The 222511-nt window shown below is 66.1% G+C and carries 229 protein-coding genes and 1 other RNA gene (2 of these 230 cut by a window edge); 132 read left to right on the forward strand and 98 right to left on the reverse strand.

The genetic code is table 11. From position 1 onward, the window contains the following. Window positions 1–1590, reverse strand: the 5' portion of a protein-coding gene (locus tag BMW90_RS01115) for an AMP-binding protein (protein WP_074834387.1). 42 nt of this gene lie to the left of the window's left edge; only the first 1590 of its 1632 coding nucleotides appear in the window; it begins with the start codon at window positions 1588–1590; the stop codon falls past the left edge of the window. Window positions 1591–1667: 77 nt separating this feature from the next. Here BMW90_RS01115 and BMW90_RS01120 point away from each other — a divergent pair, with 77 nt between their 5' ends. Continuing rightward, window positions 1668–2588, forward strand: coding sequence for a DMT family transporter (locus BMW90_RS01120; RefSeq protein WP_074834389.1), 921 nt, complete (start codon window positions 1668–1670; stop codon window positions 2586–2588). A gap of 93 nt (window positions 2589–2681) precedes the next feature. Continuing rightward, complete coding sequence (locus BMW90_RS01125) at window positions 2682–3326, forward strand: sulfotransferase family protein (RefSeq protein WP_048529925.1); 645 nt, start codon at window positions 2682–2684, stop codon at window positions 3324–3326. Here BMW90_RS01125 and BMW90_RS26575 read toward each other — a convergent pair whose 3' ends face one another. Beyond that, the gene (locus BMW90_RS26575) at window positions 3327–3476 is read right to left on the reverse strand and encodes a hypothetical protein (protein WP_170850486.1); all 150 of its coding nucleotides are present in this window, start codon (window positions 3474–3476) and stop codon (window positions 3327–3329) included. A gap of 106 nt (window positions 3477–3582) precedes the next feature. On the opposite strand from BMW90_RS26575, the gene BMW90_RS01130 reads away from it, so the two are divergent. Continuing rightward, window positions 3583–3762 (forward strand): hypothetical protein, encoded by a 180-nt coding sequence (locus BMW90_RS01130; protein WP_048529928.1) that lies wholly within the window; start codon window positions 3583–3585, stop codon window positions 3760–3762. Window position 3763: 1 nt separating this feature from the next. Here the strand turns inward: BMW90_RS01130 and BMW90_RS01135 are convergent, their stop codons facing one another. After that, the gene (locus tag BMW90_RS01135) at window positions 3764–4393 is read right to left on the reverse strand and encodes a LysE family translocator (protein WP_048529929.1); all 630 of its coding nucleotides are present in this window, start codon (window positions 4391–4393) and stop codon (window positions 3764–3766) included. Window positions 4394–4420: 27 nt separating this feature from the next. Beyond that, window positions 4421–5308, reverse strand: a complete 888-nt coding sequence (locus tag BMW90_RS01140) for an S-methyl-5'-thioadenosine phosphorylase (protein WP_074834391.1) — start codon at window positions 5306–5308, stop codon at window positions 4421–4423. A gap of 170 nt (window positions 5309–5478) precedes the next feature. On the opposite strand from BMW90_RS01140, the gene BMW90_RS01145 reads away from it, so the two are divergent. After that, entirely contained in the window at window positions 5479–7113 is a 1635-nt protein-coding gene (locus BMW90_RS01145) for a SulP family inorganic anion transporter (protein ID WP_048529933.1), read from the forward strand. Between the two features lie 18 nt (window positions 7114–7131). Here BMW90_RS01145 and BMW90_RS01150 read toward each other — a convergent pair whose 3' ends face one another. Then, window positions 7132–7968 (reverse strand): GNAT family N-acetyltransferase, encoded by an 837-nt coding sequence (locus BMW90_RS01150; protein WP_074834392.1) that lies wholly within the window; start codon window positions 7966–7968, stop codon window positions 7132–7134. Between the two features lie 47 nt (window positions 7969–8015). Between BMW90_RS01150 and BMW90_RS27145 the strand changes: the two genes are divergently transcribed. Then, complete coding sequence (locus BMW90_RS27145) at window positions 8016–8150, forward strand: hypothetical protein (RefSeq protein ID WP_275937321.1); 135 nt, start codon at window positions 8016–8018, stop codon at window positions 8148–8150. 30 nt (window positions 8151–8180) lie between these two features. Here BMW90_RS27145 and tyrS read toward each other — a convergent pair whose 3' ends face one another. Next, on the reverse strand, window positions 8181–9440 hold the full coding sequence (gene tyrS, locus BMW90_RS01155) for a tyrosine--tRNA ligase (protein ID WP_074834394.1): 1260 nt from the start codon (window positions 9438–9440) through the stop codon (window positions 8181–8183). Window positions 9441–9501: 61 nt separating this feature from the next. On the opposite strand from tyrS, the gene BMW90_RS01160 reads away from it, so the two are divergent. After that, on the forward strand, window positions 9502–10599 hold the full coding sequence (locus tag BMW90_RS01160; protein WP_074834396.1) for an anhydro-N-acetylmuramic acid kinase: 1098 nt from the start codon (window positions 9502–9504) through the stop codon (window positions 10597–10599). 88 nt (window positions 10600–10687) lie between these two features. Here BMW90_RS01160 and BMW90_RS01165 read toward each other — a convergent pair whose 3' ends face one another. Then, window positions 10688–11293, reverse strand: coding sequence for a flavin reductase family protein (locus BMW90_RS01165; RefSeq protein WP_074834397.1), 606 nt, complete (start codon window positions 11291–11293; stop codon window positions 10688–10690). Between the two features lie 80 nt (window positions 11294–11373). Between BMW90_RS01165 and BMW90_RS01170 the strand changes: the two genes are divergently transcribed. From BMW90_RS01170 to BMW90_RS01185, 4 genes are all read left to right on the forward strand, one after another. Beyond that, window positions 11374–11880, forward strand: a complete 507-nt coding sequence (locus tag BMW90_RS01170; RefSeq protein ID WP_074834399.1) for a GNAT family N-acetyltransferase — start codon at window positions 11374–11376, stop codon at window positions 11878–11880. 49 nt (window positions 11881–11929) lie between these two features. Beyond that, the gene (locus tag BMW90_RS01175) at window positions 11930–12712 is read left to right on the forward strand and encodes an EcsC family protein (RefSeq protein WP_074834400.1); all 783 of its coding nucleotides are present in this window, start codon (window positions 11930–11932) and stop codon (window positions 12710–12712) included. A gap of 101 nt (window positions 12713–12813) precedes the next feature. Further along, entirely contained in the window at window positions 12814–13131 is a 318-nt protein-coding gene (locus BMW90_RS01180) for a hypothetical protein (RefSeq protein ID WP_048529949.1), read from the forward strand. A gap of 133 nt (window positions 13132–13264) precedes the next feature. Then, window positions 13265–14221 (forward strand): LysR family transcriptional regulator, encoded by a 957-nt coding sequence (locus BMW90_RS01185; protein ID WP_074834402.1) that lies wholly within the window; start codon window positions 13265–13267, stop codon window positions 14219–14221. Window positions 14222–14287: 66 nt separating this feature from the next. On the opposite strand, the gene BMW90_RS01190 is transcribed toward BMW90_RS01185, so the two are convergent. Further along, the gene (locus BMW90_RS01190; RefSeq protein ID WP_048529953.1) at window positions 14288–15043 is read right to left on the reverse strand and encodes an alpha/beta fold hydrolase; all 756 of its coding nucleotides are present in this window, start codon (window positions 15041–15043) and stop codon (window positions 14288–14290) included. Between the two features lie 115 nt (window positions 15044–15158). On the opposite strand from BMW90_RS01190, the gene BMW90_RS01195 reads away from it, so the two are divergent. Next, window positions 15159–15533 carry a hypothetical protein gene (locus BMW90_RS01195; RefSeq protein WP_074834843.1) on the forward strand — a complete coding sequence of 125 codons (375 nt, stop codon included), beginning with the start codon at window positions 15159–15161 and terminating at the stop codon, window positions 15531–15533. Between the two features lie 6 nt (window positions 15534–15539). On the opposite strand, the gene BMW90_RS26580 is transcribed toward BMW90_RS01195, so the two are convergent. Beyond that, window positions 15540–15701, reverse strand: a complete 162-nt coding sequence (locus BMW90_RS26580; protein ID WP_170850487.1) for a hypothetical protein — start codon at window positions 15699–15701, stop codon at window positions 15540–15542. Between the two features lie 129 nt (window positions 15702–15830). Next, entirely contained in the window at window positions 15831–17126 is a 1296-nt protein-coding gene (glyA, locus tag BMW90_RS01200; protein ID WP_074834404.1) for a serine hydroxymethyltransferase, read from the reverse strand. A gap of 166 nt (window positions 17127–17292) precedes the next feature. Here glyA and BMW90_RS01205 point away from each other — a divergent pair, with 166 nt between their 5' ends. Then, window positions 17293–18054 carry an NAD kinase gene (locus tag BMW90_RS01205; protein WP_048529957.1) on the forward strand — a complete coding sequence of 254 codons (762 nt, stop codon included), beginning with the start codon at window positions 17293–17295 and terminating at the stop codon, window positions 18052–18054. Between the two features lie 98 nt (window positions 18055–18152). On the opposite strand, the gene BMW90_RS01210 is transcribed toward BMW90_RS01205, so the two are convergent. Together BMW90_RS01210 and prpE are read right to left on the reverse strand one after the other, a co-directional pair. Continuing rightward, the gene (locus tag BMW90_RS01210; protein ID WP_048529960.1) at window positions 18153–18842 is read right to left on the reverse strand and encodes a Crp/Fnr family transcriptional regulator; all 690 of its coding nucleotides are present in this window, start codon (window positions 18840–18842) and stop codon (window positions 18153–18155) included. 441 nt (window positions 18843–19283) lie between these two features. Then, window positions 19284–21173, reverse strand: coding sequence for a propionate-CoA ligase PrpE (gene prpE, locus BMW90_RS01215; RefSeq protein ID WP_074834405.1), 1890 nt, complete (start codon window positions 21171–21173; stop codon window positions 19284–19286). Between the two features lie 207 nt (window positions 21174–21380). Here prpE and BMW90_RS26585 point away from each other — a divergent pair, with 207 nt between their 5' ends. Then, window positions 21381–21533: a hypothetical protein gene (locus BMW90_RS26585; protein ID WP_158499008.1), complete on the forward strand. Its 153-nt coding sequence runs from the start codon at window positions 21381–21383 to the stop codon at window positions 21531–21533. 51 nt (window positions 21534–21584) lie between these two features. Here BMW90_RS26585 and BMW90_RS01220 read toward each other — a convergent pair whose 3' ends face one another. Beyond that, the gene (locus BMW90_RS01220) at window positions 21585–23867 is read right to left on the reverse strand and encodes an NADP-dependent malic enzyme (RefSeq protein WP_074834407.1); all 2283 of its coding nucleotides are present in this window, start codon (window positions 23865–23867) and stop codon (window positions 21585–21587) included. 231 nt (window positions 23868–24098) lie between these two features. Between BMW90_RS01220 and BMW90_RS01225 the strand changes: the two genes are divergently transcribed. The 6 genes from BMW90_RS01225 to BMW90_RS26590 all read left to right on the forward strand — a co-directional run bounded on the left by BMW90_RS01225 (window position 24099) and on the right by BMW90_RS26590 (window position 30053). Next, a complete protein-coding gene (locus BMW90_RS01225) occupies window positions 24099–24500 on the forward strand; it encodes a cytidine deaminase (protein ID WP_074834845.1) in 402 nt (133 codons plus the stop codon). Continuing rightward, a complete protein-coding gene (locus BMW90_RS01230; RefSeq protein WP_074834408.1) occupies window positions 24497–25801 on the forward strand; it encodes a thymidine phosphorylase in 1305 nt (434 codons plus the stop codon). The genes BMW90_RS01225 and BMW90_RS01230 overlap by 4 nt, the downstream gene beginning before the upstream one ends. Continuing rightward, a complete protein-coding gene (locus BMW90_RS01235; RefSeq protein ID WP_074834410.1) occupies window positions 25801–27009 on the forward strand; it encodes a phosphopentomutase in 1209 nt (402 codons plus the stop codon). The genes BMW90_RS01230 and BMW90_RS01235 overlap by 1 nt, the downstream gene beginning before the upstream one ends. Beyond that, window positions 27006–27992 carry an adenosine deaminase gene (locus tag BMW90_RS01240; RefSeq protein WP_074834411.1) on the forward strand — a complete coding sequence of 329 codons (987 nt, stop codon included), beginning with the start codon at window positions 27006–27008 and terminating at the stop codon, window positions 27990–27992. Before BMW90_RS01235 ends, BMW90_RS01240 begins: the two co-directional genes overlap by 4 nt. Beyond that, window positions 27989–28621: a uracil phosphoribosyltransferase gene (gene upp, locus BMW90_RS01245; RefSeq protein ID WP_048529974.1), complete on the forward strand. Its 633-nt coding sequence runs from the start codon at window positions 27989–27991 to the stop codon at window positions 28619–28621. The genes BMW90_RS01240 and upp overlap by 4 nt, the downstream gene beginning before the upstream one ends. 67 nt (window positions 28622–28688) lie before the next feature. Further along, entirely contained in the window at window positions 28689–30053 is a 1365-nt protein-coding gene (locus tag BMW90_RS26590) for an SPOR domain-containing protein (protein WP_170850488.1), read from the forward strand. Window positions 30054–30118: 65 nt separating this feature from the next. Here the strand turns inward: BMW90_RS26590 and BMW90_RS01255 are convergent, their stop codons facing one another. From BMW90_RS01255 to BMW90_RS01280, 6 genes are all read right to left on the reverse strand, one after another. Continuing rightward, a complete protein-coding gene (locus tag BMW90_RS01255) occupies window positions 30119–31144 on the reverse strand; it encodes a hypothetical protein (RefSeq protein ID WP_074834415.1) in 1026 nt (341 codons plus the stop codon). Window positions 31145–31215: 71 nt separating this feature from the next. Continuing rightward, complete coding sequence (gene ccoS / locus BMW90_RS01260; RefSeq protein ID WP_048529980.1) at window positions 31216–31374, reverse strand: cbb3-type cytochrome oxidase assembly protein CcoS; 159 nt, start codon at window positions 31372–31374, stop codon at window positions 31216–31218. After that, window positions 31371–33560: a heavy metal translocating P-type ATPase gene (locus BMW90_RS01265; RefSeq protein WP_074834416.1), complete on the reverse strand. Its 2190-nt coding sequence runs from the start codon at window positions 33558–33560 to the stop codon at window positions 31371–31373. Before BMW90_RS01265 ends, ccoS begins: the two co-directional genes overlap by 4 nt. Before the next feature lie 3 nt (window positions 33561–33563). Further along, window positions 33564–34025 (reverse strand): FixH family protein, encoded by a 462-nt coding sequence (locus tag BMW90_RS01270; protein ID WP_074834418.1) that lies wholly within the window; start codon window positions 34023–34025, stop codon window positions 33564–33566. Window position 34026: 1 nt separating this feature from the next. Further along, the gene (gene ccoG / locus BMW90_RS01275; RefSeq protein WP_074834420.1) at window positions 34027–35574 is read right to left on the reverse strand and encodes a cytochrome c oxidase accessory protein CcoG; all 1548 of its coding nucleotides are present in this window, start codon (window positions 35572–35574) and stop codon (window positions 34027–34029) included. A gap of 98 nt (window positions 35575–35672) precedes the next feature. Beyond that, window positions 35673–36563, reverse strand: a complete 891-nt coding sequence (locus BMW90_RS01280; protein WP_048533672.1) for a LysR family transcriptional regulator — start codon at window positions 36561–36563, stop codon at window positions 35673–35675. A gap of 100 nt (window positions 36564–36663) precedes the next feature. Between BMW90_RS01280 and BMW90_RS26595 the strand changes: the two genes are divergently transcribed. Then, on the forward strand, window positions 36664–36828 hold the full coding sequence (locus tag BMW90_RS26595) for a hypothetical protein (RefSeq protein ID WP_158499009.1): 165 nt from the start codon (window positions 36664–36666) through the stop codon (window positions 36826–36828). Between the two features lie 225 nt (window positions 36829–37053). Here BMW90_RS26595 and ccoP read toward each other — a convergent pair whose 3' ends face one another. From ccoP to ccoN, 4 genes are read right to left on the reverse strand one after another with little or no spacing between them, the layout of a single operon-like run. Continuing rightward, window positions 37054–37944 carry a cytochrome-c oxidase, cbb3-type subunit III gene (gene ccoP / locus BMW90_RS01285; protein WP_074834421.1) on the reverse strand — a complete coding sequence of 297 codons (891 nt, stop codon included), beginning with the start codon at window positions 37942–37944 and terminating at the stop codon, window positions 37054–37056. After that, on the reverse strand, window positions 37941–38132 hold the full coding sequence (locus BMW90_RS01290) for a CcoQ/FixQ family Cbb3-type cytochrome c oxidase assembly chaperone (protein ID WP_048529989.1): 192 nt from the start codon (window positions 38130–38132) through the stop codon (window positions 37941–37943). The genes ccoP and BMW90_RS01290 overlap by 4 nt, the downstream gene beginning before the upstream one ends. A 12-nt stretch (window positions 38133–38144) precedes the next feature. Next, a complete protein-coding gene (gene ccoO, locus BMW90_RS01295; RefSeq protein WP_074834423.1) occupies window positions 38145–38915 on the reverse strand; it encodes a cytochrome-c oxidase, cbb3-type subunit II in 771 nt (256 codons plus the stop codon). 33 nt (window positions 38916–38948) lie between these two features. Further along, the gene (gene ccoN, locus BMW90_RS01300) at window positions 38949–40562 is read right to left on the reverse strand and encodes a cytochrome-c oxidase, cbb3-type subunit I (protein WP_074834424.1); all 1614 of its coding nucleotides are present in this window, start codon (window positions 40560–40562) and stop codon (window positions 38949–38951) included. A gap of 193 nt (window positions 40563–40755) precedes the next feature. On the opposite strand from ccoN, the gene BMW90_RS01305 reads away from it, so the two are divergent. Continuing rightward, window positions 40756–41595, forward strand: a complete 840-nt coding sequence (locus BMW90_RS01305; RefSeq protein ID WP_074834426.1) for a universal stress protein — start codon at window positions 40756–40758, stop codon at window positions 41593–41595. Between the two features lie 10 nt (window positions 41596–41605). Here BMW90_RS01305 and BMW90_RS01310 read toward each other — a convergent pair whose 3' ends face one another. Continuing rightward, on the reverse strand, window positions 41606–42040 hold the full coding sequence (locus BMW90_RS01310; RefSeq protein ID WP_048530003.1) for a DMT family transporter: 435 nt from the start codon (window positions 42038–42040) through the stop codon (window positions 41606–41608). A gap of 124 nt (window positions 42041–42164) precedes the next feature. Here BMW90_RS01310 and BMW90_RS01315 point away from each other — a divergent pair, with 124 nt between their 5' ends. Beyond that, on the forward strand, window positions 42165–42578 hold the full coding sequence (locus BMW90_RS01315; protein WP_048530004.1) for a c-type cytochrome: 414 nt from the start codon (window positions 42165–42167) through the stop codon (window positions 42576–42578). 24 nt (window positions 42579–42602) lie between these two features. On the opposite strand, the gene BMW90_RS01320 is transcribed toward BMW90_RS01315, so the two are convergent. The 3 genes from BMW90_RS01320 to BMW90_RS01330 all read right to left on the reverse strand — a co-directional run bounded on the left by BMW90_RS01320 (window position 42603) and on the right by BMW90_RS01330 (window position 43870). Further along, window positions 42603–43100 (reverse strand): MarR family winged helix-turn-helix transcriptional regulator, encoded by a 498-nt coding sequence (locus BMW90_RS01320; RefSeq protein WP_048530007.1) that lies wholly within the window; start codon window positions 43098–43100, stop codon window positions 42603–42605. A 75-nt stretch (window positions 43101–43175) separates the two neighbouring features. Further along, a complete protein-coding gene (locus BMW90_RS01325) occupies window positions 43176–43475 on the reverse strand; it encodes an FAD assembly factor SdhE (RefSeq protein WP_048530009.1) in 300 nt (99 codons plus the stop codon). Then, entirely contained in the window at window positions 43472–43870 is a 399-nt protein-coding gene (locus tag BMW90_RS01330; protein WP_048530011.1) for a helix-turn-helix domain-containing protein, read from the reverse strand. The genes BMW90_RS01325 and BMW90_RS01330 overlap by 4 nt, the downstream gene beginning before the upstream one ends. A 91-nt stretch (window positions 43871–43961) precedes the next feature. Here BMW90_RS01330 and BMW90_RS01335 point away from each other — a divergent pair, with 91 nt between their 5' ends. Next, entirely contained in the window at window positions 43962–45164 is a 1203-nt protein-coding gene (locus tag BMW90_RS01335; RefSeq protein ID WP_074834428.1) for a pyridoxal phosphate-dependent aminotransferase, read from the forward strand. A gap of 4 nt (window positions 45165–45168) precedes the next feature. Further along, window positions 45169–45570 (forward strand): hypothetical protein, encoded by a 402-nt coding sequence (locus BMW90_RS01340; protein WP_048530015.1) that lies wholly within the window; start codon window positions 45169–45171, stop codon window positions 45568–45570. A 19-nt stretch (window positions 45571–45589) separates the two neighbouring features. On the opposite strand, the gene BMW90_RS01345 is transcribed toward BMW90_RS01340, so the two are convergent. The 5 genes from BMW90_RS01345 to BMW90_RS01365 form a co-directional block, all read right to left on the reverse strand. After that, window positions 45590–46963 (reverse strand): MATE family efflux transporter, encoded by a 1374-nt coding sequence (locus BMW90_RS01345; protein WP_074834429.1) that lies wholly within the window; start codon window positions 46961–46963, stop codon window positions 45590–45592. Between the two features lie 40 nt (window positions 46964–47003). Beyond that, window positions 47004–47711, reverse strand: a complete 708-nt coding sequence (locus tag BMW90_RS01350; RefSeq protein ID WP_074834847.1) for a DUF1194 domain-containing protein — start codon at window positions 47709–47711, stop codon at window positions 47004–47006. Continuing rightward, on the reverse strand, window positions 47711–48139 hold the full coding sequence (locus BMW90_RS01355) for a VOC family protein (protein ID WP_048530018.1): 429 nt from the start codon (window positions 48137–48139) through the stop codon (window positions 47711–47713). The genes BMW90_RS01350 and BMW90_RS01355 overlap by 1 nt, the downstream gene beginning before the upstream one ends. Before the next feature lie 68 nt (window positions 48140–48207). Then, complete coding sequence (locus BMW90_RS01360) at window positions 48208–49602, reverse strand: porin family protein (protein ID WP_074834431.1); 1395 nt, start codon at window positions 49600–49602, stop codon at window positions 48208–48210. 4 nt (window positions 49603–49606) lie between these two features. Then, window positions 49607–50569: a hypothetical protein gene (locus tag BMW90_RS01365; RefSeq protein ID WP_074834433.1), complete on the reverse strand. Its 963-nt coding sequence runs from the start codon at window positions 50567–50569 to the stop codon at window positions 49607–49609. A gap of 198 nt (window positions 50570–50767) precedes the next feature. Between BMW90_RS01365 and thyX the strand changes: the two genes are divergently transcribed. Together thyX and BMW90_RS01375 are read left to right on the forward strand one after the other, a co-directional pair. Further along, complete coding sequence (thyX, locus tag BMW90_RS01370; protein WP_048530023.1) at window positions 50768–51673, forward strand: FAD-dependent thymidylate synthase; 906 nt, start codon at window positions 50768–50770, stop codon at window positions 51671–51673. A 562-nt stretch (window positions 51674–52235) separates the two neighbouring features. Beyond that, on the forward strand, window positions 52236–52457 hold the full coding sequence (locus tag BMW90_RS01375; RefSeq protein WP_074834435.1) for a hypothetical protein: 222 nt from the start codon (window positions 52236–52238) through the stop codon (window positions 52455–52457). 529 nt (window positions 52458–52986) lie between these two features. Here the strand turns inward: BMW90_RS01375 and BMW90_RS01380 are convergent. The 3 genes from BMW90_RS01380 to BMW90_RS26600 form a co-directional block, all read right to left on the reverse strand. Continuing rightward, a complete protein-coding gene (locus tag BMW90_RS01380) occupies window positions 52987–55698 on the reverse strand; it encodes a VWA domain-containing protein (RefSeq protein WP_170850490.1) in 2712 nt (903 codons plus the stop codon). 173 nt (window positions 55699–55871) lie between these two features. Next, entirely contained in the window at window positions 55872–56576 is a 705-nt protein-coding gene (locus BMW90_RS01385; protein WP_074834438.1) for a hypothetical protein, read from the reverse strand. 14 nt (window positions 56577–56590) lie between these two features. After that, on the reverse strand, window positions 56591–57091 hold the full coding sequence (locus BMW90_RS26600) for a hypothetical protein (RefSeq protein ID WP_170850491.1): 501 nt from the start codon (window positions 57089–57091) through the stop codon (window positions 56591–56593). On the opposite strand from BMW90_RS26600, the gene BMW90_RS01390 reads away from it, so the two are divergent. Continuing rightward, window positions 57092–58216, forward strand: a complete 1125-nt coding sequence (locus BMW90_RS01390) for a HupE/UreJ family protein (protein WP_170850492.1) — start codon at window positions 57092–57094, stop codon at window positions 58214–58216. A gap of 4 nt (window positions 58217–58220) precedes the next feature. Here the strand turns inward: BMW90_RS01390 and BMW90_RS01395 are convergent, their stop codons facing one another. Then, complete coding sequence (locus tag BMW90_RS01395; protein WP_074834441.1) at window positions 58221–58946, reverse strand: prepilin peptidase; 726 nt, start codon at window positions 58944–58946, stop codon at window positions 58221–58223. Beyond that, window positions 58939–59631, reverse strand: a complete 693-nt coding sequence (gene rrtA / locus BMW90_RS01400; RefSeq protein WP_074834443.1) for a rhombosortase — start codon at window positions 59629–59631, stop codon at window positions 58939–58941. Before rrtA ends, BMW90_RS01395 begins: the two co-directional genes overlap by 8 nt. Before the next feature lie 26 nt (window positions 59632–59657). On the opposite strand from rrtA, the gene gspG reads away from it, so the two are divergent. The 8 genes from gspG to gspN are packed head-to-tail and all read left to right on the forward strand — an operon-like array spanning window position 59658 to window position 64870. Then, on the forward strand, window positions 59658–60116 hold the full coding sequence (gene gspG, locus BMW90_RS01405; protein WP_048530035.1) for a type II secretion system major pseudopilin GspG: 459 nt from the start codon (window positions 59658–59660) through the stop codon (window positions 60114–60116). Beyond that, window positions 60101–60565 carry a prepilin-type N-terminal cleavage/methylation domain-containing protein gene (locus BMW90_RS01410; RefSeq protein WP_074834445.1) on the forward strand — a complete coding sequence of 155 codons (465 nt, stop codon included), beginning with the start codon at window positions 60101–60103 and terminating at the stop codon, window positions 60563–60565. The genes gspG and BMW90_RS01410 overlap by 16 nt, the downstream gene beginning before the upstream one ends. Then, window positions 60547–60945, forward strand: coding sequence for a type IV pilus modification PilV family protein (locus BMW90_RS01415; protein ID WP_074834446.1), 399 nt, complete (start codon window positions 60547–60549; stop codon window positions 60943–60945). The genes BMW90_RS01410 and BMW90_RS01415 overlap by 19 nt, the downstream gene beginning before the upstream one ends. Further along, window positions 60942–61541 (forward strand): type II secretion system protein GspJ, encoded by a 600-nt coding sequence (locus tag BMW90_RS01420; RefSeq protein ID WP_074834448.1) that lies wholly within the window; start codon window positions 60942–60944, stop codon window positions 61539–61541. Before BMW90_RS01415 ends, BMW90_RS01420 begins: the two co-directional genes overlap by 4 nt. Beyond that, window positions 61538–62470: a type II secretion system minor pseudopilin GspK gene (gene gspK / locus BMW90_RS01425; protein ID WP_074834449.1), complete on the forward strand. Its 933-nt coding sequence runs from the start codon at window positions 61538–61540 to the stop codon at window positions 62468–62470. The genes BMW90_RS01420 and gspK overlap by 4 nt, the downstream gene beginning before the upstream one ends. A gap of 20 nt (window positions 62471–62490) precedes the next feature. Further along, a complete protein-coding gene (gene gspL, locus BMW90_RS01430) occupies window positions 62491–63648 on the forward strand; it encodes a type II secretion system protein GspL (RefSeq protein ID WP_170850493.1) in 1158 nt (385 codons plus the stop codon). After that, on the forward strand, window positions 63645–64136 hold the full coding sequence (gene gspM, locus BMW90_RS01435) for a type II secretion system protein GspM (RefSeq protein ID WP_074834453.1): 492 nt from the start codon (window positions 63645–63647) through the stop codon (window positions 64134–64136). Before gspL ends, gspM begins: the two co-directional genes overlap by 4 nt. Beyond that, entirely contained in the window at window positions 64133–64870 is a 738-nt protein-coding gene (gene gspN, locus BMW90_RS01440; protein WP_139211155.1) for a type II secretion system protein N, read from the forward strand. The genes gspM and gspN overlap by 4 nt, the downstream gene beginning before the upstream one ends. 5 nt (window positions 64871–64875) lie before the next feature. Here gspN and BMW90_RS01445 read toward each other — a convergent pair whose 3' ends face one another. After that, entirely contained in the window at window positions 64876–65397 is a 522-nt protein-coding gene (locus tag BMW90_RS01445; RefSeq protein ID WP_170850494.1) for an outer membrane protein assembly factor BamD, read from the reverse strand. Window positions 65398–65615: 218 nt separating this feature from the next. On the opposite strand from BMW90_RS01445, the gene BMW90_RS01450 reads away from it, so the two are divergent. From BMW90_RS01450 to BMW90_RS01525, 15 genes are all read left to right on the forward strand, one after another. After that, window positions 65616–66377 carry a type II secretion system protein N gene (locus tag BMW90_RS01450; protein ID WP_170850495.1) on the forward strand — a complete coding sequence of 254 codons (762 nt, stop codon included), beginning with the start codon at window positions 65616–65618 and terminating at the stop codon, window positions 66375–66377. Then, complete coding sequence (gene gspD / locus BMW90_RS01455) at window positions 66364–68292, forward strand: type II secretion system secretin GspD (RefSeq protein ID WP_074834460.1); 1929 nt, start codon at window positions 66364–66366, stop codon at window positions 68290–68292. Before BMW90_RS01450 ends, gspD begins: the two co-directional genes overlap by 14 nt. 4 nt (window positions 68293–68296) lie before the next feature. Next, window positions 68297–69760 (forward strand): GspE/PulE family protein, encoded by a 1464-nt coding sequence (locus BMW90_RS01460; RefSeq protein WP_074834461.1) that lies wholly within the window; start codon window positions 68297–68299, stop codon window positions 69758–69760. Then, on the forward strand, window positions 69757–70974 hold the full coding sequence (locus BMW90_RS01465; RefSeq protein ID WP_074834463.1) for a type II secretion system F family protein: 1218 nt from the start codon (window positions 69757–69759) through the stop codon (window positions 70972–70974). Before BMW90_RS01460 ends, BMW90_RS01465 begins: the two co-directional genes overlap by 4 nt. A gap of 309 nt (window positions 70975–71283) precedes the next feature. Further along, complete coding sequence (locus BMW90_RS01475) at window positions 71284–72018, forward strand: FCD domain-containing protein (protein ID WP_074834467.1); 735 nt, start codon at window positions 71284–71286, stop codon at window positions 72016–72018. Window positions 72019–72249: 231 nt separating this feature from the next. After that, entirely contained in the window at window positions 72250–73284 is a 1035-nt protein-coding gene (locus tag BMW90_RS01480) for a zinc-dependent alcohol dehydrogenase (RefSeq protein WP_139211157.1), read from the forward strand. 3 nt (window positions 73285–73287) lie between these two features. After that, window positions 73288–74058 (forward strand): SDR family oxidoreductase, encoded by a 771-nt coding sequence (locus BMW90_RS01485; RefSeq protein ID WP_074834468.1) that lies wholly within the window; start codon window positions 73288–73290, stop codon window positions 74056–74058. Between the two features lie 250 nt (window positions 74059–74308). Next, window positions 74309–75829 carry a sulfatase-like hydrolase/transferase gene (locus tag BMW90_RS01490; RefSeq protein ID WP_074834470.1) on the forward strand — a complete coding sequence of 507 codons (1521 nt, stop codon included), beginning with the start codon at window positions 74309–74311 and terminating at the stop codon, window positions 75827–75829. An 11-nt stretch (window positions 75830–75840) separates the two neighbouring features. Continuing rightward, window positions 75841–76995 carry a mandelate racemase/muconate lactonizing enzyme family protein gene (locus BMW90_RS01495; protein ID WP_074834471.1) on the forward strand — a complete coding sequence of 385 codons (1155 nt, stop codon included), beginning with the start codon at window positions 75841–75843 and terminating at the stop codon, window positions 76993–76995. Window positions 76996–77024: 29 nt separating this feature from the next. Then, window positions 77025–78944 carry an ABC transporter substrate-binding protein gene (locus tag BMW90_RS01500; protein WP_074834472.1) on the forward strand — a complete coding sequence of 640 codons (1920 nt, stop codon included), beginning with the start codon at window positions 77025–77027 and terminating at the stop codon, window positions 78942–78944. 76 nt (window positions 78945–79020) lie between these two features. After that, window positions 79021–80004, forward strand: a complete 984-nt coding sequence (locus BMW90_RS01505) for an ABC transporter permease (RefSeq protein ID WP_074834473.1) — start codon at window positions 79021–79023, stop codon at window positions 80002–80004. Next, window positions 80001–81146: an ABC transporter permease gene (locus BMW90_RS01510; RefSeq protein ID WP_074834475.1), complete on the forward strand. Its 1146-nt coding sequence runs from the start codon at window positions 80001–80003 to the stop codon at window positions 81144–81146. The genes BMW90_RS01505 and BMW90_RS01510 overlap by 4 nt, the downstream gene beginning before the upstream one ends. Then, window positions 81136–82161 carry an ABC transporter ATP-binding protein gene (locus BMW90_RS01515; RefSeq protein WP_074834478.1) on the forward strand — a complete coding sequence of 342 codons (1026 nt, stop codon included), beginning with the start codon at window positions 81136–81138 and terminating at the stop codon, window positions 82159–82161. The genes BMW90_RS01510 and BMW90_RS01515 overlap by 11 nt, the downstream gene beginning before the upstream one ends. Beyond that, the gene (locus BMW90_RS01520) at window positions 82154–83140 is read left to right on the forward strand and encodes an ABC transporter ATP-binding protein (RefSeq protein ID WP_083415910.1); all 987 of its coding nucleotides are present in this window, start codon (window positions 82154–82156) and stop codon (window positions 83138–83140) included. The genes BMW90_RS01515 and BMW90_RS01520 overlap by 8 nt, the downstream gene beginning before the upstream one ends. A 79-nt stretch (window positions 83141–83219) precedes the next feature. Next, the gene (locus BMW90_RS01525; RefSeq protein ID WP_074834481.1) at window positions 83220–83891 is read left to right on the forward strand and encodes a GntR family transcriptional regulator; all 672 of its coding nucleotides are present in this window, start codon (window positions 83220–83222) and stop codon (window positions 83889–83891) included. Here the strand turns inward: BMW90_RS01525 and BMW90_RS01530 are convergent. The 7 genes from BMW90_RS01530 to BMW90_RS01560 are packed head-to-tail and all read right to left on the reverse strand — an operon-like array spanning window position 83888 to window position 90601. Continuing rightward, window positions 83888–85036 carry a CaiB/BaiF CoA transferase family protein gene (locus BMW90_RS01530; protein WP_074834483.1) on the reverse strand — a complete coding sequence of 383 codons (1149 nt, stop codon included), beginning with the start codon at window positions 85034–85036 and terminating at the stop codon, window positions 83888–83890. The two genes, BMW90_RS01525 and BMW90_RS01530, sit on opposite strands and share 4 nt — an antisense overlap. Beyond that, window positions 85033–86190 carry a CaiB/BaiF CoA transferase family protein gene (locus BMW90_RS01535; protein ID WP_074834485.1) on the reverse strand — a complete coding sequence of 386 codons (1158 nt, stop codon included), beginning with the start codon at window positions 86188–86190 and terminating at the stop codon, window positions 85033–85035. The genes BMW90_RS01530 and BMW90_RS01535 overlap by 4 nt, the downstream gene beginning before the upstream one ends. A 17-nt stretch (window positions 86191–86207) precedes the next feature. Beyond that, window positions 86208–87011 (reverse strand): IclR family transcriptional regulator, encoded by an 804-nt coding sequence (locus BMW90_RS01540; RefSeq protein ID WP_074834486.1) that lies wholly within the window; start codon window positions 87009–87011, stop codon window positions 86208–86210. Continuing rightward, window positions 87008–87772: an enoyl-CoA hydratase/isomerase family protein gene (locus BMW90_RS01545; protein ID WP_074834488.1), complete on the reverse strand. Its 765-nt coding sequence runs from the start codon at window positions 87770–87772 to the stop codon at window positions 87008–87010. Before BMW90_RS01545 ends, BMW90_RS01540 begins: the two co-directional genes overlap by 4 nt. Beyond that, window positions 87769–89061: a TRAP transporter large permease gene (locus tag BMW90_RS01550; protein WP_074834489.1), complete on the reverse strand. Its 1293-nt coding sequence runs from the start codon at window positions 89059–89061 to the stop codon at window positions 87769–87771. The genes BMW90_RS01545 and BMW90_RS01550 overlap by 4 nt, the downstream gene beginning before the upstream one ends. Continuing rightward, window positions 89058–89549: a TRAP transporter small permease gene (locus tag BMW90_RS01555; protein WP_048530090.1), complete on the reverse strand. Its 492-nt coding sequence runs from the start codon at window positions 89547–89549 to the stop codon at window positions 89058–89060. Before BMW90_RS01555 ends, BMW90_RS01550 begins: the two co-directional genes overlap by 4 nt. Before the next feature lie 56 nt (window positions 89550–89605). Then, the gene (locus BMW90_RS01560) at window positions 89606–90601 is read right to left on the reverse strand and encodes a C4-dicarboxylate TRAP transporter substrate-binding protein (RefSeq protein WP_083415911.1); all 996 of its coding nucleotides are present in this window, start codon (window positions 90599–90601) and stop codon (window positions 89606–89608) included. A 162-nt stretch (window positions 90602–90763) separates the two neighbouring features. Between BMW90_RS01560 and BMW90_RS01565 the strand changes: the two genes are divergently transcribed. From BMW90_RS01565 to BMW90_RS01605, 9 genes are all read left to right on the forward strand, one after another. Then, complete coding sequence (locus BMW90_RS01565) at window positions 90764–91876, forward strand: extracellular solute-binding protein (protein WP_139211161.1); 1113 nt, start codon at window positions 90764–90766, stop codon at window positions 91874–91876. A gap of 3 nt (window positions 91877–91879) precedes the next feature. Beyond that, a complete protein-coding gene (locus BMW90_RS01570; RefSeq protein ID WP_074834492.1) occupies window positions 91880–92596 on the forward strand; it encodes an SDR family NAD(P)-dependent oxidoreductase in 717 nt (238 codons plus the stop codon). Between the two features lie 10 nt (window positions 92597–92606). After that, window positions 92607–93653 carry a zinc-binding dehydrogenase gene (locus BMW90_RS01575; protein ID WP_074834494.1) on the forward strand — a complete coding sequence of 349 codons (1047 nt, stop codon included), beginning with the start codon at window positions 92607–92609 and terminating at the stop codon, window positions 93651–93653. A 120-nt stretch (window positions 93654–93773) separates the two neighbouring features. Continuing rightward, window positions 93774–95387, forward strand: coding sequence for a GMC family oxidoreductase (locus BMW90_RS01580; RefSeq protein WP_211568826.1), 1614 nt, complete (start codon window positions 93774–93776; stop codon window positions 95385–95387). A gap of 14 nt (window positions 95388–95401) precedes the next feature. Then, entirely contained in the window at window positions 95402–96358 is a 957-nt protein-coding gene (locus tag BMW90_RS01585) for an ABC transporter permease (RefSeq protein WP_170850496.1), read from the forward strand. Between the two features lie 44 nt (window positions 96359–96402). Further along, window positions 96403–97434, forward strand: a complete 1032-nt coding sequence (locus tag BMW90_RS01590) for a sugar ABC transporter substrate-binding protein (RefSeq protein ID WP_074834497.1) — start codon at window positions 96403–96405, stop codon at window positions 97432–97434. A gap of 56 nt (window positions 97435–97490) precedes the next feature. Then, window positions 97491–98471 (forward strand): ABC transporter permease, encoded by a 981-nt coding sequence (locus BMW90_RS01595; protein WP_074834498.1) that lies wholly within the window; start codon window positions 97491–97493, stop codon window positions 98469–98471. Next, window positions 98468–99970 carry a sugar ABC transporter ATP-binding protein gene (locus BMW90_RS01600; RefSeq protein WP_074834500.1) on the forward strand — a complete coding sequence of 501 codons (1503 nt, stop codon included), beginning with the start codon at window positions 98468–98470 and terminating at the stop codon, window positions 99968–99970. Before BMW90_RS01595 ends, BMW90_RS01600 begins: the two co-directional genes overlap by 4 nt. Before the next feature lie 40 nt (window positions 99971–100010). Continuing rightward, window positions 100011–101447: an aldehyde dehydrogenase family protein gene (locus BMW90_RS01605; protein ID WP_074834502.1), complete on the forward strand. Its 1437-nt coding sequence runs from the start codon at window positions 100011–100013 to the stop codon at window positions 101445–101447. 39 nt (window positions 101448–101486) lie between these two features. On the opposite strand, the gene BMW90_RS01610 is transcribed toward BMW90_RS01605, so the two are convergent. Next, entirely contained in the window at window positions 101487–103406 is a 1920-nt protein-coding gene (locus tag BMW90_RS01610; protein WP_074834504.1) for an acyl CoA:acetate/3-ketoacid CoA transferase, read from the reverse strand. A gap of 130 nt (window positions 103407–103536) precedes the next feature. Between BMW90_RS01610 and BMW90_RS01615 the strand changes: the two genes are divergently transcribed. Next, window positions 103537–105612 carry an FAD-dependent oxidoreductase gene (locus BMW90_RS01615; RefSeq protein ID WP_074834506.1) on the forward strand — a complete coding sequence of 692 codons (2076 nt, stop codon included), beginning with the start codon at window positions 103537–103539 and terminating at the stop codon, window positions 105610–105612. Here BMW90_RS01615 and BMW90_RS01620 read toward each other — a convergent pair. The 8 genes from BMW90_RS01620 to BMW90_RS01655 all read right to left on the reverse strand — a co-directional run bounded on the left by BMW90_RS01620 (window position 105582) and on the right by BMW90_RS01655 (window position 114307). Next, window positions 105582–106598: a LacI family DNA-binding transcriptional regulator gene (locus BMW90_RS01620; protein ID WP_074834508.1), complete on the reverse strand. Its 1017-nt coding sequence runs from the start codon at window positions 106596–106598 to the stop codon at window positions 105582–105584. The genes BMW90_RS01615 and BMW90_RS01620 overlap by 31 nt on opposite strands. A gap of 76 nt (window positions 106599–106674) precedes the next feature. Continuing rightward, window positions 106675–106992, reverse strand: a complete 318-nt coding sequence (locus BMW90_RS01625) for a Dabb family protein (protein ID WP_074834510.1) — start codon at window positions 106990–106992, stop codon at window positions 106675–106677. Next, window positions 106989–108581 carry a GMC family oxidoreductase gene (locus BMW90_RS01630; protein ID WP_074834512.1) on the reverse strand — a complete coding sequence of 531 codons (1593 nt, stop codon included), beginning with the start codon at window positions 108579–108581 and terminating at the stop codon, window positions 106989–106991. Before BMW90_RS01630 ends, BMW90_RS01625 begins: the two co-directional genes overlap by 4 nt. Window positions 108582–108608: 27 nt before the next feature. Continuing rightward, a complete protein-coding gene (locus BMW90_RS01635) occupies window positions 108609–110102 on the reverse strand; it encodes a GMC oxidoreductase (RefSeq protein ID WP_074834513.1) in 1494 nt (497 codons plus the stop codon). Then, window positions 110103–111215 (reverse strand): ABC transporter ATP-binding protein, encoded by a 1113-nt coding sequence (locus tag BMW90_RS01640; RefSeq protein ID WP_074834515.1) that lies wholly within the window; start codon window positions 111213–111215, stop codon window positions 110103–110105. Window positions 111216–111219: 4 nt separating this feature from the next. After that, window positions 111220–112101, reverse strand: a complete 882-nt coding sequence (locus BMW90_RS01645) for a carbohydrate ABC transporter permease (protein ID WP_048530126.1) — start codon at window positions 112099–112101, stop codon at window positions 111220–111222. Continuing rightward, a complete protein-coding gene (locus tag BMW90_RS01650; protein ID WP_048530128.1) occupies window positions 112101–113000 on the reverse strand; it encodes a carbohydrate ABC transporter permease in 900 nt (299 codons plus the stop codon). Before BMW90_RS01650 ends, BMW90_RS01645 begins: the two co-directional genes overlap by 1 nt. Before the next feature lie 59 nt (window positions 113001–113059). Beyond that, the gene (locus BMW90_RS01655) at window positions 113060–114307 is read right to left on the reverse strand and encodes an ABC transporter substrate-binding protein (protein WP_211568828.1); all 1248 of its coding nucleotides are present in this window, start codon (window positions 114305–114307) and stop codon (window positions 113060–113062) included. A gap of 262 nt (window positions 114308–114569) precedes the next feature. On the opposite strand from BMW90_RS01655, the gene BMW90_RS01660 reads away from it, so the two are divergent. Continuing rightward, window positions 114570–115613, forward strand: coding sequence for a LacI family transcriptional regulator (locus tag BMW90_RS01660; protein ID WP_074834516.1), 1044 nt, complete (start codon window positions 114570–114572; stop codon window positions 115611–115613). Between the two features lie 114 nt (window positions 115614–115727). Here the strand turns inward: BMW90_RS01660 and BMW90_RS01665 are convergent, their stop codons facing one another. From BMW90_RS01665 to trmD, 10 genes are all read right to left on the reverse strand, one after another. Further along, a complete protein-coding gene (locus BMW90_RS01665; RefSeq protein WP_074834518.1) occupies window positions 115728–117254 on the reverse strand; it encodes an aldehyde dehydrogenase family protein in 1527 nt (508 codons plus the stop codon). Between the two features lie 3 nt (window positions 117255–117257). Further along, on the reverse strand, window positions 117258–118025 hold the full coding sequence (locus tag BMW90_RS01670) for an enoyl-CoA hydratase/isomerase family protein (RefSeq protein ID WP_074834519.1): 768 nt from the start codon (window positions 118023–118025) through the stop codon (window positions 117258–117260). Further along, window positions 118022–119593 (reverse strand): acyl CoA:acetate/3-ketoacid CoA transferase, encoded by a 1572-nt coding sequence (locus BMW90_RS01675; RefSeq protein WP_074834521.1) that lies wholly within the window; start codon window positions 119591–119593, stop codon window positions 118022–118024. The genes BMW90_RS01670 and BMW90_RS01675 overlap by 4 nt, the downstream gene beginning before the upstream one ends. Beyond that, on the reverse strand, window positions 119590–120594 hold the full coding sequence (locus tag BMW90_RS01680) for a Gfo/Idh/MocA family protein (protein ID WP_074834522.1): 1005 nt from the start codon (window positions 120592–120594) through the stop codon (window positions 119590–119592). Before BMW90_RS01680 ends, BMW90_RS01675 begins: the two co-directional genes overlap by 4 nt. Before the next feature lie 139 nt (window positions 120595–120733). Beyond that, window positions 120734–122911: a hypothetical protein gene (locus BMW90_RS01685; protein ID WP_074834524.1), complete on the reverse strand. Its 2178-nt coding sequence runs from the start codon at window positions 122909–122911 to the stop codon at window positions 120734–120736. A 107-nt stretch (window positions 122912–123018) separates the two neighbouring features. Continuing rightward, window positions 123019–123804, reverse strand: coding sequence for a division plane positioning ATPase MipZ (locus BMW90_RS01690; protein WP_074834525.1), 786 nt, complete (start codon window positions 123802–123804; stop codon window positions 123019–123021). Between the two features lie 241 nt (window positions 123805–124045). Next, a complete protein-coding gene (locus BMW90_RS01695) occupies window positions 124046–125254 on the reverse strand; it encodes a multidrug effflux MFS transporter (RefSeq protein WP_074834527.1) in 1209 nt (402 codons plus the stop codon). Window positions 125255–125351: 97 nt separating this feature from the next. After that, window positions 125352–125573: a 50S ribosomal protein L31 gene (rpmE, locus tag BMW90_RS01700; protein WP_048530142.1), complete on the reverse strand. Its 222-nt coding sequence runs from the start codon at window positions 125571–125573 to the stop codon at window positions 125352–125354. Between the two features lie 11 nt (window positions 125574–125584). Then, window positions 125585–125971 (reverse strand): 50S ribosomal protein L19, encoded by a 387-nt coding sequence (rplS, locus tag BMW90_RS01705; protein ID WP_048530144.1) that lies wholly within the window; start codon window positions 125969–125971, stop codon window positions 125585–125587. 525 nt (window positions 125972–126496) lie between these two features. Further along, window positions 126497–127297: a tRNA (guanosine(37)-N1)-methyltransferase TrmD gene (trmD, locus tag BMW90_RS01710; RefSeq protein ID WP_074834528.1), complete on the reverse strand. Its 801-nt coding sequence runs from the start codon at window positions 127295–127297 to the stop codon at window positions 126497–126499. A gap of 81 nt (window positions 127298–127378) precedes the next feature. Here trmD and BMW90_RS01715 point away from each other — a divergent pair, with 81 nt between their 5' ends. After that, the gene (locus tag BMW90_RS01715) at window positions 127379–128254 is read left to right on the forward strand and encodes a phosphotransferase (RefSeq protein ID WP_074834530.1); all 876 of its coding nucleotides are present in this window, start codon (window positions 127379–127381) and stop codon (window positions 128252–128254) included. On the opposite strand, the gene rimM is transcribed toward BMW90_RS01715, so the two are convergent. The 7 genes from rimM to BMW90_RS01750 form a co-directional block, all read right to left on the reverse strand. Further along, window positions 128251–128766 carry a ribosome maturation factor RimM gene (gene rimM, locus BMW90_RS01720; protein WP_048530148.1) on the reverse strand — a complete coding sequence of 172 codons (516 nt, stop codon included), beginning with the start codon at window positions 128764–128766 and terminating at the stop codon, window positions 128251–128253. The two genes, BMW90_RS01715 and rimM, sit on opposite strands and share 4 nt — an antisense overlap. A gap of 192 nt (window positions 128767–128958) precedes the next feature. Next, window positions 128959–129324, reverse strand: a complete 366-nt coding sequence (rpsP, locus tag BMW90_RS01725) for a 30S ribosomal protein S16 (RefSeq protein WP_048530149.1) — start codon at window positions 129322–129324, stop codon at window positions 128959–128961. A 46-nt stretch (window positions 129325–129370) separates the two neighbouring features. Beyond that, a complete protein-coding gene (locus BMW90_RS01730; RefSeq protein WP_048530151.1) occupies window positions 129371–129667 on the reverse strand; it encodes a chorismate mutase in 297 nt (98 codons plus the stop codon). Next, a complete protein-coding gene (locus tag BMW90_RS01735; RefSeq protein WP_074834533.1) occupies window positions 129660–130259 on the reverse strand; it encodes a GNAT family N-acetyltransferase in 600 nt (199 codons plus the stop codon). The genes BMW90_RS01730 and BMW90_RS01735 overlap by 8 nt, the downstream gene beginning before the upstream one ends. Then, a complete protein-coding gene (locus BMW90_RS01740) occupies window positions 130256–130819 on the reverse strand; it encodes a GNAT family N-acetyltransferase (RefSeq protein ID WP_074834534.1) in 564 nt (187 codons plus the stop codon). The genes BMW90_RS01735 and BMW90_RS01740 overlap by 4 nt, the downstream gene beginning before the upstream one ends. A gap of 3 nt (window positions 130820–130822) precedes the next feature. Further along, window positions 130823–132328, reverse strand: a complete 1506-nt coding sequence (ffh, locus tag BMW90_RS01745; protein WP_074834536.1) for a signal recognition particle protein — start codon at window positions 132326–132328, stop codon at window positions 130823–130825. Window positions 132329–132616: 288 nt separating this feature from the next. Further along, window positions 132617–133162 (reverse strand): FMN-dependent NADH-azoreductase, encoded by a 546-nt coding sequence (locus BMW90_RS01750; protein WP_074834854.1) that lies wholly within the window; start codon window positions 133160–133162, stop codon window positions 132617–132619. Window positions 133163–133280: 118 nt separating this feature from the next. On the opposite strand from BMW90_RS01750, the gene BMW90_RS01755 reads away from it, so the two are divergent. Both BMW90_RS01755 and BMW90_RS01760 read left to right on the forward strand, forming a co-directional pair. Then, complete coding sequence (locus BMW90_RS01755) at window positions 133281–134177, forward strand: LysR family transcriptional regulator (RefSeq protein WP_074834538.1); 897 nt, start codon at window positions 133281–133283, stop codon at window positions 134175–134177. Continuing rightward, the gene (locus tag BMW90_RS01760) at window positions 134170–135072 is read left to right on the forward strand and encodes a DMT family transporter (RefSeq protein WP_074834539.1); all 903 of its coding nucleotides are present in this window, start codon (window positions 134170–134172) and stop codon (window positions 135070–135072) included. The genes BMW90_RS01755 and BMW90_RS01760 overlap by 8 nt, the downstream gene beginning before the upstream one ends. Before the next feature lie 4 nt (window positions 135073–135076). Here BMW90_RS01760 and BMW90_RS01765 read toward each other — a convergent pair whose 3' ends face one another. Then, window positions 135077–135412, reverse strand: coding sequence for an ArsR/SmtB family transcription factor (locus BMW90_RS01765; protein ID WP_048530161.1), 336 nt, complete (start codon window positions 135410–135412; stop codon window positions 135077–135079). Between the two features lie 252 nt (window positions 135413–135664). Here BMW90_RS01765 and BMW90_RS01770 point away from each other — a divergent pair, with 252 nt between their 5' ends. The 5 genes from BMW90_RS01770 to BMW90_RS01790 all read left to right on the forward strand — a co-directional run bounded on the left by BMW90_RS01770 (window position 135665) and on the right by BMW90_RS01790 (window position 138290). Continuing rightward, on the forward strand, window positions 135665–136006 hold the full coding sequence (locus BMW90_RS01770) for an AtpZ/AtpI family protein (RefSeq protein ID WP_048530162.1): 342 nt from the start codon (window positions 135665–135667) through the stop codon (window positions 136004–136006). Further along, complete coding sequence (locus BMW90_RS01775; RefSeq protein WP_048530166.1) at window positions 135996–136754, forward strand: F0F1 ATP synthase subunit A; 759 nt, start codon at window positions 135996–135998, stop codon at window positions 136752–136754. Before BMW90_RS01770 ends, BMW90_RS01775 begins: the two co-directional genes overlap by 11 nt. A gap of 103 nt (window positions 136755–136857) precedes the next feature. Next, window positions 136858–137082, forward strand: coding sequence for a F0F1 ATP synthase subunit C (locus BMW90_RS01780; protein WP_022572950.1), 225 nt, complete (start codon window positions 136858–136860; stop codon window positions 137080–137082). Window positions 137083–137168: 86 nt separating this feature from the next. Then, the gene (locus BMW90_RS01785) at window positions 137169–137717 is read left to right on the forward strand and encodes a F0F1 ATP synthase subunit B' (RefSeq protein WP_048530169.1); all 549 of its coding nucleotides are present in this window, start codon (window positions 137169–137171) and stop codon (window positions 137715–137717) included. 3 nt (window positions 137718–137720) lie between these two features. Beyond that, the gene (locus BMW90_RS01790; RefSeq protein WP_048530172.1) at window positions 137721–138290 is read left to right on the forward strand and encodes a F0F1 ATP synthase subunit B; all 570 of its coding nucleotides are present in this window, start codon (window positions 137721–137723) and stop codon (window positions 138288–138290) included. 88 nt (window positions 138291–138378) lie between these two features. Here BMW90_RS01790 and BMW90_RS01795 read toward each other — a convergent pair whose 3' ends face one another. Continuing rightward, complete coding sequence (locus BMW90_RS01795) at window positions 138379–139152, reverse strand: FCD domain-containing protein (RefSeq protein ID WP_048530174.1); 774 nt, start codon at window positions 139150–139152, stop codon at window positions 138379–138381. Window positions 139153–139405: 253 nt separating this feature from the next. On the opposite strand from BMW90_RS01795, the gene BMW90_RS01800 reads away from it, so the two are divergent. From BMW90_RS01800 to BMW90_RS01810, 3 genes are all read left to right on the forward strand, one after another. Continuing rightward, the gene (locus tag BMW90_RS01800) at window positions 139406–139696 is read left to right on the forward strand and encodes a hypothetical protein (protein ID WP_074834541.1); all 291 of its coding nucleotides are present in this window, start codon (window positions 139406–139408) and stop codon (window positions 139694–139696) included. A gap of 152 nt (window positions 139697–139848) precedes the next feature. Next, window positions 139849–143304 carry a chromosome segregation SMC family protein gene (locus BMW90_RS01805; RefSeq protein ID WP_074834542.1) on the forward strand — a complete coding sequence of 1152 codons (3456 nt, stop codon included), beginning with the start codon at window positions 139849–139851 and terminating at the stop codon, window positions 143302–143304. Window positions 143305–143367: 63 nt separating this feature from the next. After that, window positions 143368–143730 (forward strand): hypothetical protein, encoded by a 363-nt coding sequence (locus tag BMW90_RS01810; protein ID WP_074834544.1) that lies wholly within the window; start codon window positions 143368–143370, stop codon window positions 143728–143730. Between the two features lie 15 nt (window positions 143731–143745). Here BMW90_RS01810 and BMW90_RS01815 read toward each other — a convergent pair whose 3' ends face one another. From BMW90_RS01815 to BMW90_RS01830, 4 genes are all read right to left on the reverse strand, one after another. Then, entirely contained in the window at window positions 143746–144486 is a 741-nt protein-coding gene (locus BMW90_RS01815; RefSeq protein WP_074834545.1) for a maleate cis-trans isomerase family protein, read from the reverse strand. Then, window positions 144483–145649 carry a M24 family metallopeptidase gene (locus BMW90_RS01820; RefSeq protein WP_074834547.1) on the reverse strand — a complete coding sequence of 389 codons (1167 nt, stop codon included), beginning with the start codon at window positions 145647–145649 and terminating at the stop codon, window positions 144483–144485. The genes BMW90_RS01815 and BMW90_RS01820 overlap by 4 nt, the downstream gene beginning before the upstream one ends. After that, the gene (locus BMW90_RS01825; protein WP_074834548.1) at window positions 145646–146794 is read right to left on the reverse strand and encodes an amidohydrolase; all 1149 of its coding nucleotides are present in this window, start codon (window positions 146792–146794) and stop codon (window positions 145646–145648) included. Before BMW90_RS01825 ends, BMW90_RS01820 begins: the two co-directional genes overlap by 4 nt. A 153-nt stretch (window positions 146795–146947) precedes the next feature. Next, a complete protein-coding gene (locus tag BMW90_RS01830; protein WP_074834550.1) occupies window positions 146948–147412 on the reverse strand; it encodes an Lrp/AsnC family transcriptional regulator in 465 nt (154 codons plus the stop codon). A gap of 100 nt (window positions 147413–147512) precedes the next feature. Here BMW90_RS01830 and BMW90_RS01835 point away from each other — a divergent pair, with 100 nt between their 5' ends. Further along, window positions 147513–148574 (forward strand): pyridoxal-phosphate dependent enzyme, encoded by a 1062-nt coding sequence (locus tag BMW90_RS01835; protein ID WP_244526412.1) that lies wholly within the window; start codon window positions 147513–147515, stop codon window positions 148572–148574. Window positions 148575–148588: 14 nt separating this feature from the next. On the opposite strand, the gene BMW90_RS01840 is transcribed toward BMW90_RS01835, so the two are convergent. Beyond that, window positions 148589–149356, reverse strand: a complete 768-nt coding sequence (locus tag BMW90_RS01840; RefSeq protein ID WP_048530188.1) for an IclR family transcriptional regulator — start codon at window positions 149354–149356, stop codon at window positions 148589–148591. A 107-nt stretch (window positions 149357–149463) separates the two neighbouring features. On the opposite strand from BMW90_RS01840, the gene BMW90_RS01845 reads away from it, so the two are divergent. The 11 genes from BMW90_RS01845 to BMW90_RS01895 all read left to right on the forward strand — a co-directional run bounded on the left by BMW90_RS01845 (window position 149464) and on the right by BMW90_RS01895 (window position 163329). Continuing rightward, entirely contained in the window at window positions 149464–151065 is a 1602-nt protein-coding gene (locus BMW90_RS01845) for a GMC family oxidoreductase (protein WP_074834552.1), read from the forward strand. Window positions 151066–151255: 190 nt separating this feature from the next. Beyond that, window positions 151256–152350 (forward strand): TRAP transporter substrate-binding protein, encoded by a 1095-nt coding sequence (locus BMW90_RS01850; protein WP_048530192.1) that lies wholly within the window; start codon window positions 151256–151258, stop codon window positions 152348–152350. Between the two features lie 117 nt (window positions 152351–152467). Continuing rightward, window positions 152468–154786: a TRAP transporter large permease subunit gene (locus BMW90_RS01855; protein ID WP_074834554.1), complete on the forward strand. Its 2319-nt coding sequence runs from the start codon at window positions 152468–152470 to the stop codon at window positions 154784–154786. Window positions 154787–154800: 14 nt separating this feature from the next. Continuing rightward, window positions 154801–156108: a histidinol dehydrogenase gene (gene hisD / locus BMW90_RS01860; protein WP_074834556.1), complete on the forward strand. Its 1308-nt coding sequence runs from the start codon at window positions 154801–154803 to the stop codon at window positions 156106–156108. 77 nt (window positions 156109–156185) lie between these two features. Beyond that, window positions 156186–156596 carry a universal stress protein gene (locus BMW90_RS01865; protein WP_074834557.1) on the forward strand — a complete coding sequence of 137 codons (411 nt, stop codon included), beginning with the start codon at window positions 156186–156188 and terminating at the stop codon, window positions 156594–156596. Window positions 156597–156883: 287 nt separating this feature from the next. Then, window positions 156884–157933: a LacI family DNA-binding transcriptional regulator gene (locus BMW90_RS01870; protein ID WP_074834559.1), complete on the forward strand. Its 1050-nt coding sequence runs from the start codon at window positions 156884–156886 to the stop codon at window positions 157931–157933. A gap of 26 nt (window positions 157934–157959) precedes the next feature. Further along, window positions 157960–159228, forward strand: a complete 1269-nt coding sequence (locus tag BMW90_RS01875) for a sugar ABC transporter substrate-binding protein (protein WP_048530196.1) — start codon at window positions 157960–157962, stop codon at window positions 159226–159228. 51 nt (window positions 159229–159279) lie between these two features. After that, a complete protein-coding gene (locus tag BMW90_RS01880; protein ID WP_074834560.1) occupies window positions 159280–160350 on the forward strand; it encodes a carbohydrate ABC transporter permease in 1071 nt (356 codons plus the stop codon). Beyond that, a complete protein-coding gene (locus tag BMW90_RS01885; protein ID WP_048530200.1) occupies window positions 160350–161231 on the forward strand; it encodes a carbohydrate ABC transporter permease in 882 nt (293 codons plus the stop codon). Before BMW90_RS01880 ends, BMW90_RS01885 begins: the two co-directional genes overlap by 1 nt. A 10-nt stretch (window positions 161232–161241) precedes the next feature. Next, window positions 161242–162237 carry a glycoside hydrolase family protein gene (locus tag BMW90_RS01890; RefSeq protein ID WP_074834562.1) on the forward strand — a complete coding sequence of 332 codons (996 nt, stop codon included), beginning with the start codon at window positions 161242–161244 and terminating at the stop codon, window positions 162235–162237. A gap of 6 nt (window positions 162238–162243) precedes the next feature. Next, window positions 162244–163329, forward strand: a complete 1086-nt coding sequence (locus BMW90_RS01895) for an ABC transporter ATP-binding protein (protein WP_074834563.1) — start codon at window positions 162244–162246, stop codon at window positions 163327–163329. A 10-nt stretch (window positions 163330–163339) separates the two neighbouring features. On the opposite strand, the gene BMW90_RS01900 is transcribed toward BMW90_RS01895, so the two are convergent. Further along, complete coding sequence (locus BMW90_RS01900) at window positions 163340–164803, reverse strand: sulfatase-like hydrolase/transferase (RefSeq protein WP_074834565.1); 1464 nt, start codon at window positions 164801–164803, stop codon at window positions 163340–163342. Window positions 164804–164877: 74 nt separating this feature from the next. On the opposite strand from BMW90_RS01900, the gene BMW90_RS01905 reads away from it, so the two are divergent. The 5 genes from BMW90_RS01905 (at window position 164878) to BMW90_RS01925 (ending at window position 170042) form a co-directional block, all read left to right on the forward strand. After that, on the forward strand, window positions 164878–165849 hold the full coding sequence (locus tag BMW90_RS01905; RefSeq protein WP_170850497.1) for a Bug family tripartite tricarboxylate transporter substrate binding protein: 972 nt from the start codon (window positions 164878–164880) through the stop codon (window positions 165847–165849). 63 nt (window positions 165850–165912) lie between these two features. Beyond that, window positions 165913–166386 (forward strand): tripartite tricarboxylate transporter TctB family protein, encoded by a 474-nt coding sequence (locus BMW90_RS01910; protein WP_074834568.1) that lies wholly within the window; start codon window positions 165913–165915, stop codon window positions 166384–166386. A gap of 3 nt (window positions 166387–166389) precedes the next feature. After that, window positions 166390–167880 (forward strand): tripartite tricarboxylate transporter permease, encoded by a 1491-nt coding sequence (locus tag BMW90_RS01915; RefSeq protein ID WP_074834570.1) that lies wholly within the window; start codon window positions 166390–166392, stop codon window positions 167878–167880. Next, on the forward strand, window positions 167877–168575 hold the full coding sequence (locus BMW90_RS26080; RefSeq protein ID WP_048530213.1) for a FadR/GntR family transcriptional regulator: 699 nt from the start codon (window positions 167877–167879) through the stop codon (window positions 168573–168575). The genes BMW90_RS01915 and BMW90_RS26080 overlap by 4 nt, the downstream gene beginning before the upstream one ends. Window positions 168576–168584: 9 nt before the next feature. After that, a complete protein-coding gene (locus tag BMW90_RS01925; protein WP_074834571.1) occupies window positions 168585–170042 on the forward strand; it encodes a sulfatase family protein in 1458 nt (485 codons plus the stop codon). Window positions 170043–170093: 51 nt separating this feature from the next. Here BMW90_RS01925 and BMW90_RS01930 read toward each other — a convergent pair whose 3' ends face one another. Continuing rightward, a complete protein-coding gene (locus BMW90_RS01930; RefSeq protein ID WP_048530217.1) occupies window positions 170094–170540 on the reverse strand; it encodes a YHS domain-containing (seleno)protein in 447 nt (148 codons plus the stop codon). A 140-nt stretch (window positions 170541–170680) separates the two neighbouring features. Between BMW90_RS01930 and BMW90_RS01935 the strand changes: the two genes are divergently transcribed. Beyond that, window positions 170681–171031 carry a hypothetical protein gene (locus BMW90_RS01935; RefSeq protein ID WP_074834573.1) on the forward strand — a complete coding sequence of 117 codons (351 nt, stop codon included), beginning with the start codon at window positions 170681–170683 and terminating at the stop codon, window positions 171029–171031. A gap of 41 nt (window positions 171032–171072) precedes the next feature. After that, window positions 171073–171531 (forward strand): copper chaperone PCu(A)C, encoded by a 459-nt coding sequence (locus tag BMW90_RS01940; RefSeq protein WP_074834575.1) that lies wholly within the window; start codon window positions 171073–171075, stop codon window positions 171529–171531. 32 nt (window positions 171532–171563) lie between these two features. Here BMW90_RS01940 and BMW90_RS01945 read toward each other — a convergent pair whose 3' ends face one another. Further along, a complete protein-coding gene (locus BMW90_RS01945) occupies window positions 171564–172253 on the reverse strand; it encodes an NAD-dependent deacylase (protein WP_074834576.1) in 690 nt (229 codons plus the stop codon). Window positions 172254–172333: 80 nt separating this feature from the next. On the opposite strand from BMW90_RS01945, the gene BMW90_RS01950 reads away from it, so the two are divergent. Both BMW90_RS01950 and BMW90_RS01955 read left to right on the forward strand, forming a co-directional pair. Next, a complete protein-coding gene (locus BMW90_RS01950; RefSeq protein ID WP_074834578.1) occupies window positions 172334–172777 on the forward strand; it encodes a low molecular weight protein-tyrosine-phosphatase in 444 nt (147 codons plus the stop codon). Window positions 172778–172851: 74 nt separating this feature from the next. Beyond that, window positions 172852–172971 (forward strand): entericidin A/B family lipoprotein, encoded by a 120-nt coding sequence (locus BMW90_RS01955; protein WP_074834579.1) that lies wholly within the window; start codon window positions 172852–172854, stop codon window positions 172969–172971. Here BMW90_RS01955 and BMW90_RS01960 read toward each other — a convergent pair. Continuing rightward, window positions 172968–173183 (reverse strand): dodecin, encoded by a 216-nt coding sequence (locus BMW90_RS01960; RefSeq protein ID WP_048530224.1) that lies wholly within the window; start codon window positions 173181–173183, stop codon window positions 172968–172970. The two genes, BMW90_RS01955 and BMW90_RS01960, sit on opposite strands and share 4 nt — an antisense overlap. A gap of 67 nt (window positions 173184–173250) precedes the next feature. Beyond that, on the reverse strand, window positions 173251–173487 hold the full coding sequence (locus tag BMW90_RS01965; protein WP_074834581.1) for a hypothetical protein: 237 nt from the start codon (window positions 173485–173487) through the stop codon (window positions 173251–173253). A gap of 328 nt (window positions 173488–173815) precedes the next feature. Between BMW90_RS01965 and BMW90_RS26245 the strand changes: the two genes are divergently transcribed. Both BMW90_RS26245 and BMW90_RS26250 read left to right on the forward strand, forming a co-directional pair. Then, window positions 173816–174376: a hypothetical protein gene (locus BMW90_RS26245; RefSeq protein WP_139211165.1), complete on the forward strand. Its 561-nt coding sequence runs from the start codon at window positions 173816–173818 to the stop codon at window positions 174374–174376. Beyond that, window positions 174327–174920 carry a hypothetical protein gene (locus BMW90_RS26250; protein ID WP_139211167.1) on the forward strand — a complete coding sequence of 198 codons (594 nt, stop codon included), beginning with the start codon at window positions 174327–174329 and terminating at the stop codon, window positions 174918–174920. The genes BMW90_RS26245 and BMW90_RS26250 overlap by 50 nt, the downstream gene beginning before the upstream one ends. A 35-nt stretch (window positions 174921–174955) precedes the next feature. Here the strand turns inward: BMW90_RS26250 and lepA are convergent, their stop codons facing one another. After that, entirely contained in the window at window positions 174956–176755 is a 1800-nt protein-coding gene (gene lepA, locus BMW90_RS01970; RefSeq protein ID WP_048530228.1) for a translation elongation factor 4, read from the reverse strand. Between the two features lie 188 nt (window positions 176756–176943). Between lepA and BMW90_RS01975 the strand changes: the two genes are divergently transcribed. Next, a complete protein-coding gene (locus tag BMW90_RS01975; RefSeq protein WP_048530231.1) occupies window positions 176944–177225 on the forward strand; it encodes an acylphosphatase in 282 nt (93 codons plus the stop codon). A gap of 128 nt (window positions 177226–177353) precedes the next feature. On the opposite strand, the gene BMW90_RS01980 is transcribed toward BMW90_RS01975, so the two are convergent. Then, a complete protein-coding gene (locus BMW90_RS01980) occupies window positions 177354–177806 on the reverse strand; it encodes an Lrp/AsnC family transcriptional regulator (RefSeq protein WP_048530233.1) in 453 nt (150 codons plus the stop codon). A gap of 120 nt (window positions 177807–177926) precedes the next feature. Between BMW90_RS01980 and BMW90_RS01985 the strand changes: the two genes are divergently transcribed. Both BMW90_RS01985 and BMW90_RS01990 read left to right on the forward strand, forming a co-directional pair. Then, entirely contained in the window at window positions 177927–178976 is a 1050-nt protein-coding gene (locus BMW90_RS01985) for a Glu/Leu/Phe/Val family dehydrogenase (protein WP_074834582.1), read from the forward strand. Window positions 178977–179081: 105 nt separating this feature from the next. After that, on the forward strand, window positions 179082–179825 hold the full coding sequence (locus tag BMW90_RS01990; protein ID WP_048530239.1) for a 1-(5-phosphoribosyl)-5-[(5-phosphoribosylamino)methylideneamino]imidazole-4-carboxamide isomerase: 744 nt from the start codon (window positions 179082–179084) through the stop codon (window positions 179823–179825). Window positions 179826–179927: 102 nt separating this feature from the next. Here BMW90_RS01990 and BMW90_RS01995 read toward each other — a convergent pair whose 3' ends face one another. Next, on the reverse strand, window positions 179928–180620 hold the full coding sequence (locus BMW90_RS01995) for a metal-dependent hydrolase (RefSeq protein ID WP_074834584.1): 693 nt from the start codon (window positions 180618–180620) through the stop codon (window positions 179928–179930). Between the two features lie 153 nt (window positions 180621–180773). On the opposite strand from BMW90_RS01995, the gene BMW90_RS02000 reads away from it, so the two are divergent. The 7 genes from BMW90_RS02000 (at window position 180774) to rpmG (ending at window position 185472) form a co-directional block, all read left to right on the forward strand. Beyond that, window positions 180774–181424 carry a ceramidase domain-containing protein gene (locus BMW90_RS02000; protein ID WP_074834586.1) on the forward strand — a complete coding sequence of 217 codons (651 nt, stop codon included), beginning with the start codon at window positions 180774–180776 and terminating at the stop codon, window positions 181422–181424. Window positions 181425–181461: 37 nt separating this feature from the next. Beyond that, window positions 181462–181749 carry an Asp-tRNA(Asn)/Glu-tRNA(Gln) amidotransferase subunit GatC gene (gene gatC / locus BMW90_RS02005; protein WP_048530245.1) on the forward strand — a complete coding sequence of 96 codons (288 nt, stop codon included), beginning with the start codon at window positions 181462–181464 and terminating at the stop codon, window positions 181747–181749. Then, the gene (gene gatA, locus BMW90_RS02010; RefSeq protein ID WP_074834587.1) at window positions 181749–183236 is read left to right on the forward strand and encodes an Asp-tRNA(Asn)/Glu-tRNA(Gln) amidotransferase subunit GatA; all 1488 of its coding nucleotides are present in this window, start codon (window positions 181749–181751) and stop codon (window positions 183234–183236) included. The genes gatC and gatA overlap by 1 nt, the downstream gene beginning before the upstream one ends. Before the next feature lie 33 nt (window positions 183237–183269). Further along, complete coding sequence (locus tag BMW90_RS02015) at window positions 183270–183953, forward strand: hypothetical protein (protein WP_074834589.1); 684 nt, start codon at window positions 183270–183272, stop codon at window positions 183951–183953. A gap of 74 nt (window positions 183954–184027) precedes the next feature. Continuing rightward, entirely contained in the window at window positions 184028–184651 is a 624-nt protein-coding gene (locus BMW90_RS02020; RefSeq protein WP_074834859.1) for an N-acetylmuramoyl-L-alanine amidase, read from the forward strand. A 12-nt stretch (window positions 184652–184663) separates the two neighbouring features. After that, window positions 184664–185071: RNase P RNA component class A (gene rnpB / locus BMW90_RS02025), an RNA gene on the forward strand. Between the two features lie 233 nt (window positions 185072–185304). Then, window positions 185305–185472 (forward strand): 50S ribosomal protein L33, encoded by a 168-nt coding sequence (gene rpmG / locus BMW90_RS02030; protein WP_048530254.1) that lies wholly within the window; start codon window positions 185305–185307, stop codon window positions 185470–185472. Window positions 185473–185787: 315 nt separating this feature from the next. Here the strand turns inward: rpmG and BMW90_RS02035 are convergent, their stop codons facing one another. Then, on the reverse strand, window positions 185788–186528 hold the full coding sequence (locus BMW90_RS02035; protein WP_048530255.1) for a Bax inhibitor-1/YccA family protein: 741 nt from the start codon (window positions 186526–186528) through the stop codon (window positions 185788–185790). A gap of 129 nt (window positions 186529–186657) precedes the next feature. Further along, window positions 186658–186864 (reverse strand): DUF1127 domain-containing protein, encoded by a 207-nt coding sequence (locus tag BMW90_RS02040; protein WP_048530257.1) that lies wholly within the window; start codon window positions 186862–186864, stop codon window positions 186658–186660. Window positions 186865–186984: 120 nt separating this feature from the next. On the opposite strand from BMW90_RS02040, the gene BMW90_RS02045 reads away from it, so the two are divergent. Beyond that, the gene (locus BMW90_RS02045; protein WP_074834862.1) at window positions 186985–187839 is read left to right on the forward strand and encodes a LysR family transcriptional regulator; all 855 of its coding nucleotides are present in this window, start codon (window positions 186985–186987) and stop codon (window positions 187837–187839) included. A 41-nt stretch (window positions 187840–187880) separates the two neighbouring features. On the opposite strand, the gene BMW90_RS02050 is transcribed toward BMW90_RS02045, so the two are convergent. Further along, entirely contained in the window at window positions 187881–188840 is a 960-nt protein-coding gene (locus BMW90_RS02050) for an NADPH:quinone oxidoreductase family protein (protein ID WP_074834590.1), read from the reverse strand. 324 nt (window positions 188841–189164) lie between these two features. Here BMW90_RS02050 and BMW90_RS02055 point away from each other — a divergent pair, with 324 nt between their 5' ends. The 4 genes from BMW90_RS02055 (at window position 189165) to BMW90_RS02070 (ending at window position 192260) form a co-directional block, all read left to right on the forward strand. Next, on the forward strand, window positions 189165–189542 hold the full coding sequence (locus tag BMW90_RS02055; RefSeq protein WP_048530261.1) for a helix-turn-helix domain-containing protein: 378 nt from the start codon (window positions 189165–189167) through the stop codon (window positions 189540–189542). 44 nt (window positions 189543–189586) lie between these two features. Then, window positions 189587–190390 (forward strand): histidinol-phosphatase, encoded by an 804-nt coding sequence (gene hisN / locus BMW90_RS02060; RefSeq protein WP_407657371.1) that lies wholly within the window; start codon window positions 189587–189589, stop codon window positions 190388–190390. A gap of 107 nt (window positions 190391–190497) precedes the next feature. Further along, the gene (locus BMW90_RS02065; RefSeq protein ID WP_074834593.1) at window positions 190498–191832 is read left to right on the forward strand and encodes an 8-oxoguanine deaminase; all 1335 of its coding nucleotides are present in this window, start codon (window positions 190498–190500) and stop codon (window positions 191830–191832) included. Beyond that, on the forward strand, window positions 191829–192260 hold the full coding sequence (locus BMW90_RS02070) for a CAP domain-containing protein (protein WP_074834595.1): 432 nt from the start codon (window positions 191829–191831) through the stop codon (window positions 192258–192260). The genes BMW90_RS02065 and BMW90_RS02070 overlap by 4 nt, the downstream gene beginning before the upstream one ends. A gap of 232 nt (window positions 192261–192492) precedes the next feature. Here the strand turns inward: BMW90_RS02070 and guaD are convergent, their stop codons facing one another. Continuing rightward, entirely contained in the window at window positions 192493–193785 is a 1293-nt protein-coding gene (gene guaD, locus BMW90_RS02075; RefSeq protein WP_074834596.1) for a guanine deaminase, read from the reverse strand. 112 nt (window positions 193786–193897) lie between these two features. On the opposite strand from guaD, the gene mgtE reads away from it, so the two are divergent. The 4 genes from mgtE (at window position 193898) to BMW90_RS02095 (ending at window position 198708) form a co-directional block, all read left to right on the forward strand. After that, on the forward strand, window positions 193898–195289 hold the full coding sequence (gene mgtE, locus BMW90_RS02080) for a magnesium transporter (protein ID WP_048533687.1): 1392 nt from the start codon (window positions 193898–193900) through the stop codon (window positions 195287–195289). After that, window positions 195286–195849 carry a 5-formyltetrahydrofolate cyclo-ligase gene (locus tag BMW90_RS02085; protein WP_048530266.1) on the forward strand — a complete coding sequence of 188 codons (564 nt, stop codon included), beginning with the start codon at window positions 195286–195288 and terminating at the stop codon, window positions 195847–195849. Before mgtE ends, BMW90_RS02085 begins: the two co-directional genes overlap by 4 nt. 174 nt (window positions 195850–196023) lie before the next feature. Then, window positions 196024–196839, forward strand: coding sequence for a TIGR00282 family metallophosphoesterase (locus tag BMW90_RS02090; protein ID WP_074834598.1), 816 nt, complete (start codon window positions 196024–196026; stop codon window positions 196837–196839). Window positions 196840–196929: 90 nt separating this feature from the next. Further along, entirely contained in the window at window positions 196930–198708 is a 1779-nt protein-coding gene (locus BMW90_RS02095) for an SLC13 family permease (RefSeq protein WP_170850504.1), read from the forward strand. Here the strand turns inward: BMW90_RS02095 and BMW90_RS02100 are convergent. Both BMW90_RS02100 and BMW90_RS02105 read right to left on the reverse strand, forming a co-directional pair. Next, window positions 198699–199433: a glutamine amidotransferase gene (locus tag BMW90_RS02100; RefSeq protein ID WP_074834599.1), complete on the reverse strand. Its 735-nt coding sequence runs from the start codon at window positions 199431–199433 to the stop codon at window positions 198699–198701. The two genes, BMW90_RS02095 and BMW90_RS02100, sit on opposite strands and share 10 nt — an antisense overlap. A 105-nt stretch (window positions 199434–199538) precedes the next feature. Further along, window positions 199539–201311 (reverse strand): SLC13 family permease, encoded by a 1773-nt coding sequence (locus tag BMW90_RS02105; RefSeq protein WP_048530275.1) that lies wholly within the window; start codon window positions 201309–201311, stop codon window positions 199539–199541. A gap of 168 nt (window positions 201312–201479) precedes the next feature. On the opposite strand from BMW90_RS02105, the gene BMW90_RS02110 reads away from it, so the two are divergent. The 9 genes from BMW90_RS02110 to BMW90_RS02150 all read left to right on the forward strand — a co-directional run bounded on the left by BMW90_RS02110 (window position 201480) and on the right by BMW90_RS02150 (window position 210650). Further along, complete coding sequence (locus BMW90_RS02110) at window positions 201480–202010, forward strand: MarR family winged helix-turn-helix transcriptional regulator (protein WP_074834601.1); 531 nt, start codon at window positions 201480–201482, stop codon at window positions 202008–202010. 38 nt (window positions 202011–202048) lie between these two features. Then, window positions 202049–202474 carry a group I truncated hemoglobin gene (locus BMW90_RS02115; protein WP_074834602.1) on the forward strand — a complete coding sequence of 142 codons (426 nt, stop codon included), beginning with the start codon at window positions 202049–202051 and terminating at the stop codon, window positions 202472–202474. A gap of 172 nt (window positions 202475–202646) precedes the next feature. Then, on the forward strand, window positions 202647–203387 hold the full coding sequence (locus tag BMW90_RS02120) for a YebC/PmpR family DNA-binding transcriptional regulator (RefSeq protein ID WP_048530278.1): 741 nt from the start codon (window positions 202647–202649) through the stop codon (window positions 203385–203387). Between the two features lie 129 nt (window positions 203388–203516). Then, a complete protein-coding gene (locus BMW90_RS02125; protein WP_074834604.1) occupies window positions 203517–204659 on the forward strand; it encodes a lytic murein transglycosylase in 1143 nt (380 codons plus the stop codon). 174 nt (window positions 204660–204833) lie between these two features. Beyond that, window positions 204834–206666, forward strand: a complete 1833-nt coding sequence (locus BMW90_RS02130; RefSeq protein WP_074834606.1) for a PAS domain-containing protein — start codon at window positions 204834–204836, stop codon at window positions 206664–206666. Between the two features lie 89 nt (window positions 206667–206755). Then, complete coding sequence (locus BMW90_RS02135) at window positions 206756–207352, forward strand: heme NO-binding domain-containing protein (protein WP_074834608.1); 597 nt, start codon at window positions 206756–206758, stop codon at window positions 207350–207352. After that, window positions 207352–208383: a GGDEF domain-containing protein gene (locus BMW90_RS02140; protein ID WP_074834609.1), complete on the forward strand. Its 1032-nt coding sequence runs from the start codon at window positions 207352–207354 to the stop codon at window positions 208381–208383. Before BMW90_RS02135 ends, BMW90_RS02140 begins: the two co-directional genes overlap by 1 nt. 71 nt (window positions 208384–208454) lie before the next feature. Then, entirely contained in the window at window positions 208455–208937 is a 483-nt protein-coding gene (gene tsaA / locus BMW90_RS02145; protein WP_074834610.1) for a tRNA (N6-threonylcarbamoyladenosine(37)-N6)-methyltransferase TrmO, read from the forward strand. A gap of 51 nt (window positions 208938–208988) precedes the next feature. Continuing rightward, entirely contained in the window at window positions 208989–210650 is a 1662-nt protein-coding gene (locus tag BMW90_RS02150; protein WP_074834612.1) for an ABC transporter permease, read from the forward strand. 141 nt (window positions 210651–210791) lie between these two features. Here the strand turns inward: BMW90_RS02150 and BMW90_RS02155 are convergent, their stop codons facing one another. Further along, complete coding sequence (locus BMW90_RS02155) at window positions 210792–211805, reverse strand: Fe(3+) ABC transporter substrate-binding protein (RefSeq protein WP_048530291.1); 1014 nt, start codon at window positions 211803–211805, stop codon at window positions 210792–210794. Between the two features lie 166 nt (window positions 211806–211971). Here BMW90_RS02155 and BMW90_RS02160 point away from each other — a divergent pair, with 166 nt between their 5' ends. Then, the gene (locus BMW90_RS02160) at window positions 211972–212568 is read left to right on the forward strand and encodes a LysE/ArgO family amino acid transporter (protein WP_074834613.1); all 597 of its coding nucleotides are present in this window, start codon (window positions 211972–211974) and stop codon (window positions 212566–212568) included. A 46-nt stretch (window positions 212569–212614) separates the two neighbouring features. After that, window positions 212615–213517 carry a DMT family transporter gene (locus tag BMW90_RS02165; protein WP_048530293.1) on the forward strand — a complete coding sequence of 301 codons (903 nt, stop codon included), beginning with the start codon at window positions 212615–212617 and terminating at the stop codon, window positions 213515–213517. Between the two features lie 4 nt (window positions 213518–213521). Here BMW90_RS02165 and BMW90_RS02170 read toward each other — a convergent pair whose 3' ends face one another. Continuing rightward, the gene (locus BMW90_RS02170) at window positions 213522–214379 is read right to left on the reverse strand and encodes a helix-turn-helix domain-containing protein (protein ID WP_074834616.1); all 858 of its coding nucleotides are present in this window, start codon (window positions 214377–214379) and stop codon (window positions 213522–213524) included. A 105-nt stretch (window positions 214380–214484) separates the two neighbouring features. On the opposite strand from BMW90_RS02170, the gene BMW90_RS02175 reads away from it, so the two are divergent. Continuing rightward, on the forward strand, window positions 214485–214688 hold the full coding sequence (locus BMW90_RS02175; RefSeq protein WP_048530296.1) for a DUF2061 domain-containing protein: 204 nt from the start codon (window positions 214485–214487) through the stop codon (window positions 214686–214688). A 2-nt stretch (window positions 214689–214690) separates the two neighbouring features. Here the strand turns inward: BMW90_RS02175 and BMW90_RS02180 are convergent, their stop codons facing one another. Then, the gene (locus BMW90_RS02180) at window positions 214691–215389 is read right to left on the reverse strand and encodes an NUDIX hydrolase (protein ID WP_048530298.1); all 699 of its coding nucleotides are present in this window, start codon (window positions 215387–215389) and stop codon (window positions 214691–214693) included. 11 nt (window positions 215390–215400) lie between these two features. Further along, complete coding sequence (locus BMW90_RS02185; protein WP_082154571.1) at window positions 215401–215862, reverse strand: DUF983 domain-containing protein; 462 nt, start codon at window positions 215860–215862, stop codon at window positions 215401–215403. 219 nt (window positions 215863–216081) lie between these two features. On the opposite strand from BMW90_RS02185, the gene BMW90_RS02190 reads away from it, so the two are divergent. The 4 genes from BMW90_RS02190 to BMW90_RS02205 all read left to right on the forward strand — a co-directional run bounded on the left by BMW90_RS02190 (window position 216082) and on the right by BMW90_RS02205 (window position 218321). Further along, complete coding sequence (locus BMW90_RS02190) at window positions 216082–216696, forward strand: EF-hand domain-containing protein (RefSeq protein WP_074834617.1); 615 nt, start codon at window positions 216082–216084, stop codon at window positions 216694–216696. Window positions 216697–216857: 161 nt separating this feature from the next. Next, on the forward strand, window positions 216858–217451 hold the full coding sequence (locus BMW90_RS02195; RefSeq protein ID WP_074834619.1) for an RNA polymerase sigma factor: 594 nt from the start codon (window positions 216858–216860) through the stop codon (window positions 217449–217451). Continuing rightward, entirely contained in the window at window positions 217438–217827 is a 390-nt protein-coding gene (locus tag BMW90_RS02200; protein ID WP_074834621.1) for a hypothetical protein, read from the forward strand. The genes BMW90_RS02195 and BMW90_RS02200 overlap by 14 nt, the downstream gene beginning before the upstream one ends. Before the next feature lie 2 nt (window positions 217828–217829). After that, entirely contained in the window at window positions 217830–218321 is a 492-nt protein-coding gene (locus BMW90_RS02205; RefSeq protein ID WP_074834622.1) for a periplasmic heavy metal sensor, read from the forward strand. Window positions 218322–218327: 6 nt separating this feature from the next. Here BMW90_RS02205 and BMW90_RS02210 read toward each other — a convergent pair whose 3' ends face one another. Then, entirely contained in the window at window positions 218328–219749 is a 1422-nt protein-coding gene (locus tag BMW90_RS02210) for a diguanylate cyclase (RefSeq protein WP_074834624.1), read from the reverse strand. A gap of 96 nt (window positions 219750–219845) precedes the next feature. Here BMW90_RS02210 and BMW90_RS02215 point away from each other — a divergent pair, with 96 nt between their 5' ends. Together BMW90_RS02215 and BMW90_RS02220 are read left to right on the forward strand one after the other, a co-directional pair. Then, window positions 219846–220130: a DUF3572 domain-containing protein gene (locus tag BMW90_RS02215; RefSeq protein ID WP_074834626.1), complete on the forward strand. Its 285-nt coding sequence runs from the start codon at window positions 219846–219848 to the stop codon at window positions 220128–220130. Further along, complete coding sequence (locus tag BMW90_RS02220; protein WP_074834627.1) at window positions 220127–220819, forward strand: HAD family hydrolase; 693 nt, start codon at window positions 220127–220129, stop codon at window positions 220817–220819. Before BMW90_RS02215 ends, BMW90_RS02220 begins: the two co-directional genes overlap by 4 nt. A 120-nt stretch (window positions 220820–220939) precedes the next feature. Here the strand turns inward: BMW90_RS02220 and betA are convergent, their stop codons facing one another. Further along, window positions 220940–222511 carry the 3' portion of a choline dehydrogenase gene (gene betA, locus BMW90_RS02225; RefSeq protein WP_074834629.1) on the reverse strand. It continues 87 nt past the right edge of the window, so only the last 1572 of its 1659 coding nucleotides appear in the window; its start codon lies beyond the right edge, outside the window — the gene reads right to left on this strand; its stop codon occupies window positions 220940–220942.

Consider the following 222511-nt stretch of genomic DNA (forward strand, 5'->3'; position numbering starts at 1 on the left):
CTTGCCGGTCGAGGTTTTCGGCAGCTCACGGAATACGACCTTTTTCGGCGTCTTGAAACCCGCAAGTCGGGCACGGGCAAAGGCGATGAGCTCGGCCTCGGTTGCGGCATGCCCGGCCTTCAGCTCGACAAAGGCGCAAGGCACCTCGCCCCATCGCTCGTCCGGCTTGGCCACCACTGCGGCCAGCGATACCGCCTCATGCGCCAGCAGCGTGCCTTCGATCTCGACCGAAGAGATGTTCTCGCCGCCGCTGATGATGATGTCCTTGGCGCGGTCGGCGATCTGGACGTAGCTGTCGGGATGCTGGACCGCGATGTCGCCGGAGTGAAAATAGCCGTGCTTGAAGGCCTCGGCGGTGGCCTGCGGGTTCTTGTAATAGCCTTTCATCACCGCATTGCCGCGAAACATGATTTCGCCCTGCTGCGCGCCATCCATCGGCACCTGGTCCATGGTCTCCGGCGCCATCACCGTGATGTCGTCCATCATCGGCATCGCGACGCCCTGCCGTGCCTTGACGGCCGCGCGGTCCTCGGGGGCGAGCGCCGCCCAATCCTCATCGCGCCAGGTGCATTCGGTGGCGGGGCCATAGGTCTCGGTCAAGCCGTAGACCTGGGTAATGTTGAAGCCCATCGGCTCGATCTTGGCGAGGGTCGCCGGGGCCGGGGGCGCGCCGGCGGTAAAGACCTCGACGGTCTGGTCGAAGGCGCGGCGATCTGCGTCCGGCGCATTGACCAGCATGTTGAGCACGATGGGCGCGCCGCCGAAATGGGTCACGCCCTCGTCGGCGATGGCGTCAAAGATCGCCTTCGCGGTGATGTCGCGGCAGCAGACCAGCGTGCCGCCCAGAAGCGGCATCATCCAGGTGTGGCACCAGCCGTTGCAGTGAAACAGCGGCACGATAGTCAAGTAACGCGGATAAAGCACCATGCGCCAGGAGATCGGCTGCGCCATGGCGCTTAGATAGGCGCCGCGATGGTGTGTCACCACGCCCTTGGGCCGGCCGGTGGTGCCGGAGGTATAGCTGAGCGCGATGCTCTCCCATTCATCGTCCGGCATCACCCAGTCGAACGCCGGGTCGCCCGTGGCAAGGAAATCCTCGTAGAGCTGATGCGCGCCGCTGGCGCGCACCCCGGCCTGCGGATCGGGCACTTCGATGATGCGCGGGGCGGGGCCCGTCATCAGCGCCAGTGCGTCGCGCAGCACCGGCAGCGCCTGGCTATCGACCAGCACCAGCCGTGCCTCGCCGTGATCGAGGATATAGGCGATTGTTCCGGCCTCCAGCCGGGTGTTGATGGTGTTGAGCACCGCACCGCAGGCCGGCACGCCGAAATGGGCCTCGGCCTGGGCCGGGATATTGGGCAGCACGGTCGCCACCACGTCGCCGGGCGCGATACCGGCCTGCGCCAGCGCTGAGGCAAGGCGGCTGCACCGGGCATGGTATTCGGCATAACTCTTGCGATGCGTTCCATAGGCCACGGCCAGCCGCTCGGAAAAGATTCTCCGCGCCCGCAACAGCATCGAAAGCGGCGTCAGGGGCACGTAATTCGCGGGGTTTCTGTCCAACCCGGTCTCATCCGCCAGCCAACCCATCGCATCCTCCCTTTTTAAGCCGGATCATATCGTTATAAGGCAAGACAGACCTCCCGCAAGCTGGCCCGTTGCCCCCCATGAGCAGACCCATCCCCCAAACCCGGCCGCTGGTGGCCGCCGCCTCGATGCTGGGGGCTATGGCGGTGATCGGTGTGATCGACAATGCCGTGCCCGTCCTCGCCGGTGAAATCGGCCTCTGGCAGTTCTACGCCTGGCGGGTGGTGATGGCGGTGCCGGTGATCCTTCTGGCGGCGCGGCTGGGCTTTGGCACGGTGAAGCCGGGGCGGCTCTGGGCGGTGCTCTTGCGCGGGGCGATGCTGTCGATCTCGATGATGTTCTACTTTGGCGCGCTCTCGGTCATGCCGATTGCCCAGGCCCTTTCGGGCCTTTTCACCTCGCCTGTCTTTGTCCTGGTGATCACCGCGCTGGCCCTGCGCCAGCCGATCGGGCCGTGGCGCGTTCTGGCCGTGAGCATGGGGTTCACCGGCATTCTCGTGGTGCTCAGCCCCGATCCGGCCAGCCTCAGCCTCGCCACCTTTCTGCCGGTGTTCGGCGGGCTGTTCTATGCGCTGGGCGCGATTGCAACGCGCACGGTCTGCGCCGGCGAGGACGTGCTGGCGATGCTGCTGGCGATGTTTCTGGTTCAGGGGCTGATCGGCCTTGCGGGTCTGGGCACGGTGGCGGTGCTGGCGCCCGAAGTCGGCGCCGGGGCTTCGGGCTTTGTCTCTCGCGGCTGGGTCTGGCCGATGTCGCCGCTGGTCCATCTGCTGATGGTGATTCAGGCGGTGTTTTCGGTGCTGGGTGTCGGGCTGATCACCCGGGCCTATGCGCTGGGCGATGCCTCTTATGTGGCGGTCTTCGAGTATTCGGTGTTCATCTTCGGCCCGCTCGCGGCCTTCGTGATCTTTGGCCAGCGGGTGGGCTGGAACGAGGTGGCGGGCATCGCACTGATCGCCGGGGCCGGGCTGGTGATCGTCTGGCGCCTGCGCGACGGGTGAAGGGCGCGGGGGCCGGGGCGTGGGGCCGAAAACGCCCGCCTTCGGCCTGCCGGAGAATTGCCGTTGGCGGCGCGACCGGCTAGCGTCGCCGCCATGATCATCTCTCGCGGGCGGCGCTATATCTTTGTCCATATCCCCAAGACTGGGGGCACCGCCATGGCGCTGGCGCTGGAGGCGCGCGCCAAGGCCGATGACATCCTGATCGGCGACACGCCGAAAGCCCTTCGGCGGCGTGGGCGGCTCCGGGCGCTTACGCCGCGCGGCCGGCTGTGGAAGCATTCGACGCTGGCCGACATCGACGGGGTGATCGCTGCCGGTGAGCTTGACAGGCTGCTGATCTTCACGCTGGTGCGCAATCCCTGGGACCGGGTGGTGAGTTATTACCACTGGCTGCAAGGCCAGAGCTTCGACCATCCCGCGGTGACCTTGTCGAAACGTCTGAGCTTTGCCGCCTTTCTGCAAGCGCCACAGATTCAAGCCAGCCTGCACAACACACCGGCCGCAAGCTATGTCACCGATGCGGCCGGGCGCGAGCGGCCGGCGCGCTTTCTGCGGCTCGAGCATCTGGCGGAGGATATGCCGCCACTCGAGGCACATCTCGGCTTCCGGCTGACGATGCCCCATGCCAATCGCTCCGCCCGCGCGGCCGATTACCGCAGCTATTACGACGATGCGGGCGCCGGCATCATCGCCCGCGTCTGCGCCGCCGATATCGCCCGCTTCGGCTATGCCTTCTGATCAGCCGCGGCTGCGCCAGATCGGGTGCCCGTCATGCTTGCTCGGAAAGCGCAGGGCATAGAATTTTCGGGTCAGCCACGCGGCATGCGGGCGGTTCCAATCCATCCGGTCCTGCATCAGCAGACATCTGGCTATGCTTGTCGGCAACATATTCACTCTTTCCTTTTGACCTGTGGCGACATAGCATCGCGCAGCGCCGCCTATGCAATGTATATACACTGCCGTGGCGGAAAAATCAAGGGCCGGGCCGAACGACGTGAGCGAGAAACCGCAAAAGAAGAAAACCGCGAACAAGGACGCGCAATTGATCCTGCGGCTCGACAAGGACGAGCGCGACGATTTTGTCGCGCTGTGCCGCGAGCTTGACACCACGGCGGCACGCGAGATCCGGCATTTCATCCGCAAGTTCATGAAGAAGAACGCCGGCAAGAGCTGAGCTAGCTGGCCCGCCGCATCGTCGCTGTCAACACGCCCATGGCAATCAGCGCGCCCCCGCCGGCGCGGGTGATCCAGGTGATCACCTGCGGCCGCGAGATCATCCGCCGGAGCCGGTCCGCCAAAATCGCATAGGCCAGCGCATTCAGCGTCGCCAGGCTTACGAAGGTGGCAATCAGCACGGCGAATTGCCCGCCAAGCGGCGCGGCAGGGTCGAGGAACTGCGGCACGAAGGCGATGAAAAAGGCGATGGATTTCGGGTTCAGCGCCGTCACCGCCGCATTATGGGCAAACACTCCCCGCGCGGTGACTTCGGCCCGGATGCGATCGGCGGCCAGGCCCTCGGAGGGGGCCGAACGGATCAGCTTGACGCCGAGCCAGATCAGATAGGCCGCGCCGGCCCATTTCAGCACCGTGAACAGCGTCGCCGAGGCCAGCACCAGCGCCCCCAGCCCGGCCAGCGAAGCGGTCATGGCGATGAAATCGCCGGTTGCCACACCGGCCGCCGAGGCCACCGCCACGCTGCGCCCCTTGGACAGCGCATAACTCAGCACCAGAAGCACCGTCGGCCCCGGGATCAGCAAGAGCGCCGTCGACGCCGCCACGAAGGTCAGCCAGAGTTCGAATGTCATCCCATCACACCTTTCACCCGCCGGGCGTCAGCCCGTCGCCTTTTCCAGAACACGGCCCGCCACCGCATCGAGCTTGGCCATCAGCCCGGCATCGCGTTTGTCCGGCGCGGTCAGGATCGCATATTCCAGCGCCCGGTCGCAGCCATGCGGGCAGGGCGCCCGACCAGCGCCCAGAAGCGCCGGCAGCCGGCTGACCAGATCGCGCCCCTTTTCGGCATTGCCCATCAGCGTGGCGATGATCTGCGTCACATCCACCTCGCCATGGTCGGGGTGCCAGCTGTCGTAATCGGTGATCATCGCCACACTGGCGTAGCAGAGCTCGGCCTCGCGGGCGAGTTTGGCCTCGGGCATGTTGGTCATGCCGATCACATCCGCACCCCAGGCCTCGCGATACATTCGCGATTCAGCCAGCGTCGAGAACTGCGGCCCCTCCATCGCCAGATAGGTGCCGCCGCGATGCACGTTGATCCCGCCGTCGCGCGCGGCGGTTTCGCAGGCGTCCGACAGGCGCGGGCAGGTCGGATGCGCCACGCTCACATGCGCCACGCATCCTGTGCCGAAGAAGGATTTTTCGCGCGCGATCGTGCGGTCGATGAACTGGTCGACGACGACGAAATCGCCCGGCGCCATTTCGTCGCGGAACGATCCGCAGGCCGAGACAGAGACCACGTCGGTCACCCCGAGCCGTTTGAGCGCATCGATGTTGGCGCGATAGGGCACGGTGGCGGGTGCATGCACATGGCCACGGCCGTGGCGCGGCAGAAAGGCCATCTTCACCCCGTCGAGCGTGCCGGTCAGAAGCTGATCCGACGGCGCGCCCCAGGGCGTGGCGACCGAGACCCATTCCGCCCCGCTCAGCCCGGCGATCTCGTAAATCCCCGATCCGCCGATCACCCCGATCATCGTGTCCGTCATGCCTGTGCTCCGTCTGTTGTCGACGCCACCTTAGGGCGCGCGGTTGCGAGCGCAAGCCACGGCTACGCGACCCGGCCCGCGACCGCGCCGGCCGGGCCTGGCGGGGTGGCGTTTCGCGCCGCGGCGGACTATAGCGCTAGCGGAAACACACCAAATATCAGGATCCGCCGATGAAACGCGCCTTGCTGGCCTCATTCGCCAAGGGCTTTGCCATGCCCGACCTCCGCTGGATGCCCGACGAGGGCTTTACCATGGGGCGGCTGCGGATCGAATTGCTGTCCGGTCTCACCGTGGCGCTGGCGCTGGTGCCCGAGGCGGTGGCCTTTGCCTTTGTCGCCGGCGTGCATCCGCTGGTCGGCCTCTATGCCGCCTTTCTCGTCGGATTGATCACCGCGCTGATCGGCGGCCGGCCCGGCATGATCTCAGGCGCGACCGGCGCGCTGGCCGTCGTCATGGTGGCGCTGGTGGCGCAGCATGGTGTCGAATACCTCTTTGCGACGGTGGTCCTGATGGGGCTGTTGCAGATCTTTGCCGGTGTCATGCAATGGGGCAAGTTCATCCGGTTGGTGCCGCATCCGGTGATGCTGGGCTTTGTCAACGGCCTGGCGATCGTGATCTTCCTGGCGCAGCTGACCCAGTTCAAGGTGCCCGGAACAGCCGAAAGCAACGGCCACGGCATGGGCGGCGGCGAATGGCTGACCGGCTGGCCGCTGGTCGTGATGCTGGGACTGGTGGCGCTGACCATGGCGATCATCTGGGTGATGCCCAGGATCACCAAGGTGATCCCGGCGCCGCTGGCCGGCATCGGCGTGGTCGCGGCGCTGGTCATCGCCTTCGGCATCGATGTGCCGCGGGTGGGCGACATGGCCTCGATCCAGGGCGGGCTGCCGCCGTTTCACATTCCGATGGTGCCGTTGAACTGGGAGACCCTGCAAATCATCCTGCCCTATGCGGTGATCCTCGCGGCCATCGGGCTGATCGAATCTCTGCTGACGCTTAATCTGGTGGGCGAGATCACCGGCAAGCGCGGCGGCGCCAGCCAGGAATGCGTCGCCCAGGGCGTGGCCAATACCGTCACCGGTTTCTTTGGCGGCATGGGCGGCTGTGCCATGATCGGCCAGTCGATGATCAACGTGAAAAGCGGTGGCCGCACCCGCATCGCCGGCATTGCGGCGGCGCTCTTCCTGCTGATCTTCATCCTCTTCGCCGCGCCGGTGATCGAGCTCATTCCGCTGGCGGCGCTGGTCGGCGTGATGTTCATGGTGGTGATCGGCACCTTCGCCTGGAACTCGCTGACCATCCTGCGCAAGGTGCCCAAGATGGATGCCTTCGTCATCCTGCTGGTCACCGCGGTCACCGTCTACGAAGACCTGGCGGTTGCCGTGGTGGTGGGTGTGATCGTCTCGGCGCTGGCCTATTCCTGGAACAACGCGCGGCGCATCCATGCCCGCACCCGGGAATCGATCACCGACAAGGGCGCCAAGGTCTACGAGATCCAGGGGCCGCTGTTCTTCGGCTCGTCGGATGGTTTCATCGAGCTCTTTGACATCGCCGGCGACCCCGACACGGTGATCATCGACTTTGCCGAAAGCCGCGTGGTCGATCAATCGGCGCTTCAGGCGATCGAGGCCGTCGCCGCGAAATACGAGGCTGCGGGCAAGATCATCAAGCTGCGGCACCTGAGCCGGGACTGCCACAGCCTGCTGACCAAGGCCGGTCACCTGATGGTCGACAGCGACGATGACCCCGATTACGAGCTGGCGGTGGATTATCACGTCCGCACCGGCATTCTCGGCGGTCACTGACGCCGCGGGGGACAGGGCTCAGGCCCGCGCCAGCCATGTCCCCCCGAGCGCCCGGCAACGGGCGCCCGATCCAAGCTTGAACCGCGCCAGCCCCGGCGCGGTGACCGTATCGACCATTCCCAGATCGAGCCGCGTGATGCCGCGCGCCGCCAGATCGATCATCGCCCGCCAGAGCAGCAGATGATGCGCCGCGCGCGCCCGGCCTTCGGGGCCGGACCAGCCGATGTGATAGGTTGCCACCGCGCCGTGGCAGAGAAACAGCAGCGCCGCCACCGGCGCGCCCTGATGCCGGGCCTCGAAAATCCGCGCCTGGCCGCGGTTGGCGGCGGCAAAGGCGGCGGTAAAGAGCGGTGGATAGCCGCGATAGCGTTTCACCACCTGTTGCGCCTGATCCACCCGCAAGAGCCAGTGCCCGGGATCGGCCGGCAGCCCGACCGAGGCCACCCGCAGCCCGGCGTCCGAGGCGCGATTCAGCCGATTGCGCCATTTCTGCGCCATCCGTGCACGCAGATCCGCCGCCGTGCCGTCAAGCGACAACTCGGCCACATGCGCCGCCGTCCTGAGCCGCAGGCCGGGGGCGGTTCCCGGCGTCTCGGCATTGATCAGGAACAGCCGGCAGTCGCAGGCCGCGCGCAATCGGCGCAGGTCGCTCCGGCTGACATCCGCCCGCGACACCAGCGCCACCTTGGCAAAGGGCCCGAAGCGGCGGCGCAGCACCTGCACCTCGCCGCCGGACGGGCCGAGAAAGATGCGCAGCGGCGGGCGACCCAGATGCGTGAGCGTGGCGCCATAGGCCGGATGCTGCTGGAACGGCGCGGTCTGCACTGCCGCGAAACGAGAAGCGTGAAACGTCATGGCGGCATTAACATCTGATTCAGGTAAATCAGGGATTAATGGCTGCCATGAAAAACCACATTGTCCTCGGCGTCCACGCCCCGCCGCCGCGCCTCGCCCCTGCGGGCCTCGCACTGTTCTCCGCCGCTCTGGCGCTGCCGGCCGGGCTGCTGCTCTGGCTCACGGAGTGGCTGTTGCTCTAGGCGCGGCGAGGGATCGCCGCGCCCTGGCGCTCAGCCGAGCTGCACCAGCGCGTGTCGCTTCTTGCCGGCCGAGAGCTTGACCGGCGAGGCCAGCGCGCCGGCATCCAGCATCAGCCCGGCGTCGGTCAGCGGCGCGTCGTCGAGGCGCGCGCCGTTTTCGGCGATCAGCCGCTTGGCCTCCTTGCCGGATTTCGCCAGCCCGGCCCGCACGATCACCTGCACGATGGAAATGCCGTCGCCCAGTTCTTCGGCCGAAAGCGTCAGGGTCGGCAGGTCGTCGCCCACGCCACCCTTTTCGAACACCTCGCGCGCGGTGGCTTCTGCTGCCGCCGCCGCCTCGGCCCCGTGACAGAGCGTGGTGACCGCATTGGCCAGCACGATCTTTGCCTCGTTGATCTCCGATCCGGCCAGCGCGCCCAGCCGCTCGCATTCGGCGACGTCGATTTCGGTATAAAGCTTGAGGAAGCGGCCGACATCGGCATCGGTGGAATTGCGCCAGAACTGCCAGAACTCGTAGGGCGAGAGCATGTCGGCATTGAGCCACATGGCGCCGCCCTGAGATTTGCCCATCTTGCGGCCGTCCGAGGTGGTCAGCAGCGGCGAGGTCAGGCCAAAGATCTCATGGTCGAGCACCCGGCGCGTCAGGTCGATGCCATTGACGATATTGCCCCATTGATCCGATCCGCCCATCTGCAACACACAGTCGTAGCGGCGGTTCAGCTCAAGGAAATCATAGGCTTGCAGGATCATGTAGTTGAACTCGAGGAACGACAGCGATTGCTCGCGATCAAGCCGCGACTTCACGCTTTCGAAGCTCAGCATCCGGTTGACCGAGAAATGCCGGCCGATGTCGCGCAGGAACTCGAGATAGTTCAACCCGTCGAGCCATTCGGCATTGTTCAGCATCAAGGCCGCATTGTGCAGGCCGTCGGCGTCCCCGTAGTCGAGGTATTTGGCAAAGACCTGCTGCATGCCGGCGATATTGGCGTCGATCTGCTCCGGCCCCAGCAGCGGGCGTTCGTCCGACCGGAACGAGGGATCGCCCACCTTGGTGGTGCCGCCGCCCATCAGGGTGATCGGCTTGTGCCCGGTCTTTTGCAGCCAGCGCAGCATCATGATGTTGAGGAGATGCCCCACATGCAGCGACTGCGCCGTGGCATCATAACCGATATAGGCGGTCACCATGCCACTGGACAGGGCCTCGTCCAGCCCCTGATAATCGGTGCAATCGGCCAGATAGCCGCGCTCCATCATGACATGCATGAAGTCCGATTTGGGATGGTAGGTCATGAGGTCTCTCCGATATGGTCGGGGCAAGGCTATAAAGGCCACAGGCCACGAGGAAAAGAGCATGTTGCAGGCAGGCATGGTCAATGCGCTGGGCGCGATGTCGGGAACGTCGCTCGACGGGGTCGATGCGGCGCTGATCCGCACCGACGGGGTGACGATCGAAGGTTTCGGCGCACATCGCTACCGCGCCTATTCCGACAGCGAACGCGCGGTGCTGCGGGCGGCACTGGGGCGCTGGCCGGGCGAGGATCTGGGCGCGGCGCTGGCGGTGGTGCAACGTGCCCACGCCGAGGCGATGGCCGGTTTCGACGGTGTCGATATCGCCGGCTTTCACGGCCAGACCCTGGCGCATGAGCCGGGCGGGCGCGGCACCCATCAGCTGGGCGATGGCGCGGCGCTGGCCGAGGCTCTGCGGCTGCCGGTGGTCTGGGATTTCCGCTCGTCCGACGTGCGGCTGGGCGGGCAGGGGGCGCCGCTGGCGCCGTTCTTTCATTTTGCCTGCGCCCGCTGGATCGGGGCAGACCAGCCCGTGGCGTTCCTCAACCTCGGCGGTGTCGGCAACCTTACCTGGGTCGATCCGCGTCACCCAGGCCCCGAGGCGGCCGGCGCGCTTCTGGCTTTTGACACCGGCCCTGCCAATGCGCCGCTCAACGACCTGATGCAGGAACGGCGTGGGCTGCCCTATGACGCCGATGGCGCGCTGTCGTTGCGGGGCGAGGTGGTGGAGGGCGCGCTGGAGCTGTTCCTCGACGAGGGGTATTTCCTCAAGATGCCGCCCAAATCCTTGGACCGGAACGATTTCTCGCTGATGCTCGATCTGGTGCGCGAGCTTGGGGACGCCGATGCGGCGGCCACGATGTGTGCCATGGCGGCAAGCGCGGTGATGCGGGGAATGGAGCATTGCCCGGCGCCGCCCGCAGCGCTTTATGTCACCGGTGGCGGGCGCCACAACCCGGTGATGATGCAGATGCTGGGGGTGTCGCTCGACTGCCCGGTGGCGCCGGTCGAGGCGGTGGGCCTCGATGGCGACATGCTGGAAGCGCAGGCCTTTGCCTATCTCGCGGTGCGGGTGGCCCGCGGTCTGCCGACCTCGGCCCCGGGAACCACCGGCGTGCGCGCGCTGGTCGGCGGCGGCGAAATCTCGCATCCCGCCGGCTGACCCGTCCCGGACCGGCTCCGGGACTTCTTCGCTTCTGGCCAGGGGCCCCGGATCGGGGTCCGGGGCGCGCGGGGGTCCGGGGGCGCGCCTATTCGCCCGGCCGCTTGAGCGAAAACACCTCGCGCACCACCGCGTAATCGCGATAGCCCAGCCGGCTCAGCGGCGCATAGCGGGTCACGTCGACGCGGCCGTCATCGAGGCAATCGTCGCGGATATGCACGCCGACGACTTCGCCCAGCACCATGAAATTCGACCGGCCCGCCAGCTCGATGATCTGCGTCATCCGGCATTCCAGCGCCGCCGGGCTGTCGGCCACCCGGGCGCAGGCGATCTCGTGGCAGGCGTCGCGCGCGATGCCGGCCTTGCCGAATTCATCCACCTCGCGCGGCCAGGGGCCCGAGCTCACGTTCATCACGTCGCGCTGGGCCGAGGCCACGATATTGACGCAGAACACCCCGGTTTCGCGGATATTGCCGACGCTGTCCTTGGTATCGCCGCGATCTTCCTTGGCCGAGGTCGAGCAAAACATTACCTGCGGCGGCGTATAGGCGACGGCGTTGAAAAACGAATAGGGCGCCAGATTGTCCTGGCCGTCCGCGCCGCGGCTGGAAATCCAGCCGATCGGGCGCGGGCTGACAATTGCGCTGAACGGGTTGTGCGGCAGCCCGTGGCCATCCTCGGGGCGATAGAACATGCGGAAATCCTTTGGCTTTACCCTTGACCTAACCGCATGTTAACCGGCTTTCCACCACAACCAGCCGAGGACGGTCGCCTTTGATCCAGCTGCGCAAAGAAACTCCGGCCGACCTCTGGGCGGTCGAGGCGCTCTTTGATCTCTGTTTCGCGCCAGGCCGCACCGCGCTCAGCTCGTACCGGCTGCGCGAGGATGTGCCGCCGGTGGCCGCGCTCTCGACCGTGGCCGAGGACGAAACCGGCACCATCGGTGGCGCGATCCGTTATTGGCCGGTCCGGGTCGGGGCGCACCCGGCGCTGCTGCTCGGGCCGATCGCGGTGCACCCGACGCGGCAGGGCGAGGGGCTCGGCGCCGCGTTGATGCGTGATTCGCTGGCGCGGGCGGCCGAACTGGGCTGGCACCGGGTGATGCTGGTGGGCGATGCACCGTATTATGCGCGCTTCGGCTTTGACAAGCTGACCGGCGTCGAGATGCCGCCGCCGACCAATCCCGAGCGGGTGCTGGGCCACAATCTGACCGAAGGCGCCTGGCGGGGCATCCGCGGCGAAGTCACCCGTTGGGGTGACACGCCGGGCCACGAGGCTTGACTTCCGCCCCGCAGGCCCAATGTAAATAGCTGTAACATCGGGGGCCGCCATGACCGCAGAGCATACAACCGGAACAGATCTGATCTCGCCGACGGCCGCGTTGCGGCTCGATGCCCTGGCGCTGCGCTATCGCAAGGCCGGGGGCGTCGGGCTTCAGGTGCTCAACCTTGTCGGCACCCAGGCCGAGAACCTGCTTGAGCGGCTGCCCGACGGCGTCAAGCACCGGCTTGAATCCGCAACGGAACGCGCCCTCGGCATCGCGCTCGAAGCGGCCGGGCAAAGCCGGACGCGAGTGGGCGATGCGCCGGGCTGGCTCAATCGCGCGGCGACCACGGCGATGGGCGCGGCGGGGGGCTTTGGCGGGCTGCCCTCGGCGCTGGCAGAATTGCCGGTGACCACCACGGTGCTGCTGCGCGCCATCCAGGGCATTGCCGCCGAACATGGGTTTGACCCGGACGATCCCGAAATTCGCGCCGAATGCCTGCAAGTCTTTGCCGCCGCCGGCCCGCTCGAGCATGACGACGGCGCCAACATGGCCTTTCTTTCGGCGCGGGTCACCCTGACCGGGGCGACGGTGCATGGGGTCATTGCCCGCGTGGCACCGCGGCTGGCCACGGTTCTGGGCCAGAAACTGGCGGCGCAGGCGGTGCCGGTGGTGGGGGCGGTGGCCGGCGCGGCGACGAATTTCGCCTATACCAGCTATTACCAGGAAATGGCGCATGTGCATTTCGGCCTGCGTCGCCTGGCCATCGACGAGGGGCTGCCGCGCGAGGCGCTGCTTGCCGATCTTCGGCGCCGGCTTGCCATTCCCGCCGGAAAGCGCCGGGAGTGACGCTGCCGTGAATTGAATTTTTCGCCAAAATGGCGCACACTGCCCCAAAACAAAGGCGGCGCACCCGAGCCAATTCGCGCCGCACCATGAGAGGGCAGTTGATGAAACAGGTGATCTATACCCTGGCCATTGCGGCTATTCTGACTCCGGTCTTTGCAAGCCTTGCCTCCGCCGGGCCGATCAGCCGTGCGTGTCTGACATCCGGGCGCAAGGCGGCGAATTCGAGCCTGTGCGGCTGTATCCAGGCGGTGGCCGATGTGGCCCTGTCGCGCCGCGACCAGCGGATGGCCGCCAAATTCTTTCGCGACCCGCACCGGGCACAGGAAATCCGCCAGTCCGACCGCGCCAGCGACGAGGCCTTCTGGCTGCGCTACAAGGCGTTCGGTACCCAGGCCGAATCCAGCTGTCGCGGCTACTGAGGCGCGGCGCCGTCCCGACGTGAACCGGGCGGGACGTGGCTTTGGCCCTGCGCTGGCACGGCCAGCCTGGCCCACAGGTTGAACAAAGCGGGAGATACCTTCACAAAAGGCAAAACTGTGTGGAGGGCGGCCGATGCTGGCCAAGGGGGTGACATTGCGCGGGCTCGAGGTCTTCGAGGCGCTTGCGCACAGCGGATCGGTGGCCCAGGCGGCGCGCACCACCGGGCTGAGCCAGCCCGCCGTCAGCCAGCAGATGAAGAACCTCGAAGCCGCGCTGGGCACCGCGCTCGTCGATCACGCCCGAAGGCCGATGCAGCTGACACCGGCCGGGCGGTCTTTCCTGGCCCGGACCGAGACGGTGCTGGGCCAGCTCAGGCTGGCGCAGAGCGAGCTGACGGTGATGGATCTGGCGCATCTGTCGACGCTCAATCTGGGCATGATCGACGATTTCGACACCGACCTGACGCCGCGACTGGCGACGATCCTCGGCGAGAGCCTGTCGCGCTGCCGCTTCAAACTGATCTCGGCGCCCAGCCATGAAATCAGCGCCGCCCTGCGCGACAAGCGACTGCATGTGGCGGTGGCGGCTTCGACCGGCGAAGTGGTCGACCATGTCGCCGAATATCCGCTTGTCTGCGATCCCTTCATTCTGGTCACGCCACGCGGCTTCAGCGGCGGGGCCGAGGCGGCGATGGAGCAATTGCCGCTGCTGCGGTATGACCGCGACCAGATGATCGGGCGGCAGATCGAGGCGCAGTTGACACGGCTCCGGCTCGATTGCCCCGGGCGGTTCGAGATCGGCTCGCATCTTGCATTGATGACGCTGGTGGCGCGGGGCATGGGCTGGGCGCTGACGACGCCGCTGGGATATATGCGGGCGGTGCGCATCCATGGCGAGATCGAGGCCCACCCGCTGCCCTTCGCGCCGTTTTCGCGGACCATCTCCCTGTTTGCCAGCCCTGACTGGACCGACCAGGTGCCGCGCGACATCGCCGCCACCATGCGCCGGCTGGTGAGCGAGCTGGTGATCGCGCCTGCGCTGGTGCAATTGCCCTGGCTGAAGGATCAGCTTCGGCTGCTTGCGGCGTGACACCGGCGGGGCGTTGCACTGGCAGTACGCGCGGATTTGGGAAATCCGAAACTGCGGCGGTCGGGGTCAGGCGTCGAGGAAGGCCCGCAGCGAGGCCTCGAATTCGCGCGGTTTTTCCGCGTGCAGCCAGTGGCCGGCCTGCGCCAGTCTGGCAAATCTCGCCTTGGGGAAATGCGCGCGGATCACGGGCCGATGCTCGGGCAGGACATAATCCGAGAGCGCTCCGGACAGGAACAGGGTGGGGCCCTCGAACCGGCCCGAGACCTCGGGGAAGCCGACGATCTTGTCCATCTCGCGCTTGAGCACCTCGAGGTTGAGCTTCCAGCGCTTGGCCGCGATGTCGAGCGACTGGGTAAAGAAGCTTTGCAGCACCTTGTCCTCGACCTGTCGGGCGAGTTGTTCGGAGGCATCGGCGCGCTTGGTGACGGCACCGAGATCGACCGATTGCATGGCGTCGATATATTGCGTCTGATCGTGGCTGTACCCCACCGGGGCGATATCGGCGACCACCAGCCTGGCCACCTTTTCGGGATGCGCCAGCGCCAGCACCATCGCCGCTTTGCCGCCCATGGAATGGCCGACCACATCGGCGCGCCCGCCATTGGCGTCGATCACCGCGGCCAGATCGGCGGCCATGTCGGGATAGGAATGGCTGTCGTGCCAGGGGCTGTCGCCGTGATTGCGCTGATCGACGGCGATGACGTGGCGGTTTTCCGACAGGCGTTTTCCGATCACGCCCCAGTTGCGCGCCGAGCCATAGAGGCCGTGGACGATGATCAGTGGCGTGCCACCGGGGGCGCCGTGGTGGATTTGGTTCAACATGGGGCAGAATTAGCCTGCCGGCGCCCGGGGGGAAACCGGGAAATGCGTATTTGCAAAGAGAAGAAGTTGCCGGCCGCGAGGCAGGGTCTTATGCAGGGGGCCGGAGGTGGCCCGGGTGATCGACGCAAAAGAGATGGAGCGCCGCAATGCGCAACTGGCCGAGCAGATCGGCACACGGCTGCTGGTTGGCGGGGTGACGCTGGAGCAGCGGCTGCGGCGGGCCGGACGGCTGTTGCCGCGCTGGGCCCGGCGCGACGCGTCCCGGTTTGTCGAGGCCGGGCGGCTGGCGGCACACCCCAAGCTGGCGCGTCAGATCGACGAGGCGGCGCTCGACAAGGCCGAGGCGCGGCTGACGCGCTATCTCGGCAGCATCGATCCCGACGAACGCCGCACCACGGCGCGGCTGCATCTGGCCGGGGGGATCGTTCTCAAGCTTCTGATTGTCGGTGGGCTCCTGCTGGCGGTGCTGCGCTGGCGTGGCCTGATATGAGCGGGCTCAGCGGGTGCAATTTGCCCGATCGGCCTCGACCGGCATGGCACAGGCCGCCGGAGCGTCACGGGCGCCTGTGCCTTGGGGGCTGCCGGTGGCACTGGCCAGCATGCCCAGAGCGATGAGCGCGGCAGTCAGGATAGGCGGGATGTAATAGGGACGTTTCATCGGCGGTCCTTCTGCGGCGGCTGTCTCCGGTGATACGGGTGACCACGGCCGTTCCGTCGGTATCGCTGGTGCAAATACAGAAAAGGCCCGGAAAATCCGGGCCTTTGTCATCTCTGGCGGGCTGAAGGATCAGAGCTCGGGGTAGATCGGGAAGCGTTTGCAGAGCGCTTCGACTTCCGCTTTTACCTTGGCTTCGATCTCGGCATTGCCGTCTTCGCCATTGGCGGCCAGCCCGTCGACCACTTCGATGATCCAGTCGGCGATCTGGCGGAACTCGTCCTCGCCGAAGCCGCGGGTGGTGCCGGCGGGCGAGCCGAGGCGGATGCCCGAGGTCACCGTGGGCTTTTCCGGGTCGAACGGCACGCCGTTCTTGTTGCAGGTGATATGTGCCCGGCCCAGGGCCTTTTCGGTGGCGTTGCCCTTGACGTTCTTGGGCCGCAGATCGACCAGCACCACATGGGTGTCGGTGCCATGGGTCACGGTGTCCAGTCCGCCCTTGATCAGCTGATCCGACAGCGCCTGGGCGTTCTTGATCACCTGTTTGGCATAGGTCTTGAACTCGGGCTTGAGCGCCTCGCCGAAGGCCACGGCCTTGCCGGCGATGACATGCATCAGCGGGCCGCCCTGGATGCCGGGGAAGATGGCCGAATTGACCTTCTTGGCGATGGCCTCGTCATTGGTGAGGATCATGCCGCCGCGCGGGCCGCGCAGGGTCTTGTGCGTGGTGGTGGTGGCCACATGCGCATGCGGGAAGGGCGAGGGGTGTTCGCCGGCCGCCACCAGACCGGCGAAATGCGCCATGTCCACATGCAGCAGTGCGCCCACCATATCGGCGATCTCGCGCATGCGCTTGAAGTCGATCTGGCGCGGGATGGCCGAGCCACCGGCGATGATCAGCTTGGGCTGGTGCTCCTTGGCCAGCGCCTCGACCTGATCGTAATCGAGCATGTTGTCCTGCTTGCGGACACCGTATTGCACCGCGTTGAACCATTTGCCCGACTGGTTGGGGCGGGCGCCGTGGGTCAGATGGCCGCCGGCGTCGAGCGACATGCCGAGGATGGTGTCGCCGGGCTGGATCAGCGCCTGGAACACACCCTGGTTGGCCTGGCTGCCGGAGTTGGGCTGGACGTTGACGTATTCGCAGCCGAACAGCTCCTTGGCGCGGTCGATGGCGAGGTTCTCGGCCACGTCGACCCAGTCGCAGCCGCCGTAGTAGCGCCGGCCCGGGTAACCTTCGGCGTATTTGTTGGTCAGGACAGAGCCCTGCGCCTCCATCACCGCGCGGGAGACGATGTTCTCGCTGGCGATCAGCTCGATCTCGTCACGCTGGCGGCCCAGCTCGCCGGTGATCGCGCCGAACAGCTCGGGGTCGCGCTCGGCGAGAGGTTGGGTGAAGAATCCTTGGTCCTTGACAGACGCATCCATGGGCTGGCTCCTTGGGCAAGCAATGTCTTGGCGCGTTTCCTAATGCAAAGCGGACGCGACGAAAAGCCGGGAAAGCGACGCATGTCCCGGCGCGTGCGGCACCGCTGGCCTTGCCGGAGAACTTGTGGTTGTTTCGGAAACGACGCGGCCGGCAAGGAAACCCGACATGACGCTCAGAATCGCCTTTTGCGCCTCGAATGCGCCGATTGCCCAATCGGCCAAGGCGGCGCTCAGCGCGCGCTATGGCGACCACGCCGAACAGGGTGCCGATGTGATCGTGGCGCTGGGCGGCGACGGCTTCATGCTTCAGACCCTGCACCGGACCGAGGCCAACCCGGCGCCGGTCTATGGCATGAATCGCGGCACCGTCGGTTTTCTGATGAACGAATACGGCGAACAGGGCCTGATCGAACGGCTGAGCGCGGCCGAGGAAGAGGTGATCAATCCGCTGAGGATGCAGGCCACCTGTCTCACCGGCACGCTGCATCACGCGCTGGCGATCAACGAGGTCTCGCTGCTCAGGGCCGGGCCGCAGGCGGCGCGGTTGCGGATCTCGGTCGATGGCCGGGTGCGGATGCCGGAGCTTGTCTGCGACGGGGCCTTGCTGGCGACGCCGGCCGGATCGACCGCCTACAATTTTTCCGCACATGGCCCGATTCTGCCGATCGGCGCGGATGTGCTGGCGCTTACCGCCATGGCGGCCTTTCGTCCGCGGCGCTGGCGCGGGGCGCTGCTGCCCAAGACGGCCGAGGTCTGTTTCGAAGTGCTCGATCCGGCCAAGCGCCCGGTGATGGCCGAGGCCGATGCCCGCGCGGTGCAGGATGTGGTCAAGGTCGAGATCCGGTCCGACCCGTCGATTGCACACCGCATCCTGTTCGATCCCGGGCACGGGCTGGAAGAGCGGCTGATCCGCGAGCAATTCGTCTGACCCCGTCCCGGGCTTGACCCGGGACCTCTTGCGAGCCGCCGGAGGGGAGGCCCCGGATCGGGTCCGGGGCGCGTGGGGCTTTGCGGCTGGCGCCTGTCCTACTGGGCTTTCTCGGCCAGCAGGTCGGGATCGGTCAGGATCAGCTCACGGCCATCGCGGCGCAGCAGCCCGTCGGATTCCCAGGTGCGGATCTGCCGGTTGACGGTCTCGCGCGTCAGCCCCGCCATGTCGCCGAGATCGGATTGCGAGACCGAGGGGGTCAGGCGGTAGCCGCCCGGCTCTTCCACCCCCCAGCGATCGAACAGCCCGATCAACACCTTGGCCAGCCGGGTGCCACCATCCGCGGTCGAAAGGTCGGCCAGCGCCGCGGTGGTGGCCTGAAGCTTGCGGCAGAGATCGGCGATCAGCCCGAGAGTGGTGCGCGGGTGCTGGGTGAGAAAGGACATCAGCACCGTGCGGTGCAGCATCCGGCCGGTCACGTCATTGGTGGCCACCGCATCCGCCGTCCGGTCGCCGCCCAGCAGCACCGCCATCTCGCCGACGGAATCGCCGGGGCCAAGATGCGCCACGATCGAACGGTTGCCCGCCGCCGAGGTCAGGCTGATCTCGACCCGGCCGGTTTCGATCAGCATCATCGTCTCGCCGGGGCTGTCCTTGGAAAAGATCACCTTGCCGCCGTGGTAGTGGCACGGTTTCGACAGGCCAAGCAGCGTCGCACGCTCCTTGGCCGAAAGGGCGCCGAGAATCAGGCTTTCCCTGCTGGCGATATCGCGAAACTTCAACGTCATAAAATCTGAACCGGAACCTGCCCGAACCGCAGGGATCGGGCCTCAAAATCATTCTACACCCATATGCTGCGACAGCAAACAGCGTCTGAAAATCAATAACTTTCCACAACTGTGACTTGGCTCACAGATTTTGGTGCATAAAAAGTGAATCTTCTGGGAGCGTTCGTCGGGGTCGGTGTCTCACCATAGTTCCCAAACCCTTTTTCCCGAGTCTGGCGGGTGCGCACCCCTATCTTCGTGGCATTTCCGCGGAGGTTCGATCGTGCGGAGGGCGGACGAGTGAGTGACGTTCGTCCTTTCGCCGATCACCCGTGTTGCTGAGGCCCGGCACCGACAGGGTGCAGTTCCTGCTGCCGAGGTGGCGCGGTTTGAAGGATCCTGAAGTGATCCAGGCCGTCCGGTGTTCCCCCGGGCGGCCTGCTCTGCGTTTTGGCCGGGCGTCTATTTCGCGTAGCCAAGGGTTTGCAGGGCCGATCTGATCTCGTCGAGAATGGCGGGATCGTCGATCGTGGCCGGCATCTTGTATTCCTGGCCGTCGGCGATCTTGACCATGATGGCGCGCAGGATCTTGCCCGAGCGGGTCTTGGGCAGGCGATCCACCACCACCGCCAGCTTGAATGCCGCCACCGGGCCGATCTTGTCGCGCACCAGTTTGACGACTTCGCCGGTGATTTCGTCCTGCGTCCGGGAGCAGCCCGCGTTCAGGCAGAGGAAGCCCACCGGCAACTGGCCCTTGAGCGGATCGCTGACGCCGATCACCGCGCATTCGGCCACATCCGGGTGGCTGGCCAGCACCTCTTCCATTCCTCCGGTCGAAAGCCGGTGCCCCGCGACATTGATCACGTCATCGGTGCGGGCCATGATATAGAGGTATCCGTCCTCGTCGATCATCCCGGCATCGCCGGTTTCGTAGAAGCCGGGAAAGGTGGTGAGGTAGCTCTTGCGATAGCGGTCCTCGGCGTTCCACAGCGTCGGCAGCGTGCCCGGCGGCAGCGGCAGCTTGACGGCGATGGCGCCCAGTTCGCCGCGCGGCATTTCGTGGCCGGCGTCGTCGAGGATCTGCACGTCATAGCCCGGCATGGCGACCGAGGGCGACCCGATCTTGACCGGCAGCGGCTCGATCCCCATCGGGTTGGCGGCGATGGCAAAGCCGGTTTCGGTCTGCCACCAGTGATCGATCACCGGCACGCCCAGCTTGTCCTGGGCCCAGAGGATAGTGTCGGGGTCGGCGCGCTCGCCGGCAAGGTAGACGGTCTTGAGCGAGGACAGGTCATACTCCTTGATCAGCGCCCCCTGCGGATCCTCGCGTTTCACGGCGCGAAAGGCGGTGGGGGCGGTGAAGAAGCTCTTGACCCGATGTTCCGAAATCACCCGCCAGAAGGTACCGGCATCGGGGGTACCGACCGGCTTGCCCTCGAACACGATGGTGGTGTTGCCGTGGATCAGCGGGCCGTAGCAGATATAGCTGTGACCGACGACCCAGCCGACATCCGAGGCGGCCCAGAACACATCGCCGGGGTCGACATCATAGATGTTCTTCATCGTCCAGTTCAGCGCCACCAGATGGCCGCCGGTGTGCCGCACCACGCCCTTGGGGGCGCCGGTGGTGCCCGAGGTATAGAGGATATAGGCCGGGTGGTTGCCCGCGACCGGCACGCAATCGGCCGGCGCCACGCCCATCTGGAAACTGTGCCAATCGTGGTCGCGGCCTTCGGTGAGCCTTGCGATCTCCTGCTCACGCTGGAGGATCACGCAGAAGTCGGGTTTGTGGCTGGCCTGATCGATGGCGCCGTCGAGCAGCGGCTTGTATTTCACCACCCGCCCCGGTTCGAGGCCGCAGGAGGCGGCGATGATCGCCTTGGGCGTGGCGTCGTCGATCCTGACCGCCAGTTCGTTCGCGGCAAAGCCGCCGAACACCACCGAATGCACCGCCCCCAACCGGGCGCAGGCCAGCATGGCCTCCAGCGCTTCGGGCACCATCGGCATATAGATGATCACGCGGTCGCCCTGTTCTACGCCCTTGGCCCGCAACGCCCCGGCCAGGGTCGCGACACGGGTCTGCAATTCGGCAAAGGTGATCTTTTGCTGGCTGCCGGTGATCGGGCTGTCGTGGATGATCGCCACCTGATCGCCGCGTCCGGCGGCAACATGGCGGTCGACGGCGTTCCAGCAGGTGTTCACCTTGCCATCGGCATACCATTCGAAAAGGTCGTCGCCCCTGTCGAACAGCGCCTGTGACGGCGCCTCGTCCCAGTCGATGGCCTGCGCGGCCTCCATCCAGAAGGCCTCGGGGTCGGCCTGCCAGCGCGCGTAAACATCCTTGTATGCCATTGTATCCTCCTCCGGCGATTGCCTTCGGGATACGAGAGCCGCCGCCCATCGGGCAAGCCGCTTGGCGCTACCAGCGTCAGATTAACGCAATTTGTTTGCAGAATTTCCGACGGAAACCTGCAAATTTTTGCAAACTTGGCAATATTTGCGGGCGAACTTGGCGCTTTATGCGGGTTTGCAAAGTTTGGCAGATTTTCGACACTGCCGATGTCGATTCCTGTCGCGCGGGCCGGGCGACTCGCTGGCATAGAGGAGATATGGCGCGGCACAGGGCTGCGCCTTTTCAGAAAAGGTCATGTTGCCATGGGCGACAAGAAGCAAAAGCCGGTCAAGACTGGCGACAAGACGGTCAAGAAGTAATTTTCAACAAAGGAAGTCCGTGCCGCCCGCTTGGGCGGCACGGCATTCGGATCAGCCGTACTGCGCCACCGGCGTGCCGGCGATGGCCGCCATGTTGAGCAGCCCGCGGGCGGTGATGCCGGGGGTCACCACATGCGCCCGGTTGCCCATGCCCATCAGGATCGGCCCCACTTCCAGCCCGTCGGCCTTCATCTTGAGGATGTTGCGCACCCCCGACGCGGCATCGGCATGGCCGAAGATCAGCACATTCGCCGCGCCTTCCAGCCGCCCGCCGGGCAGCAGCCGCTCGCGCAGGTCGGGGTCGAGCGCGGCATCGACATTCATCTCGCCTTCGTACTGGAAATCGGTCTCCATCTCGTCGAGAATGGCGATCGCCTCGCGCAGGCGCTTGCCCGAGCCCTCGGCCTGATTGCCGAATTGGGACTGCGAGCAGAAGGCGATACGCGGCTCCACCCCGAAGCGGCGGGCATGGCGCGCCGCGCCCAGGGCCACCTCGGCCAGCTCCTGCGGCGAGGGCAGGGACCAGACATGGGTGTCGGCCAGAAACAGCGGCCCGTCCTCGAGGATCATCATGCTGAGCGCGCCATGCGGGCGAAAGGTCTGGTTGCCCAGCACCTGGGTGACATAGTTCAGATGCCAGCGAAACTCGCCGATGCTGCCGCAGATCAGGCTGTCGGCCTCGCCCCGGTGCACCATGACGGCGCCGATGGCGGTAGAATTGGTGCGCATCACCGCCCGGGCCACATCGGGCGTGACGCCGCGCCGCGCCATGATCTGGTGATAGGTACCCCAGTAGTCGCGGTAACGCGGGTCATTCTCGGGGTTCACGATCTCGAATTCGCGGCCGGGGCGAATGTTCAGCCCGTGGCGTTCGCAGCGCTGTTCGATCACCTCGGGGCGACCGATCAGGATCGGCTTTTCCGTGGTGTCTTCGAGGATCGCCTGCGCGGCGCGCAGCACGCGCTCATCCTCGCCCTCGGCAAAGACGATGCGGCGGCTGGCGGTGGCGGCGGCATGGAAGATCGGACGCATCAACAGCGCCGATTTGAAGACCGACGCGTTCAGCTTGTGCTTGTAGGCCTGCATGTCCTCGATCGGGCGGGTGGCGACGCCGGTCTCCATCGCCGCCTTGGCCACGGCGCTCGAGACCACGGCCGACAGCCGCGGATCGAAGGGCTTGGGGATGAGGTATTCGGGGCCGAAGGTCAGGTCTTCGCCCTGATAGGCCGCCGCCGCCTCGGCGCTGGTGGTGGCGCGGGCCAGGGCGGCGATGCCTTCGATACAGGCGATCTTCATCTCGTCGTTGATCTCGGTCGCGCCGACATCCAGCGCCCCGCGAAAGATAAAGGGGAAGCAGAGGACGTTGTTGACCTGGTTGGGAAAATCGCTGCGGCCGGTGGCGATGATCGCCCCGGGTTTTACCGCACGGGCATCGTCGGGCATGATTTCCGGCGTCGGGTTGGCGAGGGCAAAGATGATCGGTCGATCCGCCATTTTTGCCGCCATTTCCGGCTTGAGCACGCCGGGCCCGGACAGCCCGAGGAACAGGTCGGCGCCTTCGATCACCTCGTCCAGCGTGCGCTTGTCGGTCTTCTGGGCGTATTCCGCCTTCTGGTCGGTCATCTCTTCGGTGCGGCCCTCGTAGACCACGCCCTTGATGTCGCAGAGCCAGACGTTTTCGCGTTTCACCCCCAGTTTCAGCAGCATGTTGAGACAGGCGATGCCGGCCGCGCCGCCGCCGGTCGAGACGATCTTGATGTCCTCAAATTTTTTGCCCGCCACGCGCAGCGCATTGGTCGCCGCCGCGCCGACGACGATGGCAGTGCCGTGCTGATCGTCGTGGAACACCGGAATGTTCATCCGCTCGCGGCAGAGCTTTTCGACGATGAAGCACTCCGGCGCCTTGATGTCCTCGAGGTTGATCGCGCCGAAGGTCGGCTCGAGCGCGCAGACGATATCGGCGAGCTTCTCGGGGTCGGTCTCGTTCACCTCGATGTCGAAACAATCGATGCCGGCGAATTTCTTGAAGAGCACCGCCTTGCCCTCCATCACCGGCTTCGAGGCGAGCGCGCCGATATTGCCCAGCCCGAGAACGGCCGAGCCATTCGACACCACCGCCACCAGGTTGCCGCGCGCGGTGTAGCGGGCGGCATTGGTCTCGGCCTTGGTGATCTCGACACAGGCCTCGGCCACGCCGGGCGAATAGGCCCGCGCCAGATCGCGGCCATTGGCCAGCGGCTTGGTTGCCCGCACCTCGAGTTTGCCCGGCTTGGGGTACTCGTGATAGAACAGGGCCGCCTCGCGCAGTGTTTCCTGTGCCTTGCTGTCGGTCATCTCGAAGTCCCTCTGCGTGTTTGGTTTAGTGTTAAACTATCTCGGCCCGGAGTATTATACCCGGCGCGGCGATAACAGCTATTTGCTAATCCTGTAAATCAGCTTAGCGATAACAGTGCGGTTCTGTCGTGTCTTTCGTCGCTTTTCCCGGCAGGGCCGGGCCACGTCATGCTTGCATCGCGTGGCGCGCGGCCCGATCATGACGGCCAGTTTGAACGATGGGGGTTTTTGATGGAACTGGCCGAAACCGCGCGTGCCGTGCGCGACAATGCCTATGCGCCGTATTCCGGTTTCAAGGTGGGCGCCGCCCTGCGCGCCGGCGATGGCACGGTCTATGCCGGCTGCAACGTCGAGAACGTGGCCTATCCCGAGGGCACCTGTGCCGAGGCCGGCGCCATCGCCGCCATGGTGGCCGGCGGGCAGACCCGGTTCGACGCAGCTTATGTGGTGGCCGACAGCCCGACGCCGGTGACCCCCTGTGGCGGCTGCCGGCAGAAGCTGGCGGAATTCGCCAGCGGCCCCGATGTGGTGGTGACCATGGCGACGCTGGGCGGTGAGGAAATGGCCCTGACCATCGCCGAGCTGCTGCCGGGCGCCTTTGCCACCGCCCATATGGACACCGCCGCGACATGAGCGATGCGCGGGCGATTCTTGCCGCCTTGCGCCGGGGCGATCCCCCGACCGAGGCCGATCTGACGTGGTTCGTCCAGGGGCTGGCCGATGGCGGCGTGACCGATGCCCAGGCCGGGGCCTTTGCCATGGCGGTCTGCCTGCACGGGCTGCCCGAGGCCGGCCGCGTGGCGCTGACCCGCGCGATGCGCGACAGCGGCGATATCCTGCGCTGGGATCTGCCGGGGCCGGTGCTCGACAAACATTCCACCGGCGGGGTGGGCGATTGTGTCAGCCTGGTGCTGGCGCCGGCGTTGGCGGCCTGTGGCGCCTTTGTGCCGATGATTTCGGGCCGTGGCCTCGGCCATACCGGCGGCACGCTCGACAAGATGGAAAGCATTCCCGGGCTCGCCACGACGCTCGACGAGGCGCGATTTTCCGAGGTGGTGCGCCATGCAGGCTGCGCCATCGTTTCCGCCAGCGCCGAGATCGCGCCGGCCGACAAGCGGCTTTATGCGGTGCGCGACGTCACCGCTACGGTCGATAGCCTCGACCTGATCACTGCCTCGATCCTGTCCAAGAAGCTGGCAGCGGGGCTCGAGGGGCTGGTGCTCGACGTCAAGCTCGGCTCGGGCGCCTTCATGAAACGGCACGCCGATGCGCAGGCACTGGCACAGGCGCTGGTCTCGACCGCCAATGCCGCCGGCTGCCCGACCCAGGCCTTGATCACCGACATGTCGCAGCCGTTGGCCCCCGCGCTGGGCAATGCGCTCGAGGTCGATGTCTCGATGCGGGTGCTGACCGGCGCCGCCGAGGGGCGGCTGCACGCGATCACCTGCGGCCTCGGCGGGGCGCTGCTGGCCTCGGGCGGGCTGGCGCGCGACGCCATGGCGGGCGAGGCAGCGATTGCCGAGGCGATCCGCTCCGGCAAGGCCGCCGAACATTTCGGCCGCATGGTGCAGGCGATGGGCGGCCCGGTGCATTTTGTCGAGGACTGGCAGCGCTTTCTGCCCGAGGCGCCGGTGATCCGCGAGATCCCGGCGCCGGAAGCGGGCGTCGTGGCGTCGATGGATGGCGAGGCGCTGGGCCTCGCGGTGGTACATCTGGGCGGCGGCCGTCTGGTCGAAAGCGACCTGGTCGACCCGGCGGTCGGCCTGTCGGACGTGGTGTCGCTGGGCGAGCAAGTGGCACAGGGCCAGCCGCTGGCGCGGGTCCATGCCGCGCGCGAAAGTCAGGCGGATGCGGCGGTGCAGGCCGTGCGGGCGGCGATCCGCATCGGCGATGCCGCGCCGGAACCGCCGCTGATACACGAAAGGATCAGCTGATGGCGCGTGCCTTCCTTGTGGTGATGGATTCCCTGGGCATCGGCGGGGCGCCGGATGCCGCGGCCTATTTCAATGGTGACATCCCCGACACCGGCGCCAACACCTTGGCCCATATCGCCCAGGCCTGCGCAGCGGGCGAGGCGGAAGAAGGACGCTCCGGCCCGCTGCACCTGCCGCATCTCGATGGGCTGGGGCTGGGCGCGGCCTGCCGGCTGGCCTCGGGCGATGTGGTGCCGGGGCTCGAGGCTACGCCAAAGGGCCTCTGGGGCGCAGCGTCAGAGCATTCGCGCGGCAAGGACACGCCGTCGGGGCATTGGGAGCTGGCCGGGCTTCCCGTGCCCTGGGACTGGACGGTCTTTCCCAAGACTGTTCCGGCCTTTCCCAAGGATATCAGCCAATTGGCTGCCGAACTTGCGGGAACAGACGGGATTTTGGGCAATTGCCATGCCTCGGGCACGGAAATCCTCAAGCAGCTTGGCGAAGAGCACCTGCGCACCGGCTGGCCGATCTGTTACACCTCGGCCGACAGCGTTTTTCAGATTGCCGCGCATGAAGAGCATTTCGGCCTCGCGCGCCTGCTCAGGCTCTGCGAGGAGCTTGCGCCGCATCTGCATGCGATGCGCGTCGGGCGGGTGATTGCGCGGCCTTTCGTCGGCACGCCCGGCGCGTTCGCGCGCACCGGCAACCGCCGCGACTATGCGCTGACGCCGCCAGGCAAGGTGCTGACAAACTGGGTGCAGGACGCGGGCCGTGCGGTGCATGCGATTGGAAAGATTGGCGATATCTTCTCGATGCAGGGGATTGACGCGGTGTCCAAGGGCACAGATGCCGCGCTGATGCAGGCGCTGGCGCATCAGGTCGATCACGCCCCCGACGGCGGGTTGGTCTTTGCCAATTTTGTCGAGTTCGACAGCCTCTGGGGGCACCGCCGAGACGTGTCGGGATATGCCCGTGCTCTGGAGTGGTTCGACGCCGAACTTGGGCCGATCCTGGCGCGGCTGCGGCCGGACGACCTGATGATCCTCACCGCCGATCACGGCAACGATCCGACCTGGACTGGCACTGATCACACCCGCGAACGGGTGCCGGTTCTGGGCGCCGGCCGGGACGCCCAAGGCATCGGAATCGTCGATTTCACCGCCGTGGCGGCTGCCATATCCGAACGCCTTGACGTCGAATACCCCCCTGACCTGCGGAGCTTTCTGTGACTTTTCGAACATTTCCCAAGGCGGAGCTGCATCTCCACATCGAAGGCGCGGCGCCGCCGAAACTGATTGCCGGGCTGGCCCGGGAAAAGTCTGTGGATATCGCCGGTGTCTTCGACGAGCGGGGCAATTACGCCTATCGCGATTTTCTGCAATTTCTCAAGGTCTACGAGGCCGCAACTCAGGTGCTTCAGACGCCCGAGGACTACCGCCGCCTGACATTGGCGGTGCTTGAGGAAAGCGCCGCGCATGGGGTTGTCTATTCCGAAGCCTTTCTGAGCCCGGATTTCTGCGGCGGCGGCGATCTGGCGGCCTGGCGCGAATATCTGCATGCGATCCGCGAGGCCGCCGATCAGGCCGAGCGCGAAATGGGCATCACCCTGCGCGGTGTGGTGACCTGCGTGCGGCACTTCGGGCCGGAGCAGGCCAAGAAGACGGCGCTCTGCGCTGCCGAAACCGCAGATGACTGGCTCTGCGGCTTTGGCATGGGCGGCGACGAGAACGCCGGCGAACAGGGCGATTTCGCCTATTCCTTCGACATGGCGCGCGAGGCCGGTCTGCGGCTGACCACCCATGCCGGCGAATGGCGCGGCCCCGAGGAAGTGCGGGCGGCGGTTCGCGATCTCCGGGTCGAGCGCGTCGGGCACGGGGTGCGGGTGATCGAGGATCTGGCGCTGGTTGACGAACTGATTGAAAAGGATGTGGTGCTCGAGGTTTGCCCCGGGTCCAATGTCATGCTGGGGGTCTACCCCAAGCTTGCCGCGCATCCGATCGAAAAACTGCGCGAGCGGGGCATCAAGGTCACGGTTTCGACCGATGATCCGCCGTTTTTTCACACCGACATGACCAAGGAATACGAAGGGCTTGCACGCGTCTTCGAATGGAACGAAGACGACTTCAAGGCCCTCAACCAGACCGCCCTCGCGGCGGCCTTCTGTGATGACGCGACCCGCGACCGGATCGCGAAGAAACTGGAAACCGCATGACCGAACATCTGACCGTCGTCGAACACCCCCTGGTGCAGCACAAGCTCAGCCTGATGCGCGACAAGGCGACCTCGACCGCCGAATTCCGTCGCCTGCTGCGCGAAATCAGCCAGTTGCTGGCTTATGAGATCACCCGCGAGCTGCCGATGACGACGCAGCAGGTGGAAACTCCGATGGAGATGATGGATGCGCCGGTGCTCGACGGCAAGAAGCTGGCGCTGATCTCGATCCTGCGGGCCGGCAACGGACTGCTGGACGGGGTGCTCGAACTGGTGCCATCGGCGCGGGTCGGATTTGTCGGGCTGTACCGCGATGAAGAGACGCTTCTGCCGGTGCAATACTACTTCAAGGTGCCCGACGGCCTCGATGACCGGCTGGTGATCGCCGTCGATCCGATGTTGGCAACTGGCAATTCCTCGGCCGCCGCGATCGACCTGCTCAAGCAGGCCGGGGCGACCAATATCCGGTTTCTCTGCCTGCTTGCCGCGCCCGAAGGCGTCGCCCGGATGCAGGAGGCGCATCCCGATGTGCCGATCATCACCGCCTCGCTTGATCGCTGCCTGAATGATCAGGGATATATCATCCCGGGCCTAGGTGATGCGGGTGACAGGATGTTCGGCACAAAATAGGCCCGAGACCGCTTTACTAAATAGCAACCTTTTGTCATGCTGAGCCCCAAACCTGTGGGGACTGGTGATGAATAAATCGAGCATCTGTGCGGCGTTGGCGGTCGCAATTGGACTTTCGGCAAGTGCAACCTCGGGGGTGGCCCAGATCCGCGACGATCTGGCCGCACCGGCCGAGTTGCCGCCGGCTTCCTTTACCGGCCGGCAATATGTCGACAGCCGGGGCTGCATGTACATCCGTGCCGGGATCGACGGCAATGTCACCTGGGTTCCGCGGGTCGACCGCAACCGGCAGGTGATCTGCGGCCAGACCGCCTCTGCGCCCGCCGCCGCGCCCGCTCCGGTTGCCTCGGCCCCGGCGCCGGTAGCAGAGCCCGAACCCGCGCCGGCCGCCCCCGCCGAACCCGCGCCCCGGCCGGTTGTCACCGAGCGCCCGGCGCCCGCAGCGGCCCCCGCCGCGCCGCGCCGGGTGGTGCAGGCGCCGGCCCCGCGCAGGGTGGCGCAGCCCCCGGCGCCGCGTCAGGTCACACAAGCCCCGGCACAGGTCGCCCCCAAGCGGCGCGTGCGTCGCGATGCCTCGGGCAAAACGGTGATCCGGCATTCGACGCCGATCGTGCGCAACGCGCCGGCGCCGGCGAACAAGGTCATCGTCCGCCGCGCCGGGCAGCTGCCGCCGAATACTGTGCTGCGTACCCCGGCCGGGCTGAGCAAAGGCCCGACAGTCGTGGTCCGCGAGACGGGCAAGGCGGTGCGTCTGGCCGATCAGGGCGTCAAGGTCTTTACCGGCACCAGCGGCATCCAGCGTGTCACCGGCCAGACGCGCATCGCGCCCAAGGAAGCCTATGTCCGTGGTGCTTCTGTCGATGTGCCGGTGCCGAAAGGGTATCAGCGTGCCTTCGACGACGGCCGGCTGAGCACCACCCGCGCGCATCAGACCCTTGATGGCCGTCGCAAGATGCTACTGACCTGGACAAATACGGTGCCGCGCCGGCTGATCGACAAGAGTACCGGGGAAGAGGTCAGTCATTATTTCCCCCAGCTTGTCTATCCCGATCGCTCGATGAAGGAACAGCAGGCCGCCGGTTTTGTCAGCTCACGCGGGGCAGTGCCCGAGGCGGCGCCGGAGCAACAGCGCCGGAGCGCGCCCGAGGCGGTGCGCAAGGACACGCCGAAACCGATCCGCAAGAGCGCCGTGGCTCCGGCCAGCCACCGGTATGTTCAGCTCGGCACCTTCAGCACGCCGGCCAAGGCGCAGGCGGCGATCCGTCGGGTGCAGGCGGCGGGATTGCCTGTACGGATCAATGAATTCAGCCGCGCCGGCGTGCCGCACCGGATGGTTCTGGTCGGGCCTTTCGCGCGGCAGGATCGGCTCAGGGCCGCGCTGGACACGGTGCGCAACCGGATCGGCTATCGCTCGGCCACGCTGCGCAAGTGACGACACGACAGGTTTGACAGCAGGGCGGGCTTCGGGCCCGCCCCATTCGCTTTCCGAAAGTTGCGTTATTCGCCGCAGATCGCCTGCAAGCGCAGCCAGTCGTTGTCCGACATCACCGGCGCGGCATCGGCGTCTTCCAGCGGATCGGCCTCGATCAGGGGGAGCGTGGTTTCCCCGGTGAAGTCAACCGCATAGGCATAAGGCGCAGTGTGCAGCCGGGCCGCGTGAAACGCCTCGATCACGCGCCGGTCGGGCAGGGGCTCGGGCGATCCGGCCATCAGGGTGACGGCAAAGCGCTCAAGCGCCTCGTCGGGCAGTTGCCCGGTGGTCAGCAGGCGCGCGGTGGCCATCATCCCGGCCTGCCGCAGCAGTGCTTCGAGCGGATCCTCGGCCTGGGCGCGCAGATTCTCGACTAGCACATAGCCGGCGGCGGCCTCGGGGTCTTCGGTGTCCTCGAGCACGCGCCGGTCAAGCAGGATGAAGCCGCCCGGCAGATGCGCCGTCGCGCGGGACGAGGCGCGCAGTACCACCAGATCGCCGGCGCGCTCGGGGCCGAGAACCCGGCGGCTCAGCATGCGCAGTTGCGCGACGGCGGTGTCCGAGCGGCAGGCGGGGCCGGAGACGCGCGAAATCTCGGTCAGCAGGGCACGGCCGATGGCATCGCGTTTCACATCCGGCACCACTCGCATGGTATGGGCGACCAATGCGTCCGGCAGCCAGAACACCGCCAGGCCGAGAAAGGCCGCCATCGCCGTGGCGCCCAACCCCCAGCGCAGCCGGCCCTGGCGCGGCCGGCGGCGGATGATCTCGCGCCGCAGCCGCTCGATGGCGTCGATCATGTCATTGGCGTCGTCGTCAAGCTCGAGCTCTTCGCCGGGATCGCCGTTGGGAAAGTAGCGGGCAGGGCGTTGGCCGGGGTTGGCGCGTTCCACCGCCGCCAGCGACCAATGCGCCAGGGCCTGGTCGTTCATGTCGCTCAGAACCAGCGTCGCTTCGCCCAGAGAGACCACCACATGTCGGCGCTGCGCGCCCTCGGTGGCGCGCCAGAGACCCTGTGCCTCCAACCTCTGGAATTCCTTCAACGCTGTCATCTGCCGGGCCTGCTCCGCCTCATCGGCGCGGACCGTAACATGAAGCGCGGGGCGGCGTCCATCAGCGGCGATCAGGGTTTGGGCCGGTCGTCCCATTGGTCGCAGAGGATACGCTGCGCATTGCCCGCGGGATCGTCGTATTGCCGTGCCCGGACGGTAAAGACAAAGCCGGCGAGGCCAATGCCGCCGAGGAGCAGCGCGATCGGGATCAGGTAGATCAGGACGTTCATGGCGACCTCAGGCGCAGGGCGTTGAGCGAGACGGTGATCGACGAGGTCGACATCGCCAGCGCGGCGATCAGCGGCGTAGCCAGCCCGGCAACGGCCAGCGGCACGGCGAGGATGTTGTAGAGCGTGGCAATGCGAAAGTTCTCGCGGATGCGCCGGGTCGCCGCGCGCGCGGTGGTCAGCGCCAGGGGCAGGGGAGCAAGATCGCGGCCGAGCAGCACGATATCGCTGGCCACCCGCGCCGCATCCAGCGCGCTGGCAGGCGAGATCGAGACATCGGCCATGGCCAGTGCGGCGGTGTCATTCAGCCCGTCGCCGACCATGAGCACATTTGCGCCCTGGGCCTTCAGCGCCCGGATGCGCGCCGCCTTGTCCTCCGGGCGGGCTTCGGCCGTCCAGTCCTCGATGCCGAGGCGCGCGGCCATGGCCGCCACCGGGCCGGGGGAATCGCCCGACATCAGGAGCACCCGATGGCCCGCCGCCTGCAAGGCCGCGACCGCCGCTTCGGCGCCGGGGCGCAGGGCGTCGCGAAAGGCGAAGCGGTGGGTTGTGCCATCCGGCAGGGTCAGCCAGGCGGCGGTCTCGCGGCCCTGGTCGCCGGCGCCGGCCCAGGCGGCGCGGCCGAGGCGGACCATGTGGCCCTCGAACTGCCCTTCGGTGCCGAACCCGGGCACCTCGTGGAGCCGGGTGACCCGGTCCGGTTGCAGCCCGCGATCGCGCGCGGCGCGGGCCAGTGCCTGGCTCAGCGGATGAGCCGAGCATTCGGCCAGCGCCAGAGCCAGGCGCAGCACCGCGTCTGAATGGCTGTCGGGGTGCGAGAGCACAGGTTGGCCCTCGGTCAGCGTGCCGGTCTTGTCGAACACCACGGTGTCGACCCGGGCCAGCCGCTCGAGCGCGGTTTCATGTTTGATCAGCATGCCGTGTTTGAACAGCCGGCCGGAGGCGGCGGTGGTCACCGCCGGCACCGCGAGGCCCAGCGCGCAGGGGCAGGTGATGATCAGCACGGCGGCCGCGATGTTGAGCGCGATCCGCAGGTCGCCCGACCAGGCAAACCAGCCGATAAAGGCCAGCGCCGAAAGGATGTGCACGCCCGGCGCGTAGAGCCGGGCGGCCCTGTCGGCCAGCGAGGTATAGCGCGCGCGGCCGGATTCCGCCACGGCCACCAGATCGGCCAGCCGGTGCAGCGCACTGTCGCTGCCAATGGCGCTGGCGCGAACCTGCAATGGCCCGGTGAGGTTCACCTCGCCGGCGCTGACGGCCATGCCCGGCGCGGCAAAGACCGGCAGGGTCTCGCCCGTCAGCAGTGACCGGTCGAGTTCGGAGTTGCCGGCCAGGATCTCGCCATCGACCGGCATCCGGCCGCCGGGCCGCACCAGGACGATGTCGCCAACCGAAAGCGCGCCCAGCGGCACCTGGGTCTCTTCGCCGTCGCGCAGGCGGGTGGCGCGGGGCACCTCCAGCGCCGCCAGCTCCTCGGCGGCCGACCGGGCGATGGCGCGGGTGCGGTGATCGAGATAGCGGCCGGCCAGCAGAAAGAAGGTCAGCGCGATGGCGGCGTCGAAATAGGCGTGGTGGCCCGAGAGCCATGTCTCCCAGAGCGAGGTTGCGAGCGCCAGCGCAATGGCCAGCGAAATCGGCACATCCATGTTGAGCCGCCGGGCGCGGAGTGCACGCCAGGCGCTGACAAAGAACGGCTGGGCGGCAAAGCCGATGGTGGGCAGGGTGATCACCGCCGAAATCCAGTGAAACATGTCGCGTGTCGCACCCTCGGCCCCGGCCCAGACAGCGACCGAGAGCAGCATCACGTTCATCGCCGCAAAGCCCGCCACCGCCAGCCGCATCAGCAGGTCGCGCCCGACCTTGTCGGTTGCGGTGGCGCCGAGCAGCCCGGCGTCGAGCTCATGCGCCTCAAAGCCCGCATCCGCCAGCACCCGGATCAGCGCGTCGGGGGTGACTTCGGGCCCGGCCGCAACGGTCACCCGTTTCAGCGTCAGGTTCACCCGTGCCTCGCGAACCCCCGCCTGGGCATTCAACACCCGTTCGACCGTGGCGATGCAGGCGGCGCAATGGATCGTGGGTAGCGACAGGGCCAGCGGTCCGGATGCCTCGGCGGCGCCGAGGGCCTGGGCCGCCGGGGCCGCGGCGCAGGCCGGGCAGGCCGAAGGCGAGGGGCGAAGCGCGACCGTCATGGCCTATTCCCCGCGCAGAAGGACGCGCTGCGAAAATGCGGTGCCGTCCGGCGCCTCGGCGGTCATCCGCAGGTTCCAGTTGCCCGGTGCAATCTCGGCATCGGCGACATATGCGCGACCGTTGAAACTGAAGTCGAGCGCGATGTCGTCCTTGACATGGGTGGCCCGGCCCAGCACCGCATGCAGGTCGGCCACCTGCACCGGCCGGCCCTCGGCATCCTCGATCGCCAGCACCACCCTGCCGTCATCTGCGGTGGCGGTGACGGTCCAGCCCAGCGCCTGCTGCGCGTCGCGTCTGGCATCGAAGCTTTGGCTGGCGACATAGGAATTGCCGGTCTCGAGCCCCGGAAAGGTCGCGACCGCGTTGAAGGCCAGGGTCAGGTTGACGCCGATGATCACGCCAAAGGCGGCGGTGAAGATCGCCAATACGTGCCAGCCGGTGAGTTTCCGTGTCGCGGATGTCATCTCAGTTCTCCTTGCCGTTGAAGACGGTGTCTTCGAAGCTGCGTTCGCCGCTCTCGGTGTCTTCGGCCCAGAGCCGGATATCGCTGCGTGCCCGCCGGGCCGGGGCCGCGGCGGCGGGCGCGATCACATGGACCTTGTGCAATTGCGTGCTGTCGGCGGGAACGGTGACGGTCGTGTGTGTGGCGCCTTCGACCTCGAGCCGCAGCGCCGGGTCGCCGGCCACCGAGAGCCGGAAGGGCTGCGCCATGCCATGTTTGTTGCGCAGCCGCACCTCGTAGGTGTTGCGGATCGCTCCGTCCGACAGGGTAACAAAGGTGGGGTTGCGCACCGGGGCGACCGTCATGTCGATCTCGGGCCGGATGAAGAGCGCAAAGAGCAGCAGCAGCCCGACCCCGCCCCAGAGCGTGGTATAAAGCACGGTGCGTGGCCGGAAGACATGGCGCCAGACCGGCCGGGGCGTGCCGCCGGCGCGTTCCGCGGCTTCGTCGGTCAGTGCCATGTAGTCGATCAGCCCGCGGGGCTTGCCGATCCTGGCCATCACGTCGTCGCAGGCATCGATGCAGAGCGCACAGGTGATGCATTCCATCTGCTGGCCGTTGCGGATGTCGATCCCCATCGGGCAGACGTTGACGCAGGCCATGCAGTCGATGCAATCGCCGGGCGGCTGATCGGCCAGCGGCTGCGGCAGGATCGGTGCGGCATAGGGCATCGGTGTCGAGGGATAGGCCGGCGCGGTGCGCCCGGTGGCGGCCTCTTCGGCGGCGATTTTCAGCGACAGCGCCTTGTTCTTCTTCTGACGGCGGGTGTTGCCCTTGCCGCGCGGCTCACCGCGCCAGGCGCGGTAGCCGACGGTCAGCGTGTCCTCGTCCATCATCGCCGCCTGGATGCGCGGCCAGGGGCAGGCGTAGATGCAGATCTGTTCGCGGGCAAAGCCGCCAAAGACAAAGGTGGTCAGCGTCAGGATCGCCATGGTGGTATAGGCCACCGGATGGGCCTGGCCGGTCACCAGATCGCGCAGGAGCGTCGGCGCATCGGCGAAATAGAACACCCAGGCGCCGCCGGTGCCCAACCCGATCAGCAGCCAGATCGCCCATTTCGTCAGCCGCAGCCGGGCCTTGCGCAGGCTCATGGCCTGACGGTGCAGGCGCAACTGGGCGTTTCGGTCGCCCTCGATCCAACGTTCGACCAGCATGAAAAGATCGGTCCAGACGGTCTGCGGGCAGGCATAGCCGCACCAGACCCGGCCCAGCGCCGAGGTAAAGAGGAAGAGGCCGAGACCGGCCATGATCAGCAGCCCGGCGACGAAATAGAATTCATGCGGCCAGATCTCGATCCAGAAGAAATAGAACCGCCGGCCGGCCAGGTCGATCAGCACCGCCTGATCGGGCAGGCTGGGGCCGCGGTCCCAGCGAATCCAGGGCACCAGATAATAGATGCCCAGGGTGACCGCCATGATCGCCCATTTCAGATTGCGGAACCGGCCCGAGACGCGCTTGGGAAAAATCGGTTCGCGCGACTTGTAGAGGCTTTGCTCTGTCGTATCGGTCAAGAGGGGGCTCCGGGTGCTGCGTTTGCGTCCTTTTGGACGTTGCGCCGCGCCACGGCTTTGACCTGAGTCAAACTGCGCCGCCCGGTCCCCCTTTATGTTCAGCCCGCCGCCATGCCCTGTGCCTTGCCCTGCTGGCGCAGCCAGGCCACGAAACGCCGCAGCGGCGGGCGCTGGACACCGGGGCGGGTGACGATGAAATAGCCTTTCTTGCGCACATCCTCGAACAGCACCCGCAGCCGGCCGGCGGCGACATCCTCCTCGACAAAGACCCGCGCGGTGATGGCGATGCCCTGGCCCTGCCGCGCCGCCTCGATCATCAGGTTGCCGGGCAGGGAAGAGATGCCCATGGCGCGGTTGCGGCCGACGCCCAGCCGGGCGAACCATTCGGTCGCCTCGTTGGTGCCCAGCTCCTGGAGCCAGTGAAAGGCGCGCAGATCGTTCAGATCGTCGAAGTCTCGCATGCCCACCAGCGAGGTCGCCGCCACCACCGCGATCGGTGATTGCACCAGCAGTTCGGCTTCGAGCCCGGGCCATTCGCCCGAGCCGTACCGCAGCGCCACGTCGATGCCGCCGGGTTCGATCGGCTTCACCTCGGCGGTGGGGTCGATCATCAGGCTGATCGCGGGGTTCGCCGCCCGGAAATCCGCCAGCCGCGGCATCAGCCAGGACGAGGCAAAGCTCGGTGTCGCGGATACTGTCAGGGGCCGGTCGGCATCGCGCCCGGTAAGCTCGTCACAGACCCGGGCGACGCCGCCAAGCCCGTCGAGCAGGGCATCGGCCAGCCGCTGGCCCTCGGGCGTCAGCACCATGCGGCGGCCCGACCGGTCGAGCAGGGTAAGGCCGAGATGCGCCTCGAGATTGCGGATCTGCTGGCTGATCGCCGCGTGGCTGACATTGAGCGCGGCGCCCGCGGGCTGCACCGCGCCGGCATCGGCAAAGGCGGCAAAGGCGCGCAGGGCGGCCAGCGGGGGCAGGGCAGTCCAATCCATCATGTAATCCTGTCTTACATGATCGAATTATTCCTGCCTCGCCTGAGCGCCGTCAATAGCGCATATTATCTGCATATCCCCAAGGCCTCAGGAGGCTGACATGTTCGGAATTTTTGCAGATGTCTTCAAGCGCGCAACCTATCTCGAGGATCGTGATGCGGGCTATCGCAAGGAAGAGCCGCCGCGCCGCGACATCCAGCAGCGCGCGCCCTTCCACTGGTCTTTCGAGACCCGCCGCCGGTTGTTCGGCGACGACAATGGATGAGCCCCGCGCCAAGCCCGGTGCGCTTCGCTGGCCCTGGCGGACCGGGCGCTGGCGGCGGCATCAGGTGCCGTTCGGCCGGCGTTATCTCTGACGCGGAAAGGCCGCCGGTTCCGGCGGCCTTTGGCTTTGAACACAGGGGCCCTGTGCGGGTTTCGGGCGTCACGGTTCCCCGACAGGGCCCCCACGCCAGCCCGAGACGGCAGGGCTGTCCTGGCTGTTCCGGGGCTATTCGGCCGGTGGCGCCTCGCCGCCGCCCAACCCGTGCACATAGGCCGAGACCGCGCGGATCTGCGCCTCGGTCAACCGTCCCTGCCACGCCGGCATGACGCCGTAGCGGGCATTGTGCACCGTCTCAACCAGCCGCGCGTAATCGCCGCCATACAGCCAGATCGCATCGGTCAGATCGGGGGCGCCCTGCATCCGGTCGCCGGAGCCGTCCGCTCCGTGGCAGGACGCGCATTGATCGGCAAAGACCTGGGCCCCCGCCGCCACTTCGCCGGCATCCTGCGGCGGGCTGGAAAGCGACATCACGTAGTTGACCACCTGGCTGATCTCTTTGCCTTCGATAAGTTCATCGCGGCCAAAGGCCGGCATCATCGAAAACCGCGCATCGGGGTTTTCCTCATTGCGGATGCCGTAAGAGATCGTCTCGTGGATGGCCGTGATATCGCCGCCCCAGAGCCAGTCATCGTCGAGCAGATTGGGATAGCCACCGGCCTGCGCGCCGGCCGCACCCGAGCCGTGGCATTGCGCGCACCAGGTGCGAAACACCGCAGCGCCGGCATTGGTGGCATAGCTCAGAAGCGCGGGATCGGCGGCGATGGCGGTCAGATCGGTGGTTTCGAGCCTTGCGTTGATCGCGGCGTTGGCGGCGTCGACGGCGGCGATCTCGCTGGCCACTTCGGCGCGGGTGGAATAGCCCAGCACGCCGGCGGTGGCCTTGGAAATCCCCGGCCAGGCCGGATAGGCGATGGTGTATCCCACGCCCCAGACAATCGTGGCGTAGAAGGCCCAGAGCCACCAGCGCGGCAGCGGATTGTTGAACTCCTCGATCCCGTCCCAGCTGTGGCCGGTGGTTTCGGGATCGCCCGTCTGTTTCGGCGGTGTCCGGCTCATGTCCGTGCCTCCTTGTCCTCTGCGGCGGCAGGTCTGTCATCGTGGCGCAGCGGGATGGCGGCGCAGTCGCGATGGGCGGCGCGGCTACCGGGGCGCAGCACCCAGAGCACCATGCCGACAAAGAAGGTGAAGAGCACCAGAAGGCCCCAACTGTCGGCCAGTTCGCGCAGAAAGGAATAATTCTCCATGTCAGTGCCTCCTTAGCGGCTTGCAGCGGGCGTGAAGGTCGAGAAATCGACCAGCGTGCCCAGCATCTGAAGATAGGCGATCAGCGCGTCGGCCTCGGAAACCCCCGGCGCCCCGTCGAAATTTCGCAGGTTGACACCTTTGCCGTAGCGGTCGAGCAGCCCGTCGTAATCGCTGTCGGGATCGGCCTGCGCCCGAAAATCGGCCTCTGCCGCCTCGATCATTTCGCTGCTGTAGGGCACGCCGACGAAGCGGTGGGTCGCCATCAGCTCATCGACATGGCGCCCGTCGATCAGCGTCCGTTCGAGCTGGTCGTATTTCGGCATCACCGATTCCGGCACCACCGATTGCGGATCGCGGAAGTGATCGACATGCCAGTCGTCGGAATAGCGCCCGCCGACGCGGGCCAGGTCCGGCCCGGTCCGTTTGGAGCCCCATTGGAACGGGTGATCATACATCGATTCCGCCGCCAGCGAGTAATGGCCATACCGCTCGACCTCGTCGCGCATCGGCCGGATCATCTGGCTGTGGCAGGTATAACAGCCCTCGCGCACATAGATGTCGCGCCCGACCAGCTCCAGCGGGGTATAGGGGCGCATGCCCTCGACCTTTTCGATGGTGTTGTCGAGGTAGAACAGCGGCACGATCTGCACCAGCCCGCCGATGGTCACCACCAGGAAGCTGAAGATCAGCAGCAGGGTGGCGTTTTTCTCGAGGATCTTGTGCCGATCCAGGAGTGAGCGGCGGCGCGGTCGTTCGCCAATCGCCGTGGCGGATGCGGGCATTGCGGGTTTGTCAGTAGCCATCTCCGGTCCTCCTCATTCGGCCGGCGTGGCATGGGCTGCGGCGGCAGGGGCCTCGGCGGCCGGGCTGCGTTTCACAGTCATCCACAGGTTGAAACACATGATCAGCGCACCGGCGAGGAACAGGACCCCGCCCAGACCACGCACCACGTACATCGGAAGCTTCGCGGCCACGGTGTCGGCGAAGGAGTTCACCAGGAAGCCATTGGCATCCACCTCGCGCCACATCAGCCCTTCCATGATGCCGGTCACCCACATCGAGGCGGCGTAGAGCACGATGCCGATGGTGGCGAGCCAGAAGTGCCAGTTGACCAGGCTCAGCGAATAGAGCCGCTCGCGGTTCCACAGTTTCGGCACCAGGTAATAGAGCGCGCCAAAGGTGATCATGCCGTTCCAGCCCAAGGCGCCGGAATGCACGTGGCCGATGGTCCAGTCGGTGTAATGGCTCAGCGAGTTGACTGCGCGGATCGACATCATCGGCCCTTCGAAGGTCGACATGCCGTAGAAGCCAACCGAGATCACCATCATGCGGATCACCGGATCGGTGCGCAGCTTGTCCCAGGCCCCCGACAGCGTCATCAGCCCGTTGATCATGCCGCCCCAGGACGGCATCCAGAGCACGATCGAGAACACCATGCCCAGCGTCGAGGCCCAGTCGGGCAGGGCGGTGTAATGCAGGTGGTGCGGACCGGCCCAGATATAGAGAAAGATCAGCGCCCAGAAGTGGATGATGCTGAGCTTGTAGCTGAACACCGGGCGTTCGGCCTGTTTCGGGATGAAGTAGTACATCATGCCCAGGAAGCCCGCGGTCAGAAGGAAGCCCACGGCGTTGTGGCCGTACCACCATTGCACCATGGCATCCTGCACGCCCGAGAAGACCTGCACCGATTTCGAGCCCCAGATCGACACCGGGATCGAGAGGTTGTTGACCACATGCAGCATCGCCACGGTGACGATGAAGGCGAGGTAGAACCAGTTGGCCACGTAGATATGCGGCTCGCGGCGGCGGATGATCGTGCCGAGAAAGACCGCGAGATAAACCAGCCAGACCACGGTCAGCCAGAGGTCGATGTACCATTCCGGCTCGGCGTATTCCTTGGATTGTGTGGCGCCGAGCAGATAGCCGGTGGCGGCCAGGACGATAAAGAGTTGATAGCCCCAGAAGACGAACCAAGCGGCATTGCCGCCCCAGAGCCGCGCCGCGCTGGTGCGCTGGACCACGTAGAACGATGTGGCGATAAGCGCGTTGCCGCCAAAGGCGAAGATCACCGCCGAGGTGTGCAGCGGCCGCAGCCGGCCAAAGTTGGTATAACCCTCCGACCAGTCGAAGTTCAGCCCCGGAAAGGCCAGCTGAAAGGCGATGAAGGTGCCCACGAGAAAGCCCACCACGCCCCAGACAGCGGTGGCGATCACCCCGTAGCGCACGACGCCGTCCATATAGGCGGTTTCGATCGCGGGCTCGGGTGGGTCCTCGTCGGTGTTGCGCAGAACCCAGAGAAACAGCCCGCCGCTGATCACGAGGATCAGGACGGCGTGCACCTGATAGGCCAGGTCGCGCGCGAAATTGGCCGCCAGCGCCGAAAAAAGCACCAGCAGACCAAGCGCCGCCAGCTTGATATAATTAGACATTGTTCGTCCCTTCGTCTGGCCCCGCGCGATTCGTTGTCCGGCGGGGCAAATACGGATGGGGGCGTTTCTGCGCCTGCCGGGCGAAAGCTGCCTTGATCTGGGTCAATACTTTCGCCGTCCCGGTTTGACGTGGCTCAAGGCGAGGCTGCGATGCAGGCGGCTAACGTGCAGCGACAACGGGAAGGAGACACCCATGACCTACAAATCCGTGTTCACGGTTCTCACCAATCCGAAGCTGGACAGTTCTGTTCTGCCCCAGGCCGCCGATGTGGCGCGGCTGTTCGAGGCGCATCTCGAGGTGCTCTGCCTGGGCATCGACACCAGCCAGGGCGGATATTACTTTGCCGGCGCCAATGCGGTGATCCTGCAAGAGACGCTGAGCCGAGCCTCGGCCGAGGCCAAGGCGGTGGACGAGGCGGTGCGGGGCTGGCTGGACCGGACCGATCTGCACTGGAGCAGCGATGCCGCCATGGCGCAATCCGGCGATCTGGGCCGGTTCGTTGCCGGCCACGGCCGGTTCTCGGACCTGGCGATCCTGCCGCAACCCTACGGTGAGGATGGCGGTTTCGATCAGGAGGCGGTGATCGAGGGCGCCTTGTTCGGGGCGCAGGTGCCGGTTCTGGTGATGCCCGAGGGCGCAGAGCTGCGGAGCATGCCGAAACGCATAGCGGTTGCCTGGAACGAAAGCGCCGAGGCGCTGCGCACGGTGCGCGCGGCCTTGCCGTTGCTGATGGCGGCCGAGCGGGTGGCGGTGGTCGTCGTCGATCCGCCGGTGCACGGGCCCAACCGGTCGGATCCCGGCGGGCTGTTGTCGCAATATCTGGCGCGCCACGGGGTCAAGGTCGAGATCGACATCCTGTCACGGTCGCTGCCACGGGTGTCTGACGTGCTGAGCCGTTATTGCACCGACATGGGGGCCGACCTGCTGGTGATGGGGGCCTACGGCCATTCGCGGTTCCGCGAAGCGATCTTTGGCGGGGCGACGCGCGAAATGCTTGAAAGCGCGCAGCTGCCGGTCTTCATGGCGCATTGAGCGGCGGCGCTCAGGCCTGTTGCGTGATCCAGACGCCGATGCCCATGACGCCGATGCCCAGCGCGCGGGTGAAGGTGAGGGGCGAGACCTGCGCTGTAAAGAGGCCGAAATGATCGATCGCGGCGGCGCTGACCAATTGCCCCAGAAGGACAAAGAACACCGCGTTTCCGACCCCGAATTTTGGCGCCACCCAGGTAACAGTGAGCACGTAGAAGGCAACGAAAAGCCCGGCCAGGAACAGGTGCCGCGGCGCGCCCGCCGCCCGCGCCAGCGCCGCCGGGCCGGTGACCGCCAAAACGGCGATCGTCGCCGTCAGCGCCACGCAGAACAGGATCGTCGCGGCCGCCGCGGGCGAGCTCATGCGCTGGCCCAGCGCGGCGTTCAGCGCGGCGAGCAGCGGAATGCCGAACCCGGCGGCAAGCATGGTCAGGGCATAGATCGGCATCGGCCATCTCCTCGAATTGCTGCGGCACACTATCGCGGGATCTGCGCGGGACGCCAGCCTCTTTGCCATTGCGGTCCGCAATGCGGTTTGCGACTCTCAACTCAATCGAGCAACAGGATAAAAAATGACCCCGATTCAACGTCTCGGCCTTGGCCTTGCCGCCTTGGCCGCCCTTGCGGCCTGCAAACCGAACGAAATGCCGGAACCGGATGATGGCCGCAGGCTGTTTGTCGAAAATTGTGCCCTGTGCCATGGCCGGCAGGGCTTGGGGGACGGTCCTGCGGGGGCGGGGTTGAAGCCCGGACCGGCCGATCTCACGCGGATCAGCGCCCGCAATGGCGGCCGCTTTCCCCGGGCCGAGGTGCTCTCGACCCTCGATGGCTATTCCCGGGTCGATTTTCCCGGCGCCGGCATGCCGGAATTCGGCGAGCTGTTGCGCGGCGATCTGATCCCGGTGGATGTCGGCGATGGCAGGCCGACACCGACGCCGCGCAAACTGGTGGCGCTGATGGAATATCTCGAAAGCATCCAGCGCTGAGCCGCCGGCCCGCGCAAGCCCTGTTCAGTAGATGTAGCGGATCTGGTCGGTCCAGTAGCGTTCGACCCGGCGCAGCGATGTGGTGATCTCGGTGATCCCTTCGGGGCCGAGCACGCCGCGCGCCTGGAGCCCCTCGGCATGGCGGGCAAAGAGCTGCGACACCACATCGCGGATGTCGCGGCCCTTGGGCGTCAGCCGCACACGCACCGAGCGCCGGTCGATCTCGCAGCGCTGATGGTGCATGTATCCGGCTTCGACAAGTTTCTTGAGATTGTAGCTGACATTGGAGCCCTGGTAATAGCCACGGCTCTTCAACTCGCCGGCGGTCACCTCGTGGTCGCCGATATTGAACAGCAACAGCGCCTGGACCGCGTTGATTTCAAGCACGCCAACCCGCTCGAACTCGTCCTTGATCACATCCAGCAGCAGCCGGTGCAACCGTTCGACGAGCGCGAGCGCTTCGAGATAATTGGCCATGAAGCCCGCATTGCCGGGTGCGGGCAGGGAGGAATGCAAGCTCATAAGGATCTCCGCCATGCGTCTTCTTTCGGGCAAGTTGCAGGAAAATCCCGAAAAAAGCGTTAAAGGCGGAAGGAATTACCCGACCCGGCCGGTCTGTCCCACGCCGCCCGCCGCCGACAGGGCCACATCGCGGATGTCGGCGATCAATGCGGCATGGGCGGGTGGCGGTGTCATCTGGCCCGAGACCCATTGATAGAGATCCTGGTCGTTTTCCGACAACAGCGCATCGTAGCGGTCGAGCGCGGGCGCATCCATTGCCACCAGCCGCGCCTCGGCATAGGCCACCAGGATCAGGTCCATCTCCTTGATGCCGCGCCGCATCGACCGCATGCGCAGCCGCTTGATCCGCGCCTCGCGAGCTTCGCCGCTGCTCATGTCACCGCCTCGGAGAGCTTCAGGCGCAGTTTCTTCTCGAGCCGGCCGAGCTTTTCCGCATTGGCCTTCATCGTCGCCTTCATCTCGCGCAGCTCGATCAGCAGGTCATTGATGTCGGGGGTCATCAGGTCGGTGTCGTCGGGGTCCGACACGCCTTCGCCTTCGCCGGTCAGCAGCCACACCAGCGAGACATTGAGCACGCCCGCCATGATCGAGAGCCGGTTGGCCCGCGGTTCGAGCAGGTCGTCCTCCCATTTCTTCAGGGTGCTCAGCTTGACTCCCAGGCGCTTGGCCAGATCGGTCTGTGTCATCCCGGCCTGGTCGCGCGCGGCGGCCAGCCGGTCGCCGAAGGTTGCCGCTTCGGGGCCATACCAGTCGGTGGTGTCGTCCTGCATCTCATGCTCCTCGCTGCCGATCCCGCTTGAACGGCCTTCCCGCGCAATCTAAGACGGATGTCGTTGAGTTACAAACCACAGGCCCGACCCGATGTCCCTGCTTTCCGACACGCTTGCCCGTGTCAAACCCTCGCCCACCATCGCCGTCACCACCAAGGCCGCCGAATTGCGCGCCGCGGGCCGCGATGTGATCGGCCTTGGCGCCGGCGAGCCGGATTTCGACACGCCGGACAACATCAAGCAGGCCGGCATTGCCGCCATCGAGGCCGGCAAGACGAAATACACCGCGCCCGACGGCATCCCCGAGCTGAAAGCGGCGATCTGCGAGAAATTCGCCCGCGAGAACGGGCTGAGCTATACGCACGATCAGGTCAGCGTTGCCTCGGGCGGCAAGCAGATCCTCTATAATGCGCTGATGGCCACGTTGAACCCCGGCGACGAGGTGGTGATCCCCGCGCCTTACTGGGTGAGCTATCCCGACATGGTGCTGCTGGCCGGCGGCACGCCGGTGATTGCCGAAACCGCGCTCGAGAACGGCTTCAAGCTGACAGCGGATCAGCTCGAGGCGGCGATCACCGACAAGACCAAGTGGCTGATTTTCAACTCTCCGTCGAACCCCACCGGGGCGGGCTATGACCGCGCGGCGCTCAAGGCGCTGACCGATGTGCTGATGCGGCATCCGCATGTGCATGTGATGACCGACGACATGTACGAGCATCTGGCCTACGACGATTTCGAATTCTGCACGCCGGCGCAGGTCGAGCCGGGGCTTTATGACCGCACGCTGACCTGCAACGGCGTGTCCAAGGCCTATGCGATGACCGGCTGGCGGATCGGCTATGCCGCCGGGCCGAAACCGCTGATCGCCGCGATGCGCAAGATCCAGTCGCAATCGACGTCGAACCCCTGCACCATCTCCCAATGGGCGGCGGTCGAGGCGCTGACCGGGCCGCAGGATTTCCTGGCCGAGAATGTCACGCTGTTTTCCGGTCGCCGCGATCTGGTGGTGCGGATGCTGAATGCCGCCGAGGGCGTGACCTGCCCGAACCCGGAAGGCGCCTTTTACGTCTATCCCTCGATCGCCGGTCTGATCGGCAAGACCAGCGCCGGCGGCACGGTGATCGCCGATGACGAGGCCTTTGCCACGGCGCTGCTGGAAGAGACCGGCGTCGCGGTGGTCTTTGGCGCGGCCTTCGGGCTCAGCCCGAACTTCCGGGTAAGCTACGCCACTTCGGAGGCGCAGCTGGAGGAGGCCTGCCGCCGCATTCAGAGCTTCTGCGCGGGGATGACGTGAGCCGATGACCTCCGGTCTGCCAGAATATTACTTTCGCGTGCGCGAGAACGGCGCCCTGGTGTTCCGTATCGACACCGGCAACCGGCACCGGCGGATCGAGATGGACCAGATCGCGGTGGTCAATATCCGCAACGGCGAGGTCAAGCCGCATGGCGGGCGCGAGCTGAGCGCGGCGGACCGGGCCGAGATCGACCGCTGGATCGCCGAGCGGCAGGCCCTGCTCGAAGCGCGCGACCTCGACGACATCCTGCGTGCGGTCGATCACATGAATCTGACCACGCAATGGGCGCAGTCGCGGGCGACACCGGAGCAGCTCGATCAGGTGACCGATGCGCTGTTGCTGGCGATGCATGATCTGCGCAGCGTGCTGGTGCGCAAGAAAGCCGATCGCCTGCTGAAAGACTAGGGCCGCCTTTCTGGAGCGGTTACGAGACAGAGGCCGGGCCGGAAGTGGCGAGGCGGTCGGCACGAAGCCAGAAGCGCGACATCATCATCACCCCGGCGGCGGCCAGGCCGATGACCAGCCCGGCCCAGACCCCGATGCCGCCGAACCCCCAGGTGAATCCCAGCAGATAGGCGGTGGTCAGCCCGAGGCCCCAATAGCTGATGCCGGCGATGATCATCGGCACCGTCGTGTCCTGGACCCCGCGCAACAGGCCCAGGGCCAGCACCTGCATGCCGTCGGCCAGCTGAAACAGGGCCGCCATGACCAGAAGGCCGGTGCCGATGGTGATGATCGCGGCGCGGTCGGGGTCGTTGTCCGACAGGAAGAGCGAGATCAGCGCCTCGGGCCAGATCAGGAAGATCGCGCAGGTGATCGCGGCGAAAAAGGCCGACAGGGCAATGACGCTCTGGGCGCCGCGGCGCAGCGCGAGCCGGTCTTTCTGGCCAAAGGCATTGCCCGCGCGCACCGTGGCGGCATTGGACAGGCCGAGGTGGATCATGAAGGCGGCGGTGCCGATCTGAAGCACAATGCCATGCGCGGCGAGCGGCACGGTGCCCAGCCAGCCCATCATGATCGAGGAGGCGGCAAAGAGCCCGACCTCGGCGAAATTGGTCAGGCCGATCGGCACGCCCATGCGCAGAACCCGGGCCAGCACGTCGAAATCCGGGCGCCAGAGCCGGGCAAAGAGGTTGTGCGCGGGCAGGGTGGCGCGGGCATAGATCACCACCCCCACCAGAGAGACCAGATGCACAATCAGCGAGGCACAGGCGGCGCCGGCGACGCCCAGCTCGGGGGCGCCCCAGTTGCCGAAGATCAGCATGTAATTGGCCAGCGCATTGGCCGCCGCCGCCAGCACGGTGATCCAGAACACCACCGCCGTGCGTTCCAGCGCCGCGAGGTAGCTCTTGATCACCATCACCAGCAGCGCCGGGATCAGCGCCACACCGGTGATGCGCAGATAGACCTGGGCCTCGGCGGCCAGCTCGGGCGCCTGCCCCAGCGCCTCGAGCAGCGGCGCCGAAAACCAGAACATCGGCAGGAAGAGCGCGCCGTAGATCACCGAGAGCCAGAGCCCCATGCGGGTGATGCGGCGCAGCCCGATCTCGTCGCCCTCGGCTGCGGCAGAGGCCACCAGCGGCATCACCGCAAAGGCAAAGCCCGAGCCCAGCAGGAAGGTGACAAAGAACACCGTGGTGCCCAGCACCAGCGCCGCCAGCGCCTCGACCCCGTACCAGCCCATCATCACCGTGTCGGTCAGACCGATCAGGAATTGCGCCAGGTGCCCGCCCACCAGCGGCAGGCCGATGCGGGTGATGGCACGGATGTGCTGGCTGTGGGTCAGGGGCGTCTGCATGGCTCCGCTCTACCACTCTGGCGGGGTCCGGCAAGCCTTTTCAGCGCTGCGGTGTGACGCCCAGAACCAGCTCGCGGGTTTCGCGGTAGAGCTTGCGGGTCATCGCCGCCTCGAAGCCTTCGAAGCCCTGCGCCTCTTCGAGAAAGGCGCGCCGGCCACGCAACACCTCCTGGCGGTAATACGGCACGACGCGGGTGTCGTCGCCGGTGACCACAAGGCCGTTCACCGTCACCCCGTCAAAGGGAAAGTGGCGATAGGCGAGCTGCGGCCGGAAACCTTCGTTGGTGATGCCGTCGCCAGAGACGTCCACCACCTGCCGCAAACAAACCGGGGCCCGTTGCAGCAGACCGGCGGCAAATCCCAGGGCATAGCCCATGGCGGTGGGAAATTCGGAATAGGAGCGCGGCAGGCGGCGCACGCGGTCGGCGACCGCCGCCAGGTCTTCAGCGCTGTCGAGCAGGAGCCAGTCTTGCAGGACCTGTTGTTGCTGCCGGCCGCTCCATTCAAAGATTGCCAGCGCCACCGGGCCGGAGCCTTCGAGGATGGCCTCGGCCACGGCGTCATCGGTGAGCGCGGCCGCGAGGCCCTGGCGTTGCAGCTGATGCTCGGAGGCGTTGACCGAGGCCGAGACATCCACCGCCAGCACCAGCGCCAGCCGGCAGCTGGCCGCCGCCGCCCCGGCCCAGAGGGCCAGAAGACAGGTTGTCAGAAGACGGGTCGTCCAAAGACGGGCGGCCAGCCGGGGCATCACCAGTGACCGGTGTTTTCCATGCTGGCCCAGGGCTCTTGCGATGGCAGGTTGTCGCCCTCTTGCAGCAGTTCGATCGAGATGTTGTCGGGCGAGCGGACAAAGGCCATGTGGCCGTCCCGCGGCGGGCGGTTGATGGTGACGCCCGCGTCCATCAGTTTCTGGCACAGCGCATAGATGTCTTCGGTGCGATAGGCGAGATGGCCGAAATGGCGGCTGTCGGAGGGCAGGCCCTCGTCGCCGTCCCAGTTGTAGGTCAGCTCGATCGGGCAGTCCTCCTGCCCCTCGGGCGCCATGAAGACCAGGGTAAAGCGGCCTTTCTCGCTCTCGTTGCGGCGGGTCTCTCTGAGGCCCAGAAGCTGGTAGAAATTCATCGAGGTTTCGAGGTCCTTGACCCGGACCATGGTGTGCAGATAGCGCAAGCCCATGCCTGTCTCCTTTGTTTGCTGGGGCGGAGCCTCGGGCACGGGGGCGGCGATGTCCAGTGGTCTGGCGTTCAGAATGCCGTGCGCAGCCCGAGCGAGACCGAGAGTTCGTCGGTCTCGAAGCGGCTGACGTTGGACAGCGTGCGCTCGGACGAGAGCTTGAGGGTGGGGGTGAAGCCCATGTAGCCCAACCGGTCGAAGCTGACATTGACTTCGGCGCTGCTGCGGGTGTCCTCGCGCCCGCCGGGGACGGACCAGAACAGGATGCGGTAATCGGGATAGGTGGTCTCGGACACTCCGATCGCGGCCGAGAGCGAAACCGGCCCGATCGGCTTGGCGCGGTGATAGGAGAGCCGGGCCGAGCGCTCGGTAGAGCGCGACTGGCCATTGTCGGAGGCGGCCCAGGTGGTGCCCACGGTCAGCGCCAGCCGGTCCTTGTTGGCCATGGTGTGGATGGCGCCAAAGCTGACGCCGGTGGTCTCGACATCGGCCAGACCGTTGGCGTCGTTGTGGCGCATCTGGTAGTTGGCCCCGGCGGTCAGTCGCAGTTCGGGGCCGAGGTCGAAACCGTAAGACAGCCCGCCGCTGGCCAGATCGTAGGACCGGTCGCCGCCGTTCCAGACCTGGCCGAAGCTGAGCCGGGCCGAGGCCAGCCCGCCGGCGGCCCCCAGGGCGCGATGATGCGACAGGCCGAGGGCGACATAGGTCGAGCCATAATCGGCGTCCTCGGCCTGCGGTGCCTTTTTCCGCGCCTCGTCGCTTAGCCTGACGCGGCGCAGCTGGCCGCCCCCGGTCAACCGGGTTTCCGATGCCGCGCCCTGATGCAGCCGGTAGCTGAAGCTGCCGCCGACCTCGGCGATTGTGCCTGACAGCGCCTGGCTCGCGGCGGGCAGGATGCCCACCACTGGAATGCCGTCGATCACGTTGATCCGGTCGGCCGAGCCATTGTTGACGTTCGAGGAGGGCGCGATCTGGCCCGCGATCTGGAACTTGAGCCGGGCGACGCTGCGCAGGGCGCGGTATTCGTGGATCGACCGGTTGCGCGTCGGCGCGGTGGGGGCGGCCTGAAGCGCCCGGCGCATCCAGAGCTGACCCAGTACAAACCGCTCGTCGCGGGCCTCGGTCGCGGCCACCACGCGGGCGGCCTCGTGGCGCTGGCGCCTGGTGTCGGCGTGGCGATAGGCCAGCTTGGCGGCGCGGCGCGCCTCTTCGAGATTGCCGGCCCGCATCAGCACGGTCGACATCACCATATGGCCAAAGGGATCCTCGGGGTCGGCTCGCAACAGGCCCAGCGCCAGCTTGCCGGCGATGTCATGCCGGTCGGCAGAGAGCGCGCGCAGGATCAGCGCGCGGCTGTCCTCGGGGGTCAGCAACTCCGAAGCCGGGGCAGCGGGCGGCGCACTGTCGGACCATGCCGGGCCGATCAGGCCCAGGCACAGCCCGAGGATTGCGACACGGCGCAACATGGGATCAGTTCGGAGCGACGATATCGCAGACCGCCGCATCGTTCGGCTGGCCGCATTGCGTCAGCACGAAGACACCGTATTCCTGTTCGTTCTCGACATCGTCGATGTGATCGCTGACGGAAACGATCCCGGCCACGCTGGTGGCGCCGTTGCCGCCAAAGATACCGCCGTAGTCGCCGACGTCGGAGCCGACTTCGCCGCTCATCTCGACATCGCCAAAGAACTCGCCGTTTTCGTCGATGTCGCTGACCACCAGCGTCAGATCGTCGAGCACGAGGGTGGTGGTGTTGTCGATCGGGCTGATCAGCACGCGGTTGTAGATCTCGCCATTCACCGCATTGTCGGCAAAATTTGCGTTGAGGAAGATCGTGCCCTCGATGCGCGACGGCTGGCCCGGCAGATCGGGAAGATCGTCCGGGTCGACGCCCGGCGGGATCGGCAACAGATCGGCGCCCTCGGAGCTGCTGATATTGGTCACGGCGGCATAGTTGCCGGCATAAGAGACCTGACCTTCGCCGGGGCCGTTGCCGATCGACGGCGCATTGAAGCCGCCGTCACGCTGGTAATAGCCGCCGCCGTGGAAATAGTTGAACTGGCCGCCATCGATGGCCACCCCGGCATGCACGCTGCCGTCAAGGCTCTCGGCCGCCAGCGCAATGAACATCCGGTCCAGCGGATCTTCCTGCGCGGTATAGGCCATGTAGCCGGCGGTATCGAGCGCGGCATTGCGGGTGAAGGAATTGGTCAGCGGCGTGCCGTCGAGCGCAAAGATCTCGACGGTGATCGTGTCGGCGCCGGGCTTGGACACGTTGGACACATTCGACGCCAGCGCCTCGTTGATCGTGCTGGCCTCGGCCTGCTCTTCGGTGTCTTCCGGATCTTCCTGGAAGGGATTGTCTTTGCCTGTGCTGCCTTCGCAGGCACTGATGGCCACCGCTGCAATCAGCGGTAATACAAAACGATTCATGAAACTGCCCCGGTCTTTGCCCGTTTGTTTTGTCCACACGCTGATTTTCGGGGCCTTGAAAGTCAATGTAAAAAGCCGCGCGGGCGCCCGACACCCGGCAACTGCGGCAAATCGGGCATACCAAGTCTCCGCTTTTTTCTTGGGCGCCACACCAGATATAGTGGAGCCCTGATTCATCTTGTAGAAAGGATTCGCCCCATGTCCGTCACGCCCGAACAGGCCGCCGAAATCGAAGCTCTGCGGGCCGAGACGCGACCGACCCTGCGCGCCACCTCGGCCGGGATGGAGGCGCATCTCTATACCGCCTATCCGGTGCTCGATCACGGCTTCGTGCGGGTTGTCGATTACATGGGCGACGATGCCGCCATCTGTCAGGCCGCCCGGGTGAGCTATGGTCGCGGCACCAAGTCGGTGCAGAACGACGAAGGGCTGATCCGCTATCTGATGCGGCACTGGCACTCGACGCCGTTCGAGATGTGCGAGATCAAGCTGCACGTCAAACTGCCGGTGTTCGTGGCGCGGCAGTGGATCCGCCACCGCACCGCCAACGTGAACGAATATTCCGCCCGCTATTCGATCCTCGACCGCGAGTTCTACATCCCCGAGCGCGATGCGCTGGCGGCGCAATCCGTGGTCAACAACCAGGGTCGGGGCGAGGCGCTGACCGGGGAAGAGGCCGACCGCGTGCTGCGCTATCTGCGCGACGATGCGATGCGGGCCTACGACCATTACGAGGAAATGATTTCGTCGGACGGTCAGCAGGGGCTGGCGCGAGAGCTGGCGCGGATGAACCTGCCGGCCAACATCTACACGCAATGGTACTGGAAGGTCGATCTGCACAATCTGCTGCATTTCCTGCGCCTGCGTGCCGACGCCCATGCGCAATACGAGATCCGGGTCTATGCGGATGAAATCTGTAAGGTTGTCGCCGACTGGGTGCCCTTCGCCTTTCGCGCCTTCGAAGATTACCGGATGGGCGGGGCGACCCTGTCGTCGACCGCACTCGACTGTGTGCGCCGGATGCTGAAAGGCGAAGAGGTGACGCAGGAAACCTCCGGCATGTCCAAAGGCGAGTGGCGGGAGTTTCAGGCCGTCTTGGGTTGAAACCCCGTGGAATTGGCGGTCGGCTGAATCCCAAAGTGCTTTGAAGTTGATAAATCAATTGCGTATCAATTTTAATTCCCAGCCGCGGGATAGAACGTTGAATGCGAATTTGGAATGGTTCCAATTGGTGGTTCGCGTTCAACGCTTGACGTGTTCAATAGCCAGGTAACCTTTGCCTGAAATGAAACAGGGTGGGTTTTAGCCCGCTTGCGCGCAGGGGTGGGTTGAAAATCCACCCCACGGCGGACTTCGCCGACCGTCCCGATGCAGGGTGCCGTGCCACTGCTGGCCTCGCTTGCCCGCAGGGTGGGTTTCAACCCACTGGCGTGAAATTGCAGAAGAAAATCACTCCAAAGCGGCCGTCGCGAATCGCGTCAGACCGGCCCCGATGCCGCATTTTTCACCCTCTGAGGTGCCTTGTTACCCAGTTTCCGCAAAAATCGCAGAAGACATGCATGTTTTACGTGAATTTTCAGCGAAATATCGCACACGCCAAGATTGTCTCTGGACCAGTGCGCACAATTTGGTCCAACATGGATACAACCTGAAATGGAGTATAGTCATGCTAGCATGTGTCATATTCGGAGCGCTGGCCGGCGTTTTTGCCGCGATCTATGCACTGGCGCAGGGGCTTTCGTTCGGCGATGCCTTCGGCATCTATCTCGGCATTTCGCTCTTTTCGATGGTGGGTGTGCCGGTGATGTGCATGGCTGCTCGGCGCCTGCGACAGTTCGTCAAGCAAGCGCAGACTGGTCACCTGGTCACCCGGTGGTCGAACGGCTGAGAGATTTGCCGCCAGGGCCACGCGGTTTCTCTTCTGATCTCACACAAGGCAGCGGGTGGCACTTTCGCGCCGCCTCGGCCTGCCAACAAAGTCCTCGCCTCGTGCGGGGACTTTTGAGTCTATGGGGTGTGTTGGTCATCGCAGCAAAGCGATCTTGAGACGGTGACGCTGGAGCGGTTGGTGCCTGGCGATGGTCCTTTGCGCAAGATCGGCGCGGGCATCGACTTGGGGCTCGTCGGGGAGATGACCGAAGGCCTCTGTGCCCGGACCAAGGCCGCCCGCCGCGCCCTTCCGTCAGAACCGGCGTCGCAGAGTTGACGGGACGGATGTCGGCCAGGGCCTCCTCGCCGCCAGCGCCCAGAACATCAAGAAACTCGTATTGGCACCATGGGCTGCCATGTCCCGCAGGCCTGGAACCAGCTCCGAACCTCACACGTCAAAACAAAACCCCGCCAAAATGACGGGGTTTGCCAGTGGTCCGAGAAGGCCCGGATTATCCGGGCCTTCTTTTGCTGATCTCCGCCAGCGATTACATGATGCGACGCCGCTGTCTCAGGCCGATCAGGGCGAGCAGTGCCGCGAACATCACGCCCCAGGGGCCGATGCCGCCGCCGGAACCGCCGCCGCCGCCATTGCCGCCGCCGCCGCCGCCGTTGCCGCCGCCATCAGGCACTTTCACCGGCTCATCCGAGGCCAGTTTTGCCCCGATCGAGACCGCATAGTTGCCCATGGCCGCCGTGGCATCGGCGTGTTCCACCGTGACCACGTGACCCGCGGCATCCAGCGAAGAGGCCGGAACCGTGGCCACAGCCCCCGAAGCCGCATTGGCGCTGGTCGACAGGTCGACCATCAGCAGCTCGGTTCCACCGGTCGCGTCGTAGACCCGCACCACAGGTTGCATGTCCAGCGCCAGCGAAGTCACGCGGGCGATCAGATCATTGGCGGTGGAGGTCGGCGTGAAGAAGAAGCAGTCCACGTCGCCGGCCGCGTCGATCCGCCCGGCGGTATCGACGTTGTTGTCGGTGATTGCGGTACAGGCTCCGGGCACCGACGGATCATTGCTGTGATCGTCGGGTGCGACACCCGTCACCGCCGCGTTGGTCACCGCAACGCGGGTGAACATCTCGGTGATGTTGGTGGGTGTCGGGGTCACGCCATTGCCGTTTTCATCCACCGAGATCGCAGTCGCGGTGAAGGTGGTCTGCGCATTGCCTGACGTGTTCTCGGCGGTGACCACCGCGGTATAGGTGCCGTCCATGTCGTAGGGCACATCCGCGGTGTAGGTGCCGTCGTCGGCCAGCCGGTCGGAGTTCTTGCCGTCGTCGAGCAAGGGCAGATTGACCGTCGAACTGTCCGGCTTGGTCACCGTCGCCGTCACGTCGAGACCGGTGATTGCCGGGCCGTCGGTGACGGTGGCTTCGATCGCGAAGCTCTGGGGATAGTTCACGTTGTTGAACTCGACGGCGATGTCATAGCTCTCGAAGTCCGAGGGTGTCCCCGATACCAGAACCGAAACATCGATGTCGCTCGAGGTGTTGTTCACCACCTCGACCCCGTATTGCCCTGCGCCCAGGGTCGTAACGTCGACCTCGGCGTCACAGGAGACCTCGGCCCCAGCGTTGCAGGTAAAGGCCGCGCCGGTGTCCGCGCCGGTGCCGTCGAGCAGCCGCAGCGAGACATCGGTCACCGCCCCCGCGAAGGAGACGTTGATCGCCGCTGTCGCCAGCGAGCTGTCAAGCGTGACATTGCGCACGTCGGTGGTGCTGGCGGTGGCCGCCGCAGTGGTCGATTGCACAACCACACTCGACGAGAAGGCGGCATTGGCAGCGACAAAGGCCTGCTGGATCTGCGCCAGCGTGGTGGGCGAGAAGAAGTACTGCCCGCCGGTGCCATTGGCCAGGCTCTGCAACAGGCCGGCGTTCACGCCCGAGCCGAAGCCGAAGGTCACCAGAGGCACCTTGGCGGCGGTATAGGCGTTGATCACGGTCGTCTGATTGACCGAACTCTGACCATCGGTCAGCAGATAGACCACCGAGGGACGGGTGCCGCCCTGGAAGCCCTGCACCTGTGCCAGCGCGGTCAAGGCCGCGTCCTCGATATCGGTGCCCCCGCCAGCGCTGAAGGCGGCGATGGCCGTCTGGGCGCCGCTGCGCACGCCGGTATCCGGATCAGGAATATCGGTGATCGCAAAGACCTGGGTGGCGCTGCTGGTGAACCGGCCGACGCCGACGGCGTTTTCGCCCGGGGTCAGTTGGCCGACCAGAAGGCTGGCCGCGGTCTTGGCATTGGAAATCGGCGTGCCTGACATCGACCCCGAGGTGTCGATCATCAGTTCCGCCACCTGATTGCCGGCCCAGATGATGTCAAGCTCGCTGCGGGCGGTGCTTTCGTCATCGTTGACGATCAGGTTCGGCGCGGTGGGTGCCACCAGGTTGGTGTATTGCGTCCGCGTCGGCAGGAAGCTGTGCCGCGGGTCAGTCGCCGGATCACGCGTGAGCGTGGCCCATCCGTTTTCGCCGAACACCCTGGCCTGACCGTTCTTGTCGTCGCCATCGGCCTGTGTGGCATAGGGTTCGACGCCGAGGGTCGAAACCTCGAGCCAGTCCTGGCTGCCGCTGACCGCGGTCCATTGGCCGTTCATGATGGACGGCGACGAGGCGGTATCGGTCGAGCGCGGGAAGAAGATCACGCAGTTGGTTTCCGGCGTCTGGCCGCAGTTGGCGACATATTCGTCATAGATGCCGTAGGTGTAATGTCCCCATTCATGCGCCAGGGTGAACCCTGCGCCTTTGGGGGTGTCCATCAGCGTCGGCGCGCCTTCCCAGTTGGTGCAGAAATAGATCCGGGCGCCCGCCACGCCAAAGCCGCTCGGATTGGCCCGCGGCCCGGGGGCCGTAGTGGTCGGATCGCTGTCGGTGCAGTTTTCCTTCCATTGCACGTCGGTGTTGTTGGCCTGATCGCCATCGCGGAAGATCGTGACCTTGCCGATCTTGTGTTTGCCGTTGGTCATCTGGAAGACGGCGTCGGCGAATTCTTCGATTTTCTTCTCGAATTTGTTCTGGTCGTCGTCATCCGTGGCCGGTGTCGGTTCTTCCGGATACTCGTCGTCGCCCTGCGGGTTTTCCTCGAGCGAGATGCTGAGATCGAAGACCGCGGTGGTGCTGGTGGCCCTTGGCAGCGGTCGGCTGCTCAGTTCCCCGGCACTGTAGGTCGTGCGCGCGCCATTCTCGATGGTTGTCACCGTCGACAACCAACTTGAGGCGGCATAGGCCGGCTGGGCCGCCAAACAGGCCACCCCGGCGGTCGCCAATAATTTGGCTATAGTGTGTCGTACATGCTTCATCAGACGAACTCCCCCTGGATCAATGGTTTTTCGAACAAACATCCATCGGGCGCATGAGTGCCGCTAAGCGGTCACCTGCCCGAAAGAATACCAAAATACGCGTGGCCGTCCGGCAGGTCCGCTATGAATCGGGACCGGCCCGGGTTGGTTTCGACGAACCCCCGGAACGCACTGTCGGTACGGGTTACAATGTGACTTCCGCCAAGTGCCTCAGCCAAATTCTTTTCAATGTCCCCGCCACAGCCGTCCGCGGAAAGCGCGAGATCGGCACGACCGGGGTTGTTTGGCGCCAGAATGGACCAGATGTAGTTTCCGCTGGGCGGCGCACTCACTGGCGCCGCGCCGCGCCAGGCCTCGATCAACCCGCTCAGCGCCGGCGTGGCGGCAATGCGGAAGACAAAGCGGGTTTTGCCGCCGGGTTCGAGATAGGCGATCTCGACGGTAAATGTCGGAGGCGAAGGGATCGTGCCATCGTTGGGCACCATGGCGTGACGCGGCTGCGTGCGGGAAATATCCGCCAGGGCGCTTTGATATGCCTCTACCCCAAGGTCGACAAGTTGGGACCGGCCGAGCAAATTGTTTCCGTCGTTCCAGAGCGCACGGCTCAATGTGCCGTCCGGGCTGATCCTGAATCCTTCGCGAAGATAAGAGCCGGCATCAAGCTGCCCGATGACCACGTCGATGCTGCGGGTGTCGCGAGTCTCGCATGCGGCCAGCGCTGCACCCGGAATGACCAGGCTGAAAATTAAAAAGAATAGCGGCAGTATATTCCGCACGACCGGACTCCCGGTTAAACGATAAAATCTATGAGAAGAGGATAAACGCCGTATTGTCCCTGCGTCAACTCTTGCTGTAACGCTTTGTTAACGTGAAGTTTATTATGGCGATGATCGGCATTTCGACTCAGTTGGAACAAGCGGAGCGCGATTGCGGGTGCAGATTTGGCAATCCACGGACATTGTTGCGATACTTGACGGAGTGTCCAAAGATTGCATCCATAGAGTGTCCGTACCCCGGGCGCTGGCCTCACCAAGGCGCGCGCGGACTGCGGTCGCGGTGAAAAAGGATGCCGGTGATGCCGGCCGCGCAAATTATTGTCACACTTACCAAGTAATTCGGTGACTTGAATTTTATCAACCCGGAGCCTTGCGAATTCATGCGGATTTGTTTTTCCAAGCGACGTCCCCGCCTTTTCCCGGCGCAGCGGGCAATCTATATCCTGACGTGTCTTTTCCTTGTCATCGCCGGTGCGGCGCAGGCGCATTTCAGCCTCGGCACCAAGATCCGCCATATGTTTCTGAGCGAGGCGGAGGGCCTGACCGAGGTTCTTGTCTTTTCGCCGATCCCGCTGGTTTTTGCCGATGTGCTGAGCGGCGAAAAGGACACCGAGGGGTTTCTTGCCACCGTCGGCCCCGCCGATGCGCCCGGCGTCATTCTTTTGCCCGAGGCCGCCAATGCCGCGTCAGAGGCTTTTGCCGCGCGACTGGCACAAAGTCTTCGCTGGCGGGTCGGCCCACGCGAGATCACGCCCGAGATCGAGGCGTTCCGTATCCTGCCGGGGCCGCCGCCCGAGGGGCTGGCCTCGGTCGAGGCGGCGGCCGCGCTGCTGGCCACGCCGTCGCCCGAAGGGCCGGTGAGCATCGGTTCGGGTTATGTCGCCATGCGGCTGCGGCTGGACGCGCAGGCCCTGCTGCTGCCCCTGACGGTAGAGGCCGGATTGCCGGCGCTGACCCTGGCCGAAGGTGTCAGGATCGACAATCATGTGGTCGATGCCCGCAGCGACACGCCGCGCAGCTTCACCCGCCCGGGCCAGCTCGAACGGCCGCTGACGCTGCCCGAGGGCTGGATCGGCTGGGCGGCGGAATATGTCTATCAGGGCATCGTTCATATCCTCGAAGGGATCGATCATGTCTTCCTTGTGGTGGCCATGTCGCTTGCCGCGACGACCGCGCTGAGCCTGCTGCGCAACATCACCGCCTTCACCCTGGGCCATGCGGTCACGCTGGCCGCCGGGTTCCTTGGGTATGCCCCGAGAAGCGCGTGGTTCATCCCCGCCGTCGAGGCGGCGATTGCCGCGACGATCATCATGGCGGCGATCACCAGCTACCTGCGGATGCGCGCCTCTGCCACGATTTACGTGCTGATCGGCCTGCTGCACGGCTTCGGGTTTTCCTTTGTTCTCGCCCGGTTGCTGGGGCCCGGCTCGCCCGATCTGGTGCCGGCTCTGGCGGCTTTCACGGTCGGGATCGAGATCGGCCAGTTGGCTATCGTGGCGATGGTGCTGGCGTTGTTCTGGGGGCTGCGCCAGGCCACCGCACCGGGGGCCGAACTGGCCCGCAAGAGCGTTCTGGTGATCCTCGGTCTGGTGGCAACCTACATGGTGGTCGAGCGGATTCCGGCGCTCCTGGGCGCCTGAGTCGTCACCGCCACAGCAGGACAAGCCCCGCCGCCGCGCAAAGAAAGACGCCGAAGGGCAGGGGCGTGTCGCGGTTGGCGCGGCCGAAGACCCCCAGCGCCGCCGCCGCCAGCCCGGCCAGCGAGGCCAGCAGGCCCACCCAAGGCAACGCCAGCGCGCCCAGCCCGGCGCCGATGCCGGCGGCCAGTTTCACGTCGCCCAGCCCCAGGCCCTCACGGCCCCGGAGGCCCTGATAACCCCAGCGCAACGCCAACAGCGTCACGGCGCCGATTGCCCCGCCGACAAGCGCATTGCCCGGGCCCCGGCCGTCCAGCCAGGCCAGCCCCAGCCCGAGGGCAAACAGCAGCCCGGTCATCACATCCGGCAGCCGTAGGCAGATCAGGTCGGTCAATCCCAGCGCCAGCAACAGCCAGAGGTATCCGAGGGTCAGCGCCAGCCCCGGCAAAGTCTCTGTCACCACGATGGCCGCCAGCGCCGCGGCGATCGCCAGAACCTCTGCCGCCAGCAAGCGCCAGGGCAGGGCGGCGCCGCAGTACCGGCAACGCCGCCTGCGCAGAAGGAAGGATACCACGGGGATCAGGTCGCGCGCCGCCAATCGCCTGCCGCAACCGGTGCAGGCCGAGGGCGCCGAGAGCGAGCGCCCGTCACAGCTGCGCTCGGCCCAGACCGCCAGGAACGAGCCCACCGGCCCGGCCAGCAACACGGCAAGCCAGAGCCAGAGATCATCCATCGGCGGTGACCGCCGCCGGCAGCGCCGCCGCTTCGCGCTCGGCATGGATCAGCGACAGCATCAGGCAGACCAGCCCGACACCGAGCCGCGGCCAGAACGGCCCCTCGCGCGCGGCCAGCGCTCCGCCCAGGGTGCCCAGCGTATGCGACACGAAGCTGACCCGCCCGCCAATCGCCGCATCGGCGCCCGGCACCGCGCCATTGAAGAATTCCTGCCCCAGCTTGGCCGCGACGCAGGCCAGGATTAGCCCGCCGAACCAGCGTGGCCCGGTCCGCAGCATCACCAGCCCGCCAAAGGTCATCACGCCATGGGTGATGCCGGAAAATCCCACATAGGTGACCCCGGCAGGCATCAGCGCCAGCCAGCCCAGGCTGATCGCCGCGCCGGAGAGCAGGATCGCGCGCGCCAGCATCCGGGGTGTCAGGATCGACCACAGGCTCACCAGGATCAGCCCCAGCCCGAGGATGTTGAGATGGGTGTGCACACGGCTGAGATTGACCAGATGCGCGGTCACCAGCCGCCAGAGCTCGCCCCGCAGCACGGTGCCATTTTCCAGCAGGAAAAGCCGCCGCAGCGCCGCGCCCCCCAGATCGGTCACCAGCATGCCAAGCGCGATTGCAACCGCGATGCCGACCAGCCGCAACAACATTGAGCGCTGCTCAATCATCGGATAGGCTCGATGCATGTTCTCCTCGCGGCATTGATAATTCCATGATTGAAAACAACCACATTCCCTCGAAAACGCAAGGCCGGGACGCGGGCTTCTCGCTGTTGGAGCTTATGGTCGTCGTGGTCATCATGTCGATCCTCGCCCTGGTCATCGTGCCCCGGGTGATCGACCGGCCCGATCAGGCGCGCGCGGCGCGGGTGCAGACCGATCTTTCGGTGCTCAAGAGCGCGGTCGAGCTCTACCGGCTCGACAATTTCCGCTATCCCACCACCGAACAGGGGCTTGCCGCGCTTGTCGAACGGCCAAGCCAGCCGCCGGTGCCCGAGAATTATGCCAGCAAGGGCTATATCGACCGGGTGCCGCGCGATCCCTGGGGGCGCGCGTACCAATATCTTCAGCCCGGTATCCATGACAGTTTCGACATCTTTTCGCTTGGCGCCGACGGGCGCGAAGGCGGCAGCGGAAGTGACGCGGATTTGGGGACATGGCAGGTCGAATAACGCCTCAAAGCGGGTTTTCGCTGGTGGAACTGATGATCGTCGTCGCGGTCCTTTCGATCCTGAGCCTCGGCGCGGTGCTGGCCATCGACCTGCGCGATCCGCGCGGCAGCCGCGACGTGGCCTGGCTGGAACAGACTTTCGCGACCGCGCGGCGCGAGGCAATTCTGACCCGGAGGGAGGCGCGCTTTGCGATCAGCCCGACCGGAGTGACGCGGATGGCGCCGGGAGAGGGCGGATGGCAGCCCGAGGGGGCCGAGTCCGCGCTTGACGGTCTGGTCACCGCCACCGCCGGCTATGGCGCGCTGCGGGATGATCTGGGCCGTGTGATCATTGCGCTGCTGCCCGACGGCCGCACCAGCGCCTTCGACCTGCGGCTCGAAGCCGGACGACAGGTCTGGACCTGCGCCGCCGATGGCTGGGGGGCGCTGGCATGCGACGGCGAAAGCTGAGACAGGCAGGTGCGAAACGGGCGCGCGAGCGCGGCTTGACGCTGATCGAGGTGACGGTGGCGGTGCTGGTGCTGTCGATCGGCACCGTGGCGGCGCTGCGGGCCTTCGATGCCGCCCGGCTTCAGATCGGCGGCGCGCCGGAGCGGCTGTTTGCACAGCAGGTGGCGCTCAATCGTGCGGCGGAGTTCCGGGCGCTGGGCGCCGAGGCCGCGCGCGGCCTGCCCGAGACCGTCACCTATGCCGGCCGCGACTGGCAACTCGCGGTGACCGAGACCGAAACCCTCGGCGGCTACACCGAGCTCAGGATCCAGGCGGTGGGGCCCGGGGGCGAAGGTGCGCTGGTGGTGGGCTTTGTTGGCGAAGAGGAGGCGGCAGGATGACATCCGAACGCGGGCTGACCCTGCTGGAACTCACCGCCGCGCTGGCGATCTTTTCGCTGATCGCGGTGATGGGGTTGCAGGCGTTGAGCGCGACGGTGCTGTTGCAGGACCGTCTTGGCGCCCGCCATTCAGCAACCTGGGAGCTGGGCGAAGCGCTGACCCGCCTGCGCGCGGATTTCGACGCGCTTGCGCCCTTTGCCTTTGTACCGCCGGACGGGCAGGACGACCGCCAGCCGGCTTTTGTCGCCGATGCCGCCAACGGCCGCTTCAGCCTCTCGCTTGCCGGTGTCGGGCGGCTGCCCGGCACGCAGGAGACCGGGCTGGGCCGGGCCGAATGGCGGCTTGACGCGGCCAGCGGCACCCTGCGCCGCCGTTACTGGCGCGACCTGGCGCCGTTCAATGCCAGCGTCGCCGGGCCAGACCAGGTGATCCTGCGCGACGTCAGCGCGCTTCAGGTCCGGGCGCTGACCGAGACCGGCTGGGTCAGCGATTTCGGGCTGGAGGAGGCCGCCTCGCGCACCCGGTTGCCCCGGGCGGTGGAAGTCACGCTGAGAACCGGCGATCACGGCGATCTCCGGATCGTGGCGGCGCGATGATCCGGTGGCGGGATAGCGGCCGTGATCGGGGCGTGGTGCTGCTCAACGCGCTGCTTCTGGTGGTGGCGATGACCGCTGCGGCCAATACCGTGCTGTCGCTCGCGGTGGGCGATACCACGCGCCTGGCCGCCATCCACGGTGGCGATCAGATGGCGCTCTATCTCGATGCGGGCACGCCGCTGGTGGCCCAGGTGCTGACGGCCGATTGGGAAGCCGGCGCCGAGATCGACCATGACGGCGAGATCTGGGCCACCGAGGGCTATTCGGTGCCGATCGACCGGGGTGTGCTCGCCGGTCGCATCTCGGACCTGCAAGGCCGGTTCAACCTCAACTGGCTGGCCAGTGACAACGCCGGCCCGGCGCAGGCGGCCTTCGAGCGGCTGATCCGCGTGCTCGGGCTGGATATCCGGCTCGGTCGCGCGGTGACCGAGCATCTGCGCCCCGGCGGCCCGGCCAATCCGGCGCCCTATTACAACCGCGCCCTGCCGGTGACCGCGCCCGGCGGCACAATCGCCGCCATTGCCGAACTGCGCCGGGTGCCGGGGATGACCGAGGCGGCCTTTGACACGCTTGCGCCGCATGTGGCGGCCTTGCCGTTGGGCACCGGGCTCAACGTCAATACCGCCAGCGCGCCGGTGCTGGCCGCTGTGTTGCCGGGCGCCGCGCTGCGCGATGCCGAGAAGCTCTTAAGCGAGCGGGCGGCCGCGCCCTTTGTCTCTGCCGGCGATTTCGCCAGCCGCGCCGGCACGATCCTGCGCCGCGAGGTCGCCGCCGGTCCGGCCCCGCGGGATTTTCGCGTCGTGAGCGAATATTTCGCCGCCGCACTCGATGTCGCACTGGACGATCAGCGCCAAAGCAGGATGATCTGGCTGCATCGCAGTCTCAGCAGCGGCACGGTAACGGAAACCTATAGAATGACATTGCCATGACGGGCCGCAAGACGAGGACCATGCCGGATATCTGGCGGATGGACAGCGGCGATGCGCCGCCCCCAAGCGGCGCCTTCATCGCCGTGGTGCCGGGCGAGGCGGCGCCGCTCTTTCCGCTCGATCTGCCCGCGCGTCTGCGCGACGGCATCCGCAATCAGGTCGCCCGCCAGCAGGTGGAAAACCTGCTTCAGGACAGTCTCGACGCGGTCGAGCTTCGGGTGAACCGGCCCGGCCGCGACGGCGCGGCGGCGGCGCTTGTGGTCACGGCAGAGCGCGCGCGCGACTGGCGTGACCGGCTGAGCGAGCAGGGGCGGCGGGTCGCCGCGCTCTTGCCCGACTATCTGGTCCTGCCGGTGGTGGCCGAGGGCTGGGCGCTGCGCTGTTTGCCCGAGGGCGAACGGGTGCTGGCGCGGCTCGGCCCGGCCGATGGCTTTGCCGCCGGCCTGCCGGTGGCGCTGGCGCAGCTCCGCGCGGTCCTGGCGCGATCCGGGGCGCCACAGCGTGTCTACCTTTGTGACAGCCCGGTGTCCGAGACCCTGCGCCGCGTCCTCGAGGCGACCTCGGCCGAGATCCACGCCGGCTGGCCGGACGAAGCCGCGCTGCTGGGCCATGGCGAGGCCGATTTCAACCTGTTCCGCGATCCTGCTGCCGACCGGATGGCGGTGCGGCGGCAGGTACGGCGCTGGCGCGGGCCGATGGCGGCGATGGCAGCCGGGCTGGCGGCGCTGGCGGCGGCGCTCTGGATCGACGGCGCGCGGATCGAGGCCGCGGCCCAGCGCCAGCGCGACGCCGCCACCGAGGTGGCGCGCGCGGCGTTCCTGCCCAGCGGGCCGATCCTCAACCTGCGGCTTCAGGTGGGCCGTGTCGTGGCCGAACGGCAGGCGGCCGAGGCCACCCCTGCGCAGGGGGTGGGCTCGATGGATGTGCTGCACGCCGCGGCGCAGGTGCTGGCGCAGAGCCCGGTCACCCTGCGCCGCGTCACGCGCACCGCCGGCACGCCGCTGCGGGTCGAGCTCGAGGTCGGCGATTTTGCCGCGCTCGAGCAGGTGGTCGCGCGGCTGAACGGGGGCGCAATCCGGGCGCGCGTGGTCAATTCCTCGGCTGAGGCCGATGCGCGGGTAGCGGCGCTGGTGGAAATCGTGGCGGCGCCGGGTGCGGCGGAAAGGGGGCTGCGATGATCCCGGTCTCGGACAGCCTTTCCGCGCTCAGCCGCCGTGAACGCAGGCTGGTCGGCCTGTTGGTGGCGGGCGCCCTGCCGCTGGCGGTGGTGTTTTTGGTGCTCCTGCCGCTGGTCGAGGCCCGTCAGGCCGCGAGCCAGAGGCTGGCCGAGGCGCGCGAGCTGCACCTCTGGGTCAGCACCCAGGCGCGGCTGTATCCGCCAGTGGAGGATCCGGCCGGCGAGGCCGGTCCGCCACCCGCTGCGGGCATGTCGGGGCTGGAACAGAGCCTTGTTGACGCCGGTCTGCGCGCGGCGGTCTCGTCGCTGTCGAACCAGGGCGCGGACCGGGTGGCATTGCGTTTCGACCGCGTGGCCTTTGGCCGGTTCATGCCGTGGTTTGCAGGGCTGGCGGACACCGCGGGCTACACCCCCGAGAGCTTTTCGATCGAGAGCCTCGGCGCGCCGGGCTATGTCGCGGTGGCGCTGGTTCTGGAGCCGGGAGCATGAGGGTGCTGCTGGGCATTTTCGGCCTGCTGGTCGGACTGCTGTCGGCGGTGGCGCTGTTTGGCGCGGTCGGCCATCTGCGCCAGGCCGCGCCGGAGAGCCTGCCGCCCTGGACGGCCGGGCTGGACGACGCCGCGGGGCTGGTCAGCGGCCGCGCCGAGGTGGCGGCCGGAATGCCATGGCCCGAGGATATCGCGCTCACCTGGGCCTGGGCCGGCCTCGAGGCGGGCGCGCCGCGCTGGCGGGTGACGGCCGGCACGACCGGCGCGCAGGCTTCGGCACATCTGCTGCTGCCCGCCCCGTTCAGTCACGCCCGGCTGCAAGACGGCAGCGGCAGTCTCGACCTGGCGGCGCTGCCGGCTCTGGGTGCCCGCGGCGAGGTGCGGCTGGACCGGCTCGAGGCCAGTGTCGTCACCGCCGCCCGGCGGTTGGAGCGGCTGACCGGGGCGGGGCGCATCCTCGGCGCGTATTATGATGGCACGCTGCTCGGCAACGGCAGTTTCAACATCGCCACCGACGCCGGCGGGGCCTGGCGGCTCAGGTTCGAGCTGGCGGGGCCCGCGGTTGCGCTCGAGGGCCGGTTGTCGGGCCTGATCGGCGGTGCCGAGGCCACGCTGGATGCGCGGATCACCCCGCGCGAGGCGATGCCGGAGGCCTGGCGGCAATCGCTCGACCTACTGGCCGACCGGCTCGAGGCCGGCGGCTGGCAAGTGCGGACACGTCTGCCGCTGCGCTGAGGCGCTTAGCCCAGCGCGGCGAGTTCACTGGTGATCAGCGCCCGGCGCCGGGCCATCGCCTTGCCGATGTCGAGCCCGGGATATTCCGCCAGCAGCTCATCGAGCGCCGAGGCCGCCGCTTGCAGGCGCTGGCGGGTGGCGGCGCCCCGGTCGCCGGCGGCAATCGCGCTCCGGGCGATCTCGTGGTCGGCCGAGGCCGCCACCGCCAGCGCCATGCCGCGCACCGGCCCGGTCTGCGACGCGGCCAGGCTGCGCGCCGCGCGCGAGGCGGCTTCGTAGTCGCCGCCACGCAGCTGGGCGTGACTCAATTCCAGCATCAGCCGGGCCTCGACCGCGCCGGCGGGGTAGTTTTTCAACAGTTTCTGATAGCTGCGGGCGGCCGCATCATAACGCCCGGTTTCCAGGGCATCGCGCGCGGCGAAATATTGCTGCTGAAAGCCGCCACCGGACGGGGCGGCGAGATCCGTACAGCCCGAAAAGCCCAGCAGGGCCAGTCCGACCACGGCCGGAACGCGGAGTCGTGCCATGCTCATACCCATTGAATTGATTTGAAATTCTGCCTCTTTTTTTCTAAACTATATCAAAAGTTCGCGTTGGTTCAATCTGCTGGAAATTGTCTTTCATTCACAGGGGACCGGGCGCAACACTATAATATACTCGCCGATGAGGCTGGCGGCACCCATGGAGGAGCGAAGCGCAACTCGTGTTTCGGGCAGATCACATTCTATCGCTTGTCGGATCCGCCGTGTTGGGGCTGGGCGGGGGCGCCTTGGCGCTGATCCTGACCGCGAGCCCGGAAATCCCGCTGAGCCGTGTCACCTTTGATCCGACTGCCCGCGCCGAGGCCGCCGAGAGCCGCGCCGAGTGGCTCTGGCCGGCGCTTTTCGGCGAGATCCCGCCGGAGCCGGTGGCCGCCACCGAAACCGCCGCGCCCGAGCCTTCACCGGATTTCAGCCTCAAGGGGCTGGTGGCGGGCGGCGAGGGGGGCTGGGCCATCGTTTCGGCCGACAGCGGCGATCACCTGGTCAGTGTCGGCTCGGTGCTGCCGGGCGGAGCCGAGGTGATCGAGATTCAGCCGGATGGCGTGCGCATCTCTCTGGATGACAAGGAATTTCTGATCGGGTTCGACGAAGAGGCCGAGGCGCCGATGGTTGCGGCAGAACTCGCGCCAGCGCCGGCGGTGCAAAGTGCCAGCCTGTCGCTCTCGGCGCTGCGCGACGACGGGTTCCAGCGATCGCTTGGGCTGGCCGGGGGCTCGAAGATCGTCGATCAGGGCAACGGCAATCTGGCGCAGCAGATTATGTGGGTGCGCAACGGGCGGCTCTATGACAAGGTCGGGTTGCGCAAGGGCGACATCATCCTGACGCTGAACGGCGTACCGGCGGGCGATATCGACGCGCTGCGCCAGGCCGCGCCGGAGCTGTTGCGGCAACGTGATTTCGAGCTTGAGCTTCTGCGGGCCGGGGCGCGCATGACATTGAAAGTGCAAATTGATGAAGACAGTTGAGCGTCTCTTTCTTGCCGGGTTGATCTGGCTCGCGGTGGCCACGACCGGCGCGGCGCAGGTCAAGCTCGACATGCGCCAGGCCAACCTGCGGGATTTCGTCTCGATCGTCGCCGACAGCACCGGGCGCAATTTCATCCTCGATCCGCGGGTGCAGGGCACGGTCACCGTGCTGGCCCCGCGCGAGGTGACGCCGGCGGCGCTCTACGAGATCTTTCTCAATGTGCTCGAACTCAACCGGCTGACCATTGTCGAGGGCACCGAGGCCGACCGCATCGTGCCGCTTGATGTCGCGCGCGAGCTGGCGCCGCCGCGGGTGGTGGGCAGCGGCGGCTATCAGACGCGGGTGATCCCGGTCAACAACGTGCCGGTGACCGACATCGTCGACGTGATCCGCCCGCTGGTCGCTGGCGAGGCGGTGCTGACGGCGGTGCCGGATGCCAACCTGCTGGTGCTCTCCGACCGGCTCGAGAGCTATCAGCGGATCTCGGCGCTGGTGGCCCGGCTCGACACCCCGCGGAGCGACGCGATCGAGACCATCCGACTGCAAAACGCCAATGCGGTGGAGCTGCTGGCGGTGGTGCAATCGCTCGATCTCGGGCCCGAAGGTAGCAATGTCTCGGCCGATTCCCGCGCCAATGCGCTGGTGGTCTCGGGCGACAAGGCCTATCGGCAGCGGGTGCGCCGGCTGGTCGGCCAGCTCGACACGCCGCAGCGCAGCTTTGCCACCGTCGTCGTGCGACTGAACTATGCCGATGCCAAGGAGCTGGAGCCGGTGATCCAGCGCTCTTTCGGCGCCGCGACGGGCGAAGACGGCAGCTCGGGCGGGGAGATCAATATCGTCGCCGAGCCGCAGCAGAATTCTCTGATCATCACCGGCCCGACCGAGCGCATCCAGACCGTGGCGCAATCCATCGCGGCGCTCGATCAGAAGCCCAGCCAGGTGTTGATCGAGGCGGTGGTCTTCGAGCTGTCGGTCGAGAATTTCTCGGATCTCTCGGTGCAGTTCGGCGCGCTGCTCAACGATGCGCTGGTCGGCGGGGTGGAGTTCTCGCTCGACGGTCGCCCGACGCTGACCGGGTTGGTCAGCTCAGTGCTTCAGGGCAATATCTCGGCGCCCGGCAGCGGCGGATTCCTGGGTGGCCGGCAGGTCAGGGGCGAGTCCGGCATCGGCGGCTTTCTTGCCGCGCTGGCCAGCCAGAGCTCGACCCGGCTGCTGTCGACCCCCTCGATCCTGACGCTGAACAACGAAGAGGCAAGGATCGTCGTGGCGCAGAACGTGCCCTTTGTCACCGGCAGCTATTCCACCGTCGGCGACAGCGCCATCCCGAATGATCCCTTTCAGACCATCCAGCGCGAGGATGTCGGCCTGACGCTCGAGGTGACGCCGCAGATCACCGCCGATCACAACGTGCGGCTCAAGATCAATCAGGAGGTCTCGAACCTGACCAATTCCGCCTCTGCCGCCGGCGGCGAGATCACCTCGAAACGGACACTGTCGACCAATGCCATCGTACGCGACGATCATGTGATCATCCTCGGCGGGCTGGTCGAGGACGGCTCGGGCGTCAACGATCAGCGGGTGCCGGGGCTGAGCCGGGCGCCGATCATCGGCAATCTTTTTCGCGGCCGCAATGTCGCGTCGGGGCAGCGGGTGCTGCTGATCATGCTGCGGCCCCGCATCCTAGACAGCGCCGAGGAGGCGACGCGTTACACCCGAAAGATCGCCCGCGAGGCCCGGCTTGTGACCGAGCGGATCGCGCCGCGCGACGATGGCCGTTATCCGACGATCCCCGAGGGCCGGCTGCCCTTCGACGGTGCCGATCTGAACCAGCCGTTCGAGGCCGGCGCCTCGGACAACATGGTGATCGAGCGGCTGATGCCGGCCCTGCCGAAAAGGCTCGAATTCAGCAGGTGAGGGCATGAGCACAAGGGCACAGCTTCCGTTCGCCTTCGCCCGCGACCATCAGGTTGTGCTGTCCGAAGGCGCCCTGGTGGCCGGGCCGGAAGCCACGCCCACCGGGCTGCGCGAGGCCCTGCGCCGCGCCTTTGATGCCCCGGTCGATTTCACCCAGCTCGACGCCGACGCTTTTCAGGACAGGCTGATGGCCGCCTATCAGGGCAATGGCCAGGACGCGCCCGAAGAGGTCGAGGCGCAGGACAGCGTGGTGCTGGACGACAGCTCGCTCGAGGCGCCGCCGACCGATTTGCTCGACACCGGAAGCGACGCACCGGTGATCCGGCTGGTCAACCATTTCCTGCGCCGCGCGGTCGAGGCCCAGGCCTCGGACCTGCATGTCGAGCCGCATGAAGGCGGGCTGCGCGCGCGCATCCGGGTCGATGGCACCTTGCAGACGATCTATGACCGCGCCGGCGCCCCGGCACGGCGGGTGATCTCGCGGCTCAAGGTGATGGCCGGGCTCGACATCGCCGAGACCCGGCTGCCGCAGGACGGCCATATCGCGTTGCGCTATGGCGGGCGCTCGATCGATGTGCGGGTCTCGACGCTGCCGGGCAACTACGGCGAACGGGTGGTGATGCGGGTGCTCGACAAGACCGCCGGGCTGATGCCGCTGGCCGATCTCGGGCTGCGCCCGGCGCAGGTGGCCGAACTCGAGGCGCTGAGCGCCGCGCCGCATGGCATCGTGCTGGCCGCCGGGCCGACCGGCGCGGGCAAGACCACCACGCTCTATTCCCTCCTCAAGCTCGCCAATCAGGCCGAGCGCAACATCCTCACCGTCGAGGACCCGATCGAATACGATCTGCCGGGCATCAACCAGAGCCAGATCCACGCCGAGATCGGGCTGACTTTTGCCGCCGGGCTGCGCGCCGCGCTGCGCCAGGACCCCGACATCATCCTGGTCGGCGAAATCCGCGATCAGGAGACCTCGAGCGTCGCCGCGCAGGCGGCGCTGACCGGCCATCTGGTGTTCTCGTCGGTGCACGCCAATTCCTCGGTTGCGGCGATCATCCGGCTGCGCGACCTCGGGCTCGAGGATTACCTGATCGCCGCCACCGTCCGCGCGATTATCGCGCAGCGGCTGTTGCGTCAGCTCTGCCCCGCCTGCCGCCGCGCGGCACCGCCCGATGCGGTGGCTCGCGCGGCTTTTGACGCGGTGGAGATGAGCCCCCCGGCCGAGGTCTTCCATGCCGAGGGCTGCCCGGAGTGCAATGGCAGCGGCTATGCCGGACGGGCCGGGATATACGAGATCGCCACGGTGACAGACGCGCTGCGCGCCGCGATTGACGAGGGCGCGCCGGAACAGCGGCTCAAGGCGCTGGCGCTCACCCCGCAACAGACACTTCTGGGCGAGGCGCTGCGCCTGGTCAGCGCCGGCACCACCGATTTCCGCGAGGTGGCGCGGGTCGTGGGCACCAGCCCGTGACCGCCTTTCGCTACACCGCCTATACCGCTTCGGGCCAGCGCCGCCGCGGTACATTGGTGGCCGAGACCCGGACCCAGGCCAATGACCAGCTGCGCGCCAAGGGGTTGTTTCCGGCCGAGATCGAAGCCCGCGCCGCCGGGCGCCGCATCGCCTTTCTGCGACCGCGCACCGTGCTCAGCGCCGATGAACGCGCGGTTTTCACCCGTCAGCTCGAGGTGCTGCTCTCGGCCGATATCGCGGTCGACATGGCGCTCGAGACGGTGAGCAGCTCGGGCGGATCGCAGCGCATAGAAGCGGTGGCCAATGCCGCTCGCGCCGCACTTCAGGAAGGCGAGAGCCTGAGCCGGGCGCTGGGTGACAGCGATGCCGGGTTTCCGCCGTATTTTTTGGCCGCCATTGCCGCCGGCGAGACATCGGGCGAGCTGGCACGGGTGGTCAACGAGCTGGCCCACCACCTGGAAACCGCCGGACAGGACCAGTCGCGCCTGGCCACGGCGCTGATCTATCCGGCCTTCGTTGCCGCCGTCTCGCTGGTGGTCTGCGCCATCCTCGTCACCAGCGTCGCGCCGCAGCTGGTCACGATGTTCGAGGCGACCGGCCAGCCGCTGCCGGGGATCACCCTGCGTCTGCTGGCGGTTTCGGACTGGCTGCAAGCCAACTGGCTGGCCTGCCTGGTTGCGGTAATCGTGGCCGGGACCGCCGCGCGGCTGGCGCTGCGCGTGCCGCGCCTGCGCGACCGTTGGGACGGGTTCCGCCTGTCATTGCCGATTGCCGGCCGGCTGATCCGCAACGCCGCCGCACTGCAATATCTCCGGACCCTGGCGCTGGTGATCTCGAGCCGGCAGACCGCGCTTGATGCGGTGCGCAGCGCCGAGCGTGTCCTGACCATCCGCCGGTTTCAGCGCGAGGCCGCCGAGGTCTCGGTGGCGCTGCAACGGGGCGAAAGCCTCAGCCGCGCCCTGGCGCAGCTGACGGTGATTCCGCCGGTCTGCTGCCAGCTGATCGGCGCTGGCGAGCAAAGCGCGCGGGTGGCGCCCATGGCCGACCGCGCCGCGCGGCTGGTGGCAAGCTGGCTGGAGAACGACCGCAAGCGCATCGCCGCGCTGATGGACCCGCTGCTGATGATGATCGTCGGCAGCTTCGTTCTGGTCGTGGTGCTGGCGATTCTGTTGCCGATCTTCGATCTGCAAGCGATGGTGGCGGCGCCGGGCTGACATCGGCGCGCCTCGGGGATGCGCGGCGGAGCCGGTGACACCGCTGTCGAGCCGTATCTGGGCGATCACCAGTTCGAAATGCGTGTGATCGCCTTGCGTTGCATCGCTGAGCACCTCGGAGAGCGGCAGGGTGAACAATTCGGCGGTGACGGCTTCGATCCTGGGCATATATTATCCTCCTGCCCTTATTTGGTCTTGCCAAAATACTTGTTAATGCGTCAATATTTGAAGGTCTTGCTCGCGTTTCCGATATTTGGTAAGTCCATTGTCGCAGCTTGTTCTGCCTGGATTCACATGGGATAAATCCGCATGAGCGACATTCAGCCAGCCTCTTCCGAATCTCAGGTCGCGCCGCGCGAAAGCGCGGTAGAGCGGGTGGTCGCCGCCATCGAGGCGCAGATCATCTCGGGTGAGTTGAGAGACGGGGAATCGCTTCCGGCCGAGCGCAGCATTGTCGAGGCCATGGGCGTCAGCCGCCCGGTGGCACGCGAGGCGATCAAGATCCTCGGCAGCAAGGGCCTGCTGGACATTCAGCCGCGTCACCGGCCGATCGTGCGCAAACCCGATGCCCATACGGTGATGGATGTGCTGGGCGGGCTGGTTGGCCATCTGACCGGTCAGGCGGGCGGGGTGCGCCAGATTTTCGATGTCCGCATCTTTGTCGAGGCCGGGCTGGTGCGCCAGGCCGCGACCCGGGCCGACAAGGCCGATATCGCCAGGCTGCGCCAGGCGCTGGAGGCCAATCACACCAGCATCGATGACTCGCTGGCCTTTTACGAGACCGACACCGCCTTTCATGGTGTGCTCTATTCGATCCCAGGAAACCCGATCTTTCCGGCGATCCACAACGCCTTTCGCGACTGGCTTGATCTGCGCTGGCGTCAGATGCCACGGCTGCCGGAGCGCAACCAGCAGAACTACGAGGCGCATGCGCGGATCCTGGAGGCGATCCTCGACCGCGATCCCGACCGCGCCGAAGCGGCGCTGCGCGATCACCTCGAATCGGCGTGGAAACAGGTCCGCGATACTTTCGACGATCTCTAGGTCTCGGGCGCTCCGGTAATTTGGCTGTGCGGTGGCGTCCTTGGGCGGACGGCCTGCGCTCCCCTTTGCTGTTTTAAGTTCTCAGAATTTTGGTAATACCATGCGTGGCAGATAGGTGGCATTTCGCGCAAAAATCGTGAGGAGTTGACATGCATCCTCATTTTTGGTCATACCATAAATCAAGATTGGCCGCCGGTGAATGGCGGGCGCGAACCAGAGGAGACTTTCCGGATGACCGACACCCAGATCCATGCCGCCTTTTACCGGGGCGACCGGCGCTTTGACGTCGCCCAGAAGCCTGCCCCGGCGCCTGGGCCGGGCCAGGTTGCCCTGCGCATCGCCTTTTGCGGCATCTGCGGCACTGACATGCATGTCTTTCACGGCAACATGGACGCCCGCGTCGGATTTGAACGCATCATCGGCCATGAGATGTCGGGCACGGTCGAGGCGCTTGGCGCGGGTGTCGAAGGCTTCACGAAGGGGCAAAAGGTCGTCGTGCGGCCGTTGGATCATTGCGGCGACTGCCCGGCCTGTGACGCCGGCCACACCCATATCTGCCACAATCTGAAATTTCTCGGCCTCGACACCGATGGCGCGATGCAGGAGGTCTGGAACGTGCCGGCCCATACCCTGCATGCCCTTCCCGATGACATGCGGCTCGACCATGCGGCGCTGATCGAGCCGGTGGCGGTGGCCTGTCATGATGTCCGCATGGCCGATCTGACGGCGGGCGAGGACGTGGTTGTCATCGGCGGTGGCCCGATCGGCGTACTGGTGGCGATGGTCGCGCGCGAGGCGGGCGGCAAGGTAGTAATCTCCGAGGTCAATGAAAACCGTCTGGCGATTGCCGCCGACATGGGCTTTGACGTGGTGAACCCGGCCAAATCCGACCTGGTTGCCGAAATCGGCAATCGCACCGGCGGCAAGGGTGCCGACGTGGTGTTTGAAGTGTCGGGCAGCCAGCCCGGCGTCGATGCGATGACCGATGTGGCCGCCACCCGCGGGCGCATCTGCATGGTGGCGATCCACGCCAAGAAACCGCAGGTCGACATGTTCCGCTTTTTCTGGCGCGAGTTGCAGCTGATCGGTGCGCGGGTCTACGAGGCGGCGGATTACGACAAGGCGATCGCGCTGGTGGCCTCGGGCGCGATTGCTGCCGACAAGGTGATCACCGATGTCAGCCCTTTGGCCGAGATCCAGCGGGCCTTCGAACAGCTCGATGCCTCGCCGACCGCGCTGAAGAGCCTGATCAAGGTGGGGGCCTGAGCCATGGATGTTCTGAAATCCTTTGACCTGTCCGGCAAGACTGCGCTGGTGACCGGCTGCAAACGCGGCATCGGCCGCGGCATGGCCGAGGCGCTGGCGCAGGCCGGGGCGGATATCGTCGGTGTTTCGGCCTCGCTCGAGGTTTCCGGCTCCGAGGTGGAGCAGGCGGTCACGGCGCTGGGCCGCCGCTTCACCGGCTACCAATGCGATTTTTCCGACCGCGCGGCGGTGACGGCCTTCGCCGCGCAGCTGGATAGCGATGGCGTGGCACCGGACATCCTCGTGAACAATGCCGGCACCATCAAGCGCAAGCCGGCCGCCGAACACCCCGACGCCTGGTGGGATGAGGTGATCGAGGTCAACCTCTCGGCGCAGTTCATCCTGTCGCGCGAGATCGGCCGGGGCATGGTGGCGCGCGGGTCCGGCAAGATCATCTTCACCGCCTCGCTGTTGACCTTTCAGGGCGGTATCACCGTGCCGGGCTATGCGGCGTCCAAGGGCGGGGTCGGCCAGCTCACCAAGGCCTTGGCCAATGAGTGGGCGGGCAGGGGTGTCAACGTCAATGCCATCGCGCCGGGCTATATCGCGACCGACAACACCCAGGCGCTGCAAGACGATCCCGCGCGATCGAAATCGATCCTCGAACGTATCCCCGCCGGACGCTGGGGCCGGCCCGAGGATTTCGCGGGACCGGCGGTGTTCCTGGCCTCGGCCGCATCGGATTACGTCAATGGCGAGATCCTTACCGTCGATGGCGGCTGGATGGGGCGGTAGGCCGACCTGCGTCAGAGCGCCGGTCCCGCCGGCCCCGGCCTTTTGGAAAGCCGCCCCACTTCGGGGCGGCTTTTACGTTTGTCGAGGGTTTTGAAATTTAGAGAGATGAACGAAATAAAATCGTCGACTATCTGGAAATCTTCATATAACTATTAACCCGGGGGAACACCGAATCCCGGGAGGAAGAGATGAACGGCGTTGCACCGGCCTTGGCCGAACAGAGAGAGTGTGTCTGCTTGGGGGTCGCCCTGTGAGCCGCACGCCCGACATCCTCTTGATCACAACCGATCAGCAGCGCGGCGACTGCATCAGCGGCGCCGGCCGCCAGGTGCGCACCCCGAACATCGACCGGATCGCCGGTCGCGGCGCACGGTTCGATACCTGTATCACGCCGCATCCGATGTGCCAGCCAGCCCGCGCCTCGATCCTGACCGGCAAGCTGCCCTACAGCCACGGCGTGCGCGACAATGGCCGCAACCTCGATCCGGCGCTTGCCGAAGAGGGGCTGGGCGGACTGTTCGCCGGCGCCGGCTATGACACCCGCTTCATCGGCAAGGCGCATCTCTCGACACATGAGACCTTTGCGCCGACCGGCGCCGCGGAATGCTACAGCTCGGTCGCGGATTACGACGACGATTGGGCCGGGCCGTACATGGGCTTCGAACGGGTCGATCTCACGCTCAGGCCGCACCATCACTGCGGCTGGAAGGACCGGCCGTATACGCTGCACTACGAAAATTTCCTCGACCAGGACGGCAGGGGCGGCGACCGCTGGGCGCAGGCCAAGGACCGGGTGCCGCCGCTGACCGAGCACAAGCAGGTCTGGCGCTCGGCGCTGTCGGAGGAGTGGTTCTCCACCGCCTGGGTCGGCGACCGGGCCATCGATATGCTCGAGGAAGACCGCGACCGGCCGCTGATGTCCTGGATCTCCTTTCCCGATCCGCATCCGCCTTTCCTGGCGGCGGCGCCCTGGGCCACGATGTACGACCCGGCCGAGGTCGATCTGCCGCCGCACCGGGCGCTCGATCTCGACCGGCGGCCCTGGTGGCACCGCGCCTTTCTCGAAAGCCCGGCGCGGCGCAACCAGAAGCGGCCGCATGCCGGCGACCAGCCGTATTGGGGCAACGACGATGCCTTGCAGGACAAGGATCTGCGCGACGTGATCGCGGTCTACTACGGCATGATCGCCGCCATCGACATGCAGGTCGGGCGCATCCTCGATCATCTCGAGGCCTCGGGGCGGCTCGAGAACACCATCGTGATCTTCACTTCGGATCACGGCGAATGGCTGGGCGATCACGGCCTGCTCCTGAAGGGGCCGATGCTCTATGACGGTCTGCTGCGGGTGCCGCTGGTGATGGCCGGTCCGGGGGTCACGCGGGGGCGCTTTGATGCGCCGGTCTCGACCCTCGACCTGCGCGCCACGCTGGCCGAGCTTTGCGGGCTGAGCGCCTCCGCCGATGACGGAACATCACTCACCGATGTGATGCAGGGCGGCGCGCGCGAAGTGGCGCACAACGAATGGGAGGTGGATGCCACCCGCAGCGGCGTCGATCTCGATCTGCGCACGGTGCGGTCTCGCAGCCACCGCCTCTCGGTCGACCTCAATAGCGGGGCGGGCGAACTTTATGATCTCGCCGCCGATCCCCACGAAATGACCAACCTCTGGGACGATGCCGGAGCCGGCGCCATGCGCGACCGGCTCTGCGCGACAATCGCGACTGACCGCCCCGCAATGATCCCCGCCGCGCCCCGCGTCGGCTGGCACTGAAAAGGACCAAGATGACCAAGATCGCCTCGATAGAACCGCTTCACGCCCGTGTCGGCATCCGTAACCAGCTTCTGGTGAAGGTGACGACCGAGGATGGCCTGTACGGCTGGGGGGAATCCGGCCTGTCCTGCCGCGAGGGCGCGGTGGCCGCCGCCATTGCCCATTTCGCCGATTTCCTGGTGGGCAAGGATTCCCGCCAGATCGGGCGGATCTGGCAAGAAACCTACCGCAGCCAGTATTTCGAAGGCGGGCGGGTGTTCACTGCGGCCATGTCGGCCATCGACATCGCGCTTTACGACATCCTCGGCAAGCGGCTGGGCGTGCCGGTCTATCAGCTTCTCGGCGGCAAGCAGCGCGACGAGATCCCGACCTTTCCGAGCTGTCAGTCACCGGACATGGACGAGCTTCTGTCAAAGGCGCGGGTGCTGGTCGATGCCGGCTGGGACTGCCTGCGAATCTATACCGGCGATTTCGACGGCGACGCGGTGTTCGACCCGCGCCAGAACCTGAACCGCGCCGCCAAGGAACTGATCGCCTTGCGCGAGGAATTCGGCACCGACCTCTGCCTCGGGATCGATTTGCACCATCGTCTGTCGATCGCCGAGACCGCGGATTTCTGCAACCGCCTGCCGGCCGGCACGCTGGATTTTCTCGAAGAGCCGATCCGCTGCCAGACGCCGCAGGCCTATCGCACCCTGCGCGGCATGACCAACATCCCCTTTGCCGTGGGTGAGGAGTTCGCCTCGAAATGGGAGGCCGCGCCTTACATCGAAGAGGGGCTGACCCAGTACATGCGGCTCGATATCTGCAACATCGGCGGCTTTACCGAGGCGATGAAGGTCGCCGGCTGGTGCGAGCAGCATTACATCGACCTGATGCCCCACAACCCGCTTGGCCCGGTCTGCACCGCGGCCACGGTCCACATGGCCGCGGCGGTCCCGAACTTCAGCTGGGCAGAGACCCGGCAGGGCCCGACCGAAAGTCTCGGCTTCCACGATCCCGAATTGTTCCCGGTTCAGATCCCGCTCGACGGCATCACCTACAAGGTGCCCGACAGACCGGGGCTGGGGGTCGAGGTCGATGAAGAGAAGATCCGGGCATCCCGGCCCACCCATGTCGAACCGCCGCATCTGACGCGGCCGGACGGCTCTGTCACCAACTGGTGATACACTTCAACGGAGGAGGAGAAAGACCAATGAAAAACAGATGGAAATGGACCACGCTCGCCAGCGCGCTTGCAATGGCCGTCGCCAGCCACGCCGCGGCCTATGAGCAGGCGCCGGTGCTGGACGAAAAGGTTTCTGCCGGCGAACTGCCGCCGGTGGACGAACGCCTGCCGGCGGAACCGCTGGTGATGGACACCATCGAAGGCCCCGGCGAATACGGCGGCACCCTGCGTCGCGCCATCCTCGGCGGAGGCGATCAGCACAACATGGTGCGCACCATCGGCAGCGACAACATGGTGCGCTGGTCCCCCGACTGGTCCGAGGTGCGGCCCAATATCGCCAAGTCCTGGGATGTCTCCGACGACGCCTCGAAATTCACCTTCCACCTGCGCGACGGGATGAAATGGTCGGATGGCGCGCCCTTTACCGCCGATGACATCATGTTCTGGTACGAGGATGTCTTTACCAATACCGATCTGACGCCGAACAAGGACAGCACCTTCATCGGCCCGGCCGGCCCGGTCACCGTGCGCAAGATCGACGACGTCACCGTCGAGTTCGATTTCGGCGCGCCCAACGGGCTGTTCCTGCAAGCGCTGGCCTATGGTTTCGGTTATCACCCGACCGCCTATCCGAAACACTACCTCAGCCAGTTCCATGCAAAATACAATGACGACCTGCAAGCGCTGGTCGATGCCGAGCCGGCGGCGGCGGACTGGAAACAGCTGTTCAACCTCAAGGCCGGGCCGATGGACACGCCGCTTTTCTGGCAGAACCCGGATCGCCCGACGCTGCATGCCTGGCATTTGACCAATGCCTATGGCGCCACCGACCGCGTGGTCGCCGAGCGCAACCCCTATTACTACAAGGTCGACAGCGAAGGGCAGCAACTGCCCTACATGGACCGGATCACCTATGATCAGGTCGAGGATGTGGAAACCATCCTGCTCAAGGCCTTCAATGGCGAGATCGACTATATGCTGCGCCACCTCGGCCGGCCGTCGAACAAGGCTTCGCTGACCGACAACATGGAACGCGGCAAATACGGGTTCTTCGACGTCGGCGATCTTCCGGCCAACATCATGATCCTGATGATGAACCTCAACCACACCGATCCGGTGAAACGCGAGGTGATCAACAACAAGGATTTCCGCATCGGCGTCAGCCACGCGATGAACCGGCAGGAGGTGATCGATCTGCTCTACTTCGGGGCGGGCGAGGCGGCCCAGACCGCGCCGCGTGAAGGCACCGAGCTCTACAAGGAGGAATACGTCAAGCAGTACACCGAATATGACGTCGAGAAAGCCAATGAATATCTCGACAAGGTGCTGCCCGAGAAGGATGCCGAAGGCTTCCGCCTTGGCCCGGATGGCGAGCGTTTCTCGCTGATCTTCCTGGTCGCCGATGTCTTTGGCCTGCAATATCCCGACGCGATGGAGCTGATCGCCGGCTATGCGCGGGATGTGGGGCTCGACTTCCAGATCCGCGCCACCGACCGGTCACGGCTGATCGAATTGCACACCTCGAACGATTTCGACGCCTATCTGTGGAATTGTTCGGGCGGCCAGGCGGATGCCTATACCTCGCCGATCTGCTACGTGCCGACGATCTCGAACTCGGTGAGCTGGGCCCGGGAATGGGCGGCCTGGGGTGTCGATCCGACCACCGGTGAAGAACCGCCGCAGGCGGTCAAGGACATCTTCGAGACCTATCGGCAGGTCCGCGCCGCGGCCACGCCGGAAGAGCAGAAGGCGCTGATGCAGCAGGTGCTCGACATGGCTGCGGATCAGTTCTTTACCATCGGCATGGTGCAGAACGACCCGGTCTTCGGCATCGCCCGCAACAATGTGCGCAACGTGCCCGATCCGCTGCCGATCGCCGGTCAGCTCTGGTTCCCGGCACCCTATACCGCGCAGATGTACTTCGAAGGTGGCACCAACCTGCCCTGATCCGAAGTACAGTGACGGGGCGTCCGGTATCCTCCCTTCCGGGCGCCCCACTTGAACTCAAACGCAAGGAGCGGACATGGGTGGCTTCATCCTCCGAAGGGTTCTCTACATGATCCCGACGGTCTTCCTGGTCTCCATCGTGACCTTTATCATCATCCAGCTTCCGCCGGGCGACTACCTCGACAGCCTCGCCGCCGAGATGGGCGAAGCGGGCGTCGACAATACCGCCGTCGTCGAACAGCTGCGCGCGCAATACGGCCTCGGCCAGCCGATGTATCTGCAATACTGGAAATGGATGACCGGCATCCTGCTGGAAGGCGATTTCGGCATTTCCTTTGAAAAGAACCTGCCGGTGACGGATGTGATCTGGGACCGGCTCGGCTGGACCTTCGGCATCTCGCTGCTGACGCTCGGGTTCATCTGGGCGGTGGCGCTGCCGATCGGCATCTATTCGGCGGTGTGCAAGTATTCGGTGGGCGACTACATCGCCACCTTCTTCGGCTTTGTCGGCCTCGCGATCCCGAATTTCCTGCTGGCGCTGGTGATGATGTATGTCGCCTTCAAGTATTTCGGCCAGTCGGTCGGCGGTCTGGTCAGCCCGGAATACCTGGGCGAGCCCTGGAGCTGGGCCAAGTTCGTCGATCTGCTGAAACACATCTGGATGCCGGTCTTTGTCGTCGGCACCTCCGGCGCGGCGGCGCTGATCCGCATCATGCGCGCCAACCTGCTGGACGAGCTCTATCGGCCTTATGTCGTGACCGCCCGCGCCAAGGGCATGTCGGAATTCCAGCTTCTGATGCGCTACCCGGTGCGCGTCGCGCTCAACCCGTTCATCTCGACCATCGGATGGATCCTGCCCACGCTTGTCTCGGGCGAAATCATCGTCGCCGTGGTGATGAACCTGCCCACCACCGGCCCGCTCTTGCTGCGCGCGCTTCTGGTGCAGGACATGTACCTGGCCGGATCGCTGATCCTGATCGTCAGCCTGCTGACGGTGATCGGCACCCTTCTGTCCGATGTACTTCTTGCCTGGGTCGACCCGAGGATACGCTACCAATGACAGCCATCGATACCGCAGCCGAAGTTCAGGCGGCCGAATCCGTGAAATCCCCGGCGCTCCTGGGGCCCTGGGCCCTGATGTGGCGCCAGTTCCGCCGGCACAAGGTCGCCTGGGTCAGCCTCTATATCGTGGGGTTCATCTATTTCGTCGCGCTCTTCGGCGAGTTCCTGGCCCCCTCCAATTACCTCGACACCAACACCCGCGCGCCCTTTGCGCCGCCGCAGGGCATCCATTTCTTCACCGAGGGCGAGGACGGCGGCCGCGACTTTCAACTGCATGCCCGCGGGCTGAAGATGGAGATCGACCGCGAGGCGATGCGCCGGCATTTCGTCGAAGATCCGTCCAAGGTGATCCCGCTGGGGTTCTTTGTCGAAGGGTACGAGTACAAGCTGCTCTGGTTGATCCCGACGAACCGGCATTTCTTTGGCCCGACGGACCCCGGGCAAAGGGTCTATTTCTTCGGCGCCGACCGGCTGGGTCGCGATATCCTGAGCCGGATCATCATGGGCACGCGGATTTCCATGTCGATCGGTCTGGTCGGCGTGGCGGTCTCGCTGGTCGTCGGCGTCAGCCTGGGCGGCATCTCGGGCTACTACGGTGGCTGGATCGACAATGCCATCCAACGGCTGATCGAGTTCCTGCGTTCGATCCCGACGATCCCGCTCTGGATGGGGCTGGCGGCGGCCATCCCGCTCGACTGGCCGCCCTTGCGCACCTATTTCGTGGTGACGCTGATCGTGTCGATGATCGGCTGGACAACGCTGGCGCGCGAGGTGCGCGGCAAGTTCCTGTCGCTCAGACACGAGGATTTCGTCATCGCGGCGCGGCTTGACGGGCTGTCGGACTGGGAGGTGATCCGCAAGCATCTGGTGCCCAGTTTCGCCAGCCATATCATCGCCTCGCTCACCCTTGCGGTGCCGCTGATGATCCTGGCGGAAACCTCGCTGTCGTTCCTCGGCATCGGGCTGCAACCGCCCATCGTGTCCTGGGGCACTCTGCTGAAAGAGGCACAGAACATCCGCACCATCATTGAGGCGCCCTGGCTTCTGATCGCGCCCGGTTCGGTGATCGTGATCACCGTGCTTGCCCTCAACTTTCTAGGAGACGGCCTTCGCGATGCCGCAGATCCCTATGCACACTGACACCTCCGCAAAACCCCTGGTCGAGATCAAGGGCCTGAAAACCCACTTCTTCACCGATGACGGGTTGGTCAAGGCGGTCGAGGGCGGCGATCTCGACATCCTGCCCAACCGCACCCTCTGCCTTCTGGGCGAGAGCGGTTGCGGCAAGTCGATCATGGCGCGATCGATCCTGCGCATCGTCGACGCGCCGGGCCGGATCACCGGCGGCAGCATCCTTTATCATTCCGCCGATGGCCGCACGGTCGATCTGGCGCGCGCCCGGGCGGGATCAAAGGAGCTGCGCTCGATCCGGGGCAGCGACATCGCGATGATCTTTCAGGAGCCGATGTCCTCGCTTGGCCCGATCCAGAAGATCGGCAAGCAGATCACCGAGACCATCCGCCTGCACCGCGACGTTTCAAAGGCCGAGGCCCGCGAAGAGGCGATCGACATGTTGGCCCGCGTCGGCATCCCGCGTCCGGCCGAGCGGTTCGAGGCCTATCCCTTCGAGCTCTCCGGTGGCATGCGGCAAAGGGCGATGATCGCCATGGCGCTGAGCTGCCAGCCGCGCCTGTTGATCGCGGACGAGCCGACCACGGCGCTCGACGTGACGACGCAGGCGCAGATCCTCGACCTGATCGCCGAGCTGAAAGAGGAATTCCAGATGGCGGTGATGCTGATCACCCATGATCTGGGCGTGGTGGCCGAAGTGGCCGATGACGTGGCGGTGATGTACATGGGCAAGATCGTCGAGAAATCGGATGTCTACGGGCTGTTCGAGACGCCGCAGCATCCCTATACGCGGGCGCTGCTCGATTCCGTGCCGCGTATCGGGGTGACGGCACGGGCCCGCCTGCCGGCCATTCGCGGCATGGTTCCGCATCCGCTGGCGCGGCCCTCGGGCTGCACCTTCCGCACCCGCTGCGATCATTTCATGCAGGGTCTCTGCGACCTGCGCGAACCGCTGCTGAAACCGCATGGGCCGGGGCAGGTGGCCTGTTTCCTGCACGAAGAGGAGGCGCATGCCAATGTCTGAGGCCATTCTCGAGGTCAAGGACCTTACGATGTCATTCGGCGGCAGCAAGGGCGGCTGGTTCTCGGACCCGGTGCAGGGCTTTGTCGCGGTGGATTCCGTCTCCTTCGAGGTGCGGCGCGGCGAGACCTTCGGCATCGTCGGCGAGTCGGGCAGCGGCAAGACGACGCTCGGCCGCTGCATCCTGCGGGTTCTGGACCCGAGCTCCGGCAGCATCCGCTTCCTGCCGAAAGAGGGTGGCGAGGTCGAGCTGGCCAATGCGCCGCTGGAGCAGATGCGGCAGGTCTGGCGCAAGGTGCGGATGATCTTTCAGGATCCGCAGGCCTCGCTCAACCCGCGCCTGCGGGTGATCGACGTGGTGGGCCAGGCGCTGCAAAAAACCGAAGGGCTGAAAGGCAAGGCGCTGAACGCGCGCGTGGCCGAGCTTCTGGAGAACGTCGGGCTGCGCAAGGAATTCATGCACCGCTATCCCAACGCGTTTTCCGGCGGCCAGCGCCAGCGACTGGGCATTGCCCGGGCGCTGTCGACGCACCCCGAGCTGGTGGTCGCCGACGAGGCGGTTTCGGCGCTGGACGTGTCGATCCAGGCGCAGACGCTGAACTTGTTGCAGGATTTGCAGGAGGAATTCGCGCTGACCTTTCTGTTCATCGCCCATGACCTGGCCGTGGTGGAACATATCTGCGACCGGGTGGCGGTGATGTATCGCGGCCAGTTCGTCGAGGTGGCCGACACAAGAACCCTGTTCGAAAACCCCCAGCACCCCTATACCCGCGCGCTGCTTCAAGCGGTGCCGGTGGCCGATCCGCGCCAGCGCGGCCGTCGCTCCGGCAAACCCGAGCCGGTCGATGTCGGCGTGCCGCCAAAGGGCTGCCGCTTCAGCCCGCGCTGCCCGCACGCCACCGATCTCTGCCGCGAGACTCGGCCGCCGGCAAAGTCCAGCGCCGGCGCCGATGTGCTGTGCCACTATGCGGGAGAGATCTGACAGCAAGGGCCCCGCCCCACTGGAACAGGGCGGGGCAGACCGTTATGATGGCGCTTGATCCAAAGAGTATGACATTATCATGAAAACCGGCGACGATACCGCGGAACTCCCGCTCTACGATGCGATCCTCGATGACATCTATGATGGCCGTCTGGCCGGTGGCCAGCGGCTGAAGGTCTCCGAGATCGCCGAGCGCTATGGCACCAGCACCAGCCCGGTGCGCGAGGTTCTGCGCCGGATGCAGGGTGAAGGGTTTGTCGAGATCCATCCCAACCGCGGCGCCACGATCCGGCCCACCGATGCCGGATCGATCCAGAACATCTTCGAGGTCCTGCAAATGCTCGAGCCGTATTTCGTCAATTGGTTCGCCGATTACGCGCCGCCCGATCTGCTGGACGAGCTGGAGGGCATCCAGGCCAGGATCCACGAGCTGCCGCATTCCGAGCAGCGGACCTTTCGCAAGCTCGACTTTCAGTTCCACGAGATTTTCTGCCGGGGGCATTACAACCAGACAGCGGCCGAGATCTGGCGCAACCTGCGCACCACGCTCAACGTCCAGGCGGCCCGGCTGCGGATTTCACCGGCGCGGTTCGAGGCGATCAAGAAGGAACATGACGAATTGATCGTCGCCCTGCGCGCCAATGATCCGGCCCGCGCGGATACCGTGATCCGCAAGCACGTCGACGGCTCCTTCGTGCAGATGTCACAGCAGATCCGGGCGCTCGGGATGAAGAACGTTGCGGCGCATTAGCCTGTCGCGGCCGCAGCGCTGAACCCGAACTCCGCGGCCAGTTTTTGCCCGTGTTCGTTCAGTGCCGGGCCGCGCCGGGCAGGCTCCGGACGCTGACCGTCGAGCCGGAACGGCGCCGCAACGCGGGCCAGTTCCGCTCCGGGCCGCAGCATTCCGGTCACCGCCGGGCCGCCCTCGGCGATCATGTCCTCCCAGGTGCGGACCCGGGCGCACCAGATGCCCTTGGCCGCAAGCTCCGCTTCCCAGTCCGCCGCCCGGCCGGTGGCGAAAACCGCCTGCACCGCGGCGCGGATCGCCTCGCGGTCGGCGAAGCCGTCCATCCCGTCCAGCTCTGCCGTCAGCGCCGGCCGGCCCAGCGCCTCGGTCAGCACCGGCAGCGGGGTCATGGCCAGCGCCAGCCAGCCCTCCGCGGTGTCGTAGACCCCGTAAGGCGCGGCGAGATAGCCATGCGCCGACCCCTGGCGCATCCGGCGCGGCGGGGTCTGGCCGTTGCTCATCCAGGTGGTCAGGAATTCGAATTGCAGGTCGATCAGCGCTTCCAGCAGGCTGGTCTGCACATGGGCGCCCACGCCGCTGCGGGCCTGCCGGAAAAGCGCGGCGAGCAGCCCCTGCGCCAGACAGGCACCGGCGGCGATATCGGCAACCGGCAGCCCCACCGGCACCGGACCCTGGCCCCGGTCGCCGCTCAGCCACATCAGCCCGCTGCGCGCCTGCGCCAGCAGATCCTGCCCCGGCAGCCCGGCCCAATCGCCGGTCTCGCCGTAGCCGGAAATCGAGCCGTAGACGAGCCCCGGCCGCAGGGCCTGCGCCGCCTCATAGCCGAGGCCCAGCCGGTCGATCACGCCGGGGCGAAAGTTCTGGATCACCACATCGGCCCCGGCGACAAGCCTTTGCGCCGCCTGCTGTCCGTCGATGCTCTTGAGGTCGAGGGTCAGGCTTTCCTTGCCACGGTTGATGGCGTGAAACAGCGTGCTGTCGCCTTCGACGCGGGTCGCGGACACATAGTGATGACGACAGAGATCGCCACGGTCGGGGTTTTCCACCTTGATCACCCGCGCGCCCAGATCGAGCAGCCGCAGCGCGGCATAGGGACCGGCCAGGAACTGGCTGAAATCCACCACTGTCACGCCATCGAGCGGCCTCATGCCCGGGCTGCGGCAACAAGGCTGCCGAACACCGCGTCGGTGTCGGCGCCCAGCGCCGGCGCGGCCACGGGGTTGCGCAGCATCCGGCCGTCGATGCGGATCGGGCAGCGGGTGGTCTTGGCGTCGGCACCGCCTTCGGTTCTGATCACCTGCACCGGATCGAGCGCCGCGAAACCCGGGGTCGCGGCAAAGGCGGGCCAGTCGAGAACCGGCGCACACCACAGCCCGGCCGGTTCGAGAATGTCGAGCCAATGCTTCGTCGGTTGCGTCGCGAGAACGCCGGCCACCACCGACTTGATCTCGTTGAGCCGAGCAAAGGCCTGCGCCTGTCCGAAGGCCGCGATCTCGGGGCAGGCGAGCAGCTCCGCCAATCTGGCCAGAGGTGCCATGGCCAGCGCCATGTGGCCATCGGCGGTCCGGTACACACCGTAAGGCGCGGGCTGATAGGGGTTGGCGTTGCCCTGCGCGTGGCGGCGCGGCTGGCCGCTGTCGTCATTGAGGAAACAGGTGAACTGCTCGAAGGTCATGTCGATCGCCGCCGACATCAGATCGACTTCGACCAGCCCGCCTCTGCCGCTGACCCCGCGCCGCACCAGACAGGCAAGGATGCCCTGCACCAACTGCCCCGCCGTCGCCACGTCGAGCATGGCAAAGCCGGTCGGCACCGGCCCGTCACCGTCATTGCCGTTTAGCCAGGCAATCCCGGACAGCGCCTGCACCAGCAGGTCCTGTCCCGGCTTGTCCTTCCACGGACCCTCGGCGCCATAGCCCGAGACCGCGCCATAGACCAGTCGCGGGTTGAGAGCCTTGACCGCGTCATAGCCCAGCCCGATCCGCTCCATCACGCCGGGACGGAAGTTGTGGATCATCACGTCGGCGGTTTCGATCAGCCTGCGCACGTCGGCCAGATCCTCGGGCCTCTTGAGGTCGGCGGTGACGCTTTTCTTGCCGCGGTTGAAGGTGTGAAACACCAGGCTGTCGCCGTCCAGCCGTTGATCGTTGACCACCATCGACCGACACAGATCGCCGCCCTGGGGCCGTTCGATCTTGATCACCTCCGCCCCCAGGTCGGCCAGCCGCAGCGCCGCCACCGGGCCGGCAAGGAATTGCGCGAAATCCAGCACGCGCAGGCCGGAGAGCGGAAGATCGGTCATGGGTCAGGTCCTTTGTGTCATGAGGTAAGTGCGGCGCCGAATGGGCTGGCGTCGGGCAGAAAGCCCAGCGAGCGCGACAGTTCGAGCGCGGTGAGGCGAATTGTGGCGAGGGCGTCTTCGGCGCTGGGCGCGTCGCCCACCTGGCCGATGAACCCCGAGGTAATGGCGGCGGTGACGCCGCGCGTGTCAAAGACCGGCACGCAGAGGTTGCGCACGCCGGTGATCATCGTGCTGGGCGTATCCTCGAAGCCGTTATGGCGGATGCGGGCGAGGCGCCGGGCCAGCGCCGCTCGCTGGTCTTCGGGCTGGCGGGCGATGTGGCGGTCCTGCACATCCTCGGGCGAGAAGGCGAGGATCACATGGCCGGAGCTGGTCTGGCTGACCGGAAACAGGGCGCCGGTGCGCACCGCATAGCCGGCGGGCAGGGGGCTTTGCACCGAGGTGAGCACAAGGACGTTGTCGCGGTTGAGAACACCGAGATGACAGGATTGGCTGGTGCGCGCGGCAATCCTTTCCAGCAGCGGCAGGGCGGCATGGATCAGCCGTTCGGTCGGGTCGTGTCGGTGCGACAGCTCGAACAGTTTCAGCGTCAGCGCATAACGGCTGGTGCGCGGATCCTGATGCAGGTAGCCGCGTTCGGTGAGATAGACCACGACGCGATAGATTTCGCCCATGGTCCGGCCCAGCGCATCGACGATCTCGTTCATCGTCAGGCCGCCCGACCGGTCGGTCAGCAGTTCCAGCACGTCGAGCGCCTTTTCCACCGCCGGAACCGAGGATTTGGCTTTCTTGGTCGCGTCATTTGCCGCAGGTTTGTTCATCTGGTGTCCCCTGATTGCCTGGCGCGCATCTTGGCCTGTTCCGCCTTGGCGAAACAGAGGGACATCAGTTCATTTTCGTTGCGCAGCCCCTGTTCCAGACTCAGATCCATCGCCCCGCGCACCGCCGCCTTGACGCCCTGGGTGGCGTGCGGCGCGTGTCCCGCGATCTGGCCGGCGATGGCGCGGGCGCTGTCCAGCTCTTCGCCCGGTGCGACGAGGTATTCGACCATGCCGATCCGCGCCGCTTCTTCGGCGTCGAAGCGATCCCCGGTCAGCAGCAGCCGCATCGCCTGGCCCTGGCCGCACATCCGCGTCAGATGCTGCGCGGCGCCGCCGGCGCCATTCCAGCCGAGCCGCACCTCGGGCGCGGCAAAGATCGCCGAGCGGGCCACCACGCGCAGGTCGCAGGCCAGCGCGATTTCCAGCCCGCCGCCCAGGGCCCAGCCCTTGACCGCCGCGATGGCGGGCTTGCGCAGCGACAGGATCGGCGGGATGTAATCGAGGCGGTTGCGCCAGGCCCAGAAATCCTCATAGCCCTCCAGCGCCTTGATATCGGAACCGGCGCAGAAGGCGCGGTCGCCCGCGCCGCGAAAGATCACCACATGAACGGCGGCGGTCTCGTTCGCCTCGGCGCAGCATTGGCCGATCTGGCGATACATCTGCGGCGTCAGCGCGTTGTGCTTGGCGGGGCGGTTCAGCGTGATCTCGGCGACATGTCCGTCGTGGGTGAAATCCACGCTGCCGTCGGTGTCCTGAGTCATTGCGGGCCTCCGTCGAATTGCAGGTTGGGCAGCCAGAGCGAGAGCTGCGGAAGATAGGTGAGCACGAAGAGCATCCCGAAAAGCACCAGGTAGAAGGGGGCGCAGGCGCGGATGAAATCGGCGATCCGCACCCCGGTGATCGAGCAGGTGGTGAACATCAGCGTGCCGAGCGGCGGGGTGACGCCGGCGACGGTCAGGTTGAACACCATGACGACACCGAAATGCACCGGATCGATGCCGACCTTGGTGATCACCGGCACCAGAATCGGCGTCAGCAGGATCAGCGCGGCCGAGCCTTCGATGAACATGCCCGCAAGCACCAGCAGCAGGTTGATCAGCAGGAGCAGCAGCAGCGGGTTCTGGGTCAGGGCCAGCATCGCCTCGGCGACCTGCGCCGGGATCCGCTCCCATGTCATGTAGAAGCCAAAGGCGTTGGCGGCGCAGATGATCAGCAGGATCACCGCCGTCGCCTGCATCGTCTGCTCAAGGATCGGGCGAATGTGGGAAAGCTTCAGGTCGCCATGCACCAGCCCGACGACGACCGCGAAAAGCACCGCCATCGCGCCGGCCTCGGTCGGCGTGAAATAACCCAGCCGGATGCCCAGCACGATGCCCACCGGCACCAGCAGCGCCAGGAAGGCGCCGCGAAAGGCGCGGCCGCGGCCGGCCCAGGGCAGGGGCGCCTCATACGCCGGTTGCAGGTCGAGTTGGCGGGCGCGCAGGGCCACCGCGCCCATCATCGCGGCGCAGATCAGTACCCCCGGCACGATCCCGGCGAGAAACAGCCGCCCGATCGACACATCGCCCATGAAGCCATAAAGGATCAGCCCGATCCCCGGCGGAATGATCACCGAGATGATCGAGGAGGACGCGGTGACGGCGGTAGAAAATGCCGGGTCATAGCCGCGCTTCGTCATCTCGGGCACCAGAACCTTGGACTGCATCGCCGCATCGGCATTGGCCGAGCCCGAGACACCGCCCAACAGCGTCGAGAGCAGTACGTTGACCTGCGCCAGCCCGCCTTTCCAATGGCCGGTCATCGCCTCGGCGAAGCTCATCATGCGGCTGGTGATGCCGGCGTAGTTCATCACGACGCCGGTCATGACAAACAGCGGCACCGCCAGCAGCGGAAAGGAATGGGTGACGGCGACAATGCGCTGGATGAAGATCTCGGGCGGCATGGCGCCGGAAATCAGGAAGAAGGAGAGCCCCGCCATGCCGATGGCGAAGGCGACGGGAATGCCGATGGCGATGCCGAGCAGCAGGATCAGGACGGGCGCGAGGCTCATACCACATCCTCCAGCGCGTCGACCGGCGGCGGGTCCATCAGGCCCAGCAGCCGCAGGGCCGAGGTCAGCGACATGCCGACAAAGGCGAGCAGCGTGGCGAGGTAGACCCAGGAGAACGGAATATCGAGCACCGGCGAGGGCCGCGTCGCGCCCTTCTGCATCATGACAAAGCTCAGCCAGGCGGCATAGGCGAGAAAGGCCAGCACCAGCCCGTCGGCCAGCTTGCGCAGCGCGCGCCGGGCCGCAGCGGGCAGGAGATCGATCAGCAGGGTCACCCGGATGTGCCGCCCTTCCTGATGGGCGGTCATCGCGCCGATAAAGACCACCCAGGTAAAAAGGATGCCGGAGAGCTCGGTTGTCCAGACCGCCGGGCGTTCGGTGACGTAGCGCGTCAAAACACCCCAAAGCACCGAGCCGGTCAGCACCGCCAGCGCCGTGAAGGACACCAGATTCTCGGCCCGCCGGACCCATTTGGCAAGGTTCTGCATGATCTCTCCTCCCTTGGTTGGCCCGGGCCGCATCTGGCCCGGACCGGGGGCCTTCCTCAGTTGTCGAGGATCGCGCGCACGCGGTCGTACAGGCCTTCGGACCAGTCCGGGAACTTGGTATAGACTTCGGCCGTGGCGTCCTGGAAGGCCGCGATGTCGACGTCGCGGTTGAATGTGACGCCTTCGGCCTCGAGCTTGGAAATCCACTCTTCTTCCGAGTTCAGCATAACGTCGGTCATGAAGACACCGGCCTTGTTGGCCTCTTCGTCCAGCACGATCTGGATGTCCTCGGGCAACGAGGCGAAGAGATCGGCGTTCATCATCAGCCCGGTGAAGCCCTTGAAATGGCCGGTGAGCGAGATGGTTTTCTTGGTCTCGTGCAGCTTGGCGCCGTGGATCGAGGGCAGGGGCGCCTCGGCGCCATCGACCACGCCGGCGGACAGCGCCGAATAGACCTCACCCCAGGCGACCTGCGTCGGGCGCGCACCCATGGCGTTGAAGGTTTCCACCCACATGATGTTGGGCGGGGTGCGGAAGGTCATGCCTTCGGTGTCCGCGGGGCTGGAGATCGCCTTGTCGGCCAGCATGTGGCGCGCGCCGAACAGCCAGTTGAGCGACAGCAGTTCGATGCCGGATTCGCTGCGCAGCCGGTCCTTCATCTCGGCATAGAGATCGCTTTCCACGATTTTGGTGAAATCGCGGGGATCATCCATCAGGTAGGGCCCGCCCAGAACGCCGAAATCGGGCACGAAATCGCTGAGATAGCCGGGGTCGGAGATCGAGATGATCGGCGCGCCTGCGCGGATCTGCTCAAAGACTTCCGGGTTCGATCCGAGCTGCGCGTTGGCAAAGATCTGGATCGCCACCGCGCCGTCGGTGCGGGTCTCCACGTTCTTTGCGAACTCTTCCATCGCCTGCTGGATCGGCTCCTTGTCCGAGGTCACATGGGCAAGCCGAAAGGTGTATTCCGCCGCTCCGGCCGCCAAGGGGGCCAGGGCGAGGCCGGCAATGCCGATCAGGCGGGAAGCGCGGCCAATAAGTTGAAAAGTCATGAATTTTCCTCCTCCGATTCGGTGGTCGGCGGCAGTGTCTGCGCCGTTTCCGAGTCTGGGATAACACAGGAATTTCAAATTTAGAAGTAATTTTGATACTTGAAAATAGAATCCGGATTCGGCAAGCAAGAAGGCAAGCCGCAGAATCGGGAGGGCAAGCGCATGAAATTGAGGGGCATGACCTGGGATCATCCGCGGGGCTTCGACCCGGTTGTCGCCGCGTCAGAAGTGTTTCGCGCCGAGACCGGCGTCGAGATCGTCTGGGACAAGCGGTCGCTTCAGGCCTTTGCCGATGCGCCGATTGCCGAGATGGCGGAGCGCTACGATTTCATCGTGCTCGACCATCCGCACGTCGGCCAGATTGCCGAAACCGGCGCGCTGCTGTCGCTGCCGATGCCTCAAGATGCCTCGGCCTCGCTGGGTGGGTCGGCAGAGAGCTATTTCTGGAACGGCAAATGCTGGGCCTATGCGGTGGATGCGGCCTGCCAGATGGCGGCCTATCGCCCCGATCTGGGCCCCGATCTGCCGCGCCACTGGGAGGATTTCCTGGGCGGGGAGGCCGCGCGCTTCCGTCCGCTGACGCCGCTGCTGCCGGTCGATGCCTTCGACATGCTGATGACGCTTGTCGCCGGGCGCGGGGGTGCGGTGATGCCGGTGGGCCCGGCGCATTTCGTCTCTGACGACAATGGACTCTATGCGCTCGGGGTTCTGCGCGCGCTCTACAATCTCGGGCCGGATGAGCAGGTCGACATGAACCCGATCGGCGCGCTGGAGGTGCTCTCGACCACCGATGATTTCGCCCTGTCGCCCTGCCTGTTCGGATACGTCAACTACGCCCGCCCCGGATTTCGCCCGCATCCCGTGGGCTATTTCGATCTGCCGCTCTGCGCCGGGCATTCCCGCGCGCGCAGCATCCTCGGGGGCGCCGGGATCGGCGTGTCCGCCAAGACGCGGCACCCCGAGGCCGCTATCGGTTTCGCGCAATGGATCACTTCGCCCGAGGTGCAATCCGGCGTCTACCTGGACAACAATGGCCAACCCGCCAACCGCCACACCTGGCTGGCGCAGGCGGAAAACCCGGCGGTTGCAGGTTTCTTCAAGGGCGGCTTTCACACCATCGACAACGCCTGGACCAGGCCGCGCGACATCTGGTTTCTGGATTTTGTCGACGAGGTCTGTGCGATCATGCCGGATTTCTTTCGCAGGGCGATCCCCGAGGAGCAGTTCCTCGCGCGGATCAACCAACTCTATCACCATCATCTTTGCGAGGCCTGAGCCATGCCGATTGCCGTCATCACCGGGGGAAACAAGGGGCTGGGCCTCAGCCAGTCGCGGCGTTTCCTGCAAGCCGGGTTCGAGGTGCATGTGGTGGCCCGGAGCCGGGCCGATTTCGACACGCTGGGGCAGGGGGCGCATTTCCACGAATGCGACATTGCCGCCGATCGGGCGGCCGATTGGCTGGCTGCGATCCATGCCGGCGCCGGCCCGATCGCGGCGCTGGTTAACAACGCCGGCGTGCATTTCAAGAAGCCGATCTGGGAGGTGCCGCCGGAGGCGCTCGACCAGGTGCTCGACATCAACGTGCGCGCCATGTTCGCGGCCTGCGGGCGCTATGTCAGCCTGCATCAGGACAGCGGCGGCGCCATCGTCAACGTCTCGTCGATGGGCGGGATCATGGCGCTGCCCTCGGCCGCGGCCTATGTGACCGCCAAGACCGCCGTTGTCGGGCTGACCCGTTCCGTCGCGGTGGATGCGGCGCAGTTTGGCATCCGCTGCAATGCCGTCAGCCCGGGTTTCATCGATACCGACATGACCCGCGCCGTGCTGGCGAAAGACCCGGCGCGCCGCGACAGGATCGAAAGCCGCATCCCGACCCACAGCTTTGGCCAGCCCGAGGATGTGGCCAATGCCATCTTTTATCTCGCCTCAGACCAGGCGGCCTATGTCAACGGCGTCAACCTGCCGGTCGACGGCGGCTATGCCATCGGATTTTGAAGGAACCGTCATGAGCTTTGTCCAGACCCGCCTGACCGCCGCCGAAAGTGTTGCCACCGGCCCCCAATCGCCGCCCGAAGAGATCGCAAACGGCCATGTCCGCCTGCGCCTAGCGGTTGCCAGCCTCTGTGGCACCGATCTGCATTACTACGCGCATTTCGCCAATGCCGGGTTCGAGCTGCACAATCCGGTGACTCTGGGCCACGAAGCCTGTGCCTGGGTGGAGGATCCGAACGGATCGAGGCTGCGCAGGGGCCAGCTCGTTGCGCTCAACCCGATCATGAATTGCCAGAGCTGCGATCCCTGCAAGCGGGGCGAGGAAAACCTCTGCACCGCCAAGAAATTCCCCGGTTCGGCCACCACCGTTCCGCATCTGGACGGCTTTTTCCGCGATGTGATCGACCACCCGGCGCGCTGCTGCCGCCCGGTGGCCGAAGATGTGAACCCGCGCCACCTGACCTTTGCCGAGCCGCTGGCCTGTGCGCTGCACGCGCTGAACAAGGGCGGCGTGGCCGCGGGGGACAAGGTGCTGGTGACGGGTTGCGGGCCGATGGGGCTCCTGGCGATTGCCGGCGCGGCGGCACGGGGCGCGCAAGTCACGGCGCTCGATCTGCGGCCCGGTGCGGTCGAGGTCGCGCGCAAGGCCGGCGCCGGCGAGGGGCATTTGGCCGGCCGGATCGCGGACGCCGACATCGAGAAACGCTTTGACGTGGTGGTCGAGGCCTCGGGCGCGATCCCGGCCTTCAATACCGCGCTCAAGGCAGTGCGCCAGAAGGGCCGGGTATCGATCCTGTCGAATATCCAGCTGCGTGAGGCCCGGGTGATGCTGCATCTGGTGATGCTCAAGGAAATCGAGCTTTGCGGCTCCTTTCAGTTCAACCGCGAATTCGAGGAAGCGGTGCAGCTGATCGAATCCGGCGCGGTGAATTTCGAGGCACTGACGGCCGCGGAATACCCGCTGGATCAGACCGGGGCCGCGCTGGCGCATATGGCGGCCGGCAAGGCCTTCGGCAAGATATTGTTGCTGGGAGCGGGCCTGACAGGCAGATCAATTTAGTCTTACAAAAAATATCGAAACCTACGGCTATTGACAGAATGTCAAGCGTTTGGCACAAGTTTCTCATATTTTGGTAATACCAAAAATGAGGGGAGGGCGACTTTCCTGGGGAGGGGGATGATGGAGACTTTCGATCATATCGTGATCGGCGGGGGATCGGCGGGCAGCGTGGCCACCGCACGGCTGGTCGAGGGGGGCGCCAAGGTGCTGCTGCTCGAAGGCGGGTATCACCATCGCCATCCTCTGCTCGACATGCCGCCGGGGGTGTTCAAACTGCTCAAGAACGGCTCCAAGTTCTTTCGCACCCACAAATCCACCCCGCAGTCCCAGCTTGGCGGGCGCCAGACCGAGATCCCGCAGGGCAACGTGCTGGGCGGGGGCTCTACCGTGAACGGTCAGGCCTATGTGCGCGGCCGGCCGCAGGATTACGACGCCTGGCACGAAGGGCTGCGCGGCAACAACGACGCCATCGGCTGGGGCTGGGACGCGGTTCTGCCGCATTTCAAGCGGCTTGAGGGCAACCGCAAGTTCAACGACGATCTGCATGGCTGCGACGGGCCGCTGACGGTCTCGGACCCGGGGCATATCGACGATATGGCGCGATGGTTCGTGCAGGCGCTTCAGGCGCAGGGCGAGCCGTTCAACCCGGATTTCAACGGTAAGAGCCAGCGCGGCGCCGGGTTCTTCCAGTTCACCTATGATCGGGGCCAACGGGTTTCGGCGGCCTATGCCTTTCTTGATCCGATCAAGAACAACCCGAAGCTGACGATCCGCCTGCGAAGCACGGTACAGCGCGTGTTGATCCAGGATGGCCGCGCGGTGGGTGTGGTCTATCGCGACAAATCCGGCACCGAGCACACCGCGCGCTGCGCGGGGGAGGTGATCCTTTCGGCGGGGGCGCTGATCACGCCGAAGCTGCTGATGCTCTCGGGGCTGGGCCCAGCGGATCACCTGCGCGACCATGACATCGACGTGGTGCAGGACATGCCGGGCATCGGCCGGAACCTTCAGGATCACCCCGACGTTTCGATCGTCGCGCGCGCGAATGGAAACTACGGCTATTTCAAGCAGGATCGCGGCTGGAACATGCTGCGCAACGGCATGGAGTTCAAACTCTTCGGCCGGGGCCGCATCACCACCACCGGGCTCGAGGCCGCCTGTTTCGTCAACCCAACCGATCCCGAGGCGCTGCCCACGCATGAGGCCTACTGCATCCCGGTGATGTATCTCAATGACGCGCAGGCCAGGACCATCCCCGAGGATTACGGCGTCTCGATCCAGATGGTGCTGCTCAAGCCGCGGTCGACGGGCGATGTGAAATTGGCCTCGGCCAATCCCGAAGACATGCCGCTGGTGAACCCCAACTTCCTGTCGGACGAACGCGACATGGACGAGATGGTCAAGGGGTTGCGCTATTTCCGCGAGACCATGAACCAGTCGCCGCTGGCCGACCGGATTGCCGAGGTCGTGGCGCCCACAGACTATTCCGACGCCGCGCTGCGCGACCATTGCCGCCGCGTGGTCAAGACCAATTTCCACCCCGCCGGCACCGCGAAAATGGGCGCCGATGGCGATCCGATGGCGGTGCTCGATGCGCGCATGAGGGTGCGGGGCGTCGAGGGGCTGCGCGTCTGCGACATGTCCGCCGTGCCCGACATTCCTGCCGGCAACACCAATGCGCCCGCCATGGTGCTGGGCGACCGCTGCGCCGAGATGGTGCTGGGGCGGCTATGAGAAGGATGACAGATATGCCCAACTTCGGACGACTGCTGCGCGAAAAGAACATCATCTTCGTGACCCTCGCGCTCTGTGTGCTGTTCTATCTGATCAGCCCGCGCTTTCTGAGCCTCGACAACATGTCGGCCATCTCGCGCCAGATCGTGCCCATCGGGCTGATCGCGCTGGGGCAGTATTTTGTCGTGGTCTCGGGCAATATCGACCTGTCGATGGGCATGGGATCGGTGCTCTTTGCCATCGTTTTGGGCGTGTTCTTCGGCCTCACGGGCGGCGTCGCCCTCGGGATTGTCGCGGTGATCGTCTGCTCGCTGGCGCTGGGCTTCTTCAACGGGGTGCTGGTGGCCAAGCTCAAGTTACCGGCCTTCATCGTCACGCTCGCCATGCTGTTCAGCGCGCAGGGGCTTTCGGGCCTGATCATCCCGCGCGGGCAACAGATTTTCCTGATGGGCGATTTCTTCCGCTTCATTGGCGCCGGCAAGTTCATGGGGCTCTACTGGTCGTTCCTGTTCCTCGTGGCGCTCTTCGTGCTGGCCTATGTGGTCTACAACCACACCCGCTGGGGCGCCTATGTGATCGCCATCGGCAATTCCGAGGAAAACGCCCGCCTCGCCGGCATCGATGTCGACCGGGTCAAGATCGGGGTGTTCATGTTCTCGGCACTGTGCAGCGGGCTGGCGGGGATCGTCCTGTCCTCGCGCATGGGGTTCGTGCAGCCGGGGCTGGACGGCAACGGCCTGCTGCTCGACGGCATCGCCGCGATCATCATCGGCGGCACGCTGATCCTGGGCGGGCGCGGCACCATTGGCGGCGCTTTCTGGGGCCTGCTGTTCATCGGCGTCATCAACAACGCGCTCAACCTGCTCAACGTCGAGGACGTCTGGCACCAGGTGTTCAAGGGGGCGGTCATTCTGGCCGCGCTGGGGGCCAACTGGCTGCTCTGGCAGTCGCGGCAGGTCGAGGCGCATTGACCCGCGAAATTACCAAAGACCAATCAACAAGGAGGAGACTACAGATGACTTTCAAACGGACATTCGCCAGCACGCTTGCGCTGGCCACGGGGCTGGCCGGCGGCGCGCTGGCCGACGAAGGCAAGCTCGACATCGTGTTCATCAACGATGGCCATGTCGCGCCCTATCACGTCGCCTGGCTCTCGGGGTTCGAGGACGCCATCGAAGCCTATGACGACGCCTTCGAGGACATCGAGATCACCGGCCGTTGGCTCTCGGCTGAAGGCTCGCTGGAAAAGATGATCCAGCAGACCGAAGTGACGATCAACGAAAAGCCCGATGTGATGTTCGTCAACGCCATCAACGTCGATGCGTTCGAGCCGCTGGTGGCGAAGGCGCAGGAGGCGGGCATCACCTGGATCGCCGTGCATTCGCCGATGGAAAGCGCGGACTACAGCTTTACCCTGGGCGACGTGGCCAATGGCACCAATCAGGGCATGGCGATGTGCGCGCTGTCGGGCGGCGAGGCCTACAAGGTGGCCGTGATGCTGGGGCAGGCGGGCAACCCGTCGGGCGAGGCGCGGCGCGAAGGCATCATGAAGGGCATCGCCTCGTGCGACAATGTCGAGGTGGTGGCCGAACAGCCCGCCGACTGGGACACCGTCAAGGCGCAGTCGATTGCCGAGAACTGGATGACGCAATATCCGGACCTCGATGCCATCTCGGGCGTGACCGACGCCTATATGTACCCCTCGATTGCCATCGCCACCAACTCGGGCAAGGACCTGGAGTTCTTTGGCTATGACGGCGACATCCCGATCCTGCAACAGATGCAGGACGGGCCGGTCAAGGCCGATATCCTGCTGTCGGGCACCCGCGAGGGCTGGAACTTCGTGCAGATGGCCTATCGCATCCACAAGGGCGAGACGCCGGACAAGGTCTATGACTTCTTCACCCCGCTGGTGATGAGCGAAGAGAACCACAAGCTGGCACTGGCGAACGGCTTTCCCGAGGACGTGCAGGTCTATTACGTCGATCAGGCGCTCGACGTGGCCGCCAAGGGCTATCTCGAGTTCGGCCCGGATTCGGTGAAGTAACGACACGACCGGGGCGGCCCCCAGCCGGGGCCGTCCCCTTCCGGGGAGGAGAGACCATGACCACAGCCACCGCCACGACGCCGTCACGGCCGGGCTTCAAGCTCGACAGCCTGACCCAGCGCTACCTGTTCCTGATCCTGCTGATCGTCATCGCCTCGGTGGGCTTCGGCATCGCCAACGAAAATTTCTATTCGCTGGCCAATATCGGCATCCTGCTGCGCTCCATTGCGGTGCCGTTCCTGCTGTCGATGGGCATGACCTTCATCATGCTGACCGGCGGCATCGACCTTTCGGTCGGCTCCAACGTCGCCTTTTCCGGCGGGGTGGGCGTGGTGGCGCTGACCGCCACCGGTTCGGCCCCCATCGGGTTTGCCGCCGCCGTCGCCGCCGGCATGGCGATCGGCGCGATCAACGGCGTTTTCATCGGGCGGCTGAGGCTTTCGGCCTTCATGGTGACGCTGGCGACCTACGCGCTGGCCCGGGGCATGGCGCTGGTGATCTATAATGCGGATTCGATCAATGTCTCCGACGCCGCCTTCCTCTGGCTGGGCGGGGTGAGCTGGGGCAACATGCCGGTGGTCATCCCCTTTGTCGCACTGGTTTTCGTCGCGCTCTCGGTGCTGCTCTACAAGTCCACTTTCGGCCGCGATGTCTATGCCGCCGGGTCGAATATCAACACCGCCTTCGTGCTGGGCCGCCGGCCGGAACGCACCTTGGTCTGGGTCTATGTCCTCTCGGGCGCATTGGCGGGCCTCTCGGCCATCATCACCGTCGGCCGCGTCTCCTCGGGGCAGCCCTGGGCGGGGCTCTACCTCGAATTCGACGCCATCACCGCGGTGATCCTTGGCGGCACCTCGCTCTTTGGCGGTCGCGGGCGGCTGCTCGGCACAATCCTCGGCGTCCTGCTCTACGGCATCATCATCAACGGCCTCGTACTGACCGGCACCAATCCCTATTTGCAGAGCCTGATCAAGGGGATGATCCTGCTGGGCGTGGTGCTGCTCGACACGCTGGTACAGCGGAGGAACGCGCAATGACCAAACGGCTCGACATGAAGGGCATCGGCAAGAGCTTTTTCGCCACCCGCGCCCTCGACAACGTGAATTTTACCTGCGTGGCGGGCGAGGTGCATGCGCTTGTGGGGTTGAACGGCGCCGGGAAATCGACGCTGATGAAGATCCTCGGCGGCGTCTATCAGAAAGACGAAGGCGTGATCGAGATCGACGGCGCAAAGGTCGAAATCGCCGCGCCCTCGGACGCCGGAGACCGTGGCATCGCGATGATCCACCAGGAGCTGTCGCTGATCAACGAGCTGACCGTGGCGGGCAACATCTTCCTCGGCCGCGAGCTGCGCCACGGCGCCACGCCCTTCGTCAACAAGCGTGAAATGGCGCGGCAGGTGCGCGCCCAGCTTGATCGCTTTGGGCTGACGCTCGACCCCAACCGCAAGGTGGCCGACCTGAACTCGGGCGAAAAACAGATCGTCGAGATCATCCGCGCGCTGATGTCGGACGCCTGGCTGATCGTGATGGACGAGCCGACTTCGGCGTTGTCGGAAGAGGACAAGGAGATGCTGTTCGACTTCATCCGCAAGATGAAGGAAGAGGGCATCGCCATCATCTATATCTCGCACCACATGCCCGAGATCTTCAGCATTGCCGAACAGGTGACGGTGATGCGCGACGGGGTGATCGTGCTGTCGGAATGCACCGCCGCCTCGTCCGAGGATCATGTCATCCGGTCGATGACCGGCGCCGAGCTCGACCATTTCGTCAAACCGCACAAGGAGATCACCGGCAAGACCATCCTGACGGTGGAAAACCTCACCCATCCCGGTGCCTACGAGGACATTTCCTTCAATGTCCATGAAGGCGAGATTGTGGTGATGACCGGGCTGCGCGGCTGCGGCGCCCCGGAACTGGCCAAGGCGATCTTTGGGCTGGACGGCAGTTACGCGGGCAAGATCTCCTATTTCGGCCAGCCATTGAAGCCCGGACGCGGCCCGGCGCAGGCGGTGGCCGACGGCATGGGGCTGGTGACGGAAAACCGCGACAAGAACGGCATCCTGCCGCCACTCTCCGTGCGCGACAACATCGCGCTGCCCTATCTGGAGAAATCGGTGAAGGCCGGATTGATTGACGGCCGCCGGATCGACGCGCTGGTCGACAAGGCGATCCGCGACACCTCGACCAAGACCTCCTCGCCGGAACAGGAGATCCGCTTTCTCTCGGGGGGCAACAAGCAGAAAATCTGTTTTTCCCGCTGGCTCGACCCGGACCTGAAACTGCTGATCCTGCTCGAGCCGACGCGCGGCATCGACGTTCACGCCAAGGCCGACATCTACCGCATTATCGAAGACCTCGCCGGCCGCGGCGTCGGCATCCTGATCCTGTCGTATGAAATCGACGAGGTCATCATGCTCGCCGACCGCGTGCTCACCCTCTACCAGGGTGCGACGGTCTCGGAATATGCCTATCCCGGTTTCGACAAGGACCGGATGCTGGCCGACATGGCCGGCGCGGGGCAGGGGCACTAGCCGCCCGCCCGCGCCGCACCCCATCCAAAAGGACACCGACATGACCACCTATTATCAGGCGTTCATCGCCAATGAGTTCACCGATGCCGCCGGCGGCGACCGTCGGCCCGTGCGCAATCCGGCGACCGGCGCGGTCTGGGCCGAGGTACCCGAATGCGGCCCCGAGGATGCCCGCCGCGCGATCGACGCCGCCGAGGCCGCCCGCCGCGACTGGGCGGCGCTGCCTTCGGTCAAACGTGCCGAATACATCTATCGCATCGCCGAGGCCCTGCGCACCGAACGCGACCATTTCGCCCGGCTGCTGGTGATGGAGCAGGGCAAGCCCTTGGCCGAGGCCGGGGCCGAGGTCGACGATACCATTCGTTACATGACCTATGCCGCCGAGGCCGCGCGGCGCATCCAGGGCGAGATCCTGCCCTCTGACCTGCCCAATGAACAGTTGTTCATCTACCGCGTCCCCTATGGCACGACGCTGGGCATCTGCGCCTACAATTATCCGCTCGCCCTGATCGGCCGCAAGCTCGGGCCGGCGCTGGTGACCGGCAATGTCATGGTGATCAAACCGCATGAGGCGACCCCGGTGACCGGCAGCGAATTCTGCCGGCTGGTGCGCGACGCCGGCCTGCCGGCGGGCGTTGTCGGGCTGGTCACCGGCGGCGGGGCCGAGCTGGGCGCCGCGCTGGTCTCCGATCCCGCGACCCGTCTGGTCAGCGTCACCGGATCGACCCGCGCCGGCCAGGCCATCGCGGCGGCGGCGGCGCAGAACCTTGCGGCGCTGTCGCTGGAACTGGGCGGCAATGCGCCGTTCATCGTGCTCAAGGACGCCGATCTCGATGCGGCGGTCGAGGCGGCGGTGGTAGCGCGATATGCCAATGCCGGACAGGTCTGCATCTGCAACGAAAGCGTGCTGGTCGAGGACAGCGTGGCCGAGGCCTTTACCGAGAAATTGCTGGCCCGCGCCGCGCAGGTGAAGCTGGGCGACCCGATGCAGGATGCGGGCATGGGCCCGGTCTCGACCGAGGGCGCGCTGAGCCGGATCGAGGCTCTGGTGGCACAATCCGTCGATGCGGGCGCACGGGTCGCGCTGGGCGGCAAACGCGGCAGCGGCGATTTCGCCAGCGGCAATTGGTACGAGCCGACCATCCTGCTCGACGCCCAGGCCGACACGCCGGCCGTTTCCGAGGAAATATTCGGCCCCGTCATGCCGGTGGTGCGCATCGGCGGGCTGGACGACGCGCTTCGCATCACCAATGCACGCCCCGACGGGCTCTCGGCCTATCTCTGGACCCGCGACGCCGGCAGCTACATGCGCGCCATCCACGAGATGGAGACCGGCACGATCTTTCTCAACAAGGGGATCTCGGGCTATGTGCAGGGCTATCACAACGGCCACAAACGCTCTGGCCTCGGCGGCGAGGACGGCATTCATGGCCTCGAGGGCTTTTTGCAGAAACGCACGGTCTACATGCAATATTGACGCCGGGCGGGGCGGACCCCGGCAAGCGGGGCGGGGACCTCAGCCTTCAAGATAGGCGCGGGCCTGTTCGGCCGTCTCGTAGATATGGGTGCGCGCCTCGGGGAAGACCTCGCCCAGCTTCATCCGCATGAAGGCCGAGCCGGAATAGCGCGAGACCTTGGCGTAAAAGCGCGCGTGCAGATCTGCGACCATCCGCGCCCAGGGCTTTTCCAGCGCCTCGTCGATGCGGAAGCCGTCGTAGTTGACCACCACGTCGACCTTGCGGCCGAGCGGCGCGCAGCGCTCTTCGACAAGACGGCCGACGCGGTCCACCTCGGCCTGCGACCGCAGGCGCATCTTTTCGAAATTGAGGAAAAGCTGGCCGGAGGCGGCATCCAGCGCCACGCGATCCGGCAGGTCGAGATGCAGCAGATCGGTGCGCAGGTCCATCTCGCGAGGCCGAAAGATGCGGGCGTCCATCATTGCCACTTCGCCGACGATCGGCCGCACCTCCATCTGGCCGAGAATATCCCGGTCGAGATCCACGCCGGGGGCGATCTCGGTCAGCCGCAGCCCCTCCGGCGTCAGCTCGAAGACGCAGCGTTCGGTCACATAGAGCACCGGCTGGCCCAGCCGCGCCGCGCGGGCGCCGGAAAAGGTGACCTGCTCCACGTCGCGCAGAAACTTGCGCGCGGCGCCTTCGCGGCGGATCTGCACCGCGCCGTCCTCCACCGCCAGCTCGAGCCCCTTGGCAGTGAACGTGCCCGCAAAAACCACCGCACGGGCGTTCTGCGAGATATTGATGAAGCCGCCGGCGCCGGCCAGCCGAGGCCCGAAGCGCGAGACGTTGACGTTGCCCAGCCGGTCGGCCTGCGCCAGCCCGAGGCAGGTCATGTCGAGCCCGCCGCCGTCGTAGAAATCGAACTGCGCATTCTGCGGGATCACCGCGTCGGTGTTGACCGCTGCGCCGAAATCGAGGCCCGAGGCCGGCTGGCCGCCGATCACCCCGGGCTCTGCCGTCAGGGTCAGATGCTCCAGCAGGCCTTCCTCGGCAGCGACAGCGGCCACGCCTTCGGGCATGCCGATGCCCAGATTGACCACACCGTTCACCGGCAATTCGAAGGCGCAGCGTCGGGCGATCACCTTGCGCGCGTCAAGCCGCATTGGCGGCATGTCTCCGGCCGGGGTGCGCATCCGGTTGGTGAACCCCTGCGAAAACCCGGTGGCATAGGTCTGCACATGATGTTCCGGCTGCGCCACCACCACGGCATCCACCAGAATGCCGGGGATCTGCACCTCGCGCGCGGGCAGGGTGCGGGCGCGGGCCACCCGTTCGACCTGAACGATCACCACGCCGCCGGCGTTCTTCACCGCCATCGCCTGCGCCAGGTTGTCGATGGTCAGCGCCTCGCGCTCCATGGTGATATTGCCGGCCTCGTCGGCGGTGGTGCCCCGCAACAGCGCCACCGACAGCCGCTGCGCCCGATAAAACAGCAGCTCCTCAGTGCCGATCTGCATCAGGTCCAGCTGCGGGTCGGTTGAGATATCGTTGATCGCGCCGCCCCCGTTGCGCGGATCGACAAAGGTCTCGAGCCCGACCTTCGACAGCATCCCCGGCTTGCCGGCCGCGATATCGCGGTAGAGCTGACTGATACAGCCCTGCGGCAGGTTCCAGCCCTCGATCTTGCCGGCCACCGCCAGCGCCGCCACCTTGGGGATCAGTCCCCAATGCCCGCCGACCACCCGACGCAGCAGCCCTTCATGGCCCAACCGGTTGAGGCCACGGCTTTTTCCGTCGCCCTGGCCGGCAGCAAAGACGAGGCCAAGGTCGCGCGGCTGGCCGGTTTCGAGAAACCGCGCCTCGAGCGCGGCAAGCAATTCGTCGGGCACGCCGATGCCGACAAAGCCCGAGGTGGTGAGGGTATCGCCGGTCTGGATCAGGGCGGCAGCGTCAGCGGCGGAAACGACCTTGTTTGTCATGGCCTCAGCCTAGGGCCGCGCCGCGACATCGTCCAGCGCCAGACACCGCCGAGGTCGCGTCTTGACAGAAGCGGCGCCATTCAATACGCCTGAGTGGAACGTTCCAATAGATCAGTCAGGCCGGACAGAAATGACCCAGACAATCCCGCAAGACATCCTCAATGCGTTGACCGACGTCGATATGCCGCGTCTGGCGCCCGAGCCGGGTTTCGACGACAAGCTGTCGCTGGCCGGGCATGTCATTCCGGTGCATCGGGCCGGCGCCACGGTGGTGGGCAGCGGTGCGGCGGGGCTGCGCGCGGCGGTGGAACTCAAGCGGCGCGGTGGCGATGTGAGCATCGTCAGCCAGAGCGCCTGGGGCGGCACCTCGGCCTGTTCCGGCTCGGACAAGCAGACCTTGCACACCGCCAATACCGCCGATCAGGGCGACAATTTCAAGGAGATGGCCCGCGCCATCCGCTCGGGCGGCGCGATGGACGAGGACACCGCCTATATCGAGGCGGTGGGCTCGGTCCGGGCGATGGCTTCGCTGCAATTTCTCGGTCTTCCGCTGCCGCAGGACGGGTTGGGCGGCACCCTGCGCTATCAGACCGACCATGACGAGGTCGGCCGCGCCACCAGCTGCGGGCCGCGCACCTCGCGGCTGATGGTCAAGGTGCTGGCACAGGAGGCGCTCCGCCTGGGCATCGGCTTTTTCAACCAGACCACCGCCGTACGCATCCTGAGCGACGGCAATCGGGTCACCGGATTTCTCGCCATCCGCCCGAAGGACCGGTCAGAGCAGAATCCGCTGGGCCTCGCGCTCTTTTGCTGCGAGGCGCTGGTGCTGGCGGCGGGGGGACCGGGCGAGCTCTATCGCGACAGTGTCTTTCCCAACGGCTGTTTCGGCTCGCTCGGGCTGGCGCTGGAGGCCGGGCTCGAGCTGGTCAACATCACCGAGAGCCAGTTCGGCATCGGCACCCGGCGCGAGGGTTTTCCCTGGAACCTGTCGGGCACCTATGTGCAGGTCATCCCGCATATCTATTCGCTCGACGACGCCGGGCAGGAGTGCCATTTCCTCGCCGACTATTACCGCAGCACGCAGGAACTGGCCTCGAACGTCTTTCGCAAGGGCTATCAATGGCCGTTCCATGCCGCGCGGATGCTCGATTTCCGCTCCAGCCTTGTCGACCTGGCAATCTTTCGCGAGACGCAGAAGGGCCGGCGGGTGTTCATGGACTTCAATCGCAACCCTCTGCCGGTGCCCGGCGACGCACCGTTTGACCTTGACCGGCTGGATGACGACGTGCGCGGTTACCTGCGCAATGCGGGGGCCGATCAGGCGCTGCCGATCGACCGGCTGCGGCACATGAACCCGCTCGCGATCGAGCTTTACCGCCGCTACAAGGTCGATATCGCCGCCGATCCGCTGGAATTCGCGGTGAACAACCAGCACATGAACGGCGGCATCGCGGTCGATCCCTGGGGGCGGAGCAATCTCGCCGGGGTCTATGCGGTGGGCGAGGCCGCGGGCACCCATGGCGCCACGCGGCCGGGCGGGTCGGCGCTGAATGCCGGGCAGGTCTTTGGCACTCGGGTCGCCGAACATATCGCGGCGGCCGGGCGTGCCTCGGTGCCGGCGCAGGGCCAGGCCCCGGGCGTGGCCGAGGCGGTGGCGGCCATCGACGCGCTGTTGCGGCCGGTAACCGGAGTGCCGTTGCAGGAGGTGCGCCGCGAGGTGCAGGCGCGGATGAGCGACACGGCCGGCATTCTCTGCACCGCAGAAGAGGTGCGCGCCGCCTTGCGGGACGCCCGCGCCTTGAACGCGCGCATCCGGGCGCAGGGCATCGCCTTTGGCCGCAGCAGCGAGGCCGGCCGGGCGCTGCAATGGCAGCAGATGGCGCTGGCCTCGGAGGCGGTGCTGGCGGCGCTCGATCACTACATCTCATCCGGCGGCGGCAGCCGGGGCGCGCGGGCAATCTGCGATCCGGCCGGCACCGCTTTGCCGATGTCGGTCCAAGGCCCGCTGGACGACGTGCGCTTCCGCCCCGAGCGCGAGGACGACAAGGCCAGCCAGATCACCCTGCGGATGGCGGGCGGCAGGATGACGCTTGCCACGCGGCCCAATCGGGCGTTCGACGAAGGGGCCAAGGCGTTTTTCGAGCGCGACTGGCCGGCCTGGCTGACCGGGGCGATCTATGACCTGCCGTCGCCGCCGCTCGACTGACGTACCACCAGGCTCACCGGCGTCCGGGTTTCCCCCGGCGGCGGGGTGCCTTTGTCGAGCCAGTCAATCACCGTTTCCGCCGCCTGCGCGCCGATCCGGGCAATGTCGCAGCGCACCGAGGTGAGCGTGGGAAAGCATTGAGCCGCCTCGGAAATATCGTCGAATCCCACGAGGCGGAAGCCTTGCCCGACGTCGCGACCCACTTCCTGAAAGCCTGACAGCATGCCCAGCGCGACGAGATCGTTGAAACAGACGGCGGCATCGACCTGCGGATGTGTCTCGGCCAGCCGTCTTGCCGTCTCGCGGCCGAATTCGCGGGTCGACTGGCCGGTCAGCATCACCGGCGTCATGCCGGCCTCGGCCAGCGCCGACAGATAGCCGTCCTGGCGCTCTTCCGTCACCGCCCGCCCCTCGAGTCCGCCGACAAAGGCCACCTGCCGCGCGCCTCCGGCCAGCAGATGCCGAGTCGCCTCGCCGCTGCCCCGGGCGTAATCGGGCGCGGTGAGGGGGAAGAGATCGAGCCGGTCGTCGACCCGGCGCAGCATCTGCATCGCCGGAATTCCGGCGCGCGCGATGGCGTCAAAGGTCGCCCGCGTCTCGCCATAGGCCGGGCAGAGGATCAGCGCCGAAACACCATGTTCGATCATCGAGCCGACCACCTGGGCTTGCAGCCCCGGGTCTTCGTCGGTGTTGGCGATGACGGCGGAATACCCTTTGTCCGCCAGTGCCATCTGCAAGGACGTGGCGAATTCGGTAAAGAACGGGTTGCGCAGATCATTGATCACCAGCCCGACCAGCCCGGCATTCGAAGACCGCATGTTGGCGGCCGATCGGTTGTAGACATAGCCGATCCGCGCCATCGCGGCGCGCACCTGCTTGCGGGTCTCGTCGCGCACCGAGGCGCTGTTCTGCAACACCAGGCTGACGGTCGATTTCGACACGCCCGCCTCGCGCGCGACGTCGATGATGGTCGGTCTGCGGGTCATTTCTGTGCTCTTCCGCCGTTCTCCTCGGATCAACCTGCCATAGGCCGGTCCGAGGGCAAACGCCAGTCGTGACCGCTCAGGCGCCCGCGACCTCCAGGTCGAAACAGAGAATGCCGTCCTTGCCGCCCTGGGCGTGTTCGGTCAGCTTGGCGCCGGCAATCTGATGATCAGAATGGTCCTGATAGGCCTGCAACCCGTCCCAGTCGGTGAAATCGGCGATAAAGCCGTGCATGTAGCCGCGCTCCATCTTTTCCGGGCTTTCGCTCTTGCCGGCGGTGATGCCGAGGCAGGCGGGCAGCTTGTCCTCGATCTCTTTCAGTTCGGCAAACAGTGCGGCGATCTTCGCCTCGCTCACCTCCGGCTGGAACCGGATCAATACCACGTGTCGGATCATGCTTTCATCCCGTTGTCTGATTTGATCATCTCTGCCGCCTTTTCGCCGATCATGATGGCGGCGGCGTTGGTGTTCGAGGAGATCACCGTCGGCATGATCGAATTGTCGACCACCCGCAGTCGCTCGATGCCGTTGAACCGCAGGCGGGTGTCCACCACCGCGCCGTCATCCACCCCCATCCGACAGGTGCCCGCGCAATGGTGCGAGGTCTTGGAATGGGTGCAGATGAAATCGAAATACGCCTGATCGGTCTTCACATCCGGGCCGGGCAGGCGTTCGGCCAGGATGTATTTGGCCAGCGGGGCCTGCGACAGGATCTCCTGCGTCAGCTTCAGCCCGCGGATCGACATCTCGCGATCCAGCGGGTCTTGCAGATAGTTCGGATCGATCAGCGGCGCCTTGGCCGGATCGGCGCCCTGCAATCGGACGGTGCCACGCGAGCGCGGGCGCAGGTAGCAGGAATTCAGCGTGATCCCGCCCTGCGGCATGGCGGCGACCCCATGTTCGATGCCGGTGCCGAGGCCGAGGTGGAACTGGATGTCGGGCGAACGCGCGTCGGGATCGGCGTACCAGAAGCCGCCGGTCTCGAACAGCGACGAGGCCACCGGCCCCTTGCGGCCCATGACATATTGCAGCCCGGCCAGCGCCGCCCAATGCGGCCGGGCGTAGCGGTCATAGCTGTAGGGGCCGGACAGCTCGCTGATGCAGTAAAGGTCGAGGTGGTCTTGGAGGTTCGCACCGATCTCGGGCTGGTCGGCCACCACGTCGATGCCGAGCTGCGACAGATGGTCCGCCGGTCCGAGGCCCGAGAGCTGCAAGAGGCGTGGCGAGCCCACGGCACCGGAGCAGAGCAGCACCTCGCGATCCGCCATCAGCCGCGTGCCGTCCATCATCTCGACGCCGGTGGCGCAGCCACGCTCGACCAGCAGCCTGCGCACCTGCGCGCCAAGCTTGACCGTCAGGTTCGGGCGCCCGCGGTTCGGGGTGACATAGGCCATCGCCGCCGAGGAGCGCCGCACATTGCGCTGGGTCAGCTGGTAAAAGCAGACACCATCCTGCGTTTCGCTGTTGATGTCGGGATTGCGCGGAATGCCAAGCGCGGCGGCGGCTTCGAAATAGGCCTCGCAGATCGGCAGCGGCGCGCGCGGTTCGCTGACCCCCAGCGGCCCGCCCTTGCCATGGTAGGCGTTCTCGTAGGTCTCGTTGTCCTCGGCCTTCTTGAAATAGGGCAGCACGTCGTCATAGCCCCAGCCGGTACAGCCCATCTGTCGCCATTCGTCGTAGTCCTGGGGGTTACCGCGGGTGTAGATCTGGGCGTTGATCGCCGAGCCGCCGCCGATCACCTTGGCCTGGGTGTAACGGAACACCTTGTTCTGCATGTGTTTCTGCGGAACCGTGTCCCAGCCCCAGGAGCCGATGCCCTTGGTCATCTTGGCGAAGCCGGCGGGCAGGTGGTAGAAGGGATGGCGGTCGCTGCCCCCCGCTTCCAGCAGCAGCACCCGCGCCGAGGCGTCCTCGGACAACCGCCCGGCCAGGACCGAACCGGCCGAGCCGCCGCCGATGATGATGAAATCGTAACCTTTGGACATGGGGTCTTCCTGAGTTTGGGGCGGTGGTCAGCCCGCGAGATCGTGCTGGCGCAGATGCGTCCCGGCCCGCAACGCCAGCGCCGCCACGGTCAGCGCCGGGTTCACCGCGGCCGAGGTCGGCAGGAGCGCGGCGTCGGTGATGAAGAGGTTGGGGTGGTCGTGGCTGCGGCCAAAGCTGTCGGTGACGCTGGCACCCGGGTCATCGCCCATCCGCGCGGTGCCGCATTGATGCGACGGCGTGCGCCGATCAAAGGGTTTCGCCACAACCACCGGATAGCCTGCCTTGCGCAGCAGCCGCTTGAGCCGGCTGACCAGCGCGGCATGGGCCTGCATGTTCGAGCGCTGCCAGTCGAGCACGATCTGCCCGTTTTTGAGCGTCACCCGGCTGGCGGGGTTGGGCAAGTCCTCGGACATGGCATAAAGGTCGATCGAGCGGGCGGCGATCCAGTCGGCCAGCGGCCCCGGCAGGCCGGAGCTGGCGCGCAGGATCGGACCCGAGATCTTGCCCAGCAGCTGGATATTGCCCAGCGGTTCGCCGCCGGGCCCGCCGCTGAGGTAGAAATCGTTCAGCATCAGGGTCTTCTGATAGACCGAAGGGTTCTTGCGCAGCGGGTGCAAGGCCAGAACCGCCGAGCAATTGTGGTTCATGAAATTGCGCCCGACCTGATCGGAGCGATTGGCGAGCCCGGTGGGGCAGCTCTCGTCCGCCGAGGCCAGCAGCAGCGCGGCGCTCTGCACCGCGCCGGCGGCCAGGGCGACGAGACCGGCCTCGATCACCTCGCCGCTCTCCAGTTCGACGCCGCGCAGCCGGTTGCCCGCGCCGCGCAGCAGCCGCCTGACCCGCGCCCCGGTGCGCAGTGTCACGTTGTCCTGCGCCAGCGCCTGGGTCAGCGCGGCGCTTTCGGCGTCACGTTTGCCGCCATTGGTGTCGGGAAAGGCATCCCAGGGCGTCCGGGCCCGCGACAGCCAGCGCTCCAGATCGACAGCCAGCGGCACCGATGACGGATGCAGGCCGAGCGCGGCCAGCCGGTCGCGCAGATCGGCGATGACCGGTTCATGCGGCACCGGGCCAAAGGGATAGTCGCGGGCATGCGGCGGTTCGGTCGGGTCGTCGCCGGTCTTGCCGCGCACGCTGTAGAGCAGCTCGGCCTCGCAATAGAATGGTTCGAGATCGGCATAGGAGATCGGCCAGCCCGGCGTGGTGCCGCCGATGTGGCGCAGGGGGCGGAAATCCTCGGCGCGATAGCGGATCAGCGCGCCGCCGTAGAATTTCGAGTTGCCGCCGACATTGTAGTAGTTGCCGGGGTTGAAGGCGCGGCCGGCCCCGTCGAGCCATTGTTCGTCCGGGCGGTAATGGCCGCGCGCAAAGATCGCCTCGGGATCGCGATCATGTTCCGAAGGGCGCAGATGGTGGCCGCGTTCGAGGATGACGATGCGGCGGCCGCTCGGCGCCAGGCTGGCGGCGAGCGTTGCTCCGCCGATCCCGGAGCCGACGATCACGATATCCGCCGCCGCGCGCATTCAGGAAATCCGCAGCTCGGTTTCGGGATCGAAGGCCACCGCCTTGTCCATGTTGATGGCAAAGGGGAAGCTTTGCCCGGCATGGACATCCACATCGGCGCGGAACCGTCCGGTGACCTCCTTGCCCCCGAGCTGGGTGACGACAAAGGTGTCCGAGCCCGCCGGTTCGGTCACTTCCACATGCGCCTCGACGATCTGCACGGAACGGCTGTTGCGGTCGGCGCCGTCGCGGTCGGTGATCGCTTCGGGGCGCAGGCCCAGCACGATCTCGCGGCCGTCGTGCGCCTCGAACCCCTTGCCTTCGGGAAAGGGCAGGGTGGCCTCGGTGCCGTCGGCCAGCCCGGCCATGGCCACCGCGCGTCCGTTTTCCACCGCGATGCGGGCGGGGAAGAGGTTCATCGAGGGTGAGCCCATGAAGCCCGCCACGAACATGTTGGCCGGATTGTCATAGATCTCCTTGGGCGTGCCCAGCTGCTGCACATGGCCGCCGAACATCACCGCGATCCGGGTCGAGAGCGTCAGCGCCTCGATCTGGTCATGCGTCACATAGACGATGGTGGTCTTGAGCTTCTGGTGCAGTTTCTTGATCTCGGTGCGCATGTCGACGCGCAGCTTGGCATCGAGGTTTGACAGCGGTTCGTCGAACAGGAAGACATCGGGGTCACGCACCAGCGCCCGGCCCATGGCGACCCGCTGACGCTGGCCGCCGGAGAGCTGGCCGGGTTTGCGATCGAGCAGGTGCTTGATCTGCAACAGATCCGCCACTTCGTTCATCGCCTTCTCGCGCTCGGGCTTGGGCGTGCCGTGCATCTCGAGACCAAAGACGATGTTCTGGCCGACGTTCATGTTGGGGTAGAGCGCATAGCTCTGGAACACCATGGCGATGTTGCGCTCGGCCGGCCGGACGCCGTTCATCGACCGGCCCTTGATGGCGATGTCGCCCGAGGTGACCTCTTCCAGCCCGGCGATCATGTTGAGCAGGGTGGACTTGCCGCAGCCCGAGGGGCCGACGAGCACGAGGAATTCGCCTTCCTCGACCGAAATATTGGTCTCGTGCAGCACCTTGACCGTGCCATAGGATTTGGTGGCATTGTTGATATCGAGAAATCCCATCGGATTATCCTTTCACAGATCCGGCCATCAGCCCGCGGACGAAGTAGCGGCCGGCGACGATGTAGACGAGGAGGGTGGGCAGGGCGGCCATGATGGCGCCCGCGAAATGGACGTTGTATTCCTTCACCCCGGTCGAGCTTTGCACCAGGTTGTTGAGGGCCACGGTCATCGGCTGGCTGTCGAAATCCGAGAAGGAGGCGCCGAACAGGAAGTCGTTCCAGATGTTGGTGAACTGCCAGATCACGCAGACCACGGCGATCGGGCCTGACGAGGGCAGCATGATGCGGCGGAAGATGGTGAAGAACCCGGCGCCGTCGATCATCGCCGCGCGCACCAGTTCGGTGGGGAACTGCTGATAGTAGTTGCGGAAATAGAGCGTCGAAAAGCCGATGCCATAGACCAGGTGTACGAACACCAGCCCCGGCACGGTGCCAGCCAGACCCGCCAGCCCCAGCATCCGCGCCATCGGAATCAGCACCATCTGGAAGGGGATGAAGCAGCCGAAGAGCAGCAGGCCAAAGAGCACGGTGTCGCCGCGAAACCGCCATTTGGTCAGCACATAGCCATTGAGCGCGCCCAGCACGGTCGAGATCGCGACCGCCGGCACCACCATGACGATGGAGTTCCAGAAGAACGGCTTGAGACCCGTGGCCTCGACGCCGATCTGCGCCGTCGACCAGGCGCTTTTCCACGGCGCGACGGTCCATTGGTCGGGCAGGGACATCATCCCGCCGGCCTGGATTTCACTTAGCGGTTTCAGCGAGTTGACCACCATCACGTAAAGCGGCAGCAGGTAATAGAGACAGAACAGGGTGAGCAGGGTGTAGATCACGAAGCGCGTGCCGGCCCCGGTGCGCACCACGGTTGCGGTTGCATTGCTGGACATCACTTCTTCTCCCTGAGTTCGGAATAGATGTAAGGCACCATGATCGCGGCGATCGCCATCAGCATGATCGTGGCCGAGGCCGCGCCGATGCCCATCTGGTTGCGGGTGAAGGTGTAGGAATACATGAAGGTCGCCGGCAGTTCGGTGGCCGTGCCAGGCCCGCCGCCGGTCAGCGCGATAACCAGGTCGTAGGATTTGATCGCCATATGCGCCAGCACCACGAAGGCCGACATGAAGGCCGGGCGCAGCTGCGGGATGACGATCCGGCGATAGAGCGCCATGTTCGACGCGCCGTCGATCTGGGCCGCTTTCAGCACCTCGTTGTCGATGCCGCGCAGGCCGGCGAGGAACATCGCCATGACAAAGCCGGAGGTCTGCCAGACCGCGGCGATGACGATGGTATAGATCGCCATGTCGCCGTCCTTGATCCAGTCGAAGGTAAAGCTTTCCCAGCCCCAGGAGCGTACCACGGCCTGCAAGCCGATGCCGGGATCGAGGAACCATTTCCAGGCGGTGCCGGTGACGATGAAGCTGAGCGCCATCGGGTAGAGGTAGATCGTGCGGATGAAGCCCTCGGCCCGGATTTTCTGATCCAGCAGGATCGCCAGCGTCAGGCCCAGCGCGCAGCAGATCACGATATAAAGCGAACCGAAGATCAGAAGGTTGGTAACGGCAGTGTCCCAGGCGCGGATGCGGAACAGTTTGGAATAATTTTCCCAGCCCACCAGATCGTAGGAGGGCAGGATACGGCTGTCGGTGAAGGAAAGGTAGAAGGTGAAGATGATGAAGCCGTAGACGAAGATCAGCACCATCGCGAGGCTCGGGCTGAGAACGATTTTCGGCAGGGCTTCGCGCAGCCAGTCAGAACCGCCTCGGCGGGGTTTGGCAACCTGTGTCATGGGAGTCTCCGGGTGGCAGGGTGGGAAAGCGCACGCGGCGCTTTCCCGAAAGGTGCCGGTTACTGCGAGATTTCGACCGCAGTGACCAGCTCGTCGACGGCGGTTTCGCTGTCGTACTCGCCGTTGAAATGTGCGGTGATCACGTCATACATCGCGTTCTTGACCGCGGCCGGGTTGGCGTGGCCGTGGCCCATGGAGCCATAGAGGTTGCCGCTTGCCGCGGCCGCCTTGAAGTCTTCGTAGGCGCGTTGGCCGCAGGCATCCAGCGCGCTGGCGTCAAGGTCGGTGCGAGCCGGAACCGAGCCCTTGACCTTGTTGAAGGCGATCTGGAATTCCGGCGACATGATCGCCTTGGCCAGTGCCGCCTGTTCATCCGACACCCCGTCGCCCTGGCTGAACATGGCGAACTGGTCCGAGTTGAAGGTCACCTGATCCTGGCTGCCGGGGAAGCGGAAGCAGAGGAAATCCTCGCCCGGCACCTTGCCGGCGTTGAGGAATTCGCCCTTGGCCCAGTCACCCATCAGCTGGAATGCGGCTTCCTTGTTGATCACCATGGCGGTGGCCAGGTTCCAGTCGCGGCCCGAGAAGTTGTCATCGACGAAGCCGCGCAGGGTGCCCATGCGGTCGAAGACCTCTTTCATCTGGTCCGAGCCCAGCGCTTCGGGATCGAGATCGATCATCGAGGCCTGGTAGAACTCGGGCCCGCCGACCGACAGCACCACCGCGTCAAAGAAGGTGGCTTCCTGCCAGGCCTGGCCGCCATGCGCAAGCGCGGTATAGCCGGCGGCTTCGGCCGCTTCCAGGGCGGCGACGAAATCGTCCCAGGACTGCGGCTCTTCGAGGCCGAGCTCGTCCATGATCGCCTTGTTGGCCCAGACCCAGTTGGTCGAGTGCACGTTGACCGGGGCCGAGACCCATTGGCCGTCATGGGTGGCGAACTTTTGCAGCGCCGCCGGGATCACTTCGTCCCAGTTGCCCTCTTCGGCGATCGGGTTGAGGTTGGCCAGTGCGCCCTCCTTGGCCCAGTCGGTGATGTCAAAGCCCAGCATCTGCACGGCGGTCGGCGCATTGCCAGAAGTCACCCGCGCCCGCAGCACGGTCATCGCCTGGGTGCCGCCGCCACCGGCGACCGGCATGTCCTGCCAGCCGATGCCCTGACCGGCCAGATCCTCCTTGAGTACGTTGAGCGCCGCGGCCTCGCCGCCGGACGTCCACCAGTGCAGTACCTCGACGTCGGCCGCCATCGCCGGAGCGGCCCCGAGGCCGACCGCCATGGCCGTCATTTTCAGTGTCTTCATCATTGTCATGATCGTTCTCCCTGTTGTTGCGCCCCTCCCGGGCAGCCATATTAAAACGTTACAAATCGCTTTTCCGTCAAGCTTTAACTTTTCATTGAACCTCCGTGATGCCGTGGTAGGCGAGTTAAGCCGCTGTTATTATATTAAAATCTCAAGAACATGTGTCTGTCAGAATTTTTTCCAGAAAGATTTCAGTTGAATCGTTTTAAGTTTGCCGCTTACTCTGAAACCGATTTCGTCGCCCGCTGTGGCAGTTCGTGAAGTGGATCCCATGAGCCCCGACCCCCGATTCGACCAACCCAGGCCAACGCTGCGCACGGTCGCCGAGCTGACGGGATATGCGGTGGCCACGGTGTCGCGGGCGCTGGCCGACGACCCCAAGATCGCCAAGAGCACGCGGAAAAAGATCGCCGATGCGGCGCGAAAGGTGGGCTACGTCCCCGACCGTGCGGCGCGGCGTCTGCGCACCGGGCGCACCCAGGTGGTGACGCTGCTGCTCAACACCGATCACGAGTTCCTGGGCTTTACCCACGAGTTTCTGACCGGCATAACCCAGGGTCTGCGTGGCACAGGCTATTCGGTCACGGTGGTGCCAGACAGCCTCGGGCCCGACCGGCTGAGCCCGGTACGTACCATCCTGCGCAACCGGCTGGCTGATGGCCTGCTGTTCACCCGCACCGAAAGCTTCGATCCACGGGTGCGGCTGTTGATGGAAGAGGGCTTTCCCTTCGTCTGTCATGGCCGGACCGAATTTGCCCAGCCGCACGCCTGGGTGGACTACGACAACGAAGCCTTTGCCCGGGTGGCCGTCGACCGGCTGATCCAGCGCGGCCGCAAGCGCATTCTGCTGATCCCGCCGGCCGAGGATTTCACCTTTGCCCAGCACATCCGCTACGGCTTTGTCTCTGCGGCCCGCGCCGCCGGCATCGATCATGAGGTTGTCTCTTCGGTCAATATCGACAGCCCCGGCGCCGAGATCGCCGAAGCGCTGCGTGCGCGGCTGGCCCGGCCCGATCCGCCCGATGGCTATGTCTGTGTCGGTGAGGCGATCGCCCTGGCCACCATGGGGGTGCTGGCGGATGCCGGTGTGGTGCCGGGCATTGCGGCCGACGTGGTCGCCAAACGCGCCTCGCCGATCTTCGACAACATCCGGCCGCGGATCGAGACCGTCTTCGAAGACCTGCGCGCCACCGGCCAGACCATGGCCGAGATGCTTCTGCGCAACATGGATGGCGAGCCGGCGGGCGGGCTTCAGCACCTCTTTCCGCCGGGCCCGGCGAGCTGGCAGGCGTCCGATGCCACGGTCTCGGCCTGAGCCCGCCAGGGGCGGGCAGGGCGGACGGGCCATCGCTGTTGTCTGTTCGCTATCGCACCACATCAGGGTCTCCATCAGCTTCGGTCTTGGCCGCAGCCACGTTTCCGAAAAATGTCAGCCTGTCTTTACCCAAGGCGCCCGGCTGCGCCCGATGCGCATGACCAGCGATTTCACCTCGAGGAACTCCTCGAACCCGTAACGTCCGATTTCGCGACCCTGCCCGGATTCCTTCATCCCGCCAAAGGCGAGTTCGGGAAAGCCGTCCATCCAGGTATTTGTCCAGACCGTGCCGGCCTGCGCCTTGCGGCAGAAGCTCAAGCAGGTGTGGACATCCTCGCTCCAGACGCCCGCAGACAGACCGTAGGCCGAGTCATTCACCAGGGCAACAGCCTCGTCGAAATCGCGAAAGGTGAGCACCGAGAGCACCGGGCCAAAGACTTCGGCCCGCGCGATCTCCATCTCTGGCGTGACCCCGCGCACCACCGTCGGTTGATAAAATTGCTGGCCCAGGCCCGGCACTTCCATCATCCCGCCGCCGAGCATGACCTCGGCGCCCTGGTCTCTGGCGGCCCGCACATAGCCGTCGATCTTTTGCTGGTGATCGGCGGTGACGATGGCGCCGACCTGGGTGTCGGGGTGCATCGGGTTGCCGAACACCACCTGCCGCGACAGCGCCACCACCCGCTCGACAAAGGCATCGGCAATGTCCTCGTGCACGATGATCCGCGAGGAGGAATTGCAGCATTGGCCGACGTTGAAATAGACGCCGAAGGTCACCGCATCGGCGGCGCTTTCGAGATCGGCATCGGGAAAGATCACCTGCGGGTTCTTGCCGCCCAGCTCCAGCGCCACTTTCTTGAGGCTGTCGCCGGCGGACTTGGTGATCAGCTTGCCCACTGCGGTGGAGCCGGTAAAGCTCACCATGTCGACATCCTTGTGGGTGGTCATCAGGCTGCCCACCGGATCGCCGTGGCCCAGCACGATGTTGCAGACCCCGGCCGGCAGGCCGGCCTCGTTGAGCAGCTCGCCCAGCATGGCGGTGGTCGAGGGCGTCATTTCCGAGGGTTTGACCACGCAGGTACAGCCGGCGGCCAGGGCAAAGGGCAACTTTTGGCTGAGGATCCAGAACGGGAAGTTCCAAGGCGTGATGATCGAGACCACGCCGATCGGTTCCTTCAGAACCACGCCAAGGATGTCGGCGCCCAGGGTGTTGTGGCTGTCGCCGTGGCTGGCCCGCGCGAGGCTGGCGGCATAGCGCCAGAGATCGGCCGCGCCGCCGCATTCGCCGCGGGCCTGGCTGATCGGCTTGCCGCTTTCCAGCGTTTCGATCACCGCCAGCCGCTCTTCGTTCGCCTCGATCAGATCGGCGACGCGGTTGAGTACGATGGCGCGCTCCTTGCCCGAAAGGTCGCTCCAGCACCCGTCGTCAAAGGCGCGGCGGGCGGCGGCGATGGCGGCTCCGGTCTCGCTGGCGGTGCCAAGCGCGGCGCGGCTGACCACAATGCCATGCGAGGGCGAGACGCGGTCGGAGGTGCGGCCATCGGCGCTGTCGTGATATTGCCCGTCGATAAAATGCCGCGCCACATAGGGCGCCTCGGGCATTGCCACGGTCTGGTCGGTCTGGATGGTGAGGTCGAGCATGACTTACTTTCCCGAGAAATCTGGTGTGCGTTTGTCGCGGAAGGCGGCGACGCCCTCGGCGCGATCGTCGGTGGCAGCGATGGCGGCGCTGCCCAGCGCCTCGACCATGGCGGCCCGATCCTCACCTTGGGCGGCATGGATCATCGTCTTGGCAACCTCGACCGCGCGCGGCGAGAGGGTGACGGCGCGCTCCAGCAGCGCCAGCGCCGCGGCGCGGGGGTCCTCGTCGACGGCGGCAACAAAGCCACAGGCCAGCGCCCGGTCGGCCTTAATGCGGTGCCCAAAGAGCGCCATCTCCTTGACCATCGGTTCGGGCAAAAGCCGCAGGAGCCGCTGGGTGCCGGACCAGCCCGGCACGATACCGACGCCGGCCTCGGGCAGGGCCAGAGCCGCCTTGGGGGCCATCACCCGCAGGTCGCAGGCCGCCGCCAGCTCCAGCCCGCCGCCGAAGGCATGGCCGTTGAGCACGGCAAGGGTCGGTTTCGACAGCCGCGCCAGCCGGTCAAAGATGCGGTGGCCGTCGCGCACCCAATGGCGGGCGAATTCGGCCGGTGTCAGATCGCCCCAGCCGTTGATGTCGGCCCCGGTGCAGAAGGCGCGGTCGCCTTCGGCTGTGAGCATCACGGCAGCGATCGCTGGATCGCGCTCGATCCGCTCGAGATGCGCCGAGAGCGCGCCCAGCATTTCGACAGTCAGCGCGTTCATCTTGGCCGGGTTGTCGAGCCTGAGTTCGGTGATGCGGCCCCGTTGTTCGAACCGGACGCCGCTCATTGGCCCCATCCCATCGGCGCATCCGCCAGCAGTGACAGCGGCAGGGTAACGGCATCCTCCGCCACCCGGACCCGCCCGCCGGAGGCCGCGACGATATCGCGCGCGGGGTCGATGCCGGGCATGATCTCGGTGGCCACGAGGCCCTGATCGGTCAGGCGGATCACGCAGCGTTCGGTGACATAGAGGATTTCCTGCTCTAGCTCCCGCGCGCGTTTGCCGGAAAAGGTCACATGTTCAACCGCTTCCACCATCTTGGTGAACTTGCCCGGGGCGGCGATCCGAATGCCCTGATCGGTCAGTTCGACCTTGGCGCCGGCCTCGAACCAGCCGGAGAAGACGATCTTCTTCGCCCCCGCCGTGATGTCGACGAAGCCGCCGCAGCCGGCCGTCAGATAGGGTTTCTTGCCAAGTTTCGAAACGTTGACGTTGCCCTCGACATCGACCTCGAGGAAGGACAGAAAGGACACGTCGAAACCGCCGCCCTGGAAATAGATGAACTGTTGAGGCGAGGGCACGAAAGCATCGGCGTTGGAGGCGCAGCCAAAGGCGAAACCGGTCAGCGGCATGCCGCCCACAGCGCCCTGTTCGATGGCCCAGGTCACCGCTTCGGGCTGGCCCTCCTCGAGCAGGATGCGCGGCACCATGGCGCTGATGCCGAAGCCGAGGTTGGCCGACATGCCGGGGCGCAGCTCCATTGCCGCGCGCCGGGCGATGACCTTTTCGACACCATGTTCGGCCAGGGCAAAACTCTCCCAAGGGCGCATCACCTGGCCCGAGATCGCCGGGTCATACGGCGTCTCACAGGTCTGCTTCTGATCTTCGTCGATCACCACCAGATCGACCAGATGCCCCGGCACCCGTACGTCATGTGGCCGCAGCGAGCCGCGCTTGGTGACGCGGCTGACCTGGGCAATCACCAGCCCGCCGTGATTGCGCACGCAGATCGCCTGTTCCAGCCCGCCCAGATAGGCGCCTTCGTGCTCATAGGTCAGGTTGCCGTGTTCATCCGCCGTGGTGGCGCGCAGGATGGCGACATCGGGCACGATATTGGGGAAATGCAGCCAGGTATCGCCGTCGAACTCGACGCGCTTCACAATCGGCGCCGCGGCGCCCCGGTCGTTCATCGCGCAGCCTTCGCGGCGGGGATCGACAAAGGTATCCAGCCCCACCTTAGTCAGCACGCCGGGCCGCTTCGCCGCCGCCTCGCGGGTCATGTCAAAGAGGATGCCGGAGGGCACGTTGTAGGCCGCCACGCGGTCTTCGACGACCATCTTCCAGATCTCGGGCATCGGCTTGGACGAGGGGCCCGAGGGGTAAGAGCCGCCGAGAATCCGCGCCAGAAGCCCGTCCTTGGCAATGTGGTCGACGCCCTTGATGCCGTACATGTCGCCGGCGGCAATCGGGTGGATGGTGGTCAGGTCGCGCGGATGGCCCTCGCTGTCGAACCGCGTGCCGATGGCTTCGAGCATGCGGTCGGGGCAGCCCAGCGCCGATGAGGACGAGACGGTGACGACAGCGCCGTCGGGAATGCGTGCCGCCGCCGTTTCGGGGGTGACGATCTTGGTCATGAGGCTACTCCGTAATCGAGGCTTTGGCGGGTGCCGCTCTGCGCGGCATCGCGCACCGCCAGCGCAATCATCAGCGATTTCAGCCCGTCGGTGCCCGAGGCGCTGGCCTCACGACCGTCACGCGCGGCCGCTTCGAACCGGCGCACGGCGGTCTCGTAAAGGCTGGTCGTGTCGAAGGGCAGGGCGCTGCGGCCCGCGGCGGTGATCAGCTCCAGCGCGCCTTTCGGATCCTGCGCCATGACATCCCGCGCGATCAGCGAGCCTTCGGTGCCATGCACCTCGAGCCCCGAGGTGGTATGCGGGTGGGTAAAACTCTCGTGGCTGAACACCATTGCGCCCGAGGGCATGCTCCAGACCGACATGGCGCTGTCTTCGACGCCCTGGCCCATGCCCGAGACGGCGGACTCGGCGATTACCGACGCCGGGTCTTCCTGCAACAGGAAGCGCACGGTATCGGCGTTGTGCACGGTGATGTCGGGGATCACCCCGCCGCCGGCCGCCGGATTGTCGAGCCGCCAGCCGCGCAGATGCTCGGGCAGGTGCACGGCATGAAAGACCCGCAGCGACAGGATACGGCCCAGCCGGCCCGAGGCGATGGCCTCGCGAATGGCACGGTGGCTGCCGGCGTGGCGCAGGTGGTGATTGACGCCGAGAGTGACACCCGCGGCGCGCGCGGCGGCGATCATTTCCGCGGCCTCAGCGACACTCAGGGCCAGCGGCTTTTCGCAGAGCACATGCTTGCCGGCCGCGATCGCCGCCATCGCCTGGGCATGGTGCTTTTCATTGGTCGAAGAGATGTAGACCGCCTCGACCGCCGGATCCTCCAGCGCGGCGGCCAGATCGGTGCCGCTGTGCGGAATGTCGTGGCTCTGCGCATAACGTCTGGCGTGATCCTCGGAACCGCTGACCACCCAGCGGACCGTGCCACCCTCCTGCGCGCGCAGCGCGCCGATCATGTATTGGCTGGCGATCGTACTGGCGCCGGAAAGTGCCCAAATCACGCTCTGTCCTCCTGTTCGTTGGAACGTTCCATATCATTAGTGGAACGTTCCACATCGAGTCAAGAGGTTTTCCGTTTTCCGGCCTTCACGGGCGCCTGTTTGTCGGCAGGGGCCAATGCTGCATTGACGCGGCACCTGCTCAGAACGGGGCGCGTCTTATCCGCCCGACCGAAGTGAAAAGCCGCAAGCGCGTGGCGGTTCGCGGCGCGCTTGCGATTTCCAGCCCCGCGCTCTGATCGATCCTGACCGTCGTTCCCGCCGCGACGTCCAGCGGCAGCGGGGTGATCCCGATCCGGACCGTCCCATTGACGAAAAGCCCGGTGGCATAGACGCTGATGAGCCTGCCGTCCGGCGCCGCGATATCCAGCCTGTCGCCGGCGTTGATATCGTGCCAGGGATCGCTCAGCGCCTCGATCGGGAGCCATTGCGCGCCGGCATGCGCCGCCGCCCGCGTGCGCGTGGCAAAGACCTGACCTTCGGCAAAGACCGCTGGCCCGCCTCGGTCCGGCGGCCCGGTGCGGCGCTCGGCCGTGCCGGCAAAGACTGGTCCCTCCAGCCGCCCAAAGGCGTGGTTCTGGCTGTGGATCAGCCCGTCGTACCGATGAATGCGCGCGGTCCAGCGGCCTTCGCCCCCGAGCGCGTAAAGCGCCTTTCGCGCGCCGGTCAGCCAGCAATCGCCCAGATCGACCCGGCCACGGAACTGGCGCAGTCGGATTGCTTCGAGCGTGCCCTGCACCGCCGCGATGCTGTGGCCCTCGCAGGTGACGTTGAGCTCGCCATGGCGCTGCACGGCGATGTCGGTGCCGGGATAGGTTTCGAATTTCGACGTGCCGGTGCCCTTGTAGAGCACGCCATAATATTCCGTCTCCGGATCGGGCGCGATCTCGATCGCGGTCTGGTGGCCCACCCGGATCGGCGCGCGGTTCACCCGCCCGCGCTGGGCCGGATTGGCAAAGGCATCCGAGACATCGCCGACCCCGATCCAATAGGGATGGCTGACCCCGACATGCTCTGCCCGGCCGACATGAGCCCCGGCCACGGCGGCCAGTTCCCAGCCCTTGGTAAAGCCATGTGTCGCCCGGTCGATCGGGCTGAGAAACTCCAGCGTCACATTCTCCGGGTGCCAGGTTTCGGTCAGCGGATAGCCGGCTTTGTCGAGCGTCTCGCGCCCGGCGGGCGGCCGGTAACGGCCGCTCCAATGGGCCAGAAACAACATGTTGCTCGGCGTGTTGGTACGGCCGAATGTGCCGACCTGAAACACCGGGCTGTCGATCCAGCCGACTGCGGCGGTCAGGATCGAGGGGTCGCTGTCGACATAACGGTCGTTCTCGTCGCCCCGCACCGAGGCCGCACGGCACACTCGCGCCCGCAGCCGGACATCGCGCCGGCGCGGCTGGGCCTCGGTGGTGTAATAGCCGGTGATCGCCCCGGCCACGACGCCATTCTGTCCGCGGTTCGCCGGTTTCGAGCCGTAGTAGCTGTACCGTCCGATGATCCGGTCACCCTCCCAGGCGGCCCCCGAGGCCGCGAGGTTCAGGCCGCATTGAAAGGTCTGGAAATCGGTCCAGAGCACGCCGCTGTGCCGCCATTCGGCGGTCAGGTCGAACTGCCGGCAGATGTCGATATACTGGCCCGCCTCCGGCCGGTAATGTAGCACGCCGCCCAGCCCGTCGGGGGACAGCTCGATCTCATAGTCGGCGGGCGACAGCTCGACATGCACCTGCTCGGCCAGCGCGGCGCGGTCCAGCCCGGGGTCATGGCGCAGCGCTGCAAAGACCTCGGCACGATAGAGCGCGACGCGGATTTGCTCGGGCCGCTCTGCAAAGAAGGGAAAGGCCCAGCGGTCCTCGCGGCCACCGGCCCGGACGCGGCTGTAGCTGCGCACCAGGTAATCGCCTTCGGCCCGGCAGCGGCCGGCGCCCTGCGCGCGGGCATAGCGATCGGCCAGCAGGAAGCCGTTGATCGCATTGCTGCCGCCCGCGCGCAGCGGCCCGTAGACGGCGCCGTTCAGCCCGTCGAGGTCGCCCTCGCGCAGCTGTCGCCAGCGCAGGTCGGGCAGGGCGCCGAAATGCTCCGGCCGGGGGGCGCCCAGCGGCACCACGTCGGCCATGTCGGGGATCCAGCGCGCGCCCGGTTGCCAGAGATAGCCAATGCCGCCGGCGGTAAAACGCTGGCCCGCGTCCAGCCGGCCGCCCGCCGCGCGCCAGGCCCGGGCGGCGTCTCTTGTGGCAAAATCCGGCGCATCGCCGGCGGCCCGCGCCGGGCGCAGGAACGGCGCGGTGGCGGCGGCGGTCAGAAATCTGCGGCGGTTCAGCATCGGCAGGCTCTTGAAGGTCTCGTCGCCCCAGCTTGCCTGCCGGAGCGGCGCGAGAGAACCCCGCCACCGGCGCGATCACCGCGACGTGAGCGCTCCGCCGCCTGTGGTCAGAAGTTGACCGCGACCCCGGGCAGGTTCAGCGCCTTGATCAGCTCGCGCAATTCCTGCCGCGCGGCGATATTCGACATGTTGAGCTGGCGCACCCCGGCATCCTTGAGATCGAGCAGCGTCAGCCCGCGGGGAAACAGCTCGCGAAACACCACCCGTTCGGAAAATCCGGGTGCGACGCGAAAGCCGATCCGCTTCGACAGCTTCTGCACCGCCTGTTCCATCTTCATCTTGTTGACCATCTGCTGCGCGCCCACCCGGTTGCGCAGCACCACCCAGTCGATCGGCTTGCCCCCGGCGACGGCGCGCTCCTGGCGGGCGCGCCAGACCATCTCGGAATAGACCGATGGCCCGGTGATCTTGTCGCCTTCGGTGTCGATATGGGCCAGCAGGTCGAAATCGACGAAGCTGTCGTTCAGCGGCGTCACCAGGGTGTCGGCCAGCGAATGCGCCAGCTGGCTCAGCCGGGTGTGCGAGCCGGGGCAGTCGATCAGCACGAAGTCGCAGACCGGTTCCAAGGCCGCGAGCGCGCCGTGGATCTTGGCGTCTTCGTCGCCTTCGGTGGCCGGCACGTCGTGATATTGCGGTGTCGGCAGCGCCAGCCCGGCCTCGGCCATATGGCTCAGCCGGTTGTGCATGTAGCGGCCGAACGTCTTCTGGCGCAGGTCGAGATCGACCACGCCGACGCTGTGCCCGATCCGCGCCAATGCGGTGGCCACATGCATCGACACGGTGGATTTCCCCGCGCCGCCCTTTTCATTGCCGACAACGATCTTGTGCGCCATGGGTTAGCCTCTCTGCCCTGACACCTGCTGCTCTGAGTGGCCGCTTATTCCCATCAACCCGGAGCACGTACAAGAGCCCGCGCGGGGTTTTTCGCCGATCCGGTATTCTTCTGTTTGCAAATGCCGGTGGGAAGGGTTCGGGGGGCAAAGCCCCCCCGGTGTGCGAGTCGGGGCGGCCCGGGGTCCGGGGGCAAAGCCTCCCGGCCGGTCGACCCCGCAGGCGCGGCGAAACCCGGCGCTGTCAGCCCCGCGGGCGGCCGCCGCGCGTCGCCAGCACGGTCGCAACCGCCAGCAGTGCACAGATCAGGATGGCCAGGATCAGCCGTTCGGGCGTGCCGTCAAAGACCAGCCCGGTCAGCCCGATCATCACACCGCCCACCACCATCTGCAACGTGCCGCCGTAGGACGAGGCGAGACCGGCGATCGGCCCGTGCGGGTCCAGCGCCAGCACCATCGAGGTCGGCACCACGAGGCCGAGGCAGGCATTGCCCAGCGCCAGCCCGAGGATCAGCCCGAACAGCGGCACCGCGCCGAGAAACGCCCAGAAACCAAGCAGCACCGCAAAGCCGGCAAAGCCGAAGGTCGCCCAGATCACCACCCGCGCCGCGCCAAAGCGGGCGCCCAGGGTGGCGGCGAATTGCGAGGCGGCGATGAAGCCCATGGCATTGACCGCAAAGGCCAGGCTGAACTGCTGCGGGCTGAGCCCGTAGGCGCCGGTAAAGACAAAGGGCGACATCGCCAGGTAGACAAAAAAGCTCGCCATGCCGAAACCGCCGACCAAGGTCAGCCCCATGAACACCGGATCGCGCGACAGGAGCGCGATGCCGCGCCGCATCGAGCCGAGGTTGACCGGCTGGCGTGCCTCCGGCACCAGGGTCTCGGGCAGGGCGCGCAGGCTCAGCACCAGCGCCAGGCCCCCGGCGGCGGCCAGAACGCCGAAGATCATCCGCCAGCTGCCGACCCCCATGATCAGGCTGCCCGCGAGCGGAGCCAGCATCGGCGAGACCGACATCACCAGCATGATCATCGCCATCATCCGGGTCGCCGCATCGCCGGTGTGCCGGTCACGGATGATCGCGCGCGGCACCACCATCAACACCGCCGCGCCGATCGCCTGCACCACCCGCGCCGCGATCAGCACGCCGATCGACGGCGCCAGGGCACAGGCCAGCGTGCCCAGCAGGAAGACCCCCAGCCCGGCATAGATCGGCGGTTTGCGCCCCGCGGCATCCGACCAGGGGCCATAGATCATCTGCGCCAGGCCGAAGGCGATGAAATAGGCGGTCAGCGTCATCTGCGTCGCGGCGACCGAGGCACCGAGATCGCGGGTGATGTCGGGCATGGCCGGCAGGAACATGTCCACCGCAAAGGGGCCGGGAATGACCAGCGCGCCGAGGATCAGGCCTTCGCGCCAAAGCGAGGGCGCGCGGGAGAGGGAGAGGGTCGACATGGTTAAACTCGCTTTCACAAAAGAGCAGGCACAAATGAAAATGGCTGCCCGCGGAGGTTCCGGGGGCAGCCACAAAACGCGTGGAATGCACGGGTGCTTAGAACCCGAGGCCCTCGTATTTCTTCTTGAACTTCGACACGCGGCCGCCCTGGTCCATCAGGCGGGTGTTGCCGCCGGTCCAGGCCGGGTGCGCGCTGGGATCGATGTCCAGCGTCATGGTGTCGCCTTCCTTGCCCCAGGTGGTGCGCATCTGGACGACGGTGCCATCGGTCATCTTGACGTCGATGACGTGGTAATCGGGATGGGTGTCTTTTTTCATCTCGCCACTCCTTACGCTTCGGCGCCCGAAGACTTGGGCTTGTAGTTTGCGTCCTCGGCGATGCGGGCCGATTTGCCGCGGCGCGAGCGCAGGTAGTACAGCTTGGCACGGCGGACACGGCCACGGCGCACCACGGTGATGCTGTCGATGTTGGTCGAATAGAGCGGGAACACACGTTCCACGCCTTCGCCGAAGGAAATCTTGCGGACGGTGAACGATCCGGCAATGCCTTCGCCGTTCTTGCGGCTGATGCAGACGCCTTCGTAGTTCTGCACCCGGGTGCGGGTGCCTTCGGTCACCTTGTAGCCGACGCGCACGGTGTCGCCGGCCTTGAAATCGGGAATCTCCTTCCCGAGCGAGGCGATCTGTTCCGCCTCGAGTTCTGCGATCAGATCCATCTGATCCTCTCCTATGTCGCTCACGGTTTTGCCCGTGAAGGTGGTCGGCCTCAGAGCTCTCGGTCTTCTCTCGGGTCCGCATGTCGCGCCCGCCAGAGATCAGGTCGGCTTTGCTGTCGTCGGTCACACGCCTTGCCAGGGTGGCATTTGCAAGCCCCGCCAGAAGCAGACGGGAATCGACAAAAACCGGCATGGCGCGGGATGCGCGCGGTAAACCAGAGAACCGGGCAGTTTTCAAGCGAAAAGCGGCCCGACCCGGCAATCCTCCGCAGGCAAGGCCTCCGATGGCGCACGGATGGCTGCAAGGGCGGCCTCGGGGTCTCGACTCCTTGGCGCGCCATCGGCAGTCCCACCGGCACTTCGCCGGAATATCCGCGCGATCGGTCAGGAGCGCAAGGCCAGGCTGCTTCTTCTGGCCAAAAATATCCCGGGGGTCTGGGGGCAGAGCCCCCAGCCGGTCGGCGTGCGCAGGCACGGCGAAAACAAAGGCGCGCAGATCGGGCCGGGCGCCGGCCGCCGGTGTTGTCACCCTTGCTGCGCCAGCCAGGCCTCCCAGAGGTCGGGCCGGCGCGCCCGGGTGATCGCTTCCGACTGCGCCTGACGCCATTTGGCGATCTCGCCGTGATGGCCCGAGAGCAGCACGTCGGGGATCTTGTGGCCGTGCCAATCCGCCGGTTTGGTATAATGCGGATGTTCCAGCAGGCCGTTGGAAAAGCTTTCCTCTTCGGCGCTGGCTTCATTGCCCAAAACGCCCGGAAGCAGCCGCACCGTGGCGTCGATCACCGCCTGTGCCGCCAGCTCGCCGCCGGTCATGACAAAATCGCCAAGGCTGACTTCGGTGATGCCGTAATGCTCGATCACCCGCTGGTCGAGCCCCTCGAAGCGGCCGCAGATGAAGATCGCGCCGGGGGTGGTGGCCAGGCTCCGGGCCATCGCCTGATCAAAGCGCCGGCCGCGTGGGCTGAGATAGATCAGCGGGCCGGGCCCCTTGCGCAAGGCATGTTCGATGGCGCGGCCCATGATGTCGGCGCGCAGCACCATGCCGGCGCCGCCGCCGGCGGGGGTGTCGTCGACATTGCGGTGCCGACCCTCACCGAAATCGCGCAGATGCACGGTGTCGAGCTGCCATTTGCCGTCCTTCAGCGCCCGCCCGGTGAGCGATCCGCCCAGAACGCCGGGAAACATCTCGGGAAACAGCGTGATCACGCTGGCCCGCCAGACGTCGTGCAGGTCCGGCGTGTCGGTCATCAGCGGCTGCGGAGTCAGGGTCGGGCGCACGGCCTTGCGGCCATGGGACTTGCTCGGAGGGGACTTTGGCTGTGTCATGCGCGCTCCTTAGCCTGCCAATCTGCGCCTGCAAAGACCCCCTGGCTTGCGCACCCGGCCAAATGCCGCATCAATGCCGCCATGATCCTTGCCGACCTGCCCCTGCGCGCCTGGGCCGCGCTGCGCCCCGAGACCCGTCCCGCCGATGTCGAGCTCCTGGGTCCCGATGTCTGGCGGGTTGGGGATGTGGTGCTCAAGCTGTTTCCGCAGGCCGATCTGCCCCGGTTTCGCCGCATCGTCCGGGCGCATCGCCAGGCCGGGCGGATCTTTCGCCGGCACCCGGGGCTGGCGGCGCAGCGGTTGCTGGGGTTCGACGAAGCCCGCCGGGCCCTGTTGCTGGAGTTCGTGCCGGGGCGGTCCGGGCGCATGGCGCTGCTGGCCGGCGTGGCGCCGGAAGAGATCCTCGCCCGGGCCGCCGCCTGGCTCGACCGGCTGCATGCCGCGCGCGAGGTCAGCGCCGGCCGTTTCGATCCCCGGGGCGCGGTCGACCGGCTGCCGCCGGCGCCCGATTGCGCCGAACCCGCCGGCTACGCGGCGGCGTTGGAGCAGCTTCGCAGCCTGGCCGACGGCTTGCGGGGCCGCGCGGTCCGGCGCGCCTGCCTGCACGGCGATCTGACCCTGGCCAACCTGCTCTTTGACGAAGGCAGGGTCACCGGCATCGATTTCGAGAACCTACGCCAGCATCCCGCCGACCGCGACATCGGCGAGCTCTGGGCCGATCTGCTGTTGCATGTCCGGCGTCTGCCGCCCGAGCTGCGGCTCATGCCGGAGCCCTGGGAACGGGCCTTTGCGGCGGAATATCCGGCGCTCTCGCCGGAGATTGCGCGATTCTACACCCGGCATCGCCTGCTCAGGGCCTGGGCGGCGATCCCGGCAGAGGCGCATCACCGCGGCCCCGGGCGCGAGCGGCAGCTGATCAACATCCGCGCCTTGATGGTGCGGGGGGCCTTTGCCTAGCCCTTGTCGGGAAAGAGCCCTTCGGGCGGGTCGGCGACGATCCGACCGGCGGCCAGATCGACGGTCGGCACCGCGGCCAGCGTAAAGGGCAGAAGCACCGTGGCCTTGAGCCCCGGGCCGTGGATTTCCAGCAGATCGTCGGCGCCGTGGTTGTGCACCGCCTTGACCCGGCCCAGCGGCGCGCCGCCGGTGTCAAAGACCTCCACCCCGATCAGATCGGCGTGGTAATATTCATCATCCGGCAAGTCCGGCAGCCGGTCGCGCGGCGCAAAGAGCTGCACGCCGCGCAGGTCGTCGGCCTGTTCCTTGGTCATCACGCCCGACAGCCGCGCGGCAAAGCCGCCCTTGACCGGGCGGCCGAGATCGAGATCGAAGCTCCGCGCGCCGTCCTCGGTGGTCAGCGGCGCGTATTCGGCAATCGCGGTGGGATCGGCGGTAAAGCTCTTGAGGCGCACCTCGCCGCGCACGCCGAAGGCGCCCGCAATCGCGCCGACACAAACCAGATCGCTCATCGGGACATCTCCCCGCAATATCCGGCGCGCAGCCATTGCCCGCCGGCGGTTTCACAGGCCTCGCGCTGCTCCAGCCGTTCGAACAACACGCCCGAGACGAAAGCAACCATCACAAAAAGGATCAACCGGAGCAGGCGCATGGGCACGGAAGGCAAAGAGACCCGGGCGCGACGCCCGGGCCCCGGCGACCGATTACTCCTCGGCCGGAGCTTCTGCCGCTTCGGCCGCCTTGGCGGCTTTCTCTTCGGCGCGTTCCTGGGCTTTCTTGCCCGGCTCGGCCTTCTTCATGTTGGCGCGCTCTTTCTTCTCGACGACGCCGGCCGCCTCGAGGAAACGCGACACGCGGTCGGTGGTCTGGGCGCCCTGGTCGAGCCAGTATTGCACGCGCTCCATGTCCATCTTCACGCGGTCTTCGCTGTCTTTCGGCAGCAGCGGGTTATAGGTGCCCAGCTTTTCGATATAGCGGCCGTCGCGCGGCATGCGGCTGTCGGCGGCGACGATGCGGTAGAAAGGGCGTTTCTTGGAACCGCCACGTGCAAGACGAAGTTTGATGGCCATTGGTGTATCTCCTTTGAATGGCGTGTCGTGACCGGCGCAGCGCCGGTCAGGATTGGTGCTGCTTGTGATGCTGAATGACTTCAGCAATGATGAAGTTGAGGAATTTCTTGGCAAATTCCGGGTCGAGATCGGCCTGGACCGCCAGGTCCTCGAGCCGCGCGATCTGGTTTGCCTCGCGGTCCGGGTCCGAGGCGGGCAGGTCGTGTTCTGCCTTGAGCTTGCCCACCGCCTGGGTGTGCTTGAACCGCTCGCCCAGGGTATAGACGAGGATCGCATCAAGCCGGTCGATGCTTTCGCGGTGGCCTTTGAGCAGCGCGGCAGCGCGGGTGACGGCGTCAGTCAAGGGCATATCCTTTCGGCTGTAACAGCGGGTCGACGTCGTGGCTGATTTCCATGTCGATGCCCCGGGCCGTCTGGGGGCCGTCGCGCCCGGCGGACGCGGGCTGGCGGTAGACCAGGCAAGGGGTGTCGGGCTTGGGCTGCGCGGCGGCGATGTCCAGCACCGCGCCCAACCGTTCGGCCAGCGCGATCGACCGGGTGTTCTCCGGTGCGATGTAATGCACGATCTCGGTCCAGCCCAGCCGCGCGCGGGCATCGGCAATGGCCGCCCGCGCGGCCTTGGCCGCGATGCCACGGCCTTCGGCCGCTTCGAACAGGCACCAGCCGATTTCGGTCTCGGGGCGGCCATCGGGGCAGTACGGCCCCACCATGCCAAGGCCCGTGTCATCCGCCTTTTCGGTCACCATCCAGAGGCCGTAGCCGCGGATCTGCCAATGGCCCAGGATCGCCGCCGCATGGCCCCAGGCCCTGGCGCGCGACACGAAGCCGCCGGCATATTGCGACCGTTCCGAGACATAGAACTCGGTCATCGCCGGCACGTCGCGCGGCGCGGGCGGGCGCAGGATCAGCCTTTGGGTTTCGAGCCGCAGGCTCATGGCCGGGCCTCCTGCGCGCCGGCATCGGCCAGCGGATAAGAAAACACCAATGCCCCGTCGAGCCTGCCGGTCTCGCTGCCGCCGAGCCGCGCCACCAGCGCCCGGCTCGCCCGGTTGTCGGGCGCCACGTAGCTCACGATCCGATCCGGGCCGAGCGATCGCAGGTGCGCCAGCGCCGCCGTCGCCGCCTCGTAGGCAAAGCCCTGCCGCTGCGCTTCGGGAGCGATGAAAAAGCCCAGCTCGATCGCCTCGTCGCCCGGTTCGACCCCGGCAAAGACAAAGCCCACCGGTGCGCTTTCGTGGCAGACGGTGAACATGCCGTCGCCGCGCAACAGCCAGCCCGCCACGTAATTGGTGAACTGCGCCCAGATCGCGTCATCGCCCGGAACCGAGTCCATGAACTTGGCCGACGGTGCCGAGAACAGCCGTCTGAACAGGGCGAAATCCGTCACCTCCGGGGCGCGCAGCAACAGCCGCTCTGTCGCGAGCACCGGCAGGGTGGTACGCGCGGCGGCAGCGATATCGGCGCCGGGGCAGGGGAGGGTGACGGGCGAGAGCATCGGTTACTTCTTCTTGCCGAACCCGCTGAGACCGGAGGGCAGGCCGCCGCCGCCAAGGCCGGGCAGACCGCCCCCCTTTCCGGCGCCCATCTGCTTGGCCGCGGCTTCCAGCGCCTTGGGGTCCATGCCCTGCGCCATTTCCGGGGGGAGCCCCCCCTTGCCGCCGAACATGCCGCGCATCGCCTGTTTCAGCATGCCGCCTTTGCCCATCTTGCCCATCTTCTTCATCATGTCGCCCATCTGGCGCTGCATCTTCATGAGCTTGTTGAGGTCGGAAACTTCCATGCCGGCGCCCTTGGCGATCCGCTTCTTGCGGCTGGCCTGAAGCAGTTTGGGATTGGCGCGCTCCTTCTTGGTCATCGAGTTGATCAGCGCGATCTGCTGGCGGATCACCTTGTCGTCGAATCCCGAATCCTCGACCTGTTTGGCCATCTTGCCCATGCCGGGCATCATCGACATCATGCCCTCCATGCCGCCCATCTTGAGCATCTGCTCCATCTGCATCTTGAGGTCGTTGAAGTTGAACTGGCCTTTCTGGAAGCGCTTCATCATGCGCTCGGCCTGTTCGATCTCCAGCGTTTCCTGCGCCTTCTCGACCAGCGCGACGATGTCGCCCATGCCAAGGATACGGCCGGCGATCCGCTCCGGCTCGAAGGTTTCGAGCGCGTCCATCTTCTCGCCGAGGCCGACGAACTTGATCGGCTTGCCGGTCACCGCGCGCATGCTCAGCGCCGCGCCGCCACGGCCGTCGCCGTCCATCCGCGTCAGCACCACGCCGGAGATGCCGATCTTGCCGTCGAATTCCTCGGCCACCTCGACGGCGACCTGACCGGTCAGCCCGTCGACCACCAGGAGCGTCTCGCGCGGGCTGACGACATCGCGGACGTCCTCGACCTCTTTCATCAGGACGTCGTCGATCTGAAGGCGGCCGGCGGTGTCGAGCATATAGACGTCATAGCCGCCCAGCATGGCCTGCTGCTTGGCGCGCTTGGCGATCTGCACCGCGTTTTCGCCCTTGACGATGGGCAGCGTGTCGACGCCGACCTGTTGGCCGAGCACCGCCAGCTGATCCATTGCCGCCGGACGATAGATGTCGAGCGACGCCATCAGCACCTTCTTGCCTTCGCGGTCCTTGAGCCGCTTGGCCAGCTTGCCGGTGGTGGTGGTCTTGCCCGAGCCTTGCAGGCCGACCATCAGGATCGGCGCCGGGGCATTGTCGATCTTCAGCGTGCCGGGCTCGCCTTCGCCTTTCAGCACCTCGATCAATTCGTCATGCACGATCTTGACGACTTGCTGGCCCGGTGTGACCGATTTGGTGACAGCGGCACCTGTGGCCTTTTCCTCGACCGCCTTGATGAAGCTCCGCGCCACCGGCAACGAGACGTCGGCCTCGAGCAGCGCCACGCGCACCTCGCGCAGGGCGGTCTTGACGTCATCGGCGCTCAGCGCGCCCTGTTTGGTCAGGCGGTCGAAGACGCCGGAGAGGCGGTCTGACAGGTTCTCGAACATGCGGCTCTCAAGCCTCCCGATCTGGTTTCCTCGTCAACTCACATAAGAGCCGACCGCACAAAGCACAAACGCCCCCACGGGCGCAACGCGCTGGTGGGAGGCGATCCCGGGCAAAGCCCAAGGGACCGGAAGGTGCAAGTCTTCCGGGTATCGCCGCGGGGAATAGGCAAAAGGCGGCGGCGAGTCAAGCACCGCCGCCGCGGCCCTGCGCGATCTGGTCTGCTTCTGTTCGAAAACACCGTGGGGGAGGCCGCAGGCCGGGAGGCAGAGCCCCCCAGCGCCGCCGGATCAGGCCGCGAACTGCGCGGCGTCGGCCTGTTCGGTAATGATGCTCACATCGGTCAATCCGACAAAGCCCAGCACGTGGCGCAGATAGGTCGAGGCGAAATCGTAATCCGAGCCCAGTTGCACGCCGCCGGAGGCGAAGGCCACGATCACCTTCTTGCCGGTCAACAGCCCTTCGGGGCCCTCGGCGGTGTAGCGGAAGGTCACGCCGGCGCGGGCGATGAGGTCGATCCAGGCCTTGAGCGCGGCCGGTACGCCGAAGTTGTAGACCGGCAGGCCGATCACGATGGTATCGGCCGCCTGCAATTCCGCCACCAGCGCGTCGGATTGCGCCAGGCGCGCGTTCTGGGCCTCGCTGCGGTCGGCGGCGGGGGTGAAATTGGCAGCGACCCAGGTCTCGTCGATCTGCGGCAGCGGTGTCTCGGCCAGGTCGCGGGTGATCACCCGCTCGGGCGCCAGGGTCTCGGTCAGGCTCTCGGTCAGAACGCGGGTGGCCGAGCCGGCCTTGCGGGCGGATGCGTCGATGCGCAAAAGGGTGGTGGTGGTCATTGTCATGTCTCCGGGTTTGATCTGCACCTAGAGTTGGCTCTTGCATTCATGAACTCAATTGCCGCATATCAACAGGACTTGTTGATTTTTGCACATAAGTATTCGGTGGAGGTATCTGATGGACAATTGGGGAGAGGTGCGCACCGCGTTTCAGGTGGCCCTGCACGGCACGGTCAGCGGCGCGGCCGAGGCGCTGGGGGTGCATCATGCCACGGTGATCCGCCATATCGACGCGCTCGAGGCGCAGCTCGGCGCCAAGTTGTTCCAGCGCCATGCCCGCGGCTATACCCCGACCGAGGCCGGCGAGGATCTGCTGCGGGTGGCGCAGGCCACCGAGGATCAATTCAACCAGTTGCAGGGCCGGATCAAGGGCCGGGGCGAGGGCGTCTCGGGCGAGCTGGTCGTCACCTCGCTGGTCGGCATGGCGGGGATGTTCGCCCCGGTGCTGGCCGAGTTCCAGCGCGACTATCCCAATGTGGTGCTGCGCTATCTGACCGGCGACCGCCTGTTCCGGCTGGAATACGGCGAAGCGCATGTGGCGATCCGCGCCGGATCGGCGCCGGAACAGCCCGACAACGTGGTCCAGCCCTTCTTTCGCCATCCCTTCGCGCTTTATGCCTCGAACACCTACGTCAAGGCACATGGCAAACCCGAGCGCGACAGCGATCTGGCGCAGCACCGGATTGTCTGTCACGACGATCTCAACAGCCGCGCGCCGATGTACCGCTGGCTGCGCGATCAGGTGCCCGAAAGCGCCTGTGTCTTCCGCAGCACCGACATGCGCGCCAACACCGAAGCCGTGGTCGCCGGCGCGGGCATCGGGTTCGTGCCGGTATTCGAGGCCAGGCGGCATCCCGATCTGGTCGAGATCATGCCGGCGCGCGACGAATGGGCCTCGCAGCTCTGGTTGGTCACTCATGTCGACCTGCACCGCGCGGCCAAGGTCCAGGCCTTTCTGAAATATCTGAAATCCCATGCCAAACAGTGGGAAAAGTGCTGCGCGCTGAATGACTGAGGCGTCCAAGGGCCATCTGGCCATGTTGTGTTTCTCGGCGCTGGTGGCCGGCTCCTTTTCGCTTGGCGGGCTGGTGGCGAACGAGATCGCGCCGACGGCGCTTCAGGCGGCGCGGTTCCTTTTGGCCGCGACCCTGACCGGGGCGGTGGCCATCGCCACCGGTCGGATTCGCCGGGCACATCTGGCGGCGCCCTGGCGCTATTTCGTGCTGGCGGGATTTTTCGCCACCTATTTCGTGCTGATGTTCGAGGGGCTCAAGACGGCGGCTCCGGTGAGCGCAGCGGCGGTCTTTACCCTGACCCCGATCATCGCGGCGGGTTTCGGCTATCTGCTGATGCGCCAGCGCCTGACGCCGCGCATCGCGCTGGGGTTGGCGGTGGGGGCCGGCGGTGCACTCTGGGTGATCTTCCAAGGCAGCTGGTCAGCGCTGGTGCAATTCGAGATCGGACGCGGGGAGGCGATCTATTTTCTCGGCTGCATCTGCCATGCCATCTATCCGCCGCTGATGGCCAGGCTCAACCGTGGCGAGCCGCCGGTCGTCTTCACCACCGGTATCCTGATTGCCGGGGCGCTGCTGGTGGCGGTCTATGGCTGGGGCGATCTGCGGGCCACCGACTGGGCCGCTCTGCCGCCGCTGGTCTGGATCACGTTGGCCTATATCGCGACCTTCGCCACCGTCGCCACCTTCATCCTGCTGCAAGTCGCCTCACTGCGGCTGCCGGCCTCCAAGGTCATGGCCTATACCTATCTCACCCCCTCGTGGGTGCTCTTGTGGGAGCTGGGGCTGGGCCATGGCGCGCCGGTGCCCTTGGTGCTGATCGGGGTGGGGCTGACGGTGCTGGCGCTGGTGCTCCTGATGCGGCCGGAGCCGCAGCGCGAGGTCACACCGGCCTGAGCCGTCACTCTCGCTGTGGCAGCTCCGTCGCCAGAAAACGCTCGAAAGCGTCGAGGTTGACCGGTTCGAACTGGCCAAAGCCCTGCATCCAGACACTGGCGGCGCGCAGGGCGTCAGGCTCCAGCTTGCACCATTTCACCCGGCCGCGCTTTTCCTGGCTGATCAGCCCGGCGCGGGTCAGGATCATCAAGTGCTTGGAGATCGCCGCCAGCGACATGTCGAAGGGATCGGCCACATCGGTCACCGCCATGTCATCCTCGAGCAGCATCGACAGGATCGCGCGGCGTGTGGGATCGGCAAGCGCGGCGAAGACCGCGTCGAGGGAGGCTGTCGGTGTCACAGCCGCGGAGGTAGCCACTGCGCCCGGCCCGGTCAAGTGGCGCAGCGGGCAAGATCAACCGATCAGTTGAATATGGCAAAGCGGCGCAATCGGCCCGCCCGCGGCCTGCGACGGTTTGACAGGCTTGCCGGGAGCTCCTCTAAGGTCGTGCAATATCAATAAGTTGACGGCTGGGCCAAAGGCGCTCACCGCTTATTGACTCGCCGCCGCCGCCGCCTTAGCACAGCGGCAGGAATTACCAAGGGGGACAGCTTGCCGGACCTTGAGCATCGCAAGCGGCTGGAAGCGCTCGACGAGCGCATCGCCAAGCTCAAGGGCGGGGAGGCCAAACCCCATCAGGAAGAGCATTATTCGCAGGCCCAGATGGGCTGGCGCATGGTGATCGAACTGGTGGCCGGTCTGGGGATCGGCTTTGGCATCGGATTTGGGCTCGACAGCCTGTTCGGCACGCTGCCGATCTTTCTGGTGCTGTTTACATTGCTGGGTTTTGCCGCCGGGGTGCAGACCATGCTGCGCACGGCCAAGGAGTTCCAGCCCAAGGACCAATCGGCCGACACGGCCGGAGAGCACGAGAGGGACGATAATGGCGGTTGAAGCGCAAGGTGCCGAAGAGGGCGGGCTGGTTTTCCACCCGATGGACCAATTCATCGTCAAGCCGCTGTTTGGCGGCTCCGAGGTGGGCATGTTCACCATCACCAACGTGACGCTCTGGATGTTCCTCGCGGTGCTCGCGGTCGTGGCTCTGATGGTGCTGGGCACCTCGCGCCGTGCGATCATCCCGTCGCGCACCCAGTCGGTCGGCGAGCTGGCCTACGGCTTTGTCTACAAGATGGTCGAAGACGTGGCCGGCAAGGACGCGCTGGCGTTCTTCCCCTATATCATGACGCTGTTCATGTTCATCGTCTTCGCCAACTTCCTCGGCCTGATCCCGATGTCCTTCACCACCACCTCGCATTTCGCCGTGACCGTGGTGCTGGCGCTGCTGGTCTTCGTCACCGTGACCGTGGTGGGCTTTGTCAAGAATGGCTCCAAGTTCCTCGGGCTGTTCTGGGTCGCTTCCGCGCCGTTGGCGCTGCGCCCGGTGCTGGCGGTGATCGAGGTGATTTCCTACTTCGTGCGCCCGGTCAGCCACTCCATTCGTCTGGCGGGCAACCTGATGGCCGGCCACGCGGTGATCAAGGTCTTCGCCGGCTTTGCCGCCATCGCCGTCGTGTCGCCGATCTCGGTCGTGGCGATCACCGCGATGTACGGTCTCGAAATCCTCGTGTCCTTCATCCAGGCCTATGTCTTCACCATCCTGACATGCGTGTACCTCAAGGACGCACTGCACCCGTCGCACTAAGCCTGCGGTGGGTTGAGAAACCCACCCTACGCAATATGGGCGGAGCTTCTCTCTGCCCGGAACACCCCTGAATTCCAACTTCCAATCGTAAGGAGATACACCCATGGAAGGTCAACTCGCACACATCGGCGCAGGTCTCGCAGCAATCGGTTCCGGCGCCGCCGCAATCGGTGTGGGCAACGTCGCGGGCAACTACCTGGCCGGCGCGCTGCGCAACCCCTCCGCAGCTGCTTCGCAGACCGCGACCCTCTTCATCGGCATCGCCTTCGCAGAAGCCCTGGGCATCTTCTCGTTCCTGGTTGCTCTGCTGCTGATGTTCGCCGTCTAAGCCTTACGGAAGACTGATCCTTACGCCTCGGTCGGGCGACCTGTGTCGCCCGACCGCTGGTAACCGGACTTCCCAAGGAGGACGACATGGCAACAGTAACCACAGAGGCCGCTGGCGAATACGGGGCTGACGCCGCCGCATCCGCTCCCGGCATGCCGCAGCTGAACTTCGATCACTGGGGCAACCAGATCTTCTGGCTCCTGATCACGCTGGCCGTGATCTATTTCGTCCTGTCCCGCATCGCGCTGCCGCGCATCGCGGCGGTTCTGGCGGAACGTCAGGGAACCATCACCAACGACCTCGCCAAGGCCGAAGAGCTGAAGCGTCAGGCCGGTGAGGCCGAACAGGCCTATGACAAGGCGCTGGCGGATGCCCGTGCCGAGGCCCAGAACATCATCGCCGAGGCCAAGGCGGAAATCGCAGCCGAACTGAAGGTTGCAACCGACAAAGCCGATGCCGAAATCGCCGCCCGCACGGCGGAATCGGAAAAGGCGATTTCCGAGATTCGCGCCGGTGCGCTCGACAACGTGAAAGAGGTTGCGCGGGACACCGCGGAAGCGCTCGTCACCGCGCTGGGTGGCCGTGCGGACAGCGCCGCGATTGATGCGGCCGTGGCCGAACGGACGAAAGGGTAAGACATGCGCAAACTCATGACAGTGGCGCTGATTGCCTCTGGCTCGATCTCGGCCAGCCCGGCGCTGGCTGCCCCCGGCCCGTTCTTTTCGCTCAGCAACACCGATTTCATCGTGGTGCTGGCCTTCCTGCTGTTCATCGCGATCCTGATCTACTTCAAGGTGCCTGCGCTGCTGGCGGGGATGCTCGACAAGCGGGCCGAAGGTATCCGCAGCGAGCTGGACGAAGCCCGCGCCATCCGCGAGGAAGCGCAGACTCTGCTGGCCTCTTACGAGCGCAAGCAGCAAGAGGTGAAAGCCCAGTCGCAGCGCATCGTCGACCACGCCAAGGAAGAGGCGCGCATCGCCGGTGACGCCGCCAAGAAGGACATCGAAGCCTCGATCGCTCGCCGTCTGGCCGGCGCAGAGGACCAGATCGCTTCGGCCCGTGCCGCCGCGGTCAAGGAGGTGCGTGACCGCGCCGTCGTGGTGGCCGTCGCCGCCGCGCGCGAGGTGATCGCCAAGCAGATGACCGAAGAAGAGGCCAACCGCCTGATCGACGACTCGATCTCGACGGTGGAAGCCAAGCTGCACTGATGCGGCGGGGGCGACCCCATCCGACCGATTGACAAAACGCCCGGAGCCCCGCGCTTCGGGCGTTTTGCCGTTGCAGACGGTTGCCGTGTCAGACCTTACGGCTCTGTTCGTGCTCGAACCTCTGCCGGGCGATCGCCTCGTTGCGTTCGGCCCGGACATCGTCGCGCAGCGCCGCCTCCACATAATCGAGATGCGCCTCGATCGCCGCCCGCGCCGCGCCGCCGTCGCGCGCCTGGAGGGCGCTGTTGATCCGTTGGTGCTGCTCGAGCAGCATCTCGCGGGTCAGCCGCTGCTTGAACATGATCTGGCGGTTGTAGAACACGCCTTCGCGCAACAGCTGATACATCGAACGCATCATGTGCAGCATGATGACATTGTGGCTGGCTTCGATGATCGACAGGTGGAATTCCGCATCCAGCGCCGCCTCGTCGCTGGGGTCGCGCTTGGCATGGGCGGCGACCATCTTGTCATAGACCGTCTGGATCACCTTGAGATCGGTGTCCGAGCCCAGCCGCGCCGCCCGCTCGGCCGCCAGCCCCTCCATGTCGCGCCGGAACGAGAGATAATCGAACACCGCCTCGGAATGGCTGGCAAAGAGCTGCACCAGTGCCGGCGAAAATGCCGAGCCCAGGACATCGGCGACAAATATTCCGGCACCAGCGCGGGACGACAGCAACCCCTTGGCCTGCAATTCCGCAATCGCCTCGCGCAGCGAGGGGCGCGACACGCCCAGCCGCTCCGAAAGCTCGCGTTCCGAGGGCAGACGCTCGCCGGGACGCAGGATGCCGCGCAGGATCAGCTGTTCGATCTGCCGGGTCACGGCAGTCGAGAGCTTTTCGGGCTGGATGGGCTGGAAGGGCATGGCGGCTCCGGATAATTGGTCAAATTATATGACCGCAGGCGGGGCGGGGCAAGCGACGGGCAAGGTTGCGAAACAATTGCACGAAATCCGCAGCAATGTTCTCCCTATGATAATCTATTGTTAACGCCTTCCGCATTACCTCTGAGGCATGGATCGATTTGCGTTGTTTCCTCTGTTGATCCTGCTTTCAGGCTGTAACGGCCCGGGGCTGCGCCATCTCGGCGTGGCCCCTGTGCAGGTTGCCGAAGGGGGGATGACCTTCGATATCCGCACCCGCGCCGGCATGGCCGAGGCGATCCGCACCAATCCGATGGCCGGCGTGCGAATGGTGGACGTTGCCACAAACGGCGGCCGCGCCATCCTGCGCGTCACCGGCTGCGAGGTGGCCTGGCTCCGGGGCGATCCTGCGGTGCTCCTGGCCGGGCTGAACTGTGGCGCAGGGCACAAGACGCCGCCGCAACCGCGCCGGCGGACGATCTGTACCGGCACCGTCTCGGCGCTTTACCGCACCGGAGAAAGCGACGTGATCTTCACCTGTGGCTGACAAAAGGCTGATTTCAGCCGAAATCCTGTGGATAACCCCGGCCTTATCCCCACATCCTGTGTCAGACCGTTGACAGGCCACAACACCAAGGCTCACACTGGCTGAAAACCGGAATCACCGGGGTGAACCCGGGCAATCGAGAGGCCAGAGCTTTGCGCTTTTCAAAACTGCGTCTGACAGGCTTCAAGAGCTTTGTCGACCCGACCGACCTGTTGATTCAGGACGGGCTGACCGGCGTGGTGGGGCCGAACGGCTGCGGCAAATCCAACCTGCTCGAGGCGCTGCGCTGGGTGATGGGGGAGACCCGTGCCAAGGCGATGCGCGGCGGCGGCATGGAAGACGTGATCTTCGCTGGGGCTTCGTCGCGGCCGGCGCGCAACTTTGCCGAAGTGGCACTGCTTCTCGACAATTCCGACCGGCTGGCGCCGGCCGGTTTCAACGATGCCGATGCGCTGGAGATCACCCGCCGGATCACCCGCGATGTCGGCTCTGCCTACAAGATCAACGCCAAGGATGTGCGCGCCCGCGACGTGCAGATGCTCTTTGCCGATGCCTCGACCGGCGCACATTCGCCGGCGCTGGTGCGTCAGGGCCAGATCAGCGAGCTGATCAATGCCAAGCCCAAGAACCGACGTCGCATCCTCGAGGAGGCGGCCGGTATTTCGGGCCTCTACCAGCGCCGCCACGAAGCCGAGCTCAAGCTCAAGAATACCGAGGCCAACCTGCTGCGCGTCGACGATGTGATCGAACAACTCGCCGCGCAATTGTCGCAACTGGCGCGTCAGGCCAAACAGGCCGCCCGCTACCGCGCCATCGGCGAAGACCTGCGCCATGCCGAAGGGTTGTTGCTCTATCGCCGCTGGCGCGAGGCCGATGAGGCCCGGCTGCGCGCCGAAGAGGTGCTGCGCGGCATGGTCACCACCGCGTCGCAGGCCGAAACCGCCGCCCGTCAGGCCGCCAGCGCGCGCGAAGAGGCCGACACCGCCCTGCCGTCCCTGCGCGAGGAAGAGGCGATTGCCACCGCCGTGCTGCAACGGCTTCAGGTGCAGCGCGACACCCTGACCGATCAGGAGGCCGCCGCCCGCGACAAGATCGCCACGCTGGAAAACCGCATTGCCCAGCTCGGCCATGACATCGACCGCGAGGCCGGGCTGAACCGCGACGCCGGCGAGACGATCGAGCGGCTGGAATGGGAGGCCGAGGAGTTGGCCAAGGCCGGTGAGGGCCAGGACGCCGCACTCGAAGAGGCGACGGAAATGGCGCAGGAGGCCGCCGCCGTGCTGTCCGAGCGCGAGGGCGACCTGACCCGCCAGACCGAAGATGTCGCCCGGCTCGCCGCCCGCCACCAATCGGCGCAGCGCCTGCTGGAGGAGAGCCGCAAACGCCAGGCCCGCAGCGAGGCCGAGGCGCAGAAAGCCCGGGCCGCCGTCGACGAATCGAAGGCCCGGCTGGCCGGGGCCGCCGAGGACGAGGCCGCCGCCCGCGCCGCCGAAGAGGCCGCCAAGCAGATGGCGCAACGCGCCGAGGATGCGCTCACCGCCGCCGACGAGGCCCGCGCCGAGGCGCAATCGCGCGAGGCCGAGGCCCGCGCCGAACGCTCCGAGGCCGAGGGCGAGGCCAATGCCTTGCGGGCCGAGGCGCAGGCCCTGGCCAAGTTGCTGGAACGGGACACTGCCGAAGGCGGTCAGATCATGGACCGGTTGCAGGTGCAGCAGGGCTTCGAAAAGGCGCTTGGTGCCGCGCTGGCCGACGATCTGCGCGCGCCGGAGGTGCAGGCCGACGGCCCCTCCGGCTGGGCCAGCCTGCCGGATTACATCAGCCCGCCGCCGCTGCCCGAGGGGGTGACGCCGCTGTCTCGGCATGTCTCGGTGCCCGAGGTGCTGGCCCGTCGCATGGGCCAGATCGGCCTTGTGGGGGGCGACGACGGCCCCCGTCTGCAACCGCTATTGCAACCCGGCCAGCGGCTGGTCAGCCCTGAGGGCGATCTCTGGCGCTGGGACGGATATCGCGCCTGGGCCGAGGATGCGCCCTCGGCCGCCGCCCTGCGTCTGGAACAGCTCAACCGGCTGGAAGAGCTCAAGCAGGCGCTGGAACATGCCACCACCCGGATGGACGCCGCCCGCGCCGCGCATGAGGCGTTGACCGGCCGGCTCTCTGACCTGACCCGCGCCGACAAGGAGGCCCGCGAGGCCCGCCGCGAGGCCGACCGCGCCTTCAACGATGCCAGCCGGGCGATGAACCGGGCCGAGGCCGAGAAGAACCTCGCCGAGGGCCGTCTCGAAAGCCTCGGGCTTGCCGTTCAGCGTCACGAGGAAGAGGCCCATTCCGCCGCGCTGCAACTGCGCGAGGCCGAGCGGGGCGCCTCTGACCTGCCCGATCTCGACGATGCCCGGGCGCTGGTCGAGGACGTCAAGATGACGGTCGAGGCGGCGCGGATGACGATGATGGCACGGCGTTCCGGCCTTGACGAACTGCGCCGCGAGGGCGAAGCGCGCACCCGCCGAAGCCAGCAGGTGACCAAGGAGCTCTCGGGCTGGCGCCACCGGCTGGAGACCGCCGAAAAGCGCAGCACCGAGCTGACCGAGCGCAAATCCGCCAGCGAGGCGGATCTCGCCAAGGCCGCGCAGAAACCCGAGGAGATCGCCGAACAACGCGAGGAGCTGGCCGGCAGCATCGAGGCCGCCGAGGCCCGCCGCCGCAGCGCCGCCGATACCCTGGCCACCGCCGAGGCCGCGCTGCGCAGTGCCGAACAGGCCGAACGCGATGCCGAACGCGCCGCCTCCGAGGCGCGCGAATCCCGTGCCGCCGCCCAGGCCCGGGCCGAAGCGGCGCAGGAAACCACCCGCGCCGCCGCCGAGCGGATCGAGGATGAGCTCGAGGTCACACCGGAGCGGCTGCTGGAGAAACTGGGCACCAATCCCGAGGACATGCCCGCCTCGGAGCGGATCGAAGAGACCGTCAACCGGCTCAAGCGTCAGCGTGACGGGCTGGGCGCGGTCAACCTCCGGGCCGAGGAAGACGCCCGCGAGGTGCAGGAGGAACATGACACGCTGGTCACCGAAAAGACCGATCTGGAAGAGGCGATCCGCACCCTGCGCAACGGCATCGCCAGCCTCAACCGCGAGGGGCGCGAACGTCTGCTGACCGCCTTTGAGCAGGTCAATTCCAATTTCTCGATGCTCTTCACCCATCTCTTCGGCGGCGGCGAGGCCAACCTCGTACTGGTTGAAAGCGACGATCCGCTCGAGGCGGGTCTCGAGATCATGTGCCAGCCGCCGGGCAAGAAGCTCTCGACGCTCTCGCTGCTCTCGGGCGGCGAACAGACGCTGACCGCGCTGGCGCTGATCTTTGCCGTCTTCCTCGCCAACCCGGCGCCGATCTGCGTGCTCGACGAGGTCGACGCGCCGCTGGACGACGCCAATGTGACCCGCTTTTGCGACCTGCTCGACGAGATGTGCCGCCGCACCGACACGCGATTCCTGATCATCACCCACCACGCGGTGACGATGGCGCGGATGGACCGGCTGTTCGGCGTGACCATGCAGGAGCAGGGGGTGTCGCAACTGGTGTCCGTCGATCTGAAAAAGGCCGAAAAGCTGGTCGCGTGATCGTGTGCCCCCGGCCTGCGCGGATCGGCTAGGCTGCGGGGGACAAATTCCGGGAGCCTCTTTATGCTGCGTTTGCTGTTTGCCCTCTGCCTTGTCACCACATCGGTGGTGGCCGAACCCGTGATGCGGCGCGACAGCGACCGCGAGATCGGGTTGCAGGCGCTGGACAACCGGCTGCGGGGCCGGAGCATCGCCTTTTATGACGGCGGGGTATCCGAGTTCTACGAGGATGGGCGCTACACGTATACCTATGCCGATGAGGGCGGCACCGGCTACGGCTATTACGAGGTCACCGAGGACAGCACGATCTGCATCGAATTCGTCAATGGCTTCACGCGATGCGATATCTATGTGCTGGACGATCAGGACCGGCTTGTGGTGATCACCGAGAAAGGCGACCGCTTTCCGGTGCGCTCCGAAGGCTGACGCCCCCGCGCGGCCTCAGCGCGGCCGGATCAGCGACCTGTCGCATCGCGCGTCGATCCCGGCCAGATGCAGCATGTGCCAGGCCAATGCGAGGTTGCTCGAGATCACCGGCCGGCCGATCCGCGCCTCGGCCTCGGCCAGCACGTCCAGACAGCGCAGGTTGGTACAGGCGACAAACACCGCGTCGCAGGGTGTCTGCGCCGCCACGGCCTCGACCGCGCGCAGGATCGATGCGCCGGTGATCCGCGCCACCACCCGGTCGTTGCCCTCCTCGAACGAGCCGAAGCCCGCGATTTCGATCCCCGCCAGTTCCAGCTTGAGGCGCATCAGCGACGAGACTTCGGCGACATAAGGTGTCACGAACCCCAGCCGCCGCACCCCCAGGGCGCGGCAGGCGGCAATGGTCGCGGCCAGCGGATCGGTGACCCTGGCGCCGGGGCAGGCGCGCTGCACCGCCAGCGCCACCCGGTCCGATCCGATCACCGTCGAGGCCGAAGTGCAGCCGAACCCGATGGCGTCGAAATGCAGCGCCGGGGGCAGCAGCCGGGCCGAGGCGGGCAGCGCCGCCTCCATGTGGATCAGCGTCTCGGGGCGGATCTCGGGCACCATGGCGATGCGCGTGTGATAAAGCGCAACCCCGGGCCGAACCACGAGACGGGGAAATTCATGCTCGAGCGTCTCGTCGGTCTCGAGCACGATCACCCCGAGATTGGCCCGCGTGCCGATGCCACCATCGGTGTCGAAATCGAGCTTCATGCGGCCGCTCCGATCACCGGAAGCTCGGGCGGCGCGCGCTCTGTCAGAAGCGCCGCCCCCTCGGCCCGCACCACGATGTTTTCCTCATGCACCATGATCCGCCCGTCGCCATAACTCAGCGAGGGCTCCAGCGTCAGCACCATGTTCTCGGAAATCACGGTTTCGTCCCAGGCGGCGAGCGAGGGGCCTTCGGTGAGCTGCATGCCCAGCCCATGCCCCAGCCGCCCGATATCACCGCCGCTCTCGCCGATCACCGCCTGCATCGCCCGAAACACCTCGCGGCAGCTGGCGCCGGGGCGGGCGGCGGCAATCCCGGCCTCGGTGGCGCGCCAGAGCCGATCATGGGCGCGGCGGGCGGCGTCGCCGGGGGGGCCGATGGCGAAGTTGCGGTCGAAATCGCAGAAATAGCCGTCCCATGTGGCGCCGGTGTCGAGCATCAGGATATCGCCGCGTGCCAGCGGCCGGCGCGTGGGCGGCGAGATCACGTCGCGGTAGCCGCCGGTCTCGGCTCCGCCAACCAGATAAGGCACATCATCGGCTCCCTGCGCCAGCGCCGCGCGGCGAAAGGCGCGGAACAAATCTTCCAGCGGCTGGCCTTCGCGGACGATATCCGCGACGCTTGCGAAGGTGCGCGATCCGATGGCGCAGATATGCGCGATCTTGGCGATCTCGGCTTCGGATTTCACCATCCGATGCCTGCGCAAGAGCGCGGTGGCATCGGCGATCCGCATCCCCGCCAGGCCGGCCAGCAGCCTTTCGTAATCGCCAAGCGGCATCCGGAGATGCGTCTCGTGGCCTTTCATCAGGCCCAGGGCCTCGCGCCGCGCGGCAAGCGGCGCGAGAAGTTCGGTCAGCAGACTGATGCCATCGTCCCCGGGGGTGGGGGCGGGCCAACTGCGGATGTCGTCGAGCCAGGTGGCGCGCATCAGCGCGGCGCCGATTTCGGGAATGATCGCAACGGGTTTGCCCTCGACCGGCACAAAGAGAAACCAGGGCCGCGTCGGGCTTTGCCAGAAGGCGGTGTGGAAACCGCTGAAATAGCGCACCTCGGCTTCGGTCGTCAGCAGCAGGCCCGCCAGGCCGGCGCGGGCCATGGCCGCCTGCGCACGGGCGGTGCGGGCGGCGTATTCCGCCGGAGCAAAGCCGCGCGGCGGAGCCGTCATGCGCCCGGCTCCGGGGGCAGCCGGTTGCGCACCAGCTGGACCCAGAGATCCGCGCCGATCGGCAGAAGCGCGTCGTTGAAATCATAGTCCGAGGCATGCAGCGGCTGGCCGTGTCGTCCGCTTTCGCCATTGCCGAGCAACAGGAAGCAACCGGGCCGGGCGGCGGCGAAATGGGCGAAATCCTCGGAAAAGCTCATTGGCTCACGGTCGCGGATCAGCGCAAGCCCCGCCGCCTCGGCGGCGCGATAGACCGCTTGGGCCGGCTCGGCGGCATTGATCGTCTCGACGAATTGCGTGTCAAAGGTGACCTCGGCCCTGATATCATGTGCCGCCGCCACGCCTTCGGCGATCTGCCGCATCAGCGCCTCGACCCTGAGCCGGGTCTCCGGCGACCGGGCGCGAAAATCGCCCTTGAGCCGGGCCCGGCCGGGCAACACGTTGCGTTGCCCGTCGGTCCGGAATTCGGTGACCGAGACCACCGCGCCGCTGCCCGGCGGCAGCTTGCGCGCGACGATGGTTTGCAGGGCGAGCACGATCTCGGCCGCCACGGTCAGCGCATCGACCCCGACCTGCGGCATCGAGGCATGGCCACCCCGGCCGGTGACCGTGATCTCGAACAGGGTTTCGCTTGTGCAGATCACGCCGGCGCGGGTCGAAACCTGGCCCAGCGGGGCGCCGGGCAGGTTGTGGAGGCCATAGACCTCGTCAAAGGCTGCCCGCGCCAGCAACCCTTCATCCAGCATTGCCTGCGCGCCAAGCCCGTGTTCCTCGTTGGGCTGAAACAGGAACACCACCGTGCCGTCAAATCCCTGTTCCCGTGCCAGCCGCTCGGCGGCGCCCAAGAGCATGGCGGTATGGCCATCATGGCCGCAGGCGTGCATCACGCCGGGGGTGGCGGACACAGGGCCATGGGGCGCGGTCTCGGTGATCGGCAGCGCATCCATGTCGGCACGCAGCGCGATGGCCCGGTTGCCACGCCCCGCGCGCAGCAGGCCGACAACGCCCGCGCCTTCCTGCACCTCGAGCCCGAGCGCGCGCAGATGCTCGGCCACCAAGGCCTTGGTGCGGGTCTCGTGAAACCCCAGCTCGGGGTTGCGGTGCAGATCCTGGCGGATCCGGGTCAGTCGGGTTTCGAAATCACTCATGCTGCGGACATCCGGTGGTTTTCCCAGTGATACCGCGCAATTCTGCATCTTTGGCATCGAGTTTCGCCGGGTTTGACAGAAAAACTTGCACCAAGCGGGCCGGTTCAGATGTCTTTCGCCTGCACGACGGAGTTATCGCTCAGTACTTTGGGCTCAGATCGGCAGGCTCAGGCCGATTTTGGTGCGTTCCATCGCCACCGAAGTGCGGAAGCGGCGGACGTTGGAATTCTCGAAAAACAGCCGATGGGTCAGCGCCTCGAAGTCCTGCATGTCCTCGGCGGTGCAGATCAGGATGAAATCGGCCTCGCCGGTTACGTAGTAACATTGTTGGACCTGCGGTTCGGCCTTGGCGCGTTTGCGGAACAGGTCGAGCTGTTGCAGCGACTCGCGGTCCAGCTCGACCATCACGATAAAGGTCATCTTGCAGGCGAATTTCGCCTGATCGAGCACCGCGACCTCCTTGGCGATCAGGCCCGAGGCGCGCAGCCGCTTCAGCCGCCGCTGCACCGAGGGCACCGACAGGTTGCAGGCCTGCGCCAGATGCTCGAGCCCGGCGCGGCCGTCGTTCTGAAGCTCTCTGAGGATTGTCAGGTCTGCCGCATCGAGATCGTCGTTCATGAAGAAACCTCTCGCTTCCTGCCGTCAACGTGAAAGAATTTCTCGAGTTTAGGCGGAAGAACGAAAATTGGAAAGCGGCGCCGCCTGCTAGAAACACCCCATGACCTTGTTTGAAAGTCCCGCGATGCCCGATGCCGACCCGCTCCGCTTCGATCCCGATGTGACCCGCGCGCTGGCGTTTTTTCGGGCGCAGCCGTCTTATGCCGTCTCGCCACTGATCGAAGTGACCGGCCCCGATGGCCTGGCCGTCTTGGTCAAGGACGAGACCGGGCGCATGGGGTTGGGCGCCTTCAAGGCACTGGGCGCGCCTTATGCGGTGGCCTGCCTGCTGGCCGAAGGCTGGAAGGCCGAGACCGGCGAAGTGGTGGCGCCGGCGCGGATGGCTGAGCCGGAGTTCCGCGCGTTCACTGCGCGCCATAGCTTTGTCTGCGCCAGCGCCGGCAATCACGGCATGGGCGTTGCGGCGGGGGCAGGCGCCATGGGCGCACAGGCGCGGATCTATCTGGCCAGGACGGTGCCGGAGAGTTTTGCCGATCGGCTGCGCGGTCTGGGGGCCGAGGTGGTGCGCGCCGGCGCGGTCTATGAGGACAGCGTCGCCGCCGCCAGCGCTGATGCCGCCCGCAGCGGAGCGACCTTGCTGGCCGATGGCACCTGGGAGGGCTACACCGAGATCCCGAAGTGGGTGATGGAGGGGTATTGCGTCATCGCCGAAGAGCTGCGCGCCGCCTTCGCGGCCTCTGGCGATTGGCCGACGCATGTCTATCTTCAGGCCGGGGTTGGCGGGTTGGCCGCGGCGATGGCGCATATGATCCGGGCGCACTGGGAAAAACAGCCAGAATTGATCGTCGTTGAACCCGAAGCCGCCGCCTGTCTGCGGGCCAGCCATCTGGCGGGGGCGCCCCGGCGGGGCGAGGGGCCCGAGACCAACATGGGCCGGCTGGATTGCAAGGCACCGTCGATCGTGGCCTGGGCGGCGCTCGAACGTTGTGACGTGCGCTATGCGGTGCTGAGCGATGCCGAAGCGCAGACGGCCAGCACGACTCTCTCCGCGCTGGGCCTGGCCACCACGCCCTCTGGTGCGGCGGGATATGGTGCGCTGTGCAAGCAGCCGCCGCGCACGGCGGCCCGACCGCTGGTCATCGTTTCGGAAGGGCCGGCCTGAGCCGTTGCCGCTGATCAGCTCTCGGGAAAGAGCGCGCCGCGCAGCTTGACGGCGGCGGTCTGTAGGGTCGACTTGCGGGCAATCGCCTGCGCCAGTGAAACCCGCTGGGTCGGCGCGTGAAAGGCCAGCGCCGCGACGAACCGCCCCTGGGGATCGGTGACCGGCACGGCGATCGCCACCATGCCTTCGAGAAATTCCTCGCGGTCGAGCGAATAATCCATCGCCGCGATCTGATCGAGCTCATCCAGCAGCAGGTCGGGCTCGGTCAGCGTCGTCTCGGTCATCCGCGTCAGCGGCAGCGCGGCCACGAATTTGGCCCGTGCGTCCGGCGCCAGGCTGGCCAGAAAGCATTTGCCGCTGGCGGTGCAATGGAACGGCACATTGGTGCCGACCGGAAACTGGATGCGAAAGGCCCAATCGGTCTCGACCCGGTCGAGATAGCGCATTCCGGTGTCCGCGGGCATCACGTAGTTCACCGTCTCACGCACTTCGCGCGAGACCTCGAGCAGGATCTGATGTCGGGCGATGTGATCGCGCGAGCTGTGCATCAGCCCCGACCCCAGTTCGCGCAACCGCCGCGACACCTGATACCGCCGATCCGTGCCCAGACGGGTCAGGAACCCGTTGTTCTCCAAGGTGGCGCAGAGCCGGTGCAGCGTCTGCTTCGGCAGGCCCAGCTCTTCGTTGATTTCCGTCGCGGTCATGGCCCGGTCGCTTTTCCCAAGGATTTCAAGGATCAGCAGCGTCCTCAGATTGGGCGGTATCCGGTCTTGGTCAGCCATCGGGTTTGTCTCGAACAAATTGTTTGTGGATTTGTACGCGAATCATTGTAGCGTGCATACGTGGTAAAAATCGAGACCCTTGGTCCCGATTTTTACGGGGGAGGAATATGGAATTCGATTTCGTCATTGTGGGCGCCGGGTCCGCCGGCTGTGCGCTTGCCAACCGGCTTTCCGAGGACGGGCGCTACAGCGTGGCGCTGCTCGAGGCCGGGCCGCGTGACACCAACCCCTGGATTCATATTCCGGTCGGCTATTTTCGCACCATGGGAAATCCGCGCAGCGACTGGCGCTATCGCACCGAGGCCGATCCCGGCATTGCCGGGCGGGCGATTCCCTGGCCGCGCGGCCGGGTGCTGGGCGGGTCGAGTTCGATCAACGGTCTGCTGTATGTGCGCGGCCAGCCTCAGGACTACGACGGCTGGGCACAGGCCGGTTGCCGGGGCTGGTCCTGGGACGAGGTTCTGCCCTGTTTCAAACGGGCCGAGCACTGGGAGGGCGAGGATCCGGACGGGCTGCGCGGGCGGAACGGCCCGCTTTCGGTCCAGACCTCGCGGCTCACCCGTCGGGTGGTCGACCGCTGGATCGAGGCGGCGCAGCAGGCCGGGTATCCGGCGGCGCGCGATTACAATGGCGCCGATCAGGAAGGCGTGGGCTATTTCCAACTGACCATGAAGGGCGGCCGGCGCTGCTCTTCGGCGGTGGCCTACCTCAAGCCCGCGCGCCGGCGTCACAATCTCACCGTCATCACCGACGCGCAGACCGAAAAGGTGCTGCTGGAGGCGGGCAGGGCGCACGGCGTACGGGTCCGCATCCGCGACACCTTTCACGAGATCCGCGCCCGCTCCGAGGTGATCCTGAGTGCCGGCGCCATCGGTTCGCCGCAGATCCTCATGCTCTCGGGCATCGGCGACGGCGACGAATTGCAGCGGCTGGGCATCGGCGTGCAGGCCGATCTCAAGGGGGTCGGGCGCAATCTTCAGGATCACCTTCAGGCCCGCCCGGTGTTCAAGACCGATCTGAGCACGATCAACATCGAAACCAGCAACCTGTTCAAACAGACGCGCATCGCCTTGCAATACGCGCTCACCCAGCGCGGACCGATGACCATGGCCGCCAGCCTGGGCACCGGCTTTCTCAAGACCGAGCCGCATCTGGAAACCCCGGATATCCAGTTCCACATTCAGCCGTTCAGCGCCGACAGCCCGGCCGAAGGTCCGCACCGGTTTTCGGCCTTTACCGCCTCGGTGCTGCAACTGCGGCCCGAAAGCGCCGGTCATTTGCGCCTGCGCTCGGCCGATATGGACGATCACCCGGCGATCCATCCGAATTACCTGGCCACCCCGACCGATCAGAAGACAATCGTCAAAGGTATTCAGATCGCGCGCAAGATTGCCGGTACGGATCCGCTCAAATCGCATATCATGGACGAACATGCGCCCGGCCCGGGCGTGGCCTTTGACGATGAGGCGGCCACGCTCGACTGGGCGCGGCGCACCGCGGTCACGATCTATCACCCGACGGGCACCTGCAAGATGGGGATCGATCCGATGGCGGTTGTGGACCCGAGGTTGCGGGTGCGGGGAATTGACGGGCTGCGTGTCGCTGACGCCTCGATCATGCCGCAAATCGTCAGCGGCAACACCAATGCCCCGGCGATCATGATCGGCGAGCGGGCCAGCGACCTGATACTGGAGGACACCGCAGGCTAGCAACAGGAGACACCAGCCATTCCGGCGGCCTGGCCCGAAAGGGGCGGTCGTCGGGATACGACGACAGAGCAAGACGGGCGGCGCTTTCAGGGAGGAAAGCCGCCCGGTGACGACACGGCCGATCCAGCGCCTTCATCTTCGGCCCGGATAATAATAAGCGGAAGGCAAACGCATCATGGGAGGAAAATTGATGTTCAGTCTCAAGACTTTGACCGTAGGGGCCGCGGCCCTTGCCATGACGGCCACGGCCGCTTTCGCCGAAACCGTGATCCGGGTGCAATCGGTGATCCCGGCGCAGGCCGACGAAGTGACCATGCTCAATGAATTCGCCGCCGATGTGGCGGCCCTGACCGGCGGATCACTCAAGATCGAGGTCTTGCCTGCCGGCGCCGTCGTCGGCGTGCGCGAAACGCTCGATGCGGTCGACAGCGGGCTGATCGAGGGCGGCTTTGCCTGGACGCACTATTGGTCGGGCAAGCACCCGGCGGCCATGCTCTTCGGCTCGCCCGTGGCAGGCGCCGGTGTCGGCATCGACAATATCGCCTTTGTGTCCTGGTTCCAGTACGGCGGCGGCAAGGAGCTCTATGACCAGCTCTGGGACGAGATGGGCGTCAACGTCAAGGGCTTCATGCTGCAACCGGTGGGGCCGGAGGCGCTCGGCTGGTTCAAGGAGCCGATCGCCAGCATGGACGATTTCCGCAAGTACCGATTCCGCACGCCGCCGGGCATCCCCGGCCAGACCTACAAGGATATCGGCGTCGCCTCGGTCGCCATGGGCGGCGGTGACATTCTGCCGGCGCTCGAGAAAGGCACCATCGACGCCGCCGAATGGTGCTGCCCCAAGCCTGACAGCGTCTTCGGCTTCCAGAAGGTGCTGAAGCATTACTACCTGCAAGGTCTGCACCAGGTGGTGGTGAACGCCGATCTCTACATCAACGGCGATGTCTATGACGGGCTGACCGACCTCGAGAAAAAGGCGCTGGAAGTGGCCGCCAATGCCTCGCTGTCGAAAGCCATGTCGTATCGCATCTACGAAAACGGCAAGGCGCTGAAGGATCTGACCGAGAACCACGGCGTCATCCTGCATGACACCCCCGAGGATTACTTCTCGGAGTACATGACCGCCGCCAAGGCCGCGCTGGAGACCAATGCCGCCGAAAACGAATTCTTTGCGGAAGTCTGGCAGAGCCAGAAGGATTTCGCCGAGATCGCGGTGCCGTTCTGGGCCGGGGCGCAGACCTCGAACGCCAACCTCGGCCGGGCCTATGCCGACAGTCTGAAATAGGCGTTCACCGGCCCCGGACCTCGATCCGGGGCCTCTGGACCACCCGACGCAGAGGCCCCGGGTCCTGCCCGGGGCGCGCAGCAAGACACGTATGACATTCATGACAAGGGACGTGGCATGGCCGAAGAGGTACTCCCCGAAGAGCTCGATATCACCGACGAGTTGATCGCAGAGCGACGCGCCGAGGAACCGGGGCAGACGCCGGAGGACATGACCCCCTGGCAACGTCCGATCACCGCCACCATCGATGTCATCAACCTCTGGGCGGGGCGGCTGATCTGCGTGCTGATGGTGCCGCTGATCCTTGCCATCGTCTACGAGGTGTTTTCCCGCAACATGTTCGCCGTGCTGACCCAGAACGGCATGAACGAGCAGGCCATCGCCTGGGGTTTCGGCCCGACGCTCTGGGTCTATGACATTTCGCGGATGCTGGGCGGCGTGCTGTTCATGGCGGCCGCCGGCTATGCGCTGATGCGCGGGGTGCACATCCGCGCCGATTTTCTCTATCGCAACTGGTCCGACAGGACACAGGCGACGGTGGACGCGGTGCTTTATCTCGCCTTCTACATTCCGGCGATGCTGTTTTTCACCTGGGTTTCGACCGAATACTGGCTCAAGGCCTTCGTCTCCGGCGAACAGGCCAGCGACAGCACCTGGGCGCCGCTGCTCTGGCCGGCGCGCCTGGCCATGCCGGTGGGGGCCTTTCTGCTGCTGCTCCAGGGCTTCCCCGAGCTGTTCCGCGCCTTCCACAAGATGGGCAAGACGCGCGAGGAAAAGTTCCTCCGGGTGCTGCCCTTCTACTTTGTCGCGCTGCTGATCGTCACCGGCGCGGTGTTCTTTCCCGACGTGGTGCCGATTGCCGACTGGTGGACGGCGGCTTTCGGGCGCGAGGGGCTTTTGAGCGTCGACAAGCCGATCATCGGGCTGATCATGCTGGCGGTGATGCTGTTTGCCATCTTCGTGGGTTTCCCGATCTCCTTCACCCTGATCTTCCTGGGCTTCGTCTTCGGCACCTGGGGGGCGAATTTCAAGCTTGCCACCTTCCTGATGACCTTGCAGACCAATTCCGTGATGCTGTCCGACCAGCTGGTCGCGGTGCCGCTCTTTATTTTCATGGGCATCGTGATGGAGCAGGCCGGGCTGATGGAGCGGCTGTTCCAGGCGGTGCAGATGATGATGAGCCGGACCCGGGGGGCGCTGTTCATCGCGGTGCTCTTCGTCTCGACGATCTTTGCCGCCGCCACCGGCATCGTCGGCGCCTCGGTCACCATCCTCGGCATCATGGCGGCGCGGACGATGAACAAATCCGGCTATGACGTGCGGCTGGCGGCGGGCACGATCACCGCCGGCGGCACCCTGGGCATCCTGATCCCGCCGTCGATCATGCTGATCGTCATGGGGCCGGTGCTCGAGGTTCCGGTGACCGATCTGTTCCGCGCGGCGATCATTCCCGGCGTCCTGCTGGCGGGGCTCTATCTGCTCTATGCATTGGGCCGCTGCTGGATCAATCCAAATCTCGGGCCGATCCTGCCGCCCGAAGACCAGCCCGAAACCTCGCGCTTCTACCTGCTCGAGGTCATTCTCGTCATGGCGTCGCTGATCGTGCTGATCTGGCTGATCACGCGCGGCATCACAACCGGGTACGGCTTTTTCTTCGGCGCGCTGATCGTGCCGCTGGCCTGGATCGGCGTGATGTACGCGGTCTACGCCTGGCTGCACAATGCCAAGCCCGGCGGCTTCTATTTCTCTGACCTCTGGTACGAGTTTTTCATGGGGCTGGTGCCGCCGACAGTGCTGATCGCCTTTGCCCTGGGCTCGATCCTCGCCGGCTGGGCGACCCCGGCCGAGGCCTCGGCCTGCGGTGCCTTTGGCGCGGTGCTCTTGTCGATGCTCTATCGCAAGTTCACCATTCCCGGGCTCTACGACGCGCTGATCAAGAGCCTCGAGATCACCGTGCTGATCATGTTCCTGGTCGCGGCGTCGAACTTCTTCGGCGCGGTCTTTTCCAACCTCGGCACGCCGAAGATGCTGACCGAGCTGCTCTTGGCGCTCGACATGCCCCCGGTGCTGATCCTGATGCTGATCATGGCGCTGATCTTCCTGCTGGGCTGGCCGCTGGAATGGGTGCCGATCGTGCTGATCATCGTGCCGATCCTGATTCCCACCGTCACCTCGCTCGACCTCGGCTTCGAGAGCCAGAACGATCTGCTGATCTGGTTTGCCATATTGGTGGCGGTGAACCTGCAAACCGCCTGGCTCAGCCCGCCGGTGGCGCTTTCGGCTTACTTCCTCAAGGGTGTGGTGCCAGAATGGGACCTGCGCGACATCTATCTCGGGATGATGCAGTTCATGGTGATCCAACTCATCGGGCTGATCCTGATCTTTGTCTTTCCGCAGATCGCGCTCTGGCTGCCGAACTACATCTACGGAAACTGACGTGAGGACATCCGATGCCGCGCCACTATCTGAAGAAGGCGGATCGCACGCCAAAGACCGACGCGCGCGAGACCCATGACACCGTCGCGCGCATCCTGGACGAGATCGAAGCCGGCGGCGATGCCAAGGCGCTGGAGTATGCCGCGCGCTTCGACCGCTACGAGGGCAATGTGCTGCTGTCGCCTGACGAGATCGCGGCGGCCTGCGACCAGGTGTCCGACAGGCTCAAGGCTGACATCCGCTTTGCCCATGACAACGTGCGCCGTTTTGCCGAGCTTCAGAAAAGCACGCTGACCGATGTCGAGACCGAGCTGACGCCGGGCTTTGTCACCGGGCAAAAGGCGATCCCGGTGGCGGCGGCGGGCTGCTACGTGCCCGGCGGGCGCTACAGCCACATCGCCAGCGCGATCATGACGGTGACCACCGCCAAAGTCGCCGGCTGCCAGCATATCACCGCCTGTTCGCCGCCCCGGCCGGGTGTCGGCGTGCCGCCCGCGATCATCTATGCCGCCCGGATCTGCGGCGCCGACCGGATCATGGCGATGGGCGGGGTGCAGGGGGTGGCGGCGATGACCTTTGGCCTGTTCGGCCTGCCGCCGGCCAATATCCTTGTCGGTCCCGGCAACCAGTTCGTCGCCGAGGCCAAGCGCATCCTGTTCGGCCGTGTCGGCATCGACATGATCGCCGGGCCGACCGACAGCCTGATCCTTGCCGACGGGCAGGCCGATCCGCATATCGTTGCCACCGATCTGGTGAGCCAGGCCGAGCATGGCTACAACTCGCCGGTCTGGCTGGTCACCGACAGCCGCGCTCTGGCCGACGACGTGATGGCCCGCGTCCCGGACCTGATCGCCGATCTGCCGGAGGTGAACCGCGAGAATGCCGCTGCCGCCTGGCGCGACTATGCCGAGGTGATCCTCTGCGCCGACCGCGAGGACATGGCCGCCTGTTCCGACGATTATGCCCCCGAACATCTGACCGTTCAGGCCGCCGACCCCGACTGGTGGCTTGACCGGCTGACCTGTTACGGGTCGCTCTTTCTTGGCGAAGAGACCACGGTGTCTTACGGTGACAAGGCGGCGGGCACCAACCATGTACTGCCGACCTCGCGCGCGGCCAGTTACACCGGCGGGCTGTCGGTGCACAAATACATGAAGATCGTCACATGGCAGCGCGCCACCCGCGACGGGTCCAGGGCGGTGGCCGAAGCGACCGCCCGGATCTCGCGGCTCGAAGGAATGGAGGGCCATGCCCGCGCTGCCGACGTGCGGCTGGCCAAGTACTTTCCCGACGAGGAGTTCGACCTGTCGGCCGATGGATGACCCCGCCGGGGCGGGGCGGTGCGTGACCCTGGCCGCGCCCCGAGCCCCGGTACAGCCGCAGACCCAAGGAGACCGATATGTACAACAAGATACTGGTGGCCATGGCGCTCGATCACGGGATTTCGCCACAGATGCTCGAGATTGCGCAGGCGCTCTGCAATCCCGGGGCCGAGATCGTCGCTCTGCATGTCTTCGAGGCGCCGCCCTCGTCGGTCAGCGCATATCTCGGCGATGACGCGGTGCGCGACGGGTTTGATCGGGCGCGGCAGCTGATGGCGGAAAAGACTGCCCATATCGAAGGCATCACGGCCAGAATCGTGCGCGGCCACACCTATCGCACGCTGATCGATTATTCCTCCGACCACGGGGTCGATTGCATCGTGATCGGCTCGCATCAGCCGGATTTCAGCGATTATCTGTTGGGCTCGACCGCCGCCAGAGTGGTCCGCCACTCGCCCTGCGCCGTGCACGTCTTCCGCAGCAGCTGAGCGTACCGCAGACCCCCGAGTCAGGACCGCCGCCTGCCGGCTCCGCTGCGATTTTTGCATGGTTCTCCGATCCTTGAACCGCACACCCGGTAGCCTTGGGGGTGCGGTGCTTGCCATGTGGGCTGATGCCGTCGGCACATCGGATAAGCGTGAAAGCCCGGCATTTCTCGTCACACGCAGGCTTGGTGGCATCTGAAAAAGGTTGACTCAGCCGGGACGCATCCCGTATGACACCGATGTCATGACACCGGTGTCATAATTGATGACGCACTTCAGGAGGGGGCAGGGTGGCAACCATTTACGACGTCGCGAAGCTGGCCGGAGTGTCGCCAAAAACCGTTTCGCGTGTTCTGAACGGTGACGCCCCGGTCAATGAAAAGACCCGCACCAAGGTCGCCAGGGCCATTTCCGAACTGGGCTATGTTCCGTCTCAGGCGGCGCGGATGATGCGATCCAGCCGGTCGGGGCTGATCGGGCTGATCACCGGCGCGATTTCTGCCACGCCCCATGGCACCGAAACCCGCGGCCTGCCCGACATGCTGATCGTTCAGGCGATCCAGCGCGAGATGGCCGAGCGGGGCAAGATCCTGATGATTGCCGACACCGGCGGATCGCCGTCAACCGTGCCGATGCTTGCCGCGACCTTTGCCCAGCACCGGGTCGAAGGATTGATCTATGTCGCCGACCATCACCGCGCCGTCGATCTGGATCTGAGCGGCGCGAATTGCCCGACGCTGCTGACCAATTGCTACGACGATCGCGGCACCCCCTGCGTCCTGCCCGACGATGCCGCCGGCCAGCAGGCGCTGGTGGCGCGGCTGATCGCGGCCGGACACCGCCGGATCGGCTTTCTGACGCTGGATCAGGCCATGCCCGCCGGTCGGTTGCGTCTCGAGGGCTACAAGGCCGCGCTGGCCGAGGCGGGGCTGCCCTATGATCCGGTGCTGGTCGAGGCCGGCTATGTGATCGGGCGCGAAATGCAGAGCGCGGCGCTGACCGAGGCGCTGGAGCACCTGCTCACACTGGACCAGCCGCCGAGCGTGATCTGCTGCGGCAACGACGAAATGGCGATGCGGGTCTATGGCCTGCTGCGCAGCCGGGGCCTGCGGGTGCCCGAAGATATCTCGGTTGCGGGTTACGACGATCATCGCAGCATCGCCGAGATGCTGCACCCGCATCTGACTACTGTCGAGCTGCCCTACATCGACATGGGCCGGCACACGGCGGCACGGCTTCTTGACATGATCGGGGGCGACGTCCCCGCATCCGACGATCCCCTGCTGGTGCAGGGACCGGTCGTCTGGCGGTCCTCGGTGACCGCTCTCACCGAACTCTGAATGCAGTCTCACGGGAGGAGAACTTTATGCAACGCACGAAACTGACCCTTGGCGCGCTGGTCGCGTCCACCGCCCTGGCCGGCATGGCCAGCGCCCAGACCGAGTTGACGCTGTGGTATCACGGCGCCGGCAACGAGGTGGAAAGCAACATCCTGGGCGGCATTATCGAGGATTTCAACGGCGCGCAGGAGGACTGGCAGGTCACCGTCGAAAGTTTCCCGCAGGAAAGCTACAACGACAGCGTCGTCGCCTCGGCCCTGGCCGGCAATCTGCCCTGCATCCTCGATGTCGACGGGCCGGTGATGCCGAACTGGGCCTGGGCCGGCTATCTTCAGCCGCTGCCGATCAGCCAAGAGGCAATCGACGGCCACCTGGACGCCACCATCGGCCGCTGGGATGGCGAGATCTATTCGGTCGGTCTCTGGGATGCCGCCGTTGCGCTTTATGCCCGCCAGTCCACGCTGGACGAATTGGGCCTGCGCACCCCGTCGCTGGAAGAGCCCTGGACGAAAGAGGAATTCATGGGCGCGCTGGAGGCCGCGAAGGCCTCGGGCAATTATGACTTCGCGCTCGATCTCGGAACCGCCTGGACCGGCGAATGGTATCCCTATGCCTTCTCGCCCTTCCTGCAAAGCTTTGGCGGTGACATTGTCGACCGGGACGGCTATCAGACCGCGGAAGGCGCGCTGAACGGCGAGGCGGCCATGGAATTCGGCGCATGGTGGCAATCGCTGTTTGCAGAGGGCTACGCCCCCGGCACCAGCCAGGATCCGGCAGACCGCGACAGCGGCTTCATCGAGGGCAAATACGCCTTTTCGTGGAACGGCAACTGGGCCGCGGCCAACACGCTGGCCAGCGTCGAGAACGCGGATGACGTGGTATTCCTGCCGGCGCCCGATTTCGGCAACGGCTCCACCATCGGTGCCGCCTCGTGGCAGTTCGGCGTATCCAGCGCCTGCGAGCATCCCGAAGGTGCGGCGGCCTTTGTCGAACACGCGCTGCAAGACGAATACCTCGCCGCATTCTCGGACGGCATCGGCCTGATCCCGGCCACCAAGGAGGCCGCCCAGATGACCGAGAGTTATGCCGAGGGCGGCCCGTTGGCGGTGTTCTTCGACCTCTCCGCCGAACAGGCGCTGGTGCGTCCGGTCAGCCCCGGCTACGTGGTGGCCGCCAAGGTGTTCGAGAAGGCGCTTTCCGATATCGCCAATGGCGCGGATGTGGCCGACACGCTGGATGCCGCAGTGGACGAGATCGACGACGATATCGAGGCCAACCAGGGCTACGGCCACTAAGCCCCATCGGGGGTCGCCGTGGCGGCCCCCACCCAACCCCGAGGGACTCTCATGTCTAGCAAGCTGACACGGTCGAACCGTGCCGGGTGGCTTTTTGCGCTGCCGGGCTTCTCGCTCCTGTTTCTGTTCATCATCGTGCCGTTTTTCTTTGCCTTCTGGCTTTCGCTGACAAATCAGCGGCTTGTCTCGCCCAACCCGACCGAGTTCGTGGGGCTGAAGAACTATGCCGATCTGCTCAGCGTCTCGGTCCTGACGCTGGAGCCGGAGCGTGACGAAGCAGGAGAGATCCGCCGCGACGATGACGGTGCCATCGCATATCCCCGGGTCCGCAGCATCACCCGTTCGGACGAGTTTCCGCAGTATCGCGGCATGCGCGAATGGTTCCGTTGGCACTGGGGCGACAAGGCCAAGGTGGTGATCGCAAGCGACGTGGTCTTCATGAAGGCGCTGGTCAACACGTTGACCTTCGCGCTGTTCATCGTGCCCTTGCAAGGCGGCGGGGCGCTGTTGCTGGCCCTGCTGATCAATCAGAAGCTGCGCGGCATCAACGCCTTCCGCACGATTTATTTCATGCCGGTGGTGATCTCGATCGTGGTGATCTCGCTGCTCTGGCGCTTTATCTATTCCGGCAACGAAGGGCTGTTGAACAACATCCTTGAAGCGCTGACCTTTGGTGCCTTCACGCCCGTCGACTGGCTGGGCTCGACCGACACGGCGCTGGGATCGATCATCGCCATGTCGGCCTGGCAGGCGGTGGGCTTTCACATGGTGATCTGGCTCGCCGGGCTGCAAACCATCTCGCCCACGCTCTATGAGGCGGCGGCGATCGAAGGCGCCAGCAAGTGGCAGACCTTCCGCTATGTCACCTGGCCGGGGCTGCGGAACACCGCCGTTCTGGTGCTGATCGTCATCACCATGCAGAGCTTCGCGGTCTTTGCGCAGATCGACGTGATGACCAATGGCGGCCCGCTCGATTCCACCCAGACGCTGGTCTTCCAGACCGTCGAACGCGGCTATGGCAAGCAGGACATTTCCGGGGGCGCGACGATCTCGGTCATCCTGTTCCTCATGGTCCTGATGATTTCGGCCGTTCAGGCCTTTCTGACCCGGGAGCGCAACTGATGGCCCTCGTCACCTCCGACAACCGCGGCCTGCGGCTGGCAGCGCGCTATGCGACGCTGATCCTCGTGGCCCTCATCTTCCTGTTCCCGCTGGTCTTCATGGTGGTCTCGAGCCTGAAGCCCGATCAGCAGCTTCTGGCCGACACCTCGAGCATCCGCGCCTTCCTTCCGGTAGGCGATATCAGCCTCGACAATTATTACAAGGCCTTCGACCGCGCGCCCATCGGGCTGTTCATGATGAACTCGGTGGGGATCACCATCGTCACCGTGGTGCTGTCGATCCTGCTCTGTTCGCTGGCGGCGTTTTCCTTCGTCTTTCTCGACTGGAGCGGGCGCGGCGTGCTGCTTTCGGTGATCGTCGCGACCCTGATCATCCCCTTCGAGACCATCGCGGTGCCGCTTTTGCTCTTTGTGTCGAAACTGCCCTGGATCGGCTGGGAGGGGCTGGAGTTCGGCTGGCTCAACACCTACCGCGTGCAGGTGATCCCCTGGATCGTCGATGCGCTGACGATCTTTCTCTTCGTGCAGTTCTTCAAGGATCTGCCGCGCGAACTGATCGAGGCGGCGCGGGTGGAGGGCGCAAGCTGGTTCACCGTCTACCGCCGGATCGTCATGCCGCTCTCCGGCCCGGTGCTGGCCACCGCCGCCATTCTGAAATCGCTGAAGATGTACAACGAGCAATACCTCTGGCCGCTGATCGTGGTGCAGGACGAGGCGCATCGCCCGGTCATGGTGGGCTTGGGCTACTTCTTCCAACTGCAAATCGCCTGGGGCGAGGTGATGGCCTATCTCACCCTGATCTCCGTTCCGGTCATCGCCTTCTATCTTGTCATGCAACGCGCCTTCATCTCGTCGATCGCTTCGACCGGTGTGAAGGGCTGAGGAACTCACTATGACCATCGCACTCGAAAATCACTGGATCTGGGACAGCTGGTACGCCCACGACGGCGCCCGCTGGCACGGATATTTCCTGAAGGCGCCCAAGTCGCTGGGCAACCCCGACCTGCGCCACTTCAACGTGAGCCAGGGCCATGCGGTCAGCGACGATCTGGTGACCTGGGAGCACTTGGGCACCTGCCTGACCCCCTCCGAGGGGCCTGCCTTCGACGATTACACCACCTGGACCGGCTCCGTGGTGCAGGACGGCGATGGCCTCTGGCACCTGTTCTACACCGGCACCGCGCGGGCCGAGGACGGGCTCTATCAGCGCATCGGCCATGCCACCTCGCACGATATGCACAGCTGGGAGCGGGCGGAAGACGGGCTTTGCCTCGATCTCACCGGGCCGAATGCCCGGCACTACGAGGCGGATCACGCCAGGGGCTTCTGGCACGACCGCGCGATGCGCGATCCCTGGGTGATGCGCGACCCCGAGGGCGCGGGCTGGCTGATGTATTTCACCGCCCGCGCACCGGGCATCAAGGAACCCAACGCCGGCGGCGCCGTGGGCTTTGCCACATCGCCCGACCTCAAGACCTGGACGCTTCAGCCACCGGTCTTTACCGGCGGCTTCGGCCAGTTGGAGGTGCCGCAGGTGTTTCAGCACCAGGGCCATTGGTTCTGCCTGTTCTGCACCGCCGCCGAACATTTCAGCAAGGCGCAGGCCGAAGCGACGCCCAGCGGTCCGGTCACCGGCAACCATTACCTGATCGGCGAGGGGCCGCGCGGCCCGTGGAAGATCGCGCCCGGCAATTTCCTTGACGGCGCGCTGCCCTGCTTTCGCTACGCGGCGCGGATCGTGGACACCGGCGAGGGGCTCGTGATCCTCGGGTTCAACGACTACGCGCCGGATGGCGAGTTCGGCGGCTTCGTGCTCGATCCCGCGCCGGTCACCCTCGACGACAACGGGCTGCTCCGCGTCGAGCAGCCGCCGAAAGCTGCGGAGTAAACGGCTATGGCAACTCTGAAACTCACCGACATTCGCAAGAGCTATGGCAACGCCTATGTCATCAAGGGGGTCGATCTGGAGATCGAGGACGGCGAGTTCACCGTTTTCGTCGGCCCGTCGGGCTGTGGCAAGTCGACCCTGTTGCGGATGATTTCGGGGCTCGAGGACATCACCGCCGGCACGCTCGAGATCGACGGTCAGAGGGTCAACGACCTGCCGCCCAAGGAACGCGGCATCGCCATGGTGTTCCAGTCCTACGCGATCTTTCCGCATATGACCGTGCGCGAGAACGTGGCGTTCGGGCTGACCATTGCCGGCGCCTCCAAGGCCGAGAAAGAGGAAAAGGTGGCCGAGGCCGCCCGGGTTCTCCAGATGGAGCATCTGCTCGACCGTCGGCCCAGCCAGCTTTCGGGAGGCCAGCGCCAGCGGGTTGCCATCGGCCGCGCCATCGTGCGCAAGCCCAAGGTTTTCCTGTTCGACGAACCGCTGTCGAACCTCGACGCGGCGCTGCGCATGGACATGCGGATGGAGATCGGCAAGCTGCACAAGCACCTGAACGCGACGATGGTCTATGTCACCCACGATCAGGTCGAGGCGATGACGCTGGCCGACAAGATCGTGGTGTTGAAGGACGGCAAGGTCATGCAGGTCGGCACCCCGATGGAGCTGTTCCACGAGCCCGCCAACCGCTTTGTCGCAGGCTTTCTCGGGGCGCCGTCGATGAACTTTCTCGAGGTGTCGGTCGACGCGCGGGACGGCCGCGAGGCACGCGTCTCGAACGCGGCGCTGGAGCCGCTTGCCGTCGCTCACAAGGGCCGGATCGATGGTCAGCCGCACGCGGTTCTGGGCATCCGGCCGCAACATGTCTCGGCCACCGAGCCGGGGCGCGGCCTGCTGCATGGCACCGTCAACCTGTCGGAGCGGCTGGGCACCGAGACCGTCGTCGACATGACCCTGAAGGATGGCACCAAGTTCATCGCCGCCTTTGACGAGGATCGGATTTTCGAGCCCGGCGAAGCCATCGACCTGGAGTTCGACCCCGCCCGCGCGCATCTTTTTGCCGCCGATGACGATCCGGCGGCGCCGCATTGACCTCTGGCGGTTAGTGCCCGCTGGCGAGATAGCGGTTGCGCTCCGGTGACGGATCGCGCCAGCGCAGATGTTCCGCCGGGGCGGTCGCGCCGACCCAGCTTCGCAGGAGGGCGTTGCGTTGCTTCGCCCTCTCTTGCGCGCGGGCAATGGCGGCGGGATCCCAGCCCTGCATCAGCACGGCGGCGAGTTCGGCGACCAGCTCGGGGCGTTGGGTTGCGAGGTCGGTCAGCTCATCCGGGTCGTCCCGCATGTCAAAGAGCTGTGGCGCATAGCCATCGTACCAGCACAGCTTGAACCGGTCGCGGCGCAGCATCCGGTGGCGTTGCGGGCCGGTGCGGATGTTCATCAGGCCGCCATAATAGCTGGCGGTGACCTGGTTGTGCCAGTCGGCCCGTTGCATCAAATCGCGCCCGATCTGGCCGGGCAGGGGCGCGGCGCCGCTGCGCGCCAGCAGCGTGGCTGACAGGTCGCAGAGGCTGACCACGCGATCATCCACCGCGCCGGCCTCGATCCCGGGGCCGGCCAGGATCATCGGCACCTTGGCGCTTTCGTCATGAAAGGTGCTCTTCCACCACAGGCCGCGCTCGCCAAGCGCCTCGCCGTGATCCGAGACATAGATCACCAGGGTGTCCGCGCGGGCCGCCACCTTGTCGATCGCTCGCCCCGCCAGACGGTCGATCATCCGCACCAGCCCGTAATAGGCCGCCCGGCTGCGCATCACGGCATCCTCGGGCACGGTATCCACCGCGCCGGCTTCGGCCCATTCGGCAAGGGCGGGATGTCGGGTCGCCGGTGCGGCCAGGCGCGGCGGGCCGACCCCGGGCGCAATCGCCCGGTAATCCTCCGGCGTGGCGATATATGGCGGGTGCGGGCAGAACAGGCTGACCAGCGCAAAGAACGGCCGGCCTTCGGCATCGCGCCGGGCGATCACCTCGTCCAGCGTGCGTTCGGCCATTTCGGTGACCGCGTGGTCATAGGCCTGATACGAGGTCTCGCCCATGCCCGACCCCGGCAATTCGGCGCCGCGGTTGCCGCGCGCCCCGGTGAGTGCGCCGATATCCGGCGCCCCGGCGCCGGGCCAGCCGGCGCCGATATCGCCGATCGGGCGGGCGCCAAAACCGTGGTGCTGATCGGGGCCGTAAAAGTGCATCCGCCCGATCAGCCGGGTGTCATACCCGGCGGCACCCATGGCATGGGCAAGGGTTGGGATGTCGGAGGGCAGGAAATCGTCGTTGCTGCGCACACCCGAGACATGCGGCTCGAGCCCGGTGAGAAAAGCCATGCGCGAGGGCACGCAGAGCGGGGCAGGGCAATAGGCATTGCTGAACCTTGTGCCGCGCGCGGCCAGCGCATCGAGGGCCGGCGTCTGTGCCGCCGGGTCCCCCGCCGCGCCAAGCGCCCGGGCCGCATGCTGATCGGTCATCACCAGCAGGATGTTCGGTTTTTCGGTGGTGTCGGATATTGGTCTGGACAATTTGAGGTTTTCCCTATATCGGTTGGTCCAATATGCCATAAATTGGCAAATTTTCAATGTGGGAGGACGGAATATTGCTTAATACACGAAAATTCATTGCGATCTTGGGGCTGGGTGTCGCAGCTTTGGCCCTTCCGGTTGGACCAATTGGCGCCGGCGCGGCCCAGGCGCAGGATTTCCCCGCCAAGCCGCTCGAGGTCATCGTGCCGTTCAAGCCCGGCGGTCGGACCGACGTGGTGGCCCGTCTGATCGGCGACAAGATCCAGGAAAAGGGCCTGCTGAGCCAGCCGATGGCGGTGGTCAATGCCGATGGCGGGGCCGGGGCCAATGCCGTCAACCGGATGCGCCGGGGCGATGACGATGGCCACACCATCGTGCATTGGCACCACCAGGCGCTGATCGCCATGGCGATGGGGCTGGGCGATTTCGGGCTCGAGGATTTCAAGTCGATCGGCTACACCGGCGGCGGCAGCCCGGTCTGGGTGGTCAGCGAGGACAGCGAATTCGACACGCTCGAAGACCTGATCGCGCATCTCAAGGAAAATCCGCGCAGTCTGATCGAGGCGGTGGGCATCGGCACCATTCCGCATTTCGTTGGTGCCATGCTGGCCAATGAAGCCGGCTTCGAGACCCGCTACGTCACCGCCAATTCCGGGGCCGACCGGCTGCGGCTGGTGCTGGGTGGCAATGCCGATATCGCGCTCTTTGCCGCGTCGGAATATCTCGCCCAGGGCGAGGGGCTGAAAGCGCTGGTCTATTTCGGTCGCGAGCGTCTGCCCGACATGCCCGATGTGCCGACCGCGACCGAGCTGGGCTATGACGTGAGCTGGGCCAACCCGAACTGGTGGCTGGCGCCGGCCTCGACCCCGGATGCCCATGTGGCCGAGCTGGCATCGGCGCTGGAAGCGGCAATCAATGATCCCGAGATCGTCGAGTATTTCCGTAACAACACGCTCGAGCCCTATTGGACGCCCGGAGACGCGGCCATGGCCGATGCCGAAAAGCAGCTCGAGGCGTTGAAGGCCGTGGCGGCCACGATCAACTGATCCCCGCGCCGGCGGGCCGGGCTGTGGCCCGCCGGCGCGATGCCTGAGAGGGGAGGCCGAGCCTTGCGCGACGCGACACGCCAGACCATCGCCGACGTCATTCTCGCCGCACTGGTGGCGGCGGGGGCGGCGCTATTGTTCATCGGTGCGGCCGAACTGCCGCCGCCGCGTTTCGAGCCGCTGGGATCGGCGGCGCTGCCGCGCATCCTCGGGACGCTGCTGATCTTTTTCGCGGTGATCCTGGTGATCCGCGCCCTGCTGCGTCTGCGCGCCGGGCAGGCCAGTGCGGCGGCACCCTCCGGCGCCGATCCACGGCGCGGCGCGCTGGTCTTCGTCGCCCTGGTGCTCTATGTCGCCGCGCTCGATTTCGGCCGCATGCCCTTCGTGCCCGCGACCACCGTCTTCGTGACCGCCACCGGCCTCGTCATCGGCGCGCGCAGCTGGGTGAACCTGGCGGTCTTTGCCGCCGTCGGTCTGGTGCTGTCGCTGGCGATCTCGACCATCCTCGAACGCTTTCTCTATATCTCGATCGGCTGACCCATGCTTGACGCCTTCCTCGCCCTCGCTGAGTGGCAAAATCTGCTGTTTCTGGCCGTCGGCACCGGTCTCGGCATCGTCGTCGGCGCCATTCCGGGCCTCACCGCATCGATGCTGATCGCCCTGACCCTGCCGCTCACCTTCCACATGGATCCGGTGAGCGCGGTGACCCTGTTGATCGGCGAATATGTCGGCGGCATTTCGGGCGGGCTGATCACCGCGATCCTGCTGAGGATGCCCGGCACGCCGGCCTCGATCGTCACCACCTTCGACGGCTATCCGATGGCGCAGAACGGTTTTGCCGAACGCGCGCTCGCGCTGGGCATCATGGCCTCGGTGGTGGGCGGCATCATCTCCTGGGGGTTCCTCGCCGGCATGTCTCCGGCGCTCGCGCGCTTTGCCCTGCAATTCGGACCCTGGGAATATTTCACCCTGGTGCTGATGGCGCTGGTGATGCTGGCGGTGCTGTCGCAGGGCTCGATGGTCAAGGGGCTGATGGCCGCCGCGCTGGGCATGGCCTTTGCGCTGCCCGGTATCGACAGTTCGATCGGGCAGGCGCGGCTCACCTTCGGCTCGAGCGCCATGCTGTCGGGCTTCGGGCTCTTGCCGGTGCTGATCGGGGCCTTTGCGATCAGTCAGATCCTGCGCGATGCCGCCACGCCGCAGGAAAGCGGCAGGATGGACATGCCCAAGTCCAAGCTGCCGATCTATCGCAGCGATCTCGGCTATGCACCCAAACTGCTGCGCGGCTCGGTCATCGGCACCTGGATCGGCCTGCTGCCCGGCATTGGCGCAAATATCGCCGCGCTGGTGTCCTATTCCACCGAAAAGCAGCTCTCGAAAGAGCCCGAGAAGTTCGGCACCGGGCACGAGCCCGGCGTTGTGGCCGCCGAAAGCGCCAACAATGCCTCGATCGGCGGCGCGCTCATCCCGCTGATCACCATGGGCATTCCCGGCTCGGTGACCGAGGCGATCCTGATCGGCGCGCTGACCATCCACAATCTGCAACCGGGGCCTTTGCTGTTCCAGAACGCGCCCGAGATCGCCTATGGCATCATCGCGGCCTACCTGGTGGCCAATGTACTGATGCTGATGCTGATGTGGGGCGCGGTGCGCTACATTGCCCGTATCGTGCAACTGCCGCGCTCTGGGCTGATGGCGGTGATCCTGGTGTTCTGCGTCACCGGATCCTATGCGGTGAACTCCAGCTTCTCGGATGTCTGGGTGATGATCGGCTTTGGTCTTGTCGGGCTGGGGCTGGAATATTGCCGGGTGCCGCTCGGGCCCTTTGTCATCGGCTTCGTGCTTTCGCCCATCGCCGAAGAACAGCTGCGCGCCTCGTTGATGATGTCCGACGGCAACCTGGCAGAGATCCTGACGCGACCCTATGCGCTGCTGTTCCTGGCGCTGGCCTTGATCACGGTGATCTGGCCTTATATCGCGGCGCGCCTGGGCGCCCGGGCGCGGGCCAAGCAAGCGGAGGAACCGTCGTGAATTTCCTGAACCTGCCAACTGGAAGCCGCCGGTATCTCGAGATTGCCCGCCACCTGGCGGGGGAAATCGAAAAGGGCGAATATGCCGCCGGCGAACGCCTGCCGCCGGAACGCGAGCTGGCGCAGACCCTCGACGTGAGCCGCACCACGGTCCGCGAGGCGTTGCTGGCGCTGGAGATCATGCAGATGATCGAGATCCGCGTCGGCGCCGGCGTCTTCGTGCGCGATGCGGCCTCTCGCGGCGCGGCGCCGATCTACGAGCCCGATGCCGCGCCGCCCTCGGCGGTGCTGGCCGCCCGCCGTCTGATCGAGGCCGAGACCGCCGCGCTGGCCGCCGCCCATGCGACGCCCGAGCAGATCGCGCTGATGGCCAGAACCAACGACGAGCTTGCCGCCAACATCGACAATGTCGCCGCCTTCGACGCCGCCGATGCCAAGTTTCACGATCTCATCGCCCAGGCCGCCGGAAATGACGTGCTGGCCGGCTTTGTCGGCCATCTCTGGCGGATGCGCGAGAGCGAGATGTGGGCCTTTTGGTACGACCAGACCCGCCATCCCGACAACCGCCGCCGTTCGGCCGAGGATCACCGGGTGATCCTGCGCGCCATCGAGCGCGGCGCCTCCGACGCCGCCCGCACCGCGATGCAAAGCCATCTCGACGTGCTGGCCGACCGTTTCTACACCCTCAAACTCTGAAAGCCGACCATGACAGCTCCGAAGCCCGACATCGTCTTCATCATCACCGATCAGCAGCGGTATGACACCATCGCCGCGCTGGGCGCCTCCCATATGGACACGCCCAACATCGACCGGCTGGTGACCACCGGCGTCAGCTTCGAACAATGCCATGTCACTGCGCCTTCCTGCGTACCGTGCCGGGCCTCGCTCTTTACCGGCTATTACCCGCACACCAATGGCGTGCTGGCCAATGGCCAGCCCTGGAGCCGCACCTGGGTCAGCGATCTGGCGCGGGCCGGCTATCACTGCGTCAATATCGGCAAGATGCACACCATTCCCTATGACGCCAAGGCCGGCTTCCACGAACGCTACGTGGTCGAGAACAAGGACCGCTACATGGAGGGCCGGTGGTTCTTCGACGAATGGGACAAGGCGCTGGCCTCGCACGGGCTGAAAAAGCAGCAGCGCGAGACCTACCGCAAACGTCCCGATTACAAGGACCGCCTCGGTGCCTTTACCTGGGATCTGCCGGCGGCGCTGCAATCGGACAACTTCATCGGCGAGACCACATGCTGGTGGCTGGAGACCAAGCCGGTGGACAAGCCGCTGTTTCTCACCATCGGGTTCCCCGGGCCGCATCCGCCCTATGACCCGACGCCGGAGATGGCCGAGAAATACATGGCGCGCGACGTGCCGCTGCCCGAGGTTTCGGACGAGGAACTGGCCGCGCTGGCCGCGCCCTGGATCGAGAAACGCCAGCACGACGTCGAGGTCGACCATGACAGCGTGGCGTGGAAACTGAAGCCCACGCAAGAAGAGCTCAAGCGCATGCGGGCCTATTATTATGCCAACATGGAGATGATCGACACCCAGGTCGGCCATATCCTCGATGCGCTCGAGGCTCGCGGCAACATGGACAATACCATCGTCATCTTCACCTCGGACCACGGCGACAATCTGGGCGATCACGGGTTGAGCCAGAAATGGGCGCCTTATGACGCGGTGACCCGGGTGCCGATGATCGTCTCGGCGCCGGGCCGTTTCGAGGGCGGGCGCGAGGTGTCCGAGATGGTGCAGCTCTTCGATCTCGGACCGACGATCCTGGAATGGGCCGGAGTGACGCCGGATGCCAGTTTCGAGGCCGAAAGCCTGAACCCGGTGTTGGAGGGCAAGCCCTTTGACGGCCGCAGCCATGTTTTTTGCGAACAGGCCGGCGATGTGAACATGACCGGCGCGAGCTATCTCACCATGGTCCGCTCGACCAGCCACAAGCTGGTGCATTTCAACGGCTCGGAGGCGGGCCAGCTCTTTGATCTGGTGGCCGATCCCGGCGAGCGGGTGAATCTCTGGGACGATCCGGTGCATGCGGCGGACAAGCAGGCGCTGCTGGGCGAGCTGCTGGATTTTCACGTCGAAAGCACCCTGCGCACCCGCAACGCCCGTCACCTCATCGTCTCGCCTCCGGGCGAGCAGGCCTGGCAATAGGCGACCGGCGCCGGGGGCGGCGCGCGGTGATTGGCGGCGGCTGGGACCGCCTCAGCCGAGGATGCCCGGCCAGTTGGCCCGTCCCTTGGCGATATTGCCCGGCACATCCTCCAGCCAGAGCTCTCGGGCGCGCAGGTTGGCGTTGAGATAGAGCCGGCCTTCGTAGACCGTCCAGGCTTCGGGGATGGTGGGCGCGAGATAGCCGCGCGAGGCGGCAAAGGCGCAGTAGCCGCCGAATTGCGGCGCGTAGCGTGCCGGCTCGGCGGCAAAGGCGTCGCGATCCTCGGCGCGCGCGAAATGCCAGGTCGCGCCGTTCCAGTCGGCGGCAAAGCGACCTTCGGCGAGAACCGGCCCGCCGGTGGTGAAATAGGCCACCGGATCGGCGCCATTGATGGCGACGCCCCCGGTCTGAAAGACCTCAGGCTCGCGGGCCAGCGCAACACGGGGCAAAAGCGGCGCGGCGGCCAGGGCGGTAAAGAGGGTTCGTCTGGTCAGCATGGCGGGATCTCCGAAAACGGTGCCGGCCAAGCATGCCCGCGCGCCGGCCGTCGCAATAGCCCCCCTCACCAAGTGGTGATGCCGCGCGAGCGACACTAACGCCTCTTGGAGCCGGCGGGGAAATCGCTTACCCCGGCCGCATGCGCGCCCAACCTCGCCTCTTTGCCGGCTTGCTGCTGGCCCTGCTGCTCGGCCTCACCGGCCAGAGCATGGCGGTCGCCCGCGGGGCGCCACCACCGGTCGGCGTAATGGTGCTCTGCACCGGGGCGGGGCCGCTGAGGGTGCTGGTGGACGAGACCGGCGCGCCGGTTGGCCCGATGCACATCTGCCCCGATTGCGCGCTGTCGCTGTTTGACGCCGCCCCGGCCGCAACGCCCGAGGAGCTGGCCCGGGCCTTCACCCGGCAGGGGCGGGCGCGCAGCCCCGGCACGGCCGAGGCCGGGCGCGTGCAGCCGGCGTCCTGCGCCCGGGGGCCGCCGGCCCGGGTGTGACCCATTCGCCAATGACTCACACCCAAATTCCGGAGGTTCAGATGACCCTGACCCGTTTTTCCGCGGCGCTTGCCGCAACCCTTCTGGCCGGCCCGGCGCTGGCAGAGGATATCCTGATCGAAGACGCCTATGCCCGCGCGTCGAACGCCCGCGCCGGGGCGGCCTTCATGGTGATCCACAACCAGGGAAGTGCCGAGGACCGCTTGATTGACATCCGCTCGGACGCCGCCGCGCGGGTCGAGCTGCACAGCCACAGGGACATGGGCGATGGCGTGATGAAGATGACGCACGTCGAGGCGGGCTTTGCCATCCCGGCGGGTGGCAGCCATGCGCTGGCGCGGGGCGGCGATCACGTCATGTTCATGGGGCTCGCCGCACCGTTCGAGCAGGGCGCCACCGTCACCGTGACGCTGACCTTCGAACGGGCCGGCGAGATCGAAGTGGCAATCCCGGTCGATCTGGAGCGTCAGCAGACGGATCACGGCAAGACGGGGCATTAACCCCTTTCGGGCGTCGGACCGGCCGCCGGGCGCTAGCCCAGCAGGCTCTCGACCCAGCGGGGCACGGTCTCGGTCGCCGGCCCGCTATGGCAATGATCGAACAGATGCGAGACGGCGGTGGGCTCGAGGCTCAGCTCCACCGTCTCGGCCCCGGCGGCGCGCGCATCCTCGACAAAGGCCGCCGCCGGGTAGACCTGCCCCGAGGTGCCGATCGCGGCAAATATCCGGGCCTCGGCCAGCAGCGCCGCGATTTCCTCCATGTAATGGGGATATTCGCCGAACCAGACCACATCGGGCCGCGCCGCGGCCCGGTGACAGGCCGGGCAGGGGGTTTCCTCGTCCATCTCGGGCGGCGCCTCCCATTGGTGACCACAGACATCGCAGAGCGCGCCCGCCAGCCGGCCGTGCATCTGCAACACGTGATGCGAGCCGGCCCGGCGGTGCAGGTCGTCGACGTTCTGGGTGACGAGGGTCACCACGTCGCTGCTCTCGGCCTCGAGCCGCGCCAGCGCCGCATGGGCGGCATTGGGCCGGGCGGCGGCGGCCTGGGCGCGCCGGATGTTGTAGAAGCGGTGGACCAGCGCCGGATCGCGGGCAAAGCCCTCCGGGGTGGCGACATCCTCGATCCGGTGCCGCGCCCAGAGCCCGCCTTCGTCGCGAAAGGTGCCCAGCCCGCTTTCGGCCGAAATGCCCGCGCCGGTGAGAATGACGATCCTGCCCATGCCGGCCCCCTGCCGCTGTCGATTGCCCCGCCTGGCGGGGCGCGCTACACCCGGGGCGATACTGGCAAAGGCGCAGGCATATGACCACCCGCATCCTCTTCGTCTGTCTCGGCAATATCTGCCGCTCGCCCGCCGCCGAAGGTGTGGCGCGGGCCCTGGCCGGCGGGCGCGACCTGCGGTTCGACAGCGCCGGCACCGGCGATTGGCACCTGGGCCACCCGCCGCATCCGCCGATGCAGGCGGCGGCCCGGGCCCGGGGGTATGACCTGAGCCGGCTGCGCGCGCGTCAGGTCACGCCGGCGGATTTCGACGATTTCGACCTGATCATCGCGATGGACGCCGACAACCTCGATGCCATCGAGGCGCTGCGCGGCGGGTCGGACACGCCGGTGCGGCTCTTGACCGATTACGCCGAGGGCCCCGAGGATCACGTGCCCGATCCCTATTTCACCGGCGATTTCGACGGGGCGCTGGCGCTGATCGAGCGCTGCACCCGGGGCCTTTTGCGCGACATTGCGCCATGAGGGGCAAGGCCGGCTTTTCAACGCGCGCGCATCGCGTTATGGCCTGTCGGGCAAAACCCGCAGGAGGCCGGAGCATGTGGAAATTGGTGATTGCCGGGGTGACTTTGATCGCGCTCGCCGGCTGCGAGACGGTCCGGGGCGCCGGACGCGACCTGCAATCGGCAGGCCGCGTCGTGGAACGGTCGATTCCCTAGGCGCCGTCGCGCTCGAGCCGGAAGCCGAGCTTCACGCCCACCTGAAAATGCGCCACCTCGCCGTCGGCCACATGGCCGCGGATGTCGGTGACCTCGAACCATTCGACATGGCGCAGGCTCTGGCTGGCGGTGCGGATCGCCTGTTTCACGGCATCGTCGATGCTCTCGCTGGACGAGCCGTAGACTTCGGTGACGGGATAGACATGTGACATGTTTGGTTCCTCCGTTTGACCTCTGCCCCGGACTCTAGCGCGCCCCGCAGCCGCGTCCCGAACTTTCTCAGATCCCGAGCAATGCCCGCGCCTCGGCCAGGGCATCGACCGAGGCCTGATGGCTGCCTGACCGGTGCAGCGCCTCGCCATCGGCACGGAGCTGCTTGACGCGCGCGAGGTCGGTGGCGCTGAGGCTGGCGGTCTTCAGCGCGGCGTCGATGGCGGCCATGTCGGCCGGACATTGGAAGGCGACGGCGGGGCTGGCGAAAAACGCCAGCAGGGCGGCGGTGATGAGGTGTTTCATGGTGTGTCTCCCCCGAGGTTGTGTGGGGGAGGGTAGCATGATTGAGGAGGGATGGGGGTCAAATCTGTGTGGTTTAGCGTCACGTATCGTCTTTAGATTATGTGTCGTGTGTTGCGCTATGGGTTGTTGCAAGAAGTTGTGTTATACTATGGGTTGTTAAGAAGGGTGAAGTGCTTTGAGGTTCGGGAACGGTATTTTTTGAGCATGCTAAGTCGCGCTCAGTCGAGTGTATCGATGCGAGTTTGTTGAAATTTAAGAAGTACATAACGGCACGTACCGTTTGGGGATATTTTTTAAACACATGAGGGTGAGAAAAGGATTGCGTAAAATGGAGTTAGAAAAAATGGTTCCGATCATCGGATCTCTGATACTCGCGTCCGCTTACATCATCGGCTACTCTTACCTAGACGGGTACTACGAATTTTACGACATACCGCTTGCAGAACTTTCCTTCAGCATTCAGTATATCATGTCACATGGTCTGTCGTCTTTCACGTCGAGTTCCTTATTGATGGTCTTGGCAGTTGGGGCTGTTGGTGCCATTCTTTACTTGCTTCCTCAATTCAGGGGGCGCGCGCATCCTCTGTCAGTAATCGTTCTGTTACTTGTAGGAGTAAGTGCGTTTTTGACGGTGTCAGCCCAAAACGTGGGGCGAGAAAATGCAAAAATTGAGTTTGAGAGACTCAACCGTGTCTTGCTGAGTCGAGGCTCGAATCTGGATGTTGTAGATCGATTGAAGAAAGAGCATCCTAAGACGACATTGCATTTTTTAGTAAGCACTGGAGACAGGCACTATTTTGTGGTGAAGTTTCCACAAAGTGATAGGAGGTGGGTAATTCATGTATCAGGTGGCAAAGATTTTGATTTTGGGGTGTTTCTTAATCCCTAGCATATTTCCCTCGGTGACGCTTTCTCAAAGCAAGCTGGTTCAAAAGAAACAGGAGGCCAATCCAAAGAGTATGTTGAAGTTGCACAATGGCTCAGGATTAGTGAAAGGGGCGTTTGTGGAGCTGGTAAGTGAAACCAACCCTCGACGGGGTCAAGTAACTGAAATTGATGTCTCCGATGGCGTCGTGGTGAGTTTTTGCCAAGATGAAGAACAAGTTATGGTGGCACCTGAAGAGGTGCGCTTGGTCAATGTGGATTGCAAAAATCGAGAAGGCAGTTTTACGCTAATTTCCGCCGATTTGTTCTCTGGGATGCAAGTGTACTCGGTCGAAGGTGATTTTTTAGGGGAGATTCAAAGCTATAAAGTGTCCGAGAACGAAGTCACAAATGTCGATCTGTCATTTGGGGGCTTCTTGGGACTCGGAGAGGCCGAACTAAATTTGGATTTAGTTCGATCTCTAGCATATATCGCAGAGCACGGTTCTGGCTCCCCAGCGCTTTTTATCCCCAACTGGGAAGAAGTGCGTTTGGAATCTTCCCAGTAATGTTTCCACTTTGCTCGTAGCTGTCTTTAAGACGGCTACCCATCCATCTTCAACGCCGAGATAAACGCCTCCTGCGGGATATCCACTTTGCCGAACTGGCGCATCTTCTTCTTGCCGGCCTTCTGCTTCTCGAGCAGCTTCTTCTTCCGCGTCGCATCGCCGCCGTAACATTTCGCCGTCACGTCCTTGCGCAGCGCCGAGAGGGTCTCGCGGGCGATGACCTTGCCGCCGATCGCTGCCTGGATCGGGATCTTGAACATGTGGCGCGGGATCAGCTCTTTCAGCTTCTCGCACATCGCCCGGCCGCGCATCTCGGCGCGGTCGCGGTGCACCATTGTCGAGAGCGCATCCACCGGCTCGTCATTCACCAGCACCTGCATCTTGACGAGGTTGTCCTCGCGGTAGTCGGTGATCTGGTAATCGAAGGAGGCATAGCCCTTGGTCACCGATTTCAGCCGGTCGTAGAAGTCGAACACCACCTCGTTCAGCGGCAGGTCATAGACCACCATGGCCCGGCTGCCGGCATAGGTCAGGTCAAGCTGGATGCCGCGGCGGTCCTGGCAGAGCTTGAGCACGTCGCCCAGGAACTCGTCGGGCACAAGGATGGTGGCCTTGATGCGCGGCTCTTCCAGGTGATCGACGGTCGAGGGGTCGGGCATGTCGGCCGGGTTGTGCAACTCGGTCATCGCGCCGTCTTTCATGTAGACGTGATAGATCACCGAGGGCGCGGTGGTGATCAGCTCGATGTCATACTCGCGCTCGATCCGGTCGCGGATCACCTCGAGGTGCAACAGCCCGAGAAAGCCGCAGCGGAAGCCGAAGCCCAGCGCCGCCGAGGTCTCCATCTCGTAGCTGAAGGAGGCGTCGTTGAGCGCCAGTTTCTCGATCGCGTCGCGCAGATCCTCGAATTCCGCCGAATCCACCGGGAACAGGCCGCAGAACACCACCGGCTGCGACGGCGCAAAGCCGGGCAGGGGCTTTTCGGCGCCCTTCTTCTCGTGGGTGATGGTGTCGCCGACCTTGGTGTCGCGCACCTGCTTGATCGAGGCGGTGATGAAACCGATCTCGCCCGGCCCCAGCTCGTCGACCTTGGTCATCGCGGGGCGGAAGACGCCGATCCGGTCGACGCCGTATTTCGCGCCGGTCTGCATCATCTTGATCTGGTCGCCCTTTTTCAGCACGCCATCCATGATCCGCACCAGCACGACAACGCCGAGATAGGGGTCGTACCAGCTGTCCACCAGCATCGCCTTGAGCGGCTGGTCGCGGTCGCCCTGCGGCGCGGGCAGGCGGTGCACGATGGCCTCGAGCGTGTCCTCGATGCCGATGCCGGTCTTGGCCGAGACCTGCACCGCCTCGGAGGCGTCGATGCCGATCACATCCTCGATCTGCTCGGCCACCCGGTCGCAATCGGCGGCCGGCAGGTCGATCTTGTTGAGCACCGGCACGATCTCGTGGTCGGCATCGATCGCCTGATAGACATTGGCCAGGGTCTGCGCCTCGACGCCCTGGGTCGAATCGACCACCAGCAACGAGCCCTCGACGGCGCGCATCGAGCGGGACACCTCATAGGCAAAGTCGACGTGGCCGGGGGTGTCGATCAGGTTGAGCACATAGGCCTCGCCATTGCGGGCGATGTAATCGATCCGCACGGTGTTGGCCTTGATAGTGATGCCGCGCTCGCGCTCGATATCCATGGCGTCGAGCAATTGCTCTTTCATGTCCCGTTCGGCCACCGTGTTGGTGGATTGGATCAGCCGGTCGGCGAGGGTGGATTTCCCGTGGTCGATATGCGCGACGATCGAGAAATTGCGAATATGGGCGAGGTCTGTCATGGATCGGGATATGATGTGAAACGGGCGGATCGTCAATTGGATCTGTGGTCCGAGCCGCGACAATCGGCGCCGCGGGGGCCCCTTTGGCGGCTTGGCGCGGCGGCGATGCGCCGAAGGCCGCCCGGGTGGTTTCACCAGACGGCGATCCGTGGCAAGCTTTCCGCGCAACTATGACGGAGAGCCCCGAGATGACGCAGCAGATTGCCAGGCGGGCCCGGGTGATGGGCCGGGTGCAGGGCGTGGCGTTTCGCGCCTGGACGCAGGGACAGGCCGAAAACCTCGGGCTGCGCGGCTGGGTCTGCAACAACCCCGATGGCTCGGTCTCGGCGCTGATCGTCGGCCCGCCCGACAAGGTCGAAGAGATGCTCGACAGCATGTGGGCCGGCCCGGGCGCGGCAGCGGTGCGCGACGTCTCGGTCGAGACGGTCACGCCGGTGCCGGAGGTGTCTGGCTTCGAGATCACCGGCTAGGCTGCCGCGGGCAGGGTGTGCGGTTCAGGGCGTGAGGCGCGAGGTCCCGGATCGGGGTCCGGGACGGTTGGCGCGTCGATGTCGCCGTACGCGCCCCGGACCCCGATCCGGGGCCTCCCGGCCGCCGCTCACATCGGCAGAACATCCCGACGGATCATCGTGCGCAGGGCAAAGCTCGAACGCATGTTGCGGATGCCCGGCACCTGCATCAGCCCGTCCTCGAGGAACCGGTCGAAAGCCGCCAGATCGCGCGCCACCACGCGGATCAGCACATCGCGGGTGCCGGTCATCAGGTAACATTCCATCACCTCGTCGAACCGTCGCAGCGCCGTCTCGAAGGCGGCAACCGCGTCGCGGCTCTGGTGTTCCAACTCGACGAAGATGAAGGCATTGAGCGGCAGCCCGAGCTTTTCCTGATCAACCCGCGCCGAATAGCCGGTGATCACGCCGCTTTCCTCCAGCCGGGCAATGCGGCGGGCGAGCGGCGTGGCCGAGAGGCCGACGGTCTCCGACAGATCGGCCAGCCGCTGGCGGCCGTCACGCTGCAAGGCCTGCACGATCTTTGCGTCCGTAGCGTCCATTTACCATTTGCCTCCGCTGTCTTGGTGATTTTCACCAATCCGACCGGGATCGGCAATGGTCTTTGGTGAGTTTTTGCGCTGGTGCCGCGCTAGGATTCTCTCATACAGGAGGAGAGAGCCATGTTGACACGGATCGATTGCAGCACTCACGAAGAGGTCTACCGGGTGACCGACCGCGAAAGCGGGCTCGAAGGGCTGATCGCGATACATTCGACGCAGGCAGGGCCCGCCGCCGGCGGCCTCAGGATGCGGGTCTATCGCGGGTTTGACGAGGCGCTGGCCGATGTGCTCGCCCTGTCGCGCGGCATGACCTACAAGAATGCCGCCGCCGGCCTGCCGCTGGGCGGCGGCAAGGCGGTGATCCTTGGCGATCCCCGGACCGACAAGACCGAGGCCAAGCTGCGCGCCATGGGCCGTGCGGTGGCCGAGCTTGAAGGCCGCTACTGGACCGCCGAAGACATGGGCATGAGCCCGGAGGACATGAAGGTGCTGGCCGGCGAGGCCGAGTTCGTCGCCGGGCTGGCCGACGGGCGTTTCGCCAGCGGCGATCCCTCGCCGATCACTGCGCAGGGCGTCTTCAACGCGCTGAAGATCGGCGCGGCGCGGCACTTCGGCAGCGCCGATCTGAAAGGCCGGCGCGTGGCGGTGCAGGGACTGGGCCATGTGGGCTGGTATCTCTGCGACTATCTCGCCGGAGAGGGGGCGCAGCTCATCGTGGCCGATACCGTGGCGGCCCGGGTCGAGGAGGCGCAGGCGAAGTTCGGCGCAGAGCTGGCCGCGCCCGACGAAATCCACCGGGTTGTGGCCGATGTCTTTGCGCCCTGCGCCATCGGCGGCATCCTGAACGGCCAGACCGTGCCCGAGCTGCGCGCCTCGATGATCTGCGGCGCGGCCAACAATCAGTTGGCCGATGACGCCGCCGCCGATGCGCTGCATGCCCGCGGCATCCTCTATCTGCCGGACTACGTCGCCAACGGCGGCGGGATCATCAACGCCGCGACCGAAATCCTGCGGATCGAGAACCGGCCGCGTTTCGTCGCCGAGCGGCTGGCGCAGCTCGAACAGACCATGCGCGGCATCCTGGCCGCCGCCGCGCGCCAGGACACCAGCCCGGCGCATGTCGCCGACGCCACGGTCGAGCAGGGGATGGCGCTGCGCCGCGCCGGCTGACGCCGCCCCGCGAAGGTCGAAATCAGACCCTTGAGCGCCGCGTTTCGCGCGGCGTTCCCGCACCAGCCCGCCTAATGCTATACTCATGCGGCAAGGAGGGGTGACATGCAGCTAATTCCGACCATCGAACTTCAGAACGGCCACCCGGTCAGTCTCTATCGCGGGCGGCTCGAGGAGCCGCAGATCTGGCATGTCGATCCGTGCGACTGCGTGCGCCGCTTTGCCCATGCCGGGGCCGAGTGGATCCATGTGACCGATTTCGACGCCGTCGCTGGCGGGGCGCCGCAGGATGCGCTGTTGCAGGCGCTGATCCGTGCCGCCGAGGCGCCCTTGCAGGTGGGCGGCGGCGTGCGCTCGCGCGAGCGGATCGAGCATCTGCTCGACATGGGGGTGGGGCGGGTGGTGATCGGCACCGCGGCGCTGAACCAGCCCGATCTTGTCAAGGCGGCGGCCAAGTATCACCCCGACCAGATCGTTCTGGCGGTCGATGTCTACCAGGGCCGGGTGATGACCCATGGCTGGCGCGAAACCTCGGCCTTCACGCCGGAAGATTTCATCGATTATTTCAAGGACGACCCCTTGGCCGCGATCATGGTCACCGACATCGACAGCGATCTGTCGGATGCCGAGGCCTCGCTGGCGCTGGTCACCGACCTGGCGGCGCACTCGCGCCATCCGGTGATCGCCAGTGGCCTGGTGCGCACGCTCGACGATCTGGCGCGGCTGAAATACGTGCGCAACGTGTCCGGCGCGGTGGTGGGCCGGGCGCTGTTCAACAAAAGCGTCGACCTGGGCGAGGCGCTGAAACTGGCGGCGCGGCCGATCGAGGAGGTGGCGGAGTTCCTGTGAGCCTTCGGTCGGGCCCGCGGGGTGCCGGCGGGGAGTCTACGTCCCCCCGCCGGCACCCCGCGGGCCCGCAACAGGCCAAGGATACCTTGCGTATTCAACCGGTCAGAGCGTGATCGGGGTCAGGATCTCGGGTTCGATGACGTTCACGCCGGGGAGGCCGTCTTTCAACGCCTCGGCCGATTGCTCGAGCAGCGGGAAGGTCCGGTAGTGACAGGGGATCACCGTCTCGAAATCGAAATAACGGCTGGCGGCATAGGCCGCGGCCTTCATGTCCATGGTGAAATGCCCGCCCGCCGACAGGATGCCGATCTGCGGCTTGTGGTAATCGCCCATCCAGTCCATGTCGGCCATGATCGTGGTATCGCCTGAGAGGTAGATCACCTTGCCCTCGGCCGCGATCATGTAGCCCACCTCGCTGCCGGCCGCCTGCGGTCCGCTGTCGGAGCCGAAGGTCGAGCTGTGCGAGGCCGGCACCATGGTGAGATGCACTCCCGCCGCCTCGACCGTGCCGCCCTTGTTGAAGCCGATGGTTTCGACGTTCTCGTGTTCACCCCAGTATTTCATCACGTCGAACTGGCCGATCACCGGGATCTCGAGCCGGCGCGCCAGCGGCAGCACGTCGACCACGTGATCGAAATGGCAATGGGTCAGCAGGATATGGGTGGCGCCGGCGGTGGCCGTCTCGTGCTGGCTTTCCTCCAGCATCGGGTTGCCGGTGAGCCAGGGATCGATGAGGATCCTGGCCGCGCCGGTCTCGAGCCGGAAGGAGCCGTGGCCGAGCCAGATGAGTTGCATGTCGGTTCTCCCTTGAGGTTTTGCCAGAGCCTAGCATGATCGGGCCGGCGGTCCAGTGAGCCGGGGCGGGGGCGCGGGGCCGTGCCCTGCCCACCGGCGGCGCCTGCCGTTCGGGCGAGCACGAGGTATTTTCGGCAAGAGGAAGGGCAGGGAGTGGATTGGGGTCAACCAGTGGACAGATATTGCGAGCGGCTGGGGCCGGGGCTTTGGGCCGAGCCGCTGAACGCGGTGACGAACCTGGCGTTTCTTGTCGTGGCGCTCTGGCTCTGGCCACGGGTGGCGGGCCGGGCGCGGCTGCTCTGTGCGGTGCTGGCGGTGATCGGGCTGGGCTCGGGGCTGTTTCATACATTTGCCCAAGCCTGGGCCGGGCTGGCCGATGTTCTGCCAATCGCGGTCTTCGTGCTGCTCTATCTCTACCTGGCGAACCGGGCGTATTGGCGCCTGCCGGTCGGGCTGTCGCTGCTCGGGGTGGGGCTGTTCTTTCCCTATGCGGCGCTGGTGGTCTGGCTGCTGGCGCCATTGCCGGGGGTCGGCGGCTCGGCCGCCTATCTGGCGGTGGCGCTGCTGATCGCGCTATATGCGCTGGCGCTCCGTCGCCGGCTGCCGCATGTGGCGCGCGGGCTGGCGTTGGGCGCGGCGCTGCTGGCGCTTTCGATCACCTTTCGCGCGCTGGACGGCCCGCTTTGCGCCGCCTGGCCGATCGGCACGCATTTTCTCTGGCATCTGCTCAATGCGGCGATGCTGGGCTGGATGATCGTGGTTTACCACCGGCACATGGTTGCGGGCAGCGGGGCGGGGCGGTAAAGCCCTTGCCAGACCTGAATGGATTGGGAGCGACCCGATGTCGATCGATCAAGGCACCGCCGCCAAGGTGGCGAAACTGGCGCGCATTCGCGTCGACGACGCAGACCTGCCGGCGCTGGCGCAGGAGTTCAACAATATCCTCGGCTTCATCGAGCAACTGGGCGAGGTGGATGTCGAGGGTGTCGAACCGATGGTCTCGGTCACGCCGATGCGGTTGAAGCGCCGCAAGGACGGGGTGACCGACGGCGGCCAGCAGGACAAGGTCCTGTCGAATGCGCCGGATGCGCGGGAAGGCTTCTTTGCAGTGCCGAAGGTGGTTGAGTGATGGCTGAATTGAACGGACTGAAGATCGCCGAGGCGCGCGACGCGCTGCGCAAGGGCGATGTGACAAGCGTGGAACTGACCGAGGCCTGCCTCTCGGCGATCGAGGGCGCCGGCGCGCTCAACGCCGTGGTGCACAAGACACCCGAGATCGCGCTCGAGCAGGCGCGCGCCGCCGATGGCCGGATCAAGGCGGGGAACGCGCCCGACATGTGCGGCATTCCGCTGGGCATCAAGGACCTGTTCTGCACCAGGGGCGTGGCCAGCCAGGCGGCCTCGAAGATCCTCGACGGCTTCACGCCGGAATACGAGAGCACCGTGACCCGCAAGCTGTTCGAGAGCGGCGCGGTGATGCTGGGCAAGCTCAACATGGACGAGTTCGCCATGGGCAGCTCGAACGAGACCTCGACCTACGGCAATGCGGTCAACCCGTGGAAACGCGGCAATGACGAGGCCCAGCTCACCCCGGGCGGCTCCTCGGGCGGCTCGGCCTCTGCCGTGGCGGCCGACCTCTGCCTCGCGGCCACCGGCACCGACACCGGCGGCTCGATCCGCCAGCCGGCGGCCTTTACCGGCATCACCGGCATCAAGCCCACCTACGGCCGCTGCTCGCGCTGGGGCATCGTGGCCTTTGCGTCCAGCCTCGATCAGGCCGGGCCGATGACCAAGGACGTGCGCGACGCCGCCATCATGCTGGAAGCCATGTGCGGCCACGACCCGATGGACAGCACCTCGGCCGATTTGGCGGTGCCGGATTTCGAGGCCATGCTGACCGGCGACATCAAGGGCAAGAAGATCGGCATCCCGCGCGAATACCACATGGACGGCATGCCCGAAGAGATCGAGACGCTCTGGGCCGAGGGCCGCAGGATGTTGCAGGCGGCCGGCGCCGAGATTGTCGATATCTCGCTGCCGCATACCAAATACGCTCTGCCGACCTACTACGTCATCGCCCCGGCCGAGGCCTCTTCGAACCTGGCGCGCTATGACGGCGTGCGTTACGGCCGCCGCGCCCCGCTGGCGCAGGGCGACGGCATCACCGAAATGTACGAAAAGACCCGCGCCGAGGGATTCGGCCACGAGGTGCAGCGGCGGATCATGGTCGGCACCTATGTGCTCTCGGCCGGTTTCTACGACGCCTATTACAACCGCGCGCGCAAGGTGCGGACGCTGATCAAGAAGGACTTCGAGGATGTCTTTGCCCAGGGGGTCGATGCGATCCTGACGCCGGCGACGCCTTCGGCGGCCTTTGGCCTGGGCGAGATGAAAGAGGCCGATCCGGTGCAGATGTACCTCAACGATGTTTTCACCGTGACCGTCAACCTCGCGGGTCTGCCGGGCATCTCCGTGCCCGCCGGCACCGACCGGCAGGGGCTGCCGTTGGGGCTGCAACTGATCGGCCGACCCTGGGAGGAGGGTGATCTGCTGAATTGCGCCTATGCGCTTGAGCAGGCGGCTGGTTTTGTTTCCAAGCCGGCGAAATGGTGGTAAGCAGCGCGAAAGAGCAGGTATGAGGCTGGATCCATGCGTTTTTTGCTGATCAGTGCCGCGCTGGGCGCGGCGACCGTCCTGGCGGCCTGTGCGCCGACTGTGCCCGATAGCGGCGCCGGCGTGGGATTCGACCGGGTCGACCAGGACAGGATCGCGCGGAGCACGCGCGAGCGCCGACTGGAAGGCGCGGCACCGGTCACCACCATGACGCTCGACGGCGAACCGGTCGACGATGAGGCGCGTCAGACAACGGCGGCCAATTCCGGCGTGGCGCCCGTTCAGGCCGGCCCCGACAACCCGCCGCCGCAGGCGGTGACCGATGCCGCGGGCATCAGCCGCGAGCAGGATTTCCAGGCGGTCTCGGGCGAGCGCGACATCGAGGACGACGCCGAGCGCCTGCGCCAGGCGCAATCGCAGTACCGCGTGATCCAGCCGACCGCCCTGCCGTCGCGGCCGGGCAGCGACCGGCCCAATATCGTGGCCTTCGCGCTGCAAACCAACAATCCGGTGGGCGTGGCGATCTACAAGCGCTCGTCGCTCAATTCCCAGGCCAAGCACCAGCGCAATTGCGCCGGTTTTGCCAGCCCCGATCTGGCGCAGGAGGACTTCCTCGCCAATGGCGGCCCGGAGCGTGACCGCAAGGCGCTCGATCCCGATGGCGACGGCTTTGCCTGCGCCTGGGATCCGACGCCCTTCCGCCGGGTGCGGGGCGGCTGATCTTGCGCGACGGCGCGGCGCTCTGGCACCCGTCGCCGAATTTCGGCGCGCGGCGCGGCGGCGCGCGGCCCGACATGGTGGTGCTGCATTACACCGCCATGGCCGACACCGCCGCCGCGCGCGACTGGCTCTGTGATCCGGCCTCTCAGGTCTCGGCGCATTATCTGATCTCCGCCACCGGCCGCCTGATCCAGATGGTCGACGAAGGCGCGCGCGCCTGGCATGCCGGCGCCGGGCGCTGGGGGGCGGTGACCGACGTCAATTCCCGCTCGATCGGCATCGAGATCACCAACAGCGGCGCACAGCCCTTCACCGAGCCGCAGATGGCCTGTCTCGAGGCGATGCTGCGGCGCATCACGGCGCGCTGGCAGATCCCGCCGGAACGGGTAATCGGCCATTCCGACATGGCCCCGGGGCGCAAATCCGACCCCGGCCGCCGCTTCGACTGGCGCCGGCTGGCCCGTCGCGGCCTGGCGGTCTGGCCGGCGCCGGCCGCGGCGGCCCCGGATCGGATGCAGTTCCGCGAGCTTGCGGCCGCGGCCGGCTACACTGCCGAGGTTGCCGAGGACATCCTGCTTGATGCGCTCCGGGCGCGCTTCCGTCCCTGGGCCACCGGGCCGCTCGGGCCGGAGGACATGGCGCTGGTTGCCGGCCTGGCGGCGCGCTTTCCCGTTGACCGGAGCCGGCTGAGCGCCTAGAGGCTGCGATGCGCGGAAGGCTGGATGGCCGCGGGATCGCGAGATTCCGAGGAAAGTCCGGACTCCCTGAAGCAACGGTGCCGGGTAACGCCCGGGCGGGGCAACCCGACGGATCAGCGCCACAGAAAACAGACCGCCTCGTATGTCGCTCGCGATATACCGGGTCAGGGTGAAACGGTGGGGTAAGAGCCCACCGGGGGGCTGGCAACAGCGCCCGCATGGCAAGCCCCACCGGGAGCAATGCCAAATAGGGGCCTCGCGCGCGGCTGATCGCCTTCGGGGGATATCGGCGCAGGGATGCTTCAGCCCGAGAGGCCCGGGTTGGCAGCTAGAGGCGCGGGGGCAATCCCGTGCCAAGAGGAATGGTCATCGGCGGTCGTCAGACCGTCACAGAATCCGGCTTACAGGCCTTCCGCGCATGCCGTGGCCAGAGGGCGCAGTTCCGCTGCTTCCTCTTGCCGAAAATACCCTCGGGGGAGGCCGCAGGCCGGGGGCAGAGCCCCCAGGACGCACCTGGAGGCCGAAGAACGACCTCTTGCAGGCAAAACCGCGCAAAACCGCTTGACTCGCGCGCGATCCCCGGTAGAAGGCGACCTTCATAGAGATTTTCGAGTGCGCGATGGCCTTGGCCCGCGCCACGCAGGAGACGAGACATGGCGAAGCCGACCACCATCAAGATCCGCCTGAATTCGACCGCGGGCACCGGCCACTTCTACGTGACCAAGAAAAACGCGCGCACCATGACCGAGAAGATGGTCGTGCGCAAGTTTGACCCGGTTGTGCGCAAGCACGTCGAATACAAGGAAGGCAAGATCAAGTAAACGATCTGCCGGACGACCAGACAACGCCGCGCCGCCTCCGGGCCGCGCGGCGTTTTCGTTTCCGGGGGCGCCCGTGGCGTGGTTCCTTGCCCCCTCTGGCCGCTTCGCCGAAGGGGCGCCAGAGCGGCCCGGGCAGGGTCTTCCGGTCACGCTCGCGTCACGCGGCAGCAGAGCGCCCCAGGGCCCGTCAGGAGCCGCGCAGGGGCCTTGTCCGGCCCCACCCGGGTGCGGGGCTGTCCGGCGCACAGTTCGTCGCGCAAGCAAAAGGGCCGGTCAAACGACCGGCCCCTGACATTCTGGCATGAGATGCCCTGGTTACTCGCGGTTGCCCATCAGCTGGAGCAGGAACATGAACATGTTGATGAAGTCCAGGTAGAGGTTCAGCGCGCCCATGATCGCCGCTTTGCCCAGCCACTCGCTGTCGCCGTTGTGGGCGTGGGCCAGATAGGTGTTCTTGATGTTCTGGGTATCATAGGCGGTCAGCCCGGCAAAGATCAGCACACCCAGGATCGAGATCGCGAACATGATCGCGGGCGAGCCCAGGAAGATGTTGATGATCGAGGCCACGATCAGACCGATCACACCCATGATCAGGAAGGAGCCCCAGCCCGAGATGTCCTTCTTGGTGGTGTAGCCCCAGAGGCTGAGGCCGGCAAAGGCGATCGAAGTCACCAGGAAGACCTGGGCGATCGAGAAACCGGTGAAGGCCACGAAGATCCAGCTCAGCGACAGGCCCATCACCGCCGCGAAGGCAAAGAAGAACAGCTGCGCGGCGGCGGCCGAAAGCTTGTTGATCATCGCACCGAAGGCGAAGACCATGATCAGCGGCGCGAACATGACGATCCAGCCGAGGATGTTGGGCTGAAGCGTGGCGGGATCGCGGAACACGGCCAGAAGCTGCGGGCTGGTGCCGACCGCCCATGCCACCGCAAAGGTGAGCAGCATGCCGATCGACATGGTCCCGTAGACCTTGTTCATGTGGGCGCGCAAGCCCTCGTCAATCTGGGCGGCGCGGGCGCCTGCCGCAGACGTCCTGATTGTGTTGTAGTCAGCCATCGATTTCCTCCGAAAAGAACAGGTGGCACGCGAATGCGGGCCGTCCACCCAAATATTGGCGGAACGGCCCGGATTTTCAAGATCGTTGCGTGCTGGATTCGACGTGATTTGCGTCGGTTCCGCCGGTTCTCAGCGCCGCCAATGGGCGGGAATGTCCCAAATCGGTTTGCCGGCCTCGCGGCGGGCCTCTTCGGCGCTCAGCCCCAGGTCGTCGAGCCGGGCCGCATCCATCCGGCTCAGCGCCCGGCGCTGGCGATGGAGCGCCAGCAGCGCGCTCAGGCGGGGCAGGCTGGGGGCACGGTGGCGGGGGGCGGTGATGTGAAGGGTGCGGGCCATTGGGCTCTCCTTTCTTTCGTGATGATTGCGGAGCGTTGCATTTTGTATCTTGATACATAGCGCTGGCGGTATCATAGTGAAAACGAATGTTTATGATCTCTCTTATCACGGAGTGTGATGGTGATGCGCAATCTTGATGTCACGGTCCTGCGCAGCTTCGTGGCGGTGGCCCAGACCGGCGGCGTCACCCGCGCCGCGGGCTTTCTCAATCTGACGCAATCCGCCGTCTCGATGCAGCTCAAGCGGCTCGAAGAATTGCTGGGCCTGGAACTGCTCGACCGCTCGGCCCGGCAGATCGGGCTGACCGCCGCCGGCGAACAGCTGCTGGGCTATGCCCGGCGCATGGTCGATCTCAACGACGAGGCTTTCGCCCGGCTTACCCATGAGGAATTTTCGGGCGAGATCTCGCTCGGGGTGCCGTATGACATCGTCTATCCGGTGGTGCCGCGGGTGTTGCAGCGCTTTGCGCTGGAAATGCCGCGGGTGCGGGTCAACCTGGTGACCGGAAACACGAAATCGCTCAAGGACGAGTTCTCGCGCGGGGCGGTGGACCTGATCCTGACCACCGAGAGCGAGGTCGACATCGGCGGCGAGACCCTGACCGAGATTGCCCTGCGCTGGATCGGCGCGCCGGGCGGGCAGGCCTGGCGGCAGCGGCCGCTCAATCTTGCGCAGGCCCGGGTCTGCGCCTTTCGGGCCGGTGTGGTCGACCGGCTCGACGCGGCGGAGATCGACTGGATCTCCACCGTCGAGACCGACAGCGACCGCACGGTCGAGGCCACGGTCAGCGCCGATCTGGCGGTGACGGCGCTGCTCGAGGGGACCGCGCCCAAGGTGCTGATCGAACTGCCGCCGGGCTGCGACCTGCCCGATCTGGGCAGCTACAAGATCAACCTCTATTGCAACCGCCGCAACGGCCAGACGCCGGTCGACGTGCTGGCCGAAATGATCGAGCAGGGCTACGACACGCTCTAGCCGGCATCACGGGCCGATGATGCGGGGCAATCCGCCGGCGGTCAGATCGTGACCACCACCTTGCCGGTGGATTTCCGGTCGCGCAGCAGTTGCATGGCCTGGCCCGCGTCCTCGAGCGGCAGCGCGTGGCTGATATGCGGGGTGATGCGCCCTTCGCTGTGCCAGCGCATCAGGGTTTTCATCGAATCGGCAATGACCTGCGGATTGAATTTCAGGTATCCGCCCCAGTAGAGACCCAGCACCGAGAGGTTCTTGACCAGCAGATGGTTGGCCTTGATCTGCGGCACATCGCCGCTGGCAAAGCCGATCGGCAGCAGACGGGCCTCAGGGTTGCAGGCGCGGAACGCCGCCTCGAACTGTGGGCCGCCCACCGGATCATAGACCACATCCGCCCCGCCCAGGGCCTTGACGTCGGCGCGCAGGTCGCAGGTCTCGCTGTCGAGCAGGTGATGCGCCCCGGCGGCGCGCGCCGCCTCGAGCTTTTCGGCCCCCCGGGCGCAGGCGATGACCGTCGCGCCCATGATCCGGCCGATCTCGACCGCGGTCAGCCCGACACCCCCCGAGGCCCCCAGCACCAGCAGGTGTTCGCCCGGCTGAAGCCGTGCGCGATGGCTCAGGGCGAGGTGTGACGTACCGTAAGCGATCTGAAAGGCGGCGGCATCGGTGAAACTCATCGTTTCCGGGATGGCAACGGCGCGGGCGGCCTCGAAACAGCCGAATTCGGCCAATCCGCCCTGGCCGCCAAAAACCGCGACCCGCTGCCCGGGTTCGAGCCCCGTGACCCCCTCGCCAAGCGCGTCAACGGTGCCGGCCACCTCCATCCCGAGGGTGAAAGGCGCCTCTGGGGTATCTTGGTAGGTGCCCTTTTCCATGAGCAAATCCGCGAAGTTAAGCCCGCAGGCAGCGATCCGAAGGCGGATTTGCCCCGGCTCCGGCCGCGGCGTTTCGATCTCGGCAAGCTGCGCCGGCGCCCCGGCGAAGGCGATGTGAAAAGCACGCATTTGTGTCAGATTTCCCGTAAAGATTGCCCTGAGCCTTTACAGTTTCGCGCAACTGACGCAATGTAAAGAGCATGACATGTCGCGCCTTTGGGGAGGCTGCGAGCGGTGTTTCCATACCGCTTCGCGTGTGTTTTCGGTTAACCGTAAAATCTAAACGCGTTCTTTTTTCTTGCTTTCTTCTTCACCTCCCATATTCTTCGTGACGCTGCAGGGGTGCACAGTCGATATCGTCGGGCCGGGGGATAACTCTGCCTCGTTACAGAAAAAGAATGCGCGGTCCTGCATTTGAAATGCCGGACCAGCGCTAAGTGAAGGATGAATAGTATGCCACACCCCGTGGATGTTCATGTTGGCAAGCGTGTCCGGCATCGTCGCTGGCTGGTCGGGATGACCCAGCAGCAACTGGCCGAGCATGTCGGCATCAAGTTCCAGCAGATCCAGAAATACGAAACCGGTGCCAACCGGGTCAGCGCCTCGCGGCTCTGGGACATCGCCGACGCGCTCGACGTGCCGGTCAGCTTTTTCTTCGAAGGCATCGACGCGGGTGAAACCGAGCCGGCGCAATCCACTGAAAGCAGTGTGCCGGCCGATCTCCTTGGTGACAAGGAAGCGCTCGATCTCGTGCGGTCGTACTACGCGATCCCGGAAAATCAGCGTCGTCGGTTGTTCGAGCTTGCCCGTGTGCTGAGCGACGTCGCATAACGCCCCAGGTTGCGGCGCCGGTGCGGCGCCGCGTCGAAGGGCGGATGAGACAGATGCAAGACAGCGAGATGCGCCACCTCTGGCAGGTGGCCAATGAAATGGCCGACGCAGCGCGTGCGGCCATTTTGCCATTTTTCCGGGGGGCAGCGCTCGGCACCGAGAACAAGCAGAGCGGCGGTTTCGACCCGGTGACCCTGGCCGACCGGGCGGCGGAACAGGCGATGCGCGATGTTCTGGCCCGGGCCCGGCCCGAGGATGGTATCCTTGGCGAGGAATTCGGCCATGACGCCGGCAGCAGCGGGCTGACCTGGGTGCTCGACCCGATCGACGGCACCCGCGGTTTCATCAGCGGCACCCCGACCTGGGGCGTGCTGATCGCATTGTCGAACGCCGATGGCCCTTTTCTGGGCATCATCGACCAGCCCTATATCGGCGAACGGTTTCGCGGCGGTGGCGGCGAAGCGCGAATGGAGGGGCCCCAAGGCGCGCAAGATCTGCGCACCCGCGCGACCGGCGATCTCTCGGAGGCCCTGCTCTTCACCACCTTCCCCGAAGTCGGCACACCGGAAGAACGCGCCGGCTTTGAGCGGGTCGCCGAGGCGGTCAAGCTGACGCGTTACGGCATGGATTGTTATGCCTATGCGCTGTTGGCGGCCGGGCAGGTCGACCTGGTGATCGAAGCCGGGCTCAACGCCTATGACATCCAGGCGCCGATCGCGGTGATCGAGGCCGCCGGTGGCGTTGTCACCGACTGGCAGGGCAGGCCGGTGCACAATGGCGGCCAGGTGCTTGCGGCCGGCAATGCGGAGCTGCACCGGGCGGCGATGGCCAAGCTCAACAGCGCTTGATCGCCGGCCGGGCCCTTGCTAGCCTGCGGCAACGCCGCGCGAACTTTGCCCGTTACCGGCGCGGCGGGCTTCACCTCAGAAATGGGCGCCACATCTGAGGTTTCTTCATGACCGAAATTCTGTTGCAGCGGGCCAGCCTTGCCCTGACCATGGACGATCACAGCCGCGAGTTGACGGGCTGCGATATCCGGCTTCGCGATGGCGTGATCGCCGAGATCGGCACCGGGCTGAGCAGCGATGGCGACGTGATCGATGCCGCCGGTTGCCTTGTGACGCCGGGGCTGGTGAACACCCACCACCACCTCTACCAGACGCTGACCCGCGCGGTGCCGGGCGGGCAGGATGCGCTGCTCTTTGGCTGGCTCAAGACACTGTATCCGATCTGGGCGCGCTTTGGCCCGGAAGAGATGTTTATCTCGGCGCAGGTCGGTCTGGCGGAGCTGGCGCTCTCGGGCTGTACCATGTCCTCGGATCACCTCTACCTCTATCCCAACGGCGCGCGGCTCGATGACACGATCGCCGCCGCGGGCGAGGTCGGCCTGCGGTTTCACCCGACCCGTGGCGCGATGTCGATCGGCGAAAGCGCGGGCGGGTTGCCCCCTGACAGCCTGGTCGAAGGCGAGGCCGCGATCCTCGACGACATGACGCGGGTGGTCGATGCCTTTCACGACGGGGCCGAGGGCGCCATGGTGCGCGTCGGCCTTGCGCCCTGTTCACCGTTTTCGGTCAGCCGAGAGCTGATGCGCGACACCGCGCTGCTGGCGCGCGACAAGGGGGTGATGCTGCACACTCACCTGGCGGAAAACGATGAGGATATCGCCTATTCGCTGGAGAAATTCGGTTGTCGGCCGGGGCAATATGCCGAGGATCTGGGCTGGACCGGGGACGACGTCTGGCATGCGCATTGCGTGAAGCTCGACGGCGAAGAAATTGATCTCTTTGCCAGAACCCGCACCGGCGTGGCGCATTGTCCGTGCTCGAACTGCCGCCTCGGCTCCGGTATCGCGCCGATCCGGACGATGCGCGATGCCGGCGTCAAGGTGGGGCTGGGCGTCGATGGATCGGCCTCGAACGACAGCGGCAACCTGATGCTCGAAGCCCGGCAGGCGCTGCTGTTGCAACGGGTGGCGCGCGGCGCCGACGCCATGTCGGCGCGCGAGGCGCTGCGGATCGCGACCCGGGGCGGCGCCGAGGTGCTGGGCCGGACCGACTGCGGCCAGATCGCCCCCGGCAAGCGGGCCGACCTTGCGGTCTGGGACATGTCCGGCGTCGAGGCGGCGGGCAGCTGGGATATGGCCGCGCTGCTGCTGGCGGGCCCGGCGCGGGTCCGCGACCTCTTTGTCGAGGGGCGCCCGGTGGTCCGAGGCGGCGACCTGGTTTCCTTCGATCTGGCGGCGGCGCTGCGACGGCAGAATGATCTGGCGCGGCGGCTGATGGCATGAGGCGACGGAGGGTGCTGGCGGCGGGCCTGGCCTGGGCGGCCTGTCCGGCCTTGGCCGGCGAAGAGGCCGCGCTGGCCCGGGTCAACCGCCTGCGTCGCCAGGCTGGCCGCGCGGCGCTGCGCTGGTCGCCGGTGCTGGCCGAAGTGGCGCGGGCCCATGCCGAGGACATGGCGCGCAACGGGTTTTTCGCCCATCAGGGCTCGGACGGCTCGACGATCAGCGACCGGGTGGCGCGGGCCGGCTATGGCTGGTGCAGGGTGGCCGAAAACATCGCCCGGGGCCAGCGCAGCCTCGACGCGGCGATCGCCGGCTGGCAGGGCTCTGCCGGCCACCGTCGCAACATGCTGAACCGCGACATGGCCGATCTGGGTGTGGCGCGGGGGCCGGGCAACACCTGGGTCATGGTGCTGGCCCGGCCGGGGTGTTGACGGCGGGGTTGGAAAATGTGCGCTTCCGCGCGCTTGTTTCCCGCCCGTGGCCGCTGTGACGCCCGGGCGGCCGGCGACGGAGCATGGGGCGGGCGGTGTCGGATCTGCTGAGAGGCGGTTCAGGAGCAGGTCTGCTCTGAACGCGCCACCGCCATCGTCTTGCGAGTCGGCCGCGCCTCAAGGTCCTTCGGCCCGCTGCGCGGGTGCTGCGCAACCTTGACCCGCGGCCGACTCACGGTTTGGAAGTGACCGGGCGGCCATTGATCCAGGTGGCGCGCACCGCGCGGTCATCGCCCATCATCAGGGTCGGAAACACCGCCTCCCAGAGATTGCGGGCCTCGGCCTGGCGCTGGGCAATGGCCGGGGTCGAGGCAAGGTCGAGCACCACCAGGTCGGCTGCCATGCCCGGGGCGAGATTGCCGATCTCATGGTCGAGGTGCAGCGCGCCGGCGGAGCCCTGGGTGGCAAGCCAGATCAACTGGGCGGCGTGCAGCGGCGTGCCGGTGAGCTGGCCGATCTCATAGGCGGCGGCCATGGTGCGCAGCATCGAGAAACTGGAGCCGCCGCCGGTGTCGGTGGCGAGGCCGGTGCTGATGCCGCGGGCCTTCATCGCCGCAGTGTTGAACAGGCCGGAGCCGATGAAGGTGTTGGACGTCGGGCAGTGGATCAAGGCGGCGCCGGTTTCTGTCAGCCGGTCGATCTCGCGCGGTTCGAGGTGGATGGCATGGCCATAAAGGCCGCGCGCGCCGAGCAGCCCGTGCGCCTCGTAGGTATCGAGGTAGTCGCGCGCCTCGGGGTGCAGGTCGCGGACCCAGGCGATCTCGTCGGTCTGTTCGCTGAGGTGGGTCTGCATCAGGCAGTCCGGGTGTTCGGCCCAGAGCCCGCCGAGCGCCGCCAGCTGATCGGGCGAGGAGGTCGGGGTGAAACGCGGGGTGATGGCGTAGTGCAGCCGGTCGCGCCCATGCCAGCGGGCGATCAGCGCCTTGCTGTCGTCATAGGCCGATTGCGCGCTGTCGCGCAGATCGTCGGGGGCGTTGCGGTCCATGCAGGTCTTGCCCGCCACCACACATTGGCCGCGCGCCTGCGCCTCGGTGAACAGCGCTTCGACGCTGGCCGGGTGGATGGTGCAGAAGCTGGCCATGGTGGTGGTGCCATGCGCCGCCGTCAGGTCGAGATAGCGGGCGGCGATCTCGGCCGCGTATCCGGGATCGCCGAACCGCGCCTCTTCGGGAAAGGTGTAGGTGTTGAGCCAGTCGATCAGCCGCAGCCCCCAGCTGGCGATGATCGCGGTTTGGGAGTAATGCACATGGGCATCGACAAAGCCGGCGCAGATCAGATCCGCGCCGTAAGAGATCACCTCGGCCTGCGGATGGGCGGCGCGCAGGGTTTCGGCCTCGTCCACCGCGCGGATGCGGCCGTCCTCGATCAGCACGCCACCCTGGCGACGCAGGGTGCAGGCCTCGGCAAAGGGGACGGCAAAGGGATCGTCGCGAAAGCTCAGGGTCTGTCCGGTCAGCAGCTGCATGATGTCCTTTCCGTGGCGAGAGGCGGCAGAATTGCCGCGGCGCCACTGTTGCTTTCCCATACTCTATCGTATGGTCCGCGCAAATCGTCGGATGCGGCAGAGGGGGCAGGTGATGACCGATCAGATCGAAGAACAGCCCGATGTCGAGGCTGAGTCCGAGGACGCCTATGCGCTTGACCGAAAGGCGGTGATGGCGATCCTCTTTGCGGTCGAGACCGAGGACCGCGCGGCGCTTGTCGCGGCAATGGAGCCGCTGCACGCGGCCGACATCGCCGACCTTCTGGAACAGGTCAACCCCTATGACCGGGCGCGGCTGATCCGGCTCTATGACAAGGAATTCGACGGCGACATCCTGTCGGAGCTCGACGAGGGAATCCGCGAAGAGGTGATTTCCGTCCTCAATCCGCAGGTTCTGGCGGATGCGGTGCGCGAGCTCGACAGCGACGATGTGGTCGACCTGATCGAAGACCTCGAGGAACCGCAGCAGGAGGCAATCCTCGACGCGCTGGAAGACAGCGAGCGGGTTGCCGTCGAACAATCGCTGGCCTATCCCGAATATTCCGCCGGCCGCCTGATGCAGCGCGAGGTAGTGGCGGCGCCAGAGCATTGGACGGTCGGCGATGCGATCGATTTCCTGCGCTCGAGCGAGGAGCTGCCGGAGCAGTTCTATCACATCACCCTGGTCGATCCGCGCATGCATCCGGTGGGCAACGTGACCCTCGGCCGGCTGATGGGCTCGCGCCGCGAGGTGCCGCTGAGCGATCTGGTGGAAGAGGTCTTTCAGGTGATCCCGGCCACCCAATACGAAGGTGACGTGGCCTATGCCTTCAACCAGTACCACCTGATCTCCGCCCCGGTGGTGGATGACGAAGGCCGGCTGGTGGGGGTGATCACCATCGACGACGCCATGGCGGTGCTGGACGAGGAGCATGAAGAGGACATCATGCGACTGGCCGGTGTCGGCGAGGGCTCGCTCTCGGACCGGGTGATCGAGACCACCAAGCAGCGGCTGCCCTGGCTGGCGGTCAATCTGGTGACGGCGGTGCTGGCCTCGCTGGTGATCGCGCAGTTCGAGGCGGCGATCGCCCAGCTTGTCGCGCTGGCGGTGCTGATGCCGATTGTGGCGTCGATGGGCGGCAATGCCGGCACCCAGTCGCTGACCGTGGCGGTGCGCGCGATTGCCACCAAGGACCTTACCGGCGCCAATGTCTGGCGGGTGATCCGGCGCGAGGTGCTTGTCGGGCTGGTCAACGGGGTGATCTTTGCCGTGGTGATGGGGATTGTCGGCCTGCTCTGGTTCGGCTCGCCGGCGCTGGGCTATGTGATCGCCGCCGCCATGGTGATCAACCTGGTGGTCGCGGGGCTCGCCGGCACGGTGATCCCGGTGCTGCTCGAACGGGTGGGCGTCGATCCGGCGCTGGCCTCGGGCGCCTTCGTGACCACGGTGACCGATGTGGTGGGCTTTTTCGCCTTTCTCGGCCTGGCCGTGGTGGTGTTGCTGTGAGCGCGCTCGAAGAGACCAAGCGCGCCGCCCGTGTCGCCGGGTTTGCCCGCCGCGCGGCGGCGCATGCAGCTGCCGGGCCCGGCCCGGCGGGGCATCTGTCGGCGCTGCTGGCGGGGCATCGTGGCGTGCCGGTCTCGGGCTACATGGCGATGCGCTCCGAGATCGACCCGCTGCCGGCGATGGAAGAGGCGGCGGCGCATGGGCCGGTCTGCGTGCCGGTGATCGAGGCCAAGGCGCAGCCGCTGAAATTTGCCCTGTGGGAGCCGGGCTGCGAGATGGTCGACGGGCCTTTCGGCGCGCGTGTCCCCAAGGCGCTGGAGTTCATCGAGCCGGAGATCCTGATCGTGCCGCTGGTGGCCTTTTCCCGCAGCGGCGGGCGGTTGGGCTATGGCGGCGGCTTCTACGACCGCACGCTCGAACGCCTGCGCGCCAGACGCCCGACCCTGGCGGTGGGCTTTGCCTATGGCGCCCAGGAGGACCCCGCCCTGCCGCTCGAGCCGACCGACCAGCCGCTCGATGTGATCGTGACCGAAGCCGAGGTGATCACCCCGGGTGCCTGAGCGCGCCCCGGGCTGCCTTGGGCCTCCGGGGTCAAGGACGAGGCCCCGGCGCGGGGGCCGGGGCGGGGCTTGGTGTGGCGTGGGCGGGTCGGCCTCCTTGCGGGGCGGCGCAAAACTTGAGCCGGGGGCAAGATCCGGCTTGTGAAGCGCCTGCCGGGGCACTAACCCAAAGGCATGCGAATACTTTTTCTAGGCGATGTGATGGGGCGGTCGGGCCGCACCGCGGTCAGCGAGCGGCTCAAGGGGCTTCGGGCCGACTGGAAGCTCGATTTCGTCGTGGTCAACGGTGAGAATGCCAGCAATGGCGCCGGGCTCTCGGGCGATCATGCCAAGCTCCTGCTCGAGGCCGGGGCCGATTGCATCACGCTGGGCGATCACGCCTTCGATCAGCGCGACATGCTGCAATTCATCGAGACTGAGCCGCGCATCCTGCGGCCGATGAACTTTGCCAAGGATGCGCCGGGCCGGGGTGCCGCGATCTTCGATGCCGGTCGCGGCCGCCGCATTCTCGTGGCCCAGGTGCTGGGGCAGGTCTTCATGAAGCGGCCCTTCGACGATCCGTTCTCGGCGGTGGATGCGGTGCTGCGCAGCCACCCGCGCGGCGGCCAGGTGGCGGCCAGCCTGATCGACATGCATTGCGAGGCGACCAGCGAAAAGATGGGCATGGGCCATTTCTGCGACGGCCGCGCCAGCCTGGTGGTCGGCACCCATACCCATGTGCCCACCGGCGACGTCCAGATCCTGCCCGGCGGCACCGCCTATCTGACCGATGCCGGCATGTGCGGCGACTACAATTCCGTCATCGGCATGGAAAAGGCCGAACCGATGCGCCGCTTTGTCACCGGCATGCCCAAGGCGCGGTTCAAGCCCGCCACCGAGGAGGCCACGCTCTGCGGCCTTCTGGTCGAGACCGATGACCGCAGCGGCACGGCGCTCTCTGCCCACATGATACGCCAGGGCGGGCGGTTGCAGCCGGCGGGGCCGCAGTGACCGGGGTGCCGCGCCAAGCGGCCCTTGCCGCCGCCGACGCCTGCGGTAACACTGTCCGACAGGCGCAGTGAAGGGGCCGCAATGAACCAGATGTTGGAACTGTCCCAGACCGGGCAGGCGGTGGTCACCCTGGCCGTCGTCCTGGTGATGTTCGCGCTCTTCATCCGCGAGGTCTATCCGACCGAGGTGGTCGCCATGTCGGGCGCGGCCTTTCTGCTGATCACCGGCGTGCTGCCCTATGACAAGGGGCTCGAGGTGCTGTCGAACCCGGCGCCCTGGACCATCGCGGCGATGTTCATCGTCATGGGGGCGCTGGTGCGCACCGGCGCGCTCGACAGTTTCACCAAGATCGCCGACCGCCAGGCGCGCACCAATCCGCGCGTGGCGATTGCCATGCTGATGGCCTTCGTCATTCTCGCCTCGGCGGTGGTGTCGAACACGCCGGTGGTGGTGGTGATGATCCCGGTCTTCGTGCAACTGGCCCGCACCATGGGGATGCCGGCCTCCAAGCTGCTGATCCCGCTCAGCTATGCCGCCATTCTCGGCGGCACGCTGACGCTGATCGGCACGTCGACCAACCTGCTGGTCGACGGGGTGTCGCGCGCGCTGGGGCAGGCGCCCTTCACCATCTTCGAGGTGACGCCGCTGGCGGTGGTGCTGGTGGCCTGGGGCATGATCTACCTGCGCTACATCGGCCCCTTCCTGCTGCCCGAACGCGACAGCATGGCCGATCTGCTCTCGGACAAGAGCCGGATGAAGTTCTTTACCGAGGCGGTGATCCCGCCCGACAGCAACCTGATCGGCCGCGAGGTCACCGGCGTGCAGCTCTTCAAGCGCGACGGTGTGCGGCTGATCGACGTGGTGCGCGGCGATGTTTCGCTGCGCCGCAACCTCAAGGGGGTGGAGTTGCAGGTCGGCGACCGGGTGGTGCTGCGCACCCAGATGACCGAGCTGCTCTCGCTCCAGCGCAACAAGGAGCTCAAGCGCGTCGATCAGGTTTCGGCGGTCGAGACCACCACGGTCGAGGTGCTGATCACCCCGGGCTGCAAGATGGTCGGCAAGAGCCTCGGCGCCCTGCGGCTGCGGCGGCGGTTCGGGGTCTATCCGCTGGCGGTGCACCGCCGCAACCAGAACATCGGCCAGCAGCTCGACGCGCTGGTCGTCAAGGTCGGTGACACGCTGCTGCTCGAAGGCGCGCCGGATGACATCAAGCGGCTGGCCACCGAAATGGATCTGGTGGATGTCACCCAGCCCTCGGCCCGGGCCTATCGCCGGGGCCATGCGCCGGTGGCGCTGGTGGCGCTGTTCGGCATCGTGACGCTGGCGGCTTTCGGCGCCGCGCCGATCTTTCTGCTGAGTTTCGCCGCCGTGGCGCTGGTGCTGCTGACCCGCTGCATTGACGCCGACGAGGCGTTTTCCTTCGTCGATGGCCGGCTGCTGTCGCTGATCTTCTCGATGCTGGCGATCGGGGCGGCCCTGGAAAGCTCGGGCGCGGTCGAGCTGATCGTCGGCGCGGTGGCGCCCTGGATCGGCCTTCTGCCCGGGCCGCTGATCATCTGGGCGATCTACCTGCTGACCTCGGTGCTGACCGAACTGGTGAGCAACAACGCGGTTGCCGTTGTCGTCACCCCGATCGCCATCGGTCTCGCTGCGGCGCTGGGGATCGACCCGCGGCCGCTGGTGGTGGCGGTGATGGTGGCGGCCTCGGCCAGTTTCGCCACGCCGATCGGCTATCAGACCAACATGCTGGTCTATGGCCCCGGCGGCTATCGTTTCACCGATTTCCTCAAGGTGGGCATCCCGCTCAATCTTTCGGTGGGGCTGCTGGCAAGCTTCCTGATCCCGTTTCTCTGGCCGCTTCAGCCGTAACGTTCGACAAAGCGCCGCAGGATGTGCTCGGGCTGGGTGACCTCGGCCGCATGGCAGGTGGCAATCAGCGCATCCGCCGTCTCGGGCGGGAAATAGCCATGGTTGCGATAGGTGCGGATCCGCGCCTCGAAGACCGCGCCATCGGCCTCGGGGTGGAACTGCGTGGCATAGACGTGGCGCCCGTGACGCACCATCTGGAACGGGCAGGGCGCCGAGCTCAGCAGATGGGCACAGCCCTCGGGCAGCACCTGCAAGGCCTCCTTGTGGCCGACAAAGGCCTCGAATTCCTGCGGAAACCCTTCGAGCAGCGGATCGCGCGCACCGTCCTCGGTCAGCCGGCAGAGCACCGGACCCACCGGCTCGCCGTACCGCGCCTTCGACACTTCCGAGCGCAGATGCGCGCCAAGGATGCCGATGCCGTAACAACAGCCCATGAAGGGATGGTCGCTTCCGGTGATTGCCGGCATCAGCGACAGAACGGCACGTTCGATCCGCGCCTCGACCTCGGATTTCGCCTCTGGCGCATCCGACACGCAGCCCGGCCCGCCACCGACAATCACCCCGGCATAATCGCGCGGATCTAGCCCCTCGGGCAGGGCTTCGCAATCCAGCCGGATGCGGTGACAGCGCGCCGCGTTCAGCCCCGCCTTGTCGAGAATGGCGGCATATTCCCCGTCGGCGGCATCCGCCTCGGGCCGAAGTTGCAGGATCAGAAACTGTCTCATGGGCCTCCCCATACTGCCCCGCGCCCATCCGGAACAGTCCCCTGCTTCTTCTGGCCGAAAATATTCCCGGGGGTCCGGGGGCAGAGCCCCCGAAGTGCGCCGCCCTCACAGCGGCCAGAACACCAGAATGGCCGGCACCGAGACCGCGATCACCAGCATTTCCAGCGGCAACCCCATCCACCAGTAATCGCCGAAGCGATAGCCCCCGGGGCCGAGGATCAGCGTGTTGTTCTTGTGCCCGATCGGCGTCAGGAACGCCGCCGAGGCCGCCACCGCCACGCACATCAGGAACGGGTCGGGCGAGACCTCGAGCGTTTGCGCCATCTGGATGCCCACCGGCGCGGCGACAATCGCCGTCGCGGTGTTGTTGAGCACATCCGACAGGGTCATCGTCACCACCATCAGCACGGTCAGCACCGCCCAGACCGGCCAGCCCTCGGTCAACCCGACCAGCGCGCCGGCGATCAGCTCGGTCCCGCCCGAGGTCTCGAGCGCCGCGCCGAGCGGGATCATCGAGCCGAGCAGCACCACCACCGGCCATTCGATGTGGTCGTAAAGCTCGGACAGTGGCAGGATCTTGAGCAGCACATAGGCCACCACCACCAGCCCCAGCGCCACCGGCAGATAGACCAGCCCGAAGCTTGCCGCGGCGACGGCAGCGGCAAACAGCCCGATGGCGGCCCAGGTCTTGGTGTTTTCGGTCACCGCCAGGCCGCGGTCGGCCAGCGGCAGCACGCCCAGCCATTCGGCCACCGTATTGGCGCTTTCGCGCGGTGCCAGCAGCAGCAGGATGTCGCCCGGTTCGATCTGCGTCTGGCGCATCTGCTTGGTAATCCGCCGGCCCTTGCGCGAGATGCCCATCAGGATCGTCCGATGCCGCCAGGCCAGGCCCACCGCCTGCACCGTTTTGCCGTTGAGCCGGGAGGTGTCGGGCACCACCACCTCGACCAGGCTCAGCCCGTCGCTTTCGGCTTTCAGCAATTCCTCGCGGCGGTCGTCGGAAAAGGCCAGGTCGAGCGTGGTGCGGAACTCGTCCAGCGCTTCCGGCGTGGCCTCCAGCACCAGCGCATCCTCGGCCTCGATCCGGGTGTTGAGCACCGAACCATAACGCCGGTTGCCATCGCGGATCAGGCCGAGGATGGCAACGTCGGATTTGTCGGCGGTCTCCGACAGGTCGCGCACCCGCTGGCCCACCGCCTTGTTGTCGGCGGGGACGGTGAGCTCGGCGATATAGGGATCGAGCTCGCGCGCCTTGGACAGCGCATCCTCGCGCTGCGGGATGAACCGCCAGCCGATCAGCGCCACGAAGGCCAGGCCGGTCAGCGCCGCCACCGCGCCCACCGGGGCGAAATCGAACATCCGGAACGGTGTGCCGAAGGTCTCGCCCCGGATCGAGGCGATGATGATGTTGGGCGGCGTGCCGATCAGCGTGACCATGCCGCCGAGGATCGTGGCGAAACTGAGCGGCATCAGAGATTTGGCCGGCGATCTTCCAGCCTTGCGCGCGGTCTGGATGTCGACCGGCATCAGGAGCGCCAGCGCCGCGACGTTGTTCATGAAACCCGAAAGCACCGCGCCGACCCCGCCCATGATGGCGATATGGGTGCCCAGCCGGCGGCCTGAATCCACCAGGGTGCGGGTGATCAACATCACCGCGCCCGAGCGCACCAGCCCGGCCGAGACCACCAGCACCAGCGCCACGATCAGCGTCGCCGGATGGCCAAATCCCGAGAAGGCGTCCTTGGTCTCGACCACGCCCAGCACCACGCCGAGCAGCAGCGCCGAGAAGGCGACGATGTCATATCGGAACTTGCCCCAGAGCAGGAGGCCGAAAACCGCTCCGAAGAGCGAGAAGAGGATGATCTGATCAACTGTCATGGTTCAGTCCTAACCCTGCGCCGGCCGAGGCAACAGAAGGATATTGCGCGAATCGCCGGATATGTTATTCATGTATGTATAGTTCACGCATGAATGAAAATTCCGGACAGGTCGGGCGACCAGGCCTGACCCGATGTGTCCCGGACCGAGCACTGAGGATCTTTTGCCATGACCGAAAGCGACCCGAGCGGGCAAGAGCCGCAGGAGACCGCCCCGGGGCCTGGCACCGTCCGGCTGGAGGATCAGCTCTGCTTTGCGCTTTATGCTGCCACCAATGCGGTGACGCGGGCCTACCGCCCGGATCTGATGGCGCTCGGGCTGACCTATCCACAATATCTGATGATGATGGTGCTCTGGCAGTACGGCCGCGCGACACCCTCCGAGATTGCCCGGCGGCTGGGGCTGGGCCTGAACGCGGTGACGCCGGTCGCCGATCAGCTTGTCGCCTCGGGCTTCGCCAGCCGCAGCCGCAGCACCGAGGATCGCCGCAAGGTGGTGATCGAACTGACGCCCAAGGGCGCGGAGGTGGAACGGCATGCGGCGCGGGTCCAGCAGGGGGTGGTCTGCCGCACCGGCCTGTCGCCCGAACGCTTCGCCGCGCTGCGCGAGGCGCTGCACGCGCTGACCGACGAAATGACCGGATTGCCCGGATCCGATACGCCGCGCAGGGAGGCGCGGCAGCGGAACGACCGGGAATGACCGTCCCGCAAGGGGCATCGAAAGGGAGGACCAGGTCCATGACCGAGAAGATCGAAGACATCGCCGCCGCCGCGCCCTATGATACGGGCGACGACAGCCTCTATTCCCGTCTCGGCGGGTTGTACGGGATTTCCGCCGCCGTCGACAATCTGGTGGACCGGCTCTACGTCAACCAGTTCGGCAACGCCAACCCCAAGGTCGCCGAGTTTCACGAACAGCAGGGCCATGCCGGGTTCAAGTTCCTGGTCACCGCCTGGTCGATCCAGGAAACCGGCGGGCCGGCGATCTATCGCGGCCGCGATATGCGCGCGAGCCACGCCCACCTGAATGTCACCGCGCGCGAGTTCGACATGGGGCGCACCGAGATCAAGACCTCGCTCTATCAGCTCAACGTGCCGGAACGCGAGTTCGATGAATTCATGGCGATCATCGACAGCTACGAGGATATGGTGGTCGGCGGATAAGGCACGGGATGTCCCGGCCGACGGCGGCGGCGGGCGGGGGCGGCCGCCCCATTGCGGGCCGGGCGCCGCGCCCCATCTGCCGGCCCGCTGCGGCCAGAGGTGACGGCCTTGCAGAGCATTGCCCTGCTGGACTATAGAAGCGCCTGATCCGCAGACATGACATGAGGCAGCCATGGCCGGCCATTCCAAATGGGCAAACATCCAGCACCGCAAGGGGCGCCAGGACGCGGCGCGCTCCAAGCTCTTTTCGAAACTGTCGAAAGAGATCACCGTCGCCGCCAAGATGGGTGACCCCGACCCGGACAAGAACCCGCGCCTGCGGCTGGCGGTCAAGGAGGCCAAGTCGCAATCGGTGCCGAAGGATGTGATCGACCGCGCGATCAAGAAATCGCAGGCCAACGAAGGCGATGACTATGAGGAAATCCGCTACGAGGGCTACGGCCCGGGTGGCGTGGCGGTGATCGTCGAGGCGATGACCGACAACCGCAACCGCACTGCCTCGACCGTGCGCTCGACCTTTACCAAGGCCGGCGGCAACCTGGGCGAGACCGGCTCGGTGGGCTTCATGTTCGAACGCAAGGGCGAAGTGGTCTATCCGGCCGAGGTCGGCGACGCCGATGCGGTGATGATGGCGGCGATCGAAGCCGGCGCCGAGGATGTCGAGAGCTCGGACGACGGCCATGTGATCTATTGTGCCGACACCGATCTCAACGAGGTCTCGACAGTGCTCGAGGCCGAGCTGGGCGAGTCGGAGTCGACCAAGCTGATCTGGAAACCGACCACCACCACCGAGCTGGACCTCGAAGGCATGCAGAAGCTGATGAAGCTGCTCGACGCGCTGGAAGACGACGATGACGTGCAGCGCGTGACCGCCAATTTCGAAGCCTCCGACGAGGTGATGGAGCAGCTCTGAGAGGGCTTGCGCCCGGGTGTCGGCGGGCCTCTGCCGAAACCCGGCACCATGCCCCCGCCACACCGGCGCAGCGATTGCGCCGCCGCCGCGATGCGATAAGCTCGGCGAAAAGGCGGCGAGGGCAGTTTCATGATTATGACCAGACGGGGTTTCGGCGCAGGGCTGACGGCGACGCTGCTGGCCGGATGCGGTGGCCGATCGGGGCGTGACGACGGCAGTGGTCGCCCGGCCGGGCTGCCGGAGGATCTGCGCCCCGCGCGCAATGCCGGTTACGATGCCTGGGTCGCGGATTTCCGTGCCCGCGCGGCCGACAGGGGGATTTCGCAGGCCACGCTGAATGCCGCCTTTCGTGGCGCCGGCTATCTGCCCGGTGTCGTCACCCGCGACCGCAACCAGACCGAATTCAAGCGCACGCTCGAGGATTACCTGTCGATCGCGGCCTCTGACGCGCGCATCGCCAAGGGCCGCGCGGCCTATCGCCGGCACGAAGGCGTGCTATCAGCCGTCGAGGCCCGCTATGGCGTCGACCGCTATATCGTCACCGCGATCTGGGGGCTCGAGAGCTTCTACGGCGAGCGGCAGGGCGAGATCCCGGTGATCTCGGCCACCTCGACGCTGGCATATGATGGCCGGCGCGGCGCGTTTTTCGAGGCCCAGCTGCTGGCCGCGCTGCGCATCCTGCAACGGGGCGACATCTCTGCCGCGCGGATGACCGGAAGCTGGGCGGGGGCGATGGGCCATACCCAGTTCATTCCGACCACCTTTCAGGAATATGCCGTCGATTTCACCGGCGACGGGCGGCGCGACATCTGGGCCGAAGATCCCTCCGACGCGCTGGCCTCGACCGCCGCCTACCTGTCGCGCCACGGCTGGCAGCGCGGGCTGCGCTGGGGCGCCGAGGCGGGGCCGGGGGCGCCGTCGGGCCGCAGCCTTCAGCCCGAACCGGGCGGGCCGGTGTTTGCCGTGACCGGCAATTTCAACGTCATCAAGCGCTACAACAATTCCGACGCCTATGCGCTGGGGGTCGGTCATCTGGCCGACCGGATCGCCGGCGGCGGGCCGCTGCGGGCGGGCTTTCCGCCCGACCGCTACGGGCTGACCAAGGACGACCGCATCCGCCTGCAACAACGGCTTACCGCCCGCGGCTTCGATACCGGCGGTGCCGACGGCGTGATCGGCGACAAGACCCGCGCCGCGATCGAGGCCTTCCAGCGCCGCCAGGGGCTGGCGGTGACCGGTCTGCCATCGCCGGACCTGCTGCGCCTTTTGTAACCGGTCCCGCGCCAGCGCCGTAGGGCGACGGGCGGGCCGGGCAAGCGGTACATGCAAAAAAAAACCCTTTGCCATATGGGTTTGTCCTTCTAAGTTGACGGGGAGATGACGCGGTGTCGGCCGGTGCGTGGCCCTGGCGCCTTGTCATCGCACCCACGGCGAGAGGCACCCTCTGTGGCACATCAGAGCGACCCGGGCGGGTTTGACAGCGCCGACCTCCCGCGCGGGATGGCCGACATGGAGCTCATGCGCCGCATCATCGATCAGACGGTCGGTTTTGTCGGCCTGCTCGCGCCCGACGGAACGCTGACCGAGGCCAATGCGCCGGCGCTCGAGGCCGGTGGCGTCAGCCGCGACGAGGTTATCGGCAAGAAATTCTGGGAATGTTACTGGTGGTCGCATGACACCGCCGGCATGGCCCGTCTCGAAGCGGCGGTGCAGCGCGCCGCGCAGGGCGAGGTGGTGCGCTATGACGCCGAGGCGCGGATGGCGGGGGATACCCGCATGTGGATCGCCTTCATGCTCTCGCCGCTGCGCGACGCCGCGGGCCGGGTGGTGGCGCTGGTGCCGTCGGGCTTTGACATCACCGAGCGCAAGGCGGCCGAGGACCGGCTGCGCGCCGCGCATGACACCTTTCGCGATCTGGTCGAACGTTCGCCCTTCGGCATCTATACGGTCGATGCCGATTTCCGGCTGCACCAGGTCAGCCAGGGCGCACAGAAGGTGTTTGAGAATGTCCGGCCGCTGATCGGGCGCGACTTTGCCGAAGTGCTGCGCATCATCTGGCCCGAACCCTTTGCCTCAGAGGCGATCGGCCTGTTTCGCCACACGCTCGAGACCGGCGAACCCTATCATGCCCCCGGCACGGTCGAAACCCGCGCCGACATCCAGGTGCGCGAGGCCTATGACTGGAAGATCGAACGCCTGACCCTGCCGGATGGACGCGACGGGGTGGTCTGTCATTTCTATGATCTCTCGGAACGGCAACGCTTTGAAGAGCAGATCAAATTGCTGATGCGCGAGGTCAATCACCGGGCCAAGAACATGCTCTCGCTGGTGCTCTCGATCGCCCGTCAGACCGCCGCCAGCAGCCCCGAGGATTTTGTCGAACGCTTTACCCAGCGCATCCAGGGGCTGTCGGCGGGGCAGGACGTGCTTGTCCAGAGCGGCTGGCGGCATGTGCCGATCGGCGCGCTGGTGCGCTCGCAGCTCAGCTATTTCCAGGATCTGATCGGTACGCGCATTCATCTGGACGGGCCCGAGATCGAGGTCACCGCCGCCGCCGCGCAAACCTTGGGCCTGGCGCTGCATGAACTGGCGACGAACGCGGCGAAATACGGCGCGCTGTCGGTGCCGGGTGGCGAAGTCCACCTGCGCTGGAAGATCGCGCCGCAGCAGGGCCAGCCGCAGTTCCTTCTGGAGTGGCAGGAAAGCGGCGGGCCTGACGTGACAGAGCCGCAGCGGCGCGGCTTCGGCTCGACCATGACCGGGCATCTGGTGCGCAGTTCGCTCAACGGCGAGGTCGAGACCAGCTATGCCGCCGCGGGGCTGGTCTGGCGGCTGGCCTGTCCGGCGGACGGCGTCATCGAAGACCCGGTGCCGGCGCGCCGGCCGCTGAGCGACGAGACCGGCTATGTGGACACCCGCCCCGACAACACCGTGCTGGTGGTGGACGACGAGCCGCTGATTGCGCTCGATATCGCCGAGGGCCTCGACCGGGCCGGGTACAAGGTACTGGGGCCGGCAAATTCCGTCGCTCAGGCGCGGACCCTGCTGAGCCAGTCGCGCTGCGCGGCGGCGGTGCTCGACGTCAATCTCGGGCAGGAAACCTCGGTGCCGCTGGCCAAGGAGCTGCGCCGGCTCGGCATTCCTTTCATCGCGGTCTCCGGCTACAGCGCGACGCAGCTGCCGGACGAGTTCGAAGGCGTTCCGCTGATCGGCAAGCCGATGAATTTCAACATCTTGTTCGATCAGCTCGGCAAGGTGCTTTCGCCTGGGGCGGAGTGAGCAGCAGGCGGCGTTTATCCCTCGCATTTTATCTGTTGGGAGATCCTTAACGGTCTGTCGCCATCCTGCGCGGAAACGGAGGCTTGGCGATGCATGGTCTGATCAATCGGGCGATCCAGTGTTTTTTCCGCGATACCTATGGCGCCCCGGCCTGGGGCGAGGTGGTGCGCCGGCTCGAGCTGGATTTCACCGAATTCGAGCCGATGCTGCACTATGGCAACGAGCTGACCCAGCGGATGATCGGGGAAATGGCGGCTGCGCTCGGCAAGGACCGCGAAACCGTGCTCGAGGATGTCGGCACCTACCTGATCTCTAACCCCGCGGTCGAGGCGCCCCGGCGCCTGTTGCGCTTTGGCGGCGAGACGTTTCTCGATTTCCTGCATTCGCTCGACGATCTGCCCGATCGCGCCCGCCTCGCGGTCGAGGATCTAGTGCTGCCCGCGCTCGAGCTGCGCGATTACGGCGGCAATCAGTTCAGCCTGTTCTGCACCGGCGATTTTGCCGGCATCGGTCATGTGGCGGTGGGGGTCCTGCGCGCCATGGCCGACGATTACGGCGCGCTGGTCTTTCTCGAACACAAGGGCGTGTCGCATGGGGCCGAGGTGATCGAAATCACCCTGATCGAAGCCGCCTTTGCCGAGGGTCGCGCCTTCGAGCTTGGCCTGGCCCGGGCCGGAGGCGCGTGATGGACGATCTGGCTCTTTTGCTCGATGTCCTGTGCCCGATGCATCTGGTGCTCGACCGCACCGGCCATATCGCCCATGTCGGCCCGACGCTTGCCAAGCTGCGGCCGGCCGAGGTTCTGGCCGGCCAGCGCTTTCTCGAGGTGTTCGAGATGCGGCGCCCGCGCTCGGTGCGCGACGCCGGCGATCTGCGCCACCACGCCGGGGCGCGGCTGCACATGCGGTTTCGCAGCGGGGCGCCGATCGGGCTCAAGGGCGTTCTGATGCCGGCGCCGGGCAAATCCGGCGGTCTGGTGGTCAACCTCTCCTTCGGGATTTCGGTGGTCGAGGCGGTGCGGGAATTTTCCCTCACCGGCGGCGACTTTGCCGCCACCGACCTGACCATCGAGATGCTCTATCTGGTCGAGGCCAAATCCGCCGCGATGGAGGCGTCGCGCAAGCTCAACCAGAAGCTCGAGGGCGCCAAGATCGCCGCCGAGGAACAGGCCTTTACCGATACGCTCACCGGCCTGAAGAACCGCCGCGCCATGGATCACGTGCTGGCGCGCCTGGTGGCCGGGCCGGGGCGTTTTGCGCTGATGCACCTCGATCTCGATTATTTCAAGGCGGTCAATGACAGCATGGGCCATGCGGCGGGCGACCATGTCTTGCAGGAGGTGGCCAAGATCCTCGTCGAGGAGACCCGCCGCGAGGATACGGTGGCGCGGGTCGGCGGTGACGAGTTCATGCTGCTCTTTGTCGGCAAGATGAACCGAAGGCGGCTTGCCGACATCTCCGGGCGGTTGATCGCGCGGCTGGAACGGCCGATTGCCTTTGGCGCGGAGGCCTGCCGGATATCGGGCAGCATCGGCATCACCATGAGCGAGGATTACGAGGCGCTCGACATGGCCCAGCTGCAAGAGGATGCCGACATCGCGCTTTATGCCTCCAAAAACCGGGGCCGGGCCTGTCATACCTTTTATGATCCGGCGCTGCGCACGGGGGCCTTTGCCATCTCGCCTGAGGCACCGGGCGGCAATGTGACGCTCGGCTGACCGGATGGCTTGTTGCCCCGCCACGCCGGGCGCTAGGCTGATGTGACGGAGACGCAGGCCGGGGGCCGGAGATGACACAGAAGTTGCGCGACAACGAGGTGGCGGTTGCGACGGATGCGCCGCGCGATGCGGCGCTGCATTTCATCGGCCGGATCCGCACGCCGTTCACCCGCCGCGACCTCTGCCCGCGGCAGGGGCGGCTCGACGGCCCGGACTGCCGGCTGGTGCTCGACGCGCCCTGGGCCGCCGGTCTGGCCGGGCTCGAGCGCTACGAATTTGCCGATGTGCTCTACTGGCTGCACGAAAGCCGCCGCGACCTGGTGCTGCAAAGCCCGCGCTCGGATGGCGCGGTGCGCGGTGTCTTTTCGCTGCGCTCGCCGGTACGGCCCAATCCGATCGGCCTGTCCAAGGTGGCGATTCTGCGGATCGAGGGGCCAGAGGTCATCGTGCGCGGTCTCGACTGTCTCGACGGCACGCCGCTGATCGATCTCAAGCCCGACCGCTGTGCCTATACCATCGCCGCGCCCGACAAGCCGGCCGACCGCAGCCCCTGAGCAAGGGAGCGGGGCTTGCGTCCGCCCGAGACACCTGACAAAAAAGCTCGGATGCCGACCGACAGCACCCTGAGCCCGCCCCGCCGCCGCCGTCATGCGGAACCGCTGCGCCTTTTGCGCGCGGCGGCCTATGCGGTGGCCGGGCTCTGCCTCTTGCCGATCCTTGCGGTGACGCTGGCCGGGGTCACCGGCGGGGTCGAAACGCTGACCCACCTGGCGCAGACCGTGCTGCCGCGTTACGCCGGCAACACCCTGGTGCTTGTCGCCTGCGTGGCGCTGGGCACGCTCAGCATCGGCACCGGTGCGGCCTGTTTCGTCACCATGACCGAATTTCGCGGCCGCCGGCTGTTCGAGATCCTGCTGGTGGTGCCGCTGGCCTTTCCGGCCTATGTGCTGGCCTATGCCTATACCCATCTGCTCGACCATCCCGGCATCGTGCAGAGCACCCTGCGCGAGGTCATGGGCTGGGGGCCGCGCGATTATTGGTTCCCCGAGATTCGCAGTCTCGGCGGGGCCGCGGCCATGCTGGTTCTGGTGCTCTATCCTTATGTCTACCTGCTGGCGCGCGCCGCCTTTCTGGGCCAGAGCGCGAGCACTTTTCACGCCGCCCGCGCGCTGGGCAACACGCCGCTTCAGGCCTTTCTCAAGGTGACCCTGCCGATGGCGCGCCCGGCGATTGCGGCCGGCGTGTTGCTGGCGACGATGGAGACCATCGCCGATTTCGGCACGGTGTCCTATTTCGGCGTCCCGACCTTTGCCACCGGCATCTACACCAGCTGGTTTTCCATGGCCGACCGTGCCGCGGCGGCGCAGCTGTCGCTCGGGCTGCTGGCCTTTGCGCTGACCCTGGCGGTGCTCGAGCGCCGGTCGCGCGGCGAGGCCAAGTATCATACCGGCCAGCGGGTCGAGCGGCTGACCCGGCTGCGGCTGCATGGCAGCTCCGAATTCGCGGCCTGGGCGCTGTGCGCGGTGCCGGTGCTGTTCGGGGCGGTGATCCCGATCGTCGCGCTGGTGATCATGGGGCAGGGCTCGGGGCAGGATCTTATGAGCCGGCGCTATCTGGGGTTCATCCAGAACTCGCTGGTGCTCGCCGGCACGGCGGCGCTCTGCACTCTGGCCGCGGCGGTGGTTCTGGGCTTTTTTCACCGCGCCGCACGCCGCCCGGGCGCGCGCTGGGCGATCTATGCCGGGCGGCTGGGCTATGCGGTGCCGGGCGGGGTGATCGCCGTCGGGCTGATGGTGCCTTTCGCCGCCTTCGACAACGCGCTGGACGCGGTGATGCGCGATTGGTTCGGGGTCTCGACCGGGCTGCTGTTCACCGGGTCGATCTGGGTCCTGGTCTTTGCCTATATGATCCGGTTTATGGCCGCCGCCATCGGCGCCTATGAGGGCGGGCAGAGCGCGATCAACCCCAATCTCGACGCCGCCAGCCGGGTGCTCGGCCAGTCGAGCTACGGCACCCTTCGGCGCATCCATCTGCCGATCCTGACGCCGTCCCTGCTGACCGCGCTGCTGATCGTCTTTGTCGACGTGATGAAGGAATTGCCGGCGACGCTGATCCTGCGGCCGTTCAATTATGACACGCTGGCGGTGCAGGCGCATCGGCTGGCGGCCGATGAACGGCTCGAAGGAGCGGCGGTGCCCAGCCTGGTGATTGTGGCGGTGGGCGTGCTGCCGGTTATCCTGCTCTGCCGCCGGGTGGGCCGGGAATAGCGGCGCAGACTGGCGCGGGAGCCTGCCGCCGCGCATTGCTTGGCTCCGCAGGTCGGCGAGGCACGGCGCTTGATCCGCTGGACAGAGAAAAGCCCCGCCTGCGGAACAGGCGGGGCCCTGGTCTTCGATCGGGCGCGGAGATTACTCCCAGCCGACCTGGTTGAAGATTTTCTGTGCGGTCGGGATGTTGCCGGCCACGGCGCTCAGATCGACGCTGTCGGGCTTGAAAAAGCCGAGCTCGGCCACCGAGGGGCTGATCGCCACACCGGGCACAGCCGGGTATTCATCGTTGCCGGCCGAGAAATACTGCTGCGCCTGATCCGAGGTCAGATATTCGAGGAACTTGATCGCGTTCTCGCGGTTCGGGGCGTTCACCGCCACACCGCCGCCCGAGAGGTTCATATGCGCGCCGTTGCCGTTCTGATCGGGAAAGACCCAGCCGATGCTGTCCAGGCTGTCGCTCAGACCGCTGACATCGGTGCGGATGGCGCGGGCAAAGTAATAGGTGTTCGACACGGCGATATCGCATTCGCCCGAGACGATGCCGCGGAGCTGGTCGGTGTCGCCGCCCTGCGGATCGCGGGCAAAGTTGTCCTTGACTGCCTGGGCCCAGTCGCGCGCGGCCTCTTCGCCCTCATGCTCGACGATGGCGGCCAGCAGGGTCTGCATGTAGGCGTTGGTCGAAGAGCGGATGCAGACCAGGCCTTCATACTCCGGCTTGGCCAGATCGGCATAGGTCGCGGGCGGGTTTTCCACATCGTTCTTGTCGTAGAAGATGATGCGCGAACGCTGCGAGAAGCCGAACCACTGGTTGTCGTCATCCTGGAGATAGGCCGGCACCCGCGCCTCGAGCAACTCGCTGTCGATCGCTTGCAGCACGCCAGCTTCCTTGGCGCGGGTCAGCCGCGAGGTGTCGACGGTGAGCAGCACGTCGGCCGGCGAGTTGGCGCCTTCGGATTCCATCCGCGCGATCAGTTCGTCGGCATTGCCTTCGATGCGGTTGATGGTGATGCCGGTCTGCGCTTCGAAATCGGAATAGAGCCGCTCGTCGGTGTCGTAGTGACGCGAGGAATAGAGGTTGACCTCACCCTCGGCCAGCGCCGCACCGGCGCTCAGGGACAGGGCAAGGATCGAGGTGACAGCGGTGTGCCGCATGTGTATCTCCATGGGTTGATATCTTACTAAATCTCTCGGTAATTGATCCGCAGGCGCGCTGCAATCCAATTCCGACAAAATAGATCGGAATATTTGCCGCGGGCGCTGCGCTGGACTTTCCGGTCCGGCCGCGCCAGAGAACGCAGCGAACAGGAACGGAGCGGACATGCAGGCGGCAGTCGCGGGATTTGCACTCGGGTTTTCCCTCATTCTGGCGATCGGGGCGCAGAACGCCTTTGTGCTGCGGCAAGGGCTCAAGGGGCTGCATGTTCTGCCGGTGGTGCTGACCTGCGCGCTGAGCGATGCATTGCTGATCGCCGCCGGCGTGGCGGGGTTTGGCGCTCTGGCCGAGGCGGTGCCGCTGTTCGAGACGGTGATGCGCCTGGGCGGGGCGGCCTTTCTGATCTGGTACGGGCTGCGCAATTTCCGCGCCGCGGCCGCGGGCGGCGCGGCGCTGGCTGACACCGGCGAAAGCACCCAGAGCCTGCGGGCGGCGGTGCTGACCTGCCTGGCGCTGACCTGGCTCAACCCGCATGTCTACCTCGACACCGTGGTGCTTCTGGGCTCGATCTCGGCGCAATATGACGAAAGACTGGCCTTCGCGCTGGGGGCGATGAGTGCCTCGTTTGCCTTTTTCTTCTCGCTGGGTTTCGGCGCCCGGCTGCTTCGGCCGCTCTTTACCTCGGCCCGGGCCTGGCAGATCCTCGACGTGGTGGTCGGGCTGACTATGTGGGCGATCGCGGCAAAACTCATTCTGGGATAACGCTGCGGGCCTTGCACATCCCGCCCGGGCGGGTCTTGATGCGCGCATGACAAAACCCCAGCCTTCCCCTGTGCGTGGCGTGTTCTGGATGCTGGTCACGGGGCTGTGCTTCGTGGCGGTAACGGCGCTCGTCAAATACCTCGACAATGCGGTGCCTTCGGCGCAGGCGGCGTTTCTGCGGTATGTGCTGGGGCTGGTCTTCCTGTTGCCGGCGGCCAGGACACTGCTTGCCACACGGATGAGCCCGCGTCAGTGGCGGCTCTTTGGCCTGCGCGGCGCGGTGCACACCCTCGGGGTGATCCTGTGGTTCTTTGCCATGACGCGTATTCCCATCGCCGAGGTGACGGCGATGAACTATCTTTCGCCGGTCTATGTCACCATCGGGGCGGCGCTGTTTCTGGGTGAAAAGCTGGCTTTTCGGCGGATCCTGGCGGTCTGTATCGCGCTGCTGGGGGCGGTGATCATCCTGCGGCCGGGCTTTCGCGAAGTGAACCCCGGCCATCTGGCGATGCTGGGCACCGCGGTGCTGTTTGCCTGTTCCTACCTGGTGGCCAAGATCGTGGCCGACGAGGTGTCGCCGACGCTGGTTGTCGCCATGCTCTCGGTCACCGTGACCATCGGGCTGGCGCCTTTTGCCTTGGTCGTCTGGGTCGCGCCCGACCTGTGGACGCTGGCGGTCCTGTTTGCCGTCGCCTGTTTCGCCACGGGGGGGCATTTTGCCATGACCCTGGCGTTTCGCGCCGCGCCCCTGACGGTGACCCAGCCGATCACCTTTCTGCAACTGGTCTGGGCGGTCAGCCTCGGAGCACTGGTCTTTGGCGAACCGGTCGATCCGGCGGTGGTGCTGGGCGGCGGGCTGATCCTGGGCTCGGTCATCTTCATCACCCTGCGCGAGGCGCAGCTCAAGCGCCGCGAAGTGACGCCCGGGGTCAACGCGCCCAAGGTCTGAGCCCTCACATCTCCTGCAACAGCGTTTCGATGTGATCGCCCAGAGCGCGGGCCGGGACCGCGGCCTCGCGCACCAGGTGATCGAAATGCCGGGTGATGGCGCGCACCCGCTCGGTGTCGCGGAAGGCCAGGTAATTGCTGCCGAGATAGATCACCGCCTGCAAGGGGCCAAAGATCGTCAGCGGCGCGGAATAGAGCCGGCGGGCGTCGAACAGGCAGATTCGCATCCGCGGATAGAGCTGCGCGGCCAGCCGCTGCAACCGCGCGAGCTGGGCCTGCCGCAGATCGCGGGGCAGCCCGGCGTAATATCCTGTGCCGCCGGCAAAGCTGGCGAGTTCGAACATCGGCAGGGAGATCTCGTAATCCGAGGCGGAATCGCGCATCCATTCCAGCCGCTCTTCCGAGGCGTTGATCGCCTGTTCGGCGGTGCGGCCCAGATGCGGCGTATATTCCCAATCCAGCACCTCGCGGGTCTTCAGCATGTCGGGCAGGGCAGGGGGAACATAGCGGATCTTGTAGCCGTCGGCCTCGAGATGCCAGTCGAAGATCTGCTGATCGACCAGCGCGCGCGGTGCCTCGGTGATGCGAAAGGCATTGGCGACAATGCGCGCGGCGCTCTCGGGTCGGTCCGACAGGCCCAGCAGCCAATCGGCCGAGACGCCCAGCGCCCGGGCACATTCCGCCACCACTTGGCCGTTGGGCAGGCGTGCGCCGCTGCCGGAGACAAGCTGTGACACGGTCGATCGATCAACGCCGATGTCGCGCGCCAGGGCGCTCTGGTTGGTGCCGGCCTGGGCCATCGCTTCGCTGACCCTGCTTCGGAAGGTTTCAGCTCTGACGCGCTTGTCGGTTTTTGCCATCATGTGGTGAATAATATCACAGATGCGGAATTTTGCTAACTATATTCCGAATGTCCCCACAGGCCTGACAGGCGTATGCCGAAGCCATATCAACAAATGGAGGCAGACTTGGAAACGCGCGAACGCACGATCGTCAAAGGTGTGGTGTGGATTTTCATGGGGCTGGTGGTGATGAGCCTCGTGGGGCTGCTTTTCACCGGCTCCGTGGCCGTGGGCGGCACCATGGCGCTGGTGAATTCTGCAATCGGCTTCGTCAACTACGTGCTCTATGAACGCTTCTGGGCCGGGGTGCGCTGGGGTCGGCAGGCCTGAGGTCAGTCCGGCAGGGCGCGGCCGTGCAGGCGCAGAAACAGGCTTTCCTCGTCGTCATTGCGAAAGAATGGCACCGAGGCGGGCGGCGCGGGGTCATCGACCCGCGCGGCCACCTCGGCCAGCACCACTTCGGTGATGAACGGCAGGTCGAGCGCCCGCACCTCGTCGAGCGCGACCCAGTGCAGATGGCTCAACTCGTCGCAGGCGGCCGAGAAATCATCCGGGTCCGAGGCCAGGTCGGCGGCATCGATCAGGAAAAACCGCGCATCGAAGCGCCGGGGCCGGCCCGGCGGGGTGACGGCGCGAAAAACGAATTGCAGCGGCGCGGCATCGGGCAGAAGGCCCATGTCGGCAAAGCCCTGCCAATCGGCCGGAACCGCGCCGGGCCAGCGGCCTTTCTGGCCAAGCAACAGGCCGGTTTCTTCCCAGAGTTCGCGAATCGCGGCGGCGGCAACCGCGTGGCTGTTGTCGTCGACGCAATCCTCGCGCAGGCGATGGGCGCAGGGCAGGGCAATCGGACGGGCGAGCGGCACATCGGCATCCGCCGCATCCACCGCGCCGCCGGGAAAGACGAACTTGTTGGGCATGAAGGCCGCGGCAGCGCCGCGCTGACCCATCAGGATACGCGGCCGTGTCGCCCGGTCGCGCAGCACGATCACCGTCGCCGCGTCGCGTATCCCGGTCTTGTCGATGCTGCTCATCCTACCCCCTGTCAGGGGCGCGGCGCCTCTGGTTCGGCCGGTTTGCCAAATCCGTGCATCCTGCGCGCCCATTGAAATGCCACGATCATGCCCTTGAGCCTCGGCAGAAGATATAGCGAGAGCGCAATCGTGCCAACGCCAAATATGGTGAAGAGCACCAGCGGCTCGGGCCGCCAGGTGGTAAAGACAACCAACAGCAACGGCGCCAGAAGATGGCCCACGATCAGGATGGTGAGATAGGCCGGGCCGTCGTCGGCGCGGTGGTGATGCAGCTCCTGCCGGCAGACCGGGCAGGCATCCCGCACCTTGAGATAGCCGGAGAGCATCGGACCGTTGCCGCAGTTCGGGCACTTGCGCCGCCAGCCCTTCCAGAGCGTCGGCCAGAGCTCGCGTTCTGCCGTGTCGGGCCTGCTGCCGGGCCGCAGATCGACCGTCTCGACCGCATCGCGATCGGACAATTGATAATTCTTCATGGTCACCACCTCGCTAACCAAACCGAGACTATGAGCCTTCCAATGAAAAAAACATCGGACAATCCGTCCTTGCGGCGGGATGTCGCGTGAGCGCTCACGGCGACGTGATCAAAAAACCTGCGCAGGGCCGACGGAAGCGCCGGGCCGGCCCGTTTGAGGCTCAGATCGCGACGGAAAAGACCGCCGCATCGCAAGCAGGAAACCGAAAGGACGACTACAATGAGCAAGACACGCACTCCGCTGATCGGCGCGGCCCTCATCGCGGCCATCGCCCTGAGCGTTCCGGCAGGCAGCGCGCTGGCCAAGGGCGGCGCCGGCTTTGGCGGCATGGGGGGCGCAGCCGCTCTCGAGTTCGAGCATTTCGATCAGAATGGCAACGGCAGCCTGACCCCCGAGGAAATGCGCGACATCGGCAAGGCCCGCTTTGCCCGGATGGACGCCAACGGCGACGGCGAGTTGAGCGCCGAAGAGCTCGAGGCCGCGGACGACGCGCGCCGCGACGCCCGCTTTGCGCGAATGATCGACCGTCTCGACACCGATGGCAACGGCACCGTCAGCGCCGCCGAAATGGAGGCCGGCCACGACAAGATGCGCAAGGGCGGTAAGATGGGCAAAGGGCATGCCCGCGGCGACAAGGCGCGCGGTGGCAAGGACGGTGGCGAACATCGCCGGGCCGACCGTGACGGCGCCCGCGGCGGCGCAGGTTTTGACCGGCTGTTCGCGCTGATCGACACCGATGGCAACGGCAGCGTCTCGGAGGCCGAATTCGACAGCGCCAAGGAACGTCTTGCGGCCCGCCGCCCCGGCAATGCTCCGGCCCCGACCGAGAACTGAGCCCGGCTTCGGGCGCGAGCTTTCATCCCTTTGCTCCCGCCCGGTCCGCGTCTCCCCCTGCCATGGCGGGGGGAGGCGTCGAACAGACCAGGGATGACCGCAAGGGGGCTGGCGGGATTGCCCGGTTCCCAAGCGCGACAAAAGGATTTAGGCCGCGGTATATGGACATGGCGCTCGACGCAACGGACGGGATCAGTGACGAGGCATTGCTGGTGCTCTACGCCAATGGCGACGGGCCGGCGGCGCGTGCCCTGACGCTGCGGCTGACGCCCCGGGCCTATGCCCAGGCCTTTCGCATGCTGGGCGACCGCGCCGAGGCCGAGGACGTGACACAGGATGCGCTGATGCGCCTGTGGAAGATCGCGCCCGACTGGCGGCAGGGCGAGGCGCAGGTCAGCACCTGGCTTTGGCGGGTGGTGGCCAACCTGGCCACCGACCGGCTGCGCAAACGCCGCCGGGTTGCGCCGCTCGAGGACGCCGGCGAACCGGTGGACGACACCGGCGACGCCCCGGCACAGATGCAGACCGAGGCGCGACGCGCCGCCCTGGCCGGGGCGCTGGCCAAACTGCCGGAACGGCAGCGCCGGGCGGTTGAACTGAGGCATTTCGAGGGGTTGGGCAACCCCGAGATCGCCGCCATACTTGGGATCAGCGTTGAGGCTGTCGAAAGCCTTACCGCACGTGGCAAGCGGGCCCTGGCCCGCGCGCTTGAGGGCCGCAAGGCAGAACTGGGGTACACCGATGACGAGGTCTGACAAACTGGGCGAGGAGGCTTTCCTCGAGGCGCTGTTCGAGGAAGAACGGCAGGCGCGCCGTCCTTCTGGCCCGGAGGTCTCGCCGGAGCTGCTGGCGCGGGTGATGACCGATGCCGAAACGGTGCAGGCCGGTTTCGACACAGCTAAATTGCCGGAACGCAAAGCGCCGCCGCGCCCGGGTCTTTTCGCGCAGCTTGGCGCGGCGCTGGGCGGCTGGCCGGCCTTTGCCGGGCTGGCGGCGGCGTCGGTCAGCGGGCTGTTGATCGGCATCAGCCCGCCTGAGAGCCTCAGCGAGACGGCGGCCTATTACACCACCGAGGAGGCGGCGCTTTATGATCCGGTCTCCGGCTTCGACTTCGACCTTGGGGAAGGCTGACCATGGCGGACAATACCAAACCACGCCGCATTTTGCCGGGCCTGCGGGTCGTGCTGTTTCTGTCCCTGGCGATGAACCTGGCGATTGTCGGGCTGGTGGCGGGCTTTCTGCTCACCGGCGGGCCGGGCAAGGCGCCGCCGCGCAACCCGCGTGACGCCGTGGCGCCTTACACCCAGGCCCTGACCCGCGACGACCGCAAGGCGATCGGCCGCGAATGGTTTCGCGAGATGCGCAAGGAAGGCCCGCGCGAGGCGGTGCGAGAGCGGGCCCGGGCCGAATACCGCGAAGCGCTGGCCGTGCTGCGCGCCGAGCCGTTCGATGCGGGCGCCTTCGCCGAGGTGCTCGATCGCCAGAACGCCCGTGCCGCCGCGCGCCAGCAGCGCGGTCAGGAGATCCTGGTGTCCTATGTGGCCGCGATGAGCCCCGAGGGCCGCGCCGCCTTTGCCGACCGCGTGGCCGAGGCGCTGGAGCGCGGCGACCGGCGCCACAAGTAACCCCGCTCAGGCCGCCGGGCGGCGCAGTTCGACCTGGTTGCGGCCGTGCGCCTTGGCCTTGTAGAGCGCGGCATCGGCATCCCGCAAAAGCGCCTCGGGCCGCAGCGGGGCGGCACCGGCGGCGGCGCCCGGCGTCGCCTGTGGCCGCGCGATCATCACGCCGATCGAAATCGTGATGCGGATCGGCGCCTCCTGCCCGGGAATGGCGAAGGGCGCGTCCGACACCGCGGCGCAGAGCCGGTGCGCGGTGCGGTTGGCCCGGTGGTCGGCGGCGTCGGGCAGCACGACGAGAAACTCCTCGCCGCCGATCCGCGCCACCAGGTCGACGGCGCGCAGATTGTCGCGCAGCCGCCGCGCCAGCTCCGACAATACGGCATCGCCGGCGGCATGGCCAAAGTTGTCGTTGACCTTCTTGAAGTGATCGAGATCGGCCACCATCACCGCGAAGGGCCGGCCCAGACGGGTCGCCCGCTCCGAGATCCGGGTGATATGGGGCAGGGCGTAGCGGCGATTGAACAGCCCGGTCAGCGGATCGGTCACCGCCGCGCGGAGCCCTTCGCGCACCGTGCTGCGCAGCCGGTCGGCCATGCGTTTGCGTGCCACCAGCCGCTCCACCCGCAGGGCGATCTCGGCGGGCGAGGTATCGGCCGGGGCGACATCGTCGGCCCCCAGATCGAGCACCGCGGCCGCCAGCGGCCCGGCGTTCTCCGGCGCCAGCACCAGCACCCCGGCATAGCGGGTGGCGGCGCGGGCGCGCAGGTCGGGCAGGATCTGCATTTCCGCATCCGCCTTGCCGGCATCGAGCGCGATCACCAGCACATCCGGCGTCGCCCCGGCGGGGCCGCCCGGCGGCCGGTTCAGCGGATGAAACACCTCGCGCGGCGACATCAGGTCGAGCCGATGCGGCAGCAGCCCGCGCAGGTCGCGCAGCCGGCCGGCCAGGCCGCGCCGCTCTTCGGCGATAATCCCGATGCGGGCCGGAAGATCGAAGCGCGCCGCCGGTTCCGACAGGCCCAGCGCGCGGTGGGTGCCGTCGCGCATCCGCAGCTCCATCTCGGTCTCGTGGCCACGCAGCAGCGCCCGCAGCCGGGCCAGCAAGAGCGTGTCGCAGCACGGCTGATCGAGGATGCTGCTGGCCCCGGCCTCAAGCGCGGCAATGCGGGCATCGGCGCTGTTTTCCGATGCCATCAGCACGATCGGACAATGCGCCGTGGCGGCAAGGCTGCGCAGCCGGCGGCAGAGATCGACCGGCGAGGCATCGCCCAGCCCGCCGATGAGGATCACCGAGGGGGTCTTGCGGCGCACTTGCTCCAGCGCTTCGGCGGCGCTCACCGCCTGTTCGACCTCGTAGAAGGCCGCCGCCAGTTTGACTTTCAGAACGATGCGGTTGGTCGCCACCGCATCGACAAGTAGGATTTGCCGTGCCAACAGTGAACCCTCGGGTCTTTCCTCAATCTTGTGTTAAGTTTTCGGCCCGAAGAGTTAAGAAATTCTTTCCACGCGGTAACATTCGGGAGCGCACATATGGCGTATACGCGGGAATCTGCCGAAACCCTGGGCTTGCAGGCCCTGGCTTGGCTGGTGGCGCAGGAGGATCTTGTCGGGGTCTTTCTCGGCTCGACCGGGATGGCAGAGGCCGATCTGCGGCAGCGGGCGGCCGAGCCGGATTTCCTCGGTTCGGTGCTGGATTTCATCATGATGGATGACGCCTGGGTGATCCGGTTCTGCGATGCCCACGGGCTGGCATATGAGCGGATGATGCTGGCGCGTGCGGCGCTGCCCGGCGGCGCGCAGGTGCATTGGACATGACGATCAGGGCCATCGCCTTTGACAAGGACGGCACGCTGTTCGATTTCGGCGCCACCTGGGATGGCTGGGCGGCCGGGGTGATCGCCACGCTGTCGGACGGCGATGCGGCGCTGGCGCAGGCGATGGCGGCCTCGGCGCGCTACGATCTGGAGCGGCTGACCTTCGAGCCCGACAGCCCGGTCATCGCCGGCACCGCGCGCGAGGCGGCGGAATGTTTTGCCCGCGTATTGCCCGGCCGTTCGGTGGAGCAGGTCGAGCGCTTTCTCGACGCGGCCGCCCGCAATGCGCCGCTGGCCCCCGCGGTGCCACTGGCGCCGCTGCTCGGCGCCTTGACCGCCCGCGGCCTGCGGCTTGGCGTGGTGACCAATGACACCGAAACCTCGGCGCGGGCGCATCTGGCGGCGGTCGAGGTCACCGGGCTGTTCGATTTCATCGCCGGGTTCGACAGCGGCTATGGCATGAAGCCCGATCCGGCGCCGCTCCTGGCCTTTGCCAGTGCGGTCGAGATCCCGCCGGAAGACGTGGTGATGGTGGGCGACAGCACCCATGACCTGATTGCCGGCCGCGCGGCGGGCATGGTCACGGTCGGCGTGCTAACCGGCCCGGCCCGGGCCGACGCGCTGGCGCCGCATGCGGATGCCGTGCTGGCCGACATCGGTCATCTGCCCGACTGGCTCGACAGACACTGAGATGACCCGCGCGCCCCGGCGCGGGGGCCGGGGCCTCCTGGCGCGCGGGCCGTTTCCCGAGGTGCGCGCCTTGGGCGGAGAGGTCCCGGCGCGGGGGCCGGGACGGGGGCGGACTGACGGTCAGCGCTGGCTGGTTTGCCAGTCGGGGTGAATCCAGGGCTCGGCGTTCTCCGGCGGCAGCGGGCTGCGGCCGAGGATGTGATCGGCGGCTTTCTCCCCCACCATGATCGAGGGCGCATTGAGGTTGCCATTGGTGATCCGCGGAAAGATCGAGCTGTCGGCCACCCGCAGCCCCTCGACGCCGATCACCCGGGCCTCCGGGTCGACCACCGCGCCGGGATCGTCGCGGGCGCCCATCCGGCAGGTGCCGCAGGGGTGATAGGCGCTTTCCACGTGCTCGCGGATGAACCCGTCAAGCTCGGCATCGCTCTGCACATCCGCGCCCGGCTGAATCTCGGCGCCGGCAAAGGGTTGGAAGGCCTCCTGGGCAAAGATCTCGCGGGTGAGGTGGATGCAGGTGCGGAAGTCTTCCCAATCCTTGGCATGCGACATGTAGTTGAACTGGATTTTCGGCGCGTCCCGCGGATCGCGCGAACGCAGGCTGACCGAGCCACGCGAGGGTGAGCGCATCGGGCCGACATGGGCCTGGAAACCATGGCCCTCGGCCGCCGCCTTGCCGTCGTAGCGGACGGCGATCGGCAGGAAGTGATACTGGATGTCCGGGTAGCGCACACCCGCGCGCGAGCGGATGAAGGCGGCGCTTTCGAACTGGTTCGAGGCGCCCGGCCCGCGCCGCGCCGCCAGCCATTGAAGCCCGACCCAGGCCTTGCCGAAGAGGTTCCAGTACTTGAACAGAGACACCGGCTGCGATGCGGCCATCTGCACATAGAGCTCGAGGTGGTCCTGAAGGTTCATCCCCACGCCGGGGCGGTTGGCCAGCACCTCGATGCCATGCGCCGAGAGATGCGCGCCGGGGCCCACGCCCGAGAGCATCAGCAGCTTGGGCGAATTGATCGACGAGGCGGCGAGGATCACCTCGCGGCCGGCATGCACGGTGTCGCGCCCGCCATGACGCAAAAGCTCGACGCCGGTGGCGCGGCCCTCCTTGATCACCACCCGCGTCGCCAGCCCGCGCACCAGGGTGCAGCGGCCGGTGGCACGGGCCGGTTTGAGGTAGGCCCGCGCCGCCGACCAGCGTTCGCCGCCATGAATCGTCGAATCCATAGGGCCAAAGCCTTCCTGCTTGGCGCCGTTGTAATCCTGGGTGGTCTCGTAGCCCGCCTGTCTGCCGGCTTCGACAAAGGCCTTGACCAGCGGGTTCTCGCGGCTGCCGCGGCTGACGTGCAGGGGGCCGTCGGTGCCGCGCCAGGACGGATCGCCGCCATGGCCGCTGGCGTGCCAGTTCTCCATCCGCTTGAAATAGGGCAGCACATCCGCCGCCGCCCAGCCGCTGGCGCCGGTGTCGCTCCAGTGATCGAAGTCCTCGGCATGACCGCGCACATAGACCATGCCGTTGATCGACGACGAGCCGCCGATCACCTTGCCGCGCGGACAGGCCAGCCTGCGGCCGCCGAGATAGGGCTCGGGCTCCGACTGGTACCCCCAGTCGTAGCGCTTCATGTTCATCGGGTAGGACAGCGCGCCGGGCATCTGGATGAACGGCCCCTTGTCCGAGCCGCCATGCTCGATCAC

Source organism: Marinovum algicola (genome assembly GCF_900109145.1).
GTDB lineage: Bacteria > Pseudomonadota > Alphaproteobacteria > Rhodobacterales > Rhodobacteraceae > Marinovum > Marinovum algicola.

Coding starts and splice junctions, on each gene's coding strand:
- BMW90_RS01120 (WP_074834389.1), top strand. CDS start 1,668: ATGAGCAGACCCATCCCCCAAACCCGGCCGCTGGTGGCCGCCGCCTCG.
- BMW90_RS01125 (WP_048529925.1), top strand. CDS start 2,682: ATGATCATCTCTCGCGGGCGGCGCTATATCTTTGTCCATATCCCCAAG.
- BMW90_RS26575 (WP_170850486.1), bottom strand. CDS start 3,476: ATGTTGCCGACAAGCATAGCCAGATGTCTGCTGATGCAGGACCGGATG.
- BMW90_RS01135 (WP_048529929.1), bottom strand. CDS start 4,393: ATGACATTCGAACTCTGGCTGACCTTCGTGGCGGCGTCGACGGCGCTC.
- BMW90_RS01140 (WP_074834391.1), bottom strand. CDS start 5,308: ATGACGGACACGATGATCGGGGTGATCGGCGGATCGGGGATTTACGAG.
- BMW90_RS01145 (WP_048529933.1), top strand. CDS start 5,479: ATGAAACGCGCCTTGCTGGCCTCATTCGCCAAGGGCTTTGCCATGCCC.
- BMW90_RS01150 (WP_074834392.1), bottom strand. CDS start 7,968: ATGACGTTTCACGCTTCTCGTTTCGCGGCAGTGCAGACCGCGCCGTTC.
- BMW90_RS27145 (WP_275937321.1), top strand. CDS start 8,016: ATGAAAAACCACATTGTCCTCGGCGTCCACGCCCCGCCGCCGCGCCTC.
- tyrS (WP_074834394.1), bottom strand. CDS start 9,440: ATGACCTACCATCCCAAATCGGACTTCATGCATGTCATGATGGAGCGC.
- BMW90_RS01160 (WP_074834396.1), top strand. CDS start 9,502: ATGTTGCAGGCAGGCATGGTCAATGCGCTGGGCGCGATGTCGGGAACG.
- BMW90_RS01165 (WP_074834397.1), bottom strand. CDS start 11,293: ATGTTCTATCGCCCCGAGGATGGCCACGGGCTGCCGCACAACCCGTTC.
- BMW90_RS01175 (WP_074834400.1), top strand. CDS start 11,930: ATGACCGCAGAGCATACAACCGGAACAGATCTGATCTCGCCGACGGCC.
- BMW90_RS01180 (WP_048529949.1), top strand. CDS start 12,814: ATGAAACAGGTGATCTATACCCTGGCCATTGCGGCTATTCTGACTCCG.
- BMW90_RS01185 (WP_074834402.1), top strand. CDS start 13,265: ATGCTGGCCAAGGGGGTGACATTGCGCGGGCTCGAGGTCTTCGAGGCG.
- BMW90_RS01190 (WP_048529953.1), bottom strand. CDS start 15,043: ATGTTGAACCAAATCCACCACGGCGCCCCCGGTGGCACGCCACTGATC.
- BMW90_RS26580 (WP_170850487.1), bottom strand. CDS start 15,701: ATGAAACGTCCCTATTACATCCCGCCTATCCTGACTGCCGCGCTCATC.
- glyA (WP_074834404.1), bottom strand. CDS start 17,126: ATGGATGCGTCTGTCAAGGACCAAGGATTCTTCACCCAACCTCTCGCC.
- BMW90_RS01205 (WP_048529957.1), top strand. CDS start 17,293: ATGACGCTCAGAATCGCCTTTTGCGCCTCGAATGCGCCGATTGCCCAA.
- BMW90_RS01210 (WP_048529960.1), bottom strand. CDS start 18,842: ATGACGTTGAAGTTTCGCGATATCGCCAGCAGGGAAAGCCTGATTCTC.
- prpE (WP_074834405.1), bottom strand. CDS start 21,173: ATGGCATACAAGGATGTTTACGCGCGCTGGCAGGCCGACCCCGAGGCC.
- BMW90_RS26585 (WP_158499008.1), top strand. CDS start 21,381: ATGTCGATTCCTGTCGCGCGGGCCGGGCGACTCGCTGGCATAGAGGAG.
- BMW90_RS01220 (WP_074834407.1), bottom strand. CDS start 23,867: ATGACCGACAGCAAGGCACAGGAAACACTGCGCGAGGCGGCCCTGTTC.
- BMW90_RS01225 (WP_074834845.1), top strand. CDS start 24,099: ATGGAACTGGCCGAAACCGCGCGTGCCGTGCGCGACAATGCCTATGCG.
- BMW90_RS01230 (WP_074834408.1), top strand. CDS start 24,497: ATGAGCGATGCGCGGGCGATTCTTGCCGCCTTGCGCCGGGGCGATCCC.
- BMW90_RS01235 (WP_074834410.1), top strand. CDS start 25,801: ATGGCGCGTGCCTTCCTTGTGGTGATGGATTCCCTGGGCATCGGCGGG.
- upp (WP_048529974.1), top strand. CDS start 27,989: ATGACCGAACATCTGACCGTCGTCGAACACCCCCTGGTGCAGCACAAG.
- BMW90_RS26590 (WP_170850488.1), top strand. CDS start 28,689: ATGAATAAATCGAGCATCTGTGCGGCGTTGGCGGTCGCAATTGGACTT.
- BMW90_RS01255 (WP_074834415.1), bottom strand. CDS start 31,144: ATGACAGCGTTGAAGGAATTCCAGAGGTTGGAGGCACAGGGTCTCTGG.
- ccoS (WP_048529980.1), bottom strand. CDS start 31,374: ATGAACGTCCTGATCTACCTGATCCCGATCGCGCTGCTCCTCGGCGGC.
- BMW90_RS01265 (WP_074834416.1), bottom strand. CDS start 33,560: ATGACGGTCGCGCTTCGCCCCTCGCCTTCGGCCTGCCCGGCCTGCGCC.
- BMW90_RS01270 (WP_074834418.1), bottom strand. CDS start 34,025: ATGACATCCGCGACACGGAAACTCACCGGCTGGCACGTATTGGCGATC.
- BMW90_RS01280 (WP_048533672.1), bottom strand. CDS start 36,563: ATGGATTGGACTGCCCTGCCCCCGCTGGCCGCCCTGCGCGCCTTTGCC.
- BMW90_RS26595 (WP_158499009.1), top strand. CDS start 36,664: ATGTTCGGAATTTTTGCAGATGTCTTCAAGCGCGCAACCTATCTCGAG.
- ccoP (WP_074834421.1), bottom strand. CDS start 37,944: ATGAGCCGGACACCGCCGAAACAGACGGGCGATCCCGAAACCACCGGC.
- BMW90_RS01290 (WP_048529989.1), bottom strand. CDS start 38,132: ATGGAGAATTATTCCTTTCTGCGCGAACTGGCCGACAGTTGGGGCCTT.
- ccoO (WP_074834423.1), bottom strand. CDS start 38,915: ATGCCCGCATCCGCCACGGCGATTGGCGAACGACCGCGCCGCCGCTCA.
- ccoN (WP_074834424.1), bottom strand. CDS start 40,562: ATGTCTAATTATATCAAGCTGGCGGCGCTTGGTCTGCTGGTGCTTTTT.
- BMW90_RS01305 (WP_074834426.1), top strand. CDS start 40,756: ATGACCTACAAATCCGTGTTCACGGTTCTCACCAATCCGAAGCTGGAC.
- BMW90_RS01310 (WP_048530003.1), bottom strand. CDS start 42,040: ATGCCGATCTATGCCCTGACCATGCTTGCCGCCGGGTTCGGCATTCCG.
- BMW90_RS01315 (WP_048530004.1), top strand. CDS start 42,165: ATGACCCCGATTCAACGTCTCGGCCTTGGCCTTGCCGCCTTGGCCGCC.
- BMW90_RS01320 (WP_048530007.1), bottom strand. CDS start 43,100: ATGAGCTTGCATTCCTCCCTGCCCGCACCCGGCAATGCGGGCTTCATG.
- BMW90_RS01325 (WP_048530009.1), bottom strand. CDS start 43,475: ATGAGCAGCGGCGAAGCTCGCGAGGCGCGGATCAAGCGGCTGCGCATG.
- BMW90_RS01330 (WP_048530011.1), bottom strand. CDS start 43,870: ATGCAGGACGACACCACCGACTGGTATGGCCCCGAAGCGGCAACCTTC.
- BMW90_RS01335 (WP_074834428.1), top strand. CDS start 43,962: ATGTCCCTGCTTTCCGACACGCTTGCCCGTGTCAAACCCTCGCCCACC.
- BMW90_RS01340 (WP_048530015.1), top strand. CDS start 45,169: ATGACCTCCGGTCTGCCAGAATATTACTTTCGCGTGCGCGAGAACGGC.
- BMW90_RS01345 (WP_074834429.1), bottom strand. CDS start 46,963: ATGCAGACGCCCCTGACCCACAGCCAGCACATCCGTGCCATCACCCGC.
- BMW90_RS01350 (WP_074834847.1), bottom strand. CDS start 47,711: ATGCCCCGGCTGGCCGCCCGTCTTTGGACGACCCGTCTTCTGACAACC.
- BMW90_RS01355 (WP_048530018.1), bottom strand. CDS start 48,139: ATGGGCTTGCGCTATCTGCACACCATGGTCCGGGTCAAGGACCTCGAA.
- BMW90_RS01360 (WP_074834431.1), bottom strand. CDS start 49,602: ATGTTGCGCCGTGTCGCAATCCTCGGGCTGTGCCTGGGCCTGATCGGC.
- BMW90_RS01365 (WP_074834433.1), bottom strand. CDS start 50,569: ATGAATCGTTTTGTATTACCGCTGATTGCAGCGGTGGCCATCAGTGCC.
- thyX (WP_048530023.1), top strand. CDS start 50,768: ATGTCCGTCACGCCCGAACAGGCCGCCGAAATCGAAGCTCTGCGGGCC.
- BMW90_RS01375 (WP_074834435.1), top strand. CDS start 52,236: ATGCTAGCATGTGTCATATTCGGAGCGCTGGCCGGCGTTTTTGCCGCG.
- BMW90_RS26600 (WP_170850491.1), bottom strand. CDS start 57,091: ATGGCGGATCTTGGTGCCGAGGCTGAAATGCGCCTGCGCCGCACCGGC.
- BMW90_RS01390 (WP_170850492.1), top strand. CDS start 57,092: ATGTTTCTGAGCGAGGCGGAGGGCCTGACCGAGGTTCTTGTCTTTTCG.
- BMW90_RS01395 (WP_074834441.1), bottom strand. CDS start 58,946: ATGGATGATCTCTGGCTCTGGCTTGCCGTGTTGCTGGCCGGGCCGGTG.
- rrtA (WP_074834443.1), bottom strand. CDS start 59,631: ATGCATCGAGCCTATCCGATGATTGAGCAGCGCTCAATGTTGTTGCGG.
- gspG (WP_048530035.1), top strand. CDS start 59,658: ATGATTGAAAACAACCACATTCCCTCGAAAACGCAAGGCCGGGACGCG.
- BMW90_RS01410 (WP_074834445.1), top strand. CDS start 60,101: ATGGCAGGTCGAATAACGCCTCAAAGCGGGTTTTCGCTGGTGGAACTG.
- BMW90_RS01415 (WP_074834446.1), top strand. CDS start 60,547: ATGCGACGGCGAAAGCTGAGACAGGCAGGTGCGAAACGGGCGCGCGAG.
- BMW90_RS01420 (WP_074834448.1), top strand. CDS start 60,942: ATGACATCCGAACGCGGGCTGACCCTGCTGGAACTCACCGCCGCGCTG.
- gspK (WP_074834449.1), top strand. CDS start 61,538: ATGATCCGGTGGCGGGATAGCGGCCGTGATCGGGGCGTGGTGCTGCTC.
- gspL (WP_170850493.1), top strand. CDS start 62,491: ATGCCGGATATCTGGCGGATGGACAGCGGCGATGCGCCGCCCCCAAGC.
- gspM (WP_074834453.1), top strand. CDS start 63,645: ATGATCCCGGTCTCGGACAGCCTTTCCGCGCTCAGCCGCCGTGAACGC.
- gspN (WP_139211155.1), top strand. CDS start 64,133: ATGAGGGTGCTGCTGGGCATTTTCGGCCTGCTGGTCGGACTGCTGTCG.
- BMW90_RS01445 (WP_170850494.1), bottom strand. CDS start 65,397: ATGGCACGACTCCGCGTTCCGGCCGTGGTCGGACTGGCCCTGCTGGGC.
- gspD (WP_074834460.1), top strand. CDS start 66,364: ATGAAGACAGTTGAGCGTCTCTTTCTTGCCGGGTTGATCTGGCTCGCG.
- BMW90_RS01460 (WP_074834461.1), top strand. CDS start 68,297: ATGAGCACAAGGGCACAGCTTCCGTTCGCCTTCGCCCGCGACCATCAG.
- BMW90_RS01475 (WP_074834467.1), top strand. CDS start 71,284: ATGAGCGACATTCAGCCAGCCTCTTCCGAATCTCAGGTCGCGCCGCGC.
- BMW90_RS01480 (WP_139211157.1), top strand. CDS start 72,250: ATGACCGACACCCAGATCCATGCCGCCTTTTACCGGGGCGACCGGCGC.
- BMW90_RS01485 (WP_074834468.1), top strand. CDS start 73,288: ATGGATGTTCTGAAATCCTTTGACCTGTCCGGCAAGACTGCGCTGGTG.
- BMW90_RS01495 (WP_074834471.1), top strand. CDS start 75,841: ATGACCAAGATCGCCTCGATAGAACCGCTTCACGCCCGTGTCGGCATC.
- BMW90_RS01500 (WP_074834472.1), top strand. CDS start 77,025: ATGAAAAACAGATGGAAATGGACCACGCTCGCCAGCGCGCTTGCAATG.
- BMW90_RS01505 (WP_074834473.1), top strand. CDS start 79,021: ATGGGTGGCTTCATCCTCCGAAGGGTTCTCTACATGATCCCGACGGTC.
- BMW90_RS01510 (WP_074834475.1), top strand. CDS start 80,001: ATGACAGCCATCGATACCGCAGCCGAAGTTCAGGCGGCCGAATCCGTG.
- BMW90_RS01515 (WP_074834478.1), top strand. CDS start 81,136: ATGCACACTGACACCTCCGCAAAACCCCTGGTCGAGATCAAGGGCCTG.
- BMW90_RS01520 (WP_083415910.1), top strand. CDS start 82,154: ATGTCTGAGGCCATTCTCGAGGTCAAGGACCTTACGATGTCATTCGGC.
- BMW90_RS01525 (WP_074834481.1), top strand. CDS start 83,220: ATGAAAACCGGCGACGATACCGCGGAACTCCCGCTCTACGATGCGATC.
- BMW90_RS01530 (WP_074834483.1), bottom strand. CDS start 85,036: ATGAGGCCGCTCGATGGCGTGACAGTGGTGGATTTCAGCCAGTTCCTG.
- BMW90_RS01535 (WP_074834485.1), bottom strand. CDS start 86,190: ATGACCGATCTTCCGCTCTCCGGCCTGCGCGTGCTGGATTTCGCGCAA.
- BMW90_RS01540 (WP_074834486.1), bottom strand. CDS start 87,011: ATGAACAAACCTGCGGCAAATGACGCGACCAAGAAAGCCAAATCCTCG.
- BMW90_RS01545 (WP_074834488.1), bottom strand. CDS start 87,772: ATGACTCAGGACACCGACGGCAGCGTGGATTTCACCCACGACGGACAT.
- BMW90_RS01550 (WP_074834489.1), bottom strand. CDS start 89,061: ATGAGCCTCGCGCCCGTCCTGATCCTGCTGCTCGGCATCGCCATCGGC.
- BMW90_RS01555 (WP_048530090.1), bottom strand. CDS start 89,549: ATGCAGAACCTTGCCAAATGGGTCCGGCGGGCCGAGAATCTGGTGTCC.
- BMW90_RS01560 (WP_083415911.1), bottom strand. CDS start 90,601: ATGACTTTTCAACTTATTGGCCGCGCTTCCCGCCTGATCGGCATTGCC.
- BMW90_RS01565 (WP_139211161.1), top strand. CDS start 90,764: ATGAAATTGAGGGGCATGACCTGGGATCATCCGCGGGGCTTCGACCCG.
- BMW90_RS01570 (WP_074834492.1), top strand. CDS start 91,880: ATGCCGATTGCCGTCATCACCGGGGGAAACAAGGGGCTGGGCCTCAGC.
- BMW90_RS01575 (WP_074834494.1), top strand. CDS start 92,607: ATGAGCTTTGTCCAGACCCGCCTGACCGCCGCCGAAAGTGTTGCCACC.
- BMW90_RS01580 (WP_211568826.1), top strand. CDS start 93,774: ATGGAGACTTTCGATCATATCGTGATCGGCGGGGGATCGGCGGGCAGC.
- BMW90_RS01585 (WP_170850496.1), top strand. CDS start 95,402: ATGCCCAACTTCGGACGACTGCTGCGCGAAAAGAACATCATCTTCGTG.
- BMW90_RS01590 (WP_074834497.1), top strand. CDS start 96,403: ATGACTTTCAAACGGACATTCGCCAGCACGCTTGCGCTGGCCACGGGG.
- BMW90_RS01595 (WP_074834498.1), top strand. CDS start 97,491: ATGACCACAGCCACCGCCACGACGCCGTCACGGCCGGGCTTCAAGCTC.
- BMW90_RS01600 (WP_074834500.1), top strand. CDS start 98,468: ATGACCAAACGGCTCGACATGAAGGGCATCGGCAAGAGCTTTTTCGCC.
- BMW90_RS01605 (WP_074834502.1), top strand. CDS start 100,011: ATGACCACCTATTATCAGGCGTTCATCGCCAATGAGTTCACCGATGCC.
- BMW90_RS01610 (WP_074834504.1), bottom strand. CDS start 103,406: ATGACAAACAAGGTCGTTTCCGCCGCTGACGCTGCCGCCCTGATCCAG.
- BMW90_RS01615 (WP_074834506.1), top strand. CDS start 103,537: ATGACCCAGACAATCCCGCAAGACATCCTCAATGCGTTGACCGACGTC.
- BMW90_RS01620 (WP_074834508.1), bottom strand. CDS start 106,598: ATGACCCGCAGACCGACCATCATCGACGTCGCGCGCGAGGCGGGCGTG.
- BMW90_RS01625 (WP_074834510.1), bottom strand. CDS start 106,992: ATGATCCGACACGTGGTATTGATCCGGTTCCAGCCGGAGGTGAGCGAG.
- BMW90_RS01630 (WP_074834512.1), bottom strand. CDS start 108,581: ATGTCCAAAGGTTACGATTTCATCATCATCGGCGGCGGCTCGGCCGGT.
- BMW90_RS01635 (WP_074834513.1), bottom strand. CDS start 110,102: ATGCGCGCGGCGGCGGATATCGTGATCGTCGGCTCCGGGATCGGCGGA.
- BMW90_RS01640 (WP_074834515.1), bottom strand. CDS start 111,215: ATGGGATTTCTCGATATCAACAATGCCACCAAATCCTATGGCACGGTC.
- BMW90_RS01645 (WP_048530126.1), bottom strand. CDS start 112,101: ATGTCCAGCAATGCAACCGCAACCGTGGTGCGCACCGGGGCCGGCACG.
- BMW90_RS01650 (WP_048530128.1), bottom strand. CDS start 113,000: ATGACACAGGTTGCCAAACCCCGCCGAGGCGGTTCTGACTGGCTGCGC.
- BMW90_RS01655 (WP_211568828.1), bottom strand. CDS start 114,307: ATGACAATGATGAAGACACTGAAAATGACGGCCATGGCGGTCGGCCTC.
- BMW90_RS01660 (WP_074834516.1), top strand. CDS start 114,570: ATGAGCCCCGACCCCCGATTCGACCAACCCAGGCCAACGCTGCGCACG.
- BMW90_RS01665 (WP_074834518.1), bottom strand. CDS start 117,254: ATGCTCGACCTCACCATCCAGACCGACCAGACCGTGGCAATGCCCGAG.
- BMW90_RS01670 (WP_074834519.1), bottom strand. CDS start 118,025: ATGAGCGGCGTCCGGTTCGAACAACGGGGCCGCATCACCGAACTCAGG.
- BMW90_RS01675 (WP_074834521.1), bottom strand. CDS start 119,593: ATGACCAAGATCGTCACCCCCGAAACGGCGGCGGCACGCATTCCCGAC.
- BMW90_RS01685 (WP_074834524.1), bottom strand. CDS start 122,911: ATGCTGAACCGCCGCAGATTTCTGACCGCCGCCGCCACCGCGCCGTTC.
- BMW90_RS01690 (WP_074834525.1), bottom strand. CDS start 123,804: ATGGCGCACAAGATCGTTGTCGGCAATGAAAAGGGCGGCGCGGGGAAA.
- BMW90_RS01695 (WP_074834527.1), bottom strand. CDS start 125,254: ATGTCGACCCTCTCCCTCTCCCGCGCGCCCTCGCTTTGGCGCGAAGGC.
- rpmE (WP_048530142.1), bottom strand. CDS start 125,573: ATGAAAAAAGACACCCATCCCGATTACCACGTCATCGACGTCAAGATG.
- rplS (WP_048530144.1), bottom strand. CDS start 125,971: ATGGATCTGATCGCAGAACTCGAGGCGGAACAGATCGCCTCGCTCGGG.
- trmD (WP_074834528.1), bottom strand. CDS start 127,297: ATGACACAGCCAAAGTCCCCTCCGAGCAAGTCCCATGGCCGCAAGGCC.
- BMW90_RS01715 (WP_074834530.1), top strand. CDS start 127,379: ATGATCCTTGCCGACCTGCCCCTGCGCGCCTGGGCCGCGCTGCGCCCC.
- rimM (WP_048530148.1), bottom strand. CDS start 128,766: ATGAGCGATCTGGTTTGTGTCGGCGCGATTGCGGGCGCCTTCGGCGTG.
- rpsP (WP_048530149.1), bottom strand. CDS start 129,324: ATGGCCATCAAACTTCGTCTTGCACGTGGCGGTTCCAAGAAACGCCCT.
- BMW90_RS01735 (WP_074834533.1), bottom strand. CDS start 130,259: ATGAGCCTGCGGCTCGAAACCCAAAGGCTGATCCTGCGCCCGCCCGCG.
- BMW90_RS01740 (WP_074834534.1), bottom strand. CDS start 130,819: ATGCTCTCGCCCGTCACCCTCCCCTGCCCCGGCGCCGATATCGCTGCC.
- ffh (WP_074834536.1), bottom strand. CDS start 132,328: ATGTTCGAGAACCTGTCAGACCGCCTCTCCGGCGTCTTCGACCGCCTG.
- BMW90_RS01750 (WP_074834854.1), bottom strand. CDS start 133,162: ATGACCACCACCACCCTTTTGCGCATCGACGCATCCGCCCGCAAGGCC.
- BMW90_RS01755 (WP_074834538.1), top strand. CDS start 133,281: ATGGACAATTGGGGAGAGGTGCGCACCGCGTTTCAGGTGGCCCTGCAC.
- BMW90_RS01760 (WP_074834539.1), top strand. CDS start 134,170: ATGACTGAGGCGTCCAAGGGCCATCTGGCCATGTTGTGTTTCTCGGCG.
- BMW90_RS01775 (WP_048530166.1), top strand. CDS start 135,996: ATGGCGGTTGAAGCGCAAGGTGCCGAAGAGGGCGGGCTGGTTTTCCAC.
- BMW90_RS01780 (WP_022572950.1), top strand. CDS start 136,858: ATGGAAGGTCAACTCGCACACATCGGCGCAGGTCTCGCAGCAATCGGT.
- BMW90_RS01785 (WP_048530169.1), top strand. CDS start 137,169: ATGGCAACAGTAACCACAGAGGCCGCTGGCGAATACGGGGCTGACGCC.
- BMW90_RS01790 (WP_048530172.1), top strand. CDS start 137,721: ATGCGCAAACTCATGACAGTGGCGCTGATTGCCTCTGGCTCGATCTCG.
- BMW90_RS01795 (WP_048530174.1), bottom strand. CDS start 139,152: ATGCCCTTCCAGCCCATCCAGCCCGAAAAGCTCTCGACTGCCGTGACC.
- BMW90_RS01800 (WP_074834541.1), top strand. CDS start 139,406: ATGACCTTCGATATCCGCACCCGCGCCGGCATGGCCGAGGCGATCCGC.
- BMW90_RS01810 (WP_074834544.1), top strand. CDS start 143,368: ATGCTGCGTTTGCTGTTTGCCCTCTGCCTTGTCACCACATCGGTGGTG.
- BMW90_RS01815 (WP_074834545.1), bottom strand. CDS start 144,486: ATGAAGCTCGATTTCGACACCGATGGTGGCATCGGCACGCGGGCCAAT.
- BMW90_RS01820 (WP_074834547.1), bottom strand. CDS start 145,649: ATGACGGCTCCGCCGCGCGGCTTTGCTCCGGCGGAATACGCCGCCCGC.
- BMW90_RS01825 (WP_074834548.1), bottom strand. CDS start 146,794: ATGAGTGATTTCGAAACCCGACTGACCCGGATCCGCCAGGATCTGCAC.
- BMW90_RS01830 (WP_074834550.1), bottom strand. CDS start 147,412: ATGAACGACGATCTCGATGCGGCAGACCTGACAATCCTCAGAGAGCTT.
- BMW90_RS01835 (WP_244526412.1), top strand. CDS start 147,513: ATGACCTTGTTTGAAAGTCCCGCGATGCCCGATGCCGACCCGCTCCGC.
- BMW90_RS01840 (WP_048530188.1), bottom strand. CDS start 149,356: ATGGCTGACCAAGACCGGATACCGCCCAATCTGAGGACGCTGCTGATC.
- BMW90_RS01845 (WP_074834552.1), top strand. CDS start 149,464: ATGGAATTCGATTTCGTCATTGTGGGCGCCGGGTCCGCCGGCTGTGCG.
- BMW90_RS01850 (WP_048530192.1), top strand. CDS start 151,256: ATGTTCAGTCTCAAGACTTTGACCGTAGGGGCCGCGGCCCTTGCCATG.
- BMW90_RS01855 (WP_074834554.1), top strand. CDS start 152,468: ATGGCCGAAGAGGTACTCCCCGAAGAGCTCGATATCACCGACGAGTTG.
- hisD (WP_074834556.1), top strand. CDS start 154,801: ATGCCGCGCCACTATCTGAAGAAGGCGGATCGCACGCCAAAGACCGAC.
- BMW90_RS01865 (WP_074834557.1), top strand. CDS start 156,186: ATGTACAACAAGATACTGGTGGCCATGGCGCTCGATCACGGGATTTCG.
- BMW90_RS01875 (WP_048530196.1), top strand. CDS start 157,960: ATGCAACGCACGAAACTGACCCTTGGCGCGCTGGTCGCGTCCACCGCC.
- BMW90_RS01880 (WP_074834560.1), top strand. CDS start 159,280: ATGTCTAGCAAGCTGACACGGTCGAACCGTGCCGGGTGGCTTTTTGCG.
- BMW90_RS01885 (WP_048530200.1), top strand. CDS start 160,350: ATGGCCCTCGTCACCTCCGACAACCGCGGCCTGCGGCTGGCAGCGCGC.
- BMW90_RS01890 (WP_074834562.1), top strand. CDS start 161,242: ATGACCATCGCACTCGAAAATCACTGGATCTGGGACAGCTGGTACGCC.
- BMW90_RS01895 (WP_074834563.1), top strand. CDS start 162,244: ATGGCAACTCTGAAACTCACCGACATTCGCAAGAGCTATGGCAACGCC.
- BMW90_RS01915 (WP_074834570.1), top strand. CDS start 166,390: ATGCTTGACGCCTTCCTCGCCCTCGCTGAGTGGCAAAATCTGCTGTTT.
- BMW90_RS01925 (WP_074834571.1), top strand. CDS start 168,585: ATGACAGCTCCGAAGCCCGACATCGTCTTCATCATCACCGATCAGCAG.
- BMW90_RS01930 (WP_048530217.1), bottom strand. CDS start 170,540: ATGCTGACCAGACGAACCCTCTTTACCGCCCTGGCCGCCGCGCCGCTT.
- BMW90_RS01935 (WP_074834573.1), top strand. CDS start 170,681: ATGCGCGCCCAACCTCGCCTCTTTGCCGGCTTGCTGCTGGCCCTGCTG.
- BMW90_RS01940 (WP_074834575.1), top strand. CDS start 171,073: ATGACCCTGACCCGTTTTTCCGCGGCGCTTGCCGCAACCCTTCTGGCC.
- BMW90_RS01945 (WP_074834576.1), bottom strand. CDS start 172,253: ATGGGCAGGATCGTCATTCTCACCGGCGCGGGCATTTCGGCCGAAAGC.
- BMW90_RS01950 (WP_074834578.1), top strand. CDS start 172,334: ATGACCACCCGCATCCTCTTCGTCTGTCTCGGCAATATCTGCCGCTCG.
- BMW90_RS01955 (WP_074834579.1), top strand. CDS start 172,852: ATGTGGAAATTGGTGATTGCCGGGGTGACTTTGATCGCGCTCGCCGGC.
- BMW90_RS01960 (WP_048530224.1), bottom strand. CDS start 173,183: ATGTCACATGTCTATCCCGTCACCGAAGTCTACGGCTCGTCCAGCGAG.
- BMW90_RS01965 (WP_074834581.1), bottom strand. CDS start 173,487: ATGAAACACCTCATCACCGCCGCCCTGCTGGCGTTTTTCGCCAGCCCC.
- BMW90_RS26245 (WP_139211165.1), top strand. CDS start 173,816: ATGGAGTTAGAAAAAATGGTTCCGATCATCGGATCTCTGATACTCGCG.
- BMW90_RS26250 (WP_139211167.1), top strand. CDS start 174,327: ATGTATCAGGTGGCAAAGATTTTGATTTTGGGGTGTTTCTTAATCCCT.
- lepA (WP_048530228.1), bottom strand. CDS start 176,755: ATGACAGACCTCGCCCATATTCGCAATTTCTCGATCGTCGCGCATATC.
- BMW90_RS01975 (WP_048530231.1), top strand. CDS start 176,944: ATGACGCAGCAGATTGCCAGGCGGGCCCGGGTGATGGGCCGGGTGCAG.
- BMW90_RS01980 (WP_048530233.1), bottom strand. CDS start 177,806: ATGGACGCTACGGACGCAAAGATCGTGCAGGCCTTGCAGCGTGACGGC.
- BMW90_RS01985 (WP_074834582.1), top strand. CDS start 177,927: ATGTTGACACGGATCGATTGCAGCACTCACGAAGAGGTCTACCGGGTG.
- BMW90_RS01990 (WP_048530239.1), top strand. CDS start 179,082: ATGCAGCTAATTCCGACCATCGAACTTCAGAACGGCCACCCGGTCAGT.
- BMW90_RS01995 (WP_074834584.1), bottom strand. CDS start 180,620: ATGCAACTCATCTGGCTCGGCCACGGCTCCTTCCGGCTCGAGACCGGC.
- gatC (WP_048530245.1), top strand. CDS start 181,462: ATGTCGATCGATCAAGGCACCGCCGCCAAGGTGGCGAAACTGGCGCGC.
- gatA (WP_074834587.1), top strand. CDS start 181,749: ATGGCTGAATTGAACGGACTGAAGATCGCCGAGGCGCGCGACGCGCTG.
- BMW90_RS02015 (WP_074834589.1), top strand. CDS start 183,270: ATGCGTTTTTTGCTGATCAGTGCCGCGCTGGGCGCGGCGACCGTCCTG.
- BMW90_RS02020 (WP_074834859.1), top strand. CDS start 184,028: ATGGTGGTGCTGCATTACACCGCCATGGCCGACACCGCCGCCGCGCGC.
- rpmG (WP_048530254.1), top strand. CDS start 185,305: ATGGCGAAGCCGACCACCATCAAGATCCGCCTGAATTCGACCGCGGGC.
- BMW90_RS02035 (WP_048530255.1), bottom strand. CDS start 186,528: ATGGCTGACTACAACACAATCAGGACGTCTGCGGCAGGCGCCCGCGCC.
- BMW90_RS02040 (WP_048530257.1), bottom strand. CDS start 186,864: ATGGCCCGCACCCTTCACATCACCGCCCCCCGCCACCGTGCCCCCAGC.
- BMW90_RS02050 (WP_074834590.1), bottom strand. CDS start 188,840: ATGCGTGCTTTTCACATCGCCTTCGCCGGGGCGCCGGCGCAGCTTGCC.
- BMW90_RS02055 (WP_048530261.1), top strand. CDS start 189,165: ATGCCACACCCCGTGGATGTTCATGTTGGCAAGCGTGTCCGGCATCGT.
- hisN (WP_407657371.1), top strand. CDS start 189,587: ATGAGACAGATGCAAGACAGCGAGATGCGCCACCTCTGGCAGGTGGCC.
- BMW90_RS02065 (WP_074834593.1), top strand. CDS start 190,498: ATGACCGAAATTCTGTTGCAGCGGGCCAGCCTTGCCCTGACCATGGAC.
- BMW90_RS02070 (WP_074834595.1), top strand. CDS start 191,829: ATGAGGCGACGGAGGGTGCTGGCGGCGGGCCTGGCCTGGGCGGCCTGT.
- guaD (WP_074834596.1), bottom strand. CDS start 193,785: ATGCAGCTGCTGACCGGACAGACCCTGAGCTTTCGCGACGATCCCTTT.
- mgtE (WP_048533687.1), top strand. CDS start 193,898: ATGACCGATCAGATCGAAGAACAGCCCGATGTCGAGGCTGAGTCCGAG.
- BMW90_RS02090 (WP_074834598.1), top strand. CDS start 196,024: ATGCGAATACTTTTTCTAGGCGATGTGATGGGGCGGTCGGGCCGCACC.
- BMW90_RS02095 (WP_170850504.1), top strand. CDS start 196,930: ATGTTGGAACTGTCCCAGACCGGGCAGGCGGTGGTCACCCTGGCCGTC.
- BMW90_RS02100 (WP_074834599.1), bottom strand. CDS start 199,433: ATGAGACAGTTTCTGATCCTGCAACTTCGGCCCGAGGCGGATGCCGCC.
- BMW90_RS02105 (WP_048530275.1), bottom strand. CDS start 201,311: ATGACAGTTGATCAGATCATCCTCTTCTCGCTCTTCGGAGCGGTTTTC.
- BMW90_RS02110 (WP_074834601.1), top strand. CDS start 201,480: ATGACCGAAAGCGACCCGAGCGGGCAAGAGCCGCAGGAGACCGCCCCG.
- BMW90_RS02115 (WP_074834602.1), top strand. CDS start 202,049: ATGACCGAGAAGATCGAAGACATCGCCGCCGCCGCGCCCTATGATACG.
- BMW90_RS02120 (WP_048530278.1), top strand. CDS start 202,647: ATGGCCGGCCATTCCAAATGGGCAAACATCCAGCACCGCAAGGGGCGC.
- BMW90_RS02125 (WP_074834604.1), top strand. CDS start 203,517: ATGATTATGACCAGACGGGGTTTCGGCGCAGGGCTGACGGCGACGCTG.
- BMW90_RS02135 (WP_074834608.1), top strand. CDS start 206,756: ATGCATGGTCTGATCAATCGGGCGATCCAGTGTTTTTTCCGCGATACC.
- BMW90_RS02140 (WP_074834609.1), top strand. CDS start 207,352: ATGGACGATCTGGCTCTTTTGCTCGATGTCCTGTGCCCGATGCATCTG.
- tsaA (WP_074834610.1), top strand. CDS start 208,455: ATGACACAGAAGTTGCGCGACAACGAGGTGGCGGTTGCGACGGATGCG.
- BMW90_RS02150 (WP_074834612.1), top strand. CDS start 208,989: ATGCCGACCGACAGCACCCTGAGCCCGCCCCGCCGCCGCCGTCATGCG.
- BMW90_RS02155 (WP_048530291.1), bottom strand. CDS start 211,805: ATGCGGCACACCGCTGTCACCTCGATCCTTGCCCTGTCCCTGAGCGCC.
- BMW90_RS02160 (WP_074834613.1), top strand. CDS start 211,972: ATGCAGGCGGCAGTCGCGGGATTTGCACTCGGGTTTTCCCTCATTCTG.
- BMW90_RS02165 (WP_048530293.1), top strand. CDS start 212,615: ATGACAAAACCCCAGCCTTCCCCTGTGCGTGGCGTGTTCTGGATGCTG.
- BMW90_RS02170 (WP_074834616.1), bottom strand. CDS start 214,379: ATGATGGCAAAAACCGACAAGCGCGTCAGAGCTGAAACCTTCCGAAGC.
- BMW90_RS02180 (WP_048530298.1), bottom strand. CDS start 215,389: ATGAGCAGCATCGACAAGACCGGGATACGCGACGCGGCGACGGTGATC.
- BMW90_RS02185 (WP_082154571.1), bottom strand. CDS start 215,862: ATGAAGAATTATCAATTGTCCGATCGCGATGCGGTCGAGACGGTCGAT.
- BMW90_RS02190 (WP_074834617.1), top strand. CDS start 216,082: ATGAGCAAGACACGCACTCCGCTGATCGGCGCGGCCCTCATCGCGGCC.
- BMW90_RS02195 (WP_074834619.1), top strand. CDS start 216,858: ATGGACATGGCGCTCGACGCAACGGACGGGATCAGTGACGAGGCATTG.
- BMW90_RS02200 (WP_074834621.1), top strand. CDS start 217,438: ATGACGAGGTCTGACAAACTGGGCGAGGAGGCTTTCCTCGAGGCGCTG.
- BMW90_RS02205 (WP_074834622.1), top strand. CDS start 217,830: ATGGCGGACAATACCAAACCACGCCGCATTTTGCCGGGCCTGCGGGTC.
- BMW90_RS02215 (WP_074834626.1), top strand. CDS start 219,846: ATGGCGTATACGCGGGAATCTGCCGAAACCCTGGGCTTGCAGGCCCTG.
- BMW90_RS02220 (WP_074834627.1), top strand. CDS start 220,127: ATGACGATCAGGGCCATCGCCTTTGACAAGGACGGCACGCTGTTCGAT.